This is a genomic window from Vogesella sp. XCS3 (genome assembly GCF_020616155.1).
Taxonomy (GTDB): domain Bacteria; phylum Pseudomonadota; class Gammaproteobacteria; order Burkholderiales; family Chromobacteriaceae; genus Vogesella.
In genome coordinates, this window is record NZ_CP085530.1 from 2,878,698 (window position 1) to 3,060,000 (window position 181,303).

Below are 181,303 nucleotides of genomic sequence, written 5' to 3' on the forward strand. Positions count from 1 at the left end.
ACCTGTGGCTTTGCTCTCCTTCTACCCCGGCCATGCCGGGGTATTTTTTGCGCTATATTGGAATCGATCCCACTTCGGTTAACGCGGTAGCCGACGTGCTGGCGTCTGGCAATCCATGTTGGCCGCAAGCGCCGTACGGCGCGGCCAGGCCAGGCAAAAAGTGTTGGTAGTACGCACACTACATAACTGTAAGGGATTGAGTACAAGCCCGATTGGGACAAGGATGTACCCATAGCAAGCGTGCAGCTGGCACGCAGGATTCACCCGATAATCAGGAGACACAATATGGCACTGAAACTCGCCATCAACGGGTACGGCCGCATCGGCCGCATGGTATTGCGCGCCTGGCAAGAACGTTTTGCCGATAAAGATATTGAAATCGTTGCCATCAACGATCTGGGCAACCCGGAACTGCACGCCCACCTGACCAAATACGACTCCATCCACGGCCCTTTCCCTGGCACCGTGGCGCTAGAAGGCGACAAGCTGGTGATCAACGGCAAGCCTATCCAGCTGCTGTCGGTACGCAACCCGGCCGAGCTGCCGTGGGGCGACATGGGCGTGGACATCGTGCTGGAATGTACCGGCATCTTCACCAAACGCGACAAGGCTGGTCTGCACCTGCAAGCCGGCGCCAAGAAAGTGCTGATCTCTGCCCCGGCAGACGACGCTGACGCCACCATCGTGTACGGCGTAAACCACGACACCCTGCGCGCCGACATGAGCATCGTGTCCAACGCCAGCTGCACCACCAACTGCCTGGCCCCGCTGGTAAAACCGCTGAACGACGCCATCGGCGTGGCGCACGGCCTGATGACCACCGTGCACTCCTACACCAACGACCAGGTGCTGCTGGACACCGAGCACAGCGACCTGCGCCGTGCCCGTTCCGCCGCGCTGTCGATGATCCCGACCAAGACCGGCGCCGCTGCCGCCGTGGGCCTGGTACTGCCACAGCTGAAAGGCAAGCTGGACGGTTTTGCCGTGCGCGTGCCTACCGCCAACGTATCGCTGGTCGATCTCACCTTCACCGCCCAGCGTGACACCACGGTGGCCGAAGTGAACGAACTGGTCACCGCCGCGGCCAACGGCCCGCTCAAAGGCGTGCTGGCGGTGAACACCCTGCCGCTGGTGTCGATCGACTTCATGCACAACCCGGCGTCCAGCGTGTTTGACGCCACGCTGACCCGCGTGATCGAAGGCCGCCAGGTGAAAGTGCTGTCGTGGTACGACAACGAATGGGGCTTCTCCAACCGCATGCTGGATACCGCCCAGGCCTGGGTGGCTGCCAAGTAAGTAGCGGCCGCAGTCTGCTAGCGTGCCGATGTTGGCCGCAAAGCAGCCCGCGGGCCGGTGCTGAAGGCTGCGGCGGCATGAGCTGCCGCACCGATTTACCGGTACCCGTGTGGAGACGGGTACCTCGTTCTTTAGGTGTATTCTGTTGCTTCTTTGTGCATAGTTCCGGCCTGCCCCTGCAAGGGCAGGCTGTTTTTTTGCCTGTAGCGCCGCCAGGCCACGCGTGGCGTGTTGATCTGCATCAGGTAAGGCGCGGCTACATTGCGGCGTTGCGTGTAGTGTCTGTACTACACGCTGACAGGCGGTGTGGCGGGTGTGTCGGGCGGGCTAGTCTTCTTCCGGCAGCGGGGGCAGGCGGTGGCTGACCGGGGTGTCGATCACCATCGAGGTTTTGGTGTCGCCGTACTGCATCAGGCGGGCGATCAGCGCCTGCAGCGTGCCCATGCTGTCCACCGCCACGCGGATCATCAGCCCGCTGCTGCCGGTGATGGAATCGCAGTGCACGATTTCCGGCATGGCTTTGAGCAGCTCCAGCACGGCGTAGTATTCTTGGTTTTTTACCGTCAGCTCGATCAGGCACTGTATCGGGCAACCCAGCGCTTCCGGGCGGATGATTGCGCGATAGCCGGCTATCACGCCCGATCGTTCCAGCTTTTCCACGCGGTCGGCAACGGCCGGTGCGGACAGGTTCACCCGGCGGGCCAGCTCGGCAAAGCTGAGGCGGCCGTTTTCGTGCAGCGCAGCGATAATCTTGCGGTCAAACTTGTCCATTTTTCGATTCGAAGGTCAAAGTGGCGTAAATACATTGTATACAAAGTTATGACGGCTTATAAGCTTCGAATGCCTATTAATAAGCCCGGTTAACCCCCGTACAATTCGCCCCGTGTTGAAGCCGCCGGGTCCGCGCCCGAGGCTTTGACTTCTGGATCCGTTATGAGGGTGCCTGAGCAATCGGCATCTTTGGAACTGTTCTGGTGATCTCTTTGTCCCTGGTCTTAAGTGTTCTTGGCCCCCATGTGTGGCCGGGAACCGACCCTTAGTGGCCTGTCCCCAACCGGACAGGCCTTTTTTTTGCGCTTTTTTTGCGGCTTACACCTTGTGGGTGGACAGCAGCAGGCTGGTTTCGCTGGCGGTAATGCCCGGGATCAGGCGGATGCGGCCCAGCACGCGGTCAAACTGCTCCAGCGAGTCGGCGCGCAGCTCGGTGACGATATCCCAGCGCCCGTTGGTGGAGTGCAGCGCGTACACGTGCGGCTCGCCACGTAAGGCCTGCAGTACGGCCGGGGTCTTGTTGCCTTCTACCGCAATGCCCATCCAGGCGCGGATGCGCTGGGCCTCGGCCTGCGGTTTCAGCCGCACGGTATAGCCGATGATGATGCCGGCTTGCTCCAGCTTGCTGATGTGCTTTTGTACGGTGGTACGTGATACGCGTAGCCGTGTGGCCAGCTCGGTGACCGGGGTGCGGGCGTTGTCACGCAGCAGGGCAATAAGCTGCAGGTCGGTGTCGTCAAGTTGCATAGTGCTGGCCCGGGTTATCAATATGTGCAGTCTAGCGATAAAACTGCACAGGGTGCCAACTACAAAGTGGCCGCCGCCACCGCCACAATTTCTCCTGCTACCCGACCCAGGAGAAACCATGTCACAGCCTGCCTCGCATGTACTGATGGTGCGTCCCGCCCGTTTTCATGCCAACCCGCAAACCCTTGCCAGCAACCATTTCCAGCAGCCTGCGGCCAACGCGGGGGCCAGCGTTACACTGGCTGCCCAGCGCGAGTTTGACGGCTACGTCGCAGCCTTGCAGCACGCCGGGGTGCGCGTGCAGGTGTTCCGCCAGCCAGCGGGGCTGGATACGCCGGATGCCGTGTTTCCCAATAACTGGTTTTCAACCCATGCCAAAGGCATGCTGGTGCTGTACCCGATGGCTGCGGCCAACCGTAGGCTGGAGCGCCGCGCCGATATCGTGGCCTGGCTACAGCAGCAGTTTGCCGTGCGCGAGCTGCTGGACCTCAGCCCGCACGAGGCGCAGGGGCAGTATCTGGAAGGGACAGGTGCGATTGTGTTCGACCACGCGGCACGGCGAGCCTGGCTGTGCCGCTCCGGCCGCAGCCAGCCGGTGTTGCTGGCGCCGCTGGCCGCCAGGCTGGGCTACCAGATGCAGGTGTTTGACGCGGTGGATGCTGCCGGCCGTGCCATTTATCACAGCAATGTGATGATGGCCATCGGCCCGCGCTTTGCGGTGGTGTGTCTGCCGGCGATTCGCGATGTCGGCGAGCGCCAGCGGGTGCAGGCGCAGCTGCGGCGCGATGGCAAGCAGGTGATCAGCATCAGCCTGGCGCAGATGGCCAGCTTCTGCGGCAATATCCTTGCCCTGCGCAGTGTGGACGGCAGCGCGGTGATCGCGATGTCCAGCCGCGCCTGGGCGGCCTTCAGTGTGCAGCAGCAGGCGATGTTGGCCGCACACGGGCGCATCGTGCACACCCCGCTGGATACCATTGAAAGCCATGGCGGCGGCGGGGCGCGCTGCATGGTGGCCGAGCTGTATTTGCCTAGTGCCCCGGCGCACTGCTCAGCAGCTGGCCACGCTGTTGTAGCTGCAGGCTGAGGTAGCGTTCGTATTGCTTGAGCACGTCGGCAATGATCTCGCTCTGGCGCAGATAGCGGATGTCGTAGCCTTCGCGGCCATCGGCAAAGCCGGTTTGTGCCAGGTACTGCATATCGGCATCGCTGCGGCTGGCCGGCAGGAAGGCCGGCAGCGGCTTGCCGTGGCACTGCACGCTGTAGACAAAGTCGCGCTGCCCAGGCTGGTCTATACGCAGGGTAACCGCGCCGTCTGCCCCCCGGCTGACCTGGGCGGCCACGCCGTTGTTGCGCAGCTCGGCCGCGACGGTATCCAGCGCCGGGCTGACCTCGGTATCAATGAAATGCTGCACGTTGGCCGCATCCGGGCGCTGTACCAGCTGGCGCAGGCGTTGCTGCCAGTGGTGGCCGCTCCAGAACTGCGTGGCCGGTGCCGGCTGCTGCGCCTGGTGGCACTGGTCGGACTGCAGGCCGCGCCACAGGCTGTAGCACAGCAGCAGCATGATGGCGGTGAAAGGCAGGGCGCTGAGCAGGGTCATGGCTTGCAGCGCTTTCAGGCCGCCGGCGCTCAGTAGCGCGGCAGCGGTGGCACCCAGCAAGGCAGCCCAGAACAGGCGCTGCCATAGCGGCGAGTGCTCCGCCCCCACGCTGGCAATGCTGTCCAGCACCATGGCGCCGGAGTCGGCCGAGGTCACGAAGAACACGGCAATCAGCAGAATGGCCACCGCGCTGGTGAGCTGCGTCAGCGGCAGGTAATCAAAGAAGCGGAACAGCAGGCTGTCTACGTTGGCCGCGGTGGCGCCCAGTGCGCCGCCTGCCACGTGCAGGTCCAGCCAGATGGCGCTGTTACCGAATACCGTCATCCACAGCAGGTTGAACAGCGTTGGGGCCAGCAGCACGCCCACGATGAATTCGCGGATGGTGCGCCCGCGCGAAATGCGTGCAATGAACAGGCCGACAAACGGCGACCACGACACCCACCACGCCCAGTACAGCAGCGTCCAGCCGCCCAGCCAGTCTTGTTGTGCCTGTGTACCGTAGCTGAAGGTACGGAAGGTCATGGCCACCAGGCCGGAAAAATAGCTGCCCAGGTTGTCGCTAAAGGCCAGCAGCAGGTACACGGTAGGGCCGGCCAGCAGCACAAACAGCAGCAAGGCCAGCGCCAGGCTCAGGTTGAGCTCGCTCAGGCGGCGCACGCCTTTGTCCAGGCCGGTGGCGGCCGATAGCCCGGCCAGGCCCATCACCACGGCAATCAGCCCCAGCTTGAAGCCGATACCGCTGCTGTCGATACCCGCTACCTGCTGCAGGCCTGCGGCCAGCTGCATCACGCCGTAGCCCAGCGTGGTGGCGATGCCAAAGACGGTGGAAACCAGCGCGAAGACGTCCACGGCATGGCCCCACGGCCCGTGGATGCGCTCGCCCAGTATCGGGTACAGGCCGGCACGCAAGCTTAGCGGTAGCTGGTAGCGAAAGCCGAAATAAGCCAGCACCAGCCCCACCACGCCATAAATCGCCCAGGCGTGCAGGCCCCAGTGGTGGAAAGTCAGGTTCATGGCTTGCTGGGCGGCTGCTTGCGGGTTGGCCGCAGCCAGCGGCGGGCTCAGATAATGTTGCAGCGGCTCGCCTACGCCAAAGTACATCAGGCCTATGCCCATGCCGGCCGCAAACAGCATGGCCAGCCACGACGTCATGCTGAAGGCCGGCTGCGCGTCGTCCGGCCCCAGTTTGATGTCGCCGTAGCGGCTGGCGGCAATGCCCAGCAGGCTGATCAGGAACACCGCAACAGCCAGAATATAAAACCAGCCGAATTGTTGGCTGATGGCGCGCTGGGCACCGCCTAGCAAGCTTTCGGCTGAAGCGGGCGCGAGCGTGGCCCACGCAAGGATGGTGGCAATCAGCAGCAGGCCAGGCAAGAACACAGGCCAGGCCAATGTGGTACGGAAGGTACGGACGGACTCCATGCTTTCCCTTTCATGTATCGAAGGTGGCAGGCGTTCCGGGGCAGGGGCGTGAGGGGTGCCAGGTGCGGCGCGGCAGGCGGGGTAAGCAAAGGTTGGCCGCAGACAAGCTGGCCCGAAACAGATTAAGACGAGTATAACCGAAAATACTTTTGTATCAAAATAAAATACAAATGCAATAAGCGGTTACAAAGCGCTATGGCCGCCAGAAAACGCAAAATGCTTGTACACTGCGGGCGGTATTTTTGGCATAAATCACCTGTTACGCGACAGCGGCAGCCTATTTTGGCTTTGTTTATCGAAAGCCGCGTGAAGTGTCACATTTCTGTAACCGCTTTTTTCTATCCTTGCCATAATCGTACATGGAAGGATTCCGCCACATGCCCGCCAATATTCTGCTTGTAGAAGACGAACCAGCGATTCAAGAGCTGATCGCGTTCAATCTGGTCCAGGCCGGACACCATGTGCTGCGTGCCAGCACCGCCGAAGTGGCGCTGACCCTGGTGAAAAATGCCCTGCCGGACCTGGTGCTGCTGGACTGGATGCTGCCCGGCGCATCCGGCGTGGAAATCGCGCGCAAGCTGCGCGCCGACGAACGCACGCGCCAGATCCCCATCATCATGCTGACCGCCCGCTCCGAAGAGCAGGACAAGGTGCAGGGCCTGGAAGCCGGCGCCGACGACTACATCACCAAGCCGTTTTCGCCGCGCGAGCTGCTGGCGCGCATCAAGGCGGTACTGCGCCGCCGCGCCCCGCAAATGACCGACGACGCGGTAGAAGTGAAAGGCCTGCGCCTGGACCCGGTTACCCACCGTGTACAAGGCAACGGCGAGACCGTGGACCTGGGGCCAACCGAATTCCGCCTGCTGCATTTCTTCATGACCCACGCTGAGCGCGTGCACTCGCGTACCCAGCTGCTGGACCAGGTGTGGGGCGACCACGTCTTTGTGGAAGAGCGCACCGTAGACGTACACATCCGCCGCCTGCGCAGCGCACTGGAACCCACCGGCCACGATGGCCTGATCCAGACCGTGCGTGGTACCGGCTACCGCTTCTCGGCGCAGGGGTAAGTCTTGGCCGAGTTTCTCAAGCGTACGCTGGGCTGGCTGATTGCCATGGTGGTAGTCAGCATGGCCTTTGGCCTGGTGTTTGGCCTGGTCACCGGCCTGGCATTGTTGCTGGGCCTGCTGTTGTTGTGGCTGGCCTTTCACCTGTACCACATTGCCCTGTTGCTGCGCTGGCTGGGCCACCCGGTACCGGGGCGCGTGCCGGACGGTTTTGGCTCCTGGCACGGCATTTTCATGACGCTGTACCGCCAGGCGCGCAAGCAAAAGCAAAGCAAGAAACGCCTGGCCGGCGTGCTGGACCGCTTTGTGAACGCCGGCGAAGCCATGCCGGACGGCGTGGTGGTGCTGGACGAATATGACCACATCGAGTGGATCAACCCGATGGCCGTGGAGCATCTGGGGCTGAACCGCAAAACCGACGTCGGCAGCCAGATACTGAACCTGGTGCGCCAGCCGGCGTTTCACGACTATATGGCTTCGCAAAGCTATAGCCAGCCGCTGATCCTGCATAGCGGCACCAGCAGCGAGCTGGTGCTATCCATCCAGCTGGTGCCGTTCGACACCACGCGCAAGCTATTGCTTTCCCGCGACATTACCCAGCTGGAACGCGTGCAAACCGTGCACCGCGACTTTGTGGCCAACGTATCGCACGAACTGCGTACCCCGCTCACCGTGGTAGGCGGCTTTCTGGAAACCCTGTCCGAAATGCCGCAGGTAGAAGACGCGACCCTGCGCCAGTTTCTGCCCATGATGCTGGAGCAATCGCGCCGCATGCACAGCCTGGTAGAAGACCTGCTGACGCTGTCGCGCATCGAAAACGGCCCGCGCACCATGCTGCAAGACCGCGTACATATGGCCGCGCTGCTGGACACCATGGTGGTAGAGGCAGAAGGCCTGTCGCAAGGCCGCCACCGTATCGTGGTGAAGAACACCTGCCCGCACGACCTGTGGGGCAATGCACAGGAGCTGCACTCGGCCTTTGGCAACCTGGTGTCCAACGCGGTGCGCTATACACCGGAAGGCGGCAGCATCTACCTGCGCTGGACGCAAGACGACGAAGGCCGCGTAGCCTTTACCGTGGCCGATACCGGTATCGGCATCCCGCGCGAGCACCTGCCGCGCCTGACCGAACGCTTCTATCGCGTAGACCGTGGCCGCTCGCGCGGTAATGGTGGCACCGGCCTGGGCCTGGCCATCGTCAAGCACGTGCTGGCGCGCCACCACGCCAAGCTGGATATCCAGAGCGAGCCGGACAAAGGCAGTGTGTTCAGTGTGATCTTCAACGCCGAGCAGGTCGCCCATAATGATTGAACACATCGTGCTGTTCCGCTTTGCCCCCCACGCCAGCCGTGCCGATACCGACGCTGTGCTGGCGGCTTTTGCCGCACTGCCGGCAGCGATCGCGCAGGTACGCGACTTTCGCGCCGGCACCGACATCAGCCCGGAAAATCTGGCCCAGGGCTATACCCACGGCTGGCTGCTACGCTTTGACGACGCCGCCGCGCTGCGCCACTACCTGGCCCACCCGGCGCACCAGGCGTTTGTGGCGCAGGTTCAGCCCTTGCTGGCGCAGGCACTGGTGTTCGATTTTGACAGCGGGCACGCCTGATTTTCTGCATGCGGATGTGCTGTGCTGAGCATTGCTGTCGGGCACGCTTGTGCCATGTCTGGCAGCGTGGCCATGCACTCGTGCCACTGTCTGGCTGACTAAGGGTGATTTGTACCGCCTGGCCGCGTTGTTGCCAGGCGTGTAATGGCTTTGCTACAGCCAGCGGGCAAGGTAGCATGTGCCGTACTACATAAGCGGCGCATCATGTCTGCACCGCCCCACACTTACGAGCAACATGCCCATGAACCGACTACAAGCCATCCGCCCTTTTGGCCAGCGCATCTGGCTGGATAACCTGTCCCGTGAACTGCTGCAAACCGGCGAGCTGGCGCGCCTGCTGGCCGACGACGGCATTGCCGGTGTGACCTCCAACCCGGCCATTTTCCACAAAGCCATCAGCACCGACCCACGCTACCAGGACGAGTTGGCCGCATTGAAAACCGACGCCAGCCTCAGCGCCGAGCAGCGTTACGAAACGCTGGTAATTGCTGACATCCAGGCCGCCTGCGACCTGACCCTGCCGCAGTACCAGGCTACCGCTGGCGACGACGGCTACGTATCGCTGGAGGTTTCCCCGGCGCTGTCGCGCGACGAAGCCGGTACCCTGGCCGCCGCGCGCCGCCTGTGGGCTGCCATTAACCGCCCCAACGCCATGATCAAGATTCCGGCCACGCCGGAAGGTATTGCCGCTTTCGGCCAGCTCACCGCCGAGGGCATCAATGTCAACATCACGCTGCTGTTCTCGCTGCCGCAAGTAGAAGCGGTGTGGGACGCCTACATCGCCGGCCTCTCCGCGCGTCACGCCGCCGGCCAGCCGCTGCGCCACGTCAAGGCCGTGGCCAGCTTCTTCCTGTCGCGCGTGGACAGCCTGCTGGACGCGCAGCTGCCGGCCGAGCTGCAGGGCAAGGCAGCGGTATCGCTGTCCAAGGTGGCCTACCAGCGTTATCTGGCACGCTTCCACGGTGAAGAATTTGCCGTGCTGAAAGCCGCCGGCGCTCGCCCGCAGTTCCTGCTGTGGGCGTCTACCGGCACCAAGAACAAGGCCTATTCCGACGTGCTGTACGTGGAAAGCCTGATCGGCGACGAAACCGTCAACACCGTGCCGGACGCCACGCTGGCGCTGTTCCGCGACCATGGCAACGCCGCCGCCACGCTGGCGCAGGGTGCCGACGAGGCGCGTGCGGTGCTGGCAGCAGCGGCCGCCGCCGGTGTGGATTTCAACGCGGCCGGCGAACAGCTGCAGCGCGACGGCCTGGTGCTGTTCGAAAAAGCCTTTGCCGAGCTGCTGGTATTGACTGCCTGATCGCCAAACAGGCCAATCCAAAAGCGCCCTGCGGGGTAATGCCTGTCAGTTAAGCGAATGTGCTTGGTTTTCACGTAGCAAGACGTGAGTGAAGCGCCCTATCCCGTTGGCGCGAGCCGGTCAAAATGGTGCGCCCCAGGTTTTAAGACGCCGATTTGTTTGAGCCCCGAGCCGTTAGCGAGGGGCGAGTTCGGCGGCGCCTGGGGCGTGCCATTTTGGACGGGGTTTCGAGCAGCCCCGGGTTGCGGGGGAATGAAAAGGGGGCGGCAATCCGCCCCCTTTCCCGTCTGCCGGGCGGAACCGGCATTTAATCATCGTCCGCATAGCGGACACACTAGCGTACTTCAACGCAACAAACCCTAAACAAAAAACGCCAGTCAGCGTTAACTGACTGGCATTAGCCCTGCGGGGCGCTTTTTTATTGTTGCGGCCAACCTTGCCGCGCTCAGGCCGGCTGGTGGGTAGCGGCCAGCACGATCTCGCGGATGCATACGTTTTGCGGCGCTTCGTAGGCGTAGCGGATGGCGTCGGCCACGTCTTCGGCGCGCAGTACCGGGCCCATGGTGCGTTTCCATGCTTCGTAGCCTTCGCGGATGCTGGCGCTGGTGGTGTGGCCCAGCAGCTCGGTTTCCACCGCGCCGGGGGCGATGGTGATTACCCGCACGTTATGGCTGCTCACTTCTTCGCGCAGGTTTTCGCTGATGGCGTGTACGGCAAACTTGCTGCCGCAATAAGCCACGTGGTCGGGGAAGGTCTTGCGCCCGGCGATGGAGCTGACGTTGATGATGGTGCCGTGGCGGCGCGCCAGCATGCCGGCCAGCACGGCGTGGATACCGTTGAGCACGCCGCGCACGTTCACGTCCAGCATGCGCTGCCATTCGGCCGGGTCCTGTTCGTGCATGCGTCCTAGCAGCATCACGCCGGCGTTGTTCACCAGCGCGTCGGCCGCGCCGTATAGCGCCTCGGCCTCGGCTACCGCGGCGTTCAGCGCGGCGGCATCGGTGACGTCTACCTGGCGGCACAGCGCCTGTGGCAGCGCCAGCGCTTGCAGGCGTTCGATGCGGCGTGCCAGCAGCAGCAGCGGGTGGCCCAGGGCGGACAGCTGGCGGGCGGTGGCCTCGCCTATGCCGGAGCTGGCGCCGGTAATAATGATCAGGGGTTTGCGCATGATAGGGTGCCTTTCATGTGATGATTCGATGGCTGCTAGTCTATGGCACCCTTTTGGGCGCGAAAAATGATAAATTTCGCTGTCAATCATCGAGAAAATCTATGGATACGCGTCAGCTCAAGGCTTTTATCGCCGTGTTCGAAGAGCGCAACATCACCCGCGCCGCTGCGCGGCTGCACCTGACCCAGCCTACGCTGTCGGTGACCATCCGCCAGTTGGAGGACGAGCTGGGTACGCCGCTATTCGGGCGCGAGGCGCGCGGGGTGATCGTAAGCGACGCCGCGCGCCGGCTATACCCGCAGGCGCAGCAGTTGCTGGCGCAAATGACGCAGCTGAAGGCGCAGTTTGCCGCGCCGCAGGGCTGTTTGCCGCTAGCGTTGGGGGTAGAGGCCGACCTGGGGGCGGCGCAGCGTGTAGCCTTGCTGGCGCATTGCCGTCAGGCGCTGCCGCAGCTGCTGTTGCAGGTGTTGCCCGGCTGTAGCGGCGAGCTGCGGCTGGCCAGCGAAGAGCTGCGCTGCGAGGACGAGCTGTTCCTGCCCTTGTGGGAAGAGACCTTCGTGCTGGCTTTGCCGCAGGCCGCTGCCGAGGCGGGTGGCATTACCCGCTTGCAGGCGATGGCGCTGGACTGGGTGGTGTGCCCGTCGCATCCGTCGCACCAGCGTCTGCTGGCGTGGCTGGATGGGGGCGGCACGGCGCTGGCCAGCGCGCATCAGGCCGGGAGCCTGGCGCTGGCACGCGATATGGTACAGGCCGGGCTGGGCGTGGCCTTGCTGCCGCCTGGCCTGTTGTTGCCGGGCATGGGCTGGCAGCCGCTGCAGGGGGCGGCGCCGTCGCGCCGCGTGGGGCTGTGTTATGCGGCCAACGTGGCCAGCCAGCCGGCAGTGGCAGCCTTGCTGCACAGCCTGCAGGGTTGGCCGCAGGCGGCGGGCAGGGTGGTTTAGGCCGCCGGTTTCAGCGTGCGGCGTGCGGCCATGCGCTGGCCGGCGTCGGCCAGCTCTTTGTCGTTGATCAGCGCGGCCGCGGTGGGGAACAGCCACTGTTCTTCGCGCGAGGCGTGTTCGCGGTACAGGCGGGCAAACTCGTGTACTTCTTCGGCGCTGATGTCGTCCAGCGCGGCGGCGTTGTAGGCCAGCAGGTCATCGCGGATGGCGTTCCAGCGCGAATGCAGGTAGCCGTGCTCGCCCAGCAGCTGCTCGATCTTGGGCGTCGCGTCCGGCTGGCGTGCCAGAATCAGCGGAAACAGCTCGTCTTCCTCGTCCTGATGGTGCGCCGGGCCGGCCAGGTCGAAGTAGCGCACGATGCCGGCAATGGTATTGATCACCGCCTGGTTGCGGCCATGCTCGGCAATATAGGCTGGCAGCGCGTCCAGCTGGTCGCAAAAGCGGCGCACCTTGTCGTGGCAGGCGTACAGCATGTCCAGCGGTTCGTCGAACGAGGGGGCGGCTGCCGAGGCAGTCAGGGCGTCTAGGCTAAGCATGGCCATCTCCTGGGTAAGGGTTGTGGGCAGTATGGGTGGCTTTGCTGCATTTGCACATGATGTTGCTCAAGCGCCTGCCAGATAGGGCACTCGCGGCAGGCCGCCAGCATGCGGTAAAGTGACGCACCCCTGTTGCCGGAGCACGCCATGCCTGTGCCGTTTTGCGTATCCCCCCTGCCGCACGATGCGGCCAACCTGGCCGCTGCACTGGCGCTGCACGACGCTGCCCACGCGCTGGAAGTAGGCTGGCTGGACGGCTACCGGCTGCCACGGCTGTGGCGCAGCGCAGACGACATCAAGACCAGCCCCTTGCAGATTCTGGCGGCGTGGGACGAGGTCGGTACCCTGTGCGGTTTGCTGACCCTGGGGCGCTACAAGGATGGCCGCGCCGAAATTGCCCGCACGCTGGTGCACCCGCAAAGGCTGGGCGAGGGCTGGGCCGGCCGCCTGCTAAGCTTCGCGCTACAGCACGAACAGGGCGCCACAGTCATGACGGCTGCGGCCAACCGTGCGGCGGTGCGCTGTTACCAGAAGGCCGGCTTTGTAGAAAGCAAACGCTTTGCCGCGCCGGACGGCCTGCCGCTGCTGCGCCTGTCGTGGGCGAGGGACGACAGCCCGCTGCCGCTGAGCCTGGGCGACGACGGCTGGGTGAGCGAGGCGCAGCGCATCCCGTCGCCCAACTGCGACGACTACCCGGCGCCGGCCGCTACGCCCTTGCTGGTGGTGCACAATATCAGCCTGCCACCGTACCGTTACGGCGGCAGCGGCGTGGCCGAGCTGTTTACCAATACGCTGGACCCCGCCGCGCACCCGTTTTACGCCGAGATTGCGCACTTGCGCGTGTCCTGCCACTTTTTCATCCGCCGCGACGGCAGCCTGTTGCAGTTTGTGCCGGTGCACCGCCGCGCCTGGCACGCCGGTGCCTCGCAGTGGCAGGGGCGCGAGCGCTGTAATGACTTTGCCCTGGGGGTGGAGCTGGAAGGCTGCGATTTCGAGCCCTTCGCCCCCGCCCAGTACCGTACCCTCACCGCGCTGGCGCAGCTGCTGCAGCAGCGTTGCGGCGTGCAGGCCATTAGCGGCCACGAGCACATCGCGCCAGGGCGCAAGACCGACCCCGGGCCGTATTTCGACTGGCTGCGGCTATCTGCCGCGCTGGGCCGCAGCCTGCCAGACCCGGCCTGACGGGGCTGCCCCGCATTGCCAGCCAGGGGCTGCCTTCTTATGATGGTGGCCTTGCCTACCTGCTGGTCTGTTTCCCCCATGATTGTTCTTCCCCGCTATAACTGGCTGCGCCTGCTGTTTGTCTGGCACGGCTCGGTGTTGCCACGCATCGTGTCGCGGCTGGCCATCGTGTTTTCGCTGTCGCTGTTATCGGCAGTGCTGGATGGCTGGTGGCTGAGCCAGCACGCCGACTCGGCGCTGAACGTCAGCATCTTTACGCTGATGGGCGTGTCGCTGGCCATCTTTCTGGGCTTTCGCAACTCGGCCAGTTACGAGCGCTTCTGGGAGGCGCGCAAGTTGTGGGGCGGCCTGCTGATTGTGAGCCGCTCGCTCACCGGCAAGCTGCAGCCGGTAGCCGCGCCACAGGTGCGGCCCATGCTGTACGCCGTCTGTGCGCTGACCTATGCGCTGAAAGGCCAGCTGCGCGACGACGATACCCACCCGCACCTGGTGCGCCTGCTACCGGCGGACCTGGCCGAGCAGCTGCGTAGCGGCCGCAACATCCCGGCGCGACTATTGGCCTGGCTGCACGCGCAAAACCACCAGCTGCTGCGCGACGGTCACCTCACCGAACAGCAGTGGCTGTCGGTAGACCGCAACCTGGACACGCTGGGCGAGGTGGTGGGCGGCTGTGAACGCATCCGCAATACGCCGATTCCGTTTACCTACCGCGTGCTGCTGAACCGCACCGTGACCGGCTACTGTCTGTTGCTGCCGCTGGGCCTGGTCACCACCATCGGCTGGCTCACGCCCATCATCGCCGTGTTCATTGCCTATACCTATCTGGCGCTGGACAGCCTGGGCGACGAGCTGGAAGAGCCGTTCGGCAAGGAAGGCAACGACTTGCCGCTGTCGGCGCTGTGTTACGGCATCGAGCAGTCGGTGCGCGACATGCTGGGCGAGGCCATGCCGGTCGAGCCGCCGCCACGGCAGGGCATTTACCAGTTCTAGCAATAATCGGGTTGCCGTGCCTGCGGCCAACCCGCATGCTGGCGCCTCGTCTACACAGGGGTTTGCCATGGCACTGCCTTCGCTGCTTCGTCTGATTCTGCTGGCTGCCATCTGGGGCAGCAGCTTTTTGTTCATGCGCGTGCTGTCGCCGGTGCTGGGGGCCTTGCCGGTGGCAACGGGGCGCGTGGCCTTTGCCAGCCTGGGTTTGTGGCTGCTGTTGCGCTGGTGGCGCTTGGCTATTCCCGCCGGCCCGCGCTGGCGTGCGGCGCTGTGGCTGGGCGTGATCAGCTCGGCTGTGCCTTTCCTGATGTATTCGCTGGCCGCGCGGGTGCTGCCTGCCGGCTACAGCGCCATGTTCAACGCCACCACGCCGCTGATGGCGGTGGTGGTGGGCGGGCTGGCGTTTGGCGAGCGTCTGGCCCCGGCGCGGCTGGCCGGGCTGATGCTGGGCCTGGCTGGCGTGGCGGTGCTGTTGCAGACCGGCCCGGTAGCGTTGACGCCGGTGGTGCTGCTGGGTGGGGACATGTGTTTGCTGGCTACCACCTGTTATGCCTTGTCCGGCTACCTGACCCGGCGCTGGATCAGCGAGCAGGGCGGCATGGACAGCCGCCTGGTGGCGCTGGGCAGCCAGCTGGGCGCCACGGCGGCCTTGTTGCCGCTGTTCCTGCTGAGCCTCGCCTGGCAGCCTTTGCCGCTGGGGGTGCTGGATGCCGGCCACTGGCTGGCCTGGCTGGCGCTGGGCCTGCTGTGTACCGCCGCGGCCTATGTGCTGTACTTCCGCCTGATCGCCGACGAAGGCCCGCTAAAGGCCATGAGCGTGACCTTTGTGATTCCGGTGTTCGGTGTGTTGTGGGGCGTGTTGTTCCTGCACGAAACGCTCAGCCGCGCGCACCTGGCCGGTGGCGTGCTGATCGCGCTGGCGCTGTGGCTGGTGGTGCGCCAGCCGGCCAGGCAATAAAAAAAGGTTGGCCGCGGCCAACCTTTTTGTTTGTGCTGCGCAGGTTTTACAGCTCGACCTGGGCGCCCATCTCCACCACGCGGTTGGACGGAATCTGGAAGAAGTCGGTGGCGCGCAGCGCGTTGCGGCTCATCCACACGAACAGCTTTTCACGCCACGGTGCCAGGCCGTCGCGGTCGGTCTGGATCAGCGTCTCGCGCGACAGGAAGAACGAGGTGTCCATCAGCTCGAACTGCATGCCCTGTGTTTCGCACAGGTCCAGCACCTCTTGCACGCTAGGCGTTTCCTTGAAGCCGTAGTAGGCCATCACGCGCCAGAAGCTATTGGACAGGCGTTCGATCTCGATACGCTTTTCTGTTTCGATATAAGGCACTTCCTCGCTGCGTATCGTCATCAGCACGATGCGCTCGTGCAGCACCTTGTTGTGCTTCAGGTTGTGCAGCAGCGCGTGCGGTACGCCGTGGGTGGAGTTGGTCAGGAACACGGCGGTGCCCTGTACGCGGTCAGGCGAGTACGATTCCATGTTCTCGATAAAACCATCCAGCGGGATGGCCATCTCGTTCAGGCGGCTCATCAGCAGCTTGCGGCCCTGGCGCCAGGTGCTCATCAGGATGAAGGCGATGACACCGATCAGCAGCGGCAGCCAGCCACCGGCAAAAATCTTCACCACGTTGGCCGCAAACAGCGGGATATCCACGCACAGCAGGGCTACCAGCAGCGGTGCCACCACCCATACCGGCCATTTCCACTGTTTCAGCGCCACGGTGCAGGCCAGGATGGAGGTAATCACCATGGTGCCGGTCACGGCAATACCGTAGGCGCCGGCCAGCGCGCTGGAGGTCTGGAACATCACCACCACGGCAATCACGGCAAACAGCAGGCCCCAGTTCACCAGCGGAATGTAAATCTGGCCGATTTCCTTGTCCGAGGTGTGGGTGATCTCCATGCGCGGCAAGAAGCCCAGCTGTACTGCCTGGCGGGTCAGCGAGAACACGCCGGAAATCACGGCTTGCGACGCAATGACCGTGGCAGCGGTAGACAGGATCACCATGGGCAGCAATGCCCACTGCGGCGCCAGGTGGAAGAAAGGGTTGGCGCGCGCGGCCGGGTCGGCCAGGATTTCGGCACCCTGGCCGAAGTAGTTCAGCATCAGCGCGGGCAGCACATAAAAGAACCACGCCAGGCGGATGGGTTTGGGGCCGAAATGGCCCATGTCGGCGTATAGCGCCTCGGCACCGGTTAGCGCCAGCACCACCGAGCCCAGCGCCAGAAAGCCTACCGCCTGGTGTTCCAGCATGAAGGCGATGCCCCAGGCCGGGTTCAGCGCGGACAACACCGCCGGGTTACCCAGGATGCCATGCACGCCCAGCGCAGCCAGGGCAGCAAACCACAGCATCATCACCGGGCCAAACAGCTTGCCCACGCTGGCGGTACCGTGTTTCTGGATGACAAACAGCCCCACCAGCACCGCAATGGCGATAGGCAGTACGTAAGGCTTGAAGCTGGGGGTAATCACCTCCAGGCCTTCCAGCGCCGACAGCACCGATACCGCCGGGGTAATCACCACTTCGCCATAGAAAAAGCCGCCGCCCATCAGGCCCAGGGCAGCCAGCAGCCAGCCTTTGCTGCCGATCGCGCGCCGTGCCAGCGCCATCAGGGTAAGGATGCCGCCTTCGCCACGGTTATCGGCACGCAGCACGAAGGCCAGGTATTTGAGCGAGACCACCAGAATCAGCCCCCACACGATCAGGGACAGGATGCCCAGCACGTTGGCTTCGTTTGGCAGCAGCCCCAGGTGCGGGCTGAAACACTCTTTCAGGGTATAGAGCGGGCTGGTGCCGATGTCGCCATAGACCACGCCCAGGGCGGCCAGGGTAATGCCCGCCATTGCTTGTTTGTTATGCGCTTGCATGATGCTTTGTATTGTTGTTTGAGGGTTTTGCACAGCTGTTTTGCTGCATTGCAAAAGTAAGGCACAGGTGAGCGCGCAGATTACTCCGCTGGCGGCCAAAAGACCATGCGGCCAACCCGGCCTGTGCTGCTTTATGCGTATCGTGTAGATGCTTTGCCACAATTGTGCGCAGGTGTGGCTTTTGTGTCGGCCACGGCAAGGCAGGCGTGACATTTGTCGCGGCAAATCGAATATTTCGATAAATTAACTTGCATATATGCCGGCATTTTTTTAGCGTCATCTTAATGAATGGCTATGGGCAGTAAGGTACTGGCCAGATTGACACAAACCCTGTGCGCTAGCGAGTGCCGCGATGAATCGTCATGAAAGGGCTGTAATGAAACGATGGCTGCTGTGGCTGGCGGTGGGCTGCGCTCCTGCTCTTGCACTGGCCGCCACGCCGCTGCACTTGCTGACCCAGGCGCAAGACCCTTACGCGGTACAGCTTGCTAGCGGGGCGCAAGCCGGCCTGGCGGTAGAGGCGGTGCGCTGTGCACTGGATAGCCTGGCCCTCCCTGCCAAAGTACAGTTTGTGGCGTGGGCGCGAGCACAGCGGCGAGTGGAAAGTGGCGAGGCCGATGGCTACTTTCCGGCGTCGCGCAATCCGCAACGCGATAGCCTGTCGCAGTGGTTTGGCCCGGTAGCACCGCAGCAATGGCGCTGGTACTTGCGCCGTGACAGCCGCATGGACCCGCTGGCGCCAGGCTTTCGCGAGTACGCCCGCGTGGGCGCGTATGCCGGCTCCAATATGCTGGCCTGGCTGCAGGCACAGCATTATCAGGTGACCGTGTCGCCGCCGGAGCACGACCAGATGCTGGATGTGCTGCTGGCCGGGCGTGCCGATGCGGTGCTGGCGGCCGACCTGGCCATGGACAAACTGGTGGCGCAGCGTGGTGCGGCAAACCGGGTGCGCTCGGTGCTGGCGCAAGACAAGCCGCTGGGCCTGTACCTGTCGCACCGTTTTCTGGCGCAACAGCCGCCTGCTTTTGCCGCCAGGCTACAGCAGGCGCTGGCCAGTTGCCGGCCGGCTACGCCGTAGTGCCGGCGTGGCTGCCCAGTGGCAAAAAGGCGGCACCGCGTACACCGCCCGCGTCGCCATGGCGGGCTTTTTCTATGCGCGGTACACGGGCGAATTTCAGCATATAGCGCGGCAGGCGTTTGGGCAGCTCGCGGTACAGCTCGTCAAAATTGGATAAGCCGCCGCCCAGTACGATCAGCTCCGGGTCCAGTATGGCCAGGTAGCCGGCAAAGCAGCAGGCGGTCAGCTCGAAGAATTGCTCGACAAACACCACGGTAGACGGGTGGCCTTCGCGGTAGCGCTGGATGATGTCCTGAGCGGCGAGCCTTTCGCTAAAACGGTGGAAGAACAGCTGCTCGAAGCCGCGGCCGGACAGGTAGTTATCGATGCAGCCACGTTGGCCGCAGCCGCAGGCAAATACCGGCAAGTCGCCGCCAAACGCCTGCAGGGCATCGATAGGCAGGCGCATATGGCCCAGCTCGCCTGCCACGTGGTTCAGGCCGTTGTGGATCTGGCCGCGGAAAATCATGCCGGACCCTACGCCGGTACCCAGAATGATGCCCAGTACCGAAGCCACGCCATGGTTGGCCGCGTCCATGGCCTCGGAGAGCGCAAAGCAGTTGGCGTCGTTATCAATATGGACCGCCCGGCCCAGGCGCTCTTGCAGGTCTTCCCGCAGGCGGCGGCCATTGGCTGCCGGCACGTTGGCCGCCAGCAGGCTGCCGCTGATGCTGTCGATAATGCCGGGAATACCCAGGCCGACGCTGCCCTGGCTGCCCAGTGCGCTATCGGCTTGCTGTACGGTATGGCACAGCTCGTCCAGCAGGCTGGCGTAATCTTTGGGGGTGGCAAAGCGGTGCTGGCGTACGCGCCGTAGCGAGGCGTCGAATGCGCCGAACTCTATCTTGGTACCGCCGATGTCAAATCCATAAAGCATGGTGAAGTCAGTCTTGGCTAGGAGGCCTGGCGTGCCTGCGGTTGGTGTCTGGGAGGCGGAGCAAAAAAGTGCCGTTGCCCGTAAAGGCAACGGCCAAGCTCTGCATGACCTCTCCAGAGGTTGGCAAGGTAGGATTCTACCTCACCTGCCCTGAAAAACCGGGCTTGCGCCCGGGTACTACCATTCGGTTTGGTTTAGAAACCGATCCACACGCCAGTCAGGAACTGGTTGGTGTCTTTTGCGCCGCTGGCTTTCGGGGCTACCTTGGTCAGACGGGCGTACCACTCGGCGCCACCGCCGATATCACGGCCGTACTGCACGGCGAAGCGGCTGTAGTCGTCAGCCACGCCGGTGTTGTTCTGGTTCATGTAGGCAGCCTTGATGTAGCCGGCTTTGCCCATGGTGTAAGTCAGGCCCAGCGAGGTTTCGCTACCCTTGTTGGTTTGCTTGCCGGCTTTTTCCTGTTTGTAGGATTGCACCATGGCGCGCAGGGTCAGGTCGTCGCTTACGCCTACCGAGGCGGCCAGGTATTGCTGGCTGTTTTCGGTGTCGTTAGTCACGGTGGTGGTGGTGCTAACCACGCCTGTGGTCAGGTCGGCCTTGGTGGTGCTGGTTTTGGTGGCTGGCTTGCCGCCCAGTACACCGGCGTAAATAGTGGCTTTGCCCAGTGCCAGGGTACCGGCCAGGTCGTATACGCTGTCTTTGTTGTGCTTCTCGTTACCCCAGCCGTGCTGTGCGCTGAAGCTGAAGTTGCCCAGTGCCGGCGACTGGTAGCTCAGGGTGTTCGGCAGGTACACCTTGCTGGTGACTTTACCGGCACCGCCTTCGGCCACAGGCCAGAAGCCGACTTGGCCAAATGGCCAGTCCAGGGTCAGGTAGCTGTTGATGAAGGCACGGCCGGCCTTCACGGTACCGAAATCACCAGACAGCGATACATACGCTTCGCGGCTGCCGATACCTACCTTGTTTTCTACCGTTTCGCCAGTGGCGATTTTTTGCGAGATGCGTGCGCCCAGCTTGTTACCGCCGGCGATTTCTTTGCTGGCGTCGATGTTCAGCAGCAGGGCACGATCCAGCTCGCTGCTGGTGGTCTTGCCGTTATCGGTCACGATGTAGTTGGCTTCTGCCGAGCCGCTCAGTTTGAACACATCGGTCCAGCCATCGGCAAAAGCCGGGGTAGAGGCGAGCGAGGCGATGATCAGTGCCAGGGTTTTGCGTTGCATTTGGTGTTCTCCGTTGGTCGTGTTGACGTTTTCGCCCATGCCTATGTCATTTAAATGGGGCGTGACACGGCATTTCTCTGTTGAGCGTGGTTTTTCGCCCGTTAAAAACTAGTGTTGGCTGTGGCGTATGGCCTGGCCGTCCGGGCCAAACAAATGGCACTGGGCGGTATCGATGGCCAGCCAGGCGCGGCTGCCGCTGGCCGGGGCCGGGCTGTCGCTGGCCAGCTTGATGGCCAGTGGCTCGCTTTGGCCCGCCGCGCGGGCGTAGACGATCTGCACATCGCCCAGGTGCTCGACCAGCTCTACCGTTACCGGTACGCCGTGGTCGGCAAAGCGCAGGTGCTCGGCGCGAATGCCTAGCGTCAGCTCGCCCTCGGCGCGGGCGCCAGGCAGGGAAAGCAGCTCGCCACCGGGCAGCTGAATGCTGGTGTTTTGGCCGAAGATACTGGCACTTACCGGCAGGAAGTTCATTTTGGGGCTGCCCAGGAAGCCCGCCACAAACAGGTTGGCCGGGTGCTGGTACAGCTCCAGCGGGGTGCCGACCTGTTCGATGCGGCCGGCGTTGAACACGGCGATGCGGTCGCCCATGGTCATGGCCTCTACCTGGTCGTGCGTCACATAGATCATGGTGCTGCCCAGGTCCTGGTGCAGGCGGGTCAGCTCGATGCGCATCTGCACGCGCAGCGCGGCGTCCAGGTTGGACAGCGGTTCGTCGAACAGGAACACATCCGGCTTGCGTACGATGGCGCGGCCGATGGCCACGCGCTGGCGCTGGCCGCCGGACAGCGCTTTGGGTTTGCGCTCCAGCAGGTGGCCGATCTGCAGGATGTCGGACGCGCGGGTGACGGCATCATCGATGTCCTTTTTGCTTTTGCCGGCCAGCTTCAGGCCGAAAGCCATGTTCTCGCGCACGGTCATGTGCGGGTACAGCGCGTAGCTCTGGAACACCATGGCCACGCCGCGTTTGGCGGGAGGCACGTCGTTGGCCAGCGTGTCGCCGATCCACACCTCACCTTCGCTGATGTCTTCCAGGCCGGCGATCATGCGCATCATGGTGGACTTGCCACAGCCGGACGGGCCGACAAACACCATGAATTCGCCGTCGCGGATGTCCAGGTCCACGCCGTGGATCACGGTAGGGCCTTCGTCGTAGGTTTTCTTGATTTGCTTCAGTTTCAGTTCAGCCATGTTCTTTTCCTTGGTGCGGCTCAGGCCAGGCGGGCCGGCATGCGGCCGGTGGCGTCCAGCGTGCCCTGCAGCCAGTCGCTGACGGCGTGCAGTGCTGCATCGGCAAAGCCGTAGGTCAGCAGGGCGGGGGCGTTCAGGTCGGCGGCGGCGTAGGGGTTCCACAGCGCCAGGTGCAGGTCGGGCTGCCAGCTGGCGGCCTCGCGCGCGCCGTAGCGTTCGCGGGTGGTGGAGGCCAGCACGGTGTAGCGGCCATCCTGCGGCAGCGTGGCCCAGTCCAGCGCCTGGCGGCTGGCAAAGGTCACCACGTCCAGCTCGAAGTGCTGGCGCAGCACGCTAATCAGGGTGTCGGCCGACAGGCCGGCTTCGGATACGCCGTCGGACGGCGCCTGCTGCTGCAAGACCAGGCGCAGCTGGCGCGAGGTTGGCCGCAGCGGCTGGCCGTGGGCGGTGAGGGCGCGGCGCCAGGCGCTGGCAAACAGCGCCACGTCGGCGGCTTCCTGTGCCGGGCTGTAGTCGCGGGTGCGGCTGGGGTGACGGGCCACCAGGGCGTTGACGCGCTGCTCGGCCTCGGCCAGGCGCTCGCTGCTCAGGCTGCCGTCGTGGACGGCGTGTTCCAGCGCCTGGCGGCTGGCGACCATTTCATCGACAAACTGCAGCACCAGCGACAGGTCGGCGCCAGCGCGCAGCGCTTGTGCCGTACCGGCGGCCTGGCCCCAGCGTTCGCGGATGGCTTTCATGTTCATGCCGTCGGTAATGGCCACGCCCTGGTAGCCCCATTGCTGGCGCAGCAGGGTGCCGAGGATGGCCGGCGACAGTGTGGCCGGCCACGCTTCGTCCAGCTGCGGGAACAGGATGTGCGCGCTCATCAGCGAGGCGCTGTGTGGCAGCAGGGCGCGGAACGGCGCCAGCTCGTAGTCGTCCAGCGCGGCGCGGCTCTTGTCTACCACCGGCAGGTCCAGGTGCGAGTCGGTATGGGTATCGCCGTGGCCGGGGAAGTGCTTCACACAGCAGGCAATGTTTTCCTGCTGGTGGCCGCGCATCCAGGCGGCGGCCAACCTTACGGCGCTTTCCGGGTGCTCGCCAAAGCTGCGCTCGCCGATTACCGGGTTTTGCGGGTTGTTGTTCAGATCCAGTACCGGGCCGTAGTTCAGGTTGATGCCCAGCGAGGCCAGGCCACGCGCCAGCGCGGCGCCTACGTCGTGCGCCAGCTGCTCGTCGCCCACCGCGCCCAGCGCCATGGCCGACGGTGCTTGCGGCAGGAACAGCGTGCGCATCACGGCGCCGCCTTCCTGGTCGATGCCGATCAGCACGTCGTCGCCGCAGGCTTCGCGCAGCTGGGCAACCAGCGCACGGGTCTGGGCTGCGTCCTGCACGTTGCGGCGGAACAGGCAGATGGCGCGGATATGGTTATCACGCAGGAAAGTCTTTTCTGTGTCGGTCAGGGCGGTGCCGGCGACATCTACCATCAGGGCACGGCCGGCCAGGCGGCTCAGGTCTTGGCTCATTTCACAGCTCCATCAAAGCCACGCAGGAAGTAGCGCTGGGTAAACAGGAACACAATCAGGATGGGCAGCACGGTGAGCACCGCACCGGCGGCCACCACGCGAATCTTGAAGCTGAAGGCACCGGACAGGTACAGCACGCCCACCGACAGCGGGAACTTGTCCGGGCTGGCCATCACGATGGACGGCCAGATGTACTGGTTCCACGCCGCCACCAGGGTCAGGATGGTCAACGCGGCCAGCGCCGGGCGCGCCAGCGGCAGCATGATGTGCCAGAAGATCTGCCATTCGGTGGCACCGTCCACGCGGGCGGCGTCCACCAGGTCGTTCGGTACCGCCTCGAAGGCCTGCTTCATCAGGAAGATGCCCACCGCGCCAGCCAGGCCCGGCAGCACTACGCCGGTATAGGTATCGCCCATGCCCAGCTTGGACACGGTGATGAAGTTCACCAGGAAGTTCACCTCCGACGGCAGGATCATGGTGGCCAGAATGGCGCCAAACACGATATTGCGGCCCGGGAACTGCATGCGCGCCAGCGGGTAGGCCGCCATGCTGCACACAATCAGCGTGCCGGCCACGGTCAGCACCGAGATGATGATGGAGTTCTTGTAGAACGCGATCACATCAATGGTCTTGAACACTTCGATGAAGTTGTCCAGGCCCGGGTTTTCCGGCCACATGCGCGGCGGGTAGGTAAACACGTCGCCGCTGGTAGACAGCGCCGTTACCAGCGTCCACCAGAACGGGTACACGGTAATCACCGCCAGCAGGGTCAGCACCAGGTAGTGCAGCGTGCGGTTGGCCAGCTTGTTCATATTGATTTTCTTTGCCGTGGCAGCCCGCGGCAGGGTCAGGGTCTTTTCCATGGCTGGCCTCATTTCTTGCGCGGTTGCAGGTAGCGGAAGTTCAGCCAGGCCAGCGCCACGCAGAACACGGACATCACCAGGCTGGCAGCCAGCGCACGGCCAAAGTTCAGCGACTTGATACCGAACTCGTAGGCGTAGAACAGCGCGGTATAGGTAGACTGCATCGGGCCGCCCTTGGTCATGATCTGCACTTCTTCAAAGCACTTCACTGCGGCCAACATGGACATCACCGAGCACAGCAGGATGGTGGGCATCAGCAGCGGCACGGTGATCTTCCAGAAGCGCTGCCAGGCGTTGGCACCGTCCAGCACCGCTGCTTCGTACACGTCTTGCGGCACGCTTTGCAGGCCGGCCAGGTACAGCACCATGTACCAGCCCAGGCCGCGCCAGATGGTGACGAACATCACGGCAAACAGCGCGATGCGGTCGTCGCTGAGCCAGCCGATAGGCTCGTTGATCACGTGCAGCCAGCGCAGCACCGAGTTCAGCGCGCCGTCGTCGGTGTACATGAAGTTCCAGATCACGCCGATCACCGACACCGTGGTGACTACCGGCAGGTAGTAGGCCGCGCGGTAAAACTTGATGCCGGGCAGCTGGTTGTTCACCAGCACCGCCAGCAGAATGGCCAGCACCTGGATGGCAGGCACCACCAGCAGGTACAGCGCCGAGTTTTTCAGCGAGCTGATGAACAGCTCGTCGGCGAACAGCTCGCGAAAGTTATCCAGACCGACCCACACCGGGGCGTCGATCAGGTTGTATTGCGTAAACGCCAGGTAGGAACCGAACCCTACCGGCCAGAAAGAAAACGCCAGTAACAGCAGCAGCGCCGGGGCGAGAAACAGCCAGGCCTGCAGTGTGTTTTTCTTGGAAGCACTCATACTCACCGCACTTTGCAAACTTGATCCAATACCCGTTGGCCGCAGGCAAAGCCTGGCCACCCCTGCCAGCGCCAGGGGCGCAGGCAGGGCGGGGGCGTGGTGCTGCTACCGGGGTAGCAGCCCGACGGTCACACGGGCATTACAGCTTGCTGTTCCAGAAAGCAGCGGCTTCATCCAGCGCGGCTTTCGGGTCTTTACGGCCGGTCACGGCTTGCTCTACTGCCGCAGCCAGCTTGTTGGACAGCACTTCCGGGTCTTTCACGCCAGACAGGAAGATGGTGCGGGTGCTATCCAGGCTGGAAGCCGCCACCGCTACCGCCTGCTCTACTGCGCCGCCAGGGGCAGCTACAGTCTGGAAGTGCGGGTCTTTGGCAGCCTTGCCGCTGGTCGGCAGGGTGCCGGCCAGTTTGGAGAACGCCAGCTGGTTGGCGTCGTTGGTCAGGTAGTTAGCGAACTTGCCCACTTCCGGCAGCAGCGCCTTGTCTACGTTCTTCGCCACGGCAAAGTTGAACATCCAGCCGCCGGAGGCAATGCCGGTCGGGCCGACCGGGGCAGCGGCCACGGCGGTGGATTTGTACAGCACCGGCGCTTCGTCACGGATGCGGGTCAGCGAGGTAGGGGTGGAAACCAGCATGGCCATCTTGCCGGCGTTGTAGGCCTGCATCTGCACCTGGAAGTTATCCTGGGCAAACAGGTTGTCTTTCAGCAGCGCGCCGGCCTTGTAGGCGTCGGCCAGCTTTTTCATCATGGCCACGTGTGCCGGGCTGTTGAACACCGCCTTGCCGCCTTTCACCACGTCCAGGCCGTTCTGGATCAGGAAGCCTTCAATCTTGGTGGGGCCCAGGGTCGGGGCAAAGCCGGCCACGCCGGTTTTGGCCTTGATCGCCTTGGAGAACGACAGCTGCTCGTCAAAGGTCTTCGGCGCGGCTTTCAGGCCGGCGCGGGCAAAGATGTCCTTGTTGTAGGCAATCACGTTGGCGCCGTTGTAGTGCGGGAAGGCGTAGGTTTTGCCTTCGAAGGTCACGTCAGCCAGCGCGCCTTTCACGAACTGCGCCTTGTTGATGATGCCGTCTACCGGCTGGATCAGGCCGTCCTGCTTGTAGTCATACGCCCAAGGCACGTTCAGGTTCACCAGTGCCGGCGGCTTGCCAGCGCCTACCGCGGCGGTGAATTTGGCCTGGATCACGTCCCACGGGTAGTCCGTCCACTTCACTTCCACGCCAGGGTTCTGCGCGTTGTACTTGCCCACCAGGTCTTTGAAGTAGCCGTCGAATTTTGGCGACAGGCTCATGGTCCACACTTCGATCACCGGCTTGTCGGCGGCAAAGGCGCTAAAAGAGGCAGTCAGGCCAACGGCCAGCAGCGTAGCGCTGGCAATAGATTTCAGTTTCATGCTCGGACTCTCGTTCGGGTTGTGTTGTGGTTGCGGCCGCCCTGCGTGTGTGACTCCTGGCGTCCCTTTGGCAGCACACGGCTACCTGTCTCTCGTTGGCAGCAGCACTTGGCGGTTGTTATAAGGCCTTGGTGCGGCGGCGAAGCCAATCTAATACCAGCGAAATACCAGAGCAATACCAATGTGAAACCTTTATCGAATGTTGCGGCGCAACTACATCAAAAATGCAACAGAAGCTTATTGGGATCGATACCAAACTGCTAAAAATCAGTAATTTGATAACGTGCGTTATTATTTTGCACATAACCATTTCAAAGCACTTTTAAGCCATCATTTCTCTTAATCGTGGTATGTCATGCTGATGTCGATAATGGCTAACACGTAATCAGCACCGTGCTGCACTGCCGCCAACAGGAGCCAGGCAGGTGGCCTGGATTGGTATGCTTGCTGGTGTGCTAGTGGTCTGGTGGTGGGTGCCTGGCGAGAGTTGGACGCAGGGCGGGTGGGGGTAGTTGGCAGCAGGGCGCGGCCAACCCTGCAACAGCCGCATGGCATACTGTGCGCCTGCCCCACAGGTAAAACGCCATGACCGATACCGCTATTGATTTGCCCCATTTGCTGACCGACGCCCCCGCTAGGACAGACTTGCTAGGCTTTAAGCCGCACGCTGAAAGGTTGGCCGCATTAATCCAGAAACAGATTCCGGACAAAGCCAGTTTTGTCATCGGTATTGAAGGCGAATGGGGCGAGGGCAAGTCCAGCTTCATTAACCTGCTGAAAGACGCGTTTCCTGCGGAGAAGACAGATGAGACGCGGCCAACCATTGTTGACTTCAACCCGTGGTGGTTTGAAGGCTCCGACCAGCTACTGCGGCACTTCTTCGATGAGTTATTGGGGCAGATCGACTGGACACGTGGTGACGGAGAGAAGCTGTTTGACAGCGTCAGCAAGCTGGCTGCCTTTGCCGGGCGGGTTGGCAAGCTGATGCAGCTGGCACCCGAGCCGATGTTGCAAACAGCGGGCAAAGTCGCCGAGGGGGTAGGGCAGGCTTTCGGTGGTGGTAGCAAGCCGGAGTCGTTCCGCAAGCTGCGAGATGCTGCCGCTGAGACGCTGGCCGTGCTCAGTTTCAAAACCATCGTCTTCATCGATGACCTCGATCGCCTGCCGGCGCGCGAGATTGTCGAGCTGTTCCGCGTCATCAAGGCGGTAGCCGACCTGCCCAATATCGTCTACGTCATCGCCTACGACCGCGCCATCGTGGCGTCGGCGCTGGATGAGGTACATAAGGGCAGGGGCGAGGCGTATCTGGAGAAAATCGTACAGCTGCCGTATCGTTTGCCGAAGCCGACTCTTAAAAAGTGGCATACCTATAATTTTGATACGCTCATTACGACCTTGCGTTTGCTACACGGTACGCCGAGTGACCAAGAAGCACAGGATTCTTTCCGAGTGATTTGCAGCGCCTTCCTGCAGTTGCCTCGCGACGCCAAACGTTTGCTGTCCAGCGTGCATGTTTATCAACTGATACCCGAGCAGATACGGATTGACCCGGTGGACTTTCTGTTTCTGGAAGCAATGCGGCTGAAAGACCGCCGCCTTTGGGAGCAATTGCTGTCAGCCATTTTGTCCATACGTGAGTTGATGCTGATGTCCACCGGTGGCAAGAATGATGATGCGCGTTTTACCAGTTGGCTGCAGGGCTATATGCCTGCGTTAGAAACTGCCAAGCCTGCAGTGAAAGACGCGATACAGCATTTTACTGGCTGGCCGGTCGGAAAGAATAAAGGCCTGAAAGAGCGAATGGTGACACCACAACGCCTGTCACGCCTTGTCAGCCGGGTGCAGATCCATCTGGGCTACCGTTCTTGGGACGAAGAGATCGATGTGCTGCTGAATATGATGAGGGCCTATAGGCAAGTGAAACCATCAGAGAACCAGTTCTCGAATGAGGCCATCGAACAGTTCTTACAGGCTGATACATTGCCAGAGTTGGCCGCAGCTTTGCCAAGCCAGGGGATGAAACCGACTTTCTTTTACGAAGTCATTGGCTTTCTGCAGCATCGCCTTAACCTTGCGTTTGACCCACTACAACATGCCACTTTGGTTGCTGAACTCCTGGAAGATGGGCCATTGGAAGAAACTGCTTTGCTGGGCTACCTACAGGATTTTTTGGCTTGTGTTTTCCTTGGTGAGATCAGATCCACCTTTGCAGAGCTGAATGACGAGGCCAAAGCAATGGTGACGGATTGGCTGGTCGGTAATACGGCAAAGAAAATGGCTTTGTTGATAGGCTTTAGTCAGCCAGGTGATTGGGATAACTTCAAAGCGTTAGCAGTGGAAAAATGTCTACAGATGAGTTTAATGGAGCTGCTGACCATCCCTAACCCGATGGTGACGGCGCAGGTACTGGACGTAATTGGTCGGGGCGAGCCCAGTAAAGTTGAGGTATGGGAGGCTGCTTTGCCAGAAGTATTGCCAGATGCTGCTGTACCTCGTTTGTCTTTATTGTTTACCAGCAATGGCAAAATGGTAATGACCAACAGTGCTTGGCTGTACAAATCCAAGCGCTTTGTGAATTTGGTTCGGCAGCTACCCACTAGCAGTCTGAGAGCCCCTGACTGGGACGCTTTCCTGCAAAAAGCCACCGTCTAAACTGCACCAAGGGGCGGTCGCTGGCCGGCCCGTTGCGGCCAACCTTCCCCCCGCCCGCTGCTACCCGCTACAATCAACCCCATTTCGCAGAATTTCCAAGGAACCCGCTCATGCGTGCCTCGCAGTTTTTCATCTCTACCCAGAAAGAAGCCCCCGCCGACGCGGATATCGTTAGCCAGAAGCTGATGCTGCGCGCCGGTTTTATCCGCAAGGTTGCCGCCGGTGTGTACAACTGGATGCCGATGGGCCTGCGCAGCCTGAAGAAGGTGGAAAACATCGTGCGCGAAGAGATGAACCGCGCGGGTGCCATCGAGCTGGTGATGCCTATCGTGCAGCCGGCCGGCCTGTGGCAGGAAACCGGCCGCTTCGACGGCATGGGCGCCGAGCTGCTGCGCTTTAAAGACCGCCACGACCGCGACTTCGTGATTCAGCCGACGTCCGAAGAAGTGATTACCGACATCGCCCGCGCCGAGCTGCGCAGCTACCGCGCGCTGCCGAAAAACTTCTACCAGATCCAGACCAAGTTCCGCGACGAGCGCCGCCCGCGCTTTGGCGTGATGCGTGGCCGCGAATTCACCATGAAGGATGCGTACTCGTTTGACCGCACCGCCGAAGACGCCGGCAAGAGCTACGACAATATGTTCGCCGCCTACTGCCGCATCTTCGACCGCCTGGGCCTGACCTACCGCGCCGTGGCGGCCGATACTGGCGCCATCGGTGGCGACCGTTCGCACGAGTTCCAGGTGATTGCCGAAACCGGCGAAGACGCCATCGTGTACTGCCCGGATAGCGACTACGCGGCCAACATCGAGCTGGCCGAAGCGCTGGCCCCGGCTGGCGAGCGCGCTGCGGCTGCTGCCGAGCTGGCCAAGGTGCATACGCCTGGCGTGAAGACCATTGCCGACCTGGTGAGCTTCCTGAATGTGGACATCACCCGCACCGTGAAGGCGGTGGTGGTGGAAGGCGAAGAGGGCGACGCGGTACTGATGCTGGTACGCGGCGACCACGAGCTGAATGAAGTGAAGGCCGAAAAAGTGGCCGGCATCAAGAAGCCGCTGACCATGGCCAGCCCGGCGCTGATCAAGGACGCGTTTGGTGCCAACCCTGGCTCGCTGGGCCCGGTAGGCTTCAAAGGCCGCGTGGTAGCCGACCGCACCGTGGCGCTGATGGCGGACTTCGTGATCGGTGCCAACGAAGATCACTACCACTACACCGGTGCCAACTTTGTGCGCGATTGCGCCGAGCCGGAAGTGGCCGACATCCGCAATGTGGTGGTGGGCGACCCGTCGCCGTGCGGCAAGGGCGTGCTGGCGATTCAGCGCGGTATCGAGGTGGGCCACGTGTTCTACCTGGGCACCAAGTACTCCCAGGCCATGAACGCTACCTTCCTGGACGAAGACGGCAAGCCGAAGCACTTCGAAATGGGCTGCTACGGTATCGGCGTCAGCCGCATTCTGGGCGCCGCCATCGAGCAGAACTTTGACGACAAGGGCATGATCTGGCCGGACGCCATCGCGCCGTTTGCCGTGGTGATCTGCCCGGTAGGCTACGATCGCTCGGAAGGCGTGAAAGCCGCCGCCGACGCACTGTACGCCGGCCTGCAGGCGCAGGGCGTGGACGTGATCATCGACGACCGTGGCGAGCGCCCTGGCGCGATGTTTGCCGACTGGGAGCTGATTGGCGCGCCGCACCGCGTGACCATTGGCGACCGTGGCCTGAAAGAAGGCAAGGTGGAATACCAGCATCGCCGCGATAGCGAATCTACCGCGGTAGCGCCGGACGCCATTCTGGCCCACGTACTGGCCAAGCTGGCCTGATTACGGCCATGACCCCGCTGCGCTTTGCCTTGCCCCTGCTGTTGGCCGCCCTGGTGGCGGTACCGGCGTGGGCGGGTGCGCAGCGCGAGGAGGCGCTGGCGGCCAACGTGGCCAGCGCCATGTCGCGCAGCATTGCCGATGTAAACGCGCCGCGGCTGGTGTTTGAAGACCCGCGCGAAGGCCCGTTGTGGCTGGCCGAGATGTCGCGCCGGCTGGAAAAACGCATTCCGGACCAGTGGACGCGCGAGCGCCTGCTGACGGCGATTCATTACGAAGCCACCCGCGCCGGGCTGGACCCGCAGATGGTGCTGGGGCTGATCCAGGTGGAAAGCGGCTTCAAGAAGTACGCCATTTCGCCGGTAGGCGCGCGCGGGCTGATGCAGGTGATGCCGTTCTGGGTGCGCAGCATCGGTGCCAGCGGGCATAACCTGTTCGACCTCACCACCAACCTGCGCTATGGCTGCACCATTTTGCGGCATTACCTGGATATCGAGCGCGGCAACCTGTTTCGTGCACTGGGCCGCTACAACGGCAGCCTGGGTCGCGCCGAGTACCCCAACCTGGTGGTAGGCGCGTGGAAAGCCAACTGGCAGTGGCAGCAGCCTGCTGGCCAGCTGCGTACGGGCTACCAGCCGGCCAGCCGCTAGTTGGCCGCAAGTGTTTGCGTGCCATAAAAAAACCGCCTTTGGGCGGTTTTTTTATTAGCGCTGTGCCGGTTCAGGCGCGTTCGCCTTTGGCAAGCAGGAAGATGCGCGTACCGGCCAGGCGGTCGTGCAGGAATTGCTTGTCGTTATCCATGAACACCCACAGCAAAGGCAGCAGCCACCACGCCAACGCCGCCCACGCAGCCAGTTTGGGCGAGCCCAGCGAGGGCAGCCAGGTAATGTAGGACAGCACCGGTACACCGACAAACAGCACCATGGCTACGCCAAAACGTACGCCGGCTTGCAGCCACGATAGCGGGCGGCCATCGGGCATGGCCACTTTCAGCCGCCAGGGTTTCATGGCCAGGGTTTGCCCGCTTTTGACCCAGCAATAGCCAAAGTAGCCAAACAGCACGCCCGCCACAAACAGGCGGTGCAGCCATTCCAGCAGCGGGGCGTGGTTGCCCATGGCCAGAATCGGCGTGAAGGCGGCAACAGCCACCAGCCACAGGGTGCCAACCAGCAGGGATTCATACATCAGGCTGGCCAGGCGGCGTGTCAGGCCGGGAAAGTCGGTAGAGCGGGTCATGATGATAGGGAAAAACTGGGGAACAGCCTTGCGGCCAACTCAGCATCTTACCAAAGCCCCCGTGTGCCGCCTACCCCCATAAAAGTGGCTGTTTTTGCTGGTTTTTGCCCTTTTTTTGCACCTGCACAAAAGCGCTTGACCGACTTTGGTGCTTCGGCTAAGTTCGTTCATCACGGGACAAAAAATTAATACCTGAATTAAGAAGAGGCAAAGATGCAGATATCGGGCGCGGAGATCCTGGTTCGCAGCTTGCAGGAAGAAGGAGTCGAATTCGTTTTCGGCTACCCCGGCGGCGCGGTCCTTGAGATATATGATGCTATTTTCCGGCAGCAGCAGTTCAAACACGTACTGGTGCGCCACGAACAGGCGGCGGTACACGCTGCTGACGCTTACTCGCGTTCCAGTAACAAGGTGGGTGTCGCCCTGGTGACATCCGGCCCTGGCGCGACCAATGCTGTCACCGGCATTGCGACGGCGTACATGGATTCCATCCCCATGGTGGTGATTTCGGGCCAGGTGTCCACACCGGCCATCGGCATGGATGCTTTCCAGGAAGTGGACATGGTGGGTATTACCCGCCCGTGCGTGAAGCACAACTTCCTGGTGAAAGACATCAACGAGCTGGCATCTACCATCAAGAAGGCGTTCTACATTGCCGCGTCCGGCCGCCCGGGCCCGGTGGTGGTAGACATCCCGAAAGACGTGACCCAGCGTCTGGCCGAGTTCCACTACCCGGAAAGCGTGAGCATCCGCTCCTACGTGCCGGTAACACGTGGCCACCCCGGCCAGATCAAAAAGGCTGTGAACCTGCTGGCCGAAGCCAAGCGCCCGTACATTTACGTGGGTGGCGGCGCGGTGCAGGGCAATGCCTCGGCCGAAGTCACCGAGCTGGTGAAAATGCTGGGTGTGCCATGTACCAACACCCTGATGGGCCTGGGTGCCTATCCGGGTCAGGATCAGCAGTTCCTGGGCATGCTGGGCATGCACGGCACCTACGAAGCCAATATGGCCATGCAGTACTGTGATGTGCTGATTGCCGTGGGCGCGCGTTTTGACGACCGCGTGATCAGCGTGCCGTCGCACTTCCTGTCGCAGCCGAAAAAGATCGTGCACATCGACGTAGACCCGTCTTCCATCGCCAAACGCGTGAAGGTAGACGTGCCTATCGTGGGCGATGTGAAACACGTGCTGCGCGACATGATCGACCTGTTCAAGCAAACCGGCCAGCAAGTGCCACAGCAGCATCTGGCCAACTGGTGGAAGCAGATCGAAGAATGGCGCAGCTACAACAGCCTGCTGTACACCCCGTCTACCGAGTTCATCAAGCCGCAGTACGTGGTGCAGAAGCTGTATGAAATTACCGGCGGCGATGCCATCATCACCTCCGACGTGGGCCAGCACCAGATGTGGGCTGCACAGTACTACCCGTTCAAGCGCCCGAAACAGTGGCTGAACTCCGGTGGCCTGGGCACCATGGGTTTTGGTCTGCCTGCCGCCATTGGCGCGCAGCTGGCCAACCCGGATGCACAAGTAGCGTGCATTACTGGTGAAGGCTCGATCCAGATGAACATCCAGGAGCTGTCTACTGCCAAGCAGTACCACACCCCGGTGAAGGTGATTGCGCTGAACAACCGCTACCTGGGCATGGTGCGCCAGTGGCAGGAGTTCTTCTACGGTACCCGCTACTCCGAGTCGTACATGGATGCGCTGCCGGACTTCGTGAAAATTGCCGAAGCCTACGGCCACGTGGGTATCAAGGTGGAAAACCCGGCCGACGTGGAACCGGTGCTGCGCGAAGCGTTCAGCCCGGCACTGAAAGAGCGCCTGGTATTCCTGGATTTCCGTACCGACCAGTCCGAAAACGTGTTCCCGATGATCCAGAACGGCAAAGGTCTGGACCAGATGGATCTGCCGCCGCACATGCGCGACCTGCAGATTGCCCCGTTCGAGAACAACCGTGACTACGGCAACATGTGTTAAGGCCTAGCAGCATGCGACATATTCTTTCTATTTTGCTGGAAAACGAAGCGGGCGCCCTGTCACGAGTAGTGGGACTTTTTTCCGCGCGCGCATACAATATCGATTCGCTGACCGTGTCGACTACCGAAGACCCGACACTGTCGCGCATGACCATCGTCACCCACGGGTCTGACGAAGTCATCGAGCAGATCACCAAGCAGCTCAACAAGCTGATCGAGGTGGTCAAGGTGATTGACCTCAACGAGTCCGACCATATCGAACGCGAGATGATGCTGATCAAGGTCCGTGCCACCGGCAAGGACCGTGAAGAGATGAAGCGCATGGCTGATATCTTCCGCGGCCGCATCATCGACGTGACGGAAAAGACCTACACCATCGAGCTCACTGGTACCAGCGAAAAGCTCAACGCCTTTATCGAGGCGATCGACCGTTCAGTGATCCTGGAAACGGTGCGTACCGGTGCATCCGGAATTGGTCGCGGCGAACGTATTCTGAAGATCTGATATCACCAGGGCGGCTACCCGCTGCCCGAGAACAACTAGGGACATAAAATGAAAGTTTTCTACGACAAAGACGCTGACCTCTCCATCATCAAAGGCAAGCAGGTCGCCATCATCGGTTACGGCTCGCAAGGCCACGCCCACGCCCAGAACCTGAAAGAATCCGGCGTGAACGTGATCGTCGGCCTGCGCAAAGATGGCGCATCGTGGAAAAAAGCTGAAGCAGCCGGTCACCAGGTAAAAGAAATTGCCGAAGCCGTGAAAGCGGCCGACGTGGTGATGATCCTGCTGCCGGACGAATCGCAGCCGGACGTGTACTACAAGGAAATCGCGGCCAACATCAAGCAGGGCGCGGCCCTGGCGTTTGCCCACGGTTTCAACGTGCACTACAACCAGATCGTACCGCGTGACGACCTGGACGTGATCATGGTTGCCCCGAAAGGCCCGGGCCACACCGTGCGTTCCGAGTACGTGAAGGGTGGTGGTGTACCAACCCTGATCGCCGTGTACCAGGACAAATCCGGTAAAGCCCGCGACATCGCCCTGTCCTATGCTGCAGCCAACGGCGGCACCAAAGGCGGCGTGATCGAAACCAACTTCCGTGAAGAAACCGAAACCGACCTGTTCGGCGAACAAGCCGTGCTGTGCGGCGGTGCCGTAGAGCTGGTAAAAGCCGGTTTCGAAACCCTGACCGAAGCCGGTTATGCCCCGGAAATGGCTTACTTCGAATGTCTGCACGAACTGAAACTGATCGTGGACCTGATGTACGAAGGCGGTATCGCCAACATGAACTACTCCATCTCCAATAACGCGGAGTATGGCGAGTACGTGACTGGCCCGGAAGTGGTGACCTCCGCCACCAAGGAAGCCATGAAAAAGGCCCTGTACCGCATCCAGTCCGGTGAATACGCCAAGATGTTCATCCTGGAAGGCAAGACCAACTACCCGAGCATGACCGCCCGCCGTCGCCTGAATGCCGATCACCCGATCGAAAAAGTGGGTGCCGAGCTGCGCGCCATGATGCCTTGGATCGCCAAGAACAAGCTGGTAGACCAGTCCAAGAACTAAGCCCTGCGGCATTGTTCTGACAAACCGGGCCCTGTGCCCGGTTTTTGCATTTCGGGCGTACAATGCGCGCTATCCGGCCATTGGCCCCACGAACACACTACGGGAAAACCATGCACGATCCTGTACCTGCCAAGCCCTCGCTGCGTCGCCAGGGTATTTATCTGCTGCCGAACTCGTTTACGCTGGCCGCGCTGTTTGCCGGCTTTTACGCCATTGTGCAGGCCATGAACCAGCGTTTCGAGCTGGCGGCCGTCGCGATTTTCATTGCCATGATTCTGGACGGCATGGACGGCCGCGTGGCGCGCATGACGCATAGCCAGAGCGCTTTCGGTGCCGAATTCGACAGCCTGTCGGACATGGTGAGCTTTGGCGTGGCGCCGGCGCTGGTGGCTTATGAGTGGCTGCTGAAAGACATGGGCAAGCTGGGCTGGATGGTGGCCTTCATCTATTGCGCCGGTGCGGCGCTGCGCCTGGCGCGCTTCAATACCATGGTCGGTACTGCCGACAAGCGCTGGTTTACCGGCCTGCCCAGCCCGGCAGCAGCGGCGCTGGTGGCGGGGCTGGTGTGGATTTGTCACGCCTACGGCTACCAGCAGTTGCCCGGCCTGCATTGGCTGGCGCTGGTATTTACCGCGTTTGCCGGTATCACCATGGTGACCAATGTGAAGTACTGGAGCTTCAAGGAGATCCACCTGCGTCGCCGCGTGCCATTCGTGATGCTGCTGGGGTTGGTGGTGGTGTTGCTGTTGCTGATGTCGGAGCCGCCGCTGGTGCTGTTCGGCTTCTTTGTGTGCTATGCGCTGTCGGGCTATGTGATGGCGCTGATGAACCTGGGGCGCAAGGCACCGCCGCCGCCGGTAAGCTAAGCAAAAAAACCGCCTTCGGGCGGTTTTTTCATGGTGGGCCTACCGCAGGCAGGCGCTGGGTGGCTGGCCGAAGCGGCGGCGGAAAGCGGTGGCAAAGTTGGCCGCAGAGCTGTAGCCCGCCCCCAGCGCTACGTCGGTAATGCTGCGCTGCCCGCTTAGCAGCATCTGGCGGGCGCTTTCCAGCCGCTGCCCGCGCAGGTAGTCCATGACGCTGCAGTCAAAGTGGCGGCGGAAGTGCCGTTGCAGGGTGCTGCTGCTCATGCACGCGGCTTCCGCTAGCTGGTGTAGGCTCCAGTTTTCGCCTTCGCCGCTGTCTATCAGCGCCTTTACCCGCTGCAGGCGGCGGTTCAGTTGCGGGGTAGCCGGGCGGTCTGGTGGCGGGCTACCTATTTCGGCCAATGCCTGCCCGAGTAGCAACATGCCCATGCCCTCGCGTTCGATGCGGGCTAATAGCGGGTTGGCCGCATGGTGTTGCACCATCTGCTGCGCCAGCCGCGTGAGCTGCGGGCTGGCGACCCACTGCATGGCGGCCAGGTGGCGGCTGGCCAGACGCGCCAGGGCCGACTGGCTACCGAGCTCGGGCAGGCCGTGTTGTTCCAGCCAGGGGTGATCCAGCGCCATACACACTTTCTGTTCTATGCCGGGTTGGCCGCAGTGGCGCTGGAACAGGGCGGGTTCGTTCAGGTTGACCAGCAGCACCTGTGCTTGTTGCTGCGGCTGCAGGCGGAAGTCGTGCTGGTCGAAGTTCAGCTTGATCGGGCCTTGCAGCGCCACGATCAGCCGTAGCCCGGCGGCGCTGGCATTGCTGTGGCTATGCGGGTTGGCGCGGCTGCGGTTGGCGCTGATCAGAAAGCCGGGGGTGGTGTGTTGTACCCAGGCGAAGTCGCTGGTGGTCGGGCGGGTGTCACCCTGCTGGCCCTGCATGCTGTTTCCTCCGTGTTCCCTCTGCGCGTCTTGCGCAAACAAGCTTGCCCGTATCGCAAAAGCAGCCAGACAGGCTATGCCGGATACTACCAGACTTCTTGCTAATAAGAATGATTATCAACAAGAGGGTGGTAACGATGTGTATCAAGCAGCGTGCTTTACGCCGCCTGGCCGGCGTACTGCTGTGCCTGAATCTCCTGCCGCTGGCCATGGCAGAGTCGGTGGTGCTGGATGGGGCTAGCCAGTTTGCGCTGCATTCGCGGCATACCGGGCGCGACTATCGCATTTATCTGTCGGTGCCAGCGGTGCCGCCACCAGCGGGGGGCTACCCGGTGCTGTATGCCCTGGATGGCGACGCCAGTTTTGCCCGCCTGCACCAAGCCAACCCGCGCGAGGCCAGCGTATTCGAGCGTTTGCGCCAGCACGGGCCGGTGGTGCCGCAGCCTGGCGTGGTGGTGGGCATAGGCTATGGCCGCCCGTTCAGCCAGACGATGGACTTGCGCGCCGAAGACTACACCCCGCCGCTGTCGTGCCAGGCTTGCGCGCTGTCTTCGCCGCGCCATGGCGGGGCGGACGCCTTTGCCCGCTTTATCAACGAAGAGCTCAAGCCGGAAGTGGCCCGCCGCCTGCCGCTGAACCCAGCGCGCCAGAGCCTGTTCGGCCACTCCTATGGCGGCCTGTTTACCGTGTACCAGCTGCTGCGCCAGCCGCAGAGCTTCCAGCATTTCTTTGCCATCAGCCCGTCGCTGTGGTTTGGCGACCGCGCGCTGTTGGCCACACCGGTGCCTGCGCTGCCGGTCGCGTCGCCACGCCTGCTGGTGCTGTGGGTAGGGCAGGACGAGCAGCCGGCCAGCTACGACCTGGCGGTAGAGCGCCAACGGCAGCAGCGCCTGCAGCAAAACCGCATGGTGAGCAATACCGCGGAGCTGCACGCCAGGCTATACGGCCAGCCTGGCCTGGTGAGCGATTACCGGGTGGTGCCTGGCCACGATCACGGCCAGATGCATGGCTACGCTATAGACCGTGCACTGGCCATCGCCTTTAGCCCCGCTTGGCAGCCAGGCCACTGATTTCATGTGATGGGGTGGCCTGTCACCCCGCTTATTTCGGGAAGAAAAATGAAACAACGCAAGCATTCCAGGGCCCGCCTTGCGGCCAACCCGCTGTACGCCATCCTGTTCGGTAGCGCCATGCTGCTACCGGCTGCCGTGCACGCTGCCGGTAGCGAGACGGTGCTGGACAAGGTAACGGTGACCGGCGAGAAAATGAACCGTAGCCTGGCCAAAACCACCACGGCGGTCAGCGTGCTGCAGGCCGAGAAGGTAGACACCGGCGAGGTCAGCTCGGTGAACGAGGTAGCCGCCCAGGTGCCCAATATGACCATCAACGCCGTGGGTGGCGTGAACATTCGCGGGGTAGAGGGCGCCGGCCCTGGCGTGGGCTTTTATTCCTTTGTGGGCGGTGGGCGTCCGCGCATCAGCACCAGCCTGGACGGTGTTGCCGACGTATGGACCGGCCAGCAGTATCTGGATAGCGACGTGTGGGACGTAAAGCAGGTGGAAGTGCTGCGCGGGCCGCAATCCACCACCCAGGGCCGTAACGCTTTGGGTGGCGCGGTACTGGTACAAACCAACGACCCTAGCTTCCAGCAGGAAGGCGCGCTGCGCCTGGGCTGGGAAGATACCGACGGCCGTGCCAACGTGGCCGGCATGTTGTCCGGTGCGCTGGTAGAAGACGAGCTGGCCTACCGCCTCACCGCCAATGCGGTGAAAGGGCACGGCTTCATCAACTACACCGGCGTGGCCGGCCAGGACCCGTCCGCGCTGCAGCGTAGCAATGTACGGGGCAAGCTGCTGTGGAAGCCCAAGTCGCTGCCACAGCTGCAAGCGCGGCTGACGGTAGCGCATCGCGACTACCAGGGCGAGTACCTGAACCTGATCAGCGCGCCAGATCTGGGTGCGTACACCTACAAGGCCAGTGCGGCGGCCAACGCCCGTATCCAGGATTCGCAGAACACCACCACCACGCTGGATACCGAGTACGACTTCCAGAACGGCGTGACCGGCCACCTGCAGTACAGCTATAGCGATAACCATATCGGCTTCGAGCAATACCCGTCGCGCATGAGCCTGGCGCTGGACGACCAGAACCACACGCTGGAAGGCAGGCTGGTATTCCAGCGCCCGCAAAGCGCACTGAGCGGCGTGCTGGGCCTGTACGCCTACCAGCGCGACCAGGATCTGTTTGCCAACCAGGGCAGCAGCCCGCTATTCCGGGGTACGGACAAAGTCACCACGCTGGCTGCCTATGCGGACGGCGAGCTGGCATTGAACGACAGCTGGTCGCTACTGGCCGGCCTGCGTGCAGAGCGCGAAACGCAGAACCGTGATGTGGTCTACAACCGCATGCCTATCAAGGGCGACATCGGCAAAACCCTGCTGCTGCCCAAGATCGGTATCAGCCACCAATGGTCGCCTGTTACCCAGATGAGTCTCACCGTGCGTCAGGGCTATAACCCGGGCGGGGTGTCGGTGGACGAGAAAAACGTGGTGTTCGAGTACGGCAGCGAAAAGGTGAATGCCTACGAATACGCGCTGAAAACCCGCCAGGGTGGCGTGCTGCTGGGGGCCAACCTGTTTTACAACGATTACACCGACTACCAGATGAGCTACGCCAGCCGCCTGCGTAACGTACCGCAAGCGCATACCACGGGCCTGGAGCTGAGCGCGGCGGCCAGCATTATCGGTGGCCTGGAGCTGAACGCCGGCCTGGGGCTGTTGCGTAGCAAAGTAGACAAGGCGCCCGTCGGCGCTGCCGGTGTTGCTGGCAAGGAGATGACCTACGCGCCGGACATCACCGCCACGCTGGGCGTCAAAAAGCAGTGGGGTAGCTGGAGCGCTGCGGCCAACCTGCAGCACTTGGGCGAGTACTACACCGATACCGCCAATACCAGCACCACCATGGGTGGCGATTACAACTTGCTCAACCTCAACCTGGCCTACGCCATGAACGACGAGACCACGGTGCGTGCCTATGTGAAAAATGCGCTGAACGAAGACATCATGCTGGGCAAGCGTACTACCGGCTTTTATGTTGGTGCGCCGCGCACGGTGGGCATGAACGTGGATTACCGCTTCTAGCTCTGGTATTTGCAGTTAGCGGCAAGGCCCCCGCCCAGGCGGGGGCCTTGTTTTTTGTTCTTTGGCTGTAAATATTCTACAATATGTCCAATAAAATGCATTGGACACTATTTTGCAACACAGCGTTGGGCGATTTTGTGCAGTGCATTTGACAGATTGTCGTCAGATTTGTATCGTAAACCCATAACAAGACAGGAGTGGCAGCATGCAATTGGACATTGAACGTCTAATCGAGGATTTTGGTGGCCCCGGTACGCTCGCGGAAGCGTTGACGGCGGCCTTTCCCGATGAGCCGGTGTCCCGTGCTGCCATCTACAAATGGCGCGAGCGCGGCACTTTGCCGCTGGCACAGCTGAACAAGCTGGCCAAACTCGCTGCCGACCAGGGCAAGCGTTTCGATTTCAACGACTATCTGGCCGGGGCACAACCCGCGGCACAATGGAGATCACCAGACATGGGCGACCGTCTTTACATTTTCGATACCACCCTGCGTGACGGCGAGCAATCGCCAGGCGCGGCCATGACCAAAGAAGAAAAAGTACGTATCGCCCGCCAGCTGGAGCGCCTGGGTGTGGACGTGATCGAAGCCGGTTTTGCCGCCGCCAGCCCGGGTGACGCCGACGCTATCCGCGCCATCGCCGAAGTCATCAAGGAATCCACCGTCTGTAGCCTGGCGCGTGCCAACGAGCGCGACATCCGCGCCGCCGGCGAAGCCATCGCCCCGGCACCGAGAAAGCGCATCCACACCTTCATCGCCACCAGCCCTATCCATATGGAGAAGAAGCTGCGCATGACGCCGGATGAAGTGGTGGAAGCCGCGATCAAAGCCGTAAAACTGGCCCGCGAGTACACCGATGACGTGGAATTCTCGGCCGAAGACGCGCTGCGCTCCGACATCGACTTCCTCGCCCGCATCTTCGGCGAAGTGATCAAAGCCGGTGCCACCACGCTGAACGTGCCGGACACCGTGGGCTACGCGGTGCCAAAAGTCACCGAAGCTTTCTTCCGCGAGCTGATCGCCAAGACCCCGGGCGGCGACAAGGTCATCTGGTCTGCCCACTGCCATAACGACCTGGGCATGGCGGTCGCCAACAGCCTGGCGGCGGTACTGGGCGGTGCCCGCCAGGTGGAATGTACCATCAACGGCCTGGGCGAGCGTGCCGGTAATGCCGCGATGGAAGAAATCGTGATGGCGGTGAAAACCCGCAAAGACGTGTTCGGCGTGGAAACCCGCGTGGATGCCACCCAGATCGTACCGGGCTCCAAGCTGGTGTCCACCATTACCGGCTACCCGGTGCAGCCGAACAAGGCCATTGTGGGTGCCAACGCCTTTGCCCACGAGTCCGGCATCCATCAGGATGGCGTGCTGAAGCACCGCGAGACCTACGAAATCATGTCGGCCGAATCGGTAGGCTGGACCGCCAACCGCCTGACGCTGGGCAAACTGTCCGGTCGCAACGCCTTCCGTACCAAACTGCAGGCGCTGGGCATCGTGCTGGAAAGCGAAGAAGCACTGAACGCCGCTTTTGCCCGCTTTAAAGAGCTGGCCGACAAGAAGCGCGAGATTTTCGACGAAGATTTGCACGCCCTGGTGTCCGACCAGCTGGTGGCGGCCGAACAGGAAGACTACAAGTTCGTGTCGCTGAAAGTGGCCACCGAAACCGGCGAAGAGCCGCAGGCACACATCGTGTTTGTGGAGCGCGGCAACGAGCACCGCGCCGAGTCCGGTGGGTCCGGCCCCGTGGATGCTGCCTTCAAGGCCATCGAAAGCGTGGTGAAAAGCGAAGCCGAGCTGGAGCTGTACTCGGTGAACGCCATCACCAAGGGCACCGAATCGCAGGGTGAAGTGACCGTGCGCCTGGCCAAGGATGGCCGCATCGTTAACGGTCAGGGTGCCGATACCGACATTATCGTGGCCAGCGCCAAGGCGTACCTGGCTGCACTGAACAAGCTGTCCAGCAAGACCGAGCGCGTACACGCGCAAGGCCCGGTGTAACAGCAAAGCGCGCGCACGCGTTGCGGCAGGTCACCCTACCGGGCCAGGTTGGCCGCAGCGCGAAAGATCAAAGGCTCACAAGGCCGCCCCATTTGGCCCTTGCCCTCACCACGGCAGGCGCTGACAGCCGACCCACGAGGTCGGCCTTGTCGCGTCTGCCGTTTTGTTTTCTGTTCTGTGGTCGTGCGATGATCTTGGGCTGGCGTGCAGGAGGATGAGATGGGATGGGATGGGATGGGATGGGTTTCCTGATTTGGCTTTTAGTGTTGTTGACCTTGCCGATCATTGTCATTGCACTGCCCTTTGTGTATTGCAACGTGCTGGATAGGACAGTAGAACAAATCGCACCCGATTTACGGTCGCTGCCGCGTTATGCGGTGTGGCTGCTGGTGGTGCCCGTTGTCGGTTGGCTGTGTTTGGCTTGGGCTGCCCCTGTGTTAGTACGTTCGTTGCGTGATGAGTGGCTGGCGCGCGCTTTATGGCACGAAGGGCGTTTCCCGATAGAGGATTTGCCGCGACGTATCGCCATCAGTTATGTGCTTGCGCTGGGGTTAGCCGTGGCATTGTTGATGGCCGGCGTGGTGGTGGCGTGTGAGTGGCACCACCATGAAAGCCTGGTGATGAAGATCACGCTGGTTTTACTGGCGGTGCAAGGTTTTGATGTCTGGCAGCATGGGCAAGATCTGCGACTTGTTGCCGCCGAGTGTGGTGACTGGATCACTGGTGCTTGATGTATGTCGAATGCGCACTTTTTTTAAGCAGTGTCTAATGAATCAGTTTATTGATTCATGGTATGTTGAACATATATCCAAAACTATATGGTTCAAGCAAAGCATGAGCGCATTCGCACGAGTCGTTGTTCTGGGCAGCCTGGCGCTGCTGGCGGCCTGTTCTGGCACCAAGTACGCTTATCAAAAAGAAGCGTTTGATACCAAAGGCCCGTTTGACCGGCATTTCAATGCCCCGAAAGCTGTGGTGTACCAGGCCATGAAACGTGTGGCGCTGCGCCAGGGTTTTGCCGTGGAAAAAGACGCGGAAGCCAGTAACGCGCTGGTGGTGTCCAAGCAGTATCAGCAAGATAACCTGAATACCCTGCTGACCATTTCCGGCATCGTGACCGGTGCGGGCAACACGTCTGATGCGTGGATTGCCGCGCAAGAGGTGACGCTGAAGAGCCACGAAACCAAGCAGACGACGTCGGTCGGTTTCCTGAGCTTGTCCATTCCCATTCCTACCGGCACGACTGCCACGCTCACCAAAGAGCGCGGCGAGACGGTAGTCGACCCGGTGTTCTACGAACGCATGTTTGCCTCCATCGAGCGCGAAGTGCCGAACGTGCGCGCCCAGCTGGAAAGCCAGAAGCTGGAAGACGATGCCCGTCTGCGCAGCGAAATCGAGCAGAAGCTGCGTATCGAAATGGAAATCAAGGCGCGACTGGAAGCCGAACGTGTGGCCAAGCTGGAGGCAGAGCAGCAGGCCAAGCTGCAGAAGCAGGCCGCCGATGCAGCTGCGGCCAACGCTGCCCCGGCGCCAGCCAGTGTGCCAGTGGTGGTGCCAGGCAGCAGCCCGGCTGTACCGGCTGCAGCGCCAGTTAGCGGCAGCTAAGCCGGCCGGGGCGGCACGCGCCCGCCCGGATCACCAGGCCGCCGTATTCCGGCGGCCTTTGTGCTTTGGTTTTGTCCGCCAGCCGCTTATAGTGCCGCTACTTTGAATCAAGGAGTTGCCATGGGTCAGGCATTTTTCATTACCGGGACCGATACCGAAATCGGCAAGACGCACAGCGCGGTCAAGCTGACACAACACTACCAGGCACAGGGCCTGCGCGTGCTGGCGATGAAACCGGTAGCCAGTGGCTGCGAAGTGCTGCCGGACGGCAGCTGGCACAATGACGACGTGGCGCGGCTATGCGCGGCCACCGGCCAGACCGATACCGCGCTGATGAACCCGTACCGTTTTTTGCCGCCGGTATCGCCGCATATCGCCGCCCGTCAGGCCGGGGTCACGGTGTCGCTGGACGTGCTGGCCGACCATGCCCAACGGTTGGCCGCAGATTGCGATGTGCTGCTGGTGGAAGGGGCGGGGGGCTGGATGGCGCCACTGCGTGACGATTGTCTGATGCAAGACCTGGCGCGCCACCTTGGCCTGCCGGTAATACTGGTGGTAGGCATGCGGCTGGGCTGCATCAACCACGCGCTGCTGACGGCGCAAGCCATCCGTGCCGCTGGCTGCGAGCTGGCGGGCTGGGTGGCGAACCGGGTGGTGCCGAATCAGCCGGCTTTCGAGGACAATCTGGCCACGCTGGTGCAGCATCTGGGTGAGCCCATGCTGCTGCTGCCGTATGAGGGCACCCGCTAGATTGCTGCGCTGCAGTATCGAGTGTGCTTGTTTTTATACTGCAAGCAGCTAAGCTGCTTGCAGAACAGCATGCCGTACAAGTGCTGTCGCCCGGGTTCTCCGGCCAACACGAGACTTGGGGGCGTCTGCCCCCGGCAGGCAGTAGGGGGCAGACGCCTCCTACCATCCTGCTTCATGCACCTTGCTTCTCCCCGGGTTCGCCATGTCAGACCGCCGTCCGTCTACCCCTTCGTTTATTGTCCTGCTGCTTAAAGTGCTGCTGATACTGTGCGTGCTGGGCATGTTGGCCGCAGGTTTTTCGCCGCTCTATCAGGCATTCATGCGCCTCACCGGTTTGGGGGGGGCTGCCCATGCACAGGCCGTGCCGGCTAGCCAGCTGGTATGGCTGCGCATAGATGAAAGTACCCCTGGCCAGCCTTGGCAGGTGCGCCCGCTGCAGGGGGCGCAGCAGGTAAAACCGGGGCAGTTTGTGCAGCTGATGGTGGAGGTGCGCAATAACCAGCCGCATTTTGCGGCCATGCAGGCCTTGCCGGTCTATCAGCCGGCCGCAGCTGCCGCGTATGTGCAAAAGCTCGAATGTTTTTGCTTCGCGCAGCAGCTGTTCTCGCCAGGCCAGGTGCGCCGCTTTCCGGTAGTGGTGGTCATCGACAAGCAGCTACCGGCTACGCTGCGCCAGATAAGCCTGGCGTATCAGATACAGGACAGGCCGGCATGAAACGCCGCTCACCCCGTCGCACCTTGCTGGCAGGCTACCGGCCGCGCTGGCGGCTGGCCGATTGGGTGGTGGTGGCCATTGTGCTGGGTGCCGTGCTGCTGATGTTTCTGTTTTTGCTAGGCCACTACTGGCAGGCCTGATGGCAGTTTGTCCGGCCAGCTTGGCTGGTGTTCTATCGCTTTGACCACTAAGGTAAGAGCGTCTTTCCCATTCCTTGGCGCCGCCTATGTCCTTGCTCTCTGCCCTGCGTACCCCTTGCTGGCGATGTGTGTTGCGTTGCCTGGCGCTGCTGGCGCTGGCTTGGGCGTTGTGGCAGTGGCAGCAGGGGGGGCAGGCGGTGCAGCTGCAGGAGGCATTTGCCCGTGCGGCCAACCTGCCGCCGCAAGCCTTGGCCGAGGTGGCGCAAGATGCGGTGCCACAGGGGCAGCGTGTCTGGCTGGCGGTGCGCGATAGCGCGGCCAGTGTGCGTATTGCTAATGCCAGGCTGCAAGGCCGCGAGGGTGTGCGCCAGTGGCAGGCCGTGCAGCTGGCGGATGGTAGCTGGGTGGTGATCGACCGCGGCTGGCTGGCCAGGCCGGCCGGTGTATTGCTGTTGCCCTTGCCTACCGGGCGGCTGCTGGGCCGCTGGGTGCCGCTGCCGCCCGATCTGGTGGCACCGCCGGCCAAGCTGGGGCTCAGCGGCGAGGTAGATGGGCTGGACTGGCCGGCGTTGGCACGGCAGCTGCCAGGCCCCTTGCGCCAGGGCTTGGTGGTGCTCGACCCGGCACTGCGCCCCCATATCAGCTGGCCGGTCAGCGCGGCGGCTGACCCGGCCAGGCATTATCGGCAAGCAAGGATGGCATTGTTGCTGGGCTTGCTGCTGTTATTGTGCTCGCGTCTGTTGCCCCGCCGTCCTGCTTGATCTGTCTGCTTGCGGCCGCGCCTTGCCAGGCCTATGCTGCTGGCCGTCCCCCGCTGCGATCAGCCGGGTCGAATCAACGCTATCTTCCTGGTGAGTTACGTATGAAATCGTTTGGCAAACTCTTGGCCGCGGCCACGCTGGCCATGACTTTACTGGCCTGTACCCCTGCAGAAACACTATCGTTCAAGGGCACGGATATCAGTACGGCCGATTTCGGCAAGCCGTTTACCCTGACGGGGCAGGATGGCAAGCCGCATAATCTGGCTGACTATCAGGGCAAGGCGGTAGCGCTGTTTTTTGGCTATACCCATTGCCCGGATATTTGCCCTACCACCATGCTGGAGTATCAGCAGGTGATGAAGCTGCTCGGCAAGGATGGCGACCGTGTGCAGGTGTTGTTTGTCAGCATCGACCCGCAGCGCGATACGCCGCAGGTACTGGCCGGTTATGTACCATTTTTCGATAAGCGCTTCATGGGGCTGACCGGTAGCGCGGCGCAAGTGCAGGCGGTGGCCAGCCAGTACAAGATCGTGGCGCAGCGGCAGCCGCGCCAGGACGGTGGCTACACCATGGACCACAGTGCCGGCAGCTATTTGTTTGACACTAAAGGCCAGCTGCGTGTGTATGTGCCTTACGGCACCCCGTCTGCGGATATCGCGCATGATTTGCAGCAATTGTTGCGCTAGACTTGGGTGTCATTTTTAGCCAGTAGCTGGCAGCGGATAAGCAGATTGTGACTGAAGAAAAACATAGCGGCAGCGAGCCTGCAGACCTGTCCCGGTTTACCCTGTCTAGCCGGGCCGAGATCGTGCAACATCTGCGCACCATTATCGACCAGCGCCAGAACGTAACGGTGTTTTCCAACAAGGGTAAGTCTTTCATCATTACCCGGCTGCTGGATATCGACCCCGAGCGCGGCGTGATGGTGCTGGACTGGGGGGCGAAAGAGCACGAAAACCGCATGTTGCTGCAAAGCGAGCGCAATGTGTTCGTTAGCGCCCCGTCCGGGGTGAAAACCCAGTTTGCCACCGGCGAAGTCCGCGAAATCAGCTTTGAAGGTGCCCCTGCGTTCGAGGCGCCGCTGCCGGCGCAGGTTATCCGCCTGCAGCGCCGCGATTTCTTCCGTATCCATACGCCGGTAGCGCAGCCGGTGCTGTGCCGGCTGCCGGATCACCCCGACGGTGAGAAGCTTATTCCGCTGTTTGATATCAGCCTGGGTGGTATGGCGCTGACGCTGACCCCGGCGCAGGCCGGCTGGCTGAGCGAGGGCATGGTGTTGCGCCAGGCGGTGATCGAGCTTAAACCTTTCGGGGTGCTGCAAGTAGGTGTGGAAGTGCGCCATATCATGCGGCTGCAGCTGAAAAATGGCATGGAAATGCTGCGCGCGGGCTGTTTGTTCCAAGGTATGAATACCCCGCGCGAAACGCTGGTGCAGCGCTACATCGCGCAGCTTGAGCGGGAGCGCCGTGCTCTGGTACGCTGAGGCCAACCTATTGCAACGCAGCACGCCATCATGACCCTGACCATTGCCCTGTCCAAGGGCCGTATTTTTGAAGAAACCTTGCCGTTGCTGGCTGCCGCCGGCATCGTGCCGGCCGAAGCGCCGGAATCTTCCCGCAAACTCATCATCGGTACCAACCGCCCCGACGTGAAGCTGGTGATCGTGCGCGCCTCCGACGTGCCCACCTACGTGCAGTACGGCGCCGCCGACCTGGGTATTGCCGGCCGCGACGTGCTGATCGAGCACGGTGGTGCCGGCCTGTACCAGCCACTGGACCTGAATATTGCCAAGTGCAAGATGATGGTGGCGGTAGAAAACGGCTTTGACTACGAGGCCGCCGTCAAGCACGGCGCCCGCCTGAAAGTGGCCACCAAATACCCGCAGATCGCGCGTGAGCACTTTGCCGCCAAAGGCGTACACGTGGACATCATCAAACTGTACGGCTCCATGGAGCTGGCGCCGCTGGTGGGCCTGGCCGACGCCATCGTCGACTTGGTGTCTACCGGTGGCACGCTGAAGGCCAACAATCTGGTGGCCGTCGAGCACATCATCGATATCAGCTCGCGTCTGGTGGTGAACCAGGCGGCGCTGAAACTCAAGTACGACACTATCCAGCCGGTGCTGGATGCCTTCGCTGGCGCCGTCCAGCCGTAACTGTCCCCGCTGCGGCCAACCTTGTGGTGGGTCGTGGCCCCCGGAGCCGCACGCATGCAACGCCTGTCTTCTACCCAAGCCGACTTCGACGCCCGCCTGAAAGCCCTGCTGGCGTTCGAAACCGCTCAGGACCCCGCCGTCGATACCGCTGTCGCCGCCATCTGCGAGGACGTCAAAGCCCGCGGTGACGCCGCCGTCGTGGAGTACACCAACCGCTTCGACCGCATGAGCGCCGCCAGCATGGCCGAGCTCACCCTCAGCCGCGACGCGCTGCAAGCCGCGCACGACCGCCTGCCGGGCCATGTGCGTGACGCGCTGGTCGCTGCCGCCGAGCGCGTGCGCCGCTATCACGAAAAGCAGCTGGCGCACTCCTGGAGCTACGAGGACGAAGACGGCACGCTGCTGGGCCAGCAAGTTACCCCGCTGGACCGCGTGGGTATCTACGTACCCGGCGGCAAGGCAGCCTATCCCAGCTCGGTGCTGATGAACGCCATGCCGGCCAAGGTGGCGGGGGTGGGCGAGATCATCATGGTGGTGCCCACGCCGAACGGCGAGCAGAACGACCTGGTGTTGGCCGCAGCCTACATCGCGGGCGTGGACAAGGTGTTTACCTGTGGCGGTGCCCAGGCGGTAGCCGCGCTGGCCTACGGTACCCAGACCGTACCGCAGGTCGACAAGATCACCGGCCCGGGCAATGCCTACGTAGCCGCCGCCAAGCGCCGCGTGTTCGGTGTGGTGGGTATCGACATGGTGGCCGGCCCGTCCGAGATTCTGGTGATTTGCGATGGCGACACCGACCCGGACTGGATCGCCATGGACCTGTTCAGCCAGGCCGAGCACGACGAAATTGCCCAGGCCATTCTGCTGTGCCCGTCGGCGGAGTACATCGCCCGCGTGGAAGCCAGCATCGCCAAGCTGCTGCCGGCCATGCCGCGCCGCGCCATCATCGAGCAGAGCCTGGCCAACCGTGGCGCGCTGATCCAGGTGCGCGACCTGGCCGAAGCCTGCGAGATCTCGAATTACATTGCGCCCGAGCACCTGGAGCTGTCGGTGGCCGAGCCGGACGCGTGGCTGCCCAGCTTGCGCCACGCCGGTGCCATCTTCATGGGCCGCTTCACTTCGGAAAGCCTGGGCGATTACTGCGCCGGCCCCAATCACGTGCTGCCTACCAGCCGCACCGCACGTTTTGCCAGCCCACTGGGCGTGTACGACTTCCAGAAACGCAGCAGCCTGATCCGTGTGTCGCACGCCGGGGCGCAAAAGCTGGGCAAGATCGCCAGCATCCTAGCGCATGGCGAGGGCCTGACCGCACACGCCCGTGCGGCAGAATTACGCCTGGATGAATGAAAATTTAACGAAACTGGCCTAGGCTCCAAGGGATAAGGAGCACAACGCCAATGACACGTTACCTGGCCAGACTCTGTCTGGCCTTTCTTTTTGCGCAAGCTTACGCCGCGACGCCCACCGTGTTACTGGTAGACAGCTATCACGCGGGTTACGCCTGGAGCCAGGCCTGGCGCGCCGCGCTGATGCGTACGCTGGGCAGCTCGGTGCAGTTTTCCTATGCCGAGCTGGATAGCAAACGCCAGCCCCGCGACCAGCTGGAGCCGCGAGCCAAACAGATTATGGCGCAGATCCAGCGTCAGCAGCCGCAGCTGGTGGTGGTGGCGGACGATGCCGCCTTGCGCTTTGTCGGTACTCGCCTGGCTGGCAGCACCACGCCGGTGGTGTATCTGGGTATCAACCAGAACCCGCGCCATTATTTGCAAGACTACGCGGCCAACGTAACGGGTGTGCTGGAGCGGCCGCTGATACGCCGTAATATCAACCTGATGCGCCAGATGGTGCCGGGCATGCGGCGTGTGCTGCTGCTGTTCGATAATGACCTGACCTCCGAAGTGATCCAGGAGGAGCTGTTCGGCCGCGCCAACAGTCTGCAGGACGGTGCGGTGCAGATCGACCTGGTACGCGCCATCGACTACACCGATTGGCAGCGTCAGGTGAGCCAGGCCGGTGGCCGCTACCAGGCGATCTGGACCGGCCTGTACCAGACGCTGCGCGACACCAACGGCAAGCTGGTACCGGATAGCGAGGTCATCGCCTGGACGGCGGCCAACAGCAAGCTGCCCTTGTTCGCGTTCTGGGATTTTGCCATCGGGCCGGACAAGGCCATTGGCGGGCTGGTGTTGTCCGGTAGCGACCAGGGCAGGTTGGCCGCAGGCCTGGTGCAGCAGATACTGTTTCAGCGCCGCCAGCCTGGCAGCCTGTTTCCGCTCAATGGCGGCAGTGGCCACTTGCTGTTCAGCCGCCGTGCGCTGCAGCGGTTTGGCCTTACCCTGCCGCCGGCATGGGCAGGGCAAGTGCAGCTGATCGAGTAGCCGACCCGGCCGAATCGGGTTAGGATGATGGTTCTGTGAATTGATTGCGTCGGGCTTTGCCGGCAGTTCCAACCGGCCCCGCCGGTATTGAAATGTCGAGCAAAATGTCTATACAGCAGTGGTTCCGCCCCGATGTCCTGGCCATGCAGGCCTACCATGTTGCCGATGCAACGGGCTATCTCAAGCTCGATGCAATGGAAAACCCGTACCGACTCCCTGACGCCTTGCGCGCCGAGCTGGGCCAGACCCTGGCCGAGGTGGCGCTGAACCGCTACCCCGACCCGCACGGCGATGGCCTGAAAGACCAGCTCAAAGCGGCGTTCGCCATCCCCCCCGCTGCCGATGTGGTGCTGGGCAATGGCTCCGACGAGCTGATCACCCTGCTGACCCAGGCACTGCCTGCTGACAGCGTGGTGCTGGCGCTGGAGCCTTCCTTCGTGATGTACCGCATGAACGCGCAGCTGTCGCGCATGCGTTACGTGGGCGTGCCGCTGAACGACGACTTCACCCTGAATCTGGACGCCACCCTAGCTGCCATCGCCACGCACCAGCCGGCGGTGGTATTCGTGTCCTACCCCAACAACCCTACTGGCCCGCGCTTTGCCCGCCAGCAGGTAGAAGCCATTCTCGACGCCGCCCCCGGCCTGGTGGTGGTGGACGAGGCCTATCAGGCCTTTGCTGCCGATACCTTTATGGATCTGGCCGGCCAGCACCCGCAGCTGATCGTGATGCGCACGCTGTCCAAGATCGGCCTGGCCGGCCTGCGCCTGGGTTACGCTGCCGGCGCGCCGGACGTGATCGCCCAGCTAGACAAGGTGCGCCCGCCGTATAACGTGAACGTGCTGACCCAGGCCGCCGCCAAATTCGCGCTGCGTCATCTGGACGTGTTCGACGCCCAGGCGTCCGAGCTGCGCGCCGAGCGCAGCAGGTTGGCCGCAGCGCTGTCGGCATACGCGCAGTGCACGGTGTTCCCGTCCGAGGCCAACTTTGTCACCGTGCGCGTACCGGACGCCCCGGCGCTGTTTGCTGCGCTGAAAGCCGCCGGCATCCTGGTTAAAAACCTGCACGGTTACCACCCGCTATTGCAACACTGCCTGCGCCTGACCGTGGGTAGCCCCGATGAAAACACGGCCGTGCTTGCGGCCATCGATTCCTTTTTTGCCTGAAACCCATGCGCACCGCTACCGTTACCCGCAATACCCTGGAAACCCAGATCACCATCAGCCTGAACCTGGATGGTACCGGCGTAGGCCGCTTTGACACCGGCGTGCCGTTTCTCGACCACATGATGGACCAGATCGCCCGCCACGGCCTGATCGACCTGGACGTGCACGCCCGCGGCGACCTGCATATCGACGCCCACCACACCGTGGAAGACATCGGTATCACGCTGGGCCAGGCTTTTGCCAAAGCCATCGGCGACAAGAAGGGCATCCGCCGCTACGGCCACGCCTACGTGCCGCTGGACGAGGCGCTGTCGCGCGTGGTGATCGACCTGTCCGGCCGCCCGGGGCTGGAGTACCACATTCCGTTCACCCGCGCCTGTATCGGCAGCTTTGACGTGGACCTGTTCAGCGAATTCTTCCACGGCTTTGTAAACCACAGCATGGTGACGCTGCACATCGACAACCTGCGTGGCGTGAACAGCCATCACCAGGCCGAAACCGTGTTCAAGGCCTTCGGCCGTGCGCTGCGCATGGCGGTAGAGGTGGACGAACGCATGGCCGGCCAGACACCGTCCACCAAAGGGACGCTGACCGCATGAAAGTAGCCGTTATCGATTACGGCATGGGCAACCTGCACTCGGTGCTCAAGTCCGTCCAGTACGTCAACGACATCGGCGCCGACATCTTCCTGACCTCCGACCCGCAGCGGGTGGTGAGCGCCGACAAGGTGATCTTTCCCGGCCAGGGCGCCATGCCGGACTGCATGCGCGAGCTCAACGCTTACGGCCTGGCCGATGCCGTGCGCGAAACCACCCGCACCAAGCCGTTCTTTGGTATCTGCGTGGGCGCCCAGCTGCTGTTTGACCATAGCGAAGAAGGCGATACGCCCGGGCTGGGTATTTTCCCGGGGCAGGTAAAACGCTTTGCGGCCAACTTGCTGGATGCGCAGGGCGAGCGCCTGAAGGTGCCGCATATGGGCTGGAACCGCGTGTTCCAGCAGCGTGCGCACCCGCTGTTTGCCGGCATCGAAGACGGCGAACGTTTCTATTTTGTGCACAGTTACCACTTTGCACCGGCCAGCAGCGCCATCACGCTGGCCGAAAGCGAGTATCCCGAACGGTTTTCCTGTATTGTCGGTGATGGCAATATATTCGCCACCCAGTTCCACACCGAAAAGAGCCACCGCGCCGGTCTTCAGATGATGAAGAACTTCCTGGCGTGGGACGGCACTGTTTAACTTACCGTAGATCTTCCGCACCATGCTGCTGATACCCGCTATCGACCTCAAGGACGGTCAATGCGTACGCCTGAAACAAGGCGTAATGAGTGATGCCACCGTATTTTCCGACGACCCAGTGAAAGTTGCGCTGCATTGGCGCGACCAAGGTGCCCGTCGCCTTCATCTGGTGGATCTGAACGGTGCCTTTGCTGGCAAACCGAAAAATCTGTCGGTCATCCGCGACATTCTGGCTGCCGTCGGTGACGACATGCCAGTACAACTGGGTGGTGGTATCCGCGATCTGGACACCATCGAAAAGTACTTCGATCTGGGCCTGAAATACGTGATTATCGGCACCGCAGCGGTGAAAAACCCCGGCTTCCTGCACGATGCGTGCGATGCCTTCCCTGGCCAGGTGATTGTGGGCCTGGACGCCAAGGACGGCATGGTCGCCATTGATGGCTGGGCCAAAGTTACCGCCCATAACGTGATCGATTTGGCCAAGCGCTTTGAAGACTACGGCGTGAATTCGGTGATTTACACCGACATCGGCCGCGACGGCATGATGAACGGCGTCAATATCGAAGCCACCGTCAAGCTGGCGCAGGCGCTGACCGTACCGGTGATCGCCTCCGGCGGCCTCACCGACCTGGAAGACGTACGCAAGCTGTGCGAGGTGGAAGCCGAAGGCATCGAAGGTGCCATCACCGGCCGTGCCATCTACGAAGGCAGCATCGATTTTGCTGCCGCACAGGACCTGGCCGACGAACTGTCCGAGGCCTAACCCCTGCGTTGGCCGCCTGCCACCCGGCATGCGGCCAACCTTCTGTTGTTGTTCATCATGTCTCTAGCCAAACGTATCATCCCCTGCCTCGACGTGACTGCCGGTCGCGTGGTGAAGGGTGTCAATTTTGTCGGCCTGCGCGACGCCGGTGACCCGGTAGAAATCGCCAAACGTTACAACGAACAAGGCGCCGACGAGCTCACTTTCCTCGATATTACCGCCAGCTCCGACGACCGCGACCTTATCCTGCACGTGATCGAATCCGTCGCCGAGCAGGTGTTCATCCCGCTGACCGTGGGTGGCGGTGTGCGCCAGGTGGCCGATATCCGCCGCCTGCTGAACGCCGGTGCCGACAAGGTCAGCATCAATACCGCAGCGGTGACCAACCCCGACCTGGTGAAAGAGGCGGCCGACAAGTTTGGCAGCCAGTGCATCGTGGTGGCGGTGGACGCCAAGGCGGTGACGCCGGAAAACGACCGCTGGGAAATCTTTACCCACGGCGGGCGCAAACCGACCGGCCTGGACGCGGTGGAATGGGCCGCGCGTATGGCCGAATATGGCGCCGGCGAGATTCTGCTCACCAGCATGGACCGTGACGGTACCAAGATCGGCTTCAACCTGCCGCTGACCCGTGCTGTGTCGGATGCGGTGCCGATTCCGGTGATTGCCTCCGGTGGTGTGGGCAACCTGCAGCATCTGGTGGAAGGCGTGACGCTGGGCAAGGCCGATGCGGTACTGGCGGCCAGCATTTTCCACTTTGGCGAATACACGGTGCGCCAGGCCAAAGAAGCCATGCGCGCCGCCGGCATTGAAGTCCGTCTGTGAGGTTGGCCGCATGACTACGCTGAATTGGCTGGATGAAGTGAAGTGGGACGACAAGGGCCTGGTGGTCGCCATTGCCCAGGATGCGCACACTGGCCGCGTACTGATGGTGGCCTATATGAACCGCGAGTCGCTGCAACTGACTGCCGAAACCGGTATCGCCCATTACTGGACGCGCTCGCGCCAGAAACTGTGGAAAAAGGGCGAGGAGTCCGGCCACACACAGGCGGTGAAAGAGCTGCGGCTGGATTGCGACGGTGACGTCATCACCATGCAGATTGAACAAGCAGGCGGCATCGCCTGTCATACCGGGCGCGAGAGCTGCTTCTTCCGCGTCTGGCGCGATGGCCAGTGGGTGGTGACCGATGAGGTGCTGAAAGACCCGCACGCCATCTACCATCAGCACTAAATCTGATCTGCTGCAGGGTTTACCCCACTACGACCTGTTACAAGGATGTCACATTATCGACATATACTGGCACCGCGCCGGTAGCCGGGAGACGCAAGATGAACGCGACAGAAATTTTCAAGAATATCGGTGATACGCTGGAGGCCCGCAAGGAAGCCAGCCCGTCTTCTTCCTATGTAGCGTCGCTGCTGCACAAGGGCGAAGACGCCATCCTGAAAAAGGTGGCGGAAGAGGCGGCCGAGGTACTGATGGCCTCCAAAGACAAGGACCGCCTGCACTTGGTGCGCGAGGTGGCTGACCTGTGGTTCCATTCCATGGTGCTGCTGGCCCATCACGGCCTGCGCGCCGAAGATGTGGTGATGGAGCTCAAGCGCCGCGAAGGTATTTCCGGCATTGATGAAAAAGCGTCGCGCACGCAAGGCTGAACGGAACCCGAGACATGAGTGACTGTATTTTCTGCAAAATCGCCAAAGGCGAGATCCCGGCGAAGAAAGCTTACGAAGACGACGACGTGGTGGTGTTTCACGACATCAACCCCAAGGCGGACGTGCACTTGTTGCTGATCCCCAAACTGCATGTAGAATCGCTGGCGCAGTGCGATATCCGCCATCAGCAGATACTGGGCAAGCTGCTGCTGCTGGCGCCGGTACTGGCGGCCGAGCACGGCTTGGCAGAAGGTTTCAAGACGGCCATCAACACCGGTGTTGGTGGTGGCCAGGAAGTTTTCCACCTGCACGTACACGTGTACGGCAATCGATAAATCCGGGTAAGCATACCCGACCTGTTTAGAGGTAAGTGTCCATGGGTTCCTTTAGCATCTGGCATTGGCTGATCGTTCTGCTGGTAGTGGTTCTGGTATTCGGTACCAAGAAGCTGCGTAATGTTGGCGAAGATCTGGGCGGTGCGGTGAAGGGTTTCAAGGAAGGCATGAAGGGTGAGGCTGAGAAAGATCACGCGACGGGTCGCGTGATCGATGCCGACCAAGACAAGAAATAAGCGCAGGCCATACTGTGTTTGAAATCAGTTTTGGTGAACTGCTGGTGATCGGTGCTGTCGCGCTGATCGTGCTGGGCCCGGAGCGCTTGCCGACGGTGGCGCGAACCATTGGCGCGCTGGTTGGCCGTGCGCAGCGCTTTGTTGCTAGCGTGAAATCCGATATCCACCAGCAAAGCCAGATGGCCGGGCTGCAGGAGCTCAAGCAGGATGTGCAGGACGCGGCCAACGCTTTCCGTGATCAGGTTCAGCGCGAGGTGGATGAGACGCGTCAGGTAGCGCACGATATTGCTTATTCTGTCGAACCGGCACGCGTAGCAGTGCAAGAGTCTGCCAGCGAGCTGGCACGGATTGCCCATGAGGCAAACCAGCCATCCGAAAGTATTGCACCGGAAGACATGTTGGCCGCTGCCGGTGTGGTGGCCGAGCCACCGGCCGGGGCAGATGAAGGTCAGCTCGACCTGTTTGCCACGCCGGCCACGAAGACCGCTTCCGACCAATCCGTAGCCGAGCCCCGTTCTTAATACATGGATCAACAACCTTTACTGGCGCACCTGGTCGAGCTGCGCAACCGGCTGGTGCGTATTGCCGTCGTACTGCTGGTGGCCTTGCTGGCCATGGTGCCGTGGGCGGGTGATGTCTATCACCTGTTTGCCAAGCCCCTGCTGGATGTGCTGCCGCAAAACAGCAGCATGATCGCCACCGAAGTGACCGCACCGTTCTTTGTGCCGCTGAAAGTCACCATGCTGGTCGCGTTTGTGGCTACCCTGCCGCATACCCTGTACCAGATATGGGCATTCATTGCGCCCGGCTTGTACAACCACGAGAAAAAGCTGATTGTTCCGCTGATTGTCAGCAGCGTGCTGCTGTTCATGATCGGCATGGCCTTTGCCTATTTTGCCGTTTTCCCGGTGGTATTCGGTTTCATGAGTGCGCATACGCCGGAAGGGGTAGCGATGATGACCGATATCGACAAATACCTGTCGTTTGCACTGGGGATGTTTGTGGCATTCGGTATCACGTTTGAAGTCCCCGTGATCGTGGTGGTACTCAACCGTATGGGCATCGTTACCCTCAAGCAGCTGCGTGAAGGGCGCTCGTATGTCATCGTCGGAGCGTTTGTGGTGGCTGCCGTGGTAACGCCACCTGACGTGTTATCCCAGGTGATGATGGCTGTGCCGTTGTGGTTGCTGTACGAAGTAGGCATCGTGATGTCGATGCTGGTAAACAAGGAAAAACCGGATGTGGCGCATGGCTAACCCCAAACCGTTTCATTGGGGTGCGGTATTCAGCCTGCTGGCCCTGATTATGTTGAACCTGGCGTGGGAACTGTGGCTGGCGCCGCTGCGCCCGGGTGGCTCGTGGCTGGTGCTGAAATCTGTATTGCTGCTGCTGCCCTTGATGGGTGTTTTGAAAGAGCGGGTGTATACCTACCAGTGGTCTAGCATGTTTATCCTGGCGTTTTTTGCCGAGGGTGTCATGCGTGCCTGGGGGGATAGTGGTTTGTCACAGCAGCTGGCCATGATAGAGGTCTGGCTCACCGTGCTGTTTTTCACCAGTGTGGTGTTGTATGTAAGAGCCAAACGGCTACAACTGTCATCCTCAGGTAGGTAATCTTCGTTATGCTAAGCCAGCGCAATGCTGGCTTTTCTTTTTCCGGATAGCAATTTCTATAATTGGCAATAGGTTGTTAAAGATCAATCAAATGATGCTTGCAGGTTTGGCATGCCTTGTTGATAATGTATCCGATATAAAAAAAGTGCCGCACAGCGAGCTGCCGAATAACGAAAAGCAAGGCCACACCTTGAAAAGAGCGTATGGATAAGCCTGAAACTAGCCCCACTACCGCAGGAATTACCCTGCGTGCCACGCATCTCGACCCCCTGCTGGATTGTCTGTTCGAGCTGACTCGCCTACATGGTGTCACTACCACGCGAGACTCGCTGATCGCCGGTATTCCCATGGAAGACCAGCGTCTGAGCCCTTCCATGTTTTCGCGCGCGGCCCGTCGCGCAGGCTTGGCCTCGCGGGTATTGCGCCGTCCGCTGAATCAGCTACCCGCCGTGTTGCTGCCCGCGGTACTGATTCTGAAAAACGATCAAGCCTGCCTGCTTCGGGAGGTGGGGAGTGATGGTAGCTTCCACATCAGCCCCGGCGAGCTGCCAGAGTCGATCCAGGTGATGACGCTGGAAGAGTTGCAGGCCATCTATACCGGCCTGGCTATCGTGGTGAAGCCGCGTTTCCGTTTTGAAAAGCGTGTGCCGGAGTTGCAAAAGGCGCGCAGCGAACACTGGTTCTGGCATGCCGTTTTGCAAGGCCGCCCGCTCTATCGCGATGCGCTGATTGCCGCCTTCTTTGTGAACTTCTTTGCACTGGCTTTCCCGCTGTTTTCCATGAATGTGTACGACCGTGTGGTACCCAATATGGCGTTTGATACGCTGTGGGTACTGGCTGCTGGCGTCGTGCTCATGCTGGTGTTCGACTTTGTGCTGAAGCTAACGCGTGGCTATCTGATCGATCTGGCGAGCAAACGGGTAGATGTGATGCTGTCGGCGCTGATCATGGAGCGCGTGCTGGGCATCCGTATGGAAGCGCGCCCGGCTTCGGTAGGGGCATTTGCGGCCAACCTTCGTGCCTTTGAGTCGCTGCGCGATTTTATTGCATCGGCCACGATTACTACTTTGGTCGACGTACCTTTCGCGCTGCTATTCCTGTTTGTGATGCTGTGGATTTCCCCGTGGATGGTGATTCCGCCGGTAGTGGCCATCGTGCTCATGCTGTTGCTTGCCTACATTGTGCAAGCCAAGATGCACGAGCTGTCTGAAAGTACTTTCCGCGCCTCCGCTCAGCGTAACGCGCATCTGGTGGAAAGTCTGGTAGGCTTGGAGACCGTCAAGACGCTGAGTGCCGAAGGCGAGCTGCAAGGCCGCTGGGAAAAGGCCACACTCTTCCTGGCCCAGATCGGTAGCCGCCTCAAGTTTTTGTCTGCAGTGACCATGAACCTGGCGGCATTTATACAGCAGCTGATGTCTGTCGCCATCCTGGTGGTGGGCGTTTACCTGATCAAGGAAGGCCAGACTTCTGTCGGCGGCCTGATCGCCTGCTCCATGCTGGCTGGCCGGGCCATTGCCCCGCTGGGCGCGGTAACCGGCTTGATGTCTCAGTACAACAATGCGAAATCGTCTTTGACATCGCTAGAAGGCATGATGAAACAACCGGTGGAACGTGAGCACGAAAGCACGTTTTTTCACCGCACACACTTCAATGGCGATATCGAATTCAATAGTGTGGACTTTACTTACCCCAATAGCCCGCTCGGCGCTTTGCATAATGTGACGTTCCGTATCAAGGCGGGGGAGCGGGTTGCCATTCTTGGCCGGGTCGGCTCGGGCAAGTCCACTATCCAGAAGCTGGTTATGGGGCTTTATCAGCCGCAACAGGGCGCGGTACGTATCGATGGTGTCAATGTGCAGCAGGTAGACCCGGCCGAGCTGCGCCGCCACGTCGGTTATGTCTCGCAAGACCCGGTGCTGTTCTATGGCACCTTGCGCCAGAACATCAGCATGGGCCAGCCGCATGTGCACGACGCCACCATTGCGGCCGCAGCCGAGCTGGCCGGCTTGACCGAGTTTATCAACGCGCACCCCGATGGCTTTGATATGGTTATCGGCGAACGCGGCGAGTCATTATCTGGCGGGCAGCGCAAAGCGATTACCATTGCACGCGCGCTATTGAACGCGCCGCCGATATTGCTGCTGGATGAGCCCACCAGCAATATGGACCACAGTACCGAAGCTGCCATGAAGCGCACGTTCGAGAAAATTGTGGCTGGCAAGACCCTGATTCTGGTAACGCACCATACTGCGCTGCTGGATCTGGTAGACCGGATTATCGTGATTGATCAAGGCCGTATTCTGGCCGATGGCCCCAAGCAAGAAGTGGTGCTGGCCCTGCAGCAGGGTAAAGTGGGGAGGGCGCAAGCATGAAATGGCTAAGTAGCGTGTTGGAGAAGCTGCGTAATACCAGCAACCCACTGATTCAGAAGATTCTGGGCTGGTCGTCGGCCGAAGACCTGCAAGACAGGCAAGATTTTGCCTCGGACGCCGAGTGGGCCATCCTGACACAAGACCCGCGTCGCCCGCGCCTGTTCATCTGGACCATTGGCCTGTTTATCGTGTGTGCCCTGCTCTGGTCAGCCCTGGCCACGCTGGACGAAGTGGCACGTGGCGAGGGCAAGGTTGTGCCCACCAGCCAGGTGCAACATTTGCAAAGCCTTGACGGCGGGGTGGTATCAAAAATCCTGGTGAAAGAGGGCGATATTGTCGACCGCGGCCAACTATTGCTGCAGGTAGATAACACCCGGTTTGTCTCTTCGCTTAACGAAAACCAGTCCCAGCTGCTGTCCTTGCAAGCCAAGGCTGCGCGCTTGCGTGCTTTGTCCGAAGGCAAACCGTTTAGTCTGCCCCCAGAAGTTACCGCCAGGGCGCCAGAGATCGCGCGCCAGGAAATGGACCTTTACCAGTCTAAACGGATGGAGCTGGAGGCTAACCTTTCCATTGCCCGTCAACAGTTGGCGCAACGCAGCCAGGAGCTGAACGAAGCACGCGCGCGGCGTGACCAGGCTAATCAAGGGCTGGATCTGACTCAGCGGGAGCTGAACGTGACTCGCCCTTTGCTGAAGTCTGGTGCGGTGTCAGAAGTGGACATCCTGCGCCTGGAGCGGGATGTATCGCGCTACCGTGGCGAGCGCGATATGTCCAACGCGCAGGTTCCCAAGATCCAGTCAGCCATCAGTGAAGCATCCCGCAAGATTCAGGAAGTGGAGTTGGCCTTCCGCAACCAGGCAAGTACTGAGCTCTCCGAGACTTTGGCCAAGCTCAGCACGCTGGGTGCGGGCAATGCGGCCTTGCAGGACAAGGTAAAGCTGACCGAGGTGCGCTCTCCTGTACGTGGCGAGGTCAAGCGTTTGCTGGTGAATACGGTGGGTGGTGTGGTTCAGCCCGGGCGGGATATTCTGGAAATTGTGCCACTGGATGAGTCCTTGCTGATTGAGGCCAAGATATCGCCACGCGATATTGCCTTTTTGCACCCGGGGCAGCGTGTTTTTGTGCGCTTCACCGCCTATGACTCGACCATCTATGGTGGCTTAAAAGGTTCTCTGCAACAAATTGGTGCCGACTCGATTACGGATGAGAAGGGTAATACTTATTATGTTGTCCGCGTGAAAACAGACTCATCGCATCTGGGTAATCAGGGAAAATTGCCTATTATTCCGGGTATGACCGCTGAGGTGGATATCATTACCGGTAATAAAAGCGTGCTGAACTATTTGCTCAAGCCTGTTTTGCGGGCAAAGGCACAGGCATTGAGTGAGCGATAATATGTATACCTTATTGATATCCTCCAGTATCTCTTTGCAAGAGCATTTGGCTGCGGCGCTGGGTAGTTTTATAGAAGTGCAACCTTCATTATGGGATCTGCCAAGTAATACTCGTTTTCGCCAGGGAGATCTGGTTTGGATTGATGGTGATAATCAGGACCCAGATTTGATCAAGCGGTTATGCAAGGGTGATTTTGGCCCGGTCCGGGTTATTGTATTAAGTAGTACACCAAATGATGCCGCTGCAGTAGATTGGCTCGGCTACGGTGCGGCGGGCTATCTGCATGCCTTTGCCGCCCCGGAAACGCTGCGACAAACCATGGCAGTTGTTGAGTCGGGCGGTTTATGGGTTGGGGTCGGCCTGATGCAGCAGCTTTGTGCGCGCTTTGGCCAATTAGCCAAGCCGCAGCATCATTTAATGGCACAACTTACCGAAAGAGAGCGGGAGGTTGTACAGTACTTGAAAATGGGCAAGAGCAATAAACTTATTGCCAAAGAAATGGATATTTCAGAGCGCACAGTAAAGGCTCACCTTACTGCGATTTTTGCCAAGTTCGATGTATCAGACAGGATACAGTTATTATTGAAATTGGCCGCCTGATCGATTTTGCCCATTGGTACAATAGGTAGGTTCTGAGAGCCCCAATACATTGTTGATTATTACAACAATGTTTGGGGCTTTTATCATGGCTAATGCGACAAGCGTTCAAGGTACTGTCGAAGCACTTTCTGGGAAAATTCTGGCCGTTGCGGTTGATGGTTCAACCCGGATATTGCAGGTGGGCGATAGAATTTTTGCTGGTGAGCGACTTGTTGTTCCCGCTGATTCATTTATCGAACTGCGGGGTATGAATGGTAATATTGTTAGAATTGCGGAAGAGCGAAGTATCAGTATCACCGACGATGTATTTTCTCCAGCACCGACAGATAATACCGATACAGCCATTGCACCGCTTAATCAAGATGCCCGTAGTGTATTGGCCGCACTTGAAAGTACCCAAGACCCCTTGCAAGCGCTTGAACCTACCGCTGCAGGCCTGACAGGGGGCTCGGGTGAAGACGGTGGTAGCTCATTTGTCCGTATCGCGCGTATCGCCGAGAATATCCAGCCACTGTCGCTCAGTGCCCAGCTTGTGTCGGATACCACTACCAGTATTGTACTGGCTGATGCTGCCGCACCAGCCACGGTAGTACTGGATGTGACGCCCCCCGCCCTGACGGTGCTTCTGGATCCATCCAGTGATAGCGGCCTCAAAGGCGACGGCATCACCAATGACAGCACGCCCACCGTCAGCGGTACCGGTGAGCCTGGCAACACCATTACGATCACCACGCCTGTGGGTGAGGTCGTTACCACGACGGTCAACCCGGATGGCAGCTGGACGGCTACGCCGACACGCCCCTTGCCTGACGGCAACAATTCTATCAATGTCACCGAGACCGACCCGGCAGGAAATACTACCAGTACCAACCTGCCGGTTATCGTAGATACCAAAGCCCCGGTGCTGACCGCCCAGCTCGACCCGGGCAGCGACAGCGGCACCCAGGGCGATGGCGTCACCAACGACAATACGCCGACCATTAGCGGCGTTAGCGAGCCGGGCAACACCATCACGGTGACCACACCGACCGGCGAAGTGCTGACCACCACGGTGAAACCGGACGGCAGCTGGAGCGTGACTCCGACGCAGCCGCTGCCGGAAGGTGCGGCCAACTTCCCGGTGACTGCTACCGACCCGGCCGGCAACACCGCCAGCACTACGGTGCCGGTCACCATCGATACCACGCCGCCAGCGGCCAGCATCACGCTAGCCCCCAACATCACCGACGATGACGTGATCAACGCCGCCGAGGCCGGGCAGGACATTCCGGTGAGCGGCAGCGTTGGCGGTGATGTCAAAGTCGGCGACACCGTCACCCTCACCGTGAACGGCAAGCAGTTCACTGGTACGGTCGGGGCCGACAAGACCTTCACCATCAACGTCCCCGGCGCGGACCTGGTAGCGGATAGCGACAAGGTGATCGACGCCAGCGTCACCACCACCGATGCCGCCGGTAATAGCAGCACCGCCACCGATACCGAGGGTTACAGCGTCCAGACCACGCTGCCGACCGTCACCGCCCAGCTCGACCCGGGCAGCGACAGCGGTACCAAGGGTGATGGCGTCACCAACGACACCACGCCGACCATCAGCGGCGTCAGCGAGCCAGGCAACACCATCACGGTGACCACGCCGACCGGCGAAGTGCTGACCACCACGGTGAAACCGGACGGCAGCTGGAGCGTGACCCCGACGCAGCCGCTGCCGGAAGGTACGGCCAACTTCCCGGTTACCGCCACCGACCCGGCCGGCAACACCGCCAGTACCACGGTGCCGGTCACCATCGACACCACGCCGCCAGCGGCCAGCATCACGCTGAACCCCAATATCACCGACGATGACGTGATCAATGCCGCCGAAGCCACCCAGCAGATTCCGGTCAGCGGCACCGTGGGTGGCGACGTCAAAGTGGGCGACACCGTCACCCTCACCGTCAACGGCAAGCAGTTCACCGGCGTGGTGCAAGCCGACAAGACCTTCACCATCAACGTCCCCGGTGCCGACCTGGTGGCCGACAGCGACAAGGTGATCGACGCCAGCGTCACCACCACCGATGCCGCCGGTAATAGCAGCACCGCCACCGACACCGAGGGTTACAGCGTCCAGACCACGCTGCCGACCGTCACAGCCCAGCTCGACCCGGGCAGCGACAGCGGCACCCAGGGCGATGGCGTCACCAACGACACCACCCCCACCATCAGCGGCGTCAGCGAGCCGGGCAACACCATCACGGTGACCACGCCGACCGGCGAAGTACTGACCACTACGGTGAAACCGGACGGCAGCTGGAGCGTGACCCCGACGCAGCCGCTGCCGGAAGGTGCGGCCAACTTCCCGGTGACCGCCACTGACCCGGCGGGTAATACCGCCAGCACCACGGTGCCGGTCACCATCGACACCACGCCGCCAGCGGCCAGCATCACGCTAGACCCCAACATCACCGACGATGACGTGATCAACGCCGCCGAAGCCGGGCAAGACATTCCGGTGAGCGGCAGCGTTGGTGGCGACGTCAAAGTCGGCGACACCGTTACCCTCACCGTCAACGGCAAACAGTTCACCGGTACGGTCGGGGCCGACAAGACCTTCACCATCAACGTCCCCGGTGCCGACCTGGTGGCCGACAGCGACAAGGTGATCGACGCCAGCGTCACCACCACCGATGCCGCCGGTAATAGCAGCACCGCCACCGACACCGAGGGTTACAGCGTCCAGACCACGCTGCCGACCGTCACAGCCCAGCTCGACCCGGGCAGCGACAGCGGCACCCAGGGCGATGGCGTCACCAACGACACCACCCCCACCATCAGCGGCGTCAGCGAGCCGGGCAACACCATCACGGTGACCACGCCGACCGGCGAAGTACTGACCACTACGGTGAAACCGGACGGCAGCTGGAGCGTGACCCCGACGCAGCCGCTGCCGGAAGGTGCGGCCAACTTCCCGGTGACCGCCACTGACCCGGCGGGTAATACCGCCAGCACCACGGTGCCGGTCACCATCGACACCACGCCGCCAGCAGCCAGCATCACGCTAGACCCCAACATCACCGACGATGACGTGATCAACGCCGCCGAAGCCAGCCAAGATATTCCTGTCGGCGGTACCGTCGGCGGCGACGTCAAAGTCGGCGATACCGTTACCCTCACCGTGAACGGCAAGCAGTTCACCGGTACGGTCGGGGCCGATAAGACCTTCACCATCAACGTTCCTGGCGCCGACCTGGTGGCGGACAGCGACAAGGTGATCGACGCCAGCGTCACCACCACCGACGCCGCCGGTAATAGCAGCACCGCCACCGACACCGAGGATTACAGCGTCCAGACCACGCTGCCGACCGTCACCGCCCAGCTCGACCCGGGCAGCGATAGCGGCACCCAGGGCGATGGCGTCACCAACGACAATACGCCGACCATCAGCGGCGTCAGCGAGCCGGGCAACACCATCACGGTGACCACGCCGACCGGCGAAGTACTGACCACCACGGTGAAACCGGACGGCAGCTGGAGCGTGACCCCGACGCAGCCGCTGCCGGAAGGTGCGGCCAACTTCCAGGTGACCGCTACCGATCCAGCCGGCAATACTGCCAGCACTACGGTACCGGTCGTGATTGATACGGTGATTCCCAATGACGGTGTTGCTCCGATTGTTACCATCACCGAAGACGCCAACAACGATGGCTTTATCAATGCGGCTGAGTCACAAGGGCCCGTTGACCTCCAGGTTGCCTTTAATCCTGACAAAGTCGTGATTGGCGATGTAGTGAAGATCACTGCCAATGGCGTTACCCAGGATGTGGTGATCAGTGCCGCTGACAAAGCTAACGGCTACGTCACCGCCACGACGCCATTACCGGCAGATGGCAGTACGCTGAATGTCAGTGCCGTCATCGTGGATGCCGCTGGTAATAGCAGCCTGCCAGGTAGCGATAGTGCCATCATCGATATCAAAGGGCCTGGCGTGGTGGCAGATACGGGCAGCGGGAATGAGGACACGATCATCACCGGCAATGTTCTGGCTAACGACACGGTTAGTGCCGGAGAACTCATGACGGTACAAGGCTTCAGTCTGGATGGTGGTGCGACTACTCATCAGCCTGGTGATACGGTCGTGATTGCGGGCGTTGGTACATTCAGCCTGGAGCAGGATGGTGCATATACCTTTACGCCAGTTTTGCACTGGAGCGGTACCGTGCCGGCGGTGACCTATACCGCTATCGACGATCATGGCAATAGTGCCAGCACCGAGTTGCAGATAACGGTTGTCGCCGTGGCTGACAAGCCGGATTTAACCATCATCAGTAACGATAAAACCGAGCAGTTCAGCGAGGCTAGCTGGGAAAGCGTACCGAATACGAATAGTGTGAGTACTGCTTATACCGAGAGCAATGTTCTGGATGGGTGGACACGCGTAGATGGGCCACCAGGGTCAGCAGGAATCAATTGCTTCGAAGTCTGGTCTACCGGTGACCTGATGCGTAACCAGGCGGGTAAAGATATTGCTGTGCAAGCTGCGCCTGGAGGGGGGAAGAATTTCATCGAGCTCAACGACTCGACGCTCCCTGAGTTAGGGCAAACTATCGGTATTACCAAAACTATTGCTACAACAGCCGGAGAGTTGTACCAGCTGGATTTTGCAGCGGCCGGGCGCCCCGGTTTTTCTGCAGACTTTACTCGCTTGGGTATTTATGTAGATGGGGTGCTGTATCAGTCTATTGAGCTCACCAGCCCTCAGGACTATCTTGATTGGCACAACGTCAAAGTCAACATTGCTGGTGATGGTAATAGCCATACCATTACGTTGCGTACCGATGCGTCCAGCTTTGATCCAGGGGGTCGAGGCGTTCTGCTGGATGTTGTGGGGATGACCAGTTGCACCGGGCTGATTGCTGGTAACAATATTGTCGATACCAAGGTACATCTGGCTGACTATATCAGTGGTGCACTGGTAGATACCGATGGCTCGGAGTCGCTTTCTTATACCTTTGGCAATTTGCCAGCAGGTAGCACGATTGTGACGAGCAGTGGTACTTATACGCCAAGCGGCGGTGCCGTTACGATTCCTGCCAGCGAGCTGGCCTCTGCCAATTTGTATCTGCCAAGCAGCTATACCGGTACCTTGGCGCTTAATGTGACCGACACCGCTACCGAGGCTTCCAACGGTAGTACTGCAACGAACACCGGTATCTTGCACCTGGAGATTCAGCCACCGCTGGTGGTGACGGGGACGCCTGCTCCTACCATTACCATCTTGTCCGATATCAATAATGATGGATTCCTTAATGCCCAGGAGGTAGGCAACAGCGCGACGGTAGCCGTAAGAGTGGCCGTACCTACGGCTGCCAAGGTGGGCGATATCATTACGCTAACCGATAACAATCCGGGTAGTACGCCACAGCAACATGTGCTCACTGCGGCGGATATTGCTGCTGGTTACTGGGATAGTACGGTTACTCGCCCGGCAGAAGGTAGCCGGCTAGTGGTGGTTGCATCGCTTACCGATCTGGATGGCAAGGTGTCGCCGTCATCTAGCGACTACGCCACACTGGATACAGCGCCACCGGCGGCCAGCATCACGCTGAACCCCAACATCACCGCTGACGACGTGATCAACGCGGCCGAAGCCGGCCAGCAGATTCCGGTCGGCGGTACGGCAGGTGGTGACGTAAAAGTGGGCGACACCGTCACCCTGACCGTTAACGGCAAACAGTTCTCCGGTACCGTGGCGGCTGACAAGAGCTTCACCATCAATATCCCTGGTGCAGACCTGGTGGCAGATAGTGACAAGCGTGTTGATGCCAAAGTGACCACTACCGACGTGGCCGGCAACAGTACCACTGTCGAGACTGCAGAAGGTTACAGTGTGGATACCAGCGCCCCGTCGCTGGTGATCACCTCTAGCGACGGTACCTTGTCGCCAGGTGAAACCGTCACGTTGACCTTTAGCTTCAGCGAGGCGGTGACCGGTTTTACCGCTAGCGACGTCGCGATCACGGGTGGCACACTGAATGCGGCTACGCTGGCGACAGCTGATGGAGGCAAGACCTGGACTGCTACCATGACGCAGGGCGGCACCGCCCAGCCGGTGGTCACGGTGAGCAATGGCAGTTATACCGATCTGGCAGGTAACGCTGGTACCGGTAATAGTTTGAAACTGAATAATGCGCCCGATGCCATCGACGATAACTATGTGATGAGCCCGCTGACCAGTAATTACTGGGGTTACCGTGAGGGGCCGGATGGGGCTAACCTGACTTCTGTTGCACAGGTCGAGACCTTTGCCAAAAATCACACGGCGACGGCGACATTCCAGGCCAATACTTTGAGTTTCGGCGGGGTTAGCAACAACCTCGGTGGTACTGGCAACCTGGCAACTTTTTTGGGTAAAAATGTCAGTGATTTGCAGACCACCGCCAACTACACTGCCACGTCGGACGCTATTGTGCAGATGGCAGGCAAAATCAACCTGGCCCCAGGTACGTACAATTTCCGCGTGTATGCTGATGATGGTTTTGTGGTTCGCATCAACGGCCAGGAAGCCGGTAAGTTTGATGGTATCCAGGGGCCAACCACGCGCGAATTTGCCAGCTTTACCATCACCCAGGGCGGTGAGCAGAGTATCGAGATTTTCTATTGGGACCAGGGCGGCGCTGCTGTATTCAAGGCCGAGCTGCGTCAGGAAGGTGGTGCTTACCAAGTGTTGACTGTCAGCCCATTGGTCACCACGGAAGGTACTCCCTTGACCATTGAGCCAGTCAGCCTGCTGGGTAATGATACGGATCCGAACGGCGATACGCTGCAAATCCTGTCGGTGCAAGACTCTACCCATGGAACGGTGGCATTGGTAAACGGGAAGGTGGTGTTTACGCCTGAGAGTAACTACAGCGGAGAGGCTCACTTCACGTATACCGTGACAGATGGCAAGGGGGGAACTGACACTGCAACGGCAACGCTGAAGGTTAATCCCCCTATCGGTAGTATGCTGGCAGGTGGGTTGGCCGCAAATGTGAGTGATGCGAGTCTGGCGGGTGACAACACCTTCAATGGTGGGCCGGGCGACGACTATATGATAGGTGGCAAGGGGAACGACACGCTGACGGGTGGCGCCGGCAAGGACACTTTCGTGTGGCATCTTGGCGATGGCGGCAGCCCCGGTGCCCCGGTTCGCGACACCATTACGGACTTCAACCGTAGCGAAGGCGATGTGCTGGACCTGCGTGACCTGCTGCAGAACGAGTCACCGGCTACGCTGGACAAGTATTTGCACTTTACTGCTAGTGGTGGCGATACCCTGATCCAGGTTAGCAGTGCGGGTGGCTTTAGCGGGAGTAACTATGCCGCCGCGGCTGATCAGGAAATCTTGCTGAAAGGCGTAACGATGGCGGACTTGGGCAGTAATGATGGTCAGATCATTACGGAGTTGTTGAAGAACAATTTGAAGGTGGATGGTATGTAAGCATAGGTGTGAGCCTTTGTTGCTGACCAAGTAGTCCATTTGAAGAGAGCCGGCATGCCGGCTCTTTTTTTGTTTGTCGTGCTATCAAATGCTGCGGTGCATCAGCCCTGTTTTGTGGTTACTTTCAGTATTTCACTTGATTATCAATGGCTTATGATTATTTCGTTATGTGGAAATATGCCTAATTTGCCCATCAGTACAATAGATTGCCTTCTATAAGTATCTCTATAATTTTCTAATCAAAAATAGTCTCTGGAGTTCGACCATGGCTGCCGCTGTCAATGTTGCTCAAGGTAAAGTTGTGTCTCTCACTGGCAAAGTACTGGCCATTGCTGCAGATGGTTCTCAGCGCATTCTGAAGCTGGGCGACATTGTGGCTGCGGGGGAACGTCTGGTTGTGCCGGCGGATGGCGCAATCGAACTTCAGGGTAGTAACGGTCATATCGTCAAGATTGCCGAGGCGCGTGATCTCACGATTACCGATGACGTATTTGGGCTTCAAGGCACGGACGCCACTGATGCCGCCATCGCAGCACTGAACCCGGACGCCCAGCAGGTGTTGGCCGCACTGGAAAGTGGTCAGGACCCATTGCAAGGTCTGGAAGAGACTGCGGCAGGTCTGGCGGCGGGCGGCGGCGAGGATGGCGGCAACTCGTTTGTGGTGATCAGCCGGGTAGCCGAGAGTATCCAGCCGCTGTCGCTGAATAACCAGATTGATGCGGTTAGCGCGGAAACGGTCCAGACCACAGATACCACCACGGTACTGGTCGACGACAGTACTACGGTTACCATCAATAACGTTGGCCCTAGCCGTGACAATACCCCGCTATTGACCGGTACCGGTGAGGCCGGCGCAACGGTTGTCATCAGCAACGCAGCAGGCCAGGTGATTGCGACTACCGTGGTCGCCGCTAATGGTACCTGGTCGGTAGAGTCTACGGTTGCCTTGCCGGATGGCAACACAGGCCTGACCGCAGTCGCCACCGATACCAATGGCAACAAAGCTACCAGTGTCGCGACGGCCATCATCGATACCACCACGACCGTTACCATTGATAATGTAGGCCCTACGCGCGATACCACGCCACTGCTAAGCGGTACCGGCGAAACTGGCGCTACTATTGTGGTAAGCGACAAAGACGGTAATGTCATTGGTACCGCAACCGTGGGTACCGATGGCCGCTGGTCGGTAGAGTCGACCCGTCCTCTGCCTGAGGGTGGCAGCAACCTCACCGTTACCGCTACCGACCCGCTGGGTAATACAGCCAGCAATACCGGTACCGCGCAGATCGATACCACCGCGCCGCTCGCGCCTGTGGTGGTGATTACCGAAGACGCCAATAACGACGGGGTTATCGCCAATGGCGAACTGTCCGGCAAGGTAGACGTCAGCATTACCCTGCCTGCAGGCACTAACGCAGGGGATGTGCTCACCATCAATAGTGGTACTACCACACAGACTATTACCCTGACGGATAGCGATATCCGTACCGGTACCGTCGCCATTACCCTGGACCCACCGGCCGAAGGTAGTCAGCTTACCGTTACCGCAACCCTGACCGACCCGGCTGGCAACGTCTCGCCAGAAGGTAAAGACAGTGCGCAGATCAACACCGCCCAGATCGACTTTGTTGGCTCCGTCGCTGGCCCAGGCGCTGCTTCGGCAGACGAGGGCAGCAATCTGGTGTTTGATGTTCGCCTCAGCACGGCTAGCACGATAGCCACCACCTTCGACTTTGTGCTGAAAGACGGCACCGCTACCGCTGACGACTACGGCAAAGCCAGCTTCAGTAACGGCGTAAGCTACGACGCCGGCACCGGCAAGATCACCGTACCGGCCGGCGTGACCAGCTTCACCGTCACCGTACCGACCACGCAGGACACCACCGACGAGCCGAACGAAACCGTCAAGCTGAGCATCGGCGGCAAAGACGCCACCGGCACCATCGTCGACAACGACGATGCCCCGACCATCGAACACATCGGCAAACCGGACCCGGCTGCGGCCAACCCGAACGACGTGTCCGCCGACGAAGGCAGCGAGCTGAGCTTTACCGTCAAGCTGTCCAACGCCAGCAGCACCAGCACCACCTTCGACTTTGTGTTGAAAGACGGCACCGCCACCGCTGACGACTACGGCAAAGCCAGCTTCAGCGACGGCGTAAGCTACGACGCCGGCACCGGCAAGATCACCGTACCGGCCGGCGTGACCAGCTTCACTGTCACCGTACCGACCACCCAGGACACCACCGACGAGCCGAACGAAACCGTCAAGCTGAGCATCGGCGGCAAAGACGCCACCGGCACCATCGTGGATAACGACGATGCGCCGACCATCGAACACATCGGCAAACCGGACCCGGCTGCGGCCAACCCGAACGACGTGTCCGCCATCGAAGGCGATAGCCTGTCGTTCAGCGTCAAGCTGTCCAACGCCAGCAGCACCAGCACCACCTTCGACTTTGTGCTGAAAGACGGCACCGCCACGTCCGACGACTACGGCAAAGCCAGCTTCAGCGACGGCGTAAGCTACGACGCCGGCACCGGCAAGATCACCGTACCGGCCGGCGTGACCAGCTTCACCGTCACCGTACCGACCACCCAGGACACCACCGACGAAGCCGACGAAACCGTCAAGCTGAGCATCGGCGGTAAAGACGCCACCGGCACCATCATCGACAACGACGGCGCACCGACCATCGCCTCTGTTGACGTGAGCAACGCCGGCGCCAAAGCAGACGAAGGCACTGCGCTGAACTTCAACGTACAGCTGAGCAATGCGTCCGCCAGCCAGACCACCTTTGCGTTCAGCCTGGCCGGCGTCACCGCCGCCGAAGGCGACTTCAACCGCGCAGGCGTCACCTTCAGCAACGGTGTGACCCTCAGCGCCGACGGCAAGAGCGTGATCGTACCGGCCGGTGTGAGCAGCTTCACCGTGACCGTACCGACCATCAACGACACCGTGGATGAAGCCGACGAAACGCTGAAGTTGGCCGTAGGCGGCAAAGACGCCACCGGCACCATCGTCGACAACGACGATGCGCCGACCATCGAACACATCGGCAAACCGGACCCGGCTGCGGCCAACCCGAACGACGTGTCTGCCGACGAAGGCAGCGAGCTGAGCTTTACCGTCAAGCTGTCCAACGCCAGCAGCACCAGCACCACCTTCGACTTTGTGCTGAAAGACGGCACCGCTACCGCTGACGACTACGGCAAAGCCAGCTTCAGCGACGGCGTAAGCTACGACGCCGGTACCGGCAAGATCACCGTACCGGCCGGCGTGACCAGCTTCACCGTCACCGTACCGACCACGCAGGACACCACCGACGAGCCGAACGAAACCGTCAAGCTGAGCATCGGTGGCAAAGACGCCACCGGTACCATCGTGGATAACGACGATGCGCCGACCATCGAACACATCGGCAAACCGGACCCGGCTGCGGCCAACCCGAACGACGTGTCCGCCATCGAAGGCGATAGCCTGTCGTTCAGCGTCAAGCTGTCCAACGCCAGCAGCACCAGCACCACCTTCGACTTTGTACTGAAAGACGGCACCGCCACGTCCGACGACTACGGCAAAGCCAGCTTCAGCGACGGCGTCAGCTACGACGCCGGCACCGGCAAGATCACCGTACCGGCCGGCGTGACCAGCTTCACCGTCACCGTACCGACCACCCAGGACACCACCGACGAAGCCGACGAAACCGTCAAGCTGAGCATCGGCGGCAAAGACGCCACCGGCACCATCATCGACAACGACGGCGCACCGTCCATCGCCTCTGTTGACGTGAGCAACGCCGGCGCCAAAGCCGACGAAGGCACGGCACTGAACTTCAACGTACAGCTGAGCAATGCGTCCGCCAGCCAGACCACCTTTGCGTTCAGCCTGGCCGGCGTGACGGCGTCCGAAGGCGACTTCAACCGTGCAGGCGTCACCTTCAGCAACGGTGTGACCCTCAGCGCCGACGGCAAGAGCGTGATCGTGCCGGCCGGTGTGAGCAGCTTCACCGTCACCGTACCGACCATCAACGACACCGTGGATGAAGCCGACGAAACACTGAAACTGGCCGTAGGCGGCAAAGACGCCACCGGCACCATCGTCGACAACGACGATGCCCCGACCATCGAGCACATCGGCAAACCGGACCCGGCTGCGGCCAACCCGAACGACGTGTCTGCCGACGAAGGCAGCGAGCTGAGCTTTACCGTCAAGCTGTCCAACGCCAGCAGCACCAGCACCACCTTCGACTTTGTGCTGAAAGACGGCACCGCTACCGCTGACGACTACGGCAAAGCCAGCTTCAGCGACGGCGTAAGCTACGACGCCGGTACCGGCAAGATCACCGTACCGGCCGGCGTGACCAGCTTCACCGTCACCGTACCGACCACCCAGGACACCACCGACGAGCCGAACGAAACCGTCAAGCTGAGCATCGGCGGCAAAGACGCCACCGGTACCATCGTCGACAACGACGATGCGCCGACCATCGAACACATCGGCAAACCGGACCCGGCTGCGGCCAACCCGAACGACGTGTCCGCCATCGAAGGCGATAGCCTGTCGTTCAGCGTCAAGCTGTCCAACGCCAGCAGCACCAGCACCACCTTCGACTTTGTGCTGAAAGACGGCACCGCCACCGCTGACGACTACGGCAAAGCCAGCTTCAGCGACGGCGTAAGCTACGACGCCGGCACCGGCAAGATCACCGTACCGGCCGGCGTGACCAGCTTCACCGTTACCGTACCGACCACGCAGGACACCACCGACGAAGCCGACGAAACCGTCAAGCTGAGCATCGGCGGCAAAGACGCCACCGGCACCATCATCGACAACGACGGCGCACCGACCATCGCCTCTGTTGACGTGAGCAACGCCGACGCCAAAGCCGACGAAGGCACGGCGCTGAACTTCAACGTACAGCTGAGCAATGCGTCCGCCAGCCAGACCACCTTTGACTTCAGCCTGGCCGGTGTGACGGCGTCCGAAGGCGACTTCAACCGCGCAGGCGTCACCTTCAGTAACGGCGTAACCCTCAGCGCCGACGGCAAGAGCGTGATCGTGCCGGCCGGGGTGAGCAGCTTCACCGTGACCGTACCGACCATCAACGACACCGTGGATGAAGCCGACGAAACGCTGAAGTTGGCCGTCGGTGGCAAAGACGCCACCGGTACCATCGTGGATAACGACGGCGCACCGACCATCGAGCACATCGGCAAACCGGACCCGGCTGCGGCCAACCCGAACGACGTGTCCGCCGACGAAGGCAGCGAGCTGAGCTTTACCGTCAAGCTGTCCAACGCCAGCAGCACCAGCACCACCTTCGACTTTGTACTGAAAGACGGCACCGCTACCGCTGACGACTACGGCAAAGCCAGCTTCAGCGACGGCGTAAGCTACGACGCCGGCACCGGCAAGATCACCGTACCGGCCGGCGTGACCAGCTTCACCGTGACCGTACCGACTACCCAGGACACCACCGACGAGCCGAACGAAACCGTCAAGCTGAGCATCGGCGGCAAAGACGCCACCGGCACCATCGTGGATAACGACGATGCGCCGACCATCGAACACATCGGCAAACCGGACCCGGCTGCGGCCAACCCGAACGACGTGTCCGCCATCGAAGGCGATAGCCTGTCGTTCAGCGTCAAGCTGTCCAACGCCAGCAGCACCAGCACCACCTTCGACTTTGTGCTGAAAGACGGCACCGCCACGTCCGACGACTACGGCAAAGCCAGCTTCAGCGACGGCGTAAGCTACGACGCCGGCACCGGCAAGATCACCGTACCGGCCGGCGTGACCAGCTTCACCGTCACCGTACCGACCACCCAGGACACCACCGACGAAGCCGACGAAACCGTCAAGCTGAGCATCGGCGGTAAAGACGCCACCGGCACCATCATCGACAACGACGGCGCACCGACCATCGCCTCTGTTGACGTGAGCAACGCCGGCGCCAAAGCAGACGAAGGCACTGCGCTGAACTTCAACGTACAGCTGAGCAATGCGTCCGCCAGCCAGACCACCTTTGCGTTCAGCCTGGCCGGCGTCACCGCCGCCGAAGGCGACTTCAACCGCGCAGGCGTCACCTTCAGCAACGGTGTGACCCTCAGCGCCGATGGCAAGAGCGTGATCGTACCGGCCGGGGTGAGCAGCTTCACCGTGACCGTACCGACCATCAACGACACCGTGGATGAAGCCGACGAAACACTGAAGTTGGCCGTAGGCGGCAAAGACGCCACCGGTACCATCGTCGACAACGACGATGCCCCGACTATCGAGCACATCGGCAAACCGGACCCGGCTGCGGCCAACCCGAACGACGTGTCCGCTGACGAAGGCAGCGAGCTGAGCTTTACCGTCAAGCTGTCCAACGCCAGCAGCACCAGCACCACCTTCGACTTTGTGTTGAAAGACGGCACCGCCACCGCTGACGACTACGGCAAAGCCAGCTTCAGCGACGGCGTAAGCTACGACGCCGGCACCGGCAAGATCACCGTACCGGCCGGCGTGACCAGCTTCACTGTCACCGTACCGACCACCCAGGACACCACCGACGAGCCGAACGAAACCGTCAAGCTGAGCATCGGCGGCAAAGACGCCACCGGTACCATCGTGGATAACGACGATGCGCCGACCATCGAACACATCGGCAAACCGGACCCGGCTGCGGCCAACCCGAACGACGTGTCCGCCATCGAAGGCGATAGCCTGTCGTTCAGCGTCAAGCTGTCCAACGCCAGCAGCACCAGCACCACCTTCGACTTTGTACTGAAAGACGGCACCGCCACGTCCGACGACTACGGCAAAGCCAGCTTCAGCGACGGCGTCAGCTACGACGCCGGCACCGGCAAGATCACCGTACCGGCTGGCGTGACCAGCTTTACCGTCACCGTACCGACCACGCAGGACACCACCGACGAAGCCGACGAAACCGTCAAGCTGAGCATCGGCGGCAAAGACGCCACCGGCACCATCATCGATAACGACGGCGCACCGACCATCGCCTCTGTTGACGTGAGCAACGCCGGCGCCAAAGCAGACGAAGGCACTGCGCTGAACTTCAACGTACAGCTGAGCAATGCGTCCGCCAGCCAGACCACCTTTGCGTTCAGCCTGGCCGGCGTCACCGCCGCCGAAGGCGACTTCAACCGCGCAGGCGTCACCTTCAGCAACGGTGTGACCCTCAGCGCCGACGGCAAGAGCGTGATCGTACCGGCCGGTGTGAGCAGCTTCACCGTGACCGTACCGACCATCAACGACACCGTGGATGAAGCCGACGAAACGCTGAAGTTGGCCGTAGGCGGCAAAGACGCCACCGGCACCATCGTCGATAACGACGATGCCCCGACCATCAGCGGCGTGAGCGTGACCAACACCGGCGCCAAAGCCGACGAAGGCACTGCGCTGAACTTCAAGGTGGACCTGAGCGCCGCCAGCGAACAAGCCACCAGCCACAGCTTTAGCCTGGCCGGCGTGACCGCAGTCGAAGGCGACTTCGACCGCAGCAAAGTAACGTTCACTAACGGCGTGACCCTCAGCGCCGATGGCAAGAGCGTGATCGTACCGGCCGGGGTGAGCAGCTTCACCGTGACCGTACCGACCATCAACGACACCGTGGATGAAGCCGACGAAACGCTGAAGTTGGCCGTAGGCGGCAAAGACGCCACCGGCACCATCGTCGATAACGACGATGCGCCGACCATCAGCGGCGTGAGCGTGACCAATACCGGCGCCAAAGCCGACGAAGGTACCGCGCTGAACTTCAAGGTGGACCTGAGCGCCGCCAGCGAACAAGCCACCAGCCACAGCTTTAGCCTGGCCGGCGTGACCGCAGCCGAAGGCGACTTCAACCGCGCAGGCGTCACCTTCAGCAACGGCGTAACCCTCAGCGCCGACGGCAAGAGCGTGATCGTACCGGCCGGGGTGAGCAGCTTCACCGTGACCGTACCGACCATCAACGACACCGTGGATGAAGCCGACGAAACGCTGAAGTTGGCCGTAGGCGGCAAAGACGCCACCGGCACCATCGTCGATAACGACGATGCGCCGACCATCAGCGGCGTGAGCGTGACCAACACCGGCGCCAAAGCCGACGAAGGCAATGCGCTGAACTTCAAGGTGGACCTGAGCGCCGCCAGCGAACAAGCCACCAGCCACAGCTTTAGCCTGGCCGGCGTGACCGCAGTCGAAGGCGACTTCGACCGCAGCAAAGTAACGTTCACTAACGGCGTGACCCTCAGCGCCGATGGCAAGAGCGTGATCGTACCGGCCGGGGTGAGCAGCTTCACCGTGACCGTACCGACCATCAACGACACCGTGGATGAAGCCGACGAAACGCTGAAGTTGGCCGTAGGCGGCAAAGACGCCACCGGCACCATCGTCGATAACGACGATGCGCCGACCATCAGCGGCGTGAGCGTGACCAACACCGGCGCCAAAGCCGACGAAGGCACCGTGCTGAACTTCAAGGTGGACCTGAGCGCCGCCAGCGAACAAGCCACCAGCCACAGCTTCAGCCTGGCCGGCGTGACTGCAGCCGAAGGCGACTTCGACCGCAGCAAAGTAACGTTCACTAACGGCGTAACGCTGAGTGCCGACGGCAAGAGCGTGATCGTGCCGGCCGGTGTGAGCAGCTTCACCGTGACCGTACCGACCATCAACGACACCGTGGATGAAGCCGACGAAACGCTGAAGTTGGCCGTCGGTGGCAAAGACGCCACCGGTACCATCGTCGACAACGATGCCACCCCGACCATCAGCGGTGTGAGCGTGACCAACACCGGCGCCAAAGCCGACGAAGGCACCGCGCTGAACTTCAAGGTGGACCTGAGCGCAGCCAGCGAACAAACCACCAGCCACAGCTTCAGCCTGGCCGGCGTGACTGCCGCCGAAGGCGACTTCGACCGCAGCAAAGTAACGTTCACTAACGGTGTGACCCTCAGCGCCGACGGCAAGAGCGTGACCGTGCCGGCCGGTGTGAGCAGCTTCACCGTGACCGTACCGACCGTGAACGACACCGTGGATGAAGCCGACGAAACGCTGAAGTTGGCCGTCGGTGGCAAAGACGCCACCGGCACCATCGTCGACAACGACGATGCCCCGACCATCAGCGGTGTGAGCGTGACCAACACCGGCGCCAAAGCCGATGAAGGCACGGCGCTGAACTTCAAGGTAGACCTGAGCGCCGCCAGCGAACAGACCACCAGCCACAGCTTCAGCCTGGCCGGTGTCACTGCGTCCGAAGGCGACTTCAACCGCGCAGGCGTCACATTCAGCAACGGCGTGACCCTCAGTGCCGACGGCAAGAGCGTGATCGTGCCGGCCGGGGTGAGCAGCTTCACCGTCACCGTACCGACCATCAACGACACCGTGGATGAAGCCGACGAAACGCTGAAGTTGGCCGTAGGCGGCAAAGACGCCACCGGCACCATCGTCGACAACGACGATGCCCCGACCATCAGCGGTGTGAGCGTGACCAACACCGGCGCCAAAGCCGATGAAGGCACGGCGCTGAACTTCAAGGTAGACCTGAGCGCCGCCAGCGAACAGACCACCAGCCACAGCTTCAGCCTGGCCGGCGTGACTGCAGCCGAAGGCGACTTCGACCGCAGCAAAGTAACGTTCACTAACGGCGTAACCCTCAGCGCCGACGGCAAGAGCGTGATCGTACCGGCCGGGGTGAGCAGCTTCACCGTCACCGTACCGACCATCAACGACACCGTGGATGAAGCCGACGAAACGCTGAAGTTGGCCGTAGGCGGCAAAGACGCCACCGGCACCATCGTCGACAACGACGCCACCCCGACCATCAGCGGCGTGAGCGTGACCAACACCGACGCCAAAGCCGACGAAGGTACGGCGCTGAACTTCAAGGTAGACCTGAGCGCCGCCAGCGAACAGACCACCAGCCACAGCTTCAGCCTGGCCGGTGTCACTGCGTCCGAAGGCGACTTCAACCGCGCAGGCGTCACATTCAGCAACGGCGTGACCCTCAGTGCCGACGGCAAGAGCGTGATCGTGCCGGCCGGGGTGAGCAGCTTCACCGTCACCGTACCGACCATCAACGACACCGTGGATGAAGCCGACGAAACGCTGAAGTTGGCCGTGGGCGGCAAAGACGCCACCGGCACCATCGTCGACAACGACGATGCCCCGACCATCAGCGGCGTGAGCGTGACCAATACCGGCGCCAAAGCCGACGAAGGTACCGCGCTGAACTTCAAGGTGGACCTGAGCGCCGCCAGCGAACAAGCCACCAGCCACAGCTTTAGCCTGGCCGGCGTGACCGCAGCCGAAGGCGACTTCAACCGCGCAGGCGTCACCTTCAGCAACGGCGTAACCCTCAGCGCCGACGGCAAGAGCGTGATCGTACCGGCCGGGGTGAGCAGCTTCACCGTGACCGTACCGACCATCAACGACACCGTGGATGAAGCCGACGAAACGCTGAAGTTGGCCGTAGGCGGCAAAGACGCCACCGGCACCATCGTCGATAACGACGATGCCCCGACCATCAGCGGCGTGAGCGTGACCAACACCGGCGCCAAAGCCGACGAAGGCAATGCGCTGAACTTCAAGGTGGACCTGAGCGCCGCCAGCGAACAAGCCACCAGCCACAGCTTTAGCCTGGCCGGCGTGACCGCAGTCGAAGGCGACTTCGACCGCAGCAAAGTAACGTTCACTAACGGCGTGACCCTCAGCGCCGATGGCAAGAGCGTGATCGTACCGGCCGGGGTGAGCAGCTTCACCGTGACCGTACCGACCATCAACGACACCGTGGATGAAGCCGACGAAACGCTGAAGTTGGCCGTAGGCGGCAAAGACGCCACCGGCACCATCGTCGATAACGACGATGCGCCGACCATCAGCGGCGTGAGCGTGACCAATACCGGCGCCAAAGCCGACGAAGGTACCGCGCTGAACTTCAAGGTGGACCTGAGCGCCGCCAGCGAACAAGCCACCAGCCACAGCTTTAGCCTGGCCGGCGTGACCGCAGCCGAAGGCGACTTCGACCGCAGCAAAGTAACGTTCACTAACGGCGTAACGCTGAGTGCCGACGGCAAGAGCGTGATCGTACCGGCCGGGGTGAGCAGCTTCACCGTGACCGTACCGACCATCAACGACACCGTGGATGAAGCCGACGAAACGCTGAAGTTGGCCGTAGGCGGCAAAGACGCCACCGGCACCATCGTCGATAACGACGATGCCCCGACCATCAGCGGCGTGAGCGTGACCAACACCGGCGCCAAAGCCGACGAAGGCAATGCGCTGAACTTCAAGGTGGACCTGAGCGCCGCCAGCGAACAAGCCACCAGCCACAGCTTTAGCCTGGCCGGCGTGACCGCAGTCGAAGGCGACTTCGACCGCAGCAAAGTAACGTTCACTAACGGCGTGACCCTCAGCGCCGATGGCAAGAGCGTGATCGTACCGGCCGGGGTGAGCAGCTTCACCGTGACCGTACCGACCATCAACGACACCGTGGATGAAGCCGACGAAACGCTGAAGTTGGCCGTAGGCGGCAAAGACGCCACCGGCACCATCGTCGATAACGACGATGCGCCGACCATCAGCGGCGTGAGCGTGACCAACACCGGCGCCAAAGCCGACGAAGGCACCGTGCTGAACTTCAAGGTGGACCTGAGCTCCGCCAGCGAACAAGCCACCAGCCACAGCTTCAGCCTGGCCGGCGTGACTGCAGCCGAAGGCGACTTCGACCGCAGCAAAGTAACGTTCACTAACGGCGTAACGCTGAGTGCCGACGGCAAGAGCGTGATCGTGCCGGCCGGTGTGAGCAGCTTCACCGTGACCGTACCGACCATCAACGACACCGTGGATGAAGCCGACGAAACGCTGAAGTTGGCCGTCGGTGGCAAAGACGCCACCGGTACCATCGTCGACAACGATGCCACCCCGACCATCAGCGGCGTGAGCGTGACCAATACCGACGCCAAAGCCGACGAAGGCACGGCGCTGAACTTCAAGGTAGACCTGAGCGCCGCCAGCGAACAGACCACCAGCCACAGCTTCAGCCTGGCCGGTGTGACGGCGTCCGAAGGCGACTTCAACCGTGCAGGCGTCACCTTCAGCAACGGCGTGACCCTCAGCGCCGATGGCAAGAGCGTGATCGTGCCGGCCGGGGTGAGCAGCTTCACCGTGACCGTACCGACCATCAACGACACCGTGGATGAAGCCGACGAAACACTGAAGTTGGCCGTCGGTGGTAAAGACGCCACCGGTACCATCGTTGATAACGATGCCACCCCGACCATCAGCGGCGTGAGCGTGACCAACACCGACGCCAAAGCCGACGAAGGCACTGCGCTGAACTTCAAGGTGGACCTGAGCGCCGCCAGCGAACAGACCACCAGCCACAGCTTCAGCCTGGCCGGTGTGACGGCGTCCGAAGGCGACTTCAACCGCGCAGGCGTCACCTTCAGCAACGGCGTGACCCTCAGCGCCGATGGCAAGAGCGTGATCGTGCCGGCCGGGGTGAGCAGCTTCACCGTGACCGTACCGACCATCAACGACACCGTGGATGAAGCCGACGAAACGCTGAAGTTGGCCGTAGGCGGCAAAGACGCCACCGGCACCATCGTTGATAACGATGCCACCCCGACCATCAGCGGCGTGAGCGTGACCAACACCGACGCCAAAGCCGACGAAGGCACGGCGCTGAACTTCAAGGTAGACCTGAGCGCTGCCAGCGAACAGACCACCAGCCACAGCTTTAGCCTGGCCGGCGTGACCGCAGCCGAAGGCGACTTCGACCGCAGCAAAGTAACGTTCACTAACGGCGTAACGCTGAGTGCCGACGGCAAGAGCGTGATCGTGCCGGCCGGTGTCAGCAGCTTCACCGTGACCGTACCGACCATCAACGACACCGTGGATGAAGCCGACGAAACGCTGAAACTGGCCGTGGGTGGCAAAGACGCCACCGGCACCATCGTCGATAACGACGATGCGCCGACCATCAGCGGCGTGAGCGTGACCAACACCGGCGCCAAAGCCGACGAAGGCACCGTGCTGAACTTCAAGGTGGACCTGAGCGCCGCCAGCGAACAAGCCACCAGCCACAGCTTCAGCCTGGCCGGCGTGACTGCAGCCGAAGGCGACTTCGACCGCAGCAAAGTAACGTTCACTAACGGCGTAACGCTGAGTGCCGACGGCAAGAGCGTGATCGTACCGGCCGGTGTGAGCAGCTTTACCGTCACCGTACCGACCATCAACGACACCGTGGATGAAGCTGACGAAACGCTGAAGTTGGCCGTAGGCGGCAAAGACGCCACCGGCACCATCGTCGACAACGACGATGCGCCAACCATCAGCGGCGTGAGCGTGACCAACACCGGCGCCAAAGCCGACGAAGGCACCGTGCTGAACTTCAAGGTGGACCTGAGCGCCGCCAGCGAACAAGCCACCAGCCACAGCTTCAGCCTGGCCGGCGTGACTGCAGCCGAAGGCGACTTCGACCGCAGCAAAGTAACGTTCACTAACGGCGTAACGCTGAGTGCCGACGGCAAGAGCGTGATCGTACCGGCCGGTGTGAGCAGCTTTACCGTCACCGTACCGACCATCAACGACACCGTGGATGAAGCCGACGAAACGCTGAAACTGGCCGTAGGCGGCAAAGACGCCACCGGCACCATCGTCGATAACGACGATGCGCCAACCATCAGCGGCGTGAGCGTGACCAACACCGGCGCCAAAGCCGACGAAGGCACGGCGCTGAACTTCAAGGTAGACCTGAGCGCCGCCAGCGAACAGACCACCAGCCACAGCTTCAGCCTGGCTGGCGTCACCGCCGCCGAAGGCGACTTCAACCGTGCAGGCGTCACCTTCAGCAACGGCGTAACGCTGAGTGCCGATGGCAAGAGCGTGATCGTACCGGCCGGTGTGAGCAGCTTCACCGTGACCGTACCGACCATCAACGACACCGTGGATGAAGCCGACGAAACGCTGAAACTGGCCGTGGGTGGCAAAGACGCCACCGGCACCATCGTCGATAACGACGATGCGCCAACCATCAGCGGCGTGAGCGTGACCAACACCGGCGCCAAAGCCGACGAAGGCACGGCGCTGAACTTCAAGGTAGACCTGAGCGCCGCCAGCGAACAGACCACCAGCCACAGCTTCAGCCTGGCTGGCGTCACCGCCGCCGAAGGCGACTTCAACCGTGCAGGCGTCACCTTCAGCAACGGCGTAACGCTGAGTGCCGATGGCAAGAGCGTGATCGTACCGGCCGGTGTGAGCAGCTTCACCGTGACCGTACCGACCATCAACGACACCGTGGATGAAGCCGACGAAACGCTGAAACTGGCCGTGGGTGGCAAAGACGCCACCGGTACCATCGTTGATAACGATTCGGCGCCGAATGGCACCGACAAGACGATCAGCATCAACGAAGATACGGCTCGCACCCTGGGTGCAGCTGACTTTGGCTTTACCGATAGCGACGCGGGTGACACCTTGTCTGCGGTTCGCATTGATACCCTGCCGACCGACGGCAAGCTGTACCTCAACGGTACGCTGGCTACGGCCGGTGTGGTAGTGAGTGCGGCGGATCTGGCCGCCGGCAAGCTGGTCTTCCAGCCGGATACCCACGAGAGCAAGCTCAGCGGTGGCTATGCACAGCTGACCTTTAGCGTGAAAGACAGCGGTGGCAACTTTGATGGCACACCAAATACGCTGACTGTGAACGTGGTGCCGGTTGCCGATGTACCGACGGTATCGGTGACACTGGGGGCCGGTAGCTACGATGCCGGCAGCCCGTACAGTGGCGGCAAGAACTACAGTGGCTGGAGTGATGCGCAGGCAAGCTATGGCAGCAATGCCATCGAGCTCACTGGTTCGGGCGATGCCTGGTCAACGCCTGCGGGTAAAGAGTCGCAAGGCTTTGCCGTGAAAGGTGGCGGCCTGAATGACCTGATTTCCATGCACGGCAGTACTGGCAACAACATCCTGATTGGTGATGATGGCATCCTGGGTAACTCGGATGGCTCCAATACCGGCCAGGTGAATGACACGCTGTATGGTGGCGCCGGCAATGACATCCTGATCGGCGAGCAGGGCGATGATTCCCTGTTTGGCGGCAGCGGTGTGGATACCGCAGTGTATGCCGGCAATTTTGCCGACTACACCATTGGCGTACCGACTGCGTCTGCTGGTGGCAGCCTGGCTTTCCAGGTGAAAGACAAGCAAACCAACGGTAACCCGTATGGCGGTGAAGGTACCGATAACCTGTACGACGTTGAACGCCTGCAGTTTGCCGACGGCACTTACTACTTCAACAGCACCAGCAACCAGTGGGTGAAAGAGGGCGCTGCCAAGACCAGCTACCCGCTGACTATTGCCACGTCTCTGGTAGACCGTGATGGTAGCGAAGTGATCGACAGCATCAAGCTGACACTGGACAGCAAGTACGCCGGCTCCAAACTGCTGAGCAGCACCGGCACCGAGCTGGGTGTGGTTGCTGCCGATGGCACGCTGACCCTGACCGGCCTGTGGGCCAGCAATGCGCTGGATGTATCGCTGTCCGGTTTGTCGCTGCAAGTGCCGGGTGCGGTTACCGGCCAGCTGTCGCTGCAAGTAACAGCCATTGCCAAAGAGCTGGCCAACGGCAATACCGCTAGCGGCCAAGCATCGACTTCTGCAGGTAACCTGGCACCGGAAACATCCAACGTAGCTGCAGGTGGCAATGAAGATAGCGTGATCGCCGTCAACCTGTCCGGCTATGACGTAGACGGTTCGGTAGCCGGCTTCGTGATCAACAGCCTGCCGGCCAACGGCACACTGTACAGCGATGCCGCGGCCACGCAGCCACTGGCCGCCAATGCCGTGGTGACCGGTACGGTGTACTTCAAGCCATCGGCAAACTGGAATGGCGTGACCGAGTTCCAGTACAGCGCGAAAGACAATGCCGGCCTGGTTGATGCGACCCCGGCCAAGGCAACCATTTCGGTGGCTGCGGTGAACGATGCGGCCAACCTGGTAGCCGATACCAAGACCGTGCCCGAAGAAACCAACGCTACTGGCAACGTACTGAGCAACGATAGTGACGTTGACGGCGCGCTGAGCGTGACGACCTTCAGCATTGCTGGCATCACCGGCAGCTTCACCGCCGGCCAGACCGCCACTATTGCCAACGTGGGCACGCTGGCCATTGCGGCCAACGGTGACTACGTGTTCGACCCGGTAGACAACTGGAACGGCAGTGTACCGGTGGTGACCTACAACGTACGCGACCCGAATGGCGGTACCGGCAGCAGCACGCTGAGCATCACCGTGACCCCGGTGAACGATGCGCCGACGGCTACTGGTGGCCAGATCACCGGTACCGAAGACACATTGCATGTGTTTACCTGGGCGCAGTTCAATGTGGCTGATGTTGATAGTGGCGATACGCTATCTATCAAGATCACCACGCTGCCAGCGGATGGCACGCTGCAGTACAACGGTGCCAGCGGCTGGGTAAGCGTGACGGCTAACCAGGTGATCAGCAAAGCAGATATCGATGCCGGCAAGCTGCGCTTTACGCCGGATAGTAACGAGTCTGGTATTGATGGCTACAGCACGGCAGGTACAGGTAACCAGAAGCAGGACTACGCCAGCTTCAACTACCAGGGTGTGGACGCTGCGGGTGCCAGCAGTGCTACCGTGGCCATGAAAGTGGACATTACCCCGGTAGCGGATGCACCGACGCTGAGTCTCAATAGTGCCCCGACAGCCACACCAACCGGGCTGAAGAAAGAGTCGTGGACCAATATCTCGTTCGCGGATGTTTACAACGGTGGCAGTGGTGTAAACCAGGATACGCTGGAGACGCGTATCGAAGCCGCATCGGCTGCACAAAGCACTACTACCATTACCAACGCCGCTCAGACCGATGTCACGGTGGGTACTGCCAGCCGTATCTCCGGCCTGGTGTACCTGGAAGCAGGTAAGACCTACACCTTCAGCGGTATTGCTGACGACAGCTTCCGCCTGGAAGTGGGTGGCGCTACTGTTGCCAACGCGCTGTGGGGCAATGGTGGTGGCTATAGCGGTACCTTCTCGCCAACGGCGAATGGCTACTACACCCTGACTGCCTTCCACCATAACGAGGCTGGTGCGGGTAACTTCGACATTAATGTGTCGGTGAACGGTGCCGCTGCCGTGGACCTGAGTACGGCCAACCTGAAGCTGTTCACCGGTACGGCAGACATCACCAATGCAGGCGTCAACTTGTCTGCACTGGTGCCGAATGCCAGCGGTGAGGGTGGTTACTACACCGAAGTACCGCTGAACCGCGGTAACGAAGATACCTGGATCCCGATCTCGCGTATTGCTGCTGGCCTGACCGATACCGACGGCTCGGAAACCTTGTCGGTGTCCATCAGCGGTCTGGTAAACGGCACCCAGCTGAAAAATGCGGCAGGCGACATCGTAACCGCAGGCGCGAGCGGCATCGTGACCCTGCCGGCTGGCTGGAACCTGGCCATGCTGCAGATCAAGGGGCCGCAGGATTACAACGGTACCCAGAACCTGACCGTGACGGCGACCTCTACCGAACAGGTAGGCGGCGACAGCAAGACCACCACGGCACCGCTGACCGTGATCATCGACCCGGTAAATGACGCGCCAACCAGTACCGGCGGCAACGTTACCGGTACCGAAGACACCAACCTGGTCTTCACGTGGGCCAACTTCAATGTGGCTGATGTAGACAGCGCTGCGGCTAACCTGTCGGTGAAAATCGCCTCGCTGCCAGCCGATGGAACCTTGCAGTACCAGGGCGCCAGTGGCTGGGTAGCGGTAACGGCCAACCAGGTGATCAGCAAGGCAGATATTGATGCGGGCAAACTGCGCCTGGTGCCTGACTTTAACGAGTCGGGTAGCGACAGCTTCGCCACCAGCGGTGTTGGTAACCTGAAGAAGGATTACACCTCCTTCAACTACCAGGCAGTAGACAACGCTGGCGGCAGCAGCGCGAGCGCCACCATGTCGGTAGATATCACGCCGGTGGCCGATACCCCGACGCTGACCGTGAAAACCGGCAGCAGTGCTACGTTGTGGGTAACCAGCTGGGAGTCTGCGGCCAACAGCGACAATAGTTCGCAACAGGTCAGCGGCCCGGTATTTGAGAACTGGACTTTGGTAACAACGGGCGACAAGTTGGCAGGTGGCACCAATGTGTTTGAAGTCTGGGCTGCCGGTGATCAGCAGCAGCGTCAGGATGGCAGTAACAATACCGTGGTGCTGGCACCAGGTGATGGCCGCAATGCGCTGGAGCTGAATGATGCTTCTTCGAATGTGCAAACGCTGGGTATTTCGCGTGATATTGCCACCGTGGCAGGGCAGGTATACGAGCTGTCGCTGGATTACGCCGGCCGCCCGGGCTTTGGTACAGACTTCACCACCATCGCCGTGTATCTGGGTAACACCTTGCTGGGTACTTATGGCTCTACCAGCCCGCAAGACAGCTTTAACTGGGAAAACCTGAAGCTGAGCTTTGCCGGCACGGGTAGTACCGAGACGCTCACCATTCGCCTGTCGCCGGACAATACCGGTCAGAATGCAGGTGGCCGTGGTGCGCTGATCGACGATATCCGTCTGAGCACTACACAAGGCGTGGTGGCGGGTTCGGGCGGTATCAGCGGCAAGACTGCGGTATCGCTGTCGACCTACATTACTGGTCAGCTCACCGATACCGATACCTCGGAGGCACTGTCGTACAAGTTCAGCAACTTGCCAGCTGGCGCCACCATCGTGAGTAACAGCATGCCAGGTGGTTACGCCGCTGTGAATGGGGTCATTACGGTGACTGCGGCCGAGCTGGCTTCTGCCAAGCTGGTGCTGCCGTCTGGCACGCTGGGTTCTGTTGGCCTGGATGTGGCTGCTGTCAGCACCGAGCCGAACGGTAGCACTGCGCAGACGACTGGCCATCTGGATGTCACTATCCAGTCTGGTACGGTGACGGCTACACCGATTGGCAGCTACACCGATATCACGTTGGCCGCAACCCAGACGGCAGTGAGCACCAGCTCGCTGGGCTTGCGCTCCGAGTACTACGGTTATCAGGAAAATACCACTTACGGTAACCTGGACAAGCTGTCCGAGGTAGAGGCGCTGATCGAGGCTCGTACTGGCAACAACAGCAGTCTGATCGGTTCCATGACCGCTGGGGCCAATGCCGGCATGAATGCCTCCTTCCTGGTGAACAAGCTCGAATTCGGCTTCAGCACTACCGGTGGCAATAGCTCCAATATTGGTAATGACCTGGGGAATAACTCGACGCTGGCAAGCGGTACGACCCTGGTGAGTGGCTCGGGCAACCTGTACAACTTCCTGAAGGCAAACGGTGCCAATAATGCCACCGACCTGAAGGCAGGTGGTGCCGGCTTGGGTAGCACCTCGGACGCCATGATCCGTATGCTGGCCTACCTGAACCTGGCTGAGGCTGGCCGCTACGACCTGCGCATTACCGCCGATGATGGCTATCGTGTGTATCTGGACGGTACCAGCGTGGCGCAGGTGGACCAGATCCAGTCCACCACCACCAATGTGTTCACTAACGTGGCACTGAATGGCGGCATGCTGCCACTCGAGATCCTGTACTGGGATCAGGGTGGTGCGGCTACCTTCCGCGTCGAGATCAAGCTGGCAGGTGCGGCCGACAGCAGCTACCAGGTGATGGGTACCGACAGCTTCCCGCTGTTCCAGGTGGGCAGCCAGCCTAACCTGGCCGATAACCAGGATCTGGTCGATACCGGCAGCGGTACCTGGGCCATCCGCACAGGTGCGACCTCTACCGGCACTGGCGGTCACGACCGCATTACCGGTACCGATGGGCGCGACACCATTAGCGGTGGCGAGGGTAATGACCAGCTGAACGGTGGTGCCGGTAAAGACACCCTGAACGGTGGTAATGGTGACGACACCCTGATCGGTGGCAGTGGTAACGACACCATGACCGGTGGCCTGGGCGTGGATACCTTCCAGTGGTCGCTGGCGGACAAAGGCACTACTACCAACCCGGCGCACGATGTCATTACCGACTTCAAGACCGGTGTCGGCGGCGATGTGCTCGACCTGCGTGACCTGCTGCAAGGTGAGAACAGCGGTAACCTTACCCAGTACCTGCACTTCTCTGCTAGTGGTAACGATACGCTGGTACAGATCAGCAGTAGCGGTGCCTTTAGCAGCAATGGCGCTAATGCGGCAACGGTGACCGATCAGAGCATTCTGCTGAAAGACGTTGCACTGAGTAGCCTGGGCAGCACAGACCAGCAGGTGATTACCGAACTGTTGAAAAACAACCTGAAAACCGACCAGTAAACCTGGGTGTGTGACAAAAGAGCCGGCTAGCCGGCTCTTTTTTATACCTGTACCAAACGCCACGTGGTGTTCGGCCAAGTATCCATACACTGGAACGGCAATTGCTATACTGCCCCTATCATTCGCTGGAGCGCTGCTGTGGAAAACTTACCAATGCGGGATGGCTTGTCGCTAGACTCCCATTTTCAGCCCATTTACAGCCTGGCTCACCGCCGTACGGTGGGGATGGAGGCGCTGCTGCGCGCGACCGAGCAAGGCAAGGCGCTGAGCCCGCCGCAGGTCTACGAGCGCTACATCCGCCGTGATGAACGTGCCGCCATGGACCTGGCCGTGGTACGAGCCCATTGCCAGCATTTCGCCCGCACTCCGGCAGCCCAGCGTTGGCTGTTTCTCAATATCGACGCCGTTACCCTGGCCGACTTGAACTATGTGCAGCAGCTGCAGCAGATCATTGCCGACTCGGGCATCCCGCCGCAGCTGATCGTGCTGGAAGTGCTGGAGCAGGCTCTGGAGCTGGATGCCGGCTTGTTGGAAGGGGTGGCGCTGTTGCGCGAGCAAGGCTGCCTGCTAGCCATTGATGATTTTGGTGTCGGGCATTCCAATCTGGACCGGGTGTGCAGCCTGGAGCCCGACTTCATCAAGTTTGACCGCCACCTGCTGCGCAGCGCGGTAAACCAGCAGCGCACCCGCACCCTTTTGTCGCGCTTGGTGCGATTGATGCACGAAATTGGTGCACTGGTAGTGGTGGAGGGGGTGGAGAGCGAGTCGGACGTGGTGGTAGCGCTGGATTCCGGCTGCGATCTGGTGCAGGGCTTCTATGTTGCCATGCCCGCTTTGGTGCCAGACCGTGATGAGCAAATTACCCCGCGGCTGGACGCCAAGTGGGACGAGCTGATGAACCGCGAGCTGTTGCGCCGCAAGCTGAACCGCCGCCAGCTGGAGCTGTCACGCCAGGCCTTTGTGCAAACGGCCATTGCCCTGATGCAGGGCAACGAGTTCAGGTTGGCCGCACAGCCCATGCTGAGCCTGCCGGATGTGATTCGTTGTTTCTTGCTGGATCAGGAAGGCCGCCAGCTGGGGCGTAACCTGAATGTGCGCGAGTTGTCCGAAGTAAACCGCTTGCGCTTTGCCCCGCTGGAAGACACCACAGGCGCCGTTTGGTCACGCCGTAGCTATTTCCAGCACGCCATCGACCAGCCGGGTGTGCTGTATATGAGCGAGCCTTATCTGTCGATGACCGACACGCGTACCTGTGTGACCCTATCGATGGCGATCGAGATCGACGAACAGATGCACGTGCTGTGTTCGGACGTGATGCTGCCCAAGTAGACACGGGCATTGGCAAAAGCAAAACACCGGGCCTGGGCCCGGTGTTTTGTTATGGGGTCGTGCTTAAGGCGCAGTAATCGGGTCAAACAGGGTCACCACCTGGCGTACGCCAGCGGTTTTGGCCACCACTTGCGATGCGGCTTCGCCTTCTGCATCGCTTACCAGGCCTAGCAGGTAGACCACGCCGCGCTCGGTGACGACTTTAATGGCATTGGGCGGGTAGCCCTGGCCTTCCAGCAGGCGGGCACGTACTTTGGTGGTTAGCCAGGTATCGTTGTTTCGCTGTGCCAGCGTGGTGACGGGCGCTACCACCAGGTGGTTGTATACGCGTCGTACATTGGGGATGCCGCGTATCATCAGCTCGATATCGGCCTTCTGGGCTTCACTTTCCGCTTCGCCGGTCAGCAGTACGGCACGGTTGTAGCTGGTAGCGTTTACGTGGCTGCCGGCAAAGCGTTCGCTAAGCTGGCGCACGGCTTTCAGCTCGATACCCTGGTCTTCTACATAGGTACCACTGGTGCGGCGATCGGTTACCACCAGCGCGCTGGCGGCCACGCCACCCGCTACCAGCGGAAAGCAGGCACTGAGGTTGGCCGCAAGCAGTGCGGCAAGGGTCAGGCTTTTCAGGCGGGGTGTCATTCAGTCTCCTCCCAGCAGCATGTAATCGATGGCATCACACAGGGCGTGGATAACCAGCAAATGTATTTCCTGGATACGTGCGGTGCGGGTTACCGCCACGTTCAGGTGCAGATCTTCGGGTGACAGGATTTCGGCAACCTGGCCACCATCGTTGCCGGTCAGCGCAATCACGCCCATGCCGCGCTCGTGGGCGGCATAGATGGCTTCCACAATGTTGGCCGACTGCCCGGAGCTGCTAATCACCAGTAGCAGGTCGTTATGGTGGCCTATGGCCCGTACCTGCTTGGAGTAGATCAGGTCAAACTCGTATTGGTTGCCAATGGCAGTTAGCGCCGGGCTGTCATGCGAGAGCGACAGCGCTGCCAGGCCCGGGCGTTCTTTTTCGAAATGCCCCAGCATATTGGTCACAAAGTGGTGGGCAACGGCTGCGCCCCCGCCATTGCCACAAGCCAGAATCTTGCCTTCGTTCATCAGGCTGGCCACCATTTTTTCCGCAGCCACGGCAATGGCGGGGGCCAGCTCTTCCATGACGAGCTGCTGGGTGGCAATGCTTTCGCGGAAATGTCCGCTGGCGCGATCGATCAAGTCCATCGTCTATCCTTTTTGCTCAGCCGGCGCTACACCTAGCTGATGATGTTCTTGAGCCATAACGGCGGTGCCGTCCCTTCAAACAGCACCGCGTCAAAACGGCAGGGGCTGTTCAGGTGATGCTGGCTCAGGTAAAGGTTGGCCGCAGCCTGCAATTTGCGACATTTGGCCGCGCTGATGCTGGCGGCGGCGCCGCCATATTGGCTGCTGCTGCGGGCGCGTACTTCTACAAACACCCGGTACTTGCCATCCTGCATGATCAGGTCTATTTCGCCAAAGCGGCAAGACCAGTTGCGTGCCAGCAAGCTCAAGCCTTGTGCCTGCAAAAAGGCACAAGCCTGGTCTTCAAAGAGATTGCCGCTGGCCCGGCTCATTACTGGGCGCCAATCACGCTGCCGGGCAGATCACGCTGTACTACCCAGCCCTTGCCGATGCGCAGGTCGCCACTTACCCCGCCCAGGCGAATCTGGCTGGGGTTTTTACTGCTGGCCAGGGCGGCACCCAGGCGGTAGGCGTCGACACCCAGGGCGTACAAGCGCTCGGTCGCCTTGTTCAGCGGGTTGGCCGGGCGTGCAATCAGCCGTGTTTCGGGGTGGTTGGGTATCAGCAGCCAGGGCATGTCAATCAAGCGCAGGCCGGTCAGTGCAGAGCCTGGATTACGCACATTGGCCAGCGACGTAGCGTAGGCCGGCAGCGCGGGGTTCAGCAGCGCGCGCGTCGCTTCGGTTTCTTTGGTGTCCAGCGCCAGGAAAACTGCGTCGGCAATGCGCAGCTCGATATCCAGTTGGTCTGTTGTCAGTGCGGAAACATTCAATTCACGCGCAGATTTGCCGGTACGGTTGCGCCATTCTTCGGCAAACGCCTGGCGCAGCCGCTGGGATAAGCTGTCGTTATCAAACAGGATCAGCGGCTGCTGGCTGCCATCATCGCGCATCATGCGGGCAATCTGCTGTGCCTCGGTTTCAATCGTTACCGATAGGCTCCACACTTTGCTGCCTGTTGGCGGGGCTTTGTCCAGTGCATTCAAGACCAGAGTGGGCAGTTTGCTGTTGGCCGCTAACTTGGCAGCGCCCTGGCGGGTCAGCGGGCCCACAATGAATGTCGCGCCATTGGCCACCAGCTGCTGGTAAGCCGCGGAGGTGTCGCTTTCGTCGCGCAGCGCCACAAAGCTGGTTTCCACACTGCCATCTGCGGCCGCTGCAGCATCAAAGCCGGCCTTGACTACCTGGGCAGCTTCGCCCAGCTGGCTGGATTCCACAGGGAGCATCAAGCCCAGATGCACGCCCCTGGTTTTGCCGGGTAATTTGGCGGGAACCGGTGCAGGGTTGGCCGCAGCTGGCGTGGCAGGGGCCATGTTGCCCTTGGCCGTGGCAGGCTGCAGTGAAACCTGATTTTGTTGAAGTATGTAGCCCGGGGATTGTGCAATCGCTACACTTGCCGCCAACAAGACGGCAGAGCCGGATAACCATGGAGCCAAAACGTGCAGACAGCGCTTGATCACTTGATGAATTCTGCTCGGGAAACATTTGTCGAAAGGGCATTATATGTGGTGGCAACGCCCATTGGAAATTTGGCTGATGTGACTGTGCGCGCCATCGCCAGCTTCCATGCTGCCGATATCGTGCTGGCAGAAGATACCCGTGTGACCGGCAGCCTGCTTAGCGCCTATGGCATCAGTAAAAAGCTGGTCAGCCTGCGCGAGCATAACGAGCGCGATATGGCGACGAGTGTGATTCGCTGGCTGGAAGAGGGCAAAATCGTCGTGCAGGTGTCCGATGCCGGCACGCCGGGTATTTCCGACCCCGGTGCGCGCCTGGCCGAAGCCGTGTGGGCTGCCGGCCTGCGCGTGGTGCCTATTGTTGGCGCGTCCGCAGTGGTGGGCGCCATGTCTGCCAGTGGCCTGGAAACGGCACGATTCCTGTTTCATGGGTTCTTGCCGCCCAAACAGGGGGCACGCTGCAAAACCCTGCAGCAGTGGGCGCAAGCCGACTATGCCGTGGTGTGCTACGAGGCGCCGCACCGCATTCTGGATTGCGTAGAAGACATTGTCGCCACGCTGGGGCCGGACCGCCAGCTGGTACTGGCACGCGAGCTGACCAAAACCTTCGAGACCTTCCTGCGCCTGCCTGCCGGCCAACTGCTGGAGCGCATTCGTAGTGACAGCAACCAGCAACGTGGTGAGTGCGTGCTGATTATTGATGCGGCTCCGCAGCTAGCACCCGGCGATGAGGAATTACCCGCTGCCGCCATGTCCCTGCTGGCCGAGTTGGCCGCAATACTCCCCACCAAGCAGGCCGCCGGTATCGTGGCTGCCCACTACGATCTGAACAAAAAGCTGCTGTATGACTGCGCGCTGAAGCTCAAAAGCGCAGAGTGATATTTACAAGCGACTAAGGCGCGTCTATACTGCGTTCCTCTGATTTTCTCGCCCGGGTGGCGAAATTGGTAGACGCAGGGGACTCAAAATCCCCCGCCGCAAGGTGTGCCGGTTCGAGTCCGGCCCCGGGCACCACGAGAAAGTCCAGCAACATCCCAAGCAGTCCATAAAACCCGCACAGCACAAGGCTCTGCGGGTTTTTTGTTGTCCTGTAACGTCCAGCAGCATCCAGCTACATCCAGCCTTTTTGTGTATAGATTTGTGTGTGCTACGGCTTTGTTGCACAAATCAGCCGTAGGTCGAACTACCCCAATCCCCAGACGGATTTATCCCATACGGACCGTTTGCGGCGTGCCCAGTGCTGTGAAGCGATTCAGAATCGCTGCACAGATTTGAAGCTCCGCTACTTGCCGGTCAAAGTCCCGTGACTTAACCCGATCTGCCAGCAATTTGAAACTGTGCATCTTCGTTTCGACCAAGCTGCGGCGATGGTAGCCACTCCACTTTTTCCAGAGCGCGCGCCCCAGATACTTCACCGCTCGTAGCGACTCATTGCGAGCCTGATTGCCCCGTAAATTCCCTTTCCAGAATTGGCCATTTCGACGTGGGGGAATGATGGCTGCCGCCCCACGCTCTGCAATCGCTGCGTAACATAGGCGTGTGTCGTACGCCCCATCCGTGGTGACGGTTACCAGTCCCTCTCCCGCCGGAATTTGCGATAGCAGCTCTGGCAGCATCGTGGCATCTCCAGTGCGATTGTCGGTCACTTCCATTGCCCGGATTTCCAGCGTTTGCGCATCTATGCCCAGATGCAGCTTGCGCCATTGGCGGCGGTAATCAGCGCCATGCTTTTTCACCTTCCACTCGCCTTCACCCATCATCTTGATGCCGGTGCTATCCACCAAGAGATGCAGACAACCTTGCTTTTTCTGTACCGGGATGCGGACTTGCAGGTCTTTCTGGCGGCGGGAAAGCGTGCTGAAGTCGGGGACGGCCCAGTCAAGGCCAGCCAGGCGCAACATACTTTCGACCATACCTGTGGCTTGCCGTAGCGCCAGGCCAAAGAGGCATTTGATGGTGAGACAGAACTGGATGGCAGAATTAGAAAAAGTTAGCTGCCGTCCCCGCCTGCCGGTAGCTGGTGCCAACCAGTTCATGCCTTTGTCGAGCCAGAGAAGGAGCTGCCCTCGTTGCTTGAGGGACTGGTTGTATGACTGCCAGTTGATGGTTTGGTACTTGGGCGGAAGGGGCTTGCTCATGCGGTCATTCTACCGGACGGACGCAAGCACTGATTTGTGCAACAAAGCCCACGGCCTTTCAAATGATCTGTGAACCTAAATAGCCTTTTGACATTTTATTGATATTTGTGAATTTCAAATGGGTATTTTTACATTTTTGTTTCATTTAATAGTTTAGATAAAATTATGCAAAAACAAAGAGATATCTGCTGGGAAAATTATCGATATCGGGATGGAAAAACGGATGCGTGGTCTACACTATTAACTGTTTAGCTTATACTCCGTCGCCCCATATTTATTGCACGCTTATGCCACTTATTGATACCCACTTGCATTTTGATGCGCCTGAGTTTGCTGCAGATGTGGCGCAGTGCTGGGCGCGTGCCAAGGCGGCCGGTGTCGTGCACGCGATAGTGCCTGCGGTGTCGGTGAGTACTTTTGATCGCGCTATCGCGGTGGCTAACCAGTTTGGCATGGATGTCGCACTAGGTTTGCACCCGCTTTATCTGGATCAGCACGAGGATGAGCATCTTGCGGTGCTGGAGCAGTATCTGTTGCAGGGTAAGGCTGTGGCTGTTGGCGAGTGTGGGCTGGACTTTTATGTGCCTGGGCTGGACCCAGCACGGCAGGAGGCGTTACTGCTTGCCCAGCTGACGCTGGCACGACGTTTTGACTTGCCGGTAATTCTGCATGTGCGCCGTTCACAAGATCGTGTTTTGAAGTGCTTACGCCAAGTGCGGGTGCGCGGAGGGCTGGCGCACGCATTTAACGGCAGCCTCCAGCAAGCCGAAGCTTTTATAGATTTGGGCTTCTGCCTGGGTTTTGGCGGGGCGATGACATATCAAGGGTCGCAGCGCATCCGGCGTTTGGCTGCTACCTTGCCGCTTTCCGCTCTGGTATTGGAAACAGATGGCCCGGACATGGCGCCAGAGTGGGGGCAAGGCCAGCCGAATGGCCCGGAGAATTTGCCCCGTATTGCTGCGGTATTGGCGGAATTGCGTGGTTTGCCGCTAGAGGCCGTGGCGCAGGCTACATATCAGAATGCTTGCAAGGCAGTGCCTGGGTTATGCCCAGGCAGGTGATGCGGCTGTTCATGAATGTGAAGAAGGAGAAGGCAATGTTGAAAAATATCACCGTAACAGCGCGCATTAGTTTGGGTTTCGCGTTTATGTTGCTGGTCTTGCTATTGATTGTGGGCAGCAGTTTGCTGGCGCTGGGGCGTGCAGGTAGCAGCCTGGATGATTTGGTCAATCGCAGCCTGGCTTTTAGTCAGCATATTCAGTCTGTCAGAGCGGAGGTGGGTAATTTGCGCCGCTATGAAAAAGATTTGCTGCTGAATATTCAGAGTGTGGAGAAGCGTAAAGAATATCTGGATAAATGGCTCGAGAGCGTGAGCAAGGTGCGCAAGCATCTGCAAGAGGCAGATACGTTGGCCAGTAGTGAAGAACAGGGGGCCATCAAATCGCTGCTGGGTGCCATGGAGCGTTATGAGGGTGGCCTGAAGAGTGTGGCTAGCCAGATCGAGGCGGGTAGCCTGGTTACACCTCAAGACGGTAATAAGGCACTGGAGCCGGTAAAGGAGGCAGTGCGCGGTATGGAGAGCACCACTCGCATGCTGGTTGATAATGCTGGCCAGCATGCTTTGCTGAGTCAGCAGGCGGTTCAGGCTGAAATCGCTTCATCGCGAAGTTTACTGCTGGGGCTGAGTGCACTGGCATTGTTAGCGGCGGTGGTGGCGGCTGTGGTGATTTCCTTGTCTATTCGCCGGCCATTGGGCGAGATAACGCTTTTGGCAGAACAGTTGGCCAGTAGCAAAGATCTGTCCGTCGCTATTCCTGATTATGGTCGTAACGAGCTTGGGCGAACTGGCCAGGCGCTGAATCATCTGATTGTGACCGTGCGCGACCTGATAAGCGATTCCCATAGGCACTCTGCGAAATTGGTGGGGGCGTCGGAGCAACTGTCTGGTGTGAGTCACGCGATCCATGACGCAGCCGTGAACCAGTCCAATGCGGCATCGGCTAGTGCGGCTGCCGTAGAGCAGCTGACGGTGAGCGTGAGTGTGCTGGCTGATAATGCCGAGGGCGTGGAGCAACAGACTCGCCAGACGGCCAGTGATGCTCGAGCTGGCAGTGATATGGCTCAGACCGCGGCTAGCCAGATCCAGCATATTGCCCAGAGTATTGCCCAGACGTCCGGCACGATTGATAGCCTGAACCAGCGTTCTAGCGAGATTGGCAATATTGTCAGTGTGATTCGCGAGATCGCAGACCAGACCAACCTGTTGGCACTGAATGCCGCCATCGAAGCTGCCCGCGCGGGCGAAACCGGGCGAGGCTTTGCGGTGGTGGCGGATGAAGTACGCAAGCTTGCCGAGCGAACCAGCCAGGCCACAACAGAGATTTCCAGCCGTATCGCTGGGGTACAGCACGATACGCAACAGGCGTTCCAGAATATGCAGCAGGCCAATACCCTGGTGGAAAGTGGTGTAGAAGGTACGGGCAAGGTTGCCCAGTCTTTGCAGCAGATATTCCAGTCGTCCATCCATGCTCAGGAAAAAGTAGCCGAGATGGTGCAAGCCATCCAGGAGCAGCGGGTGGCGAGCCAGGATATCGCCCAGAATATGGAGCAGATTGCGCAGATGAATGACCAGACACGCTTGGCGGTGGCAGAGGCGAGCAGTTTGTCTGGTGGCCTGAAACAGCAGTCACAAGAACTGGATCACAGCATTACACGCTTCAAGGTGTAGGCCGAACGCTGGTCGCAATGAGAGCACATGTTTGACAAGCGCCGTGGCATGGCACTGGCCGCGGTGCTTGTAACTGTTTTGTGGTGTTGATTGTTGGCCGCAAGGTTGGCTAACAAAAGAAAAAGCCCGCTGTTTAGTGCGGGCTTTTTGACTTTGCAGATAGCTTATTTTGTTGCTGGTGCAGCAGGTGCTGCGCGGCGGATCAGCGGTGCTGCTGCCGGCTTGCTTGCATTGGGTGCTGCCACGACACGCGCAGCACTGGCTGGTGCTTGTGTTGGGGCAGCGCGGGCAACAGTTTCCTGCATAACTACCGCTACACGGCGATTTTGCGGGTCATTGGCGGCCTTGTTCGGTAGCGGTTGTGTATCGCCGCGGCCAACGCTGTCCATGCGGCTGGCTTGTACTCCACGGCTTGCCAAGTACTCTTGTACGCTCTGTGCACGTTGTTGCGACAAGACAAGGTTGGATGCCGGGTTGCCTGTGCTGTCGGTATGGCCTTCAACCAGAAAGCGCTTCTGGACCAGCTGTGGCATTTGCAGTGTCGTGGCTAGCTGGTCAAGCATTGGCAGGCTTTCGGCGCGGATCTTGGCCGAGTTCAGGTCAAACTGTACTTGCAGGTTGACTGTAATGTCGCGAGACGTGGCAACTGGTGCGGTATTGGCAACCACGGGTGCCAACTCTGCACCGCTATTGAAAGAGCGGGCGGGGATCTTGCTGGCATCCAGTGGTGTTGGCGCCACGTAGCTGGTTGGGCAGCTTGGGGCGCTCAGATCGGTGTCATTGTCCACGCCATCATCTTTTGGCTTCAGCTGCATGACTTCCATCAGGCGGCCAGACTCACCCAATACGCGGTAAGTGGCCAGCTGCTGGTTCAGTTCTGCGTTCAACAGCTCGCGGCGCGACTCGAACAGCTCGTTCTCGCTATCCAGCATATCGAGCAGCGTACGCTGGCCGATATCAAACTGCTTGCGATAAGCGTCGCGTGCTTTCTCTGTAGACAGCTGATGCTGACGCAGCGATTCCAGCTGGCTGCTAATGCGAACCGAGTCGTTATAAGCAATGGAAACCTGCTGGCGCATATCGCGGCAGGCTTTTACGCCTAGTGCTTCGGCTTCGTCACGGCGCTCGGTTGCGGAAGCAAGGCGAGCTCGATCTGCACCGCCGCGGTACAGGTTCATGTTGACCACCAGCTCGATGGCTTGCTCATTGGTACGGCCTTTTACGCCGTCCTTGTTGGTGGTCGCTGCCTTGTTGGCACGCAGGTCAAGCGTGGGGGAGAAGGCGCCACGGCGAACATCGATCTCAGCTTCGGCGGCACGGTAAAAGGCGCGGGCTGCTTGCAGCGACGGGTTGTTCTTGTCTGCCAGTACCATCAGGTCATTGGCGGGAGGGATCAGGCCGAGATTGAGCCCCGGCAGTTTCAGCTCGTTTGCAGGTGCTTCGCCTGTAATGCGTGCATAGCGAGCCGATACATCATTCAGGTTGGAAAGCTCGTTTACCAGGTTGGATTCGGCCAATGCAAGGCGGCCGGCAATCTGCTCCAGGTCAACACGGCGCCCTACGCCCTGGGTCACGCGCTGCAAGATCTGCTCGTAGATGCCTTTGTGAATGGCGTAGTTTTCTTCGGCAATGTTGACCAGCTTGCTGTAGCGTACAACGTCAACAAAAGCACGAACCGACTCCAGGCCTTGTTGCTCGGCAGCCGCCAGGTATTCGAAGTAGCGGGCACGGCTGGTATAGTCCAGCTGTTTTACTTGGTTGGTAGTAATGAAGCCGGCAAAGATGTTCTGGCTCAAGGCCAGATTGTAACCATGGCGGGTGAAACTGCTGGTGCTCGTGCCGCCAGTGGAGGTGGGTGTCTTGTTCTTTTCGCGTGCGGTGGCGTAGCTCAGGTCGACGGTGGGCTTGAACCCTGCCTCTGCAATGCCACGCTCTTCCAGGCTGGCACGGAATGTGTGCCACTTCATGCGGACTTCCGCGTTGTTCTTCAGGGTTTGCTCAATGGTGTCTTTCAGCTCCAAGGCGTGGCTGGCCATAGGTAGCGAAAGAGCCAGCAAGGCGATAAGCGTACTGCCAGAGATGCTTTTAGGACGAAAGTTCATGAGAGCCTCATTGAATACTGTGATGATTGAACAGTTTATTATTAAGCAGCAGTTCTAAGTATTTTAAATAAAAGCTTTATGTGCTGTATTTTCGGAAGTGAATGCTAAAGTGTCAAGCTAAACGTGGCAAAACCTGCAGCCTTGCTATACGCTTGTTGCGTGATAAGACGGATGCATTTATAGCCATCCTGCGGAACCAGTCTATGGGCGTACCTTTGGTGTTGAGTCGTTTCATCAGGCTATCAGCGTGGCTGTTACTCGCGGCGCTGGCGGTGGCCGAAATGCCGCTAGAGCGCGTGCAGCAGCTTTATGGTGGCCAGGCTGTCCGTATATATCGGGAGTGGCAGCAGTTACTTTTGTCTGCCAAGCGAGAAAATAACGAACAGAGCATGCTGCGCGATGTAAACCAGTTCTTCAATCAGCGTTACCAGTTTGTTGATGATGTCGATTTGTGGAAGCAAGCAGACTACTGGGCCACGCCTTTGGAAAGTATGGCGCGCGGCGCGGGCGATTGCGAAGATTATACAATCGCCAAATATTTTACTTTGCGCGAGCTGGGGGTGGCCCCACAGAAGCTGAGGCTGACCTACGTCAAAGCCCGCATCGGCGGTGCCGCCAGCACGGTAACGCAGGCGCATATGGTATTGGCCTACTATGCGAACCCGGCCGCCGAGCCGCTCATTCTGGATAACCTCATCACGACTATCCGGCCTGCATCGCAGCGGGCTGACCTGCAGCCGGTATTCAGCTTCAATGCAGACGGTATCTGGGTAGGCGGCGGTCCTAATCCGAATTCCAGTGTGGACAGGTTGACCCGTTGGCGTCAGCTTATCGACAAGATGAAAACCGAAGGCTTTATTTCCTGAAAGATGGCATGAAACGCGTTTCCTTGATTCAACAGCTATGGATGCTGGTTATCGCGGCAGTGGTGCTGGCGGCTGCAGGCAGCCTCACGGCCAATTTGTTCAATGCGCGTGACTACTTGCAGCAGCAGTTGGCCGCACAAAGTGCGGACGCGGCCAATTCGCTGGCTTTGCTCATAACGCAGAATCAGGCAGACCCGGCGATGGGCGAGACACTGATCAATGCGGCATTCGACCAAGGGCATTTCCGCCAGATCAGCTGGGTGGATGCCAAGGGCAAGGTATTGGTCCTGCGCCAGAATGCCCAGCGTGCGGGGGATACGCCGGCCTGGTTTCGCGAGGTGTTTACCCTGGTGCCGGCACCGGCGCGGGCCATGGTGAGCAGTGGCTGGATGCAGGCAGGGCATATCCAGGTGGAAAGCGAAGCCGGTTACGCTTACGAGTCGCTGTGGCGTGGTGCGTTGAATGTGTCTTTCTGGGTGCTGCTGGCGGGTTTGGTTGTGGGGGGTATTGGCTCGCTGGGCGTGAGTACCATCCGCCGGCAACTGTTGTCGGTTGTGAACCAGGCCAAGTCCATCACCCAGCGCCGTTTCATTACCATTCCGGAGCCGGATGGACCCGAGATGGGCCGTTTGGCACAAGCCATGAATGCCATGGTGATGCGCGTAAAGGCGATGTTTGAAGAGGAAGCGGTCCGGCTTGAAGCGCTGCGTCGCCAGATCAACTTCGACAGTGTTACCGGCCTGGCTAACCGTGGCTATTTCATGGGTCGGCTGGGGGCCGAGCTGGCGGAGCGCGACAAGGAGGGGCGCACGCTGCTGTTGATGCGTATCGATGGTCTGGCGGAGCTGAATGCCAAGCTGGGCCGGCCGTTAACGGATGAAATGCTGAGTCAGTTTGGTGCGGTGCTGCGGGATCATGAGCGTTTTGGTCTGGAAAGCCTGGCTTCGCGCCTGAACGGGGCTGATTTTGCCTTGTTGCTGGGTAGTGCGCAGGCCGAGCCTGTTCGGCTTGAGGCCTTGCATGACGAGCTCGGTGCGCTGCTGAGCAGCTTTGCTTCGCAAGATATCTGTCTGGCAATGGCGGCCACTGATCTGCGTGATGGTGATGCAATCCGCGACATTATGTCGCGGCTGGATAACGCGCTGGCTTTGTCCGAGGCGGCTGGCGGCGTACGCGTGATGCTGGCCGACGAGAATGTTAATAAGCCGCTGGCCATGACAGCTGACCACTGGGGCAGCGTGCTGGACGAAGCGATTGCTACGCGGCAGCTCAAGCTGGTGCGCTTTGCCGTACGTGACGCCAGCGGCGGCATGCTGCACGAGGAAGCACCGTTGCGTTTGCTGCAAGGGGAGGAGTGGCTGCCTGCCGGCCAGTTCATGCCGATGGCCATCCGCACGCGCCGCGTGGCGGCGCTGGACTTGGCCGCAGTGTCTCTGGCGCTACAGCAACTGGCTGCCGAGCCGGCTTGCCGCGGGATTGCGGTGAACCTGGCTGCCGAGTCGTTGGCCGATGACGAATTTGTGGCCAAGCTGGTAGAGCAGATTCGTTCCCACCGGGTTGCTGCAGGGCGCTTGTGGCTGGAAATGGCAGAGGTCGGCATCGTGCAGCGCTTTGAGCGCTTCCGTGTGCTGTGCCTGGCGCTGGCAGATTTACCGTGCAAGGTCGGTATCGAGCACTTCGGGCGCCAGTTCAGCTTGATCGGGCAGCTGCACGATCTGGGTATCGACTATCTGAAAATCGACGGCAGCTTTGTACAGCAGATTGATCAGGAGGCGGGGAATCAGGCGTTCCTGAAAGGCGTATGCAATATTGCCCATAATATCGGCCTGGGTGTGGTGGCCGAGGGGGTGCGTACCGATGCCGAGCAGCAGATGTTGCTGTCGCTGGGTTTTGATGGCCTGACCGGGCCCGGGGTGAAGTAGGCGGGCCTTCATGGGCCAATAGCAGGGCGAGTGTGGTGAGCCACCTCGCCCTGTTTCTGTGTATGGGCAGCGGTATGTATGCCGTTAGCGGCAAGCGGGTGTGTCCGCTTGTCAGGTCTGGGTGGCGTAAGGGCAGACAAAATAAAAAAAGGCATCCGGAGATGCCTTTTTGCGTGTTGCGGCCAACCTTGGCTTAGTTCTGCTGGATACCTGCCACCAGCCACTTACCATTGCTGCTGTCGTCTTTGATGTAGTGCCAGGTTTCGCTGAACTGTACGGCCGGTGCACCTACGGTCTCGCTGACCATGCCGTTAAAGCGCACGCTGGCAATCATGCGGCTGCTTTCTACGGTGGCCTCGACAATCTGGCAGTCCAGCTGCGGGAAGTCGGCAGGTTCGGTATTGGCAGCCATGTCGTCTTTCAGCGCATTAAACAGGTCTGCGGTCATGTACTTGCGTACTTCTTCCAGACTGTCGGCAGAGTTGAGGTTCTGCAGATGCAGGAAGGTGGCTTTCGCCTGGCGCAGGAAATGCGGTGCTTCCGTGCCGTCTGGCAGACGCTGGAACGAAGCCGGTGGCGGGGTCAGGCCGCTACCGCCCATGGCGTTATTGCCGGAGCCGATAGGTGGAATACCGTTGGCACCCGCAGGCGAGGGCTGGAAGTGCATAGGCTGAGTTTGCAGCGGAGGCGCACGGCGGGCAGCTTGCTGGCTGGTTGCGCGGCGGCGCAGGAAAGACAGCAGCGCCAGGCCTGCCAGCGAGCCGCCGATTACGGCCAGCCACGGGAAGCCACCGTCGTCATCACCCATGGCCGAGCCCAGCAGATAGCCGGCTGCAGCACCGGCTGCACCAGCGGCTACCATGCCACCGATACCAGAACCTTTTTGCTGTGGTGCAACCTGGGTCGGTGTTTTGGCAGGAATGGCGTTCTGTTGCGAGAAGCTTTGGGTAGGGGTAGCGCGCTGCATGCCGGCGCTCTTGCCTTTACCCACGCGTGCGGCTTCTGCAAACGGCGTGGCCAGCACAGCAATGAGGGAGAGGGCCAGAATGGACGTCTTCGCTCGGGTAATCATTGATTCATTCTCCAGTAGGTAAGCTGACTCTGATGGTCAGGCAGCGTTTCGACTACGCGAAACATGGCTTAGTTCTGGGCAAGCGGGATTATTTCAAGTACCAGCACCGTATCGCCTTGTATGGCAAAGCGTACGTCGCAGTGCGCCAGGCGTATGCCGTAGACGCGTGTCGGGTCGTTCTGGTAGGCGGGCCGCGGGTCTTGCGCCAGCACCTCGTCTATCAAGCCGGGCAGCCATGCGGGTGCCGTGTGCCAGGCTTGCAGGTCTGCCAATGCCTTGGGCTGCCACTGCACGGCAAGCTGCGGGGGCGGGCCATCGACAAAGCCGCCGCGTGCATCCGGTTTGGCTTCCACAAAAGGGATGTAGGGCTTGATGTCGAGCACCGGTGTGCCGTGCAGCAGGTCTGCCCCCGCCAGATGCAGGGTGACACCTTGTTGCGTATCGATACTTTTCAGTTCGACCAATGACAGGCCCAAACCGTTGGGGCGGTGTGTGGCACGGCTGGCAAAGACGCCTACCTTGCTATTGCCGCCCAGGCGCGGCGGGCGCACTAGCGGCTGCCAGCCACGGGCCAGGGTTTCGTGAAAGACAAACGTCAGCCACACATGGGAAAACGCTTCCAGGCCGCGCACGCAGTCGGCTTGGTTGTAGGGTGGCAGCAGGGTGAGGCTGACCGGGGCGGATGGTGCCAGCGCCGGTTGGCGTGGTATACCGAACTTTTCCTGATACGGCGAGTTGATCAGGCCAATAGGGTGCAGTGTGTAGCTCATGCCCCGATTGTAGCGAAAGGTTGGCCGCACGGGCGTGCGGCCAACCTTGGGCGGGACGGGCCGGGAGAGGTCAGCCCGCGAAGTGACGCTGATGGCGCATGTCCAGACGGCTCATCGGCAGCAGCATGAAGAAGTCGGCACAGTTGAAATCCGGGTCCCACGCCGGCTCGCCGCACACCCAGGCGCCAGCGCGCAGATAGCCCTTGATCAGCGGCGGTACGGGCACCTGACTGTCGTCGTGCACTTCGCCCAGCGGCAAGGGCAGGTGCGGGGTTACACGCCATTCCGCGGGGGACAGGTTTTTGCTTTCCAGCAGGCGGTACAGGCTAACGGCCTGGTGGCCGCCGTCGGCCAGGCTGACGCTGGCGCAGCCTGCCAGGTATTGGCCACCGTGCTGGCGTACGTAGTCGGCCAGGCCGGCCCACAGCAGGGCGATGACCGCACCGCGGCGGTAGTCCTTGTGTACGCAGGAGCGGCCGATTTCGATGATATGGTCGCGGATGCCGGCCAGGCGGCTCATGTCGAATTCGTGTTCGGAATACAGGCTGGGCAGCTGGCGCGCTTTGTGTGGCGGCAGCATGCGGTAGGTACCGACTACTTTGCCGGTGGTGTTGTCTTCCACGATCAGGTGGTCGCAATAGGGGTCGTATTCGTCACGGTCTATGCCCTCGGCGGCAGAGGCCAGCTTGGCGCTCATTTCCTGGGCAAATACCTGGTAACGCAACTTTTGTGCGCGACGGATATCCTTGGCGCTGTGCGCCACACGTACACTCAGCTTGCTGGCTGGCGCCAGCAGAGCGGTTTCGAGACCTTGCTGCATCGTGCACTCCGGGTAGAGGTAGTGCCACCATGCTATGCAGGCAGTTTGACAGCGACGTGAAGCCGGCATGGCATGATGATGACGGTCTTTTGAAACCCGCATGACAAGCAGGGTGATTAAAATCAACGACTTATAAAGTTTGCGCTTTTGGCGTACAATACCCGGTTTTGTTTGACCGATCTTTTCGCACAATACCCATGATCTATCCGACGACCTTTGACGTAATCGTAGTAGGCGGTGGCCACGCAGGCACCGAGGCCGCCTTGGCCGCTGCACGTATGGGCTGCCAGACCCTGCTGCTCACGCACAACATCGAAACCCTGGGCCAGATGTCGTGCAACCCGTCTATTGGCGGTATCGGCAAAGGTCATCTGGTAAAAGAAGTGGACGCGCTCGGCGGTGCCATGGCGCTGGCTACCGATATCGGTGGCATCCAGTTCCGTACGCTCAATGCCAGTAAAGGCCCGGCTGTACGCGCAACCCGTGCCCAGGCCGACCGCGTGCTGTACAAGGCAGCCATCCGCGAGATGCTGGAAAACCAGCCTAACCTGATGCTGTTCCAGCAGCCGGTGGATGACTTGCTGATCGAGGGCGACCGTGTCGCCGGCGCCATCACCGCCATCGGCATCACTTTCCGCGCCAAGACCGTGGTGCTGACAGCGGGTACTTTCCTGTCCGGCAAGATCCACGTGGGCCTGGAAAACTATACCGGCGGCCGCGCCGGTGACCAGGCAGCCTCCACACTGGGCGAACGCCTGCGCGAGCTCAGCCTGCCGGTTGGCCGCCTGAAAACCGGCACTCCGCCGCGTATTGATGGTCGCACCATCGACTTTTCGGTCATGGAAGCGCAGCCAGGCGATACGCCGGAGCCGGTGTTTTCCTACCGTGGCAGCCGCGCCATGCACCCAAAACAGCTGCCGTGCTGGATCACGCATACTAACCAGCAGACCCACGACATCATCCGCAGCGGTTTTGACCGCAGCCCGATGTTTACCGGCGTGATCGAAGGCGTGGGCCCGCGCTACTGCCCCTCCATCGAGGACAAGATCAACCGCTTTGCCGACAAGGAAAGCCACCAGATCTTCCTGGAGCCGGAAGGCCTGACCACGCACGAGTACTACCCCAACGGGATCTCCACCAGCCTGCCGTTCGACATCCAGCTGGCCGCCGTGCGTTCCATGCGCGGCCTGGAAAATGCCCATATCCTGCGCCCGGGCTATGCCATCGAGTACGACTACTTCGACCCGCGCGGCCTGAAGTCCACGCTGGAAACCAAGGCTATCCAGGGCTTGTTCTTTGCTGGTCAGATCAACGGCACCACCGGCTACGAAGAAGCCGCCGCGCAAGGCCTGCTGGCCGGCCTGAACGCCGGCTTGTACGCCCGCGAACAGGATGGCTGGTGCCCGCGCCGCGACGAAGCCTACCTGGGCGTGCTGGTGGACGACCTCACCACGTTGGGCGTGTCCGAGCCTTACCGCATGTTTACCAGCCGTGCTGAGTTCCGCCTGCAATTGCGCGAAGACAATGCCGACCTGCGCCTGACCGAAGTTGGCCGCAAGCTGGGCCTGATCGGCGATGCGCAGTGGGACGCTTTCTGCCGCAAACGCGATGCCGTCGAGGCCGAAAAACAGCGCCTTACCAGTACCTGGGTACAGCCAGGCAAGTTGCAGCCGGGTGAAGACGAAGCCATCGTGGGCCAGAAGCTGGCACGCGAATACACGCTGGCCGACCTGCTGCGCCGCCCCAATGTGGCCTACACCGAGCTGATGAAGCTGTCGCTGGCAGGGGAGGGCGTGCAGGACGAGGTGGTGGCCGAGCAAGTGGAAATCCAGATCAAATATCAGGGCTATATCGACCGCCAGAACGAAGAAGTCGCCAAGCGTGAACAGCTGGACGACGTAAAACTGCCACTGGACATCGATTACGCGCTGGTAAAAGGCTTATCGAAAGAAGTGTCGCAAAAGCTGAACCAGCATCGCCCGGAAACGCTGGGGCAAGCCTCGCGCATCCAGGGCATTACGCCAGCCGCCGTAGCCTTGCTGCTGGTACACCTCAAGCGTGGTTTCAGCGAAGCACGCAGCGCAGGTTAAGGGTCTTTTTGTTGCACTGCGCTCCGGGGTAGCGACTTCGGGGCGCATTTGTTTTTGATACCCGTTACAATCGGGTCAACTTACACACCGTATTCCGAACATCATGACGCATCGCGCAGAACTCACCCAGGGCCTGGCCGCTATCGGCCTGGATTTGTCCGACGCACAGATCGACCTGCTGGAAGGCTATCTGGGCCTGCTGGCCAAGTGGAACCAGACCTACAACCTCACCGCCATTCGCGATAAAGACCGCATGGTGAGCTACCACTTGCTGGATAGTCTGACCCTGGTGCCACAGCTGGCCGGCGGCACGCGCATGCTGGACGTGGGCTCGGGTGGCGGTATGCCGGGCATTCCTACCGCGATTGCGCGCCCTGATCTGAAAGTGGTGGTGCTGGACGCTAACCACAAGAAAACCACCTTCCTGCGCCAGGCTGTCATCGAGCTGAAGCTGGATAACGTGGAAGTGATCACCGAGCGCGTAGAAGCCTACCAGCCGGCAGAGAAATTCGATCGTATTACCAGCCGCGCCTTCTCCGAGCTGGCCGAGTTCGTCAAGCTGTCGCGCCACCTGTTGGCCGCAGATGGCCAGTTTGTCGCCATGAAGGGTGTTTACCCGTTTGAAGAAATCGCCCAGCTGCCGGCAGACTTTGCCGTGGCCGAAGTGAAAAAACTGGACGTGCCGGGGCTGGATGCCGAACAGCGCCACCTGGTACGCGTGGTAGCAAAATGACAGCCCGCATTATCGCTGTGGCCAACCAGAAGGGCGGGGTGGGTAAAACCACCACCGTCGTGAATCTGGCGGCCAGCCTGGTAGAGCAGGGCCGGCGCGTACTGATTGTCGACCTTGACCCGCAGGGCAACGCCACCATGGGTAGCGGCATCGACAAGAGTGCTTTGCAAAAGTCGGTGTACCACGTATTGATGGGCGAGCACACCGTAGAAGAAGTACGCCAGCCAGCCAAAGAAGGCGGTTATGACGTGCTGCCGGCCAACCGCGACCTGTCGGCCGCCGAGATCGAACTGGTGCAGGAGCTGGCGCGCGAAGCCCGCCTGAAGAACGCGCTGGAGCTGGTGTCTGGCGAGTACGACTACGTACTGATCGACAGCCCGCCGTCGCTGAACCTGCTCACCCTGAACGGTCTGGTGGCCGCGCAGGGCGTGCTGATTCCGATGGTGTGCGAGTACTACGCGCTGGAAGGGCTGACCGACCTGGTGAACACCCTGCGCAAAGTGCGTGCGGCGGTGAATCCGCGCATTGAAATCATGGGCCTGTTGCGTACCATGTTCGATGCACGCAGCAACCTGTCGCAGCAGGTATCCGAACAGCTGGCGCGCCACTTTGGCGGCAAGGTTTTCGATACTGTCGTGCCGCGTAATATCCGCCTGGCCGAAGCACCCAGCCACGGCTTGCCCGGCATCGTGTATGACCGTGCCGCCCGCGGCTCGCAAGCCTACCTTACCCTAGCGGCCGAACTGATCGCCCGCCTCGAACCGCAAACCGCAAGTACCGAGCATTAATATGGCCAAACTCAAAGGACTCGGGCGTGGCCTGGACGCGCTCCTCTCCACCGTCGAAGCAGACAACGAACGCCTGACCACGCTGCCTGTGCGCAGTATTCGCCCGGGCAAGTACCAGCCGCGCAGCCATATGGATGAAGCTGCACTGGCAGAGTTGGCCGCATCCATCCGCTCGCAGGGGCTGATTCAGCCCATCGTGGTACGTGAAATCGGTTTGGGCGACTACGAACTGATTGCTGGCGAACGCCGCTGGCGTGCCAGCCAGCTGGCCGGGCTCACCGACATCCCGGCGGTGGTGCGCAGTGTGGCCGACCAGTCGGCACTGGCTATGGGCCTGATCGAGAATATCCAGCGCCAGCAGCTGGACCCGCTGGAAGAAGCCAAGGGCATCAAGCGTCTGATTGAGGAGTTCGGCCTCACGCATGAGGCGGCTGCCGATGCGCTGGGCCGCTCGCGTAGTGCCATCAGCAACCTGTTGCGCCTGCTGGCCCTGCCTGCACCGCTGCAAACCATGCTGCACGAAGGTCAGTTGGAAATGGGTCATGCCCGCGCATTGCTGCCGCTGCCGGTGTTGCAGCAAATGGCGCTGGCGCAGGCGGTGGTGGCCGAGCAGCTCTCCGTGCGTGAAGTCGAGCAGCGTGTACAAGCGCTGGCCGAGCCCAAGGTTGGCCGCAAAGCGGCTGTGGCCGCCCCGCGTGACGCCGATATCGAGCGCCTGGCAGGGATGCTGTCGGATAAGCTTGGCATGAGCGTCAGCTTCCGTCATGGCAGCAAGGGTAAGGGCAAGGTCATCATCGATTATGCAAGTCTGGAAGAGCTGGATGGCTTGCTGGAAAAACTGCAAGCAAAATCAAACGGCTGAGCGGCTTGCTGCAATTATCCAGACGACGTGCCGAAGTTGACGCTTTCGTCAGCTCAAGCCTATAATCGACCGATTTTTTAAGTGCCGTACATGACTAATCCGGACGCCAAACGCGTAATTCGACTGCAGGTGAGGCTTACCCTGCTAGCCGTAGTGATCAGCTTGCTGGTTGCTGGCGCGACGATCAATGTTCCGGTGTCGGCACTGATGGGCGGGCTGTGTGCCATCTTGCCGGCACTGGCTTACGTGCACATCGCTGGCGCGGTGCACAGGGTTTCTCCTGCAGAATTGATGCGGGCGCATTACAAGGCGGAAGCAGTCAAGTTTGTGCTGACTCTTTTGTTATTTGGTGGTGCTCTCGCTTTTTTCAAGGATTTGTCGGTGGCGGGTCTGTTTGGCGGCTACATAGCAGCCACTTCCGCTTACTGGTTCGGGCTTCTGATTAAAAATTGAGATAAAGCGATGGCAAGTAACGCAACTGATTACATCAAGCACCACCTGACATTCTGGAACTCTTCGCACGAAGGTGGTTTCTCCAGCCTGCACGTGGACAGCTTCTCTGTTTCCCTGATCCTCGGCTTCCTGTTTGCCGGTGTGTTTGCCTACGTGGCACGCAACGCCAAGCTGGAAAACCCCGGCAAGCTGCAGCTGTTTGTCGAATCCATCGTCGAGATGGTCGACACCCAGGTAAAAGAAATTTTCCACGCCAAGAGCAAAGTCATTGCCCCGCTGGCGCTGACCATCTTCTGCTGGGTGTTCCTGATGAACGCCATGGACATGCTGCCGGTTGACCTGATTCCGATGGCTGCCCAGTGGATCGGCTTCACCTTCTTCGGTGCTGACCCTCACCATGTTTACTTCCGTGTAGTGCCGTCCGCCGACGTGAACGTGACCTTCGGTCTGTCCATTTCCGTGCTGATCTGCATTATCGGTTTCTCCATCTCCGCCAAAGGTCTGGGCGGCTGGATCAAAGAACTGTTTACTGCCCCGTTCCACGCCAGTGGCCCGGTAGGCACCATCCTGCTGGCACCGGCCAACTTTGCCCTGCAAATGGTTGAGCTGCTGGCCAAACCGATTTCGCTGTCTCTGCGTTTGTTCGGCAACATGTACTCCGGCGAGCTGATCTTCATCCTGATCGCGCTGCTTCCGTGGGGTGCTCAGTGGCTGCTCGGCGCACCATGGGCGATCTTCCACATTCTGGTGATCACCCTGCAGGCTTTCGTGTTCATGATGCTGACCATCGTGTACCTGAGCCTGGCAGTAGAGAAGCACTAATTTTTAGCAGTTTTTTCGTACCTTTTCTCAAACCATCCTTGCATTAGTCTTTAGGAGATTTAAATGGAAGCTCTCGTTTCTCAGATCCAGTCGATGACCGCTCTGGCTGCAGCTCTGATCATTGGCCTTGGTGCTATCGGTACCGCTCTGGGCTTCGCCATTCTGGGCGGCAAGTTCCTGGAGTCCTCCGCTCGCCAGCCGGAACTGATCCCAGTTCTGCAAACCAAGCTGTTCATTATCGCTGGTCTGCTGGACGCCATCTCCATGATCGGTGTGGGTGTAGCTATGCTGTACACCTTCAACAACCCGTTCCTGTCTGCAGCTCTGGCTGCCCTGAAAGCTGGCGCTTAATTTTTAAGCGAAAACGGTTGTTGTCGTAACCACACTGGAGGAAAACAAGCGTGGAATTCAACGTAACACTACTGGGCCAGGCGATCACTTTCGCTATCCTGGTATGGTTCACCATGAAGTTTGTTTGGCCTCCGCTTACCAACATGATGGAAGAGCGTGCCAAGCGTATTGCTGATGGCTTGGCCGCTGCAGAACGTGGCAAGCAGGATCTGGAAGCAGCCGAAAAGCGTGTTGCTGACGAACTTCGTCAGGCTAAACAACAAGCTACCGAGCTGATCCTGGCCGCTGAAAAGCGCGCCAACCAGATCGTGGAAGAGGCGAAGGACGCCGCTCGCACCGAAGGTGCCAAGCTGGTAACCGAAGCCAAATCCCAGATCGATCAGGAAGTGTTGCGTGCCAAGGAAGCCCTGCGCGAGCAGGTAGCTGGTCTGGCCGTAGCCGGCGCAGAGAAGATCCTGCGTAAAGAGATCGACGCTGCCAAGCACGCTGATCTGTTAGCCTCCATCAAAGCGGAGTTTTAATTAACTCATGGCAGAACTCATTACCGTAGCAAGGCCCTATGCCGAAGCGGTATACAGCCTTGCCACCGAGCAGCAGTCTCAAGCCAAGTGGTCTGACGCGCTCGCGTGGCTGGCTGCCATGGTGGCGAACCCGGACGTGACGCAAGTCGTCACGAACCCGAAACATACCGCGCAAGAGATTGAGGCGTTGTTTTTGGACGTACTGGGCGACAAGGCGAATGATGACATCAAACAGTTCATCGTTACCCTTATCGAAAACCGTCGTCTGACGCTGCTGCCTGAAATTGCCGAACAGTTTGAAGCCCTCAAGGCCCGCGCCGAAGGTGTGCTGGACGCTCAAGTAGAGTCCGCCTACCCGATGGACGAAAGCCAGCAAGCTGACCTGATCGCCACGCTTACCAAGAAGTACGGCAAAACCGTACGGATTGAAGTGCGTGTTGTCCCCGAGCTGATCGGTGGCCTGCGAGTACTGGTTGGTGACGACGTGATTGATGCGTCGGTGAGCGGCAAGCTGCAGGCAATGGCAGCAAGCCTCAAGAATTAGGAGAGATCATGCAGTTGAACCCCTCTGAAATCAGCGATCTGATCAAGGCGAAGATTCAGAACCTGGCTGAAGGTGCCGAGACCCGTACCAAAGGTACTGTGATCTCCGTTACCGACGGTATCGTTCGTATCCATGGCCTGACAGACGTGATGCAGGGTGAAATGCTCGAGTTCTCGGGCAACACCTTTGGCCTGGCCATGAACCTGGAGCGTGACTCCGTAGGTGCCGTGATCCTGGGCGAGTACGAGCACATCTCCGAAGGTCAGGAAGTTAAATGTACCGGCCGTATTCTGGAAGTGCCGGTAGGTCGTGAGCTGGTTGGCCGCGTGGTAAACGCGCTGGGTCAGCCGATCGATGGCAAAGGCCCGATCAACGCGTCCACAACTTCCCCGATCGAAAAGATTGCTCCGGGCGTTATTGCCCGTCAATCCGTTTCGCAGCCAATGCAAACCGGCCTGAAGTCGATCGACTCCATGGTACCGGTTGGCCGCGGCCAGCGTGAACTGATCATTGGCGACCGTCAGACTGGTAAAACCGCTGTGGCACTGGATGCCATCGTGAACCAGAAAGGCACAGGCGTTGTCTGCATCTACGTAGCCGTAGGTCAGAAAGCGTCCTCCATCGCCAACGTAGTGCGCAAGCTGGAAGAGCACGGCGCAATGGGTCACACCATTGTGGTTGCTGCGACTGCTTCCGAAGCGGCTGCACTGCAGTTCATCGCGCCGTACTCCGGCTGCGCTATGGGCGAATTCTTCCGCGATATCGGTGAAGATGCACTGATCGTTTATGACGATCTGTCCAAACAAGCCGTAGCCTACCGTCAGATCTCCCTGCTGCTGCGCCGCCCACCGGGCCGCGAAGCTTACCCGGGCGACGTTTTCTACCTGCACTCCCGTCTGCTGGAACGCGCTTCCCGCATCAACGAAGACGAAGTAGAAAAACTGACTGGCGGCGCTGTTAAAGGCAAAACCGGTTCGCTGACTGCTCTGCCAATCATCGAAACCCAAGCTGGCGACGTTTCCGCTTTCGTTCCGACCAACGTAATTTCCATTACCGACGGTCAGATCTTCCTGGAAACCGACCTGTTCAACGCTGGTATCCGTCCTGCTATTAACGCAGGTATTTCGGTATCCCGCGTGGGTGGCGCTGCTCAAACCAAGGTCATCAAGAAACTGGGCGGTGGTATCCGTCTGGCTCTGGCCCAGTACCGCGAACTGGCTGCGTTCTCGCAGTTTGCTTCCGATCTGGACGAGGCGACCCGCAAGCAGCTGCAACACGGTGAAGTGGTTACCGAGCTGATGAAGCAGAAACAGTTCTCGACCCTGTCTACCGCCGAAATGGCGCTGACTCTGTGGTCCGTGAACAAGGGTTACTACGAAGACGTACCGGTTAAGAAAGCCCTGGCTTTCGAAGCAGCGTTCCTGGCTTACGTTCGCGCTAATCACGCAGACGTGCTGACCGCTACCGACGCTTCCGGTGATCTGTCTGCCGACAACGAAAAAGTACTGGCCAAGGCGATCGAATCGTTCAAGGCTGGCTACAGCTTCTAATCTGGGTCTTTCGGATACCTCGAGTTAAAGAAAGGTTCAGGATATGGCAGTCGGTAAAGAGATTCTCACCAAGATCCGAAGCGTGCAAAACACGCAGAAGATCACCCGCGCTATGCAAATGGTGTCGACCTCCAAGATGCGCAAAACGCAAGAGCGTATGCGCGCTGCCCGTCCTTACGCCGAGAAGGTGCGTGCTGTTATGGCGCACCTGGCTTCGGCCAATACGGATCTGGAGCACCCACTGCTTGCCCGTCGCAGCGAAATCAAGCGCGCAGGCATTATTGTGGTTACCTCGGACAAGGGCTTGTGCGGTGGCTTGAACGCCAACGTTCTCAAGCGCTTCTACGCCAAGGTAAACACGCTGCAAGAGCAAGGCGTTGAAATTCAAGCCTGCGCTCTGGGCCAGAAAGGCCTGGCAGCCTGCCAGCGTGCCAAGCTGAACGTTGTGGCAAGTGCGGTTCATCTGGGCGATGTGCCCAAGATGGAAAAACTGATCGGCCCGCTTACAGTGCTGTTGAAACAGTACGCTGAAGGCGAACTGGATGCGGTTTACATCGTGTACTCCCGCTTCATCAATACGATGAAACAGGAGCCGGCGCTGGAACAGTTGCTGCCTCTGACCGAAGAGCACATGGTTGTCGAGCACGCCCACTCGTGGGATTACGTGTACGAGCCAAGTGCACCGGAAGTCATGGAGTTCCTGGTGAAGCGTTACCTGGAATCTGTCGTGTATCAGGCTGTGGCCGAAAACATGGCGTCCGAACAAGCTGCCCGTATGGTAGCGATGAAGGCCGCAACAGATAACGCCGGTAATGCCATCAAGCAACTGCGCCTTGTGTACAACAAGTCGCGTCAGGCAGCGATTACCAAAGAACTGTCTGAAATCGTGTCTGGTGCCGCTGCGGTATAACCGTCGCAGGACTGTAAAAGTTTATTGAGTTAGGAACCGATAATGAGCCAAGGCAAAATCGTACAAATCATTGGCCCGGTGGTTGACGTGGAATTCCCGCGCGACGCCATGCCAAAGATTTATGATGCCCTGAAGCTGGTTGACGCAGAACTGACGCTTGAAGTCCAGCAACAGCTGGGCGACGGCGTAGTGCGCACCATTGCTATGGGTAGCTCTGACGGCCTGAAGCGTGGCATGGCGATTACCAATACCGGTGCACCGATTTCGGTACCGGTTGGCGCTGCCACCCTGGGTCGTATCATGGACGTACTGGGTAGCCCGGTGGATGAAGCCGGCCCAGTTGCGTCTGAACACGTTCGCGCCATTCACCAGGCTGCGCCGAAGTTTGACGAACTGTCCTCCGCTACCGAACTGCTGGAAACAGGCATCAAGGTTATTGACCTGCTGTGCCCGTTCGCCAAAGGCGGTAAAGTGGGCCTGTTCGGTGGTGCCGGTGTGGGCAAGACCGTAAACATGATGGAACTGATCAACAACATCGCTAAAGCTCACTCGGGTCTGTCCGTGTTTGCCGGTGTTGGTGAACGTACCCGTGAAGGTAACGACTTCTATCACGAGATGAAAGAGTCGAACGTTCTGGATAAAGTTGCCATGGTTTACGGCCAGATGAACGAGCCACCGGGCAACCGTCTGCGCGTAGCGCTGACCGGTCTGACCATGGCCGAGCATTTCCGTGACGAAAAAGACGAAAACGGCAAAGGCCGCGACGTTCTGTTCTTCGTGGACAACATCTACCGTTACACCCTGGCCGGTACCGAAGTATCCGCACTGCTGGGCCGTATGCCTTCCGCAGTGGGTTACCAGCCTACCCTGGCCGAAGAGATGGGCCGTCTGCAAGAGCGTATTACTTCGACCAAGGATGGTTCCATTACTTCCATCCAGGCCGTATACGTACCTGCCGATGACTTGACTGACCCGTCCCCGGCCACCACTTTTGCTCACTTGGATGCAACCGTGGTTCTGTCGCGTGATATCGCATCGCTGGGTATCTACCCTGCGGTAGATCCGCTGGACTCCACTTCCCGCCAGCTGGATCCGCTGGTGGTAGGCGACGAGCACTACTCCGTTGCCCGCGGTGTTCAGACCACGCTGCAGAAGTACAAGGAACTGCGTGACATTATCGCGATTCTGGGTATGGACGAACTGTCTGAAGAAGACAAACTCGTTGTATACCGCGCGCGTAAGATCCAGCGTTTCCTGTCCCAGCCGTTCCACGTAGCTGAAGTATTTACCGGTTCCCCGGGCAAATACGTTCCGCTGAAGGAAACGATCAAGGGCTTCAAGGCAATTCTCAGCGGCGAATACGACCACCTGCCAGAACAAGCGTTCTACATGGTAGGCGGTATCGACGAAGCTGCCGAAAAAGCCAAGACCCTGTAATCAAGGAGACGGCTCATGGCCAAGATGCATGTGGAAGTGGTCAGCACTGAACAGCTCATCTATTCCGGCGAAGCGGAGTTCCTCGTGGCTCCGGCGCAGGAAGGCGAGATCGGTGTTTACCCACGTCACGTGCCGCTTCTGACCCGTATCAAGCCTGGTGTACTGCGTTTGACAGTGCCAGGTTCCAAGGACGAGGTACTGGTGGCGGTGTCGGGTGGCATGATGGAAGTGCAACCGACCCACATCACCGTTCTGGCTGATACGGCGATCCGCGGTGAGGATCTGGATGAAGCTCGCGCCAACGAGGCCAAACGTGCCGCTGAGGATGCCCTCAAGCACGCTTCCGACGACCTGGATACGGCAAAAGCCCACGCAGCCCTGGCTGCAGCGATTGCCCAGCTCAAGGCGCTGGAATACCTCCGCAAGCGCGTGCACTAAGCGCACGACAGTGCGATGCAAGCTACAGGCTGCCACGAAAGTGGCAGCCTTTTTCATGCCCGCTTTAGGGCATAATAGTGACCTATCCAATACGAATTTCCGGGCATTTTGATTATGGAATCTCTCAGCGTTGTCATCCTGGCTGCCGGCAAAGGCAAGCGTATGTATTCGGCCATGCCCAAGGTATTGCACCCCATCGGCGGCCAACCCATGCTGGCCCGTGTCATCAGCACCGCTCGCCAGCTGCAGCCGGCCAAGATGGTAGTGGTGTACGGCCACGGCGGTGACCAGGTGCGCGAACAGATCCGTGATGAAGACGTAGCCTGGGCACTGCAGGCCGAACAGCTGGGCACCGGGCACGCGCTGAAAATGGCCCTGTCGCAGCTGCCCAAGGTTGGCCGCACCCTGGTGCTGTACGGCGACGTACCGCTCACCACGGTAGAAACCCTGCAGAAGCTGCTGGCTGCCGCACAAAATGGCATGAGCCTGCTGACCGACGTACTGGCCGACGCCAGCGGTTACGGCCGTATCGTGCGCAATGCGGCCGGCGAGATCGTGGCCATTGTCGAAGACAAAGACTGCAATGCCGAACAGAAAGCCATCCGTGAAATCAACACCGGCATGATGGTGCTGCCCAACGCCAAGCTGGAAGGCTGGCTGGGCGAGCTGCGCAATGGCAACGCGCAGGGCGAGTACTACCTGACCGACGTGATCGAGCTGGCTGTACGCGACGGCATCGCCGTGCCGGGTGTTACCGTAGCAGCCTGCTGGGAAGCCGCTGGCGTCAACAACAAGGTGCAGCTGGCCGAGCTGGAACGCCAGCTGCAGCAAAACCAGGCGCGCGCACTGCTGACTGCCGGCGTGATGCTGGCGGACCCAGCCCGTATCGATATCCGCGGCCAACTGCAGCATGGCATGGACGTCAGCATCGATGTTGGCTGCGTGTTCGAAGGCCAGGTCACCTTGGGCGATAACGTCGAGATTGGCGCCTACTGTGTGCTGAAAAACGTGCGTATTGCCGCCGGTACCCGCATCGCCCCGTACTCGCACCTGGAAGACGCCGTGGTGGGCGAAGCCTGCCGCATCGGCCCGTACGCCCGCCTGCGCCCGGGCGCAGAGTTGGCCGCACACGTACACGTGGGCAACTTTGTCGAGATCAAGAAGGCCACCGTGGGCGAAGGCTCCAAGGTGAACCACCTTACCTACATCGGCGATGCGCAGATCGGCAGCAAGGTCAACGTGGGTGCCGGCTCGGTAACCTGCAACTACGATGGCGTGAACAAGTTCAAGACCGTTATCGGCGATAACGTGTTTGTCGGCTCCGGCACCCTGATGGTGGCGCCGGTGACGCTGGAAGAAGGGGCCACCATTGGTGCTGGTTCTGTGCTGACTAAAACCGCACCCGCCGGCCAGCTTACCGTCGCCCGCGCCAAGCAGCTGACCGTGCCAGGCTGGCAGCGCCCGCAAAAGCTGAAATAAGCTGCTTTGCTGTACCCAACCCACACCGCCAGCGGCCCGCGCCCTGGCGGTTTTTCATGGCGCTGGCAGTAGCGCATGCTTCACTTGTCATGGGCTATACCTGCTGCTAATATTTCGAAAAACTTACGAACCGAAATATTTTAATGACCAAACGTAACACCCAGCAGCGTCGCCACGCCATCGTGGCCCTGGTACAAGAGCGGGGTGAAGTGAGTGTTGAAGACCTTACCCAGCGCTTCGCCACCTCGGAAGTTACGATCCGGAAAGACCTGGCCTTGCTGGAAACAGGCGGCCTGCTACTGCGCCGTTACGGTGGTGCTGTATCCTTGCCCACCGAAATGGTGGCCGAAAGCGACCCGGTAAAAGTTTCGGAACGAAAGCTGGCCATCGCCCGCGCCGCCGCCGAGCGCATCCGCGACCACAACCGCGTGATTATCGACAGCGGCACCACCACGCGCGCCATTATCCCCTTGCTGGGTAACAAGCGCGGGCTGATCGTGATGACCAATTCGCTGAACGTAGCCGGTAGCCTGCGCGAGCTGGAAAACGAACCCACGCTGCTGATGACCGGCGGCACCTGGGATCCGCATTCCGAGTCGTTCCAGGGCCAGATCGCCGAGCAGGTGCTGCGTTCTTACGACTTCGATCAGCTGTTCATCGGCGCCGATGGCATCGACCTGGCGCGTGGCACCACCACCTTTAACGAGCTGGTGGGCCTGTCGCGGGTGATGGCCGAAGTGTCGCGCGAAGTAGTGGTGATGGTGGAGTCCGACAAGATCGGCCGCCGTATTCCCAACCTGGAGCTGCCGTGGGCACGCATCCAGACCCTGATCACCGACGACGCCCTGGCAACCGAAGCCAGGGAAACGATCCGGGCCAAAGGCGTGACGCTGATCTGCGCGCCCTTTACCCATTCATAATTCAAGGAGAAGTGTATGTGCGGCATCGTAGGCGCTATTGCGCGTCGTAATATTGTTCCCGTGCTGGTAGAAGGCCTGAAGCGCCTGGAATACCGTGGTTACGACTCGTCCGGCATCGCCGTGCACGTGGGCAGCGACATCACCCGCGTGCGCCGGGTTGGCCGCGTGGCCGAAATGGAAGCGGCCGCACAAGCCGACCAGGTGCAGGGCGAGCTGGGCATCGGCCACACCCGCTGGGCTACCCACGGCGGCGTTACCGAGTACAACGCCCACCCGCACGTGTCGCACGGCCTGATCGCTGTGGTGCATAACGGCATCATCGAAAACCACGAAGAAAAACGCGAAGCGCTGAAGGCCGCCGGCTACGTGTTCGAATCGCAGACCGACACCGAAGTCATCGCCCACCTGGTACACCAGTACTACGTGGCAGAAAAAGACCTGTTCCGTGCCGTACACCGCGCCACCCGCGAGCTCACCGGCGCCTATGCCATCGGCGTCATCGCGCTGGACCGCCCCGACGAACTGGTGTGCGCGCGCATGGGCTGCCCGCTGCTGGTGGGCCTGGGAGAAGGCGAAAACTTCATCGCCTCCGACGTTTCCGCCGTGCTGTCGGCCACCCGTCGCGTCATCTTCCTGGAAGAGGGCGACATCGGCCACCTCACCCGCGACAGCGTGAAGCTGATCGACAAAGACGACCAGCCGGTAGAACGCAAAGTGCACGTGTCCGACGTGTCGCTGGCGTCGCTGGAGCTGGGCCCGTACAGCCACTTCATGCAGAAAGAAATCCACGAACAGCCCAAAGCCCTGTCCGACACCATCGAAGTGGTGCTGGACGACGGCTTCGTGCCCGAGCTGTTCGGCCCCGCTGCGGCCAACGTACTGCCGCAACTGAGCGGCGTTAAGATACTGGCCTGCGGCACCAGCTACTACGCCGGCCTCACCGCCAAATACTGGATCGAAAGCATCGCCGGTGTGGTGTGCGACGTGGAAATCGCCAGCGAGTACCGCTACCGCGACGCTTACGCCGACCCGAATCACCTAGTGGTGACCATCTCGCAGTCCGGCGAAACGCTGGACACCATGGAAGCGCTGAAATACGCCAAGAGCCTGGGCCACCAGCACGCGCTGTCCATCTGCAACGTACGCGAATCCGCCATCCCGCGCGCGTCCGAACTGGTGTTCTACACCCGCGCCGGCGCCGAAATCGGCGTGGCCTCCACCAAAGCCTTCACCACCCAGCTGGTCAGCCTGTTTGCGCTGGCGGTTACGCTGGGCAAGGTACGCGGCCGCGTCAGTGCCGAGCAAGAGGCACAATACCTGGACGAGCTGCGCCACCTGCCGGGCAGCGTGCAGCACGCGCTGAACCTGGAGCCGCAGATCAAGGCCTGGAGCAGCCAGTTTGCCGCCAAGAACGACGCGCTGTTCCTCGGCCGTGGCCTGCATTACCCCATCGCGCTGGAAGGCGCGCTGAAGCTGAAGGAAATTTCCTACATCCACGCCGAAGCCTACCCGGCCGGCGAACTGAAGCACGGCCCGCTGGCGCTGGTGGACGAAAACATGCCGGTCGTGGTGATTGCACCCAACGACGTGCTGCTGGAAAAAGTGAAATCCAATATGCAGGAAGTACGCGCCCGTGGCGGCGAACTGTTCGTGTTTGCCGACGCCGACAGCCACTTTGTCGATTCCGACGGCGTACACGTCATCCGCACCCCACGCCACGTGGGTGTGCTCAGCCCCATCGTGCACTCCATCCCGGTGCAGATCCTGGCCTACCACGTCGCGCTGGCGCGTGGCACCGACGTGGACAAACCTCGCAACCTGGCCAAATCGGTCACCGTGGAATAAGGTTGGCCGCAGGCAGCATCACGCTGCCGCACCAACAGTAAAGGGGCCTTGGGCCCCTTTTTTCATACCTGCTGCTGCCACCCATGCCCCGTCGCCACATAAGGCATTGCCGCTTTTAGCGGGCCCGGATAAGGCGCAGCTGCATCCGGGGAACGGCAGGTTATCCAAGGGTGGCCGCATCCTGTCGGATGACCAAGTAACAACACCAAGACAATCACGCTCGCATGCGCCGTTGGCTTATCCGGGTTACGGGCTGACCTGATGTGTCGTTCGCATACCGGGCTGGACCCAGATGCGAGCGGCAGGCTGTACCTACCGTAGCTATTCGTATACTCTTGGCATTTTTAATGGTTGCAGGGCGTCATCTTTATATATTGGGATTTAGCCGGAGAGCGGATAAAACGGGCTTTGTTGCACAAATCAGTGCTTGCGTCCGTCCGGTAGAATGACCGCATGAGCAAGCCCCTTCCTCCCAAGTACCAAACCATCAACTGGCAGTCATACAACCAGTCCCTCAAGCAACGAGGGCAGCTCCTTCTCTGGCTCGACAAAGGCATGAACTGGTTGGCACCGGCTACCGGCAGGCGGGGACGGCAGCTAACTTTTTCTGATGCTGCCATCCAGTTCTGTCTCACCATCAAATGCCTCTTTGGCCTGGCGCTACGGCAAGCCACAGGTATGGTCGAAAGTATGTTGCGCCTGGCTGGCCTTGACTGGGCCGTCCCCGACTTCAGCACGCTTTCCCGCCGCCAGAAAGACCTGCAAGTCCGCATCCCGGTACAGAAAAAGCAAGGTTGTCTGCATCTCTTGGTGGATAGCACCGGCATCAAGATGATGGGTGAAGGCGAGTGGAAGGTGAAAAAGCATGGCGCTGATTACCGCCGCCAATGGCGCAAGCTGCATCTGGGCATAGATGCGCAAACGCTGGAAATCCGGGCAATGGAAGTGACCGACAATCGCACTGGAGATGCCACGATGCTGCCAGAGCTGCTATCGCAAATTCCGGCGGGAGAGGGACTGGTAACCGTCACCACGGATGGGGCGTACGACACACGCCTATGTTACGCAGCGATTGCAGAGCGTGGGGCGGCAGCCATCATTCCCCCACGTCGAAATGGCCAATTCTGGAAAGGGAATTTACGGGGCAATCAGGCTCGCAATGAGTCGCTACGAGCGGTGAAGTATCTGGGGCGCGCGCTCTGGAAAAAGTGGAGTGGCTACCATCGCCGCAGCTTGGTCGAAACGAAGATGCACTGTTTCAAATTGCTGGCAGATCGGGTTAAGTCACGGGACTTTGACCGGCAAGTAGCGGAGCTTCAAATCTGTGCAGCGATTCTGAATCGCTTCACAGCACTGGGCACGCCGCAAACGGTCCGTATGGGATAAATCCGTCTGGGGATTGGGGTAGTTCGACCTACGGCTGATTTGTGCAACAAAGCCGCCCGAATGGGATGTGCGGTTTGATAACCGGGTTCGGGGGTACCTGTTCTTTAGAGATGGTGAGTTGACATTTGTTGAGTGAACGTCCGATCGTTAACGTACAGCCAGTAACCCGTTTAAGGCGCAGCCGTATCCGGAGAATAGCCAGTTACCCAAGCTTGGCCGCATTCGGTGGGTGGCAAGGCGACCGCGCCGTAGCGCGCTCCCACACCCTCGAATGAGCTGTTGGCTTATCCAGGTTACAGGCAGTGTCCTTTCACATTGGCAGCGTTAATGATTTGTAAAAAGGCGGAAAACTTGTTTATGGTGCTGCGGTATGGACGCATAGAGTCAAGTATTGAATCGCTGGCTTTCCTGGGTAGCGCGTCAGCGCTACACCCGACCCCGCAAGGAGATTTCTCATGGTGACAGCATCGCATGCCCTTTTACTTGCTGCCGTGCTGTGCATCGTGGCGGCAGCACTACATTTTGCCTGCCTTATCTGGGGGGCTGCAGGCTACCGGCTTCTTGGTGCCGGCGATAAGGTTGCGGCGGCGGTGGCGGCGGGTGACCGGCGGCCGCATCTTTCCGCCATTGTTGTTGGCTGCATTTTGCTGGTTTGGGCCATATACGCCATGGCGGGGGCGGGGTGGCTTCCGGTTATGCCATTGATGCGACCGGTGCTCTTTCTTATTTCAGGCGTACTGCTTGCCCGTGCGCTGTTGTTTCCACTTTTGCGCCCCATGTTCCCCGGGAACAGTATGCAGTTCTGGTTAATTTCTTCCGGTGTGATTGGCGTACTGGGCCTGCTGTTCTTGATTGGCGCATACCAGATGGGCCAGCCATGAAGCCTGGTTGGCCGTAGAAAGACAATTCGTGGCGGGTCTTGTATCGTGCATGTGGCATGTGAGACGCCGTAGTGAATGCGTCACCGCCAGACACCCCAATTTGCGAAGGACCCGCCCAAAGAGGGATAATGCCCCTTTTGCCTGTAAGGCAAACCCGAAAGGAATAGCATGAGCGCCCTACCAAACTGCCCGGCCTGTCAGTCCGAATTTACCTACGAAGACGGCAGCCTCTACGTTTGCCCGGAGTGCGCACACGAGTGGTCCAAAGACGGCGCCGCCGCCGTGGAAGCTGAAGAAACCCGCGTGGTACGCGACGCCAACGGCAACCTGCTGCAAGACGGCGACAGCGTAACCGTGATCAAGGACCTGAAAGTAAAAGGCAGCTCGCTGGTAGTGAAAGTGGGCACCAAGGTGAAGAACATCCGTCTGGTAGATGGCGACCACGACATCGATTGCAAGATCGACGGCATCGGCCAGATGGGCCTGAAGTCGGAGTTCGTGAAGAAAGCCTGATAGCGCTGCGGCCAACCGGTCCCGCTACGCAAAAGCCCGCTGGCACTGCCAGCGGGCTTTGTCTTTGTCAGGCTGGCACGAGCGCTTAATGACCCAGCGGCATCACCATCTCGTGCCACTGCATGCCGCCGTGCAGCGAGGCCGACGGCCGCACGTACTGGTAGCCCAGGTGCGTGTACAGCGCCACGTGCTGCGGTTTGCACATCAGGTGGATGGCCTGCTTGCCGGCCGCCTGCATGCGCTGCACAAAGCTGCGCATCAGTAGCCCGGCGTAGCCGCGGCCCTGGCAGGCCGGGTCCACCACGACGGACATGATCACCACATTGGCCGCCGCCGGGTCGTGGCCGATCAGCTCCTTGAACGCTTCGTCGGCCATTTCCACCTGGTGCGCGCAGCCGCTGTTGATGAAGCCGACCAGCTCGCCATCGCATTCCAGCACCAGAAAACCGGCCGGGTACTGCGCAATGCGCAGTGCGATTTTCTCTGCGGTGGCAGCTTCGTCGCCTTCGTAGGCGCCGATTTCGATGGCGTAACAGCGGGCGGCGTCGCGGGGCTCGGCTTGGCGCAGGGTCAGTTGCGGATTCGTTGTGGTCATGGCGTTAATCCATCAGCTGGCGGTACAGGTAGACCAGCACCCGCGCCAGTTCTTCGGCAGTTTGCGCCTGGCCGGTGTTACCGCCGTGGCCGCCGCCTTCGGTTTCAAACAGCAGCGCGTCGTGGCCCAGCGCCTGCAGGCGCGCCACCATCTTGCGCGCGTGCGCCGGGTGTACGCGGTCGTCCTTGCTGCTGGTGGTAAACAGCGCCAGCGGGTAGGCGGTGTCGCCACGCACGTGGTGGTAGGGCGAGTAGGCCGCCAGCGCGGCGCGCTCGGCGGGGTCGTCCGGGTCGCCGTACTCGTCCACCCAGCTGGCGCCGGCCAGCAGCTGCGTGTAGCGCAGCATGTCCAGCAGCGGCACCTCGCACACTACAGCGTTAAACAGCTCGGGGCGCTGCGTAAGGCAGGCGCCTACCAGCAGGCCGCCGTTGCTGCCGCCTTCGATGCCCAGCCGGCGCGGGCGGGTGATGCCGCGCGCGATCAGGTCTTCGGCTACCGCGATGAAGTCGTCAAAGCTCACCTGGCGGTTCACGCCCTGTGCTGCCTGGTGCCAGGCCGGGCCGAACTCGCCGCCGCCGCGGATGTTGGCCACCGCAAACACGCCGCCTTTTTCCAGCCATTGCGGGCCGAAGTTGTCCATGTAGTAGGGCATCATCGGCACCTCGAAACCGCCGTAGCCGTACAGCAGCGTCGGCGCGTTGCCGTCCTGCGCCAGCCCGGCACGGTGCACCACAAAGTAGGGGATGGCGGTGCCGTCCGGCGCGCTGGCGTGGTACTGGGTGGCGACGTAGCCGCTGGCGTCAAACGCGGCCGGTTGCTGGCGCAGCACCTCGGGCTGGCCGCCGGCTAGCAGGTCCAGCCGGTACAGGCCGGCGGGGGTGAGGAAGTCGCTGTAGCTGTAGTACAGCAGGTTGCTGTGCCACGGCTGGTCGGCAAACTCGATCACGCCGCCCTGCGGCAGCGGGTTGGCGTGCGGCTGCCAGTGGCCGTCGGCCCAGCGCAGCGTATCGAGCCGGCTTTTGACGTTGTCGATGACGATGATGGCCAGCAGATCCAGCGTGGCTTCTACCATTTCTACCGACTGGCGCGTGCCAGGCACAAATAGCGGCTGGATGCGGCCAAGCTGGCCGCTGTCGGCGGCGCAGGCCACGGCCAGCAGGCTACCCGTGATGTAGTGCTGGCCGGCAAAGTGCCAGTCTTCCGCCAGTTTGACGATCAGGTCGCCGTGGCTGTAGGCCTCGATTTCGGCACGCGGCGGCAACGGTAGCGCGATCAGGCGATCGCCACTCAATAGGTAATAGGTCTTGCTGTAAAAGCTCTGCGAGGCCTCGATGACGTCGAACGCGGTAATGGCGCCGGGTGCCAGCGGGTTGGCCGCATCCAGAAAGCGCCACGCGGCCACCATCATCGCGTCTTCGTCCAGCTGCAGCAGCGGCTGCGCGTCGGCCCAGCTTTGGCCGCGTTGCAGCAGCCACACTTCGCGCGGGTAGCCGGCGCGGGTGAGCTGGCTGTCGTCCCAGGCCGGGCACACGAACACGCTGTCCAGGTCGCGCCAGGCGATGTGGTTCTTGCCGTAGGGGAAGGCAAAGCCACCAGCCACGAAGGCGCCGTTGGCCAGGTCGAATTCGCGGCTGACGGTGGCATCGCTGCCGCCGGGGGTAAGGCTAAGCAGCACGCGCGTGGGCTGCAGCGTGTAGTGCGATACGCCGTCCAGGTACCAGTCCACGTCTTCGTCGGCGGCCAGCTGGTCGATGTCGATCACCGTTTGCCATGCCTGTTCGTTGGCGCGGTAGCTGTCCAGCGTGGTGCGGCGGTAGACGCCGCGCGGGTGGGCATCGTCCTGATGGAAGTTGTACAGCCAGCCATCGTGCTCGGCAAAAAACGGAATCTGCCGCGTGTCGCGCAGGTTGGCCAGAATGCTGGCTTGCAAATCGGCAAAGCGCGGGTCTGTGTCCAGCCGCGCACGCGTCGTGGCGTTCTGGGCGGCTACCCAGTCCAGGGCGGCGGCGTCGTCCAGGCTTTCCAGCCAGGCAAAATTATCGGTGTGAGTGGTCATCGGGGGCAGGGCAAAAGGTTGGCCGCAAGGCAGCAATGGGCGGATTGTGCGGCAGTTTGCACGGCCAGGGAAGCGGGCGGTACGCCGGGCCGCGCGGTGCGGGCACGCAGCTGGCATAATGCAGGCATCCCTGCTGCTACCGGAGCTTGCCATGCAGAAAACCGCCCTGATACTGGCCACCTTGCTGGCCGCCAGCCCGCTATGGGCCAAGCCTGTTACCGCCCGCCAGGCGGCCACGTGCAAGACACAGGCCAGCTGTGCCTATTTTGGCGATGTGTATAGCGGCGACCGTGCCTTTCGCACCGCCGTGCAGGCCGTGTTCCGCGGCAGCGGCAACAAGGCCCCCGCCTGGGTGGCTGCGGGGGTGATGTCGCCGCTACTGCCGATACAGCAAGGGCGCGAGCTCTACCTGCGCGGCAGCGTGTGCCAGCCGCACAACTGCCCGCATCAGCTGTGGGTGCTCTACCAGCCGCGCCGCCAGCAACTGGTGGCGCGCTACACCCGTGAAGACGGCAGCGAGGTGTGGCTAGGCCGCCCGTCTGCCGCACAAAAAGCGCTGCTGCAAGACGAAAACGACCCCGCCTCGCCACTGGCCGGCAAGCTCACCGACAGCACACCGCTGCCGCTGGTGTTGCCGTAAGCGCTAGCCAGGGTTGGCCGCCAGCGCGGCCTTCAGGTAGTCGATCCACAAGCGCATGGCCTGCGGCAGGTGGCGGCCGCTGGGGTAGTACAGGTACAGCCCAGGCATGGCAGGGCACCAGTCGGCCAGGATGCGCGTCACCCGGCCGTCGGCCATCGCCGCCGCGGCGTAGCCTTCAAAAACCAGCGCAATGCCCAGCCCGGCGGCAGCGGCTTCCACCATCAGCGGTTGCTCCCCCAGCGTCAGTTGCCCTTGCGGCTGTACTGTCAGCGCCTCGCCATCCTTGGCCAGCTCCCACGCGTATAGTGGCCCGTTGCCGAAACGGTGGCGGATGCCGGCGTGCCGCGCCAGCTCGGCCGGGTGCTGTGGCGTGCCGTGTTGCGCCAGGTAGCCGGGGCTGGCGATGACGGCAAAGCGCATCGGCGGCCCCACCGGCACTGCCACCATGTCGGCAGCCAGCGTTTCGCCAAAGCGCATGCCGGCGTCGAAACCCGCACCGACGATATCCACCAGCGTGTCATCGCATACCACGTCCAGCTGAATACCCGGGTAGCGCTGCAGAAAGCCCGGCAACAGCGGCATCAGCAGCAAGTAGGCCGCAGTGCGCGGCACGTTCAGCCGCAGCAGGCCTTGTGGCTGGGCACGATAGTCGTTGACCGCCTCCAGCGCGCTGTCGATCTGCCCCAGCGCCGGCCCCAGCCGCGCCAGTAGCGCTTCGCCGGCCTCGGTGGCGGTAACGCTGCGCGTGGTGCGGTGTAGCAGCCGCACCTGCAGCCGCGCCTCCAGCTGGCGCAAGCTGTGGCTAAGCGCCGACGCGCTGACGCCCAGCTCCAGCGCTGCAGCGCGAAAACTGCGGTGGCGTGCCACGCAGGCAAAGGCGTACAGCTCGTTTAGCGGTGGTGTCATTGGTGAATTTTGCTCAGCAAAGCAAGAAAGATAGCCTGGATTGTAGCGGGTAATGCCTTGCCTTACGCTGTCAGCATGGCTACAGCCACCCCGGTTGGGCCCTGTCTGCAAGGGAATGCACGATGACCACCCCCACTCTCCCCATCGCCAGCACACTGGCGGGTAAAACCTTCTGGCTGAGCGGTGCGGCCTCCGGCATTGGCGCCGCTACCGCCCGTGCGCTGGGCGCCGCCGGCGCCAACGTGCTGTTGGCCGCACGCGACGCCGAACAGGCCGCGCTAGTAGCGCGCGATATCGAAGCCGCCGGTGGTCGCGCCCTGTTTCACCGTACCGACGTGCTGCGCGAAGCCGATATCGCCGCCTCGGTAGACGCGGCGGTGCGCCACTTCGGCCGCCTGGACGGCGCCTTCAACAACGCCGGCTGGTTGTGCCCGCCTGCGCCGCTGCACCTGCAGGACGACCACGCGCTACAGATGAGCCTGGACAGCAATGTACGCAGCGTGTTCTGGGCCATGCGCCACCAGATCGCCGCGCTGCTGGCCAGCGGCGGCGCCATCGTCAACAATGTGTCGATTGCCGGCCAGGTGGGCTTTGGCGGCATCAGCCCGTACGTGGTGAGCAAGCACGCGCTGCTGGGCCTCACTCGCACCGCCGCGCTGGAGTACTACGGCCAGGGTATCCGCATCAACAGCGTCAGCCCCGGCGTGGTGGCCAGCCGCATGTCGGCGCAGGGTTTTGGCGATGCAGCCAGCCGTGAGGCGTTTACCGCCACCACCCCGGCTGGCCGCGACGGCCAGCCACACGAAATCGCCGCTGCCGTGCTGTTCTTGCTGTCCGATGCAGCCAGCTTTGCCAGTGGCCACAACCTGGTGCTGGACGGCGGTTACACCGTTGCCTGAGGAGCCCGCCATGACCCCGTATACCCTGATCGCTCGCCTGGGCCTGTGCGACGGTGTGGCCGTCGAGGACGCCCGCCTGGCGCTGCAGCAGCTATGCTGGCACACCCGGCGCGAGCCCGGTTGCCTGCGTTTCGAGCCACTGCAGCAAACCGATGACACCGCCGGCTTCTGGCTGCTGGAAAGCTTTCGCGACGCCGACGCCTTTGCCGCCCACCACGCCGCTGCGCATACCGTGGCCTACCAGGCGCGCGGCCTTACCCGGCTGCTGCAACACTGGCCGTTGGCCACGCTGCCGCCGCTGGCGCCCGCGCAGCCGGATGACGGCGCCACCCGCTACGCGCGGGGCCTGGCGCGGCTGGCGCAGGTGGATGGCGAAGCCGGCCAGCGCGTCATCGATGCATTGCAAGGCGTGGCCCCGGCGTTGGCCGCGTACACCATCGCCTTTCCGTTTGGCGAGGTATACCAGGACGAAGTGCTGACGCTGAAGGAGCGCGAGATCGCCACCATCGCGGCGCTGGCTGCGCTGGGCTATGCCACACCGCAGTTGAAGGTGCATTTGCACGGTGCGCTGAACGTAGGCTGCAGCCGCGACGAGGTCATCGCGGTGCTGACGCAGATGGCGGTATACGCCGGCTTCCCGGCGGCCATCAACGCGGTACTGGCGGCAAAAGAGGTATTTGCCGAACGCGACGCGGCGTAAGGCGGCGGCCAAGCTTGCAGGCTTGGCCGCGTGTCTAGCCGTACACCTTCCAGAAAAACGCGGCGGTGAGTACGCTGCCCAGCGCCACTACCACCCGCTTTAGCCACAGCGCCGGCAGGCGGCGGGCGAGGCGGGCGCCGGCCACGCCGCCGCAGATGGTGCCGGCCAGCATCACCAGCGCGGCGGGCCAGTCCACCAGCCCGGCTGCGATGAAGGTGAGCACGGCTACGCCGGAGATCAGTACCGACAGCCAGGTTTTCAGCGCGTTCATGCGGGTGAGCGTGTCCAGCGCAAACAGGCTGTACAGCGCCAGCATCATGATGCCCATGCCGCCGCCGAAGAAACCGCCGTAAATGCTGACTACGAACTGCCCCAGCAGCAGCGCGCCGGTGCTGCGGCCAACGTTGGCCGCGTGCTGGCTCATCCAGCGCGTGAGCGTGGCGCTGAAGGCAAACATGGCGGTGGCGAGCAGGATCAGCCACGGGATCAGCACGTCGAACAGCCGGGGCGACACCACGGTGACCAGCCAGCCGCCCGCCAGGCCGCCCAGTACGCTGGCGATACTCATGCCTGCCATGGCGCGCTGGCCGGCGAGCTCGCGGCGGAAGGTGAGGCTGCTGGCCACGTAGCCTGGCCATTGCGATACCGAGCTGGTGGCGTTGGCCACGATGGGCGGTACGCCGGCGGCCACCAGTGCCGGGAAGGTAATCAGCGTGCCGCCACCGGCCACGGCGTTGAGGCCGCCGGCGGCGAAAGCGGCGGCAAACAGCGCTAGCGCGACGGTGAGCGTCATGCGGCCAGCACGCTGGCGAATACGGCGACGACGCGGTCCAGCTCGCTGCGGCCAACCTGCCAGTGCGTTACCAGCCGCATCAGGCCGTGTTCCGGCCCGTTGGCCTTGATGTTGGCCGCAGCCAGCGCGGCCATCAGGCGGCTGCTGTCCAGCGTGGCGGGCAGGCGGAACCACACCATATTGATGTGGACATCGTCCAGGTTCACTTCCACGCCGGGCAAGGCGGCCAGCTGTTCGGCCAGATAGCGGGCGTTGGCGTGGTCTTCCGGCAGGCGCGCCACCATGTCGGTGAGCGCCAGCAGGCCCGGCGCGGCCAGTACGCCGGCCTGGCGCAGGCCGCCGCCCAGCAGCTTGCGGTTTTTGCGGGCGCGGGCGATGAAGGCAGCCGGGCCGGCCAGGATGGAGCCCACCGGTGCGGCCAGGCCCTTGGACAGGCAGCACATCACGGTGTCGCTGTAGCGGGTGATGTCACGCACGTCGCAGCCCAGGTGCACGGCGGCGTTGAACACGCGCGCGCCGTCCAGGTGCACCGGTACGCCGTGCTGCTGTGCCACCTCCCACACCGCCGCCATGTCGGCCAGCTGGATGACGCAGCCGTTGCTGTGCGCGTTTTCCAGGCAGATCAGGCCGGTGCGCGGCCAGTGGATGTCTTCGCCGTCACGGATGCGTTTTTTCACCTCGGCGGCGGGCAGTACGCCGTTAGCACTGGCGATGGTGCGCAGCTGCACGCCGGCAATGACGGCGGCGCCGCCGGTTTCGTGCCACACGATATGGCAGTCGTCGCCCAGAATCACCTCGTCGCCGCGCTGGCAGTGGGTAAACAGCGCCAGCTGGTTGCCAAAGTTGCCGCTGGGCACGAACAGTGCGGCTTCTTTGCCCAGCAGGCGTGCGGCCAACGTTTCCAGCTCGCGTACGGTAGGGTCGTCGCCGTAAACGTCGTCGCCAACGATGGCGTTGGCCATGGCCTGGCGCATGGCCGGGGTGGGGTGGGTGACGGTATCGCTGCGCAAATCGGTAACGGTGGACATGCTGGCTCCTGTGCGGGAAGAAAAACGGCAACCCGAAGGTTGCCGTTGTCGTGATTCAGGCATTTGCCTGATTGTGCCAGCAGGGGCTGTGCTTATAGAAGCATGATTTTGCCAAAACAGTGTTCAGGCGGCGTTGATGTGGTAAGCCGCTTTAATGGCAGCGGCTTTGTCATGGGCGCTTTGCAGGCCGTAGGCGGTCAGGCTGATATCACTACCGCACACGCAAGCCAGGGTACTGTCGGGCTGCAGGCTGGCCAGGTGGTGGCGGTTTTCGTGCCCGCAAGCGGGGCAGGCGATGACCACGGTGGCCTTGTAGTGTTTGTCCAGGTCTATATCAAAGCGCGGCGACTTCATCAGGATGCTCTCCCATAAAAGACAAGAACCTCCGCTGGCAGCGGAGGTTCTTCAACTTAGGAAGATGGCCGGCTTATTTCAAGTCATCTTGCTTAACGGCGGTGGCGGAAAGTGGACAGGCCTACCGGCAGCTCGGCAAACCAGTTGATGAAGCGCATCACGTCTTCGCCCTGGTAAATGCTGCCGTGCTGGGGGCACAACATGTCGATCTTCATGCGGCTGGCGCGCTCGCACCAGTCCAGCTTGGCTTCGGTCGAGCCCATCCAGCGGCGGTGGAAGCCTTCGGCGTGGCGGATGTGCTTGTCGAAGTCACGCACGAACAGCTCGTCCTCTTCCGGTGGCATCAGGGCCGCGCCCACGTCGCCGCTAAACAGGATGCGGGCGTCCGGGTCGTACAGGTGGAAGTTGCCGGAAGAGTGCAGGAAGTGCGCCGGTACGTACTCGATCTGGCCGCTGCCCAGCGGCATGCTCATGCCCTCGTCCGGGATGGCGGCCAGCGAGTTTTCGTCGCCGCCAAAGTGCGGGATGAAGCTGCTCCACAGGCGGCTCACGTAGCAGCGGATATCGGGGTTGCATTCCAGCCACAGGCCCAGCGACGAGATGATGTCCGGGTCCTGGTGCGAGGCAAACAGGTAGCGGATAGCCATCGGGTCCACAATGGTGGACAGCGCGGCAAACACGGCGGGGAAGATTTCGCTGCCACCGGGGTCGGTTAGCAGATTGTCGCCTTCGCGGCTGATCAGGTATTCGTTGGTGTCGATCACGCAGTTGGGCTTGGACGGGTCGCGGGCGATGACGACCCAGCGGTGGCTGCCTTCCTGGTAGATGGTCTGGGCGGTCTTCATCTTCTTTGCATTCCTGTGCACAGCGCCTCGATGGAGGGCAGGATGTTCTGTATTTTCTGGTCAAATTCCTGGCTGACCTCGGCCAGCGCGCGGCCGTACTCGCGGCCGTAGGCGGCTTCGATCTTGGCCGAGCGCGAAATGGCGGTGCCAAACTGGCACAGCTTGCGGGCGTCTTCCAGGCGGTCCAGCAGGCGCAGGCGCACGTCGCGCACGCGGTGGGTGATCAGGCTGAATTCTTCTTCGCGCCGTACCATGACATCACGCAGGGCGGGGGACGGGTTGGCTACCAGGTCGGTAGCTTTTTTCAGCAGCCGGTAGCGCCGCTCCTGGCGCAGCAGGTCGGAGATCAGGTTTACCGCCAGGTAGGCATCGTTGGAGAGCTCCTGCATCAGGCCGGTAAGCTCGACCGACAGGCTGCGCAGCTCTTTCGAGATCACGCCAAAGCCCAGCGCTACCTCGCCGGCACGGTGCGCCAGCAAGATGGCGTTCAGCGCCATGATGTTGATCTGGAAGGCAATCAGTACCACCCCCTTGATACCTTCGTTCAGCCGCACAAAGCCAGCCAGCTCGCCAGACGATGTATTGTGTATTGCCTTATTGCTCAAAGCCCGCTCCTTGCATGTGGCTATGGTGGCAGTCTAGCAAAGGGCGTGGGGGTATGCCCTAGTTCTTTCGATATATGTACTCGCGTAATGGGCTGGTGTCGTACCGGCTGCTTGGTTATGCTTGGCCGTTTTGTTTGGGGAGTCTGGCATGGAAGCCGATCTGGATCGCCGCTTTGGCGGTGTCGCCCGCTTATATGGCGAAGCGGCCTTGCAGCGCTTTGCTGCGGCCAAGGTATGTGTCGTGGGCGTGGGCGGGGTGGGCTCCTGGGTAGTGGAGTCGCTGGCGCGCAGCGGTATCGGCCACCTGACGCTGATCGACCTGGATAATATTGCCGAGTCCAATACCAACCGCCAGCTACCGGCGCTGGACCCGCTATACGGTATGGCCAAGGTGACTGCGCTGGCCGAGCGCGTGCGCGCCATCAACCCGGCGTGCGTGGTGACCGAAGTAGAAGACTTTGTCACCGAAGACAACCTGGACACCATGCTGGGCCAGGGTTTTGACTATATCGTGGACTGTATCGATAGCCTGAAGGTGAAGGCGGCCATGGCGGCCTGGTGTGTGCGTCGCCGCCAGCCGTTTGTGGTGTCGGGAGGTGCGGGCGGGCAGATGGACCCGACGCGCATTGCCATTGCCGACCTGGGCGCGGTGACCGAAGACCCTTTGCTGTCCAAGCTGCGTTATACCTTGCGCCGCCACTATGGCTTTAGCCGCGAGCCGGGGCGCAAGCTGGGCGTGCGCTGTGTGTATTCCACCGAGCCGCTGGTGTACCCACAGGCGCAGGCTTGCGATACGGGAGACGCACGCGGGCCGCAGGGTTTGTCGTGCGCCGGTTTTGGCGCCAGCGTGGTGGTGACCGCCAGCTTCGGCCTGTTTGCCGCGTCGTGCGTGCTGAACGATCTGGCGGGCAAGCGCCGTAAATAAGGTTGGCCGCAGTGTGCGCGCCAAGCGCCTTACCCCTGCAGGGTAGGGCGTTTTTCAATTGGGCAGCTGGTAGCGCTGGCGATACTGCTGGGTGATGCGTTCGTACTCGCCGCTGGTTTTCAGCTGCAGCAGCGCGTTATCGAATTGCTGCCGCAGGTAAACGTTGGCAAAGCCGACATGGCGCGGCGAGCTACCCAGCAGCGCGTAGCTGACCTTAGCGTGGCGCTGGCCGCTCAGGTCGGTTTGGGTCGGGTTGGCGCGAAAGATGAACTCGTCACTGATGATGACATCGACCCGGCGGTTCAGCAGCAGGCGGTTCAGGGTGTCCTGGTCAGCGTGTTCGCTGTAGTTGGGCGAGCGTGCTACCGCATTGGCAAAGTCGGCACCGAACAACAATCGCGCGTTCTGGAAGCTGGCCACGCTGTAGCGCGACAGGTCGCTAAGCTGGGTCAGGACAATGCCACTGTTGTGCAGGGCGATGGCACGGTTGCGGTAATACAGTAGCGGCTGCGAGTAGAACAGGGCATCCGAGGCCGCGGGGGTCAGGGTGATCATGGCATCCACCTGCCCCTCCTTCAGCATGGCCAGCCCGCGTGCCTGCGGTAGCTGGACTACCTTCACCTGGTAGCCCGCCTGCGTCAGGGTCGCGATGGCGAGCGCCGCCTCCAGCCCGCTGCGCCCGCCTTCTTCTACATAAGGTAGCTTGGTCAGGCCAACGGCCAGGCGTAGCACGTTTGGCATCGGCAGGCTTCGATAAGTATTGCCACGGTACTATATACCCTGGGCGCCGGCTTAGAAGCGGAAGCCTTGCAAGGAGCTGTTGAGCAAGCGCGAACATTCTTCCATGCTGGCCGCTTCGGTAGACAGGCTGTCTGCCTCTTCGCGGTTGCTGGCTATTTCGCCACCCAGCGTTTGCATATGCTGGCCCATGGTGTGGATGTGCTGCCGGATTTCCTGGCTATGGCTTACGTTCATGTCAAATGCCTGCTGCAGCGATGCCAGCAGGCTGCGGGTTTGCTCCAGCGTGTTTTGCACGGTAGCCGAGCAGCCGGATAGCTTGTCTGCCTCGTCGGCCTGGGTGGTAATCACCCCTGCCGTGTCGCGTATGGTTTGCAGCAGTTTGCCGACAAAGCTGTCGGTTTCGGCCAGTGTGGCCTGGGTTTGGCCTGCCAACTTGCGTACCTCGTCGGCCACCACGGCAAAGCCGCGGCCGGCTTCGCCCGCGCGGGCGGCTTCGATGGCGGCGTTCAGCGCCAGCAGGTTGGTTTGCTCCGAGATGCTGGCAATGCGTTGCAAGATGCCGGTAATGTTTTGCACGTCGGCAGACAGCGCCTCAAAGCGTTGCGCCAGCTGGCGGTTGTCTGCCACGTGCTGGTGCATGCCGTGGCTCAGCTCGCCGACGGCCCCGCGCGATAGCGCCAGCTCCTGGTCTACGCTGGCCAGCTGTTGCTGGGCCTGATTCAGCATCTGGCTGCTTTGGTCGCTCAGTGCGCTGATATCGTCGCTGCAGCTGTGCAAGGTGTGCAGCGACTGCTGGCTACGGCTGGCGGCCTCGCGCATGTGCTGGGTGCTCTGGCGCACGTTTTCCGCGCTGTGGAAGGTCTGGCTGGCGTTGTCCGATACTTCGTGCAGGGTATGGCTGACCGACTGGCATAGCTGGTTGAAGCTGTGCGCCATCTGGGCGACCTCGTCACTGCCGCGAACGTTCAGTTTGCCGCCCAGGTTGCGCTCGCTGGCTTGCTGGGCGATATGACGGGCAATCTTGCTGATGGATGCGGCCAACATGCTGGCCAGCAGCCACGAAACGGCCAGGCCGGAGAGCAAGGACAGCGCGCCGATCAGCAGCACCTCTTGCAATACTGCCTGGCGGCTTGCCATGGCTTGCTCCAGCGGGACATCCGCAGCCAGGATGACTTGCTGGCCATTGATGCTGACCGGCAGGAAAATGGAGCGGAAGGTGCCGTATTTGTCGGTGTATTCGTCGTACTGCACGCTTTGGCTGGCAAAGGCTTGCAGCAAACCGGCGCTGGCTTCGTAGGCTTCCAGATGGTGGCCGTACTTGTCGCTGCTGCGTTCCGCCTCGCCGGCACCATCGGCCAGGTAGACTACCTTGCCGTCTTTCTGCCACAACATATACAGATATTTCACACCAAACTGGCGGGCGTAGTTGTCCATGCGGCTGGCGTTGTTCAGCATCTGTTGCGGGCTGACGCTACCGGGGGTAAACATGCTGGCCAGAAACGGCTCGCCCAGCAGTGTGGGAATGGCGCGGGCGGTAGCATTCAGGCGGGTGTCGATGACAGCAATGGCTTGTTCGCTACTGCGCAGATAGCTATGTACCGAAAAAGACAGCACGGTCAGGATATTCAGCAGGGCAAACAGACAAACCAGTTTGGTACGGATACTCACACGGTGTAACCAGGACATGGGTGGCAAACCTCGGGCAGGGTGTGGTGTGGGGTTGATATTGGCATTATTTCATTAATCAAAAATGCCTAAGAATTTTTATCGAAATTGTCGCAAATAATTGCTACATCCAATTGAAAAAGTTGCATTCATGCAATCAGGCTAGTGAAGGAGGTACAGCATGCCGCAGCAGAAAACTGCATTCATTACCGGCGCCGACCGTGGCATTGGTCTGGCGATAGCCTGCCGCCTGGCGGCCAACGGCTGGCGTATAGCCTTGCATGGCTTGGCGGATGAGGCAGGCCAGACCGCTGCCTTGGCGGCAGTGCGCAGCGCCGGCGCGGCAGACGCCGCATTTTTCAGCGCCGATCTGCGCAGTGGCGACGCCACACGACAATTGGCTGAAACCGTCCTGGCGCATTTCGGGCAGGTAGACGTGCTGGTGAACAATGCCGGCATGCAGCACGCCGCGCCTTTGCTGGATATGCCGGCGCAGAAGTGGGACGACATTATTGCCGTCAATCTGTCGGCGGCGTTTCATTTGATGCAGCTGTGCTTGCCCGGCATGTTGGCCGCAGGCTGGGGCCGCATCATCAATATTGCCTCGGTGCACGGCCTGGTAGCGTCCAGCGGCAAGCTGCCTTACGTGGCCAGCAAGTTCGGCATCGTGGGCATGACCAAGGCCGCGGCGCTGGAGACAGCCGGCCTGGGTGTCACCGTGAATGCCGTGTGCCCAGGCTGGGTGGAAACCGCGCTGATCGAGCCGCAGATACTGGCGCGCGCCGCCAAGCTGGGCGTTGGCCGCGACGAAGGAGCGCGCGATCTGGTGCTGGAAAAGCAGCCGTCCGGGCGCATGAGCCAGCCGGCGGATATTGCCGAAGCGGTAGCCATGCTGTGCGGCGACTGGGCGCACAACCTGACTGGCGTGGCGCTGCCGGTAGACGGTGGCTGGACAGCGCAGTAAGCGCAGGCGGCAGGGTTGGCCGCAGGCCTGGCAAGGCAAAGGCTTGCGCCAGCGCAAGCCTGCGGCATATGCCGCAGGCGCCGGCTCTGGTAATCTAGCCCGCTAGATGACCAACCGTTCCCATCATGAGCGCACAAGATTCCCGCATTTATCTGGCCTCCGGCAGCCCGCGCCGCCGTGAAATCCTCACCGGTATGGGTGTCAGCCTGGAGCGTATCCACGCCGATATCGACGAAGCAGTTCTGCCTGGCGAAGACGCCATCACCTACACCGAGCGCCTGGCGCGCGAGAAAGCCGCTGCCGGCTGGCAAGTGGTACAGCAGTGTGGCCTGCCCGAGCGCCCGCTGCTGGCCGCCGACACCACGGTAGTGCAAGACGGCGAGATTTTCGGCAAGCCCGCCGACGCCGCCGACGCCCGCCGCATGCTGCAGGCGTTTTCCGGCCGCAGCCACCAGGCCGTGACCAGCGTGGCGGTACGCCAGGGCGAGCATATCGAAGTGCGCACCAGCGTGACCCATGTGACGTTCAAGCCGCTGGGCGAAGACGAAATCCAGCGTTATATCGATAGCGGCGAGCCGTTCGACAAGGCCGGTGCCTACGGCATCCAGGGCCGCGCTGCCGTTTTCATTACCCGCATCGATGGCAGCTACAGTGGCGTGATGGGCTTGCCGATTCATGAAACCGCACAGATTCTTGGCAACTTCGGTTTCCAGTTTCCCTGATGAGCTACCCCCGGAGCCCTGCCATGCTGCATCAACCCATTCCGCTACCCCGTGACCTGCCGCGCCCGAAAGAGCAGATTCTGGTCAATATTACGCCGCAGGAAACCCGTGTAGCGGTGCTGGAAGACGCCGTGGTGCAGGAGCTGCATATCGAACGCGCAGCCAGCCGCGGTATCGTGGGCAATATCTACCTGGGCCAGGTCAAGCGCGTGCTGCCCGGCATGCAGAGTGCCTTTATCGAGATCGGCCTGGAACGCGCCGCTTTCCTGCATATTGCCGACGTGCTGGAGCAGCGCCAGCACCCGTCCGAGCCGCAACGCATCGAAAAAATGCTGTTCGAAGGCCAGACCGTACTGGTGCAGGTGATCAAGGACCCGATCGGCACCAAGGGCGCGCGGTTGTCCACGCAGATCAGCCTGGCCGGGCGTTTTCTGGTGCACCTGCCGCAGGAAGAGCATATCGGCATTTCGCAGAAGATCGAGCAGGAATCCGACCGCCACAGCCTGAAGGCACGGCTGGAAAAACAGCTGCCGGACGGTGCGCCGCGCGGCTACATTATCCGTACCAGCGCTGAAACCGCTACCGATGCCGAGCTGGGCGCCGATATCGGCTACCTGTCCAAGCTGTGGGCCGATATCCGCTACAAATCGCAGCATCTGCCGGCGCAAAGCCTGCTGTACGAAGACCTGCCGCTGGCGGTACGCGTACTGCGCGACATGGTGAGCGACCACACCGAAAAGGTGATCGTGGATTCCACCGAGAACTACGGCAAGATGGTGGAGTTTGCCGAGGCTTACGTGCAGTCGGCAGTGGCCAAGATCGAACGCTATAGCGGCGAGCGCCCGCTGTTCGAGCTGCACGGTATCGAAACCGAGATCGACAAGGCGCTGTCGCGCCGGGTGAACCTGAAATTCGGCGGCTACCTGATCATCGACCAGACCGAGGCGATGACCACCATCGATGTGAACACCGGTGGTTTTGTCGGTAATCGCAACTTTGACGAAACCATCTTCAAGACAAACCTGGAAGCCACGCTGGCGCTGGCACGCCAGCTGCGCCTGCGCAATCTGGGCGGTATCATCATTGTCGATTTCATCGATATGGATAACGCCGAGCACCGCGAAGCCGTGTTGTCCGAGCTGGCCAAGGCGCTGGCGCGCGACCGCACCCGCGTGACGCTGAACGGCTTTACCAGCCTGGGGCTGGTAGAGGTCACGCGCAAGCGCACCCGCGAGAGCCTGGCCCACGTGCTGTGCGAGCCGTGTCCGGTGTGTCAGGGGCGCGGCGAGATCAAGACCGCGCAAACCGTGTGTTACGAGATCCAGCGCGAAATCGTACGCGAAGCCCGCCGCTTTGACGCCAAAGGCTTCCGCATCCTGGCAGCACAAAGCGTGATCGACATGCTGCTGGACGAGGAATCGCAAAGCCTGGCCATGCTGATCGACTTTATCGGCAAGCCGATTTCGCTGGCAGTAGAGAGCACCTACAGCCAGGAACAATTCGACGTGGTACTGATGTAGGCCTTGAAAGGCCGGCGCGGTGCCATCAGCTGCAAGTTGGCCGCGTACCATATCTACCCCAGGGCGCGCCGGCAGGCAGCGCCCTTTTTTATGCCCGCCAACAAGGGCAAGCAGAACAAGTAAAGGTAAGAGCATGACTGCAAGCACCCATGACACCCTGTGGCTGGCCATCCTGCAGGAGGCCGAGCTGGCTGTGCGCGACGAGCCATTGCTGGCCAGCTTCCTGCACATGACCGTGCTGCGCCACGGCACGCTGGAAGACGTGCTGGCGTTTCACCTGTCCAGCAAGCTGGCCAGCCCGGTGATGGACGCCCGCGCATTGATGGAGCTGTTCCGCGAGGCCTTTGCGGCCAACCCCGCCATTATCCAGGCGGTACGCGCCGACATTACCGCCTGCTTTGAGCGCGACCCGGCGTGCGATAGCTATTCCACCCCGCTGTTGTACTTCAAGGGCTTTCACGCGCTGCAAAGCCAGCGCATTACCCACTGGCTGTGGCAGGAAGGCAGAAAGACGCTGGCGTATTTCTTGCAAAACCGCATTTCCGAAGTAATGGGCGCCGATATTCACCCGGCAGCCAAGATTGGCCACGGCGTCATGCTGGATCACGGCACCGGCATTGTGGTGGGCGAAACCGCCGTCATCGGCAATAACGTGTCGATACTGCAAGGCGTGACGCTGGGCGGTACCGGCAAAGACCACGGCGACCGTCACCCGAAAGTGGGCGATGGCGTGCTGATCGGCGCCAATACTTCCATCCTGGGCAATATCCGTATTGGCGACTGCTCCAAAGTGGGCGCCGGCAGCGTGGTGCTGGACGACGTACCGGCGCACTGCACGGTGGTAGGCGTACCGGCCCGGGTGGTGGCTCAGCTTTGTCCGGGCACGCCGGCACTAGATATGGACCAGCGCGTATGAGCGCCAGCCCCATCCACTTTGCCATGCCGTCGCCGGCGGCCACGCTGCAGCAGCTGTGTGCCGATGGTGTATTGCCGGGCGAGGTGCTGTGCTTTCAGGATGACTTCAGCCAGGGCCCGCTGGCCGATTGCGACCTGATCGACCCGCAGGCGCGCATGGGTTACTGGAACGCAGTGCTGTGGGCGCAGGACTGGTGGCCGCAGCAGGACGAAGACTTCGTCCAGGCCTACTGGGCCAGCCGCAAGGCGCAGCTGAAGGCCTTCGAGCGCCGTGCGCCGCTGTACGCCTGGGCCGGTGGCCACGCCGGCGAGTGGCTGATGCTGTGCATGCTGGCCGAGCACGCCCACGCCGATACCCCGCTGTACCACGTGGCAGTACCACAGCATGGGCAGCGCAGCTGCATGGGCATGCAGCCGCCGCCAGTCCTGCCGGAGCTGTTTGCCCAAGCCCGCTTGCTGACGGCCGGCGAGCGCGAACAGTTGGCCGCACAGTGGCGTTACTGGCAGGAACATGGCGATGGAATACGCTACCTCGATGCGCAAGGCGCGCTACAGCAGCACCCTATCGATCATTACGACAATGCACTTGTCAATGCCATAAAAGTGGCCGGCAAGTGGCCTGTAGCAAGGCTGGTAGGCGAAGTGATGGGGCGCGAGGAACAAGCCTGGCTGAGCGATAGCTTTTTGTTCTGGCGCGTGAAAAAGCTGGTCGATGCCGGTGTGCTGAAACGTGAAAATGTACCCGGTGCCATGCCGCTTATATGCCATTGGTAAATCAAATGGGGTACTTCCGCGCAGCTTGAAGGCGGCGTAGAATGCGCCGCCTTTGCATTGGTGCGCCGGTTTGCGGCCGCCGTGCCGCCACACGAGGAAACCCGACATGAACGTACGCGTAGTCGATTACCGCGCGCCCGACGCGGCCGAACAGTTCACCCGGAGCCTGCACGAAACCGGCTTCGGCGTACTGGTGAACCACCCTATCCCGCAAGACCTGGTAGAAAGCATCTACCGCAACTGGCTGACGTTCTTCGGCACCGAAGAAAAGCACGACTTCGCGTTCTCGGTAGAAAAGCAGGACGGCTATTTCTCGCCGGAAATCTCCGAAACCGCCAAGGGCCACACCCAGAAAGACATCAAGGAATACTTCCACATCTACCCGTGGGGGCGCATTCCGGCGCAGCTGAAAGACGACGCCATGCGCTACTACGACACCGCCAACACGCTGGCGCAAGAGCTGCTGGCCTGGGTAGAGCAGTACACGCCGGCTGACATTGCGGCCAACTACAGCGAGCCGCTGTCGCAGATGATCCAGGGCAGCCAGAAAACGCTGCTGCGCGTGCTGCGCTACCCGCCGCTGACCGGCAGCGAGCCGGCCGGCTCGCTGCGCGCCGCTGCGCACGGCGACATCAACCTGCTGACCATTCTGCCGGCGGCCAACGAGCCGGGCCTGCAAGTACAGGACATGAACGGCAGCTGGATCGACGTGCCCTGTGATTTCGGCATGCTGATCATCAATATCGGCGACATGCTGTGCGAAGCGTCGCGCGGTTACTACCCGTCCACCCAGCACCGCGTGGTGAACCCCACCGGCGAAGGCGCCAGCAAGAGCCGCGTGTCGCTGCCGCTGTTCCTGCACCCGCGTGACGAAGTAGTGCTGTCCGAGCGCTACACCGCCGGCGCCTATCTGGCCGAACGCCTGCGCGAGCTGGGCGTGAAAATGTAAGCCAGCCAAGCTGCCTGATCAGCCCGGCCCTTTCCCCCGACAGCGCCGGGTTTTGTTTTGCGCGCAAGGTTGGCCGCAAGCACGGCTAGAATGGCACTTTGCCTGTGGAGACTGCTGCATGACCCAGCTTGCCGCGCCGAGCGCACTGATCATCATCGACATGCAACAAGGCATGCAGCGCATGCCGGCACACACGCGTAACAACCCCGGCGCCGAGGCGGTGATCGCGGGCCTGCTGGCCGTCTGGCGCCAGGCCGGGCAGCCGGTGGTGCATGTACGCCACCTGTCGCGCACACCAGGCTCGCCGTTCTGGCCGGGGCAGGACGGGGTGGAATGGCAGCCGGCGCTGGCGCCGCTACCGCACGAACACGTGGTGGACAAGCACGTGCCGGATGCCTTTACCCACAGCCAGCTGGAATGCTGGCTGCACCAGCGCGGCATCCGCCGCTTGGTAATGGCGGGTGTTAGCACCAATAACTCGGTAGAGGCCACTGCGCGTAGCGGCGGCAACCTCGGCTTTGACGTGCGGGTCGTGGCCGATGGCTGCTACGCCTACGCACAGCACGACTTCGACGGCGTGGCGCACAGCGCGCAAACCGTGCACGCCATGGCGCTGGCCAATTTGCACGGCGAATACGCTACTGTGCAGACCAGCGCCGAGGTGCTGGCGGAATTAGCCGGCGTCTGATGAGGTCAACTCGGCCACCATGCCGGTGGCGTCGTCGCCATAGCACGCCAGCTTGGCCGCCGGTAGCGGGTAGGGGCGGTAGCCGTGGCGCGCCCAGTAGTGCTGGGCGCCTTGCACCGCCACCAGGCGCGCAAAGCGCAGGCCGCGCTCGCGCGCCTTGTCCTGCAGTCGGGCCAGCAGGCGCGGTGCCACGCCACGGCCACGGGTGCTGCGGCACAGTGCCATGTCGTGGATGAACAGGGTGTCGTGTTGTGGTGGTAGGCGGGCCAGCGGCTGGTTCAGCTGCGGCGGGGTATCGCCGTGCCACGGGTGGGCAAACACATAACCTTTCACCTCGCCACCGTGTTCGGCTACCCAGCAGGTATCGGGCGATAGCGCATGGCGCGAGGCCAGGGCGTCGCGGCTTTCGATCAGGTTTGAAGGGTAGCTTTGTGCCTGGATGGCGAGGATGGCGCCGAAATCGGCGGCTTGCATGGTGCGTAAAACGATAGTGCTGTGCTGCATGGACTTGCGGTGAGGGTAAGCAAAAGAGGCAGAAAGCAAAAAACCAGCCCGAAGGCTGGTTTTTTGTGTTGGTGGCGAATCAGGGACTCGAACCCCGGACCTGCGGATTATGATTCCGTCGCTCTAACCGACTGAGCTAATTCGCCGTGAAACCCTGCCGAAGCAGTGCTTCGCAAACTGTGGTGGCGAATCAGGGACTCGAACCCCGGACCTGCGGATTATGATTCCGTCGCTCTAACCGACTGAGCTAATTCGCCACATCTCGATGCGCTGCATCAAGGCTGCGAACTATAACCGAGCCGTTTTTGCACTGTCAATAGATTTCGTGCAAATCCTGCGGCCGGGTTTATAGCGTGTAGCAGCGGTCGCCACTGGCAAAGCCCGCCCAGTCGATATCTACCCCTTTGCCAAAGCCGATTACCTTGAAGGTTTCGCCCATTTCTACCGGCGACAGCAGGCGCTGCGCGGCCTTGGCCAGCGGCAGGTATTGCTTCACGTTGGCCGCATCCAGGTGCGACAGCAGCTCGGTGATGCCGCAGTTGATCAGGAACTGCGCCTGGCTGCAGTAGCCGATCAGGTCCAGCCCGGCGTCGATGCCGCTTTGTGCCACCGCGCTGAAGTCCACGTGGCAGGTAATGTCCATCAGGCCGGGCAGGTAGAACAGGTCCTGGATGGTGTGGTGGCGGTAGTGGCCCAGCAGCGTGCCCATATGGCGTTCGGGGTGGTAGAACTCGCTGGCGCTATGGCCGTAGTCGATCATGATGATGGCGCCGCGTTGCAGTGTTTGCCCCAGCGTGCGGATAAAGGCGCGGTTGGCCAGGCTGATCTCGCTGGTGTAACCGGGGGTGGCGGGTATCAGCTCTGCTGCCAACCCTGCCAGTGCCGCATCGGTAAACGGGCGGTCTTCGTAGCAGAAGGCACCGTCCAGTACGGTAACGCCGCGTTGCTGCAGCGTGCCGTCTACCTGGCGGCTCACCAGTTCGCACGGCATGGCGTCCAGCACTTCGTTGCCCAGCATGATGCCGTCGAAGCTGGCTGGTAGCGTGGCCACCCACTGTACGCGGTGGGCCAGGTGCGGTACGCGCTCGGCCACGGTAGCACGCTGGCGCTCGATCAGGTCCGGCGACAGGTCGACGATGGTGTAGCTCGCGGGTAGCTGGCCCAGGGCTTCCAGCTCGGCCAGCAGGTCGGCGGCCAGGCGGCCGGTGCCGGCGCCGAACTCCAGCAGGTGGCCGGCGGTTTGCGGCAGCAGCGCGGCCAGCTGGCGTGCCAGCGTTTGCGCAAACAGCGGCGACAGCTCCGGTGCGGTGACAAAATCGCCGCCTTCGCCAAACTTGCGGCTGCCCGCGGTGTAATAGCCCAGGCCCGGCGCGTATAGTGCCTGCTCCATAAAGCGCGAAAACGGTATCCAGCCGCCGTTGTCGGCGATGTCGGCGGCAAGGGTGGTGGCCAGGGTGCGGCTGATGGCCAGGGCGTCGGCGGAAGGCTGGGGCAGGGTCATGGTGTTTTACATCGGCTGGCGGGTGGCGGTGCGCTCCGGGCGCACCGGCTGCCGTGTGCTGGCAGCAGCGAGTTCTCGTGTCTGGCGGCAACTGCCACTAGAATGGCGGATTGTCGCTAATTGGCGCGCAGACGCCAAGCGCCTTGCCACATACTCCATGCAAAAGGGGCCAGCATGAACAACTTGCTCAACGACAAAGTGGTGCTCATTACCGGTGCCGCGCGCCGTGTTGGCGCTGGCATCGCCCGCCATCTGCACGCGCGTGGCGCGCGGCTGGTGCTGCATTACCGCGGCTCGCGGGCGCAAGCCGAGGCGCTGGCGGCCGAGCTGAACGCGCAGCGGCCCGACACCGTGGCGCTGGCGCAGGCCGACCTGCTGGATACGGCGGCGCTGCCGGCGCTGGTGGCCGACGCCGTGGGCTGCTTCGGCCGGCTGGACGGGCTGGTGAACAACGCCTCCAGCTTTTACCCCACCGACGTTGGCCGCATCAGCGAGCAGGACTGGTTCGACTTGATGGGCAGCAACCTCAAGGCACCGCTGTTTCTGGCCCAGGCCGCCGCGCCGTATCTGGCGGCCAACCACGGCGCCATTGTCGGTATTGTGGACATCCATGCCGAGCGGCCGATGAAGCGCCACCTGGTTTACAGCCTGGCCAAGGCCGGCCACGCGCAGCTGATCCGCAGCCTGGCGCTGGAGCTGGCGCCGCAGGTGCGTGTTAATGGCGTGTCGCCGGGGGTAAACCTGTGGCCGGAAGACGAAGTATCGTTCGACAGCGCCGAGCGCCAGGCTATCGAAGCCACCATCCCGCTGCAGCGCACCGGCGTGCCGGACGACATCGCCCGCGCAGTGGCGTTTTTGCTGTTTGATACCGACTATGTGAACGGTCAGATCCTGGCGGTAGACGGTGGCCGCAGCGTGGTGCTGTAGTTGCGGCCAACCTAGCCGCGCAGCCGCCTGCCACGCTGGTGAAAAAAAGCCGGTGTGGCGGTGGTACAAACCGGCCGCCGGGGGCTAAAATAGCCGGTTTTTCAATTTCTTAGCCGTACCTCATGTCCGAACCGCAACAGACTGCCGACGACAAGGCCAAAAAGGCCGCGTTCGAGGGCAACAAACTCTCCAAGCGCCTGCGCCACCACGTGGGCGCCGCCATCAACGACTTCAACATGATCGAAGAAGGCGACCGCGTGATGGTCTGCCTGTCCGGCGGCAAGGATAGCTACGGCCTGCTCGATATCCTGCTGGGCCTGCAAAAGTCGGCCCCGATCAATTTCAGCATCGTGGCCGTGAACCTGGACCAGAAACAGCCAGGCTTCCCCGAACACGTGCTGCCGCAGTACCTGGAATCGATTGGTGTGGAATACCGCATCATCGAGGAAGACACCTACAGCATCGTCAAACGCCTGATCCCCGAAGGCAAAACCACCTGCAGCCTGTGCTCGCGCCTGCGTCGCGGCATCCTGTACCGCGTGGCCGACGAACTGGGTGCCACCAAGATCGCGCTGGGACACCACCGTGACGACATGCTGCACACGCTGTTCCTAAACATGTTCTACGGCGGCAAGCTCAAGTCCATGCCGCCCAAGCTGGTGTCCGATGACGGCCGCCACATGGTGATCCGCCCGCTGGCCTACTGCCGCGAAAAAGACCTGGAACGCTACGCCGCGTTACGCGGCTTCCCCATCATCCCGTGTAATCTGTGCGGCTCGCAGCCCAACCTGCAGCGCCAGGTGGTGAAAGAGATGGTGAACGACTGGGACAAACGCTTCCCGGGGCGCGTGGAAAGCATGTTCCGCGCCCTGCAGAACGTAGTGCCATCGCACCTGGCCGATACCAAGCTGTTCGACTTTGCCGGCCTGCAAACCGGTGACAGCCCGTTTGAAGGCGGCGATACCGCCTTCGACAAGGAAGAATTCCGCGACCCGGTGGCGCTGGCCGAAGACGACGACGGCGAGCCGATGGCTGCCAAGCCACGCCGCACCATCAGCATTCTGGACTCGCGCCCCAAGGCCGATAGCCAGGCGGGAGACAGCTGTGGCGGGTAAGGCACTGCACCCCTTCCGCCGCCGCGTGCGCAATAGCGTGGACGCCATGCCGGAAGTGGAAATCTCCGAGGCGGACAATATCCGCTCGCTGCATCTGGGCTCGGAAACCATCCAGAGCTCGATGGACCTGGACGACCCGGCCGACCTGGTACTGAGCTACAGCCGCGCCATGATGGGCTTTCTGCTGTGGCGCGACGACCCGTCGCACATCCTGCAGATTGGCCTGGGCGGTGGCTCCTTTGCGCGCTGGATAGACGAATACCTGCCCAACGCGGTGAGCGTGGCGGTAGACATCAACCCGCAAGTCATTGCCGTGGCGCGGGCATTCTTCCAGCTGCCAGAAGAGGGCGACTTCTTCCAGATCGTGCAAGCCGATGGTGCCGAGTACGTGAAAGTGTTCCGCGAATCCACCGACGTGATCATGGTGGATGGCTTTGACGGCTTGCAGATTGTGGACGAGCTCACTACCGAAGAATTTTTCGAAGACTGCCACCGTGCCCTTACCGAAGACGGCGTGTTCGTCACCAACTGGTGGAGCGGCGACAAGCGCTACCACCAGTTTGTCGAGCGTCTGCTGGGTGTATTCGAAGGCCGCGTGATCGAACTGCCGGCGCTTACCCACGGCAACGTGGCGGTGATGGCGTTCAAATCTACGCCGGGTAGCACCAGCTGGGATGCGCTGGAAAAGCGCGCCGACGAGCTGGAAGGCCGCTTTGGCCTGGAGTTCGGCGAGTTCGTGCGCCGTCTGAAAGAAAACAACCTGCACAGCAATAACCGGCTGTTGATTTAAGATTCTTGTGCCACTGAAACGCTATTTATTGGCCACAAAATCCACGAAAAGACACGAAAGCCATTAGCTAAATAATGGTTGATCTGATTCGCGCTGGCTGATCTTTCGCGTTTTTTGTGGGTTTCGTGGCTAAAGCAAGGGTGGAAAAAGGGATAAGCATGATCAGTTACGACACCATTACCGACCGCAAACTGCGCTTTGCCCTGGTGGGCTGCGGCCGCATTGCGGCCAACCATTTTGGCGCCATCGAACAACACGCCGACCGTTGCGAGCTGGTCGACGTGTGCGATACCGACCCGGCTGCGCTGGCTGCCGCCGTGGCACGCACCGGCGCCATCGGTCACGCTACACTGGCCAGCTTGCTGGCCAGTAGTCAGGCGGATGTGGTGATCCTCACCACCCCGTCCGGCCTGCACCCGCAGCAAGCCATCGACTGCTTTGCTGCCGGCTTCCACGTGATGACCGAAAAACCGATGGCCACCCGCTGGCAAGACGGCGTGGCGATGGTGAAAGCTGCCGACCAGGCCGGCAAGCGCCTGTTCGTGGTGAAGCAGAACCGCCGCAACGCCACGCTGCAGCTGCTGAAGCGCGCAGTGCAGGAAAAACGCTTCGGCCGCATCTACATGGTCAACGTCAACGTGTTCTGGACCCGTCCGCAAGACTATTACGATCAGGCCGACTGGCGCGGTACCTGGGAATACGATGGCGGTGCCTTCATGAACCAGGCCAGCCATTACGTAGACCTGCTGGAATGGATCGTCGGCCCGGTGGAAAGCCTGCAGGCCTACACCGGCACGCTGGCGCGTGATATCGAGGCGGAAGACACCGGCGTGGTGAGCCTGAAATGGCGCAGCGGCGCCATGGGCAGCATGAACGTCACCATGCTGACCTACCCGAAAAACCTGGAAGGCAGTATCACCATCCTGGGCGAGAAGGGCAGCGTGCGCGTAGGCGGCCTGGCGGTGAATGAAATCCAGCACTGGGATTTTGCCGAACCGCATGCGATGGACGACGAGATCAAGAACGCCAGCTACAGCACCACCAGCGTGTACGGCTTTGGCCACCCGCTGTACTACGACAACGTGATCCGCGTGATGCGCGGCGAAGCCGAGCCGGAAACCGACGGCCGCGAAGGCCTGAAGTCGCTGGAGCTGCTGGTAGGCATCTACCGCTCCGCCCGCGACGGCCAGCGCGTGAACCTGCCGCTGGAGTACTGAGTCTCCTTTTGTCATGGCCGGGTGGATGCTCCGCTCGGCCATGCACCGCTGAAAAGGTTTTCTGAATGAGCTACACCGTTCACCCTACCGCCATCATCGATGACGGTGCGCAAATCGGCGCCGACACCCGCGTGTGGCACTGGGTACATATCTGCAGCCAGGCGCGTATCGGCGCGCGCTGCTCTTTTGGCCAGAACGTGTTTGTCGGCAACGATGTCATCATCGGCGACAACGTGAAGGTGCAGAACAACGTGTCTATTTACGACGCGGTGACGCTGGAAGACGACGTGTTCTGCGGCCCGTCCATGGTGTTCACCAACGTGAACAACCCGCGCAGCCACGTCAGCCGCAAAAACGAATACCGCCGTACCATCGTGAAGCATGGTGCCACCATCGGCGCCAACGCTACCGTGGTGTGCGGCCACACCATCGGCGAATACGCTTTCATCGGTGCGGGTGCCGTGGTCACCAAGGACGTGAAGCCCTACGCGCTGATGGTAGGCACGCCGGCCAAGCGCATTGGCTGGATGTGCCAGTGTGGCGAACGCCTGCCGGACAGCATCGACCAGCACGCCTGCGAGGCTTGCGGCCAACGTTACGATATCGGCGGCAACCACTGCACGCCGGTTTGATCATCAAGTTTTGGCCACGAAACTCACCAAAGACACCAACAAAACACCGCTAGCTAGGCTTCCGCGCCTGGCAGAAGCTGATCTTGGACAGCGCGTTGTTCGTGCCTTTGGTGTGGTTCGTGGCCGATAAGGTTTAAAGCACATGTCCATCCAGTTCATCGACCTGAAAGCGCAGTACCAGCACCTGAAAGCCGACATCGACGCCCGCATCCACGCGGTGCTGGATCACGGCCAGTACATCATGGGGCCCGAGGTAAAAGAACTCGAGGCGCAGTTGGCCGCCTACACCGGTGCCAAGCACGCCATCGGCGTGTGCGACGGCACCAAAGCGCTGCTGATCGCGCTGATGGCGCTGGGCGTGAAGGCCGGCGACGAGGTGATTACCACCCCGTTCACCTTCATCGCTACCGGCGAGATGATCGCGCTGTTGGGCGCCACGCCGGTGTTTGTCGATATCGACCCGGTCAGCTACAACCTGGACCCGGCCAAGCTGGAAGCGGCGATCACTCCGAAAACCCGCGCCATCATGCCGGTGAGCCTGTACGGCCAGTGCGCCGACTTCACCGCCATCAACGCTATTGCCGCCAGGCACGGCCTGCCGGTGATCGAGGACGGCGCGCAGAGCTTTGGCGCCAGCCAGCACGGCCAGCGCTCCGGCAACCTGTGCACCATCGGCACCACCAGCTTCTTCCCCAGCAAGCCGCTGGGCTGCTACGGCGACGGCGGTGCGGTGTTCACCAACGACGACAAGCTGGCCAAAAAAATGCGCGAGATCCGCGTGCACGGCCAGGACCGCCGCTACCACCACCCGATCATCGGCCTGAACGGTCGCCTCGACACCATCCAGGCCGCCGTGCTGCTGGCCAAGCTGCCCAGCTTCCCGGACGAAGTAGCCGCCCGCGACCGCATCGGCGCCCGCTACACCGCGCTGCTGCAAGACGTGGCGCGCGTGCCGGTAATCGTGGACGGCAACAGCCACGTGTACGCGCAGTACACCATCGAAGTGGATAACCGCGAAGCGGTGCAGCAAGCGCTGCAGGCGCTGGGCGTGCCCACTGCAGTGCATTACCCGATTCCGCTGCACCTGCAGCCAGCCTTTGCCCACCTGGGCCAGGGCGAGGGCAGCTTCCCGGTAGCCGAAGCCGCCGGCCGCCGTGTGATGAGCCTGCCGATGCACCCGTTCCTGGACGAGGCGACGCAAGACGCTATCGTGGCAGCGGTGAAGAAAGCGTTGGCCTAAGTCATGCCGTTCGTCCCGCCGCGCGTGCTGCAGCTGTACCGGCGTATTGCCGCAGGTGGCTTTGTGCGCAACGTTGCTACCCTGGTAGGCGGGGCGGCGGTGGCGCAGTTTCTGCCGGTACTGTTTACCCCGCTGTTGACACGGCTGTACTCGCCGACTGACTTTGGGGTACTGACGCACTTTGTGGCGTGGCTATCCAACCTGGTAGTGATCGCGACCTGGCGCTACGACATGGCCATCGTACTGCCCAAAGAGGACGACGACGCCATCCGCCTGCTGATGCTGGCACTGGGCTTCAATACCTTGCTGCTGGCGGTGCTCAGCGTGCCGCTGTGGCTGGAAAACGGCTGGTTGTCCGGCCATCTGGCCGCGCCAGAGCTGGCACCGTGGCTGCCCCTGCTGCCGCTGGGGGTTTGGTTGGCCGCCAATAACCAGATCTGGACCAACTGGAATAACCGCCAGCGTCGTTACAACCTGAACGCCCAAGGGCGGGTAGGGCAGTCGCTGGCGATGAGCCTGGTGCAGCTGGGCGGCGGTTTTGCCAAGTTAGGCACGCTGGGGCTGATCGTCGGCCAGCTGGCCGGACAGGGCAGCTCCTGGCTGCTGCAAAGCCGGCCTGACTTGCGCCTGCTGCCGGCCTGGTTACAGCGGGCTCGCGATGGTGGTGTACGTCGGCTGATGGTGCTGTACCGCGAGTTCCCGCTGGTCAATACCCCGCACGCTTTTGTGGTGGCCTTGCAGGACTCGCTGATGGTACAGCTGCTGACGGTGATCGCCAGCGCCGAGGTGATGGGGCATTACGGCCTGGTACTGCGTGTGCTCAAATTGCCGGCGGCGCTGTTGGGGCAGGCAGTTTCGCAGGTGCTGTACCGCGATCTGGCCGAGGCGCACAGCCAGCGGCAGCCACTACGGCCATTGCTGGCCAAGGCCCAGCTGGTACTGGGCGCGGTATCGTTATTGCCGTTTGCCGTGCTGATGGTCTGGGGCGAGCCGCTATTTGCGCTGGCCTTTGGCGAAGCTTGGCGTGACGCGGGTGTGATTGCCGGCTTGCTGGTGCCGTCTTTCTTTTTCATGTTTATTGCCACGCCTTGCTTCATGGTGCCGATGGTGCTGTCGCGTCAGCGTACGTCGTTCCTGTTTGCCCTGCTGGGGATTGCGGCCAACCTGGGTACGCTGGGGGTGGTGTACTGGCTGGATCACGACGCCCATATGGTGTTCCGTTTGCAGGCCTGGGTGATGTCGGTTTATTACGTGATTTACATGATGTGGATTTATCGTCTGTGCCGCCAGCAGGAGGCCAGCCATGCTTGAGCGACTCTGGCTCTGGCTGCATGCCTGCTGTTTGCGTTTGCGGGGGGCACGGCTTGCGGAAGGTGCACGCGTTAATGCCGGCACCCGTTTCAGCCACGTACGCGGCATTCGTCTGGGAGCGCACGCCCGTCTGTACTGGGGCGGCGATGTGCTGCTGGGGCCGCGTGGCCGGTTTGATGTTGGCCACCACAGTCACCTGGCACCCTACCATTACTGCCTGGTGGCTGATAACCGGCTGAGCATTGGCGACCACGTCGCCATCGGCCCGCGCTGCCAGTTTTTCTGTCACAGCAACGGCATTCCGGCCGACGCGCCGGCCACGCCGTTTACCGCCTGCCACATCGATGGCGATATCCGCATCGGCAACAACGTACTGATTGGCGCCGGCTGTATCGTGTTGCCTGGCACCGTGATCGGCGACAACGTGGTGGTGGGTGCCGGCAGCGTGGTGAAGGGCGTGCTGGACAGTGGCTGGGTATACGCCGGAACCCCGGCGCGCAAGGTAAAACCACTATGCTGACCGGCAACTCGCTCACCCTCACCCAGCTGTTTACCGCACTGCCGGCCATGCTGCTGGGGCGTCGCCGCCATCGCGCCGCGTTGCGCCTGGCACTGGCCAGCCTGTTCGGCGTGGCGGTCGAGCGCATCCGCCTGTTCGACAGCGGTCGCGCCGCCTTTGCCGCCTTGCTGAAACTGCACGACGTGCAGGCCGGCGACGACGTGCTGGTGCCGGCCTTTACCTGCGTGGTGGTGCCCAACCAGGTGCCGCCCAGCGGCGCGCGCGTGCGTTTTGTCGATATCGCCGCCGGCGGGCTGAATCTGGACTGGCTGGCGCTGGACGCCGCTATCCGCCCGGCCACCCGCGTGGTGGTGGTGCCGCACAATTTCGGCGTGGCATGCGAGGTACCCACCTGGCTGCGCGAGAAACACCGCCAGGTGCGCTTTGTTGACGACGCCGCCCACGGCTTTGCCTCGCAGCTGGACGGCCAGTGGTTGGGCACCTACCACGACGGCGCGTTTTTCAGTTTTGAATACAGCAAGAACCTCACTGGCGGTATTGGCGGCTTGGCGATTTTACCGGCTGGCGCCAGCCTGCCGGATGCCGACTTGCCCGAGCTGCGCTGTGCCGACGAGTGGCGCTTGCTGGCCACCTTGCTGTCGCACCTGTTGGCCGCACGTTGGCCGCTGGCCGGGCGCATCAGCATGGCGTTGGCACGCCGCGTGGGGCTGGTGTACCGCTCCGGCGACGATGAAGTACTGTTCGGCGAGCCGCACCCGGCGCGCGCCATGCCGCTGTTGTCCAGCGTGCTGGTGCGCCGCCAGCTGGCCAGCCTGCCCGCCGTGCTGGCGCACAAGCAGGCGCTGGTGGCGCGTTACCGCAACGCGCTGGCCACGCTGCCGGCCTTGCGGCAGTGGCCGGCGGACAACAGTACGCACTGGGTGCGTTACCCGTTTGCGCTGCCGCGCCCTGTCGCCGACAAGGCCGCGCTGGCGCGCCGTCTGAGTGCGGCCAGCGGGCTGAATATCGGCGTCTGGTTCGACGACGTCATCCACCCTGCCGGCAGCTTCCGCCATGGTTACCGCGCCGGCCAGGCACCGCACGGCGAGGCGCTGGCCGCTACCGTGCTGAACCTGCCGGTCAACATTGCCATCGGTGTGGACGCCGCGCTGGAGCGCAAGCTGGCGCGGCTGATGGCGGCATTGCAGGCGGAGCTGGACGCATGAGTACCGCTGCCATTTTTTTAGCCACGAAAGCACACGAAAAGCACGACAATCCTGCTCTTGCAGTGGGCGTATCAGGCCGCTGGCGCGTGGGCTACGGCCGGCTTCCGTGTGGTCGGTGTGTTTCCGTGGAGAATAATCGGGTTAAACCATGAAGCTTCTTCTGATCGGCTCCGCCTCGGTGCACACCCACCGCTACCTGGCCGGTATCGCCCCGCACGTGGCCGAGGTGCACCTGGCCAGCAACGGCCCGCTGCCGCCGCGCTACCACGCGGCCAACCTTGGGCGAGTGCTGCAGGTGGATTTCAGCCTGAAGGCGCTGGGTACCGCTAGCCGCCTGGCGCGGCTGATAGACGAGATCAAACCCGACATCGTGCACGTGCACCAGGCCAATAGCGTGGCCTGGCACGCGCGCCGCGCGCTGGCTGGCCGCAAGCTGCCGTGGGTGCTCACCACCTGGGGCTCGGACGTGCTGCTGCTGCCGCAACAGAACGCCCTGATGAAAAAAATGGTGGCGGCCAACCTGGCCGCTGCCAGTGCCGTCACCAGCGATTCGCTGCACATGGCCGCCGTGTGCCGCCAGCTGGCCGCTGTGGCGCGTATGGACGTGCTGAATTTCGGCATGGACGCGCTGCCGCCGCCGCCGGACATCGCCGCCAAGCCGCTGTCGGTACTGTCGTGCCGGCTGCACAAGCCGCTGTACCGCATCGACGCCATTCTCCGCGCCTGGGCCGAGGTAGAAGCCGACGCCACGCTGGCCGGCTGGCAGCTCACCGTGGCCGCCAGTGGCGACGAAACCGCCAACTTGCAGGCGCTGGCGCAGCAACTGGGGCTGCAGCGGGTGGTGTTTACCGGCTTTGTGGCGCCCGAGGTACTGGCGCAGCACTACCGCGACGCGCGCGTGTTTGTCAGCGTGCCGATGAGCGATGCCACCAGTATCAGCCTGCTGGAGGCCATGGGCCACGGCTGCCTGCCCGTGCTGTCCAACCTGCCGGCCAACCTGGAGTGGGTACTGGACGGCGTTAACGGCGCCATCGTGGAAGACCTGGGCCGGTTGGGCAACGCGCTGAAGACGCAGCTGCGGCAAGCGGGGGATAATGCGCGTCTGGCCAGCGCTGCGGCGCTGAACCGCCAGCTGGTACAGACCAAAGGGCTGTACCGCGAGAACATGCAGCGCTTTGCACAGATTTACCGGGAGTTGTGCTGAGTTTTTTTGGCCACGAAACCCACAAAAGGGCACGAAAAGATAAAGGCACTGTTGCCACGGAATACACCGAAGGCACGGAAAAACCATCGCCCAAGCAAGGTTGGCCGCAGTGGTGTCAGTGTGCTTCCGTGCTTTCCGTTTTGTCCGTGGCTAAGATAGGTTTGTGTTTTTTCGTGGCCAAAAGCTCCCCGGCCAAGCAACGAGTCGTTACCCGTACACAGGTTTGAACAGATGAAAATTGCCCATCTCACCAGCGCCCATCCGCGCCACGATATCCGCATCTTCGTGAAAGAGTGCGCCACACTGGCCGAAGCCGGTCACGAGGTGCACCTGATCGTGGCCGACGGCAACGGCGACGAGATCAACCGCGGCGTGCGCCTGCACGACGTGGGGCCGAAAAGCGGCGGCCGGCTGTCGCGCATGACCGGCACCGTGAAGCGTGTGTACGAAAAAGCCCTGCAGCTGATGCCGGACGTGGCGCACTTTCACGACCCGGAGCTGATTCCCGCCGCGCTGCGCCTGCAGCAGGCCGGCATCAAGGTGGTGTACGACGTGCACGAGGACGTGCCGCGGCAGGTATTGGCCAAACACTGGATTCCCGGCATGGCGCGGCCGCTGGTGTCGCGCGGGGTGGAAACGCTGGAAGACTACGCCGCACGCCGTTTCGACGCCATCGTGGCCGCCACGCCGGTGATCCGCCGCCGCTTCGAAGAGGCCGGCGCCCGCCGCGTGGTGGACGTGTGCAACTACCCCATCCTGGCCGAGCTGGTGCGCGACACGCCGTGGGCCAGCCGCCGCAACGAGGTGTGCTACCTGGGCGGCATCAGCCGCACCCGTGGCATCGAGCCCATCATCGCCGCGCTGCCGGACACCGATACCCGCCTCAACCTGGCTGGTCTGTGGAGTGAGCCGGACCTGAAAGCCGCGTTGCAGCGCGAAGCCGGCTGGAGCCGCGTCAACGACCTGGGCGTGCTGGACCGCGCCGGCGTGGCCGACGTGCTGGCCGCCAGCAAGGTCGGCCTGGTGACGCTGCTGCCCACGCCCAGCTACGTGGAGTCGCTGCCGATCAAGCTGTTCGAGTATATGGCGGCCGGCATGCCGGTGATTGCCAGTGATTTCCCGCTGTGGCGCGAGATTATCGAGGATGCCGACTGCGGCCTGCTGGTGGACCCGCAAGACCCGCGCGCCATCGCCGACGCCATCGCCCAGCTGCTGGGCGACGACGAACGCGCCCGCCTGATGGGCCTGTCCGGCAAGCAAGCGGTGCTGGCCAAATACAGCTGGGCTGCCGAAGGCGCCAAGCTGGTGGATTTGTACCGGGGGTTGGCCGCATGAAGCGTTCGATGCCGATGACCCTGCTGCGCGTGGCGCTGCCGTTGTGGCTGCTGTTCTGTCTGGTGCAATGGCTGTGGTACGGCGCACCGCTTACCGCCGCCACGCTGGGCGGCCACGCCGCGCTAGCGCTGGCTTACACGCTGTGGCACTGGCGCAATGGCGCCTGGTTTGCGCGGCTGGCGGCCAACGATTACGCCGGCTGGCAGCGTGTGGCGCAAGGCGGCCAGATGCGCTTTCTGATGGCTTACGGCCTGTCCAGCCGCGGCATGATGCTGGCCTGCCTGGTGGTGGGCATGCAGTGGGTGGCCAGTGGCGCTATCCCCAGCACCGAACGCCTGCTGACCCACGGCATGCTGTGGGCGCCGCTGGGCATTGTGCTGGCGTATTTCGACTGGCTGCGCATGGAACAAGCCAGCAGCCAGGTCTCCTGAATGTGTCGGGCAGCGCGGCTGCCCGGAAACCGACTATGAAAATCCTCTACATCAACCATTACGCCGGCAGCCCGCTGCATGGCATGGAATTCCGCCCCTACTACCTGGCCCGCGAATGGGTGAAAGCCGGCCACGAAGTGCATATCGTGGCGGCCGACTACTCGCACCTGCGCCAGCGCAACCCGGAGTTAACGGCCAAGTACGCCGACCAGGACATCGACGGCATCCGCTACACCTGGTGCAAGACGCCGCGTTACGAGGGCAACGGTACCAAGCGCGTCATCAATATCTTCCGCTTTCTGGGCCGTGTGCTGGGTCTGTCCGGCCGCTACCTGCGCGACTGGAAACCGGACGTGGTGATTGCTTCGTCCACCTACCCGCTGGATACCATCCCGGCGGCGTTTATCGCCGGCAAAACCGGCGCCAGACTGGTGTACGAGGTGCACGATCTGTGGCCGCTGACGCCGGTAGAGGTGGGCGGCATGAGCCCCAAGCACCCGTTTATCCGCCTGCTGCAGTGGGCCGAGGACTTTGGCTACAAGAAAGCCGACACCGTGGTGTCCATGCTGCCGTGCGCCCGCGACTACATGATGGCGCACGGCATGGCGCCGGAAAAATACGTGGTCATCCCCAATGGTGTAGACGTAGCCGAGTGGCAGGGCCAGCCCGAGCCGCTGCCGGCCGAGCACCGCATGCGCCTGGCCGAGCTGAAGGCGCAGAAGCGCTTTATCCTGGGTTACGCTGGCGGCCACGGCCTGGCCAACGCGCTGGACTACCTGCTACAGGCGGCCAGCCTGATCCGGCAAGACCCGGCGCTGGCCGACAAGCTGCAGGTGGTGCTGGTAGGCGACGGCCCCGACAAGGCCGAGCTGGTGGCGCAGGCGCAGGCGTTGGGCCTGGATAACGTCAGCTTTTTGCCGGCCATTGCCAAGCGCGCGGTGCCGGCCTTCCTGGCCGAGTGCGACGCGCTGTACATCGGCTGGCGCAAGCTGCCGATCTACCGCTTCGGCATCAACCCCAACAAGCTGTTCGATTACATGATGGCCGCGCGCCCGGTGCTGCACTCGGTAGAGGCGGGCAACGACATGGTGGCCGAGTCCGGCTGCGGCGTCAGCGTGGCAGTGGAAGACCCGGCCGCCATTGCCGACGGCATCCGCCGCCTGCTGGCCACCACGCCGAACGAGCGCGGCCGCATGGGCGCCGCCGGCAAGCAGTTTGTGCTGGCCAAGCACGATTACGCGGTGCTGGCGCGCCGCTTCCTGCAGGGCTTGCGCTAAGGCGCTGGCCAGCAACACCACAGGGCCTGACACGATGAGCGAACCCTACTGGAACCCGATGGTGCCGGAACTGACCGTGCGCGACATGGCGCAATCGCTGCCGTTTTATCTGGCTGCCGGTTTTGGCGTGCGCTTTCGTCGCAGTGCGCCCGATTTTGTCTACCTGGAGCAGGGCCAGGTGCAGCTGATGCTGGAAGCCTGGCACCCGCAAGGCTGGCATACCGGCGAGCTGCAGCTGCCGTTTGGGCGCGGTATCAACCTGCAGATCGAAGTAGACGACGTAACCGCGTTGGCCGCACGGCTGCAGGCAGCTGGCTACGCCTGCTTCCGCCCGGTGCAGGAAAGCTGGTACGCGGTGTCCGGGCACGAGGAAGAAGGCCAGCTGGAAGGCCTGTGGCAAGACCCGGATGGTTACCTGCTGCGTTTTGTCGAAATCCTGGGCAGCCGCCCGCGATCACCGGAGGCCGCATGAGCCAGCAGCCGCACATCCGCTTTGATTTTGCCGACGGCCTGCGCGGCCTGGCCATGCTGGCCGTGGTGTTGTTCCACTACACGCAGACGTTCTGGCAGCGCCGCGACCGCATTGCCGAGGTGATGAGCGTGCCGCCGCTGCCGGGCTACGACGGCGCGTCGTTCGTGCTGCCGTTCAACCTGGGCGCGGTGGGGGTGGGGCTGTTTTTGCTGATTTCCGGCCTGCTGATTCCGCTGTCGCTGACGCGCATGGGCACGTTGCGCTTTGCCGTGTCGCGCTTCTTCCGCATCTACCCCACTTACTGGGCCGGGCTGGCGGTGACGGTGGCCGCGCTATGGTTGGCCGCACAGCTGCCTGGCGGCGTGTGGAGCGTGAGCGCGCGCGACGTGCTGGGCCACGTCAGCATCGCGCTGATCGACTGGATAGGCGGCCGCAATATCGACCCGGTGATGTGGACGCTGAAGGTGGAGCTGTGGTTTTACGCCATGCTGGGCGGCGCGTTTGCCATCACCGGCCGCCGCATCAAGTGGGCGATCTGGCTGCTGCTGCCGCTGCTGGTGTGGCTGTGTCGCTTTGCGCCGGTAAACGGTTTTCAGACCATTGTCTGTTACTTCCCGCTGATGTTTGCCGGCAGCTGGGTGTACTTCTACCAGACCGGCCACGCCGGCCGCGTGGAAACCGGGCTGCACTTTATCGGCATGCTGGCGCTGTACGTGTGGCTCACCGGCTGGGGCGACCCTGGCCTGTACGCCAGTTACGGCATCGGCGTGGCGCTGTTTGTGGCGGGGGCGTTGCGGCCGCAGCTGGTAGCGGCGACGCTGCTGACGCGGGTGGCCAGCGTCAGTTACGCCTGGTACGTGTGTCATGCCACGGTCGGTTACGCCATCCTGTTTACGCTGGCACAATACGGCACCCCGTGGTGGGCGATGGTGGCCATCGCGCTGGCAGTAACGTGGGGCATCGCGCAGGCCATCCATCACTGGGTGGAGCTGCCCACGCAGAAGCTGGGCAAGATGTTGTCGGATAAGTTGAAGTGAGTCGTAGCCCGGATAAGCCGTAGGCGCATCCGGGTAACGAGGGGCGCGGCCAACGGGATGGGTGGCCTGATGGGTAGGTTGGGTTGAGTGAAATGAAGCCCAACGTTTACCGCGTTGATGAACCGCTGCGCGGTGCTGCTTACATGCCGCTGTCGAGCGGCAGCGAGGTTCTTTCTTTTGCGTCGCCAAAAGAAAGAACCCAAAGAAAAGGCGACCCGGGGCTGCTCGAAACCCCGGCTGGCAACGCAGCGCCAGGGCGCCGCCGAACTCGCCCTTCGCTAACGGCTCAGGGCTCAGACAAATCGGCGTCTTAAAACCCTGGTGCTACGCCGCCAACCGGCTCGCGCCAACGGGATGGGCGGCGTCGGTCAGGTTTGGTGATGTGAGATAAGTTGGATCAGTGGAACGCATCTGGGGGACAAGGTAAGTGGTATATGTTGGGCTTCGCTAGTGCAGCTCAACCTACAGGCTACGGGCTAAAACCGGTGATAAAGGTTATATATGGCAACCTTCTTTCATGGCGAACATGAAATTTCAATTCCGTTTTTCTCGGATATTGATTTGAAGAAATATTTTGATCAGGGTGCTCTGATTATTGATTTTGTTGGTGAGGTTGTTGTCCTCGCGGCTGATCCTCGAGTCGATGCAAGACTGGCTAAAGTGAAAAATACATTGCTAGTTGATGGCCACTCTTTTGCCGCAAATCATAGAGTTCTAATCGAAGTTTCAGAGTATTGTTTGAATTCGTTTGTTTTGCCTGAGTTGCAAGAGTGGTCTTGGAAAGTAACGGCAGTTATGTATGACAAACCGGCCGATAAATTTTCCAAATCAATGTGCAGAACATTATTTTATGAATCAGAAAAAGGCAAGATTAGCCTTGATAGGGCTGTCGGACTCATTGCGGAATTCGTGAGGCTTACTCATGAAGCTGATTTGACTCCTGAGCATAAGTATAAATTTGATAGATTTTATGCGCATGATGTTTTGTTGAAAGGCGTGCCGAATAAACTAAGTAAAGATTTGTATAAGGATTGTGCGAGAAGTTTAGGTTTTCTACCTTACTCTGATGCTAAAGTAAGTGAATTTGCTAGAAATTTCCATAAATTTCCATATTCTTGTGATTATTTGCCAGCGGAGAAGATAGCTGAGATAACAGTGCATCTGCGGCGGGCTGAAACTATTTTATCAAGCAAGGCGAGTTTGTATAACAAGCCTCGTAACCCAATGGATATAATCAAGGCTACTGGGGCTGAGTGTTACTTTTGTGGGGTGAAAGGTGTTTTCGGGTATCCTCCTTTTACTTCGTTCATGTCACAAGTTTGGCAGTCACAGGTATGTGATGATTGTCTCAGTAAGAAGATCTAAAAAATGTTTGAGCAGAAATTCCTCCCCTTCGCCCTGCCGGATATCGGCGAGGACGAGATCAATGAAGTGGTCGACGCACTGCGTTCCGGCTGGGTGACCACCGGCCCGAAAACCCGCCAGTTCGAGGCGGATTTTGCTGCCTACATTGGCGGCGGGGTGGAGGCCATCGCGGTGAATTCCGCCACCGCCGGCCTGCACCTGGCGCTGGAAGCGGTGGGGGTGAAAGAGGGCGACGAGGTGATCGTGCCCAGCTACACCTTTACCGCCACCGCCGAGGTGGTGCGCTACCTGGGCGCGCACCCGGTGTGTGTGGACGTGGACGCTGCCACCTTCAACATCCGTCCGGACGCCATCCGCGCCGCCATCACCGACAAGACCCGCGCCATCATTCCGGTGCACTTTGCCGGCCTGGCCTGCGATATGGACGCCATCATCGCCATCGCGCGTGAGCACGGGCTGAAGGTGGTGGAAGACGCCGCCCACGCCATGCCCACCTACTACAAGGGCACGCTGGTGGGGGCGCTGGATTCCGACGTGACGGTGTTCAGCTTCTACGCCAACAAGACCATGACCACCGGCGAAGGCGGCATGGTGGTATCGCGCCACGCCGACATCATCGCCCGCTGCAAGGTAATGCGCCTGCACGGCATCAGCCGCGACGCTTTCGACCGCTATACCTCCAAGACCCCGGCCTGGTACTACGAAGTGGTGGCCCCGGGCTACAAGTACAATATGCCGGATACCGCCGCGGCGATGGGCATCCACCAGCTGAAGAAGATCGACGCTTTCCTGCAAAAGCGCGAGGCGATGGCCGCGCGCTACGACGCCGAGCTGGCCGGCTTGCCGCTGACCCTGCCCGCGCACCCGGCCGACGCCGGCAGCAACCACGCCTGGCACCTGTACCCGGTGCGCCTGCAGCCGCAGGCCGGCATCAGCCGCGATGATTTCATCGTGAAAATGGCCGAACTGGGCATTGGCTGCTCGGTGCATTTCATTCCGCTGCACCGCCAGCCGGTATGGCGCGACACCTACGGCCTGACGCGCGAGCAGTTCCCGGTGGCCGACGCGGCGTTTGAAGCCGAAGTGACGCTGCCGCTGTACACCCGCATGAGCGACGACGACCAGACCCGCGTCATCGCCGCCGTGCGTCAGCTGCTGGGGCAGTGATGCGCGATCCGCAACAAGACCGCCAAAGCGCCGCCAGCGGCCCGGGCGCCATGTCTCCAGACACGCTGCGGCCAACGTTGGCCGCACGCCCCGGCTCGGCGCTGGCCAAGCGCCTGTTCGACCTGGTGGCGGTGCTGGCCGGCCTGTGGCTGATCTGGCCGCTGCTGTTGGCCATCGCGCTGTGGGTAAAGCTGGATTCGCCCGGCCCGGTGTTCTTCCGCCAGGTGCGGGTAGGGCGCGGCGGCCAGCTGTTCCGCATCCACAAGTTCCGCACCATGAAGATCGGTGCCGAAGCCGCCGGCCAGCTGACGGTGGGTGCCGACCAGCGCGTCACGCGCGCCGGCCACCTGCTGCGCAAGACCAAGCTGGACGAGCTGCCGCAGCTGCTGGACGTGCTGTACGGCGACATGAGCCTGGTGGGCCCGCGCCCCGAGGTGCCCAAATACGTGGCGCACTACCCGGATAGCGTGAAGGACATCGTGCTGTCGGTACGCCCCGGCATTACCGACTGGGCGTCGATCCGCATGATCGACGAGAACGAAATACTGGGCAAAGCCGCCGACCCGGAACGCGCCTATATCGAGCAGGTACTGCCGGAAAAGCTGGGCTACTACGTGCGCTACGCACAAAGCCACACACTGGCCGGCGACGTGCAGATTATCGTTGCTACCTTGCTGAAGATTGTTACCCGCTGACAGGACAACAAGCATGAGCCGACCGGAACAGACTTACCGCGGCAGCTGCCACTGCGGCGCCGTGCAGTTCGAGATCACCACCGACTTTCCCGAACTGACCATGTGCGACTGCTCGCTGTGTCGCAAGAAAAACGCGCTGATGGTGAAGGTGCACGAGAGCCGTTTCACTTTGCTGGCCGGTGCCGAGCAGCTGGCCGAGTACCAGTTTCATACCCATACCGCCCGCCATTTCTTTTGCAAGGTGTGCGGCATTTACCCGTTCCACCGCAAGCGCGTGACGCCGGATAACTTCGGTATCAACGTGTTTTGCCTGGATGATTTCGACCCGGCCGGCATTCCGGTGCGCCAGGCCGTTGGCGCGGCCATGCCTTGAGCCGGCGCGCTGCTGAGACAAAAGGTTTACATGCTGGAAAAACTGCTTTCCTTCTCGCGCCACCACAAGATGGCGCTGCTGATGCTGCTGGATGCGCTGCTGCTGCCGCTGGCGATGTGGAGCGCAGTGCTGCTGCGCCTGGGCGGCAACTGGGACCCGAAGCTGGACCCGTATCTGTGGATTTTCGCCGTGCCGCCGCTGTGGGTGTTGCCCATCTTCATCAAGCTGGGCCTGTACCGTGCGGTGCTGAAGTTTCTGGACGACCGCATCGTCTACACCGTGTTTGTCGGCGTGTCGCTGTCGGTGCTGGTGCTGATGGCGGTGATCCTGATGGCGGGTATTGGCGCCTTTCCGCGCACCTCCATCATCATCTTCTGGGTGTTCGCCATGGCCTACATCGGCGGCAGCCGCTTCCTGCTGCGCGGGGTGGTGCGCCGTATCGACGCGCTGGACGCGCCGCGCCGGCCGGTGCTGATCTACGGTGCCGGCCGCGCCGGCCTGCAGCTGATGGCCGGCCTGCTGGAAGGGCGCGAGTACCGCCCGATGGCGTTTGTGGACGATAACCCGCAGCTGTGGCGCCGCACCTTCCGCGGCCTGGCGGTGCACGGCCCGCACGAGCTGCCGCAGCTGCTGCAGGACACCGAGGCCGAGCTGATCCTGCTGGCCATCCCGTCGGCCAGCCGTGGCCGCCACCGCGAGATACTGGAAAAACTGGAACCGCTGCACGTGCCGATCAAGCGCCTGCCGGGCATGGCAGACCTGGTATCCGGCGAGGTGCGCGTCACCGAGCTGCGAGAGGTGGGCATCGACGACCTGTTGGGCCGCGACCCGGTACCGCCGCAGCCCGAGCTGCTGGCGGCCAACATCGCCGGCAAGGTGGTGATGGTCACCGGCGCGGGCGGGTCGATTGGCTCCGAGCTGTGCCGCCAGATCGTGCGGCAGAAGCCGGCGCGCATCGTGCTGTTCGAGGCCAGCGAGTACGCGCTGTACGCCATCGACCAGGAGCTGGCCAAGCTGGCGCCGGCGGTGCCGCGGGTACCGTTCCTGGGCAGCGTTACCGACTACCCGCGCCTGCTGGCGGTACTGCAGGGCATGCGCGTGGACACCGTCTACCACGCTGCCGCCTACAAGCACGTGCCGATGGTGGAACACAACCCGGTGGCCGGTATCGTCAACAACGCCTTTGGCACCGACACCTGCGCCCGCGCCGCCGAAGACGCCGGCGTGGCCACTTTTGTGCTGATCTCTACCGACAAGGCCGTGCGGCCAACCAATGTGATGGGCGCCACCAAACGCCTGGCCGAGCTCGCGCTGCAGGCGCGCCACGCGGCCGGCAGCCGCACCCGCTTCGTGATGGTGCGTTTTGGCAATGTGCTGGGCAGTTCCGGCTCGGTGGTGCCGCTGTTCAAGCAGCAGATCGCCAGCGGCGGCCCAGTGACGCTGACGCACCCGGAGATTACCCGCTACTTCATGACCATTCCCGAGGCGGCGCAGTTGGTGATCCAGGCTGGCGCGATGGGGCAGGGCGGCGACGTGTTCGTGCTGGACATGGGCGAGCCGGTACGCATCATCGACCTGGCGCGGCGCATGATTCATCTGTCCGGCTTGCAGGTGCGCGACGAGCGCAACCCGCAAGGCGACGTGGAGATTCGCTGCACCGGCCTGCGCCCGGGTGAAAAGCTGTACGAAGAGCTGCTGATCGGCGACAACGTGCTGCCTACCGACCACCCGCGCATCCTGCGTGCGCAGGAATACCACCTGGCACCGGCCGAGCTGGCACAGCATATGGCGGCCTTGCGTGCGGCGTGCGATGCGCTGGACGCGGCACAGGCCTTTGCGCTGATGCAGGGCGTGGTGCACGAGTTCAAAGCGGCCGAGGCCACCGTGGACTGGCTGGTACAGGCGCGGCGCTAGTACGTACCGACAGCGCTTTGCTGCATCAACGCACAAGGCCCGCCGGCAATGCCGGCGGGCCTTGTGCTTGCCTAGTTGGCCGCATTGCCTGCGGCCAACCGTCTTACCCTGCTTTCTGGCTCACTTGCTGCAGGATGGTGCTGCTGGTGGCGTAGTCCTTGTTCAGGTAAATCTTGGCAAACGAGTGCCCCAGCAGGTCGCTGATCGGGTGGAAACCGATGCTGGCGTTGGCCGGCAGCACGTTTTTCACCACGCGCAGGCCGTTGATCACCTGGTCCCAGCTGGAGGTGACGTAGCTCGATTGCGGCAGCACGTATTGCGCCGGCGTGGCCACGCCCACCGTCACCACCTTGCCCAGCGCTTTTTCCGGGCCGCCTACCAGCAGGTTCTGCCCCACGTTGGCGTACAGATTACCCTGCGAGTGCGCTACCAGCACCACCTTGCGGCCCTCGCCCAGATAACGGCGGTACATGCCCACGTGTTGCGGCAGCTCGGTCATTTGTTGCTCGCCGGCAAAGCTGTTCACGTAGCTGTCTACCATCGCCTGGCTCATCCAGCCCGGCTGCGCGGCGCCGCCGTCCACGTAGCGCCAGAAGTCGCGCGCGCTTTGTGTTTCCTGGTTTTTCTGGCGGAACACCTGCTGCAGGTCGGCAAAGAAGCCGTTGGTGGCGTTGTAGGCGTTGCCATAAACGTAGCCCTTGTCCAGCTTGCGTGCCTGCAGGCTGCTTTTCAGCAGCTGCAGGCTGGCGACGGCGTCGTCAAACGTGTTCTGGATGCCGTTGACGTAGACCACGGCCGCCGGCGCGGCGTGGGCGCTGCCGGCGATGGCCAGCAGCAGGGTGGCGGCGAGTGTGCTAGTGCGTGTGTGCATGGGTGTCTCCCGAAGTGCGTTGCTTAGGGTTGTGTTACCGGTGCCGTACGGCAGGCTTCGGCGCCGGGGTCGGCAAAGTACTGGCCGGCGGCCAGCCCTTGAAAGCGGATATAGGCGTCGCTGTCGGCCGGGCGGCTCAGCATTTCGGCACGCGCGGCGATGATCTGGTCGTAGGCCCATTGCTGGTCCTGGCCGCTGCTTTCCAGCGTGGCCGGGTCCATGACGCAGGCAATGGCGCGGGCGATGCGTACACCGGCGCGGTGGGCACTAGCCTGGTCGTGCACCTCGTGTATGGCTTGCGCCCAGCCTGCGGCCAACTGCTGCATGGCTTGGTGTAGCAGCGGGTTGCTGCCGTAGCGCGCGGCCAGCCATGTCTGCATCTCGTCCGGCACGGCGTTGGCCGGGCGTGTTGCTGCTACCGGCATGGCCGGTATGGCGGGCAGGGGCAGGGCTGCCGCGGTGGCTGCCGCAGCTGCCGGGCTGGCCTGCGGCGCAGGGGCGGTATCGGGCGTAGCCGGCCATAACAGCCACGCCAGCAATACGCTGGCGCACAGGGTAATCAGGTAAGGCATGGGCGGTTCCGGGTGGGGGCTGGGGACACTATGCCGCGGTTTTATGTCGATAATTAAACGTTTGTTAGCCATTATCGAAATGTGCATTTGCAGCATGTCGACATATTGCAACAAAGGCGCAATACCGCGCCTGGCCTGGCTTTGCGTGGTGCTCAGCACGGGCGATGCATAGCGATTTTACGATTGGTATGCACAGCTATCTTGCAATACACAGTAGTGCGCTGCTAGGATAAAACCATCATCAGCGGCGCAGTGCCGGCTGGTTCCTTGTATTGCAAGGTAGTGAGGAGACGACGATGAGATCACCCATAACAGGCCATGCGCGGGCGGCTACGCCATACACCCAATCGCAGCAAGCCAGCCGCAGCCTGTGCGCTGGCGGCAAGCCGGCTGGGCGCCACGCAGCGCGCCGGGCTGGGGAAGGACGCGCTGCATGAAGACGCAATTACGCAAAGGCACGCTGGAGATGTGCGTGCTGGCGGTGCTGGCCCGGCACGATAGCTATGTGTACGAGATCGTCAGCACGCTGGCGCAAAGCATGGACATCAGCGAAGGCACCATCTACCCGCTGATGCGGCGGCTGCAGGGCGACGACTGGGTCAGCACCTATCTGGTGGAGTCGGCCAGCGGGCCGGCGCGCAAGTACTACCGGCTGACGCCGGCCGGTGGCGAGGCGCTGGCCGCCATGCGCCGGGAATGGGGCAGCTTCGTTGCCGAGATCAATGCCGTGCTGGGGCAGCCCCGGCCAGAAGGAGACACACCATGAACCGTGAACAGTATCTGCAAAGGTTGGCCGCCGCACTGGGCAAACTCGGCCCGGCCGAACGCGACGAGATCCTGGCCGACTACCGCGCCTATTTTGACGACGCCGCCGCCGATGGCCGCAGCGAGGCCGAGGTGTGCGCCGCGCTGGGCGAGCCGGAACGCCTGGCGCGCGAGCTCACCGCCGAGCGCAAGCTGGCCGACTGGGAGGCCGACAAAAGCCCGGCCAATATGAAGCAGGCGCTGGGTGCGCTGGCCGGCCTGGGCGTGCTGAACGTGCTGCTGGCTTTTCCCTACCTGTTCTTGCTGACCTGGCTGGCTAGCCTGTGGCTGGGGGCGGTCGGCATGCTGGTAGCCGGTTTGCTGATTACCGGCGGCTGGGCCAGCCATAGCGTGTTCGGCTGGCCGTCGCTGGACAATATCGTGGTGAACGACAGCGGCGTCGGCCCGTGGCTCATCGCTGCCGGCCCGCGCGATGGCCAGCCGCCACACATACGCATTGAAAGCGATCATGGTGAAACGGTGCGCATCGAACCGGACCCCGCCAGCGGCAAGCTGGTGATAGAAGCGCGCGACGGCGACGAGCACTTCCGCCTGGAGCGCGACGCCAGTGGCCAGTTGTCGCAGCTGCGTATCGGTGACGGTGTCGACAGCATCGAGCTGAGCGGCTTGCCCAAAGCGTCCTCTGGCAGCGTACTGGTACTGGGGCTGGTGCTGACCCTGCTGGGGCTGATCGGCAGCATACTGGGCTGGAAAGTGTTGCGCTGGGTGTGGCACGGCACCGGCCGCTGGCTACGCTGGCAGCAGCGCCTGGTAGCGGGCGAGGCGGCAGTACGGTAGGCTGCGGCCAACCTTTGACACCGGAGCAGGCATGGAAACCCGCTGGCTGGAAGACTTTCTGGTATTGGCCGAAACCGGCAGCTTCACCCGCTCGGCCGAGCTGCGCCATCTGACGCAGCCGGCGTTTTCCCGCCGCATCAAGGCGCTGGAAAACTGGTTGGGCGCCGACCTGATCGACCGCACCACCTGGCCGACGCGGCTCACGCCGGCCGGCGAGCTGCTGCAGGAAAAAGCGCGCCTGCTGGTAGGCGAGCTGTCCAGCACGCGCAGCCTGCTGCGCGGCTTGCAGCAGGCCGACGCGGCCACGCTCACGCTGGCGGTGCCGCATACGCTGTCGTTCGGCTTCGTGCCGCGCTGGCTGGCGGACGAGCAGGCCACGTTGGGCGAGGTAGCCTGGCGCCTGCTGGCGCATAACGTGCACGACGCGGTGATTGCGCTGACCGAGGGCAACGCCGACCTGTTGCTGTGCTACCACCACCCGCGCCACCCGGTAGAGCTGCCGGACAGCCGCTACCAGGGCTTGTGTCTGGGCAGCGAAACGCTGCAGCCGTTCAGCCGTGCCGAGCGCGGCCAACCCTTGTGGCAGCTGCCCGGCAGCGACGGCGCGCCGCTGCCGTTTCTGGCCTACGGCCCCAATGCCTACTTTCGCCGCATGGTGGAGCTGATCATCGAACGCGCGCCGCAGCCCTGCCTGCTGCAGCAGCGCTTCGAAACCGACATGGCCGAAGGCCTGAAGGCCATGGTGCTGGAAGGCCACGGCGTGGCGTTTTTGCCGCAGAGCGCGGTGCAGCGCGAGCTGGCCGCCGGGCAGCTGGCCGCCGCCGGCGGCGAGGCGTGGTCGCTGCAAATGGAAATCCGCGTATACCGCGATGCGCGGCGCGAGCTGCCGCAGCTGGATGCGCTGTGGCAAGGGTTGGCCGCACGCTACCCGGCGGTGTGAGCGTGGGGTGAGCGGGCTATCCGGGCGTTAGCCAGGCGGGTACCCCTGCGTATGTTCGCGTTCGCCAGCAGTTTGCCAGCCTGGTGAACCCGGCACGCTACACACAATCCACGTGGCGAATGTCTTTGCCTGTGTTCAACCGGTGTCTTTTTGGCTCAATATCCTGGCACGTTGGCCGCAAAAAGCCGCTATTTGCCAGATCATGCAAATCTTGCATGATCCTATCGCCATTCGGAATTGGCCGCCGCCATGGCGCTGCCGCTACAGTGCACGCACTCCACAAAAAGCAAAAGACAACACCTATGACCACCCGCCTGGAACACGATCTGCTGGGGGACCGCGAGGTCCCGGCACACGCCTACTGGGGCGTGCACACCCTGCGTGCTATCGAAAACTTCCCTATCACCGGCCAGACCATCGCCAGCTACGGCGACCTGATCCGTGCATTGGCGGTGATCAAACAGGCTGCCGCGCTGGCTAACCACCAGCTGGGCATTCTGGCCGATCACCACAAGGAAGCCATCGTGCTGGCCTGCGAGGAAATCCGCGCCGGCAAGCTGCACGACCAGTTTGTGGTAGACGTGATCCAGGGCGGTGCTGGCACCTCCACCAATATGAACGCCAACGAGGTGATCGCCAACCGCGCGCTGGAGCTGTTGGGCCACGCCAAGGGCGAGTACCAGCACCTGCACCCCAACGAACATGTGAACATGGGGCAGAGCACCAACGACGTGTACCCCACCGCGCTGCGCCTGGCCACCTTCTGGGGCGTACAGCGCCTGCTGGCGGCGATGGCGCGCCTGCGCGACGCCTTCGACGACAAGGCCGACGAATTTGCCGACGTGCTGAAGATGGGGCGTACCCAGCTGCAGGACGCGGTACCGATGACGCTGGGCCAGGAATTCCGCACCTACGCCGTGATGCTGGGTGAAGACGAACAACGCCTGTACGAAGCCAGCGCGCTGATGCTGGAAATCAACCTGGGTGCCACCGCCATCGGCACCGGCATTACCGCGCACCCGGACTACACCCCGCTGGTATGCCAGAAGCTGTCGGCGCTCACTGGCCTGGCGCTGGAAACCGCGCCCAACCTGATCGAAGCCACCCAGGACTGCGGCGCCTTCGTGCAGCTGTCTGGTGTGCTGAAGCGCGTGGCGGTGAAGCTATCCAAGAGCTGCAACGACTTGCGCCTGCTGTCGTCCGGCCCGCGTGCCGGCCTGGGCGAAATCAACTTGCCGGCGCGCCAGGCTGGCTCGTCCATCATGCCGGGCAAGGTGAACCCGGTGATTCCGGAAGTGGTGACCCAGGTGGCTTACGAGGTGATCGGCAACGACATGACCGTCACTATGGCGGCGGAAGCCGGCCAACTGCAGCTGAACGCCTTCGAGCCGGTGATTGCCTACAGCCTGTTCCGCAGCGTGAGCCACCTGGCCGCCGCCTGCGACACGCTGCGCGACAACTGCGTGGTAGGCATTACCGCCAACCGCGACTACCTGCTGGACACCGTGCACCGCTCGGTAGGCCTGGTCACCGCGCTGAACCCCTATATCGGCTACGCCGCCGCCACCGAGGTGGCCACCGAAGCCCACCAGAGCGGCGGCAGCGTGTACGACATCGTGCTGCGCCGTGGCCTGCTGACCCGCGAGCAGCTGGACACCGTGCTGCAGCCGGCAGCCCTGACCAGCCCGTGCTGGCTCACGCTGTAAAGATTCCCTCTCTCTTGAATGTGATGTGAAGTTTGGCCGCCCTACCGCAAGGTATGGCGGCATTTTTTTTGCCTGCACATCGCCCGATCTGGGCGGGTACGATTGCGCAATTTGTCATGCGAACTTGCATGTTTATTGCGCTGCATGCGCAGTAGCTGCCACAAGCTTGCCTGCGCTGGCGCAGCCTGCCGCTTTGGCTGGCCTGCCTGTGTCGTGGTGCGGGATTTGCCTGATTACAGCGCGGCCGCTTTCTGCTTTAATGCCAGCCCTGCGCGGCAGGCTTGACCCTGCAGCCGGATAAAAACAAGCGCTACGGTGCTGATGTACTGCCCGGCAATGACCGGAGCGGACACTACAAAGGATTAATTTCACAAAGCAATACAGGGAAATACCGTGAAACTTAATCGATTGACCAAGATGATCCTGGCCGCCATGGTGCTGGGTATCATTGCCGGCTACGGCTGGCGTGAAGTGGCTGGTAGCGAAGAGGCGATCAAATCGTTTGCCGACCAGCTATCCATTCTGACCGACATCTTCCTGCGCCTGATCAAGATGATCATTGCGCCGCTGGTGTTCTCCACCCTGGTGGTGGGTATTGCCCGCATGGGTGATTCGGCTACCGTTGGCCGCATCGGTGCCAAAGCCATGGGCTGGTTTGTGACTGCCTCGCTGGTATCGCTGGTGCTGGGCCTGATCATGGTGAACCTGCTGAAGCCGGGCGTGGGCCTGAGCCTGCCGCTGCCGGAGGTGACCGCCAGCTCGGGTATCGAGAAAGGCGCGCTGACGCTGAAAGACTTCATCAGCCACCTGATTCCGAAGAGCGTGTTTGACGCATTGGCCAAGAACGAGATCCTGGCCATCGTGGTGTTCTCGCTGTTCTTCGGTACCGCAGCCTCGGCTATCGGCGACAAGGCCAAAGGCCTGATCGACGCTATCGACGCCGTGGCGCACATCATGCTGAAAGTCACCGGCTACGTGATGAACTTTGCCCCCTTTGCCGTGTTTGCCGCGATTGCCGGCATGGTGGCCAAGGAAGGCCTGGGCATTCTGTCTACCTACGGCAGCTTCATGGCGCAGTTCTACCTGTCGCTGGGCCTGCTGTGGCTGGCACTGCTGGGCATGGGGTCGCTGTTCCTGAAGCGCCGCGTACTGGAGCTGCTGCGCGCCATTCGCGAGCCGGCACTGCTGGCGTTTTCTACCGCCAGCTCGGAAGCCGCCTACCCGAAAACCCTGGACCGCCTGAAGCGTTTTGGTTGTAGCGACCGCATCGCCAGCTTTGTGCTGCCGATGGGCTACTCGTTCAACCTGGACGGCTCGATGATGTACTGCACCTTTGCCACCATCTTCATCGCCCAGGCCTATGGTATCGACCTGAGCCTGTCGCAGGAAATCACCATGCTGCTGATCCTGATGGTGACCTCCAAAGGCATGGCCGGTGTGCCGCGTGCTTCGCTGGTGGTGATTGCCGCCACGCTGGCGCAGTTCAATATTCCGGAAGCCGGCCTGCTGCTGCTGCTGGGTGTGGACCACTTCCTGGATATGGGCCGCTCCGCGACTAACGTACTGGGCAACGCCATTGCCGCCTGCGTGGTCGCCAAGAGCGAAAAAGAGCTGGGCGCTGCCCAGCCGGTGCTGGACGAAGACGACGACATCGACCCGCAGCCGCGCCGCGAGCCCGAGCTGGAACCGGCATTTGCCAAACGGGGCTAATGCCCTGACACTGTCGGCTGGACAACGATGGACGCATCATGAAAAGCGATGAACGCTATCTGACCCAGCCGCAGCTGGCAGAACTGGCCAGCCAGGTACAACAGTATCTGGAGGGTGAGCACGAGGTAGAGCTGGGTGGTTTTGACGCCCAGGCGCTGGTGTTGCTGGTGGCCGACCGTATTGGCCCGGCCATCTATAACAAGGCGCTGGCCGATGCACGCAGTGCGCTGGATACGCGCATGGAGTCGCTACAGTCTGCCTTGTGGGAGCTGGAGCGCAGCTAGCGCGCTGGTACTGCCTGTGCTTGGTATAAAAGGTTGGCCGCATGCCATACGGTGTGCGGCCAACCTTTTTTCATGTGGGCATGCCAAGAAAAAAGCCTGCCAGGTGGCAGGCTTTGGCGGCGCAAGCCTGGGGCTTACCAGGCGCTATGCCATACGTCCAGCAGGCCGCTGACTTCTACGCCGGATACTTCGCTGCGGCCTTTCAGCCAGGCAGCCAGTGCAGCCTGCACTTCGGCGGTTACTTTCACGCCGTTTACCGGGAACACGATGCCATCCAGCTGGCCATCGCTAAAGTGGCCACCAAAGCTCACGCCTTGCGCGTCTACCGCTTCCAGCCAGCCATTCAGGAACGCATCGTTGGCCGCATCGTCCAGGCCTGCCAGCGCGGCGACCACGGTAAAGCCCAGCTCCTGGAACTCGCCCACGCGCAGTTTCTTGCGTTGGCGTGGCGACAGGCGTTTCAGACGGTTTGGCGAGTTCGGGTTGGTCATGGTTGGACTCCGGTTAAAAACAATCAGGCCGCGATGATAGCGCGGCCTGATTGGCTTGTGTGGTTAAACTTAGAAGATGGGGAAGCTGAACGTCTTGGGGGTGGCACTGCCTGGTAGCGTGATGGTGATCATCAGCATATCCGGTGCCGTGGCAGCCGTGCCGCAGGTAACGCCTGTGGCAAGGCCCAGGCTGGTAGTGTATGTCTCAGGCCTGTCTACCTGGTTGCCAATGGTGTGCGACGTGGTGCCGGAGAGCGCCGCACTGGCCGCCGCTGCGGTCGTCGTGACGCTGAAGGCAACCGTAGTACCAGCAGGCAAGGTGTTTGCGAAAAGGTCTGCCGGCGTATAGCTGACTGTGGCCGTGCTGGCTGGGCACAGGTCGAAGTTATTCAACTCGGCCGCCCCTTTGGTCGGGTTATAAATGAGGCTGTTGTTGCTGATACCCCAGATAATTTCTGCGGTGCGTCGCAGGTGTACGGTCGAGGCGGCTCGGCCGTCAGAACGTGCTACGCCATCGAAAAAGCCATTGCCTGTTTCGTCATGGATGCCGTTGCGATTGAGGTCCAGATAAAACTCGGAGTAACTGTTACCTGCAACCGTGAGCCAGCTTTGTGCTTTGTTGACGGTGGTTCTAGCCTGCCCAGGGCGGGCATCCAGAAATGCTTCGGGCAGGTCGTAGTTGCTGACAAACTCGCCGGTATCGAATACGCCATTGCTGTTTTTGTCGTCAAAACTTTCTTCGCCTTGCATGTAGGCCAACACGGTTTGGCGGCCGGCATCCACCAGTGCAGTACGCACACCGCTGCTCAACAGGGTGACGTTGCAGCTGCCTGCCGTCATGCTGCATTTGGAGGTGATGGTGCCGATACCGCCTTCGGTAACAAAATTGACGGTTGTACCGTCTGGTACCGGGTTGCCCTGGCGATCGGATGCGCGTGCAGTCAGGGTAATGCTGACACCGTCGGTGTTATAAAACGCCGGGTTGTAGCTGGAAACTGAAAGTGAAAAGCCGTTCTGATGAGGGAGGCCGGTGCTGACGGAAAGTTGGCTGGATTGCGCGCTGTATTTGCCGGCGACGGCGGTTACCCTGACTGGCGTAGGCACTGTACCGGAGATAACCCGAGCGGTAGCTATGCCGCTGTTGTCTGTGACGGCTTGAGTGGCCTGAAGAGTCAAGCCGCCCACGGTGGTATTCAAGGAAAAAGTGACCGTTTCTCCTGCCAGGGGTTGATTCAGGGCGTCTTTGACCAGGAACTTCACCTCGGCCTGCGTTTCACCTTCCCCGCCTTGATAGACAAGTAAATCTGGTGTTGCCGAACTAAAACTGATGGATGCAGCTTTCGATACGCTGCTTGTTGTTCCGCTTGAACCACTGCTACTACTGCCTGTGCTTTGTGTGGCGGTCTGCCCTGAGCTACCGCCACCACCCCCGCCGCCGCCGCAGCCTGTCAGTGCCAGTGCAGTGCACAAAGTTGTCAGAAAAAATGCCTGATGTAGCCTGGTAGGGTGGGGTGCCACGATGAGCCTCGCTTGTTGCGTCGGGTTAAAATGGCCGAAGCGGTATGTGGTGATTCGCTCCGGCCATCAAGCTGTTGGCATCATTTTATTGGCATGTTGCTACATTGCGCTACATTTCTATGTGTTACAAACCCAGTTCCTGCCAGATGCTATCGATACGGGCTGACACTTCGGTGCTCATGCTGATGGTGGTGCCCCATTCCCGGTTTGTTTCGCCGGGTAGCTTGTTGGTGGCGTCCAGCCCCATCTTGCCACCCAGGCCCGAGATCGGGCTGGCGAAATCCAGGTAATCAATAGGCGTATTTTCGATAAGCGTGGTATCGCGTACCGGGTCCATACGGGTGGTAATGGCCCAGATCACTTCTTTCCAGTCGCGCGTGTTTACGTCGTCGTCCACCACCACAATGAACTTGGTGTACATGAACTGGCGCAGGAAGCTCCAGCAGCCCATCATCACACGCTTGGCGTGGCCGGGGTACTGCTTCTTGATGCTGATCACCGCCATACGGTAGCTGCAGCCTTCCGGTGGCAGGTAGAAGTCCACGATTTCGGGAAACTGCTTCTGCAGGATAGGCACGAACACTTCGTTCAGTGCCACACCCAGGATGGCGGGTTCGTCCGGCGGTTTGCCGGTGTAGGTGCTGTGGTACACCGGGTTCTCGCGCATGGTGATGCGGTCGATGGTGAATACCGGGAAGCTGTCCTGCTCGTTGTAGTAGCCGGTGTGGTCACCGTACGGGCCTTCCATCGCCATATCGTTGGGGTGAATATGGCCTTCCAGCACGATTTCGGCGCTAGCCGGTACTTGCAGATCAGAGCCAAGGCACTTCACCAGCTCGGTGCGGCTGCCGCGCAGCAAGCCGGCAAACTGGTATTCGGACAGCGTATCCGGTACCGGTGTTACCGCCCCCAGGATGGTGGCTGGGTCGCAACCCAGTACCACGGCCACCGGGTACGGCTTGTCAGGGTTGGCCGCACGGAATTCGCGGTAGTCCAGCGCGCCGCCGCGGTGCGCCAGCCAGCGCATGATGACGCGGTTGCGGCCGATGACCTGCTGCCGGTAAATGCCCAGATTCTGGCGCTTTTTGTGCGGGCCGCGGGTAACGGTGAGGCCCCAGGTAATCAGCGGTGCCACGTCACCGGGCCAGCAGTGCTGGATGGGCAGGCGCGACAGGTCAACCTCGTCGCCTTCCCACACGATTTCCTGGCAGGGGGCTTTGCGCACTTCTTTCGGCGCCATCGATAACACCTGCTTCAGCAGCGGCAGCTTGTCCCAGGCATCGCGAAAGCCTTTTGGCGGCTCCGGCTCTTTGAGGTAAGCCAGCGTCTGGCCGATCTCGCGCAGTGCCATCACGTCGCTGGCGCCCATGCCCATGGCTACGCGTTTAGGGGTACCGAACAAGTTAGCCAGCACCGGGATGTCGTAGCGTTTGTCGCCGGTTTGCGGCTGGGTAAACAGCAAGGCAGGGCCGCCCGCTTTGAGCACGCGGTCGCCGATTTCGGTCATTTCCAGGTGGGGGGAGACAGGGTGGGTAATGCGTTTTAGCTCGCCCTGGGCCTCGAGCTGGGACATGAAGTCCCTCAAGTCGTGGTATTTCATGATTTTTTCATGATCTAGCGCAAAAACGATGGTGCGGCGCAAGGTTAATCTTGGTTCTGACGTCGCAAGCTACTGTCCGCAGTGAGTCAAGTCAATAAGCGGACACGCAAGCGAACGATTTTTGCTAGCTACCCGCTTGGAGATAATGATGAAAAAGCTTGCTATTGCTGCTCTGGCTACCCTGCTGACTTCCAGTGCCTTCGCTGCCCAGGGCGATATCCTGGCGCGCTTCCGCGTGACCAACGTGAATCCGGAGACTTCTGTAGACAAAACTCTGGAAGCACTGAAAGTAGATGTAAAAGACGACACCATCCCTGAAGTCGACTTCACCTACATGCTGACCAACAATGTTGGCGTAGAGCTGATTCTGGGTACATCCAAGCACACCCTGACTGCTGGTGGCGCCGATATCGGTTCCGTTAAAGTACTGCCGCCAACCGTTACTGCCCAGTATCACTTCAACCCGCAAGGCGAGTTCCGCCCATACGTGGGTGCCGGTGTGAACTACACCCGCTTCTATAGCCTGAAAGACAAGTCCGGTCTGAAACTGACCGTAGACAAAAATAGCTTTGGCCCAGCGCTGCAAGTCGGTATGGATACCCCACTGACTAAAGACATTTTCCTGAACTTTGACGTGAAAAAAATCTGGATCAAAACCAAGGTTAAAGCTGGTGGCGCCGATGCTGGCACCCTGGACATCAACCCGCTGGTTACCAGCGTAGGTATCGGTACCAAGTTCTAATACTTGCGTTATCGTGTGAAAAAAGGGCACTCCGGTGCCCTTTTTGTTTATTTATTAACACCCGTGGGTAACCGCTGGTCAGCTTGTCAGCCTATGGGGTGCTGGGTATGCTGTGCCTGTTCATCCATCCGGAAGTTCCTGCTCAATGACCGCGCAAACCGGCCGCGCCACCCATAGTCACGTTGCGCTTTATGCGGCGCTGGTCAATGCCGTGGTGATCTTCTTTCTCAGCCTGTACCCCTTTACTGGCTGGGCTTATTCCGGGCGGCCTTTTTTCGAGTTTCTCTCCTATCCGCTGCCGTTTTATTTCCGCTTTTTTGATAATGCGGCCAACGTTGTCATTTATATTCCGTATGGTTTCAGCCTGGCGCTGTTGCTGCTGCCGCGCTGGCAATCATTTTTGCTGGCCATCTTCGTGGCGAGTCTCACCAGTATCGGCGTCGAGTTCCTGCAAGAGTTCCTGCCCATGCGCGTGGCGTCCAATCTGGATGTGCTGTGCAATGTCGCCGGGGCATGTTTTGGTGCCACGCTAGCCGTATCGCCATTGTTTCGCCGGCAGTGGCACCACCTCAAGCAATGGCGTCGTCGCCATTTTGCCGAGCATAGCGCGGTAGATTACGGGCTGCTGCTGCTGGGGCTTTGGTTTATCACGCAGCTCAACCCCGCCATGCCTTTGTTTGGCGTGGTGGCTTACCCGCAAGGCCTACCGCAGCCCTATGTCTCTCCGCTGGACAACCCGCGGCTGTTCCTGTTTCTGGTTGAGGCGGGCGGCGCCATGGCCAATATGTTGGCTGCCTGTCTGTTCATGACGAGTTTGCTGCGGCAAAAGGTCGATCGCTTCAAGGCCATCCTGCTACTGCTTGCCGGCATCTGGTTTTGCAAGATGTTGGCCGCAGGCGTCCTGCTCAAACCGTTTGCGCTGTTTCAGTGGATCAATCCCCACCTGGTAACCGGTCTGACTGCCGGCTTTCTGCTGCTGTGGTTTTTTGCCGGGCGGTCACGGCTGGTGCAAACCATTACGGCCATATTGGCACTGTTGCTGGCGCAGTTTGCGGCTACTTTGTGGCCGCTTAGCGAGGTGCAGTCCGACTTTTTATCGCTTTTCCGCTGGCCCTACGGGCACCTGCTCAATATGAGCGCATTGCTGGATTTTCTTTCGGACCTGTGGCCGGCTGCAGCATTGGCTTGTTTGTTGCTCTCTTGCTATCAGCAGCTAAATCCGCCGCAGATCAAGCAATGAGGTGATGCGCCAGTCTACCCAAGCAGGTTTACGCATCTGGTGACTGAGCCATACGGTACGCATGCCCAGGCGCTTGGCTGTTTGCAGGTTGGCCGCAGAGTCTTCCACCATGATGCAGCGCCCGGCATCCAGGCCGGCCTGGCGCAGTACACGGGTATACGCTGCCACTCGTGGCTTGGGTGTCAAACCAAAACTGTCCATCCCAAAACAGCCTTCAATCTGTGCCGCTATACCCAAGTGGCGCACGATAGCTTCCACATAATGTTGTGGGCCGTTGGAGAACACCCATTTGCGCCCGTTAAGTCGCCTCAGCCACTGCGGTAGTTGCGTGCTGGTGTCAATCAATGGCAACAAGCTTTCCATTGGGTGTGTCTGAGCCAGAAAATGGTGTGGGGAAATACCGTGATGCCGTTGCAACCCTTCCAGCGTTGCGCCATAACGCTGCCAGTACTCTGTGCGTAGCGTGTCAGCCTCTGCCCGTGCCACGCCCACGTGGCGGCAGATATAGTTAGTCATGCACTCGTTAATCATGGGAAAAACCGCTGCACCGGCATGGTGTAGCGTGTCATCCAGGTCAAAAAGCCAGTGTGGCGCGTGCTTGCTGCCAGTCATTACTGATGTATCCAATCAAAAAATGCGTCAGTTTATGGGGCAATCCAAAAAAAATCGCGGTCTTTTTTCTTCGCAATCAGTGGCTTGTCGGGATGGTGGTAAAAAACTTTGCAATAAGTGTTGACGTATTTTGGCTGTCTGGGTATAGTTCGCCTCCTCAGCTGACGACGCAAACGAAACAAGCAGTCAGCACCGCTCTTTAACAGACCAAATAACCGATAGGTGTAAGTGTCTGGCTAAGCCAAATACTTGCACTGCAAAAATTTAGAGAAACGAAGTTTCTTTGAACTTGCGTGCCAAAAAAATTGCTTGAGATTGAACTGAAGAGTTTGATCCTGGCTCAGATTGAACGCTGGCGGCATGCTTTACACATGCAAGTCGAACGGTAACAGGGAGCTTGCTCCGCTGACGAGTGGCGAACGGGTGAGTAATGCGTCGGAACGTGCCGAGTAGTGGGGGATAACGCAGCGAAAGTTGTGCTAATACCGCATACGTACTGAGGTAGAAAGTGGGGGACCTTCGGGCCTCACGCTATT

General features: G+C 61.3%; 155 protein-coding genes, 3 tRNA genes, 1 rRNA gene and 1 pseudogene (1 of these 160 running past the window's edge). 116 read left to right on the plus strand and 44 right to left on the minus strand.

What is annotated here, in order from left to right:
* The first annotated feature begins 285 nt into the window (after nt 1-285).
* Nucleotides 286-1,296 (plus strand): type I glyceraldehyde-3-phosphate dehydrogenase, encoded by a 1,011-nt coding sequence (gene gap / locus LCH97_RS13760; protein ID WP_227302190.1) that lies wholly within the window; start codon nt 286-288, stop codon nt 1,294-1,296.
* Between the two features lie 327 nt (nt 1,297-1,623).
* On the opposite strand, the gene LCH97_RS13765 is transcribed toward gap, so the two are convergent.
* Nucleotides 1,624-2,067: an Lrp/AsnC family transcriptional regulator gene (locus tag LCH97_RS13765; protein WP_227302191.1), complete on the minus strand. Its 444-nt coding sequence runs from the start codon at nt 2,065-2,067 to the stop codon at nt 1,624-1,626.
* 318 nt (nt 2,068-2,385) lie between these two features.
* Nucleotides 2,386-2,814: an Lrp/AsnC family transcriptional regulator gene (locus LCH97_RS13770; RefSeq protein ID WP_227302192.1), complete on the minus strand. Its 429-nt coding sequence runs from the start codon at nt 2,812-2,814 to the stop codon at nt 2,386-2,388.
* A gap of 118 nt (nt 2,815-2,932) precedes the next feature.
* Between LCH97_RS13770 and ctlX the strand changes: the two genes are divergently transcribed.
* Nucleotides 2,933-3,898 (plus strand): citrulline utilization hydrolase CtlX, encoded by a 966-nt coding sequence (ctlX, locus tag LCH97_RS13775; protein WP_227302193.1) that lies wholly within the window; start codon nt 2,933-2,935, stop codon nt 3,896-3,898.
* Here ctlX and LCH97_RS13780 read toward each other — a convergent pair.
* On the minus strand, nt 3,843-5,834 hold the full coding sequence (locus LCH97_RS13780) for a BCCT family transporter (protein WP_227302194.1): 1,992 nt from the start codon (nt 5,832-5,834) through the stop codon (nt 3,843-3,845). The two genes, ctlX and LCH97_RS13780, sit on opposite strands and share 56 nt — an antisense overlap.
* 377 nt (nt 5,835-6,211) lie before the next feature.
* Here LCH97_RS13780 and phoB point away from each other — a divergent pair, with 377 nt between their 5' ends.
* The 4 genes from phoB to tal all read left to right on the plus strand — a co-directional run bounded on the left by phoB (nt 6,212) and on the right by tal (nt 9,810).
* The gene (gene phoB, locus LCH97_RS13785; protein WP_017507884.1) at nt 6,212-6,901 is read left to right on the plus strand and encodes a phosphate regulon transcriptional regulator PhoB; all 690 of its coding nucleotides are present in this window, start codon (nt 6,212-6,214) and stop codon (nt 6,899-6,901) included.
* 3 nt (nt 6,902-6,904) lie between these two features.
* A complete protein-coding gene (gene phoR / locus LCH97_RS13790) occupies nt 6,905-8,209 on the plus strand; it encodes a phosphate regulon sensor histidine kinase PhoR (protein ID WP_227302195.1) in 1,305 nt (434 codons plus the stop codon).
* Nucleotides 8,202-8,507, plus strand: a complete 306-nt coding sequence (locus LCH97_RS13795; protein WP_227302196.1) for a Dabb family protein — start codon at nt 8,202-8,204, stop codon at nt 8,505-8,507. The genes phoR and LCH97_RS13795 overlap by 8 nt, the downstream gene beginning before the upstream one ends.
* A gap of 241 nt (nt 8,508-8,748) precedes the next feature.
* Nucleotides 8,749-9,810, plus strand: a complete 1,062-nt coding sequence (gene tal, locus LCH97_RS13800; protein WP_227302197.1) for a transaldolase — start codon at nt 8,749-8,751, stop codon at nt 9,808-9,810.
* A gap of 445 nt (nt 9,811-10,255) precedes the next feature.
* Here tal and LCH97_RS13805 read toward each other — a convergent pair whose 3' ends face one another.
* On the minus strand, nt 10,256-10,978 hold the full coding sequence (locus LCH97_RS13805) for an SDR family oxidoreductase (RefSeq protein ID WP_227302198.1): 723 nt from the start codon (nt 10,976-10,978) through the stop codon (nt 10,256-10,258).
* A gap of 101 nt (nt 10,979-11,079) precedes the next feature.
* Here LCH97_RS13805 and LCH97_RS13810 point away from each other — a divergent pair, with 101 nt between their 5' ends.
* Nucleotides 11,080-11,919, plus strand: a complete 840-nt coding sequence (locus LCH97_RS13810) for a LysR family transcriptional regulator (protein ID WP_227302199.1) — start codon at nt 11,080-11,082, stop codon at nt 11,917-11,919.
* On the opposite strand, the gene LCH97_RS13815 is transcribed toward LCH97_RS13810, so the two are convergent.
* Nucleotides 11,916-12,455, minus strand: coding sequence for a hemerythrin domain-containing protein (locus LCH97_RS13815; protein WP_227302200.1), 540 nt, complete (start codon nt 12,453-12,455; stop codon nt 11,916-11,918). The two genes, LCH97_RS13810 and LCH97_RS13815, sit on opposite strands and share 4 nt — an antisense overlap.
* A gap of 147 nt (nt 12,456-12,602) precedes the next feature.
* On the opposite strand from LCH97_RS13815, the pseudogene LCH97_RS18885 reads away from it, so the two are divergent.
* The 4 genes and pseudogenes from LCH97_RS18885 to LCH97_RS13830 all read left to right on the plus strand — a co-directional run.
* A pseudogene (locus tag LCH97_RS18885) lies at nt 12,603-12,989 on the plus strand (GNAT family N-acetyltransferase); the annotation flags it as partial.
* A 90-nt stretch (nt 12,990-13,079) separates the two neighbouring features.
* The gene (gene ampD / locus LCH97_RS18890; protein WP_370630736.1) at nt 13,080-13,637 is read left to right on the plus strand and encodes a 1,6-anhydro-N-acetylmuramyl-L-alanine amidase AmpD; all 558 of its coding nucleotides are present in this window, start codon (nt 13,080-13,082) and stop codon (nt 13,635-13,637) included.
* A 78-nt stretch (nt 13,638-13,715) separates the two neighbouring features.
* A complete protein-coding gene (locus tag LCH97_RS13825) occupies nt 13,716-14,627 on the plus strand; it encodes a bestrophin family protein (RefSeq protein ID WP_227302202.1) in 912 nt (303 codons plus the stop codon).
* Nucleotides 14,628-14,694: 67 nt separating this feature from the next.
* The gene (locus LCH97_RS13830; RefSeq protein ID WP_227302203.1) at nt 14,695-15,585 is read left to right on the plus strand and encodes a DMT family transporter; all 891 of its coding nucleotides are present in this window, start codon (nt 14,695-14,697) and stop codon (nt 15,583-15,585) included.
* A gap of 46 nt (nt 15,586-15,631) precedes the next feature.
* Here LCH97_RS13830 and kup read toward each other — a convergent pair whose 3' ends face one another.
* On the minus strand, nt 15,632-17,497 hold the full coding sequence (kup, locus tag LCH97_RS13835; protein ID WP_227302204.1) for a low affinity potassium transporter Kup: 1,866 nt from the start codon (nt 17,495-17,497) through the stop codon (nt 15,632-15,634).
* A gap of 376 nt (nt 17,498-17,873) precedes the next feature.
* On the opposite strand from kup, the gene LCH97_RS13840 reads away from it, so the two are divergent.
* Nucleotides 17,874-18,575, plus strand: coding sequence for a transporter substrate-binding domain-containing protein (locus LCH97_RS13840; RefSeq protein WP_227302205.1), 702 nt, complete (start codon nt 17,874-17,876; stop codon nt 18,573-18,575).
* Here the strand turns inward: LCH97_RS13840 and nagK are convergent.
* The 7 genes from nagK to LCH97_RS13875 form a co-directional block, all read right to left on the minus strand.
* Nucleotides 18,565-19,491, minus strand: a complete 927-nt coding sequence (nagK, locus tag LCH97_RS13845; protein ID WP_227302206.1) for an N-acetylglucosamine kinase — start codon at nt 19,489-19,491, stop codon at nt 18,565-18,567. The two genes, LCH97_RS13840 and nagK, sit on opposite strands and share 11 nt — an antisense overlap.
* 194 nt (nt 19,492-19,685) lie before the next feature.
* Nucleotides 19,686-20,714 (minus strand): porin, encoded by a 1,029-nt coding sequence (locus tag LCH97_RS13850; protein WP_227302207.1) that lies wholly within the window; start codon nt 20,712-20,714, stop codon nt 19,686-19,688.
* Between the two features lie 108 nt (nt 20,715-20,822).
* On the minus strand, nt 20,823-21,902 hold the full coding sequence (locus LCH97_RS13855) for an ABC transporter ATP-binding protein (RefSeq protein ID WP_227302208.1): 1,080 nt from the start codon (nt 21,900-21,902) through the stop codon (nt 20,823-20,825).
* A gap of 20 nt (nt 21,903-21,922) precedes the next feature.
* The gene (gene nagZ / locus LCH97_RS13860; RefSeq protein WP_227302209.1) at nt 21,923-23,407 is read right to left on the minus strand and encodes a beta-N-acetylhexosaminidase; all 1,485 of its coding nucleotides are present in this window, start codon (nt 23,405-23,407) and stop codon (nt 21,923-21,925) included.
* A complete protein-coding gene (locus LCH97_RS13865; protein WP_227302210.1) occupies nt 23,404-24,270 on the minus strand; it encodes a carbohydrate ABC transporter permease in 867 nt (288 codons plus the stop codon). Before LCH97_RS13865 ends, nagZ begins: the two co-directional genes overlap by 4 nt.
* A gap of 8 nt (nt 24,271-24,278) precedes the next feature.
* Nucleotides 24,279-25,148 carry a carbohydrate ABC transporter permease gene (locus LCH97_RS13870; RefSeq protein ID WP_227302211.1) on the minus strand — a complete coding sequence of 290 codons (870 nt, stop codon included), beginning with the start codon at nt 25,146-25,148 and terminating at the stop codon, nt 24,279-24,281.
* A gap of 139 nt (nt 25,149-25,287) precedes the next feature.
* Nucleotides 25,288-26,541: an ABC transporter substrate-binding protein gene (locus LCH97_RS13875; RefSeq protein WP_227302212.1), complete on the minus strand. Its 1,254-nt coding sequence runs from the start codon at nt 26,539-26,541 to the stop codon at nt 25,288-25,290.
* 585 nt (nt 26,542-27,126) lie between these two features.
* On the opposite strand from LCH97_RS13875, the gene LCH97_RS13880 reads away from it, so the two are divergent.
* The 3 genes from LCH97_RS13880 (at nt 27,127) to LCH97_RS13890 (ending at nt 31,657) form a co-directional block, all read left to right on the plus strand.
* Nucleotides 27,127-29,193, plus strand: a complete 2,067-nt coding sequence (locus tag LCH97_RS13880) for a P-loop NTPase fold protein (RefSeq protein ID WP_227302213.1) — start codon at nt 27,127-27,129, stop codon at nt 29,191-29,193.
* Nucleotides 29,194-29,303: 110 nt separating this feature from the next.
* Entirely contained in the window at nt 29,304-31,010 is a 1,707-nt protein-coding gene (locus LCH97_RS13885; RefSeq protein WP_227302214.1) for a proline--tRNA ligase, read from the plus strand.
* Nucleotides 31,011-31,018: 8 nt separating this feature from the next.
* Nucleotides 31,019-31,657, plus strand: coding sequence for a lytic transglycosylase domain-containing protein (locus tag LCH97_RS13890; RefSeq protein ID WP_227302215.1), 639 nt, complete (start codon nt 31,019-31,021; stop codon nt 31,655-31,657).
* Between the two features lie 70 nt (nt 31,658-31,727).
* On the opposite strand, the gene LCH97_RS13895 is transcribed toward LCH97_RS13890, so the two are convergent.
* Nucleotides 31,728-32,243, minus strand: coding sequence for an RDD family protein (locus tag LCH97_RS13895; protein WP_227302216.1), 516 nt, complete (start codon nt 32,241-32,243; stop codon nt 31,728-31,730).
* 213 nt (nt 32,244-32,456) lie between these two features.
* On the opposite strand from LCH97_RS13895, the gene ilvB reads away from it, so the two are divergent.
* The 4 genes from ilvB (at nt 32,457) to pssA (ending at nt 36,657) form a co-directional block, all read left to right on the plus strand.
* Entirely contained in the window at nt 32,457-34,223 is a 1,767-nt protein-coding gene (gene ilvB, locus LCH97_RS13900) for a biosynthetic-type acetolactate synthase large subunit (RefSeq protein ID WP_227302217.1), read from the plus strand.
* Nucleotides 34,224-34,234: 11 nt separating this feature from the next.
* Nucleotides 34,235-34,726: an acetolactate synthase small subunit gene (gene ilvN, locus LCH97_RS13905; RefSeq protein WP_088966057.1), complete on the plus strand. Its 492-nt coding sequence runs from the start codon at nt 34,235-34,237 to the stop codon at nt 34,724-34,726.
* A gap of 48 nt (nt 34,727-34,774) precedes the next feature.
* Nucleotides 34,775-35,791 (plus strand): ketol-acid reductoisomerase, encoded by a 1,017-nt coding sequence (gene ilvC, locus LCH97_RS13910; RefSeq protein ID WP_227302218.1) that lies wholly within the window; start codon nt 34,775-34,777, stop codon nt 35,789-35,791.
* Nucleotides 35,792-35,901: 110 nt separating this feature from the next.
* Nucleotides 35,902-36,657, plus strand: a complete 756-nt coding sequence (gene pssA, locus LCH97_RS13915; RefSeq protein WP_227302219.1) for a CDP-diacylglycerol--serine O-phosphatidyltransferase — start codon at nt 35,902-35,904, stop codon at nt 36,655-36,657.
* Nucleotides 36,658-36,696: 39 nt separating this feature from the next.
* Here pssA and LCH97_RS13920 read toward each other — a convergent pair whose 3' ends face one another.
* Entirely contained in the window at nt 36,697-37,581 is an 885-nt protein-coding gene (locus LCH97_RS13920; protein ID WP_227302220.1) for a helix-turn-helix transcriptional regulator, read from the minus strand.
* Between the two features lie 137 nt (nt 37,582-37,718).
* Here LCH97_RS13920 and LCH97_RS13925 point away from each other — a divergent pair, with 137 nt between their 5' ends.
* The 32 genes from LCH97_RS13925 to LCH97_RS14080 all read left to right on the plus strand — a co-directional run bounded on the left by LCH97_RS13925 (nt 37,719) and on the right by LCH97_RS14080 (nt 91,697).
* On the plus strand, nt 37,719-38,651 hold the full coding sequence (locus LCH97_RS13925; protein WP_227302221.1) for an alpha/beta hydrolase: 933 nt from the start codon (nt 37,719-37,721) through the stop codon (nt 38,649-38,651).
* A gap of 48 nt (nt 38,652-38,699) precedes the next feature.
* A complete protein-coding gene (locus LCH97_RS13930; RefSeq protein WP_227302222.1) occupies nt 38,700-40,721 on the plus strand; it encodes a TonB-dependent receptor in 2,022 nt (673 codons plus the stop codon).
* A gap of 205 nt (nt 40,722-40,926) precedes the next feature.
* A complete protein-coding gene (locus LCH97_RS13935; protein WP_227302223.1) occupies nt 40,927-42,717 on the plus strand; it encodes a 2-isopropylmalate synthase in 1,791 nt (596 codons plus the stop codon).
* A 239-nt stretch (nt 42,718-42,956) separates the two neighbouring features.
* Entirely contained in the window at nt 42,957-43,448 is a 492-nt protein-coding gene (locus tag LCH97_RS13940; protein WP_227302224.1) for a hypothetical protein, read from the plus strand.
* A gap of 103 nt (nt 43,449-43,551) precedes the next feature.
* Nucleotides 43,552-44,322 (plus strand): DUF2242 domain-containing protein, encoded by a 771-nt coding sequence (locus LCH97_RS13945; RefSeq protein WP_227302225.1) that lies wholly within the window; start codon nt 43,552-43,554, stop codon nt 44,320-44,322.
* A gap of 120 nt (nt 44,323-44,442) precedes the next feature.
* The gene (gene bioD, locus LCH97_RS13950) at nt 44,443-45,072 is read left to right on the plus strand and encodes a dethiobiotin synthase (RefSeq protein WP_227302226.1); all 630 of its coding nucleotides are present in this window, start codon (nt 44,443-44,445) and stop codon (nt 45,070-45,072) included.
* A 202-nt stretch (nt 45,073-45,274) separates the two neighbouring features.
* Complete coding sequence (locus LCH97_RS13955) at nt 45,275-45,787, plus strand: cytochrome c oxidase assembly protein (protein WP_227302227.1); 513 nt, start codon at nt 45,275-45,277, stop codon at nt 45,785-45,787.
* On the plus strand, nt 45,784-45,927 hold the full coding sequence (locus tag LCH97_RS13960) for a hypothetical protein (RefSeq protein ID WP_227302228.1): 144 nt from the start codon (nt 45,784-45,786) through the stop codon (nt 45,925-45,927). The genes LCH97_RS13955 and LCH97_RS13960 overlap by 4 nt, the downstream gene beginning before the upstream one ends.
* Before the next feature lie 128 nt (nt 45,928-46,055).
* Entirely contained in the window at nt 46,056-46,688 is a 633-nt protein-coding gene (locus LCH97_RS13965) for an SURF1 family cytochrome oxidase biogenesis protein (RefSeq protein WP_227302229.1), read from the plus strand.
* Nucleotides 46,689-46,789: 101 nt separating this feature from the next.
* On the plus strand, nt 46,790-47,374 hold the full coding sequence (locus LCH97_RS13970; RefSeq protein ID WP_227302230.1) for an SCO family protein: 585 nt from the start codon (nt 46,790-46,792) through the stop codon (nt 47,372-47,374).
* 47 nt (nt 47,375-47,421) lie between these two features.
* On the plus strand, nt 47,422-48,171 hold the full coding sequence (locus LCH97_RS13975) for a flagellar brake protein (protein ID WP_227302231.1): 750 nt from the start codon (nt 47,422-47,424) through the stop codon (nt 48,169-48,171).
* 30 nt (nt 48,172-48,201) lie between these two features.
* Complete coding sequence (hisG, locus tag LCH97_RS13980; protein ID WP_017510284.1) at nt 48,202-48,843, plus strand: ATP phosphoribosyltransferase; 642 nt, start codon at nt 48,202-48,204, stop codon at nt 48,841-48,843.
* A 54-nt stretch (nt 48,844-48,897) separates the two neighbouring features.
* Complete coding sequence (gene hisD, locus LCH97_RS13985; protein WP_227302232.1) at nt 48,898-50,190, plus strand: histidinol dehydrogenase; 1,293 nt, start codon at nt 48,898-48,900, stop codon at nt 50,188-50,190.
* Nucleotides 50,191-50,240: 50 nt separating this feature from the next.
* The gene (locus LCH97_RS13990) at nt 50,241-51,221 is read left to right on the plus strand and encodes an ABC transporter substrate-binding protein (RefSeq protein WP_227302233.1); all 981 of its coding nucleotides are present in this window, start codon (nt 50,241-50,243) and stop codon (nt 51,219-51,221) included.
* 104 nt (nt 51,222-51,325) lie between these two features.
* Nucleotides 51,326-52,387: a histidinol-phosphate transaminase gene (gene hisC / locus LCH97_RS13995; protein ID WP_227302234.1), complete on the plus strand. Its 1,062-nt coding sequence runs from the start codon at nt 51,326-51,328 to the stop codon at nt 52,385-52,387.
* 5 nt (nt 52,388-52,392) lie between these two features.
* Nucleotides 52,393-52,986 carry an imidazoleglycerol-phosphate dehydratase HisB gene (hisB, locus tag LCH97_RS14000; protein WP_017510280.1) on the plus strand — a complete coding sequence of 198 codons (594 nt, stop codon included), beginning with the start codon at nt 52,393-52,395 and terminating at the stop codon, nt 52,984-52,986.
* Nucleotides 52,983-53,624, plus strand: coding sequence for an imidazole glycerol phosphate synthase subunit HisH (hisH, locus tag LCH97_RS14005; RefSeq protein WP_227302235.1), 642 nt, complete (start codon nt 52,983-52,985; stop codon nt 53,622-53,624). Before hisB ends, hisH begins: the two co-directional genes overlap by 4 nt.
* A gap of 22 nt (nt 53,625-53,646) precedes the next feature.
* Complete coding sequence (hisA, locus tag LCH97_RS14010) at nt 53,647-54,390, plus strand: 1-(5-phosphoribosyl)-5-[(5-phosphoribosylamino)methylideneamino]imidazole-4-carboxamide isomerase (RefSeq protein WP_227302236.1); 744 nt, start codon at nt 53,647-53,649, stop codon at nt 54,388-54,390.
* A 57-nt stretch (nt 54,391-54,447) separates the two neighbouring features.
* Entirely contained in the window at nt 54,448-55,215 is a 768-nt protein-coding gene (gene hisF / locus LCH97_RS14015; RefSeq protein WP_147686126.1) for an imidazole glycerol phosphate synthase subunit HisF, read from the plus strand.
* Nucleotides 55,216-55,225: 10 nt separating this feature from the next.
* Entirely contained in the window at nt 55,226-55,621 is a 396-nt protein-coding gene (gene hisI / locus LCH97_RS14020; protein ID WP_227302237.1) for a phosphoribosyl-AMP cyclohydrolase, read from the plus strand.
* Nucleotides 55,622-55,719: 98 nt separating this feature from the next.
* Nucleotides 55,720-56,046 (plus strand): phosphoribosyl-ATP diphosphatase, encoded by a 327-nt coding sequence (locus LCH97_RS14025; RefSeq protein ID WP_017510275.1) that lies wholly within the window; start codon nt 55,720-55,722, stop codon nt 56,044-56,046.
* Between the two features lie 14 nt (nt 56,047-56,060).
* Nucleotides 56,061-56,381 carry an HIT domain-containing protein gene (locus LCH97_RS14030; protein WP_227302238.1) on the plus strand — a complete coding sequence of 107 codons (321 nt, stop codon included), beginning with the start codon at nt 56,061-56,063 and terminating at the stop codon, nt 56,379-56,381.
* Nucleotides 56,382-56,422: 41 nt separating this feature from the next.
* Nucleotides 56,423-56,617 carry a Sec-independent protein translocase subunit TatA gene (gene tatA / locus LCH97_RS14035; protein WP_227302239.1) on the plus strand — a complete coding sequence of 65 codons (195 nt, stop codon included), beginning with the start codon at nt 56,423-56,425 and terminating at the stop codon, nt 56,615-56,617.
* A gap of 14 nt (nt 56,618-56,631) precedes the next feature.
* Nucleotides 56,632-57,138 (plus strand): Sec-independent protein translocase protein TatB, encoded by a 507-nt coding sequence (gene tatB, locus LCH97_RS14040; RefSeq protein WP_227302240.1) that lies wholly within the window; start codon nt 56,632-56,634, stop codon nt 57,136-57,138.
* Nucleotides 57,139-57,141: 3 nt separating this feature from the next.
* Complete coding sequence (tatC, locus tag LCH97_RS14045) at nt 57,142-57,873, plus strand: twin-arginine translocase subunit TatC (protein ID WP_227302241.1); 732 nt, start codon at nt 57,142-57,144, stop codon at nt 57,871-57,873.
* Nucleotides 57,866-58,228, plus strand: coding sequence for a DUF2069 domain-containing protein (locus tag LCH97_RS14050; protein ID WP_227302242.1), 363 nt, complete (start codon nt 57,866-57,868; stop codon nt 58,226-58,228). The genes tatC and LCH97_RS14050 overlap by 8 nt, the downstream gene beginning before the upstream one ends.
* Nucleotides 58,229-58,431: 203 nt before the next feature.
* Nucleotides 58,432-60,600: a type I secretion system permease/ATPase gene (locus LCH97_RS14055; RefSeq protein WP_227302243.1), complete on the plus strand. Its 2,169-nt coding sequence runs from the start codon at nt 58,432-58,434 to the stop codon at nt 60,598-60,600.
* Nucleotides 60,597-61,994: an HlyD family type I secretion periplasmic adaptor subunit gene (locus LCH97_RS14060; protein ID WP_227302244.1), complete on the plus strand. Its 1,398-nt coding sequence runs from the start codon at nt 60,597-60,599 to the stop codon at nt 61,992-61,994. The genes LCH97_RS14055 and LCH97_RS14060 overlap by 4 nt, the downstream gene beginning before the upstream one ends.
* Nucleotides 61,984-62,595: a response regulator transcription factor gene (locus LCH97_RS14065; protein WP_227302245.1), complete on the plus strand. Its 612-nt coding sequence runs from the start codon at nt 61,984-61,986 to the stop codon at nt 62,593-62,595. Before LCH97_RS14060 ends, LCH97_RS14065 begins: the two co-directional genes overlap by 11 nt.
* Before the next feature lie 85 nt (nt 62,596-62,680).
* A complete protein-coding gene (locus tag LCH97_RS14070) occupies nt 62,681-70,051 on the plus strand; it encodes a retention module-containing protein (protein ID WP_227302246.1) in 7,371 nt (2,456 codons plus the stop codon).
* Between the two features lie 265 nt (nt 70,052-70,316).
* Nucleotides 70,317-90,368 (plus strand): cadherin-like domain-containing protein, encoded by a 20,052-nt coding sequence (locus LCH97_RS14075; protein WP_227302247.1) that lies wholly within the window; start codon nt 70,317-70,319, stop codon nt 90,366-90,368.
* 138 nt (nt 90,369-90,506) lie between these two features.
* Nucleotides 90,507-91,697 carry an EAL domain-containing protein gene (locus LCH97_RS14080; RefSeq protein WP_227302248.1) on the plus strand — a complete coding sequence of 397 codons (1,191 nt, stop codon included), beginning with the start codon at nt 90,507-90,509 and terminating at the stop codon, nt 91,695-91,697.
* 63 nt (nt 91,698-91,760) lie between these two features.
* Here LCH97_RS14080 and LCH97_RS14085 read toward each other — a convergent pair whose 3' ends face one another.
* The 4 genes from LCH97_RS14085 to LCH97_RS14100 are packed head-to-tail and all read right to left on the minus strand — an operon-like array spanning nt 91,761 to nt 94,278.
* Nucleotides 91,761-92,336, minus strand: coding sequence for a BON domain-containing protein (locus tag LCH97_RS14085; protein ID WP_227302249.1), 576 nt, complete (start codon nt 92,334-92,336; stop codon nt 91,761-91,763).
* Nucleotides 92,337-92,927 (minus strand): SIS domain-containing protein, encoded by a 591-nt coding sequence (locus LCH97_RS14090; protein ID WP_227302250.1) that lies wholly within the window; start codon nt 92,925-92,927, stop codon nt 92,337-92,339.
* A gap of 32 nt (nt 92,928-92,959) precedes the next feature.
* Nucleotides 92,960-93,298, minus strand: coding sequence for a YraN family protein (locus LCH97_RS14095; protein WP_227302251.1), 339 nt, complete (start codon nt 93,296-93,298; stop codon nt 92,960-92,962).
* Complete coding sequence (locus LCH97_RS14100) at nt 93,298-94,278, minus strand: penicillin-binding protein activator (RefSeq protein WP_227302252.1); 981 nt, start codon at nt 94,276-94,278, stop codon at nt 93,298-93,300. The genes LCH97_RS14095 and LCH97_RS14100 overlap by 1 nt, the downstream gene beginning before the upstream one ends.
* A 150-nt stretch (nt 94,279-94,428) precedes the next feature.
* On the opposite strand from LCH97_RS14100, the gene rsmI reads away from it, so the two are divergent.
* Together rsmI and LCH97_RS14110 are read left to right on the plus strand one after the other, a co-directional pair.
* Nucleotides 94,429-95,301 carry a 16S rRNA (cytidine(1402)-2'-O)-methyltransferase gene (rsmI, locus tag LCH97_RS14105; protein WP_227305370.1) on the plus strand — a complete coding sequence of 291 codons (873 nt, stop codon included), beginning with the start codon at nt 94,429-94,431 and terminating at the stop codon, nt 95,299-95,301.
* A gap of 50 nt (nt 95,302-95,351) precedes the next feature.
* Nucleotides 95,352-95,436 (plus strand) — tRNA-Leu (locus LCH97_RS14110).
* A gap of 191 nt (nt 95,437-95,627) precedes the next feature.
* Here LCH97_RS14110 and LCH97_RS14115 read toward each other — a convergent pair.
* Entirely contained in the window at nt 95,628-96,560 is a 933-nt protein-coding gene (locus LCH97_RS14115; RefSeq protein ID WP_227302253.1) for an IS5 family transposase, read from the minus strand.
* 227 nt (nt 96,561-96,787) lie between these two features.
* Between LCH97_RS14115 and LCH97_RS14120 the strand changes: the two genes are divergently transcribed.
* Together LCH97_RS14120 and LCH97_RS14125 are read left to right on the plus strand one after the other, a co-directional pair.
* Nucleotides 96,788-97,621, plus strand: a complete 834-nt coding sequence (locus LCH97_RS14120; RefSeq protein ID WP_227302254.1) for a TatD family hydrolase — start codon at nt 96,788-96,790, stop codon at nt 97,619-97,621.
* 35 nt (nt 97,622-97,656) lie between these two features.
* Entirely contained in the window at nt 97,657-99,288 is a 1,632-nt protein-coding gene (locus LCH97_RS14125; RefSeq protein WP_227302255.1) for a methyl-accepting chemotaxis protein, read from the plus strand.
* Between the two features lie 164 nt (nt 99,289-99,452).
* On the opposite strand, the gene LCH97_RS14130 is transcribed toward LCH97_RS14125, so the two are convergent.
* Nucleotides 99,453-101,390 carry a TolC family outer membrane protein gene (locus LCH97_RS14130; protein ID WP_227302256.1) on the minus strand — a complete coding sequence of 646 codons (1,938 nt, stop codon included), beginning with the start codon at nt 101,388-101,390 and terminating at the stop codon, nt 99,453-99,455.
* 203 nt (nt 101,391-101,593) lie between these two features.
* Between LCH97_RS14130 and LCH97_RS14135 the strand changes: the two genes are divergently transcribed.
* A complete protein-coding gene (locus LCH97_RS14135) occupies nt 101,594-102,256 on the plus strand; it encodes a transglutaminase-like cysteine peptidase (protein ID WP_227302257.1) in 663 nt (220 codons plus the stop codon).
* Nucleotides 102,257-102,264: 8 nt separating this feature from the next.
* The gene (locus LCH97_RS14140) at nt 102,265-104,178 is read left to right on the plus strand and encodes an EAL domain-containing protein (protein ID WP_227302258.1); all 1,914 of its coding nucleotides are present in this window, start codon (nt 102,265-102,267) and stop codon (nt 104,176-104,178) included.
* A gap of 193 nt (nt 104,179-104,371) precedes the next feature.
* Here LCH97_RS14140 and LCH97_RS14145 read toward each other — a convergent pair whose 3' ends face one another.
* The 3 genes from LCH97_RS14145 to LCH97_RS14155 form a co-directional block, all read right to left on the minus strand.
* Nucleotides 104,372-105,250, minus strand: coding sequence for a Tim44 domain-containing protein (locus LCH97_RS14145; RefSeq protein WP_227302259.1), 879 nt, complete (start codon nt 105,248-105,250; stop codon nt 104,372-104,374).
* Between the two features lie 68 nt (nt 105,251-105,318).
* Nucleotides 105,319-106,020 carry a tRNA (N6-threonylcarbamoyladenosine(37)-N6)-methyltransferase TrmO gene (gene tsaA / locus LCH97_RS14150; protein ID WP_227302260.1) on the minus strand — a complete coding sequence of 234 codons (702 nt, stop codon included), beginning with the start codon at nt 106,018-106,020 and terminating at the stop codon, nt 105,319-105,321.
* A 70-nt stretch (nt 106,021-106,090) separates the two neighbouring features.
* Entirely contained in the window at nt 106,091-106,840 is a 750-nt protein-coding gene (locus LCH97_RS14155) for a GNAT family N-acetyltransferase (RefSeq protein WP_227302261.1), read from the minus strand.
* A 197-nt stretch (nt 106,841-107,037) separates the two neighbouring features.
* Between LCH97_RS14155 and mnmG the strand changes: the two genes are divergently transcribed.
* From mnmG to LCH97_RS14250, 19 genes are all read left to right on the plus strand, one after another.
* Nucleotides 107,038-108,930 carry a tRNA uridine-5-carboxymethylaminomethyl(34) synthesis enzyme MnmG gene (gene mnmG / locus LCH97_RS14160; protein WP_227302262.1) on the plus strand — a complete coding sequence of 631 codons (1,893 nt, stop codon included), beginning with the start codon at nt 107,038-107,040 and terminating at the stop codon, nt 108,928-108,930.
* Nucleotides 108,931-109,033: 103 nt separating this feature from the next.
* Entirely contained in the window at nt 109,034-109,663 is a 630-nt protein-coding gene (rsmG, locus tag LCH97_RS14165; RefSeq protein WP_017509497.1) for a 16S rRNA (guanine(527)-N(7))-methyltransferase RsmG, read from the plus strand.
* On the plus strand, nt 109,660-110,451 hold the full coding sequence (locus tag LCH97_RS14170; protein ID WP_227302263.1) for a ParA family protein: 792 nt from the start codon (nt 109,660-109,662) through the stop codon (nt 110,449-110,451). The genes rsmG and LCH97_RS14170 overlap by 4 nt, the downstream gene beginning before the upstream one ends.
* A gap of 1 nt (nt 110,452) precedes the next feature.
* Nucleotides 110,453-111,313: a ParB/RepB/Spo0J family partition protein gene (locus LCH97_RS14175; RefSeq protein ID WP_227302264.1), complete on the plus strand. Its 861-nt coding sequence runs from the start codon at nt 110,453-110,455 to the stop codon at nt 111,311-111,313.
* A gap of 90 nt (nt 111,314-111,403) precedes the next feature.
* The gene (locus tag LCH97_RS14180) at nt 111,404-111,766 is read left to right on the plus strand and encodes an ATP synthase subunit I (protein WP_017509494.1); all 363 of its coding nucleotides are present in this window, start codon (nt 111,404-111,406) and stop codon (nt 111,764-111,766) included.
* Nucleotides 111,767-111,775: 9 nt separating this feature from the next.
* The gene (gene atpB / locus LCH97_RS14185) at nt 111,776-112,588 is read left to right on the plus strand and encodes a F0F1 ATP synthase subunit A (RefSeq protein ID WP_017509493.1); all 813 of its coding nucleotides are present in this window, start codon (nt 111,776-111,778) and stop codon (nt 112,586-112,588) included.
* Nucleotides 112,589-112,681: 93 nt separating this feature from the next.
* A complete protein-coding gene (atpE, locus tag LCH97_RS14190) occupies nt 112,682-112,939 on the plus strand; it encodes a F0F1 ATP synthase subunit C (RefSeq protein ID WP_017509492.1) in 258 nt (85 codons plus the stop codon).
* A gap of 50 nt (nt 112,940-112,989) precedes the next feature.
* Nucleotides 112,990-113,460: a F0F1 ATP synthase subunit B gene (locus LCH97_RS14195; protein WP_147685215.1), complete on the plus strand. Its 471-nt coding sequence runs from the start codon at nt 112,990-112,992 to the stop codon at nt 113,458-113,460.
* 7 nt (nt 113,461-113,467) lie between these two features.
* Nucleotides 113,468-114,004, plus strand: a complete 537-nt coding sequence (locus tag LCH97_RS14200) for a F0F1 ATP synthase subunit delta (protein ID WP_017509490.1) — start codon at nt 113,468-113,470, stop codon at nt 114,002-114,004.
* A gap of 8 nt (nt 114,005-114,012) precedes the next feature.
* Nucleotides 114,013-115,554, plus strand: a complete 1,542-nt coding sequence (atpA, locus tag LCH97_RS14205; protein ID WP_017509489.1) for a F0F1 ATP synthase subunit alpha — start codon at nt 114,013-114,015, stop codon at nt 115,552-115,554.
* Between the two features lie 43 nt (nt 115,555-115,597).
* Nucleotides 115,598-116,464 carry a F0F1 ATP synthase subunit gamma gene (gene atpG, locus LCH97_RS14210; protein WP_017509488.1) on the plus strand — a complete coding sequence of 289 codons (867 nt, stop codon included), beginning with the start codon at nt 115,598-115,600 and terminating at the stop codon, nt 116,462-116,464.
* A 42-nt stretch (nt 116,465-116,506) separates the two neighbouring features.
* Nucleotides 116,507-117,901, plus strand: coding sequence for a F0F1 ATP synthase subunit beta (atpD, locus tag LCH97_RS14215; RefSeq protein WP_017509487.1), 1,395 nt, complete (start codon nt 116,507-116,509; stop codon nt 117,899-117,901).
* A gap of 15 nt (nt 117,902-117,916) precedes the next feature.
* Complete coding sequence (locus tag LCH97_RS14220; protein ID WP_147685211.1) at nt 117,917-118,339, plus strand: F0F1 ATP synthase subunit epsilon; 423 nt, start codon at nt 117,917-117,919, stop codon at nt 118,337-118,339.
* Nucleotides 118,340-118,453: 114 nt separating this feature from the next.
* The gene (gene glmU, locus LCH97_RS14225) at nt 118,454-119,818 is read left to right on the plus strand and encodes a bifunctional UDP-N-acetylglucosamine diphosphorylase/glucosamine-1-phosphate N-acetyltransferase GlmU (protein WP_227302265.1); all 1,365 of its coding nucleotides are present in this window, start codon (nt 118,454-118,456) and stop codon (nt 119,816-119,818) included.
* A gap of 143 nt (nt 119,819-119,961) precedes the next feature.
* Complete coding sequence (locus tag LCH97_RS14230; protein ID WP_227302266.1) at nt 119,962-120,738, plus strand: DeoR/GlpR family DNA-binding transcription regulator; 777 nt, start codon at nt 119,962-119,964, stop codon at nt 120,736-120,738.
* A 15-nt stretch (nt 120,739-120,753) separates the two neighbouring features.
* Nucleotides 120,754-122,583, plus strand: a complete 1,830-nt coding sequence (glmS, locus tag LCH97_RS14235) for a glutamine--fructose-6-phosphate transaminase (isomerizing) (protein ID WP_227302267.1) — start codon at nt 120,754-120,756, stop codon at nt 122,581-122,583.
* 453 nt (nt 122,584-123,036) lie between these two features.
* Nucleotides 123,037-123,969, plus strand: coding sequence for an IS5 family transposase (locus tag LCH97_RS14240; protein ID WP_227301451.1), 933 nt, complete (start codon nt 123,037-123,039; stop codon nt 123,967-123,969).
* A 455-nt stretch (nt 123,970-124,424) separates the two neighbouring features.
* Nucleotides 124,425-124,850: a hypothetical protein gene (locus LCH97_RS14245; RefSeq protein WP_227302268.1), complete on the plus strand. Its 426-nt coding sequence runs from the start codon at nt 124,425-124,427 to the stop codon at nt 124,848-124,850.
* Between the two features lie 168 nt (nt 124,851-125,018).
* On the plus strand, nt 125,019-125,363 hold the full coding sequence (locus LCH97_RS14250) for a zinc ribbon domain-containing protein YjdM (protein WP_227302269.1): 345 nt from the start codon (nt 125,019-125,021) through the stop codon (nt 125,361-125,363).
* 85 nt (nt 125,364-125,448) lie between these two features.
* On the opposite strand, the gene LCH97_RS14255 is transcribed toward LCH97_RS14250, so the two are convergent.
* Together LCH97_RS14255 and LCH97_RS14260 are read right to left on the minus strand one after the other, a co-directional pair.
* Nucleotides 125,449-125,958, minus strand: a complete 510-nt coding sequence (locus LCH97_RS14255) for a GNAT family N-acetyltransferase (RefSeq protein ID WP_227302270.1) — start codon at nt 125,956-125,958, stop codon at nt 125,449-125,451.
* A 4-nt stretch (nt 125,959-125,962) separates the two neighbouring features.
* Complete coding sequence (locus LCH97_RS14260; protein ID WP_227302271.1) at nt 125,963-128,014, minus strand: prolyl oligopeptidase family protein; 2,052 nt, start codon at nt 128,012-128,014, stop codon at nt 125,963-125,965.
* 151 nt (nt 128,015-128,165) lie between these two features.
* On the opposite strand from LCH97_RS14260, the gene LCH97_RS14265 reads away from it, so the two are divergent.
* Nucleotides 128,166-128,654: an Ivy family c-type lysozyme inhibitor gene (locus LCH97_RS14265; RefSeq protein ID WP_227302272.1), complete on the plus strand. Its 489-nt coding sequence runs from the start codon at nt 128,166-128,168 to the stop codon at nt 128,652-128,654.
* A 3-nt stretch (nt 128,655-128,657) separates the two neighbouring features.
* Here the strand turns inward: LCH97_RS14265 and LCH97_RS14270 are convergent, their stop codons facing one another.
* Nucleotides 128,658-129,560 (minus strand): LysR family transcriptional regulator, encoded by a 903-nt coding sequence (locus tag LCH97_RS14270; RefSeq protein ID WP_227302273.1) that lies wholly within the window; start codon nt 129,558-129,560, stop codon nt 128,658-128,660.
* A gap of 122 nt (nt 129,561-129,682) precedes the next feature.
* Here LCH97_RS14270 and LCH97_RS14275 point away from each other — a divergent pair, with 122 nt between their 5' ends.
* Together LCH97_RS14275 and LCH97_RS14280 are read left to right on the plus strand one after the other, a co-directional pair.
* Nucleotides 129,683-130,459: an SDR family NAD(P)-dependent oxidoreductase gene (locus LCH97_RS14275; RefSeq protein ID WP_227302274.1), complete on the plus strand. Its 777-nt coding sequence runs from the start codon at nt 129,683-129,685 to the stop codon at nt 130,457-130,459.
* 10 nt (nt 130,460-130,469) lie between these two features.
* Nucleotides 130,470-131,159 (plus strand): carboxymuconolactone decarboxylase family protein, encoded by a 690-nt coding sequence (locus LCH97_RS14280; protein ID WP_227302275.1) that lies wholly within the window; start codon nt 130,470-130,472, stop codon nt 131,157-131,159.
* A gap of 34 nt (nt 131,160-131,193) precedes the next feature.
* Here LCH97_RS14280 and LCH97_RS14285 read toward each other — a convergent pair whose 3' ends face one another.
* From LCH97_RS14285 to LCH97_RS14305, 5 genes are all read right to left on the minus strand, one after another.
* A complete protein-coding gene (locus LCH97_RS14285; protein WP_227302276.1) occupies nt 131,194-131,952 on the minus strand; it encodes a sulfite exporter TauE/SafE family protein in 759 nt (252 codons plus the stop codon).
* Complete coding sequence (ltaE, locus tag LCH97_RS14290; RefSeq protein ID WP_227302277.1) at nt 131,949-132,980, minus strand: low-specificity L-threonine aldolase; 1,032 nt, start codon at nt 132,978-132,980, stop codon at nt 131,949-131,951. The genes LCH97_RS14285 and ltaE overlap by 4 nt, the downstream gene beginning before the upstream one ends.
* A gap of 123 nt (nt 132,981-133,103) precedes the next feature.
* Nucleotides 133,104-133,334, minus strand: a complete 231-nt coding sequence (locus tag LCH97_RS14295; protein WP_017509453.1) for a hypothetical protein — start codon at nt 133,332-133,334, stop codon at nt 133,104-133,106.
* A 92-nt stretch (nt 133,335-133,426) separates the two neighbouring features.
* On the minus strand, nt 133,427-134,179 hold the full coding sequence (locus tag LCH97_RS14300; RefSeq protein ID WP_227302278.1) for an MBL fold metallo-hydrolase: 753 nt from the start codon (nt 134,177-134,179) through the stop codon (nt 133,427-133,429).
* Nucleotides 134,176-134,784, minus strand: coding sequence for a methyl-accepting chemotaxis protein (locus LCH97_RS14305; protein WP_227302279.1), 609 nt, complete (start codon nt 134,782-134,784; stop codon nt 134,176-134,178). The genes LCH97_RS14300 and LCH97_RS14305 overlap by 4 nt, the downstream gene beginning before the upstream one ends.
* 148 nt (nt 134,785-134,932) lie before the next feature.
* Here LCH97_RS14305 and LCH97_RS14310 point away from each other — a divergent pair, with 148 nt between their 5' ends.
* The gene (locus LCH97_RS14310) at nt 134,933-135,709 is read left to right on the plus strand and encodes a ThiF family adenylyltransferase (RefSeq protein ID WP_227302280.1); all 777 of its coding nucleotides are present in this window, start codon (nt 134,933-134,935) and stop codon (nt 135,707-135,709) included.
* A 54-nt stretch (nt 135,710-135,763) separates the two neighbouring features.
* Here the strand turns inward: LCH97_RS14310 and LCH97_RS14315 are convergent, their stop codons facing one another.
* Together LCH97_RS14315 and LCH97_RS14320 are read right to left on the minus strand one after the other, a co-directional pair.
* Complete coding sequence (locus tag LCH97_RS14315; protein WP_227302281.1) at nt 135,764-136,450, minus strand: ABC transporter substrate-binding protein; 687 nt, start codon at nt 136,448-136,450, stop codon at nt 135,764-135,766.
* A 51-nt stretch (nt 136,451-136,501) separates the two neighbouring features.
* On the minus strand, nt 136,502-138,136 hold the full coding sequence (locus tag LCH97_RS14320; RefSeq protein ID WP_227302282.1) for a methyl-accepting chemotaxis protein: 1,635 nt from the start codon (nt 138,134-138,136) through the stop codon (nt 136,502-136,504).
* A 160-nt stretch (nt 138,137-138,296) separates the two neighbouring features.
* On the opposite strand from LCH97_RS14320, the gene LCH97_RS14325 reads away from it, so the two are divergent.
* The 7 genes from LCH97_RS14325 (at nt 138,297) to LCH97_RS14355 (ending at nt 144,647) form a co-directional block, all read left to right on the plus strand.
* Entirely contained in the window at nt 138,297-139,079 is a 783-nt protein-coding gene (locus tag LCH97_RS14325; RefSeq protein ID WP_227302283.1) for a 3-hydroxybutyrate dehydrogenase, read from the plus strand.
* A 125-nt stretch (nt 139,080-139,204) separates the two neighbouring features.
* On the plus strand, nt 139,205-139,801 hold the full coding sequence (locus LCH97_RS14330) for a nucleoside triphosphate pyrophosphatase (RefSeq protein WP_227302284.1): 597 nt from the start codon (nt 139,205-139,207) through the stop codon (nt 139,799-139,801).
* Between the two features lie 23 nt (nt 139,802-139,824).
* Nucleotides 139,825-141,321, plus strand: a complete 1,497-nt coding sequence (rng, locus tag LCH97_RS14335; RefSeq protein ID WP_147696026.1) for a ribonuclease G — start codon at nt 139,825-139,827, stop codon at nt 141,319-141,321.
* Between the two features lie 133 nt (nt 141,322-141,454).
* On the plus strand, nt 141,455-142,237 hold the full coding sequence (gene cysE / locus LCH97_RS14340) for a serine O-acetyltransferase (RefSeq protein ID WP_147685135.1): 783 nt from the start codon (nt 141,455-141,457) through the stop codon (nt 142,235-142,237).
* Nucleotides 142,234-143,010: a DUF3658 domain-containing protein gene (locus tag LCH97_RS14345; RefSeq protein WP_227302285.1), complete on the plus strand. Its 777-nt coding sequence runs from the start codon at nt 142,234-142,236 to the stop codon at nt 143,008-143,010. The genes cysE and LCH97_RS14345 overlap by 4 nt, the downstream gene beginning before the upstream one ends.
* Nucleotides 143,011-143,116: 106 nt before the next feature.
* On the plus strand, nt 143,117-143,959 hold the full coding sequence (locus tag LCH97_RS14350) for a 2OG-Fe(II) oxygenase family protein (RefSeq protein WP_227302286.1): 843 nt from the start codon (nt 143,117-143,119) through the stop codon (nt 143,957-143,959).
* Nucleotides 143,960-144,077: 118 nt separating this feature from the next.
* On the plus strand, nt 144,078-144,647 hold the full coding sequence (locus LCH97_RS14355) for a cysteine hydrolase family protein (RefSeq protein WP_227302287.1): 570 nt from the start codon (nt 144,078-144,080) through the stop codon (nt 144,645-144,647).
* Here the strand turns inward: LCH97_RS14355 and LCH97_RS14360 are convergent.
* From LCH97_RS14360 to LCH97_RS14375, 4 genes are all read right to left on the minus strand, one after another.
* Nucleotides 144,633-145,151, minus strand: coding sequence for a GNAT family N-acetyltransferase (locus LCH97_RS14360; protein ID WP_227302288.1), 519 nt, complete (start codon nt 145,149-145,151; stop codon nt 144,633-144,635). The two genes, LCH97_RS14355 and LCH97_RS14360, sit on opposite strands and share 15 nt — an antisense overlap.
* Nucleotides 145,152-145,220: 69 nt before the next feature.
* Nucleotides 145,221-145,297 (minus strand) — tRNA-Met (locus LCH97_RS14365).
* A 34-nt stretch (nt 145,298-145,331) separates the two neighbouring features.
* Nucleotides 145,332-145,408, minus strand: a tRNA-Met gene (locus tag LCH97_RS14370).
* An 89-nt stretch (nt 145,409-145,497) separates the two neighbouring features.
* Nucleotides 145,498-146,652, minus strand: coding sequence for a class I SAM-dependent methyltransferase (locus LCH97_RS14375; RefSeq protein WP_227302289.1), 1,155 nt, complete (start codon nt 146,650-146,652; stop codon nt 145,498-145,500).
* A gap of 174 nt (nt 146,653-146,826) precedes the next feature.
* On the opposite strand from LCH97_RS14375, the gene LCH97_RS14380 reads away from it, so the two are divergent.
* The 20 genes from LCH97_RS14380 (at nt 146,827) to LCH97_RS14475 (ending at nt 166,879) form a co-directional block, all read left to right on the plus strand.
* Nucleotides 146,827-147,579 (plus strand): pteridine reductase, encoded by a 753-nt coding sequence (locus LCH97_RS14380; RefSeq protein WP_227302290.1) that lies wholly within the window; start codon nt 146,827-146,829, stop codon nt 147,577-147,579.
* Nucleotides 147,580-147,701: 122 nt separating this feature from the next.
* Entirely contained in the window at nt 147,702-148,694 is a 993-nt protein-coding gene (gene ttcA / locus LCH97_RS14385; protein WP_227302291.1) for a tRNA 2-thiocytidine(32) synthetase TtcA, read from the plus strand.
* Nucleotides 148,695-148,740: 46 nt separating this feature from the next.
* Complete coding sequence (locus tag LCH97_RS14390; RefSeq protein WP_051028705.1) at nt 148,741-149,484, plus strand: polyamine aminopropyltransferase; 744 nt, start codon at nt 148,741-148,743, stop codon at nt 149,482-149,484.
* Between the two features lie 158 nt (nt 149,485-149,642).
* On the plus strand, nt 149,643-150,701 hold the full coding sequence (locus LCH97_RS14395) for a Gfo/Idh/MocA family protein (protein WP_304956716.1): 1,059 nt from the start codon (nt 149,643-149,645) through the stop codon (nt 150,699-150,701).
* A gap of 65 nt (nt 150,702-150,766) precedes the next feature.
* Nucleotides 150,767-151,333, plus strand: coding sequence for an acyltransferase (locus tag LCH97_RS14400; protein ID WP_227302292.1), 567 nt, complete (start codon nt 150,767-150,769; stop codon nt 151,331-151,333).
* A gap of 142 nt (nt 151,334-151,475) precedes the next feature.
* Nucleotides 151,476-152,573 (plus strand): DegT/DnrJ/EryC1/StrS aminotransferase family protein, encoded by a 1,098-nt coding sequence (locus LCH97_RS14405; RefSeq protein WP_227302293.1) that lies wholly within the window; start codon nt 151,476-151,478, stop codon nt 152,571-152,573.
* Between the two features lie 3 nt (nt 152,574-152,576).
* Nucleotides 152,577-153,884 (plus strand): lipopolysaccharide biosynthesis protein, encoded by a 1,308-nt coding sequence (locus LCH97_RS14410; RefSeq protein WP_227302294.1) that lies wholly within the window; start codon nt 152,577-152,579, stop codon nt 153,882-153,884.
* Complete coding sequence (locus LCH97_RS14415) at nt 153,877-154,404, plus strand: DapH/DapD/GlmU-related protein (protein WP_227302295.1); 528 nt, start codon at nt 153,877-153,879, stop codon at nt 154,402-154,404. Before LCH97_RS14410 ends, LCH97_RS14415 begins: the two co-directional genes overlap by 8 nt.
* Nucleotides 154,398-155,609, plus strand: a complete 1,212-nt coding sequence (locus LCH97_RS14420) for a DegT/DnrJ/EryC1/StrS family aminotransferase (protein ID WP_227302296.1) — start codon at nt 154,398-154,400, stop codon at nt 155,607-155,609. Before LCH97_RS14415 ends, LCH97_RS14420 begins: the two co-directional genes overlap by 7 nt.
* Nucleotides 155,610-155,757: 148 nt before the next feature.
* Complete coding sequence (locus LCH97_RS14425) at nt 155,758-156,813, plus strand: glycosyltransferase (RefSeq protein WP_227302297.1); 1,056 nt, start codon at nt 155,758-155,760, stop codon at nt 156,811-156,813.
* A 231-nt stretch (nt 156,814-157,044) separates the two neighbouring features.
* A complete protein-coding gene (locus LCH97_RS14430) occupies nt 157,045-158,148 on the plus strand; it encodes a glycosyltransferase family 4 protein (protein ID WP_227302298.1) in 1,104 nt (367 codons plus the stop codon).
* The gene (locus LCH97_RS14435) at nt 158,145-158,579 is read left to right on the plus strand and encodes a hypothetical protein (protein ID WP_227302299.1); all 435 of its coding nucleotides are present in this window, start codon (nt 158,145-158,147) and stop codon (nt 158,577-158,579) included. Before LCH97_RS14430 ends, LCH97_RS14435 begins: the two co-directional genes overlap by 4 nt.
* 35 nt (nt 158,580-158,614) lie before the next feature.
* Nucleotides 158,615-159,856 (plus strand): glycosyltransferase family 4 protein, encoded by a 1,242-nt coding sequence (locus LCH97_RS14440; protein WP_227302300.1) that lies wholly within the window; start codon nt 158,615-158,617, stop codon nt 159,854-159,856.
* A 34-nt stretch (nt 159,857-159,890) separates the two neighbouring features.
* Entirely contained in the window at nt 159,891-160,328 is a 438-nt protein-coding gene (locus LCH97_RS14445) for a VOC family protein (protein ID WP_227302301.1), read from the plus strand.
* A complete protein-coding gene (locus LCH97_RS14450; RefSeq protein ID WP_227302302.1) occupies nt 160,325-161,365 on the plus strand; it encodes an acyltransferase in 1,041 nt (346 codons plus the stop codon). The genes LCH97_RS14445 and LCH97_RS14450 overlap by 4 nt, the downstream gene beginning before the upstream one ends.
* 501 nt (nt 161,366-161,866) lie before the next feature.
* Nucleotides 161,867-162,730 (plus strand): hypothetical protein, encoded by an 864-nt coding sequence (locus LCH97_RS14455; RefSeq protein ID WP_227302303.1) that lies wholly within the window; start codon nt 161,867-161,869, stop codon nt 162,728-162,730.
* A 3-nt stretch (nt 162,731-162,733) separates the two neighbouring features.
* Nucleotides 162,734-163,897, plus strand: a complete 1,164-nt coding sequence (locus LCH97_RS14460; protein ID WP_227302304.1) for a DegT/DnrJ/EryC1/StrS aminotransferase family protein — start codon at nt 162,734-162,736, stop codon at nt 163,895-163,897.
* A complete protein-coding gene (locus LCH97_RS14465; protein ID WP_304956717.1) occupies nt 163,897-164,592 on the plus strand; it encodes a sugar transferase in 696 nt (231 codons plus the stop codon). The genes LCH97_RS14460 and LCH97_RS14465 overlap by 1 nt, the downstream gene beginning before the upstream one ends.
* 13 nt (nt 164,593-164,605) lie before the next feature.
* The gene (locus tag LCH97_RS14470; protein ID WP_227302305.1) at nt 164,606-164,965 is read left to right on the plus strand and encodes a GFA family protein; all 360 of its coding nucleotides are present in this window, start codon (nt 164,606-164,608) and stop codon (nt 164,963-164,965) included.
* Between the two features lie 30 nt (nt 164,966-164,995).
* Complete coding sequence (locus LCH97_RS14475) at nt 164,996-166,879, plus strand: nucleoside-diphosphate sugar epimerase/dehydratase (protein WP_227302306.1); 1,884 nt, start codon at nt 164,996-164,998, stop codon at nt 166,877-166,879.
* 103 nt (nt 166,880-166,982) lie between these two features.
* Here the strand turns inward: LCH97_RS14475 and LCH97_RS14480 are convergent, their stop codons facing one another.
* Both LCH97_RS14480 and LCH97_RS14485 read right to left on the minus strand, forming a co-directional pair.
* Nucleotides 166,983-167,750: a hypothetical protein gene (locus tag LCH97_RS14480; RefSeq protein ID WP_227302307.1), complete on the minus strand. Its 768-nt coding sequence runs from the start codon at nt 167,748-167,750 to the stop codon at nt 166,983-166,985.
* Nucleotides 167,751-167,773: 23 nt separating this feature from the next.
* The gene (locus LCH97_RS14485) at nt 167,774-168,322 is read right to left on the minus strand and encodes a hypothetical protein (RefSeq protein WP_227302308.1); all 549 of its coding nucleotides are present in this window, start codon (nt 168,320-168,322) and stop codon (nt 167,774-167,776) included.
* A gap of 433 nt (nt 168,323-168,755) precedes the next feature.
* Here LCH97_RS14485 and LCH97_RS14490 point away from each other — a divergent pair, with 433 nt between their 5' ends.
* From LCH97_RS14490 to LCH97_RS14515, 6 genes are all read left to right on the plus strand, one after another.
* The gene (locus LCH97_RS14490; protein ID WP_017509415.1) at nt 168,756-169,088 is read left to right on the plus strand and encodes a PadR family transcriptional regulator; all 333 of its coding nucleotides are present in this window, start codon (nt 168,756-168,758) and stop codon (nt 169,086-169,088) included.
* Entirely contained in the window at nt 169,085-169,924 is an 840-nt protein-coding gene (locus LCH97_RS14495; protein WP_227302309.1) for a DUF1700 domain-containing protein, read from the plus strand. Before LCH97_RS14490 ends, LCH97_RS14495 begins: the two co-directional genes overlap by 4 nt.
* A 31-nt stretch (nt 169,925-169,955) precedes the next feature.
* Nucleotides 169,956-170,864 (plus strand): LysR family transcriptional regulator, encoded by a 909-nt coding sequence (locus LCH97_RS14500; protein WP_227302310.1) that lies wholly within the window; start codon nt 169,956-169,958, stop codon nt 170,862-170,864.
* Between the two features lie 302 nt (nt 170,865-171,166).
* Nucleotides 171,167-172,570, plus strand: a complete 1,404-nt coding sequence (aspA, locus tag LCH97_RS14505) for an aspartate ammonia-lyase (RefSeq protein WP_227302311.1) — start codon at nt 171,167-171,169, stop codon at nt 172,568-172,570.
* A 393-nt stretch (nt 172,571-172,963) separates the two neighbouring features.
* Nucleotides 172,964-174,280, plus strand: coding sequence for a dicarboxylate/amino acid:cation symporter (locus LCH97_RS14510; protein ID WP_227302312.1), 1,317 nt, complete (start codon nt 172,964-172,966; stop codon nt 174,278-174,280).
* Nucleotides 174,281-174,318: 38 nt separating this feature from the next.
* Nucleotides 174,319-174,564, plus strand: coding sequence for a DUF2164 domain-containing protein (locus tag LCH97_RS14515; protein ID WP_227302313.1), 246 nt, complete (start codon nt 174,319-174,321; stop codon nt 174,562-174,564).
* A 134-nt stretch (nt 174,565-174,698) separates the two neighbouring features.
* On the opposite strand, the gene LCH97_RS14520 is transcribed toward LCH97_RS14515, so the two are convergent.
* From LCH97_RS14520 to ubiD, 3 genes are all read right to left on the minus strand, one after another.
* Nucleotides 174,699-175,055: a 50S ribosome-binding protein YggL gene (locus LCH97_RS14520; protein ID WP_017509409.1), complete on the minus strand. Its 357-nt coding sequence runs from the start codon at nt 175,053-175,055 to the stop codon at nt 174,699-174,701.
* 69 nt (nt 175,056-175,124) lie between these two features.
* The gene (locus LCH97_RS14525; protein WP_227302314.1) at nt 175,125-176,573 is read right to left on the minus strand and encodes an Ig-like domain-containing protein; all 1,449 of its coding nucleotides are present in this window, start codon (nt 176,571-176,573) and stop codon (nt 175,125-175,127) included.
* Between the two features lie 124 nt (nt 176,574-176,697).
* Complete coding sequence (ubiD, locus tag LCH97_RS14530; RefSeq protein ID WP_227302315.1) at nt 176,698-178,173, minus strand: 4-hydroxy-3-polyprenylbenzoate decarboxylase; 1,476 nt, start codon at nt 178,171-178,173, stop codon at nt 176,698-176,700.
* Between the two features lie 148 nt (nt 178,174-178,321).
* On the opposite strand from ubiD, the gene LCH97_RS14535 reads away from it, so the two are divergent.
* Together LCH97_RS14535 and LCH97_RS14540 are read left to right on the plus strand one after the other, a co-directional pair.
* The gene (locus LCH97_RS14535) at nt 178,322-178,915 is read left to right on the plus strand and encodes an OmpW family protein (RefSeq protein WP_017509406.1); all 594 of its coding nucleotides are present in this window, start codon (nt 178,322-178,324) and stop codon (nt 178,913-178,915) included.
* Between the two features lie 145 nt (nt 178,916-179,060).
* A complete protein-coding gene (locus LCH97_RS14540; RefSeq protein ID WP_227302316.1) occupies nt 179,061-180,155 on the plus strand; it encodes a VanZ family protein in 1,095 nt (364 codons plus the stop codon).
* Here LCH97_RS14540 and LCH97_RS14545 read toward each other — a convergent pair.
* Nucleotides 180,129-180,767 carry a pyrimidine 5'-nucleotidase gene (locus tag LCH97_RS14545; protein ID WP_227302317.1) on the minus strand — a complete coding sequence of 213 codons (639 nt, stop codon included), beginning with the start codon at nt 180,765-180,767 and terminating at the stop codon, nt 180,129-180,131. The genes LCH97_RS14540 and LCH97_RS14545 overlap by 27 nt on opposite strands.
* Nucleotides 180,768-181,084: 317 nt before the next feature.
* On the opposite strand from LCH97_RS14545, the gene LCH97_RS14550 reads away from it, so the two are divergent.
* A 16S ribosomal RNA gene (locus LCH97_RS14550) occupies nt 181,085-181,303 on the plus strand; it runs 1,317 nt beyond the window's last position.

Bases quoted from the DNA above. Each gene is read 5' to 3' on its own strand.
- LCH97_RS14025 (WP_017510275.1), top strand. From the start codon at position 55,720: ATGAACGCGACAGAAATTTTCAAGAATATCGGTGATACGCTGGAGGCC.
- atpE (WP_017509492.1), top strand. From the start codon at position 112,682: ATGACCGCTCTGGCTGCAGCTCTGATCATTGGCCTTGGTGCTATCGGT.
- LCH97_RS14230 (WP_227302266.1), top strand. From the start codon at position 119,962: ATGACCAAACGTAACACCCAGCAGCGTCGCCACGCCATCGTGGCCCTG.
- hisF (WP_147686126.1), top strand. From the start codon at position 54,448: ATGTCTCTAGCCAAACGTATCATCCCCTGCCTCGACGTGACTGCCGGT.
- ilvC (WP_227302218.1), top strand. From the start codon at position 34,775: ATGAAAGTTTTCTACGACAAAGACGCTGACCTCTCCATCATCAAAGGC.
- hisC (WP_227302234.1), top strand. From the start codon at position 51,326: ATGTCTATACAGCAGTGGTTCCGCCCCGATGTCCTGGCCATGCAGGCC.
- LCH97_RS14170 (WP_227302263.1), top strand. From the start codon at position 109,660: ATGACAGCCCGCATTATCGCTGTGGCCAACCAGAAGGGCGGGGTGGGT.
- LCH97_RS13770 (WP_227302192.1), bottom strand. From the start codon at position 2,814: ATGCAACTTGACGACACCGACCTGCAGCTTATTGCCCTGCTGCGTGAC.
- LCH97_RS13890 (WP_227302215.1), top strand. From the start codon at position 31,019: ATGACCCCGCTGCGCTTTGCCTTGCCCCTGCTGTTGGCCGCCCTGGTG.
- LCH97_RS14055 (WP_227302243.1), top strand. From the start codon at position 58,432: ATGGATAAGCCTGAAACTAGCCCCACTACCGCAGGAATTACCCTGCGT.
- LCH97_RS14140 (WP_227302258.1), top strand. From the start codon at position 102,265: ATGAAACGCGTTTCCTTGATTCAACAGCTATGGATGCTGGTTATCGCG.
- glmS (WP_227302267.1), top strand. From the start codon at position 120,754: ATGTGCGGCATCGTAGGCGCTATTGCGCGTCGTAATATTGTTCCCGTG.
- LCH97_RS14310 (WP_227302280.1), top strand. From the start codon at position 134,933: ATGGAAGCCGATCTGGATCGCCGCTTTGGCGGTGTCGCCCGCTTATAT.
- LCH97_RS14255 (WP_227302270.1), bottom strand. From the start codon at position 125,958: ATGACCACAACGAATCCGCAACTGACCCTGCGCCAAGCCGAGCCCCGC.
- LCH97_RS14220 (WP_147685211.1), top strand. From the start codon at position 117,917: ATGGCCAAGATGCATGTGGAAGTGGTCAGCACTGAACAGCTCATCTAT.
- mnmG (WP_227302262.1), top strand. From the start codon at position 107,038: ATGATCTATCCGACGACCTTTGACGTAATCGTAGTAGGCGGTGGCCAC.
- hisD (WP_227302232.1), top strand. From the start codon at position 48,898: ATGCAACGCCTGTCTTCTACCCAAGCCGACTTCGACGCCCGCCTGAAA.
- LCH97_RS14200 (WP_017509490.1), top strand. From the start codon at position 113,468: ATGGCAGAACTCATTACCGTAGCAAGGCCCTATGCCGAAGCGGTATAC.
- LCH97_RS14090 (WP_227302250.1), bottom strand. From the start codon at position 92,927: ATGGACTTGATCGATCGCGCCAGCGGACATTTCCGCGAAAGCATTGCC.
- rsmG (WP_017509497.1), top strand. From the start codon at position 109,034: ATGACGCATCGCGCAGAACTCACCCAGGGCCTGGCCGCTATCGGCCTG.
- LCH97_RS14540 (WP_227302316.1), top strand. From the start codon at position 179,061: ATGACCGCGCAAACCGGCCGCGCCACCCATAGTCACGTTGCGCTTTAT.
- LCH97_RS14460 (WP_227302304.1), top strand. From the start codon at position 162,734: ATGTTTGAGCAGAAATTCCTCCCCTTCGCCCTGCCGGATATCGGCGAG.
- LCH97_RS13960 (WP_227302228.1), top strand. From the start codon at position 45,784: ATGAAACGCCGCTCACCCCGTCGCACCTTGCTGGCAGGCTACCGGCCG.
- gap (WP_227302190.1), top strand. From the start codon at position 286: ATGGCACTGAAACTCGCCATCAACGGGTACGGCCGCATCGGCCGCATG.
- LCH97_RS14405 (WP_227302293.1), top strand. From the start codon at position 151,476: ATGTCCATCCAGTTCATCGACCTGAAAGCGCAGTACCAGCACCTGAAA.
- LCH97_RS13795 (WP_227302196.1), top strand. From the start codon at position 8,202: ATGATTGAACACATCGTGCTGTTCCGCTTTGCCCCCCACGCCAGCCGT.
- LCH97_RS14390 (WP_051028705.1), top strand. From the start codon at position 148,741: ATGCCGGAAGTGGAAATCTCCGAGGCGGACAATATCCGCTCGCTGCAT.
- LCH97_RS14375 (WP_227302289.1), bottom strand. From the start codon at position 146,652: ATGACCCTGCCCCAGCCTTCCGCCGACGCCCTGGCCATCAGCCGCACC.
- ltaE (WP_227302277.1), bottom strand. From the start codon at position 132,980: ATGTCCACCGTTACCGATTTGCGCAGCGATACCGTCACCCACCCCACC.
- LCH97_RS14270 (WP_227302273.1), bottom strand. From the start codon at position 129,560: ATGACACCACCGCTAAACGAGCTGTACGCCTTTGCCTGCGTGGCACGC.
- LCH97_RS14470 (WP_227302305.1), top strand. From the start codon at position 164,606: ATGAGCCGACCGGAACAGACTTACCGCGGCAGCTGCCACTGCGGCGCC.
- LCH97_RS14085 (WP_227302249.1), bottom strand. From the start codon at position 92,336: ATGACACCCCGCCTGAAAAGCCTGACCCTTGCCGCACTGCTTGCGGCC.
- LCH97_RS14300 (WP_227302278.1), bottom strand. From the start codon at position 134,179: ATGAAGACCGCCCAGACCATCTACCAGGAAGGCAGCCACCGCTGGGTC.
- LCH97_RS14180 (WP_017509494.1), top strand. From the start codon at position 111,404: ATGACTAATCCGGACGCCAAACGCGTAATTCGACTGCAGGTGAGGCTT.
- LCH97_RS14520 (WP_017509409.1), bottom strand. From the start codon at position 175,055: ATGACCAACCCGAACTCGCCAAACCGTCTGAAACGCCTGTCGCCACGC.
- cysE (WP_147685135.1), top strand. From the start codon at position 141,455: ATGACTGCAAGCACCCATGACACCCTGTGGCTGGCCATCCTGCAGGAG.
- LCH97_RS14265 (WP_227302272.1), top strand. From the start codon at position 128,166: ATGCAGAAAACCGCCCTGATACTGGCCACCTTGCTGGCCGCCAGCCCG.
- LCH97_RS13810 (WP_227302199.1), top strand. From the start codon at position 11,080: ATGGATACGCGTCAGCTCAAGGCTTTTATCGCCGTGTTCGAAGAGCGC.
- LCH97_RS13990 (WP_227302233.1), top strand. From the start codon at position 50,241: ATGACACGTTACCTGGCCAGACTCTGTCTGGCCTTTCTTTTTGCGCAA.
- LCH97_RS14350 (WP_227302286.1), top strand. From the start codon at position 143,117: ATGAACGTACGCGTAGTCGATTACCGCGCGCCCGACGCGGCCGAACAG.
- rsmI (WP_227305370.1), top strand. From the start codon at position 94,429: ATGAATTCTGCTCGGGAAACATTTGTCGAAAGGGCATTATATGTGGTG.
- phoB (WP_017507884.1), top strand. From the start codon at position 6,212: ATGCCCGCCAATATTCTGCTTGTAGAAGACGAACCAGCGATTCAAGAG.
- LCH97_RS14320 (WP_227302282.1), bottom strand. From the start codon at position 138,136: ATGTCCTGGTTACACCGTGTGAGTATCCGTACCAAACTGGTTTGTCTG.
- pssA (WP_227302219.1), top strand. From the start codon at position 35,902: ATGCACGATCCTGTACCTGCCAAGCCCTCGCTGCGTCGCCAGGGTATT.
- LCH97_RS14480 (WP_227302307.1), bottom strand. From the start codon at position 167,750: ATGCACACACGCACTAGCACACTCGCCGCCACCCTGCTGCTGGCCATC.
- atpG (WP_017509488.1), top strand. From the start codon at position 115,598: ATGGCAGTCGGTAAAGAGATTCTCACCAAGATCCGAAGCGTGCAAAAC.
- LCH97_RS14250 (WP_227302269.1), top strand. From the start codon at position 125,019: ATGAGCGCCCTACCAAACTGCCCGGCCTGTCAGTCCGAATTTACCTAC.
- LCH97_RS13825 (WP_227302202.1), top strand. From the start codon at position 13,716: ATGATTGTTCTTCCCCGCTATAACTGGCTGCGCCTGCTGTTTGTCTGG.
- LCH97_RS13805 (WP_227302198.1), bottom strand. From the start codon at position 10,978: ATGCGCAAACCCCTGATCATTATTACCGGCGCCAGCTCCGGCATAGGC.
- LCH97_RS13935 (WP_227302223.1), top strand. From the start codon at position 40,927: ATGCAATTGGACATTGAACGTCTAATCGAGGATTTTGGTGGCCCCGGT.
- LCH97_RS14070 (WP_227302246.1), top strand. From the start codon at position 62,681: ATGGCTAATGCGACAAGCGTTCAAGGTACTGTCGAAGCACTTTCTGGG.
- LCH97_RS14325 (WP_227302283.1), top strand. From the start codon at position 138,297: ATGCCGCAGCAGAAAACTGCATTCATTACCGGCGCCGACCGTGGCATT.
- LCH97_RS13955 (WP_227302227.1), top strand. From the start codon at position 45,275: ATGTCAGACCGCCGTCCGTCTACCCCTTCGTTTATTGTCCTGCTGCTT.
- hisG (WP_017510284.1), top strand. From the start codon at position 48,202: ATGACCCTGACCATTGCCCTGTCCAAGGGCCGTATTTTTGAAGAAACC.
- glmU (WP_227302265.1), top strand. From the start codon at position 118,454: ATGGAATCTCTCAGCGTTGTCATCCTGGCTGCCGGCAAAGGCAAGCGT.
- LCH97_RS14495 (WP_227302309.1), top strand. From the start codon at position 169,085: ATGAACCGTGAACAGTATCTGCAAAGGTTGGCCGCCGCACTGGGCAAA.
- LCH97_RS13895 (WP_227302216.1), bottom strand. From the start codon at position 32,243: ATGACCCGCTCTACCGACTTTCCCGGCCTGACACGCCGCCTGGCCAGC.
- LCH97_RS13765 (WP_227302191.1), bottom strand. From the start codon at position 2,067: ATGGACAAGTTTGACCGCAAGATTATCGCTGCGCTGCACGAAAACGGC.
- LCH97_RS14095 (WP_227302251.1), bottom strand. From the start codon at position 93,298: ATGAGCCGGGCCAGCGGCAATCTCTTTGAAGACCAGGCTTGTGCCTTT.
- LCH97_RS14445 (WP_227302301.1), top strand. From the start codon at position 159,891: ATGAGCGAACCCTACTGGAACCCGATGGTGCCGGAACTGACCGTGCGC.
- LCH97_RS14400 (WP_227302292.1), top strand. From the start codon at position 150,767: ATGAGCTACACCGTTCACCCTACCGCCATCATCGATGACGGTGCGCAA.
- LCH97_RS14425 (WP_227302297.1), top strand. From the start codon at position 155,758: ATGAAGCTTCTTCTGATCGGCTCCGCCTCGGTGCACACCCACCGCTAC.
- LCH97_RS14285 (WP_227302276.1), bottom strand. From the start codon at position 131,952: ATGACGCTCACCGTCGCGCTAGCGCTGTTTGCCGCCGCTTTCGCCGCC.
- LCH97_RS14410 (WP_227302294.1), top strand. From the start codon at position 152,577: ATGCCGTTCGTCCCGCCGCGCGTGCTGCAGCTGTACCGGCGTATTGCC.
- LCH97_RS14295 (WP_017509453.1), bottom strand. From the start codon at position 133,334: ATGAAGTCGCCGCGCTTTGATATAGACCTGGACAAACACTACAAGGCC.
- LCH97_RS13840 (WP_227302205.1), top strand. From the start codon at position 17,874: ATGAAACGATGGCTGCTGTGGCTGGCGGTGGGCTGCGCTCCTGCTCTT.
- LCH97_RS13855 (WP_227302208.1), bottom strand. From the start codon at position 21,902: ATGGCTGAACTGAAACTGAAGCAAATCAAGAAAACCTACGACGAAGGC.
- tsaA (WP_227302260.1), bottom strand. From the start codon at position 106,020: ATGAGCTACACACTGCACCCTATTGGCCTGATCAACTCGCCGTATCAG.
- LCH97_RS13865 (WP_227302210.1), bottom strand. From the start codon at position 24,270: ATGGAAAAGACCCTGACCCTGCCGCGGGCTGCCACGGCAAAGAAAATC.
- LCH97_RS14415 (WP_227302295.1), top strand. From the start codon at position 153,877: ATGCTTGAGCGACTCTGGCTCTGGCTGCATGCCTGCTGTTTGCGTTTG.
- LCH97_RS14060 (WP_227302244.1), top strand. From the start codon at position 60,597: ATGAAATGGCTAAGTAGCGTGTTGGAGAAGCTGCGTAATACCAGCAAC.
- LCH97_RS13850 (WP_227302207.1), bottom strand. From the start codon at position 20,714: ATGCAACGCAAAACCCTGGCACTGATCATCGCCTCGCTCGCCTCTACC.
- LCH97_RS14240 (WP_227301451.1), top strand. From the start codon at position 123,037: ATGAGCAAGCCCCTTCCTCCCAAGTACCAAACCATCAACTGGCAGTCA.
- LCH97_RS13830 (WP_227302203.1), top strand. From the start codon at position 14,695: ATGGCACTGCCTTCGCTGCTTCGTCTGATTCTGCTGGCTGCCATCTGG.
- LCH97_RS14245 (WP_227302268.1), top strand. From the start codon at position 124,425: ATGGTGACAGCATCGCATGCCCTTTTACTTGCTGCCGTGCTGTGCATC.
- LCH97_RS14395 (WP_304956716.1), top strand. From the start codon at position 149,643: ATGATCAGTTACGACACCATTACCGACCGCAAACTGCGCTTTGCCCTG.
- LCH97_RS14380 (WP_227302290.1), top strand. From the start codon at position 146,827: ATGAACAACTTGCTCAACGACAAAGTGGTGCTCATTACCGGTGCCGCG.
- LCH97_RS14500 (WP_227302310.1), top strand. From the start codon at position 169,956: ATGGAAACCCGCTGGCTGGAAGACTTTCTGGTATTGGCCGAAACCGGC.
- LCH97_RS13875 (WP_227302212.1), bottom strand. From the start codon at position 26,541: ATGAAACTGAAATCTATTGCCAGCGCTACGCTGCTGGCCGTTGGCCTG.
- LCH97_RS14260 (WP_227302271.1), bottom strand. From the start codon at position 128,014: ATGACCACTCACACCGATAATTTTGCCTGGCTGGAAAGCCTGGACGAC.
- LCH97_RS13925 (WP_227302221.1), top strand. From the start codon at position 37,719: ATGTGTATCAAGCAGCGTGCTTTACGCCGCCTGGCCGGCGTACTGCTG.
- nagZ (WP_227302209.1), bottom strand. From the start codon at position 23,407: ATGAGCCAAGACCTGAGCCGCCTGGCCGGCCGTGCCCTGATGGTAGAT.
- LCH97_RS14280 (WP_227302275.1), top strand. From the start codon at position 130,470: ATGACCCCGTATACCCTGATCGCTCGCCTGGGCCTGTGCGACGGTGTG.
- LCH97_RS13780 (WP_227302194.1), bottom strand. From the start codon at position 5,834: ATGGAGTCCGTCCGTACCTTCCGTACCACATTGGCCTGGCCTGTGTTC.
- LCH97_RS13880 (WP_227302213.1), top strand. From the start codon at position 27,127: ATGACCGATACCGCTATTGATTTGCCCCATTTGCTGACCGACGCCCCC.
- LCH97_RS14115 (WP_227302253.1), bottom strand. From the start codon at position 96,560: ATGAGCAAGCCCCTTCCGCCCAAGTACCAAACCATCAACTGGCAGTCA.
- ilvN (WP_088966057.1), top strand. From the start codon at position 34,235: ATGCGACATATTCTTTCTATTTTGCTGGAAAACGAAGCGGGCGCCCTG.
- ctlX (WP_227302193.1), top strand. From the start codon at position 2,933: ATGTCACAGCCTGCCTCGCATGTACTGATGGTGCGTCCCGCCCGTTTT.
- nagK (WP_227302206.1), bottom strand. From the start codon at position 19,491: ATGCTTTATGGATTTGACATCGGCGGTACCAAGATAGAGTTCGGCGCA.
- LCH97_RS14315 (WP_227302281.1), bottom strand. From the start codon at position 136,450: ATGCCAAACGTGCTACGCCTGGCCGTTGGCCTGACCAAGCTACCTTAT.
- kup (WP_227302204.1), bottom strand. From the start codon at position 17,497: ATGCAAGCGCATAACAAACAAGCAATGGCGGGCATTACCCTGGCCGCC.
- LCH97_RS14355 (WP_227302287.1), top strand. From the start codon at position 144,078: ATGACCCAGCTTGCCGCGCCGAGCGCACTGATCATCATCGACATGCAA.
- LCH97_RS14440 (WP_227302300.1), top strand. From the start codon at position 158,615: ATGAAAATCCTCTACATCAACCATTACGCCGGCAGCCCGCTGCATGGC.
- LCH97_RS14330 (WP_227302284.1), top strand. From the start codon at position 139,205: ATGAGCGCACAAGATTCCCGCATTTATCTGGCCTCCGGCAGCCCGCGC.
- LCH97_RS14485 (WP_227302308.1), bottom strand. From the start codon at position 168,322: ATGCCTTACCTGATTACCCTGTGCGCCAGCGTATTGCTGGCGTGGCTG.
- LCH97_RS14475 (WP_227302306.1), top strand. From the start codon at position 164,996: ATGCTGGAAAAACTGCTTTCCTTCTCGCGCCACCACAAGATGGCGCTG.
- ubiD (WP_227302315.1), bottom strand. From the start codon at position 178,173: ATGAAATACCACGACTTGAGGGACTTCATGTCCCAGCTCGAGGCCCAG.
- atpD (WP_017509487.1), top strand. From the start codon at position 116,507: ATGAGCCAAGGCAAAATCGTACAAATCATTGGCCCGGTGGTTGACGTG.
- aspA (WP_227302311.1), top strand. From the start codon at position 171,167: ATGACCACCCGCCTGGAACACGATCTGCTGGGGGACCGCGAGGTCCCG.
- LCH97_RS14130 (WP_227302256.1), bottom strand. From the start codon at position 101,390: ATGAACTTTCGTCCTAAAAGCATCTCTGGCAGTACGCTTATCGCCTTG.
- LCH97_RS13815 (WP_227302200.1), bottom strand. From the start codon at position 12,455: ATGCTTAGCCTAGACGCCCTGACTGCCTCGGCAGCCGCCCCCTCGTTC.
- LCH97_RS14145 (WP_227302259.1), bottom strand. From the start codon at position 105,250: ATGATTACCCGAGCGAAGACGTCCATTCTGGCCCTCTCCCTCATTGCT.
- LCH97_RS14435 (WP_227302299.1), top strand. From the start codon at position 158,145: ATGAAGCGTTCGATGCCGATGACCCTGCTGCGCGTGGCGCTGCCGTTG.
- LCH97_RS14455 (WP_227302303.1), top strand. From the start codon at position 161,867: ATGGCAACCTTCTTTCATGGCGAACATGAAATTTCAATTCCGTTTTTC.
- LCH97_RS13970 (WP_227302230.1), top strand. From the start codon at position 46,790: ATGAAATCGTTTGGCAAACTCTTGGCCGCGGCCACGCTGGCCATGACT.
- LCH97_RS14465 (WP_304956717.1), top strand. From the start codon at position 163,897: ATGCGCGATCCGCAACAAGACCGCCAAAGCGCCGCCAGCGGCCCGGGC.
- LCH97_RS14100 (WP_227302252.1), bottom strand. From the start codon at position 94,278: ATGGCCCCTGCCACGCCAGCTGCGGCCAACCCTGCACCGGTTCCCGCC.
- LCH97_RS14075 (WP_227302247.1), top strand. From the start codon at position 70,317: ATGGCTGCCGCTGTCAATGTTGCTCAAGGTAAAGTTGTGTCTCTCACT.
- LCH97_RS14515 (WP_227302313.1), top strand. From the start codon at position 174,319: ATGAAAAGCGATGAACGCTATCTGACCCAGCCGCAGCTGGCAGAACTG.
- tatA (WP_227302239.1), top strand. From the start codon at position 56,423: ATGGGTTCCTTTAGCATCTGGCATTGGCTGATCGTTCTGCTGGTAGTG.
- tal (WP_227302197.1), top strand. From the start codon at position 8,749: ATGAACCGACTACAAGCCATCCGCCCTTTTGGCCAGCGCATCTGGCTG.
- LCH97_RS13940 (WP_227302224.1), top strand. From the start codon at position 42,957: ATGGGTTTCCTGATTTGGCTTTTAGTGTTGTTGACCTTGCCGATCATT.
- atpB (WP_017509493.1), top strand. From the start codon at position 111,776: ATGGCAAGTAACGCAACTGATTACATCAAGCACCACCTGACATTCTGG.
- atpA (WP_017509489.1), top strand. From the start codon at position 114,013: ATGCAGTTGAACCCCTCTGAAATCAGCGATCTGATCAAGGCGAAGATT.
- tatC (WP_227302241.1), top strand. From the start codon at position 57,142: ATGGATCAACAACCTTTACTGGCGCACCTGGTCGAGCTGCGCAACCGG.
- hisA (WP_227302236.1), top strand. From the start codon at position 53,647: ATGCTGCTGATACCCGCTATCGACCTCAAGGACGGTCAATGCGTACGC.
- LCH97_RS14050 (WP_227302242.1), top strand. From the start codon at position 57,866: ATGGCTAACCCCAAACCGTTTCATTGGGGTGCGGTATTCAGCCTGCTG.
- LCH97_RS14535 (WP_017509406.1), top strand. From the start codon at position 178,322: ATGAAAAAGCTTGCTATTGCTGCTCTGGCTACCCTGCTGACTTCCAGT.
- LCH97_RS14030 (WP_227302238.1), top strand. From the start codon at position 56,061: ATGAGTGACTGTATTTTCTGCAAAATCGCCAAAGGCGAGATCCCGGCG.
- hisH (WP_227302235.1), top strand. From the start codon at position 52,983: ATGAAAGTAGCCGTTATCGATTACGGCATGGGCAACCTGCACTCGGTG.
- hisB (WP_017510280.1), top strand. From the start codon at position 52,393: ATGCGCACCGCTACCGTTACCCGCAATACCCTGGAAACCCAGATCACC.
- LCH97_RS13945 (WP_227302225.1), top strand. From the start codon at position 43,552: ATGAGCGCATTCGCACGAGTCGTTGTTCTGGGCAGCCTGGCGCTGCTG.
- hisI (WP_227302237.1), top strand. From the start codon at position 55,226: ATGACTACGCTGAATTGGCTGGATGAAGTGAAGTGGGACGACAAGGGC.
- LCH97_RS14175 (WP_227302264.1), top strand. From the start codon at position 110,453: ATGGCCAAACTCAAAGGACTCGGGCGTGGCCTGGACGCGCTCCTCTCC.
- LCH97_RS13920 (WP_227302220.1), bottom strand. From the start codon at position 37,581: ATGCAGGGCCAGCAGGGTGACACCCGCCCGACCACCAGCGACTTCGCC.
- bioD (WP_227302226.1), top strand. From the start codon at position 44,443: ATGGGTCAGGCATTTTTCATTACCGGGACCGATACCGAAATCGGCAAG.
- LCH97_RS14125 (WP_227302255.1), top strand. From the start codon at position 97,657: ATGTTGAAAAATATCACCGTAACAGCGCGCATTAGTTTGGGTTTCGCG.
- LCH97_RS14360 (WP_227302288.1), bottom strand. From the start codon at position 145,151: ATGCAGCACAGCACTATCGTTTTACGCACCATGCAAGCCGCCGATTTC.
- LCH97_RS14545 (WP_227302317.1), bottom strand. From the start codon at position 180,767: ATGACTGGCAGCAAGCACGCGCCACACTGGCTTTTTGACCTGGATGAC.
- LCH97_RS14420 (WP_227302296.1), top strand. From the start codon at position 154,398: ATGCTGACCGGCAACTCGCTCACCCTCACCCAGCTGTTTACCGCACTG.
- ilvB (WP_227302217.1), top strand. From the start codon at position 32,457: ATGCAGATATCGGGCGCGGAGATCCTGGTTCGCAGCTTGCAGGAAGAA.
- LCH97_RS13930 (WP_227302222.1), top strand. From the start codon at position 38,700: ATGAAACAACGCAAGCATTCCAGGGCCCGCCTTGCGGCCAACCCGCTG.
- LCH97_RS14430 (WP_227302298.1), top strand. From the start codon at position 157,045: ATGAAAATTGCCCATCTCACCAGCGCCCATCCGCGCCACGATATCCGC.
- LCH97_RS14450 (WP_227302302.1), top strand. From the start codon at position 160,325: ATGAGCCAGCAGCCGCACATCCGCTTTGATTTTGCCGACGGCCTGCGC.
- ttcA (WP_227302291.1), top strand. From the start codon at position 147,702: ATGTCCGAACCGCAACAGACTGCCGACGACAAGGCCAAAAAGGCCGCG.
- LCH97_RS14345 (WP_227302285.1), top strand. From the start codon at position 142,234: ATGAGCGCCAGCCCCATCCACTTTGCCATGCCGTCGCCGGCGGCCACG.
- LCH97_RS14490 (WP_017509415.1), top strand. From the start codon at position 168,756: ATGAAGACGCAATTACGCAAAGGCACGCTGGAGATGTGCGTGCTGGCG.
- LCH97_RS13885 (WP_227302214.1), top strand. From the start codon at position 29,304: ATGCGTGCCTCGCAGTTTTTCATCTCTACCCAGAAAGAAGCCCCCGCC.
- LCH97_RS14275 (WP_227302274.1), top strand. From the start codon at position 129,683: ATGACCACCCCCACTCTCCCCATCGCCAGCACACTGGCGGGTAAAACC.
- LCH97_RS13870 (WP_227302211.1), bottom strand. From the start codon at position 25,148: ATGAGTGCTTCCAAGAAAAACACACTGCAGGCCTGGCTGTTTCTCGCC.
- LCH97_RS14155 (WP_227302261.1), bottom strand. From the start codon at position 106,840: ATGCAGCAAGGTCTCGAAACCGCTCTGCTGGCGCCAGCCAGCAAGCTG.
- LCH97_RS14135 (WP_227302257.1), top strand. From the start codon at position 101,594: ATGGGCGTACCTTTGGTGTTGAGTCGTTTCATCAGGCTATCAGCGTGG.
- rng (WP_147696026.1), top strand. From the start codon at position 139,825: ATGCTGCATCAACCCATTCCGCTACCCCGTGACCTGCCGCGCCCGAAA.